Here is a 230,686-nt window from a genome sequence, read left to right on the forward strand (position 1 = left end):
TGGTATGAACTTCAAGGTAATGCCTGAACTCAGTAGCAGTTGGGGATACCCTTTGGCCCTGATTCTGATGTTAGCAAGCGCTCTTGGCACTTATTTTTTCTTTAAACGAAAAGGCTGGCTATAAGTGATCGAGCAGAGTAAAGCCTGCCCATATATCAGGCTTTACTCTCATCTCTGAAACGTCAATTTAACAGCAAAAGATTGCTCTCGTCGCTCAAAACTGATCCTGGCATTGTGCAGCTCGGCGACCACCTTAACCAGCGACAAACCTAACCCGTGACCAGGTGTTGTTCGACTCTGATCAAGCCGGTACAGTCTCTGGAATACCTTATCCTGTTCTGATTCCGGAATACCTGCCCCCTGATCAATCACTGATACTGAATCCTGATCAATACGAATTTTGACCTCACCTTTTCCAGGGGAGTACTTAATTGCATTCTCCACCAGGTTAAACAGGATTCTAAACAGCAACTGTTGATTTCCCTGAACAACCAGAGGTTGCTGCACCTCAAGTATCAGAGACTGCTCACATGCTTCTGCCAAAGGTTCTGCCAGTTCAACCACCTCGAAGCCTATTTCTTTCAGGTCACAGCGGACAAACTCAAGATTCCCCTGCCCATATTCCAGTTTCGTGAGTTCCAGCATGGCATTGAAGGTATGCAGGATCGTATCAAGCTCAGTCTGGGCCTCAAGAATATCCTCAACACCCGCACCGCCATTTCGCAGGTATCCATCCAGCTTAATCCTCAGTCGGGATAAAGGTGTTCTGAGATCATGAGCAATACTGCTGGTTACCGATGCAATGGCTTCTACTGAGTCTTCAATCTGCGCAAGCATTTGATTGATATGGCCTGCCAACTCATCAAATTCATCGCCCTTTTCAGTGACTTTAACTCTGGCTGCTAACTGACCTTCACCGACTTTTGCAGTCACATTATTGATACCGCGTAGACGGGCCAATATTTTTTTTGAAAATAAAAACCCGGTCACCAGTCCCACCAGCAAAACCAATACCATAGCGGTATAAAGTGCCAGAGTGAAACGAGAAGCAAACAGGTTAAAGTCTGAGGAGTTGTAGGCCAGTAACAGGGGACCCCAGCGACTGTTAATACGACTCCCCCTCACTCTCTGGAAGCGACCGTCTCCGAGAACCGAATCGCCCAGTATCCAGAAACTGCCCATCGCTGGAAACAGGGGAACGGTTTCAGGCAGATAATTCAAATTACCCAGATAGCCTTCGGCGCTTTTAAAAACCACCAGCACTTGCCGGTTATTTTCAGCCATCTGACTTACAGCCGCACTTAACTCACTTTCTGAATGGCTTCTGGCCAGGGATGCCAAGGAGTTGAGCTGTTCCAGAACAAACTGATCCTGTCGTTTCTGATAGAAACCCAGGCTGTAGTCTTTCACTAACCAGAGGGCTGACCCACAAAGTACCAGGACAATAGCTGTATGCAGCAGGGTATAGCGCAGCAGTGAGGATGCCCGTAACCGACCCAGAGGGTCAAGCCGGCTCACGGAGAACATAACCTGCCCCTCTCACAGTGTGAATCAGGGATGCCCCTCCGACAGAATCCAGCTTTTTCCTCAATTTAGCAACATGCACATCAATAATGTTGCTGCCCGGATCAAAGTGATAATCCCACACGGACTCAAACAGCATGGTTCTGGAAATCACCTGATCCTGATGCTCCAGGAGAAAGCGCAGAAGCTGGAACTCTCTCGGCTGGAGGTTCACCTCAACCTTGTTTTTGACTACACGCCTGGACAATAGATCCACTTTGAGATCAGAGATAACAAGAGTATTTTTAGCTTCTTTACTGTGCCCTCTGCGAGTCAGAATTTCTGCCCGAACCAGAAGTTCACCAAAAGAGAAAGGCTTGCAAAGGTAATCATCCCCTCCCTGCTTCAAGCCTTTAATGCGTTCATCAACGCCATCGAGGGCACTGAGAATGATTACCGGTGTCTGGTTTTCAGAAGCTCTCAGTGCCGCCAGCACCTTGAGCCCTTCCATCTGAGGCAGCATACGATCCAGAACAATGATGTCATAGCTCTCACCCGATGCCAGAAACAGACCATCCCGACCATTATCAGCCACATCCACGGTCCAGCCATGCTCCATGAATCCCTTGGCAATGTATTCACGGGTTGTCCGGTCGTCCTCAACCACTAGCAACTTCATAATATTCTGTTCCGCCCATAGAAGGTAATCAAAAGCCTGATCATTTTTGGGTCACCGGAATCGGCCTGCCAGACTGAAGATCAACAATCACCTTGCGCACGCCCTTATCCGTCAACAATTCAATTTCAAAAAATACAATACCCTTCTCCTGTTCAAGCTCTGCTTCCATCAGCTGCCCAGGAACAATCTTTTTCGCTTCATCAATGGCTTTCTTCAAAGTCATGCCACTGTTCATTAATAGTTGGTACTTTTTACGTTTCAGCGTTTTGCTGGAAAGTCTGTCTTTTTCGTCCAGCCAGACCTTTCCCGAGTCAGCATCCATAATTACTTCCAACTCAACGCTGTCTTCAGGGTCAACAATGGCAAACTCATAAACCATTCTACCGTCTTCATCATCAATGCCGAATTCGCTGAGATGCCCGGAATAGCGATCAGTAATTTTCGCAATAGCCTGTTCCGGTTTGATTTTGGCATTTTCGATGGCCAGCTGGAGCAGGACATCATCCTGGCTCGCCAGAGCGGCGGTTGATACCAGAAAAAGGCCCAGAACGACCTCTTTTAAAAGCCTCATGACACTTACCTGTATGAAATCAGTGAATAATCGCAAAGGATAGTGACTCTACAATGAAGACCCAATGAGCATAAGATTAACAAAAGTTAATCTTATGCTCATCTCGAATAATGACCGGGCAAAACGCAGACCGGACTACCACTTTCCGAAATTGAGTCCATACTTCCTATTTATTACAAAAAATCGTTCATCTCACAGGATTGAGCATGGACATCCGTCTCTGACCAGATAACATTCAATCAAGGCAGAACCTTACGCATGAAGCAACGATTAAGCCTTCAGAACATTGTTGGAATGGGTTTCATGACCTTCGCCATGTTTCTTGGCGCGGGCAATCTCATATTTCCTCCGTTGGCGGGTCAGCTGGCTGGCACCCACGTCTGGCTCGCTGCGGCCGGGTTTCTGGTCACCGGAGTGCTTCTCCCTTTGTTGGCTGTGGTCATGATTTCCCGAGTTGGCGGCGGCTTTAACGAGATCACCGGTGAACTGCCACGCAGCATGATTGCATTGATGGGTTGCTGCATTTACATCATTGTTGTCCCGATATACGGTGTACCCAGAACCGGCCTTGTTGCTTATGAAGTCGGAATAATCCCGTTTCTGAAAGAGCCCGACAGCACTTCCAGATTGACATACAGCGTCATTTTCTTTGGCACTGCCTGGTATCTCAGCCTGTATCCGGGAAAATTACTTGAATCCGTGGGCAAGATTATCACACCAGCCCTTATCCTCTTGCTGATGATTCTTGGTATTTCTCCCCTCATCTCTCCTCTGGGAGAAGCCGGTGAACCTATGAACGGATATGCAGAAAATCCTTTCTTTAGTGGATTCCTTGAAGGCTATATGACGATGGATGCTCTGGCTGCACTGCTGTTCGGTATTGTCATCATCACCAACCTTAAATCTCATGGCATTACTTCACCCGACGCCCTGGTCAGATACTCTGTCATAACGGCTTTTATAGCGGCTTTCGGACTGGCTCTGGTTTACCTGTCCCTCTTCAATCTGGGTTCTCAAAGTCACGGAATCATTGCACAGCCTGAAAACGGCGGCCAGATTCTTTCCGTTTATGTCAACAAACTGTTTGGTATCTATGGCAATGTTCTGCTTGCAACAGTTGTGACACTGGCGTGCCTGACTACCGCAATTGGTTTGATTACTGCTGCTTCAGAGTATTTCTGTGATCTCTCCGGGAAACTCAATTACAAGGTACTTGTGGCGGCCATCAGTCTCTCCTGCATGATGTTCGCCAACTTTAATCTCAACCAGATGATCGAACTGTTTATTCCTGTTTTACTGGTTCTCTACCCGGTCTCTATTGCCCTGATTCTGCTGGGACTGATCAAAAGCCTGCTACCCAATCCTCAGCTGGTCTACAGAGCCACGCTTCTGGTCACCTTTATACTCAGTCTGGTCGATGCCAGTAAGGGTTTGAACCATCCGATTACACAAAAGCTTCTGGTACCTCTTGAGTCACTGCCAGGGTACGACTTTAATTTAAGCTGGGTTGCACCCTCTGTGGTGACCATTGTTCTGACCTGCCTGATCGGTAAACGCATTACCCCTTCCTAGGAGCCTGACCGAGAATAGACTGCCCTACGCGGCAACTGCTCCTGCGTTGCTCTAGCTCCTGCATCCATGCAGTCGTGCGGCGGCAGCAAATTGGTCTGAAAATCCGCTTTTGTTCGTCAAATAGCTCGCTATTCTCCTCACAAAACCGAATTTTCATCCTCAATTTTCTGCCGTCCTCGCTACGGGCGCTATTCTCGGTCAGGCTCCTAGCCTGCTCACAAGACCAGACTTCTTGGCAAGTCACCAAACATCAAGTAAGCTGCTCGATTTGCGATAGACTATCGCGGCTACCATTCACTCATTTTATGTAAAAACAAGTAGCTTACCCATGACCCGTTTTCCGGTATTACCCGCGGTTATCTTGGCGATATCCGCTTTGACTGGCTGCCAGGTGCTACAAAAACCTGCTCAAACTACGGACAGTCAAAAGACCTCCAGGACAGAAACCGAGGCGCCCGACTCAAAACAGAAGACAGAAGAATTACAAACTTTTAAACCTTCCAAGCCTCTTCTCCCGGATACCATTTCGGTTAAACAGCAACTGGTTCAGACTCCCGCCCGTGTTGGCGGAAAACTGGTGCTGGGCTTTGCAGAGATAGGCACTCTCACAGAATACGGTCTGAAAATGGATGCCAAGATCGATACCGGTGCGGGACGCTCCTCTATTGATGCCAGAAACATTAAGAACTTTGAACGAGATGGCAAAAAGTGGGTTCGCTTTGATCTCCCCAGAACCAGCAAGGCCAATGTCACTCTGGAGCTGCCAGTCAAAGACACCGTCTTGATCAAGGTTCCGGGCGATGAAGATTCCCAGACTCGTTATGTCGTCAACATAAACGTCAAGGTCGGCGATATTACCCAGAACCTGGATGTATCACTGAACGACAGGGAACGTTTTGAATTCCCACTGCTCATTGGCCGGGATTTTCTCAAGGACATGGCCATAGCCAATGTTGGCAAGAAATACATCGCAACCGAGAAAGTACTGGATACATTTACCGTTAAGGTCCCGACTGGCGGCAACCTGAGTATCAAAGAACAGATCGACAAGCCTGTCGACGTCAGTGGCCTTGCTTTGTTTGGAGAGCTTGAAGAGGTTCGTATCAAAGGATTCAAGAACACATTCAAGGCACGTATTGATACAGGCGCCAAAACGTCTTCCATCGATGCGACAGATATTGAATACTACACCAAAAATGGCGAAGAATGGGTTCGTTTCAAGGTCGTCAATGGTGACAATAGCCAGACCTTTGAGCGCAAAGTCCATCGTGAAGTTTCAATCAAACGTCACGGCGGTCTGGCAAACCAGAGCCGGGTTACTGTCTTTATCCCTATAACTTTGGGAAAGATTTCCAAAAATGTTGAATTTACGCTAACCAATCGCACTGGTTACGAGCATCCGATTCTTATTGGTGAAAGACTCCTGAGCAATACAGCTCTGGTTGATGTTGCCCAGCAAAATATTGCTGAGACAAAGAAGTGAGGTTTTGAATGAAAGGACGTTTTCAACTCAGTCTGGCGGTGGTCATTTTGATCGCTGCAGGTTTGGGCCTGACTTTATACAAACACTTTGCCCTGGGGTTCCCCTTAACCCGGGGAGAAACCACTACCGTCTGGAGTGTTGAGGCTGAAATCCAGTTCAAGGCTGACGGTGGACCCGTCAAGGTATCCCTGACCTTGCCTGACCAACAATCCGGCTTCCGCATTCTGAATGAATCCTTTGCTTCTCCGGGTTATGGCATCAACCAGTATGATGATGATGGACAACGTCGTGCAGAGTGGAGCATTCGCAAGGCCAGTGGCAAACAAAGCCTGTTTTACAAGGTGAGTCTGCATCCGGATCGACAACTGGTGGAACCTCTGGCCCCTCCTGTTGAAGAAAACAACGATACCCTGAAGGCCAAACCGTCCCTGCCGGAACCTTACCAGACTGCAGCAGACTCACTGCTGGAACAGGTAAAAGAACGCTCTGCTGATAGTCGAAGTTTCACAGGCACCCTGATCAAGGAATTTATTGCCCAACAGCCCAGTCAGAATACCAACATGCTGCTTAGCATGGTTGATAGCCGTACCGAGCTCACCAATCTTCTGATTGAGATGCTGTCCATGGCCGACATTCCGGCCCGGGTTGTTCGAGGTCTTTACCTTGAAGACGGCAGACGTCGTCAGCCCATAGTAGAGATGCTGGAAGTCTATACCAATGACGGTTGGGTACTCTTTGATCCTGAAACCGGAGCATCCGGCAACCCGGAAAACTTCTTCCTCTGGCAGCGTGGTGGTAAATCCCTATTGGATGTCATGGGTGGCACAGCGTCCAAAGTCTCTTTTTCGATGATTTCACAGAACGAGCCAACAAGGGATCTGGCCATTGAAACGTCCCGGGCTGACAATGCAGCACTGGTCGATTTCTCTATCTACGCCCTGCCTCTGGAAGTTCAGAATGCCTTCAAGAGCATTCTGCTGATTCCCATTGGTACCCTGGTCGTATTGATCATGCGTATCCTGGTCGGCCTGAGAACATCAGGAACCTTTATGCCGGTCCTGATCTCTGTAGCCTTCCTGGAAACCCAGTTACTGCCTGGTTTGATTATCTTTATCACCATAGTTTCCATTGGCCTCTGGATTCGCTCGATATTGAGTCAGCTCAATATGCTCCTTGTTGCCCGACTGGCGGCGGTGATCATCGTCGTCATAGGCATAATGGGCGTTATGAGCGTACTCAGCTGGAAGATGGGGATTACCCAGGCCCTGACCGTTACCTTCTTCCCGATGATTATTCTGGCATGGACCATTGAGAGAATGTCTATCCTCTGGGAAGAAGAAGGCCCCAAAGACGTACTGATTGAAGGCTCTGGTAGTCTGCTGGTGGCCACTATGAGTTACCTGCTGATGTCCACCCCACTGGTTGAGCACCTGACCTATAACTTCCCGGAGTTGTTATTGACTGTCCTGGGCCTGACCCTGATGCTGGGTCAATACACCGGTTACCGTCTACTGGAGCTTCGTCGCTTCAAACCTCTGGTTGGAGGTTAACCCATGGAGTTCATCAAACGGTTTTTTCGCAGTTTTGCCAGTCCATCCAGCCTCCACGAGGCCGGGATTCTCAGCATGAACATGCGAAACCTCGATTATGTTATTAAATATAATCCCCGCAAACTGCTTCCCCAGGTGGACGATAAGCTCACCACCAAAAGGATGGCAGAAAAAGCCAATGTAGACGTCCCTGAACTGCTGGGAGTTGTCGAATACCAGCACGACATTAAAGATCTGGGCTCCCTGCTCGAAGAACACAACAGTTTCGTGATCAAGCCTGCCCAGGGCAGTGGCGGTAAAGGCATTCTTGTCATCGTGGGTCGCGACGGTCCACGTTATGTAAAAGCCAGTGGCGACACTCTGGAATTTGAAGACATCAACCGACATGTTTCCAACATTCTGGGTGGCCTTTACAGTCTCGGAGGCAAAAGTGATGTAGCCATGATCGAGAGCCTGATCGTGGCAGACCCGGTATTTAATGATTACAGTTTTGAAGGTGTGCCGGACATTCGTATGATTGTTTTCCGGGGCTTTCCGGTGATGGGTATGTTGCGTCTGGCTACCCGGGCTTCTGATGGTAAAGCCAACCTTCACCAGGGAGCCGTTGGAGTGGGTCTGGACATTGCCTCTGGCAAAAGCCTCAGAGCCGTCCAATTTGATCTGCCGATTGACAGGCACCCTGATACGGGTCACAGCTTTGAAAAACTGGAAGTACCTCACTGGGACAAACTGCTCAAGCTGACTTCAGCCTGTTATGACATGACAGGACTGGGCTATCTGGGCGTGGACATTGTTCTGGATGAAAGGGATGGTCCACTGATCCTTGAACTCAATGCCCGACCCGGCCTGGCTATCCAGATCGCCAATGACCGCGGCATCCAACCCCGTCTGGAGCTGATTGAGTCTCTGCCCAACTGGACTATGCCTATTGACGAGAAAGTCGCATTCTCTAAAGAGCACTTTGCAATGTAATATCCACTACATCAGGACGCGACGTCCTGATGTACACTGCTCACACCAGTGACAAGAAACGTCACTGTCGAAGTTAATTTAGTGACGAATCCGCTCTGCCACCTTGGCCTGCATACCTTGTCTGTGTCACAATCATTTACAGGGTAAATAGATTTAATAGACAACCCTTTGAAGGAAGAGTGAAAAGCTGTCAATTCGTCATGGAGGACTGCCTGAATTGCGGGTTCTATTGACCTTCTCAACCTGCTCGCAAAGAGCAGTCATCTACATCAGGGCTTTGGTGCTTCTGCTGGCCTTTTTTGTCAGCCATACTACCCATGGGGCTTCCGTTGCAGAATCTTCACCGTCTGGACCGGTTAAACTGGCCAGCTTCCTGACTTCGGTCCCTGCTCCGAAAGCGATCCTGAGCGGAAAACAGCCCGGCACCAGTGATCGCTGGTACAAGCTCCGCCTGACATTGAATCATTCTCTAAATTCAGACTGGTTGCTGGTATTCAGAAGGACTCCCCATAAGAAACTTGATGTCTTCACACCTTCTGAAAAGGGTTACCGGATCACTTCATTGGGTATCGGCAGTCAAAACCGCAAGTCAGACCCAAGAGTTCTGAAACTCCTGCTGTCTGAGAACAAGACTCACGATATTTATATACGTGTAGACAACTCAGAGCCAAACAGGTTGAACCCTCACCTTTGGCCGCAGTCACTCTATATGCTGGATGAATACAAGAATCAGGCCTTTTCAGCTTCACTGCTGGCACTGCTTCTCCTCTTTCTGGTCGTCACAGCGGCTGTAATGATCTACACCCGGCACCCTTCTTACCTATTGCTTACTGCGCACCTGTTGGCTACCACGACACTGATCGTATTTTACCAGGGCGACATTTTCTGGATGATTAAAGGGTCCTGGGACCCCGAATTCTGGGTGCTGATCATAACGATGATCAGCCTTGTCTCAGCCCTCGGCTGTTACAAGAACCTCGGTTTGCTGGCACTCTATACTCCCAAAACAGACAGGCTTATACTCTGGCTTTGCTGCCTGTCGGTCGGATTTATTCTCAGCTTCTTCGCCACAGAGCAAACCCGGCTTCTCAATGCGGCATTTTTAATGATCGCGCTGTCCGCAGTCCTGCTCATTGCCAGCCTGCTGACCATTTTTTCGCAAGGAGTCAGACCTGCCAAACTGGCGTTACCGGTCATGGCCACACTGTTCTTTGCCCTATTTAGCAGCTGGGTCTCCAAAGAGTGGCCCAGAGTCATTCCCAGTCAGGCCGAACTAGCATTAATTGCTCTCCAATCCATGATGATTAACGGTCTATACTGGGTCAACCGCAAACACAAGAATCGTCAAGCTATCTCTATCAACCTGGTTAACAGCCAGTATGATAAACGACGAGTCTTTGATTCTGCTCTTCGCAAACATCTTCAGGCACCCGGCAATGCACTGATGGATGAAAAGACCATTCGAAAGCGCATTCTGGCAACTCTTGATGCGATAATTCCCGATGCACCCTCTATGATATTGATTAAGAATAAAGACCAGTGGGATGTCAGCAGCCATTACCCTAAAGCTGCCCAGATTCTAAAAAGCAGCATTGACACTATTGAAGATGAGCTGATGGACATCATTACCTCGGAGCAAAAGCACCATATCCGGCTTGAAGATCGAAACGGCGTTAAATATTGGATATTTCTGCTCCACAGTGAAGAAAACCACCATACTTTGCTGGTGGTCTCACCAGGAAGCCAACCCAACAGACCTTTGAAGTGGCAACAGATAACCGACATCAGCAACCATGCCCGAACCCTGTTTCAGGCCAGTCAGCAGACTCGATTCTGGAAACTGCAGGCCAGCCTTGATTCACTGACGGGTCTTCTCAATCGGAGGGCTTTTTTCAATGAGGCTTCAGAACTGCTTCACCGTCCTGACTCCGGAATGCCCCAGTCCTGCCTGATTTTCATAGATATCGATGACTTCAAACAGATCAATGATCGTTTCGGTCACCCGGCGGGTGACAAGGTTCTCTCTGACCTCGCCAGTCAACTAAGGAAAGATCTTCGTCAAGAGGACCTGATTGCCCGCTATGGCGGCGAAGAATTTGTTGTTCTCCTGCCCAATACCGATGCTGTCAGTGGCGTAAAGATCGCTGAGCGACTCAGGAACTCGGCATTACTTTTCAAGGGAGGCCCTGTTCCCCTGAGCCTCAGTCTGGGAATTGCTGCCACGAGCCCGAAGACCGACACTCTCGACAAAATACTCAAAGAGGCAGACGACGCTTTATATCAAGCCAAGCACTCGGGCAAGAACAGAGTCTGTCGGGCGCCTTCCTGTGCAGATATACGACTATCGGTTCGTGAACCAGACAAAGGTCAACAGCCTGCGAGAGAAGAGATTACAAAACGCTTATCTTGAAACGTAAATCTACATATATTTCACCGTCATACTGAGACTTTAGAATATAGTACTCATCTCCCACCGAAAAAAACGTAATATACGACAATGCCCGCTCTGCTCAGTCGCTGGCAACAGCAACGGAATGACAATGACCTGCAGCTTGAAGAACGAGATTTAAGCTGGCTGGAGAAAGTGGCACGTGCTCCTCATCAGGAGCCCTGGAGTGTCACCATACTGCAGTACGCCTGGACTGCCGGTCCGGTAACTCTTCTGGCTGCTTTTGCAGGCTACTATATTGGCTACGGCACCACGATGCCGCTAGACAGAACCCTGTATTTCGTCGGCTACTCCATTGTGGCCATTGGCCTGGGCCTGTTCACCAAGCTGATGTACAACGTTACCCACGGACGCCGGGTCAATCAAGACAAAAACAACCTGCTCAGCGTCATCGACCGAATTCCCGAAATCATTTACATGGTGCGTGACCTGGCCCAACGTAATATGACCGAAGATGCACGACGGATCCATTCTGCCGGTATTCTTTTGCGAAAGTTCGATCTTGGCCCGGAATGGATATCAACAGCCATTGAAGATATTACGGGTGATCACAAACTGGCCCGCAAGGCCGAACAGATTGAAATATTCCGCAGGGCTGGCCTTTATCACAGAATGCGCGACATTGTTCACGAAGTCTCTGAAGACACTGAGCGTTATCACAACGAACTCAAAGAACTTCACCCGCGCATAGCCAAAGCACTCAAAAACAGATTAAGCGGTATCGTTGCCAGACCCCATGAAGGGCAACCCAGAGAGCCTCTGTTTATTGAACGGATTCTCACTGCCAGCGAGCGGGACAATGAAGAATTGATGACCCTTCACGATGTCGAGGAAATACTCATATTATGCTTCGAGTTGATTTGCGGGCGCGAAATTTCCTGGCTGAAAATTGAGTATACCGGTCGCTGGGATCTGGCCAAGGCTCTGGACAGGCTCGAGGAAGAACGCAATGATTTCCGGATCAGCAGGGCCAGGGTGTACTCCCGCCTCAAGGCCCTGACAACCTGGCTCCATAATGTTGATGTCCAGAATCGCATTATTACCGATCACGGTCTAAGCCCCCAGAAGTTGCTGACTGCAGCCAGTGAATCGCTCGACAATCTCAGTTTGCAGGTTCGTCAGGCCAGAGACCTGACCCGTAAAACCGGCAAACACGTTATGGCCCTGAACATAAAACGCAAACAGCTCGATAAAGCCATTCAACTCTACAATGAAGCTCACCGCGCCTACCTGAAACAGGGCCGGGACAGTGACAAACTCAAACGCGCCCTGAAGTACTGGCAAAAACTCTCCACGCTCTATCAGCAGAACCCTAAAGAGAACTTAAAACGAAGCCTGACGATTTCGGAGCAGAGTATTGAGCTGGACGATGATACCAGGATGGAAGTTGCCAACCGTCTGGAAGCGTTTCTAAAGGAATCCCGCTTGAGGCGAGAAAGCTATCGAACCCACTCTCCCGTGGCAGCTACTCAGAAAGACCTGACAGAAACACGTGCCAGGGAAGTGGCTATTGAGGTGGCAACTATTCTTGACCCCTATATACATCTTCATGACCCACAAATTCAGAGGGCTATCGAGAGCTCCAACGCTTCCAGCCTGGCTTTTCTTGAACCAGGCATGAGCGCCAAGACCAAGGCAACACTGGGGGAAGCTCTGGCTGCAGATGTTGACAAAAACCTCTCGGCCAGTGCCGAGAAGCTGGCCCAGAACCTGATCCGTTACTATCGCGTTCCCCTGAGCGAGAGGACCATTAACTTCCTGGTACAAACCTATCAGGCTGATTTGAAAAGATTACAGTTCATTGCCCAGTTCGAGAGCCCTATGAGCGCTCGCTATTCACTGGATAATATTTCGCCCATAGAAGTCCCCCCTGCCAAGAACAAATGGCAAATTGACTTATATAACGCCAATAAAATCATCAGCAAATACAGCTCTGTCAGTACTCATCGCTGAGACACCTCTCGCCCGACCTGACAACGATCAAGCGGGCGAATATTTTCTATATACTGATCAGAAATACTGATAGACAGTTATTACCTATATCAGTATTCCTTATGGCCAAAAACCCACTTTACAACCGAAATGTTTCGTATTTACACAGTTATTTATCCTTTATTTTCACGCATCAAGCACTTATATCCCTAAAAAACATCTGAAGAACGAGGTATTTAAAACATTTTTGATGAAGATCAAACTTTGCATCTTACTGTAGTTCATATATGTAACAAATCCGAGTAACATGTCCACAAATCTGATTAACCAGCCATAGATTGATCCAGACCCATCTAAGACTCGTATATACTGGCGCACCGGCTATAAACATGCATTTAGCATGTATCTATTGTACGAAATGCGCGGTAACTGCAGCATGAAGGACCTCTGTGGCAGCACGCATTTTCTGATTTCCAGTACGGATTTGATTTAACACTGTCATTAACGAGGAGCACCATGATTACAGAAGAAATCATCGACCTATCGCGATTCCAGTTCGCGATGACAGCACTCTATCACTTCCTCTTTGTTCCGCTGACCCTGGGCATGACCTTTATTCTGGCGATCATGGAGTCGGTTTATGTTATGACCGGCAAACAGGTCTATCGGGATATGACCAAATTCTGGGGAAAATTGTTCGGTATTAACTTTGCACTCGGTGTTGCTACCGGTCTGACCATGGAATTTCAGTTCGGAACCAACTGGTCATACTACTCCCATTATGTCGGTGACATTTTTGGTGCTCCACTGGCCATTGAAGCCTTGATGGCCTTCTTCCTCGAGTCAACGTTTGTCGGCATGTTCTTCTTCGGCTGGGACCGACTCAGTAAGGTTCAGCATCTGGCTTGTACCTGGCTCATGGCTATAGGTACCAACCTTTCGGCCATGTGGATACTGATTGCCAACGCCTGGATGCAGAACCCGGTAGGTGCAGAGTTCAATTATGAAACCATGCGCATGGAAATGACCAATTTTGCTGACCTGATTCTGAACCCTGTAGCCCAGGTGAAATTTATTCATACGGTATCTGCCGGTTATACAACAGGTGCCATCTTTGTACTGTCTATCAGCGCGTGGTACATGCTTAAAGGCCGTGATATAGGTTTCGCTCGTCGTTCATTTGCGGTAGCCGCAGGCTTTGGTCTGGCATCCATCCTCTCTACGCTTCTGCTTGGCGATGAATCCGGTTATGAACTGGGTGACGTACAGCAAGTCAAGCTGGCAGCGATCGAGGCCGAGTGGGACACTGAACCTGCACCGGCCGCTTTTACTGTTTTTGGACTTCCCAACCAGGAAGAACAGAGAACAGATTATGCGATCAAAATCCCCTACGTCATGGGCATTATCGCGACCCGCTCAACAGACACAGAAGTGCTGGGTATCAAAGATCTGGTCGACGACAAGATTCAGAGAATCAACAATGGTATCAAAGCTTACGAATTGCTTGAAAAGCTGAAAAATGGTGAAGATACACCTGACAACCGTCGCGAGTTTGATAAAGTCGTGGATGACCTGGGCTATGGCTTGCTGCTCAGCCGCTATACCGACGACATTCCAAGCGCGACACCCCAAATGGTTCGGCAGGCTGCAGAAGAGGCTATTCCGACCGTGTGGCCACTGTTCTTCTCTTTCAGAATCATGGTGGGTCTCGGTGTTGTAATGCTTCTGCTGCTTGTGACCGCCTTCTATAAAACAGCCCGCAGAACTGAATACAATAGTCCAAAATTCCTCAAACTCTGTTTCTACGCGTTGCCACTGCCATTCATTGCCAGTGAAATGGGGTGGTTCGTTGCTGAGTTTGGTCGTCAGCCCTGGTCGATCTCAGGCATACTGCCCACTTACCTGTCTGCTTCTACCCGGACAGAAGCAGACCTCTGGCTCAGCATCATTGGTTTTACTGCGCTCTACAGTATCTGCATCATTATCGAAATTTACCTGATCGTTAAATATGCCCGCAAAGGTCCTAGCAGCCTGCACACTGGCCGCTACCACTTTGAACGCAATCATACCGACGATATGGCTCAGGCATAAAAGGAGGCCCTTATGGACTACGAAGTTCTCAAATTCATCTGGTGGGTTCTGATCGGTGTTCTGTTCATTGGCTTTGCCATAATGGACGGGTACGATCTGGGGACAGCCAACCTGCTGCCTTTCATGAGCAAAACTGACGAAGAGCGTCGTATCATGATCAATGCCGTCGCCCCTCACTGGGACGGCAACCAGGTTTGGCTGATCACTTCAGGTGGCGCACTGTTTGCGGCTTGGCCTATCGTTTATGCCACAGCCTTCTCTGGTTTTTACTGGGCCATGTTGCTGGTTCTGTTCGCACTGATTGTCCGTCCGCTGGCCTTTGACTATCGCTCCAAGGTTAAACCCGAGCAGACGAAGTACTGTGACTGGGGTCTCTTTATCAGCGGCATAGTACCTTCTCTGGTATTCGGCGTAGCCTTTGGTAACCTTTTCCAGGGCTTTGGTTTTAATCTGGATGACACAATGCGTTCCAGTTTTACTCAGGGCTTCTTCTCATTGTTGAACCCCTTTGCCCTTCTTTGTGGAGTTGTCAGCGTCTCCATGCTGACCATGCAGGGATCTGTGTGGCAAAGCATGCGCTCTGGTAGCCCGATCAAAGAACGTGCGACCATTGTCGCACGCATGTCTGCCCTTGCGACCATCGTCACCTTTGCACTTGCGGGTGTCTGGGTAGCCAACCTGCCCGGCTTTGAAGTCGTTAGCGGTCTGGTTATGAATGGCGAAGCCAATCCTCTTACCAAAACAGTTCACATTGCAGACGCGGGCATCTGGCTGGCTAATTACACCAAGTACCCGGTTATGCTGATTGCACCGGTCATGGGTTTTGCAGGCGCCATTGGTGTCTTCCTGCTGGCCAACAGCCGTCTGCACGGCCTGACCTTTACCTGCAGTTCAATCACCCAGGCAGGCATTATTATGACAGCCGGGTTCTCACTGTTTCCATTCATCCTGCCGTCCAGCACCCACCCTAACGTCAGCCTGACACTGTGGGATGCAACATCCAGTTACCTGACGCTGGGAATTATGACAGTGGTTGCCATGATATTTGTTCCCATCATTCTGGGTTACACCACCTGGTGTTTCTACAAATTGTGGGGCCGTATGACAGCAGAACACCTTAACGAAAACACCCACTCACTTTACTAAGGAGGGCAGACTATGTGGTATTTTGCCTGGATTCTGGGCGTACTCCTTGCGTGTGCCTTTGGTATCATCAATGTCATGTGGTATGAATTTCATGATATGGGTTTTGATAATGATATCGATGATTTAGAAGAATAATCTGATTTTTTGGGGACCAATTTCTCTGGTCCCCAAGCTTAAAAAATCGGGTTTTATTGTGCCTGATGGTGAGCAAAAGGTTGCTTTCTGGAGGGTATCCCCTGCCCGGTTTTGTTAACCTCTATAAGCCTGCCGCGCAACCTGTCGAATGAGCCTGCCTTTGACCAAAGCGAAGAGAGAAGATTTTAGCCGTTATAAACCTTTTAAACATCGGGCTCTTCAGGAACAGCTACCACTATGATCGTTTCCAATGTTTGAGGACATGGAAAGGTTGTGTGACTGTGTCGGTGTTATTCCTGCAAGTTTGCGACTGACAATAAGAAATACACCATTGACAGCAATAAAGTACAGACACTCCTGTAACCAGGCCAATCTGCTGATGATCAACTGACTTCGCTGTTGAGGATTAGAACAAGACGGTTATTTGCCGACGCAGTTGAAGCCGAGTGTGCCGGTAATAAATCCCAAGTTGCGGGATCGCTTAGGCAATAGGAATAGATTCAATTCAATGGCGGCCCTTCCCTACTTGTAACGAACCGGCAGTCTCACAAACATCAGAGCCAACTAAACTCGAAAAATAAGCATTGCGTGTACACCAGGACTGACGGGGTACACTTCAACATACAAGACGATGATAGTCGTCAATGCATGCTTGTACTTAATAGAGGTCACCGATCATAGCAAGAGAGAGTTGATTGCTATCAAAGTCGGCTTCCAGAAATCCACACAAAGTCAGGAAGAACTTCTTGTCAGTATTCAGAAGCAAGAGTTGGTTAAAGCTCCATTCTTGGCAGAAGGAGACATAGCGTTTGAGTTGCCCAAGCACTAAGCGCCTGAGAACGGCCAAGACTATTAGCTGCATGGGCCTGAACAGTAATTGTCTATGGTCTTTAAGCTGAGCCAGAGCGCTCAGAAAAAGTGGCACAGGCTGAGAGGATTCAAGCTGTTAACTGATGTCGCATAATGTACCAAATATCTTAGACCGTCTACAGCTAGAAGATGAAGCTGACCAAGAGGCCGACTGATCATGACTTCAAACAACGTATATGACAATAACCAGACTGTCAGGAAGGTTAAAATCAACCAGTGCATCATTTACTCCTGAAGACTCTTGATATATCGGATTCTTTCAGACCTGTGTACGGGACAATGTTTCGTCTGCCTCATTATTGCAATTAAAATTCAGAAGCCAGTATTTTACACCCCTATCATGAGCTGCCGTTTATAAGAGGGGTTGTTATTTTGATGTTATTGGGAGGTGATGGGGTCGTACTCAGGTTGGGCAGATCGCCGCCTGCATCGGCTTTAAACACGGCCATTTCTTGTACCAGCCGGTTGAGGCTGGAAATAATACCCGTTTCAGAATCCGTTATCTTTTCTTTGATATCTGAGTAGTAAGCCATTGCACTTTTCAGTGTTTCTTGCACCTCTGTCAGATCATCCATGTTCTGGTCAGGTGGTAAGGCAGTTCCTTTCAATACTAACGTAGTAAGCGGTTTGGTCTGTGTTTGCTTGCAGGGTTTGGAAACGGGTTCTCCACTTAACCAACGTCCAAAATTCTTAATACAGGCTCCATCCGCAAAGTAGATCGTTCCTTTTCCTTCCTTGTTCGCTGCCATTCTGGCGAAGAAGTGTGTACCGTCAGGTTTTTTCAGGTACGCGTCTGTTGCTTCCGTAACATTGGTCACTTCACGCAAGCCATCTTTGTTGCTGTTTACCAGAATATACTCAAGCTCGTGTGAGGCCAGCCCTAAGGCGAAAAGGTTCCATTGGGTGAGCGGTTTCAAGTTAGCCTGTGAGTCTGGTGAAATAAAGATAGTTTTCTTATCAGGCGAAGCCTTCAGCTCAATTCCAGCAGAAACCGCTGACAGATCCACAACATCGTGACCCGCTCCTGCATCAATGGTGATGGCCGGATTCGAGAATGACTGGATTTTCTGTTCAAGCGTCAGCTGGCTTTTTGATCCTGATTCACTGTTTTTAACACCAAGCAGCTGGATGAAGTCATCGCCTTTACCACTGTCAATAGCGACCGGGCCTGATGTATTGGACGTGTTGGCAATAATAATGTTATTCAGGACGTTACCCGAAAAGAAAGTCCCTCCACCTTTCTCTTGCCCTGTTATTTTGGTCAGGGGTAACTGTTCCACGAGCTTTAGTCCATCATTAAAATAAATGCCGTCGTATGCACTCAGACTCCCGTTGGTGAGTTTATGCTCAGGGATAAAACCCTTTGTCGCAGGAGACAAGGTCACCCGGATACCGCTAAATGGTCCTATAGAAAAAGGTACCCCGGAGCTGGAATTTTTAGAATTCACTGTCATCCATTCACTAAAATCGTAAGGCAGGGCAAGAAAACGTTTAGTTTCTCCAAAAGTTCTCAGGGTTAAAGTCAGATAATCAGGCTCCTGAGTACCTTCTACTTTACGAATTAAATGCCCTTTGTAATGTATATCCCAGTGGTTATGATTGGCATTTTTCGTCACATTCAGGAGGGGGCTATCCAGATTATGAAGCACTGGGTGACCTGATGACGCCGCTGCGGAATGTTCCTGCCCGTTGGAAAATAACCGGATAGCACTATTTGCAGGCGTAAACAGCCAGTCGTGCTGGTCAAGCACCCGACGACACCAGATCATTCGATCCATAAGCCGCATTGGGTAACCCTGCAGGGTGACGTCCCAGCCATACATTAATATCGTTGGCCAAATACTATCAGCATTGTAACGCCGGGTTAAAAACTCTATTGAGAGTTCAAAATATTTATTTTCATTAAAATCAGTAGAGGTAGGGGGGGAAATAGATACCCTTACTTTCTCATAAGGGAGTGAAATTGTCAGCAAGTTACCAATCCCCTCGAACACTCTGGGATTTTTTATAGCGGCCAGTACGGGCTCCATGTTAACACCGTGATCCGGAGCACGATAATCAAATAAGTTAAGGCGAGTGTCGCCACTGCTATCTCTTAACCTGAACCGGCATGCCATGGCAGTATGAAAAAACGGGTCAATGATTTTGGTAGTTATTGTTGAATCCTGATTATCAAACTTCAGTAGCCAGCCGTCGAGAGTTCCGTCTGGTTGTGAGGCCCGATCAAACCCTGTTAGATGATAGCCTTCAACAGAAAGAACAAGTAGCTTATTCGGATCGGCAGTTAGCTTGAAAGGTTCATGGTTTGAATGAAATTTGCCTCTGGACGTAGCTACTTCCTGCACCATCTGATCGAGTCTATTAATAACATCCGCACGGTCAGTCGTATCTCCGGCTTCTGAGTAGTAGGCTTTTGCACTGTTAAGTGTTTCTTGCATTCCGGTTAAGTGGTAGCTCTGACCCATCACCAAGTCTATTCTATCCTCTGCGACCTGTACCCCATAGGGTTTGGAAACGGGCTGACCATTAAACCAGTCCCAGACATTGGGTATAGAGGCTCCGTCCGCAAAATAGATGCTCCCTTTTTTGTCTTTATTCACATTCGTGGCGCTCAACCTGGCGAAAAGGTTTTTACCATTGACGGTTGTCAGGAACACATCGGTTGCTTCTTTTAAGTCAGTGACCTTGCGAAGTTTTCTACCTTTGGCACTAACCAGGATATACTCAAGCCCTTCCGGAGCCAGCCCCCTTGGGAACAGGTTCCACTGTCCGAGTTCCTTTAAATCAACGTATGAGTCTTCAGGTGAAACAAAGATCGTTTTCTCACCGGGAGAAGTCGTTACTTTAATCACATCATAAGTAGCTGAAAGATCCAGAACATCTTGCCCCTCTCCTGCGTCAATACTGATTGTTTGATTCGATAATGACTGAATTTTCTGTTCAAGCGTCAGCTGGCCTTTTGATCCTGATTCACTGTTTTTAACGCCAAGCAGCTGGATGAAGTCATCGCCTTTACCACTGTCAATAGCGACCGGGCCTGATGTATTGGACGTGTTGGCAATAATAATGTTATTTAAGGAGTTACCCGAAAAAAAAGTCCCTTCATCCTTCTCTTGCCCTGATATTTTCGTCAGGGGTAACTCTTCCATGAGCTTTAGTCCATCATTAAAATAAATGCCGTCGTATGCACTCAGACTCCCGTTGGTGAGTTTGTGCTCAGGAATAAAACCCTTTGTCGCAGGAGACAAGGTCACCCGGATACCGCTAAATGGCCCTATAGAAAAAGGTACCCCGGAGCTGGAATTTTTAGAATGCACTGTCATCCATTTACTAAAGTCGTAGGGCACACCAAGGAAACGTGATGCACTGTAAACCGTTTTATCGTCTATGCCAGCTTCAGCCACCGTCAGTGTTAGGTAGTCAGGCTTGCTAGAACTGTCTGTTCTTACCTGACGTATTAAATGCCCTTTGTAGTATATGTCCCAGCGGTCATGGCTGGCACTTTTCGTTACATTCAGTCGGTTGCTATCCAGGTTGTAAAGCACCGGGTGACCCGATGACATCGCTGCAGAATATTCCCTCCCGTTGGAGAATAAACGAATAAAACGATTTACAGGGGCAAGCAGCCACTCAGGCATAGCGGGATTCCAGATCATTTGATCCAAAAACCGCATCGGATAACCCTCCAGAAGGTCGTCCCAGCCAAACACTAATGACATTGTTGTTCTGTAATTGAATCTATGGCTGGAGTTTGTCTTGTCTGAAGTGAACCTCCCCAACTCGGGCCTGAACTTGACTTCCCGGTAAGGGGTGGGTGAAAACAGTTTGAATCGACCAACATTCGGCTTAGTAAACTGATCCTCTCCTGAATTCAGGGCAGACCATACAGGCCCCGTATCATCAAAATAATCCGGGGCGTAACGACCAACAAGATTGAGACCAACATCGCCGGTACTTCCTCTGAGCACAACCTGGGCGTCCGATATAAGGTTGATCGTTTTGGTTGTATTTTGATCCACAAAATTTAACTGCAAACCACTGTAGGTCTCGTTTAGCAATACGACATCAGAAAACCCTGTTAGTCGATAGTCATCGACAGACAAGACCAGTTTCTGGTTTCTACTGACAATTAACGTGTCAGATTCAGGGTGGTCGGCTATTGAAACAGTCACTTTGTCTTTGAACGGTGCTATTTCCTGCAACAGCCGGTCGAGGCTGTAGATAATATCTGCTTCATGGTCAGTCAACTTTCCTCTGGCCCTCAAGGAGTAGGCTATTGCACTGTTCAGTGTTGCTTGTGCCTGTGCCAAATTATATTTCTGGCCGGGTGCCGCCAGGGCTTGCCATAAGTGTTTGTAAACAGGCTCACCATTTAACCAGTCCCAAACATTTGGTATTAAGGCTCCATCCGCAAAATAGATGGTTCCTTTTCCTTCGTTATTTGTTGCCATTCTGGCGAAGAAGTATGTACAGTTCGTTTTTTTCAGGTACGCGTCTGTTGCTTCTGTAACGCTGGCCACTGTACGGAACTTGTTTTCACTGCTTTTTACCAGAACATACTCAAGATCGTTTGAAGCCAGCCCCCTTGGGAACAGGTTCCACTGCCGGAGTTGTTTTAAGTCAACGTATGAGCTTTCTGGAGAAACAAAGATGGTTTTCTCACCGGGTGAACCGACCACCTTAATGCCATCATAGGCCGCTGACAGGTCCAGAACATCCTGTCCCTCTCCGGCGTCGATGGTGATGGTCTGGTTAGAGAATGACTGGATTTTCTCTTCAAGCGTCAGCTGGCTTTTTGACCCCGACATACTGTCTTGAATGCCAAGCACCTGGATAAAGTCATCTCCTTTTAAACTGTTAATAGTGATAGGTTGAGTTATATTAACGCTGTCGACAATAATAATATTACTCAGGGCATTCCCTGAAAATAAAAGCGCATTGTCTTGTTTTTCCCCTGTTATTTTTGTCAGGGGCTCTTTTGCCAACTGTTTCTCCAGTTCAGAGCGTCGCTTTAACCCATCATTAAAAAAAATGCCGTCGAACTTATTCAGGCTCTTTGCCATCAGTAGCCCTGTAAGCTCATGCTCTGGAACAAAACCCCGGGTCGTGAATGGCATTGGCGACAGCGTCACCCGGATGCCACTTTGAGTGCCTATGCTAAAAGGCTGGGAACTGGAATCATGAGAGCGCACTACCCATTCACTAAAATCGTAAGGCAAGGCAAGGAAATGCCTTGTCCTTGAAATATTACTCCCGATTTGATCAACCAGAGTCACTGTCAGGAAATCAGGCTCCAGGGCACTATCTGTACCTTTTACCCTGCGAATTAAATGCCCATCGTAATACACATACCAGTTGCGATGATCCCCGTATTTCATCACCTTCAGAAGGTTGCTATCCAGGTTATAAAGTACCGGATGGCCTGATGACGTTGCTGTGGAATCTCCCTGCGTAGAAAATAACCGGATAAAACGATTTTCAGAAGTCAGCAGCCACTCGGGGGCGCCGCCCGGATCCCACTCAAAGCGATCCATCAGCCTCATTGGATAGCCTTGCAGGAAGCCGTCCCAGCCGAACACTAATGACGTTGGCCAGGGTTGGACGGGGTCGAGTCTATAGCTTGAGTTGCCCTTGTCTGAAGTAAATGCACCAGACATGTACCTGACTTCCCCATAAGAGGTGGGTGAAAATAGCTTGAAGTTACCAATATTCGGCTTAGTGAATTGATCCTCTCCGGAATTCAATGCGGTCCATACAGGTTCCATGTCAACACCACGGTTCGGAGCACGATGATCAAATACGTTGAAGAAAATCCTGTTGCCTTTTTCATCACTGAGCCTGAACTTTCCAGCCTTGGCGGCACGAAGGGAGGGGTCACTGATTTTGATATTTCTTGTTTTATTTTGACTCTCAAACTTCAGGTGGCACCAAGGGTTTTCCGGTTGTACGTGTTTTCTAAACCCGGTCAGATGATAATCACCGACATTCAGGATCAGCAGCTGATCAGGGCTGGCAGTGACCATCTGACGACGATTATAAAATTGTTCAATATTGATTGGCAGTGGTGAGAGGCTGCCACCCTGGCTTATCATTTGACGAATCAAATCAGACAGCCACCCTCTCCATCCATAAAAACTTAAAGAAGTCTTGCTCTCGGTTGAAAATGTCTGGTTTTGATTCAGCGTTTTTTTCAGTATCTCGCTTTCGTAATTTTCAGGAAAAAATACGCTGTGTCTGGACGGGTAATGGAATAAATATACCGACTGATTCCCAAAAGAAGCAATGAATTCATTGACTGGTATCTTGAAATCTAAAGAAGTCTGGTAATACTTTTGGCTCGAAAGCGTTGATGCTACTCGCGTTTCGACAATAATGCCCTGATAATGCTCTATCATTTTTCGTGAAATATCAAAACGGTCTGATTTTCCGCTTATGATGTGTAACACTGTGTCGCTTCGACTCTCACCCAGCATGATAGGTGGAACAACATTGGCCTCAGAAGATTGGTCGACTTTCAGGAACAGGGCGTTACTGCCTGGCTTTGTGAAAGCATACTCAAATGAAAAATTGCTTTTTATCACATTGGACTCCTGTTTATACAGGAGCCCATCGGAAGAAAAAAACCACTCTGTGGTTAGGTTATTTTGCCTTTTGGCCCCCAGAAATTTGATGTCATCATTGCCATCAAAAATATAAGTACCCTCCGGGGCGACAGTGGACTCTGCCGTATGATAACAAATCTGCTGGTAAGTCAGACCTTTTCCATCACTCAGCTTTAACACTTCCGGTAAAAGAATATTACCATTTGCAGTAATGTTCTGAAGCCTTGATCCTAAAATTCGATTATAGCTTTCTTTTAAATATTCAGTTGTAGCATTCTTTAGATTGTACGACTTCAATTCTTCCCTGATGTCTACTTCCGTTAAGCTTGTCTGGTTTTTTTCTATACGAAAAATATCACCATTACTGTCCTGCCCATATAGAACGCCCTTATTTGAAAAATAATTTTCATAGCTTATCTGGTCTGAGTTAAACACCTGAAATGATAGCCATGGACTCATTCTGGGTTTAGTTGCTTTCGTGAATACTATGTCTTTTGTTTCACTATTCAAAGCGAAAAGTTCTTTTGAATCAGGATTAAAATCGATAAGATGGAAGGAACCAGCAGTAAAGTAGAGACGTTTCGGCTTCAGCAAAAACCAGATGAATGCTTCTTTCAAATTGATACCCTCAGCACCCGTTCCATACTTTGGTGTAAGGTTATGAACAGGTATAAAAGGGGGCACTGGTACACCGTTATCTTTTGCAATACGGACATAAGGAGCCAGTTTCGATTTAAGCCCAGCAACGTAAGGCTCATTGAAAACTGGTTTTTTTCCTTTATATCGAATCGCCCTGATTCGTAGATCACTTTTATTCAAAGATATAAGACCTCCCCTTGACTGGGGTTCTTTATCTAATAATGGCGTGCCGACAATAACACCACTATTAAAAATAAAATTCAGCTCATTATTTGCATCATCAACATAGGCGGTGTTAATATTTTCATTATGATCGTTTAGAAAATCCAGAGAGTATTTATCCGGAATTAATGTGTGGACTCCTGCCTTGTCAAAGATGGATTCAGTGTCAATTACAAACAGTGAAGTTTGATTACCCTTCGGCTGAGTGAACAGATATCGGCTAGATTGGGAGGTTCCTCTCCGTTGTATATTAATCAAGTTCGGAAAATCGTTTTTTTGAGTATCGTAAAGGTTGTTTCTACTCAGGGCTGCTTTAATTCTTTGACGCCACGCGTCACTGGCGAGCACAGCACCTACCAGGAAAGTTTGAGTACGGGGCAACCAGACCATTAACATACTGTTTGAATCGTCACTTGAAGGTTTATCCAAGATGCCTCGTGCTATGGGAGTGGAATCATCCCTTTTTTGCATAATCAAAGCAGTCACTGTATTACCTGCCCCCAGTAGCCGCATTTTACGTTGAAGATTAACGGCATCCATAACCAAGGTGACCTGTAAAGGCCTGATAATCGGTTTCATCCGTCCAACATAATGGGGAGATGGAACAGCTTCAAGCTTGTAATAAACACCATGAATGGTAAAGGCCTCTGGTTCTATGGCAGGAGAAATAGTTCCATCATAACCATCAATTCTCAGGTTAGTGAGTTGTCGGTAATGGTTGCCGTCAGGCTGATGATAAGACAAATAATAATGGCCATAAGATGCAAACAGATAACCAAGACTGGGGGTACCTGCCACAGGATAGAAGCTAAGACGTCCAGATCTTCTCCTACGAGAACTATCCGCAGGAATATCAGTGGGTTTAGTGTTCAAATCCAACCAGTAACTCTCTGAAACCTTGAGGAACCGGGACGGTCTATTAATTGCCCGACCTGACTGATAGAGATTTTTGGATTGGTGATATTCACTCGATAGTTTAGTGAGGTAGTATTCTGTTAATGATGGGTTTTTAACTTCTGGATAAAAGATTTTAAAGTGCCCGGCCTGAGCATCCAGAACATAATAAGGGTATTGATTACTACCAATAAAGATGATTGGGTAGCGGTTGGCACCACTAGCGTTAAAATTATGAAATTTCAACACGCGGATACCGGGTTCAAAAGGGAATGGTGCTATGTACGGGGTAATAAGGTCTTCATCCAGGTGTTGGTGGGTGTAGTTGATATCAAGCTCGATCTGGCTTTTTGAATCGGCGTTGATCTTGCGGTTCAGAAGCGTCAGGCCAGCCAGAGGATTTCTGAAGAAAAACCGGTGTCTATCAATAATGACCCACTGTTCATCACCGGTTTGGTAAAAGTCAGCTTTGGCAAAGCTTTTCAAGTTAACGAAAAATTTATGTCCGGATCTGCCATAAAATGACCAGGACATTTTGTTATCTTCGGGAACAATGAATGTCTGTCCATCAACTTCGCCGGCCCTGACAGTGACATGACCAGTGTCTTCAGTGTCAATAATGTTACTATTAGTCAAATCCTTCAGCATGAAGGCAAATGCATCACCTGTTGTAGGCAGCCCCCTATCCCAGCAAGTAGTATGCGTACTTTTCGACTTGCCTTTACTGCTCCTGTAAAATACAAAAGCAAAGTCTTTGTTGGGCTTATTGGTTGTAGCTTCCCTGGAGGCTTCCCATAGCATTTCAAAGCCCTCGTGCCCCTTCCAACTCTTCCAACTGTCAGTCTTTCCAATGTTTTGGTAATCATTATCCCACTGCTGCAGTGCTAAGTTTTTCATTGCGGGAAGAAGAATGACTTTCGCGTCTTCATGCCAGTCGATGTGTCTGTCAAGAAATGCCTTTACCGCCGGATGTGCCAGAAAATTAAAGGTACTTCCGGACGGTGTTGTATTGTACCCACAGTTATACCAATGAAGCCTGCGTTTATAGTCAGGAACTGATAAATCAGTGTATGTAAGCAATGGACTATTGGTGGTAGTCTTATGAACCTGGAACGCTCCATAAGTTATTTGTTTTCTGTAGAGATCGATCTCGCGGATGGGAGCCAGAATCCCCCGATGTCTAACTGGCCTTTTACTATTCGGATCTATTATACCGTCATGTATCTTTTCAAGCTCGGCCAGAGTTTTGTCACTATCATCTATCTGCCTTGAAAGCAGATTCCATGTTTTTGTCTTGCTATCCCAGCCTCCCTTCAAGGTGAAATCATCGAATAGCTGCTGCCAAAAGGCCATGTTGTTTGCGAAACGCTGTCTATTGTAATTTCTGTTGCCCGTCAGAAACATTATGACGGTTACCACAATAGCGAGAGGCAAGCCGATTACAGAAGCAGCAGCAGCAACTGCAGATGCTCCTGCGGCGGCAGCGATTGCTTGCACCACGACAGGCGCAAGCATAGCTGCACTCAGGCTAATCTGAGTGCCGTGATACTCACGGCAAGCTTTGTCCTTACATTTTCCGAGGGCAATGCTGGATAGTACGATGTCAGCCGTGCCCGTGGCTACGGCCAATCCGGGACCGGATAACCGCAAAAACTGACCACCATGTTTTGCAATTTTTGAACCAGCTCCTTTTGTCTTTACGAGATAATTGGCCAGTCGATCACCCAGGCTAGCCGGTACTTTCCCTTGCTTAGTGAAACCGTATTTGCCTATTATCAGGGCTGAATCAGTAGTATCGATAATTGCATTGACTAATCCAAATTCGACCTGCATTTTAATAATTCGTTTATAGTTTTTGGTACCCGGTAACGCTGCTGGATCATCGGTATCTGTACTCAACTGCATGAGTGATACCCAGTTCATAAAAACGCTGAAGGCATCTCCTCTGCCCTCTAGCGAGTCAAATGTTAACCTTGACTGACCGCTTTTTGTTGATGGTTTTATTCTTTGTTGGATCTCATTCTTAAAGTACTGGAAAGACTTACGTGCTTTTGCATCATCCACTTTTAAGCTGATTGTTGTTACTGTTTTACCTGCAGAATCCACCAGTTTTACTGAAATCGTACTAACACCCAGTTTATCTTTACTGAGGCTAGACAGCTCGGGAACTGGGGTAACCTTATTCTTGTTCATATATTTCGTGTTCGCCAGAGCTTCAGTCAACCACTGGGTAACAATATTGAAAAAATGTCTGGAGACAACATAGATTTCACCCGAGCGAACCAGAGGATGGGCAAAAACCTTTTGCTCAATGCCTATTAGTGCAGGTTTCAGGGTATTCCGGTCTGAATCCGGTAAACCGGACAAGCGTCTGATACTCCCGAAAAATGGTAGGAGCCGACTCCCGCGCGTGTTGAAAGCCGTCACTCTGTCATTAAGCCTGAAAATCTGCAGAGAGCGGCCAGCGATTGCCGATTTATCCGGATCAATCACCTGTATTTGAATAGTGTCCTCTGTCAGTGATCTTAATACTTGCGCACCCCAATTATTGTTACTGAGACCCCATGCCCTGAGCTGTCTGCCAACATTTTCAATGGTTAACCCCTTTTCTACAGCAACCATTGATAGGCTCTTGATCTGCTTCCCTAAAATACTGGTCTCTTTTAAAAAGAAAAAATGACTACCAAGTAACGAATGGATTCGGCACAAAATCGTCAGGGCATTGCCTGCCCCTCCCTCGATCATACGAAAAGAAAGTCCTGTTGCATCATCTTTAAGAAAGGTTCCATCAAAGAAATAGGTTGCCCCCGGTTTGCCGGACTTTTGAACGAAGTCTCTCGCCATTGGCAGAAGCTCCCTTTCAAAAGCCACTACATTATGGTATCCGTGATGGCTTGAAAGTGCGTAGGCTCGTTTTTTTAGTCTGAGTGTCAGGACACGACTTCGGAACGCTTTAAATTCATTGCTCCCAAGCTGTCCAATTGATGATACATCGAGTGAGCTCAGTTCAGGGATTATAATCCGGGTCTTGTCATTCGTTAACAGATCCAGGGACAACATGGTCTTATCAAGATTCGTTCTGCAGTTGCCCCCCAGACTACGTCTTGACCGGCCACCCGGCCGACACAATGTGTGTGCAGGTACTGATTTGAGATAAACTTTGGCAAATTCACCATATTTTTGCTTTAAAATAGTGGCATCATTATGATCAGTGGGATCGAGTGGCTCAAACTTGATATTACGGTTTATCCAACCCGCCAAGCGTCTGTAAGCAACCTGAACCTCCTCAGAATGAGCAAAGCTCGCCGTGGTTTTATCAATTTCCGACAGTGAATCAGAAGACAACTTGCCGTTAAGCCAGAGTCTCCATCTACTGTATTCGTCAAAGAAAGTGGTGGATTTTATCACATGCTCGAATTCGCTAAGTTTTGTTCCATCCGGCTCCGCAACGATAATAAGAGGTTGTTGCTCAAAAGTGGACTCTCCAAGCCGTAGAATACTGTTATAATCTGCGCCTATAAGAAATTTATTGCTGACCCTTATTTCTTTTGACACTTGATGGTCAATAATGCTCGGGTCTTTATAAATCATGTCACTGTCCATTATGCCCATTGCGTCCTGATCAAAAAGATCAGGCCTTTGCTGGATATCCGGTGACAGTGCATCCAGGCCTTCTTTAAGCATGTATTTAACAACATTACTGTCAGGTGCCAGCTGGTAAATGTAGCGAGTAAGTTCCCGTTTTCTTTGCTCAACGAATGCCCCATCCGACTCTGTTTTATAAATCTTGTTTCCGAGATAATTGATATTAATATCTGTTTTTGATGCCGTTAAATCACCAGTGATGATTCCAGCTTGTCGCAATGCCCTCAGAACATTTGCTGGATAAACATCATGGGCGCTCTCGTGAATAATCCCAGAATACATGTGATCTTGGTGTGCCAGCTTGCATCCTCTAAGCGATATTCTTTTTATTTTGCCGCCACCTGGCATAAGTTTTGTTAGCGCCGCGGCCACCTTTGCTCCTGACATATCAGTCAGGTAATCACGTCCATGACCGATGAATATTACTCTTGTATTTTCATCAGGTATAAATTTTGTTCCCGTAATAGGATATAAGCGTGAGCCATTAACATCATAAGCATATAGAGTCTTTAAATGTGTCTGAGTGTTCTCATATATAGAAAATGCATTTGGGTAAAGATTAAGGTCAACGTTAAACATTATAACAATTTGTTTGTCATAATTTAGCCCTCTTACGTATTTAACAGGAGGCTTCAAGGTGGCAACATAGGGATGCTGGCTCTGGGGAAGGTATACATGATCTGGCATGAACAATGTTTGGGGCTCTCCATATGCGTTAAGACTATAGCCCCTGAAGCAATCCCTTATGGCGGCGTCACCAAAAACATCTCCTCTAAAATCTCTGGGTGATAGACCCAATGAACGCCATTTAGCGTAAGCAATACTAGCCCAAAAGCTTTTAACAGGATCTGGTTGTAATGGTGGCCGTGCACCTGCGCCGGAGATATCAGCTGCGCCATTAAAAAGTATATTTCGTCGAATTTTATTTATCTCTTCTATAAATTGCTTCTCCAGTCTGCTGGTATCCTGATTATTCTGACTAGATAGATTGAACTTACTGGATAGCTCCAAGGCTGCCAAGTGATAGTTGACTATTCTTGGTTTCAAAGGATTGCTCACATTCATTCCCAATACAGCCACTTTCTTTATTGGTATTGACTGGCTGTCCATAGTTTCCAAAATAATATGCCTTTCTGATGCTAAAGACTTAGTGCCAAGTTTTATGAAAAGATCTTTAAAATCAGGAATTGAGTTTACTTTTTCTTCCAGTCCAGGCAGAAGGTTGATACCCCATCCAGTTTTTCTCAGCTCTCTTATAGCGGTTTGCTTTGGAGGAACTGATGTAAAACCTGTGCGACTGACTGCTAATTCTAATATGGATCGTCGAATTACCTTTAACTGGTAAGGGGTAAGGCTTACTACATCAAGAGTATCGAACAGCTGACTTTTTAAGTCAGGTAAGGCACCTGAATCCACATATAGTCCACCATACCTGTATACCACCTGTGACCCTACCATCAGGTTCGCTATATGATATGAGTTTCCTATTCGAAACGCCTCATATGACCCAATTTCTCTGAAATCTGTGGTTCGGTCATAAACGCTACTGGAATACTGTCTAAAAGATTCTGAAATATTGTTTATTGTAATTGTGCTTATGGTTTGTAAGTCCCTTATTATCTCGGTTTGTTGTGTGACAATTCGACCAAATTCCTCATCAGAATTTAATCCATTTTTTCTTAGCAGCTCATTGATAGAATTGATATAGTGACCAATGTTTTCCGGCTCTCTTTTCGTGCTTCTTAACTCGTCATTGAGTATACGAAGATAATACTCATCAATAATTTTCTCGAATGTATGAGTGTCAAAACCAGTTAATTCTAATTTGCGGTCCCCAAAGTATTCTTTTATTTTATCGGCGTACAAACATTTGTAAATAAACTGGTCAGTGACTCCTTCCCAGTCATACCAGACATTGACCTGATAATCACTATTTAACAAAGCCCAAATTTTGATATTACTCACCTGCTGAAGAGTGAGCGGACCGCTGCTTACAAAATGGATTTTTTTGGGAAGATTGATTGCTGGCATTTTGAACACCTCTTTAATACGGATTCAATTTGAAGATCGTGTTTGTGTCGTATCTGGAACGAGGTAGTAATAATTGCCATTGGACTGAAGGGTGCCGTATTTTTCTGTTGAGTTTTCAAGGCATAGATTCATCATGCGTCTGGAGCCAACCCAAAGGAGTTTTCTCATAAAAAAATCCTTTGGATTATTGGGGTCTATTGCACTAACCGAACCTAACCTTAAGACTTTCTTTTCTTCACATTTTTTTAAATAAAGCTCCTTCAGCTCATCTAAATCAATTTCAAAGTAGCTACTCATCTTAACCCACTCAGTGGGTAATACTAATTCCTCAGGTTGATCAGACCACCCCGGGAACCAGAAACCCAAGTCCTTCGCCTTTGTCTTCGTTATCCCATAGAATATAATGGGGTCTGGCTTTAATTTTGTCTTTTTAGCTGATAAAAAATCATCAGGTTCTTTTTTTTTGTCAGTTGACTTCCCAGGGTCTTCTCCATCGCCACCGGCTCCTGCTCCCGAAATAAAGGAAGTACCCCGATTTCCTGTCCGATCACAAGCAAATTGATACACGCCGCTACCCACGCCTGAGGCACCCGGGTCGCCTGACTGTCGTGGCTGCCCCTGACCACTGGACGTCCCACCCGGGCATAATACAACCAGTTCTTTTTTCCCCATGTTCATAAAAGCCAGAGTGGTTCCAAACGTTGTTGTCCTGAAGTTTATTTCTGCGACAGAATAATCCTCTTCATCCCGAAGCTCATCGCTGATATCACTTGTGAAAACAAACGCTTGCTGCCAGTTATTAATTGCAGGAAGAAGAAAAGGGACTGAACCCTGGTTATAAACCAGTGATCTAAAAAAACTTTTTAAATATTGATCTGTCTTACTATAGAGCGCCTGAACATCATCAATGAACTGACCTGAAATTCGGTGAGCGGGAATAAGCTCCCAAGCTCCGGCAGAGTAAGGGAGAAGTAAGAAAGCGACCATAAACAAAACTTTGAATAGCGGGTTGATGGTTTTCATAGCGCAGATGCCATCGTACGAATCAGTGAGCAAGACCCAAAGGCAGGGCAAACGCATGAACATTTCTTGAACAATTTCTTGTGAAAATACCCTTGCCAAGACTTGTTTGATTCTGGCACATTCTGCCTTTTTATGATGTTTCATTCTCTTCTTGAGTGAACCAGCCAGTTGCCAGACCCCAGACAAGCCGCCAAATGCACCCATATCCTTGGGGAAGTCGTTTTCATGACCATTCTTGGACTCCTTTGCGGAGCTGACAACTGGGACAGTATTGCCCAGTGTGCCGAATGCAAAGAAGATTGGCTCAGCAAGTATCTCGAATTACCCGGAGGCATTCCATCGCACGACACATTTAACAGGATTTACGCACTTCTTGATCCGGAAGAATTTCGTGACCTCTTTACCGGCTGGGTCAAAGATAGGTTGATTGATACGCCACTATCGGGTGTTGTTGCTATTGATGGCAAGACAGTTCGTAGCTCTCGGGATAAATCATCCAGTGCTATTCACATGGTTAATGCCTGGTCTACAGAAGCGGGTATCAGCCTCGGCCAGCATAAAGTCGAGAGTAAGCCTAATGAGATTACTGCGGTACCCGAGCTGTTAGACAGACTGGCTATTGAAAGTTGCACTGTGACTGCTGACGCCATGAGCTGTCAAAAGAGTATTGCCAGTAAAATCCTTAAAGCCAGGGCGGACTCCCTGTTGGCTGTGAAAAATAACCAGCGCAAGCTCTATGGTGAACTGGATCGCCATTTTGTCAGCTACTGGGAGAATAATCCAACTGACAGCCCGGAGTCGCCCCGTTATAGTGAGCAGCTCGACGCTTGCTGCTGCGTTCTGATAACAACGTGCTTTTTCATCACCAGATGGCTGTGAAAATCACGAACATTATCACTCGTTAATAAATCTCGACGACTTATTTTCTGAAATCTTACAAAGCACTTAATCCAGCCCCAGTAAGCGCGCTCAATAGACAGGGAGAAACCAGTAAACCGAATAGCAATTTGAAACCTTTCTTGTAATCTCATATAACCTCCGCATAACACTGTTTTTTTCAGGAAAATATGGCAATCTGCAACCATACAGATGGCTTAACCGAACAATATACAAATCACAAAATACGAATCAGAAGATACAAGCCCTCAAAAGAAAAAATAAAGTAAGAATAACGCCGTAAAGGAATATCCAATGGTACCTATGTCGAGTCTTTATTATGATGTGCGAAACTGATTCGTATAAACGACTATTATGCAGCCAGAGAAACCACCTCATTCAAATCGAAGAAGAATAATGATTTCATGTCATATTAAATATGTTATTGATCCGAAGAAAGTCAAAGAGTTTGAAACCTATGCAAGATTATGGATTCCTTTGGTAAAGAAATTTGGTGGTATACATCATGGTTATTTTCTACCAAGTGAAGGTGCAAATAATATTGCGTACGCAGTGTTTTCTTTTTCCAGTTTGGCTGAGTACGAGCAGTACAGAATAAAGTCGTTTCAAGACAATGAGTGTATATCAGCCTTCAAATACGCTGAGGAAACCGACTGTGTCATCCGTGTTGAAAGAAGTTTTTTAAAGCCAGTCCTAAATCAATCCGGCTCATAACAAGTGCGTCGCGTCGTTAGCAAGCTGTCTGGGACACTCGGCGCCTCACATGCAGGCATTAGGTGGCATACCAGTAGCTGGCTATCTTAGAAGAATGATCTATAAAGAAGGTGTTTATAGGTAGTTTTTCATTTTAGGAAGGCATTTTGATGCATACGTTTAAAGCTACTGGAGTACTGCTACTAATTTTAGTTATATCTGTTAAAGCCAAATCTGACCCTCTGGATATATACTCACACTATGGCTATGAAATAAATCCAACTCTTGTGTATTTGGTTATAAGCTATCCTTTCATTCACGGTCTGCTTGAGCATCTGCACGCGCTGTCAGATAACTTTATCTTTGCACTAATGCGGCTGGTTTACAGAAGCCAATCAGATGTTGTTGATCAAAGAAATGTGATCAATATGGAAAGAAGGCTAGCCACTACATTAGATCGTGATAGAACTGTCAATTACTACAAAGACCGCTTATACAAAAATAAGTGGTGGGCTAAAAAAAAGCTATAGCCACCTAAATCGGGTAGCCGGAAATCTCTACCCTCCAGCCCCCAGACCACACCGGCATGCGGGTCATCAAGGATAGTTAAACCTGATCCGTAAGTCTATCAGAGAAACAAGCCCAAGGTTTTCAAGAAAAGTGTCGTTCAATGCCTGCTGTACTGCAAAAGTTCTGCTCAACCGGTAATACCCTTTGCTACTGGCTGCGATCGAAGCGGCTTTTATATGATCAACGCCTGACTTGATCAGGTTTCTATAACGGGTTTTTGGTTTAGGCCTCTGTTTCATAAAACAGCAACGGATGGCCGACGTATCCATTGATCCAGTTGCGGTATGGGGTGGTAATATTCGGTTATTCTGAAATAATCCATCCAGCCACGGATATATCCGGCAAGCTTTAACTCCCAACTCATAGCGGCAACCAAGCCAAATTGCTTGAAGTTCTTAGACTGTTATTGAGCTGGAGACATGTTTGTTTACCTGAATATCTGTTCATTTCTGACAACAGACTTTAGGTGAATATCAATCGGGGTTGTGAAAGTCAGATGGAGAGCCGAAGTCGAATAATTGCCGAGCTATCAAAGCTTCCTTGCTGTGCCCCACGGTATGAAATACAAGATCATCAGAGATACAGGCAACAACTGACTGCTCCAAGAACATCACCCGCATCTCCAATCCCTCAATGGAGTCAGTCTGGCCAGAGAGGATAAGGTCAATCAGTTTTCAGTATTTGCTGCCTTCGTATCCTTATTAAGCTGACTCGTTGATGACGAAACTTTGCTTTTCCGGCTCTCTTCCAGAACCCAGCTTCTGAACATTTCTGCCTTGGGATGCATGTACTGGCGAGAAGGAGAAGTGAGATAGAATCCCTCAGAAGCCGTGATTTTTTGTGGCAATGGTGCCACCAGCTCACCACTGGCCAACATTCCCGCGACGAGTGACGTCCGGCCGAGTGCAAAACCCTGACCATATTTCGCCATTTCCAGTGCTGTAATCAGGGTATCAAACTGCATGCCTGAAGAGTTTTCACTGAATTCATAATCCAACTGCTTGAACCAGTACCCCCAGCCTTCTTCGTAGCCAATAACATGCAACAAGGTATGATCTGTTAGCTGTTCCGGACACTCAGGCAGTGGCAGCCCCTTGGCCAACTCCGGACTGCAAACAGGGAAGAGCTCGTCCTCAGTTAAACAATCAGCCTTCAGCCCCGGCCAGTCGCCCCGGCCATAACGTATTTCAAGGTCCGCCTCTCTGTCCTTGTCCTCTGCCCAGATATTACTGGTAAAACGTATTCCGATCTCAGGAAACTCTTCCTTGAAACGGCCCATTCTGGGAGCCAGCCAGGTCGTAAAGAACACCAGGTTGACCCTGACAGTCAACAATCTGTCCCTGCCCTGGCCAAACAGCTCTTCCGTAGCCACGGCCAGCGAGCTGACTGCTTCATGAACAGCAGGAAGATAAGCCATACCGGCTTCCGTCATTTCCAGCCCACGGGGAAGCCTTTTGAACAGGGCTACTCCAAGCTGATACTCAAGACCTTTAACCTGTTGGCTGACCGCAGCCTGGGTAAGATTCAATTCATTGGCTGCATGAGTAAAGCTGAGCAGGCGAGCAGACGCCTCAAAGGAGCGCAACCAGTTCAAAGGGGGTAGTCGCTTTTTCATTGCAATAATCACAGCAGGGCGAAGCCCTGCAGTATCATCCCCAGACAAATTGAAGACAGTTAATTTTTTGTAACAAAACTGCAATCAAATTAATTGCGGGGCTTATTACCTGGGCTCCGCCTACTTCATAGTAGGCATGGAAAACTGGACATTTTCCCGAACACCCGCCGAAGGCCAGCGCTGGGTAATGGTCTTGCGACGTGTATAAAAACGCAACGCATCCGGACCATATGCATGGAGATCACCAAAGAGTGAGCGCTTCCAGCCACCAAAGCTATGATAGGCCACTGGCACTGGTAAAGGCACATTGATACCAACCATTCCCACCCTGATGTGATCGGAGAAATAACGAGCGGCTTCCCCATCCCGGGTAAAGATGCAAGTACCATTACCGTATTCATGACAATCAATCAGATCCATGGCTTCCTGCATACTGTTGACTCGAACAACCTGCAGAACAGGGCCAAAGATCTCATTCTGATAGCTGGTCATTTCTGGCGTTACCTTGTCAATAAGAGTGCCACCGACAAAGTAACCTTCCTGATAATCAGAAACATCTGGCTGGCGTCCATCAACTACAATCTCGGCTCCCTGTTCTTCGGCACTGTCAATGAAACCGACTACTTTTTCCTGATGCTGTCGGGTAATAACCGGTCCAAAATCATTGGAACTATCACTGTAAGCACCGACTTTCAGGGACTGCATGGCTTCAGCCAGCTTGCCTACCAAATGGTTGGCCGCATCATCACCCACGGCAACGGCTACAGACAATGCCATGCAGCGCTCGCCGGAGGAACCAAAAGCTGCACCAAGCAGCTGATTAACAGCATTATCCATATCAGCATCAGGCATTACGATCGCATGGTTCTTGGCACCACCCAATGCCTGGCATCTTTTGCCTTTAGCTGTCGCTGTCGTGTAGATATACTCAGCGATAGGAGTCGATCCAACAAAGCTGATAGCCTCGACCCTTTCATCATGGAGTAGAGTATCCACAGCTTCCTTATCACCATTGACAACATTCATGACACCTGCAGGCAGACCAGCTTCGTGCAGCAGTTGAGCCACGAAAAGGGTTGAACTTGGCACCCGCTCGGAAGGCTTCAAAACAAAGGTATTGCCGCAGACAATGGCCATCGGGTACATCCAGAGAGGCACCATGACCGGGAAATTGAAGGGAGTGATCCCGGCGACAACCCCCAGAGGCTGGAACTCACTCCAGGAATCAATGCCTGGTCCGGCATTCCGACTGTGCTCTCCCTTTAGCAGCTCTGGCGCACCGCAGGCATACTCAACGTTTTCAATACCACGCTGCAGCTCCCCCATGGCATCATGAGAAATCTTGCCGTGCTCCTGGCCAATCAATTCACAGATACGTTCGGCATTTTGTTCGAGCAGTTCCTTGAACCGGAACATGATGCGGGAACGCTTGATGGGAGGTGTGTTCCTCCAGGCAGGGAAAGCTGCTTCTGCGGCGGCAACAGCTTCTTCTACCGTAGCTTTTGAAGCCAGAGCAACCTGCTTTTCAGCCTGACCCGTTGCCGGGTTATAAACCGGCTGATGACGAACATCATCATTGACTTCGTTACCATTGATAAGGTGAGCAACTGTGTTCATGATTCATTCTCTTGTTATTGTCAGAAAGGGTTTTCTTTGCTTGTGACTGTCTTGTTTTGTTTCAGTCCCAGAGCCGCTGGTAAATAGCTTTAATCTCTTCTGCGTCAGGCACCCTGGGATTATTAGCAGGTGATCCGGATGCCAGTGCTTGCACTGCCATGGTGTCCAGCACTTCAAAAAATGCATCTTTATCAATGCCAAATTCCTGCGGCCCGGGAACTGAAAGCTCATCATTCAGAGCTTTCAGTTCGATCAACAGCTTTTGGTTTGCCGTTTCATCACTGTCTACCTGTTCGGCAACGCCCATTGCCCGCGCACAGTCAGCATAACGATCGGGCGCAGCAGGAATAGAATACTCAGTGACAGCCGGTAATAGCATGGCATTGGACAAGCCGTGGGGAACATGAAAAAAAGCTCCAATAGGTCTGCTCATTCCATGGACCAGAGCTACCGATGCATTAGAAAAGGCGACACCCGCCAAGGTTGAGCCCAGCATCATGGCTTCGCGGGCTTTTTCATCACTGCCATTGTGGTAGGCAGTACGCAAATTCGGTGCAATCAGGCGCATGGCTTCCAGAGCCTGGCTATCACTGTACAAGCTGGCTTTTTTACTGACATAGGCCTCCATGGCATGGGTCAGTGCATCAATACCTGTATCTGCTGTCGTTCGGGCAGGTACACTCAATGTAAGGTTGTAGTCCACCAGTGCTGCTGTGGGCATATAAGCGGCTCCGACACAGAGCATTTTTTCATCACAGGTCTCATCTGTGATAATGGTTACTCGCGTGGCCTCAGAACCCGTGCCGGCTGTAGTAGGTATGGCAATCACAGGCATTCCGGGCTGATCCATGATCCTCGGGAACTTATAATCCCGCATTTCACCGCCATGGCATGAGAGAACAGCTATTGCCTTGGCGCTGTCGATAGGACTACCTCCACCCAGAGCAACAATACAGTCGTAGTTTCCTTGCCTGGCCATTTCAACACCCGTCTGAATCGAGCCGACGGTGGGCTCCGGTACAGTATCTGCAAAAACACTGGACTCAATGTCGTTTTCTGTTAGACAGTCTTGCAATGCCCGGACATAACCTAGCTGAACCATCATGGCATCAGAAATAATGAGAGGCTTTGCACAACTCAAACTAGCCAAAACATCAGGAAGAGCCAGGCTAGCCCCTGACCCCAACTGCATGATGCGGGGCAAAATCACTCGTGTAGACATAACAAACCTCTTGTAATCTACTAAAATGACCGTACGAATCCAGCGCACAGCCAATATCTATCAGGAACGCCCGTCTCTTGCCATGGACACCCTGTAACCCTCTTCAGCTGGTAAAGCCTCCTCGCGCAGGGACTTGATAAGTCCATAAGTGGCAAGAAGCAGAATGATCGAGAATGGCAGGGCCGCGACGATAGAAGCTGTTTGAAGAGCCTTAAGACCACCGGAGTACAGCAGAACGGCTGCCGAGGCACCAATCACCAGTCCCCAGAACACTCTGAATCGGGCAGGTGGATTGTCATTCCCCATGGAAACCAGGGTACAGATCACAAGCGTCGCCGAGTCCCCGGAGGTAACAAAATAAGTCACCAACATATAGGTGCAGATGCATGCCATCAATAAAGACATCAACTCACTTTCAATGAGCAGTTTCAGGGTGGTAAATAACGCAGTAGTGATATCTTTGTTCACAGCCTCCGTGACACCGCCATCGCCATAAAGCTCGAGATAGAAGGCACTGTTACCAAATATAGTGATCCAGAAGGCTGCCAGTGTCGTAGGTGCCACGAGAACACCAAGAATAAATTCACGAATGGTCCGGCCCTTGGAGATACGAGCAATAAACATGCTGACAAAAGGACCCCAGGCAATCCACCAGCCCCAATAAAAGATGGTCCACCATCCCTGCCATTGAGCCTCTGGCTCTGGATCAACCCACAACCCCAGGGAAACAGCATTCAACAGATAGTCACCGGTATTGGTAAAGAATGCACCCAGCAGATAGGCAGTTGGGCCAAAGATGACGAACAGGCCCAAAATGACTATGGTCAGATGCATATTGAAAACACTCAGGATACGAATGCCTTTGTTCAACCCGGTCAGTACTGAAAGAGTTGCCACTACCGAAATAACTGCGATCAGGATCACCTGATTGGTGGTCGACACTTCTATACCCAGAAGATAGCCCAACCCGGCATTCATTTGTTGTGCGCCCAGTCCCAGCGAAGTAGCTATACCGAAAACTGTTCCAAATACTGCCAGTAAGTCAGCTGCATGACCGATAGGACCATAAATCCTGTCACCGAAGATAGGGTAAAGACTCGAGCGAATAGTAATGGGAAGCCCTTTACGATAGGCAAAATAGGCCAGAATCAGTCCAGTCACAGAAAACAGCCCCCAACCATGCAAACCCCAGTGAAAAATCGAGATTCTCATGGCAATCTGAGCCGCTTCGACCGTCATGGCCTCGTCTTCGCTGATGAAGGGATTGCTTTGAAAGTGGTAAATCGGTTCGGCAATGCTCCAGAACAGGATACCAATACCAATGCCAGCACCAAATAACATGGAAAACCAGGCGAAATGACTGAACTCCGGTCTATCATCATCACTGCCCAGGCGAATATCGCCGAAGCGGCTGAACACCAGCCAGACGGAAAAAAACAGGAAAAACGACATTATCCCTATGTAATACCAACCCAGATCCGAAGCAATAAAGTTTTTCGCCGCCGTATAAATGCCATCGGCATATTCAGGATCGGCAACGGTAAAAACAATAAATGCAAGAACCAGTAAAGCGGAACCAACGGCCATCACTGGATTGGCTCCCGCAAGCCAACCAGCATACGACATGGTATTATTATTCATTATATTTTGCTCTTTTCGGATTCACGAACAACCATGACGGAACACTTGGCATGGTGACTTATGGCCAGATCCATGGCAGTGGGGAGCGAGCGCCCCCAGAAACTTTCACAGCATTGATCTATGGGAATTGATACTTTTTTATTTTTATTATTCATTCTTAACCCTTCTTTTTGGGGTATTGATCCTCAGGGGCATCATTAAATGCAACTTGCATATCAGAGCGCGCAATTATTATCAGTGGCTGAAAAAAAAATGAGAAACAATAAAATAGACACCTGAGACCATATTATTTTTATAGCTAAACAAAGAAGGGGTTCACCTTTCAATTCGGAAACGCCCATTAAACTTCGACATCAGCCAGTTTATTTTGAAAACACTCTCATTTAAGTCACGGCAAGAATGGCAAGCCCTTTTTCTGCAATAAAAAAAATCAGGTCTAAGGGATGTTTTTTTTTGCTGGTCGATCGTGCCATCCATTCATACCATTCCATGCATAAACGCGTGCAATGAACGCACCGTATTTTAACGAAGCGCCGCTTCTTTTTAGCAGGATTATCAGATGCACTATAAAAATAAATTACCATTAAATGGTGTCAGGGTTATTGATTTTGGTCAGCAGATTGCTGGGCCGGCTGTTGCCATGGCACTGGCCGATCTGGGTGCAACCGTTGTCCATATCGATCCACCGGAAGGTCCTCAATGGGACCATCCCGCCAATGCCGTTCTAAATAGAAACAAACTCTGCCTGAAGCTTGACCTTAAAACTGAGTCCGGCTTGCTCCGGGCACTGTCATTGATTGAAAAAGCCGATATCCTCATTGAGAGTTTCAGACCCGACGTTATGAAACGTCTGGGCATTGATTTTCAGCAATTGAGAGAATCGCGCCCGGATCTGATCACACTGTCAATTCCCGGCTTTGCCAGTAATGATCAGTTGAGAAGGGAATGGAAAGCCACTGAAGCAGTTGTTGCAGCAACTGCTGGAGCTTTCACGGACATGGGATTCAACCGCATTCTGATGGGTTTGAACCCAAGCTTTTCTCCTCTGCCGCTGGCGTCTTCCTACGCCACATCTCTGGCAGCCAGTTCAGTGGTTCTGGCGCTCACCGCACGTGAGAAAACCGGTAGAGGTGATCACATTGAAGTTCCTATAATTGCTGCCATGATGGAAGGCCTCTCCTATAACTCTTACGTTGTCGAAGGATTACCAGAGCGTTACAAAACCATGCGCGAGCATGAAATTGGGCATCGCAAGAGCAACAACATTCCCATGGATCTCAGTTACAAAGAGCTTCAGGAGTACCTGGACCCCTTCTACCGGACCTATGAATGCGCCGATGGCCGAATGTTCTACTGTGTATGCCCATCCCACCGTAATCATGCCCGCCGGTGCCTGGAGGCTCTGGGTATTTATGAAGAACTGCTGGCTGAGGGACTACCAAATGTTGAAGACCTGCACCTGCCAGTCAGAGAGTGGGATGGTGAAACGTCCATAGGCGTCTATCCATTACCGAAGAAATGGGCTGACATCATTTCAGCCAAAATGAAACAAGTATTCCTGACCAAAACCTCGCAAGAGTGGGGGGAGATTTTCGGTGAAGGACAGATTCCAGGTGCTCCTCACAGAACAACCGGGGAATGGGTGAATGATGAGCACACCAACCAGTCTGGCCTGATCGTTGAGGTTAATGATCCCGTCTATGGTCTGATGAAACAACCTGGCCCCATTGCCTGGCTCGAAGAGTTTGCCGAGCAGATGGTTACACCCACTCCGCGCAAGAATGTCTGCTATGAAGACGCTCTCTTTGAACTGAATACAGTCACAGATGAAAATGACCAGAACCGGTTTGCCGTTCGCAGACAGCAGAAAGCTCCCGTTCACTGGTTGGACGGACTGCGCATTCTTGATCTGACCAATGTTATTGCCGGACCACACTCTACAGCCTTTATGGCTCGCTTTGGTGCTGAAGTTATTAAGCTGGACCCGGTCAACCCGCTTTATGATCCTCTGATTGGTACTCTTTTTACTTTTCAGACAGGCGTTGGTAAACGCAGTGCTCTAGTCAACATCCTGTCTGAGGAAGGGCGTCAGGTATTCAACAAACTGGTCAAGTCAGTGGATATAGTTGTTATCAATGCTCCTGAACGCCAAATGAAGCCTCTGGGTCTGGACCACAAATCATTACAAGCCATTAACCCGGGCGTTCTCTTCTGTCGTCTGGATTGTTTAGGCGGTCCATTGCCCGGACCAAAAACCAATTACATTGGTTATGACGACATCATTCAGGCCAACAGTGGCATCATGAGTCGCTTCGGTGGCCGTGAGACTCCGGAAGAACACGCCCACCTCGGCACTCTGGACGTAAACTGCGGTTTCACCGGCGGACTGGCCATGGCGGTCGCTCTCTTCCACCGCCAGAAAACAGGTCAGCCTACCCGGGCAAGAACATCATTGTCTGCGGTAACCAACCTGGCACAGATTCCCTTTGCCTTTGACTACCGGGGAAGAGCTGCGTTTAATGAGCCTTCAGGTCGACAGGCCCTGGGCTATAACGCCCTGTCTCACTTCTATGAAACACAGGAAGGGTGGATTTATCTGGACAGCAATGATACCGAACTCGGCAAACTGGATCAGGTAGAAGGTCTCAAAGGTATATTAACTGCTGACAATCTCTCAGATTATCTGACAGAAGCCTTTAAAACAGCTCCAGCCCTTTACTGGAAGTCCTCACTGGACAAGGTAGATGTAGCTTCGGCCATTCCACAGGCTATTGAACATCTCAGAGAGCAATACAGCCGTGTTGCTGATGGTAAAGCAGGTACCGACCTGGGCAGCTTTGCCTTCTCGATCTATCCTGATCATCCCAGCGGCCACAAGATCACACAGATCGACCATTATTCCATTAGACCCACTGAGTCAGTTATCGCAGCCGCCACGCCTACTGAAAGGTTTGGTCATTCAACAAGAGAATTGTTAGCTGAAATGGGCTACGACAGTGAATCTGTTGAGTCAATGATTGAGCGTGGAATTGTCGGTACTGGCTGGGGCAAGGAGTTCCTTCCGAGCTGATAATCCATCGGCAGGCATAGCCTGCCACCCTCTTCCATAAGCCTATCAAATTAAGCTTTTGAGACTCCTTCCAATCAGGCCGCAGCAAAAAAGTCATCATTGAAGACTTTTGGCTGCGGCCATTTTTTTGAACCACCAGGTGGGGTTCTTATCTAACATGATTTCGACACTCAGAAAACCATCGTTAGACCTTCTAATGCTCTAAGCTCGTTTGTGCAGTTGGATTTAGCTCAGTAGAACTCTTAATATGAGCTAATATATCGTATGTCCCATATATGCGGTCGGCAACTGCCAAGTTCGGGGTTTCGCTTAATGCCCCATTTCATTCAAGACATCGTATAACGGCTATGGTTGAAGACACCTACGATGAGCTCTCAGGGGTACTGGAGGAGGATGAAACTTTTTTTAGCGAGTCACATAAGGGAGAGAGACGTCTTGATGTTCTGGCCCGTAAGCAGAGAGCTCGGACTTCGGGAAAAAAGCCTTCCGAAACGAAAAATGATTCTATGCGTTGGGTAAAGCGACATTTGAAATAAACAGAGCCATATCGCCATATGGCAGTGTGACAAGAATCGATTCTTGCATAATGTTCAATGTGATAAGTAATAGCGAGGGTGAAATCATGAAATTAACCATCTCCTTTTTATCTTCTCTGCTTCTATTTTTTTCGTTTTCTTTGTTTGCTGATTCTTTTGTATTCGACAATCCGGATGAATACACTATAGAAGTATTCGATGGAGCTTCACTCATATACGACAAGCATGATAGAAGCATTTATCTTGATCGAAATCCTAAAACCAATTACTTCGTAGTAAGAGTAGACAGGTTCCCAACTCCTATAAATCTAGTATTAAACACTTCTTTAAATGAACAGTTCCATAAAGGAGGTTGTAATTATAGCTTTACACTAAGTAAAGAAAATGGATGGGCTTTTGAGGGCAGTGATTTTCCTTGCACAAAAGGCCAGGATCATTTAAAAGGCGATGCTCCTGTATTTACCATCCGAAACGACTCGAATGAGCCAAGTGATCCAACTAAAAAAGGAATCAATGTCTACCCAGCAATTGCTGCAACTAAAAACGGTTTTGCCGCTGATAACCAACGGGGGTTTCTCCATCCAGGAGACTCCAGACCGATTACTGAAGGCAATATTATATTGATAAACTTAGGTATAAAACGTGGTTCAAATATACAATTAGGATTTTTTGATCCTGACATTCCCGGCTATATAGCTTGTGGGGATGATGTAATGCCTTATACCGGTCGATATACATTCACACTGACAAAAGATAAAAAGTGTGTTATTGCAAAGAATCTTAACCAGGTAAAAGCTGACTGATCATTGGTATGCGTTCAAAATGGGAGTCTCGGCGATTTAGCTGTCTTTCGGTTACACACCGTATACAACTAAGCAGAGGCTCCCATGTTTATGATCTGTGTATTCTGTATGCCACTAGTTCCCAGGTCTGGTCTCTTACAATCGTTTTACGGAACTCATGAAACAGACATTGACATCAATTGTCGCTTTTGATGGCCACCGGATCAGGTCAGGCAAAAGCCCGACCTGAATCAACGGACTTACTTTTTCATCCAGGCCTCGGACCAGTGCAAACCGGTTCCCGGAGCGTAATACAAAGTAGACTGATTACACCAACCAGAGTATGGGAAAGGCTTACACTGATAGACCTCGCCATCTGTGCCAAGGACAACTGAACCAGGCTGATAGCTACCTTTACCTTCCGGATACTTATATTCGTAATCCGGAGTCGGAGAGGGTGTGGGGACGTTATCCGCTTTTATGACGGAAGTGGATGCGGAGTGTTTAGCGTCAGAAGCCCAGATACGATTGCTGAACAGGTTGTCTTCATCATACATCAAATGATTCATCTCCTGATGCCAGATACCAATGAAGGCTTTACCCTGATTGCGATCATTCACCTTCAGTGCCAACTCTGTGGTCCAAAGGTTAAAGTCGGCATTGCTGCTGGTAATGGCAATCTGCTCATCCACCACTTCTTTACCTGTGCCGTCAAAGAGTCGAAAGCGGACCTTATCACCGGCTTCAGCAATATTGTGCCCGGTGCTCACATAGGTTCCAACATTCACCAGCCCGGGTAAAGGATCCGGATCTGGCGAAGGCGTTGGAGGGGGTGTCACTCCATCACTGCTGAAAGCAATGTCAGAACAGTTATAGAAACCTTCACCCGCAGGATCAGATCGCTGCCACCGCACATAAAGAATACCGGTACCGCTTCGTCCTTCGGGAATATTGATATCCATCTCGAAATACCCGTTCACTACGGGCAGGTCATCATGGCTGTTGATCAATTCGAGATCGGACCAGTGCAACCTTTGTAAGGAAGAATCAAATCCGGGCCTGGTCAGATAAATCCGCCAATAGCTGGGATTGTGAGGTGCAGTTGCCCTGAATCTCAGTGTGTGTGTACCGGCAGACAATTCAGTCTTCTGCCATTGCGAGGAAGGAATATCCATGCCCGCTTTGGCGGCAGAGCCAGCACTGCAAAGATTACCATCTGTCACAACCGACCTGACAGCTGCGTTGTTATTATAATCAATGACATTGGCAGCAAACTCATTCTTCTGAACAAAAGGGTATGTCCCAGACTCCAGAAACGCAGCACGACAAGCTGTATTGGGAATCGTGGAGCCATCCTGATTACCCCAGTAACCGCCATCATCAGCACAGATAGTCTGTCTTGCTTTGGGAAATTCTGTCCAGCCATGACCGATAGCCATACTGGAAAACACGGCAGTGGCCAACGACGCCACCCCGACAAAAGAAGTTTTTATCATTTTTATTCTCATCTTCATTATCAACCCAGACAAAAGTCATGGGATATCAATACGACTTTCAAATACTAATATCAAGACGATGACAATAAAACCTGCGGATAATACCTACCAAAAATGATTATCAATACAGAATCCGCAACCATCAAACTAGAGGTTTCCCCTGTTACCAGAGGAACACTAAAAGCTGTAAAACTGCTGCCCGTGGTCGAATCCGTAGAAGATAAATTTGGTTACGCTGATCATATTTTTGTCACATCATTCCACCTCTCACTCTGAACCTCTCTCTTCAAAACAGACAGTTCACAGGTATCAGAATTATAGAGAAAAACATCCAGTTCAAGTCCTAACTTTTTTTTCACTAAGTTCCGGAACAACTTACAGTCTTCTGAAATATAATTAACAATGAGACTTGATAAACCTGTCTCAGTATTATTTCCATATTTTTTTTCATAGGATGATAAATTAACGACCATTCCAACAATGGATTTTTTCGCGTATGAAATAACAAGTTCATTTTCTAAAGGGCATTTTTCCGAGTCATACTTTATATCCAATGAATCTTGTAGTGCAGAAATGGACTCTTCTTTAAATTCGTGACTCCCTGTTTCCGTTCGGTAGCCCCCTTTAAAACTGGTTTCCAGCTCAAAGTATTTTGCTTTTTTGACTTGTTCATTTTTTAAAAAAAAGTTTAAATCCAAGGCTTTCTCGGGTATTGAAACCCGAAGATCCTGACCTGTAAGCCTCGAGTAAATATTCTGTAGCGCAAAGTTAAAATATGTGTTCAACATTAAAGAAACAGCTTCTGATCCGGCATACTCTTGATCTATTATCTTTAAGAGCTCATCTTTTACAAATTCATGCTTGTTTATACTCCACTTACAAACTTCGCCTTGATTATCCAGTAGTTGTGTATACACATCTTTCGAATATATAGCCTTTACTTCGCACTTATCACGCTCAAGAAGAAAACCAATATCTCTGAATAACTCAATTGGAACATTGGGAGAGATATAGCTGACTGATGACACTTGAATGCATTTCCTATGTTTTAGCTCATCCACCTCTATACGAACTCTGTCATAGCCTGAACGCAGACCCGTTTTTTTAATGACGAATCGATTGGGATTTTCAAGCATTTTGGCAATAAGTTTTCCTTCCTTGAAGGCTTTTATAACTTTAATCTGTTTGTAAGCATTACTGTTACCAGGCAGCTTATCAGGCTTACCCACGGACATTGCAGGCTGCCGTAATAAGGCAGCTTCATCTAGAAACCATTCTGCATCAGGCTGTGTGGGTAAAAGTTGAGCATCTCTATTTTTATGCGAAGGAGAACTATGCTGCCTTGCAAAAGAATATTCTTCTAATTTTTTCCTTGTCCTCATAATTTCTGGTTTGAATTCATCATCATCTTTAAGGACAAGGTTTTTAGGTGAAGGATCTACTGTCACAGGAGAATATGCACTTCCATCTCTCGTTTGAGGCGGTACCATAGTTGATGCATTTGATAATGGTTTGATAGATGAATCCATGATTAAGCCCTTTCTTGATAAATTTAAATGGATGTTTAGAGCCCTCTTCTTCAAAAAAAGTTCATAACAGCACCGACAGCACCTCTAACAAAATCCCTTGGATGCTGCCCGATCACCTCGCTGGGTCATCAGAATCGAGCGTTTTTTGGCGCCTGACCAGACATCCAGCAATTCTTTTACCAGGCCCCTTAACTGAAGCTGTGAGATAAACTCCGAGTGGTAACGCCAGTCTCTATAAACAGGAGCTTCTGGAGCTGAGATATGCTTTACCAGACAGCAGAGATTAGAAATACTTACCAATGACGCCTATTGTTCAAATTTATACTTAAGTAGTACTTCAGCAGGTTATTTTTATCATGACCCCAATTTTTCATTTACCTCAATTCCGGAGAATAAAAAACAGAAAAATACTTCTCTGTGTCCTGCTGTCTTTTTTTTTGTGCCAGCCGCTTTTTCTGCCTGGGAGTTTAAATATTCCCGTAGCCTGACGGAATACTGCGATGAAGCAGGCACCAAACTGAAGGAGGACAGTCCATATCAGTATTTCCTGTGCATCTCAAAAAAAAAGAACAAAGCATCTACGGTTTCAAAAGCTGTGAGTCAGGTCATGCCCGTTCCAATGGTGGCTGTTCCAATCAGCCCACCGAGCGAACGGCCAGACTCTGATAACCCTGAAATTTATTCGGGCTATACCGAAATTGTTATAACCAATACACTTGCCGCAACATCAGCTTCTACGTCTTTAACTGTTTTAGGCGCCATTAGTCTCAATAAAAGTCATGTAGTCGTTAGTGAAAGCGAGCTACCCACACAGGCTCCCCCTATAGCAATAAAAAATGCCTTAGAAACTTTCAGGCAATCCGCTGTCTTTAGCGCAAATCCTGATGGAACTCCAATCTACTTTACAACTTCGGCCGTTCAGATGAACTCGGAAAGAGCCAGAGCTATTCATGAAGAGATAGGAAAAATAGTAAAACACCTGGATGATCTTGATGAACTCAACGAAGAAATTCCACATTGGATCAGAAGAGCCTGGTTAATGATCCGAAGTTACTATCCAACTTTCACTCGATTCAGCCCTGTAGGGGCATTATTTGTTTCAGTATTTTCACCGCTCTACACAAAGCCACTGGAAAACACTTTTACTGACTATATAGAACAACCTTCTTATAACTTCACAGGCTGCCGTGTTTTTGTCATTATCAACACTGAAAGGTTAATAAGGGATATGTACCAACAGGGCGTATTAATTTTTGATCCTAAAAATGGTTTCCCGCTATTGACCAGTGCCAATACGGTAAGAGAGTTTGCTTTATCAGCCAACAAGTCGGTGCACTCATTTAAGACTAAAGGGGAGTTCATTAGCTTTTCAGACAACTCACTCCAGTGTCAGTGCCCCATTTGCACCAAAACAGGAAGGCATGCGGCCAGTGCATTTGGAGGCTGTCTGGTTGATGGAATAGTATTACCCAATGTCCTTTTCGTTAATGTCATAGATGAAGTGCGTAATCGACTTGACGCGCCTATCGGCAATATATCAGAAATTGAAATGTATGTTCATAACATCTCTGATCCTCGCTTATTAGACCGACCTCTAAAAACCAGACTCTATAATTTTGTAAACTTCAGTTCTTTTGATGACACGAATGAAAAATTCTTTGGGCGGCACTCTCCGTGCCAATGTGAAAGCTGCCCGAATGTACCTACTAAAGAGTCGGAAGCATCTGCAGTGTTAGTGACCTTTATTGTGAATGGATTAGTGTTTGTTGCTGCAACAGCAATTGCGATAGCCTGCAACAATGGCCTGAGACGTGTAATCATACATGCCAGAGAACGGTAATCTCTAGCAGCCGCTACTAAAAATCTAACATAATCTGTAATTATGTAGACTTATCTACGCCATCGGCATGGATGCACGACGAATCGTGTCTAACTCCACTCTTGCGTAGGGTTTAGGGTCTGGGCGACCCCGTCGAGCTGTAACCTGTCTCGACCATAGTTATCAAGGTTCAAACTTGCACTGTAATCCCTATCATGCAGAGTTTTACATTTTGGACACCGCCACTCACGATCAGACAGAGTGAGATTGTCATTTACGTAGTCGCAAGTATGAACCGCACACTTCTTCGAGCTGGGAAAGAACCGATCTGCAATCACAACCTGGCATCCTCTCAGCTCTGCCTTGTATTCAACAAGTTCTCTCAGCTTACCGAAACCTGCATCACTGATTGCTCTTGCCAGTTTGCGGTTTTTTACCATGCCTTTGACATTCAGATTTTCGAGGGTGATTATTTTGAATCTTGACGTCAGATAATCACTTACCTCATGTAGTACGGCTGTTCGCTGGTTACTTATCCGGTAATGCAGTTTGGCAACCGCTCGCTTGGCTTTCACATAGCGGTTGCTTCCCTTTGTTTTGCGGCTTAACGCCCTCTGTTTCCTGTTAAGGCGTTTCAGAGAGCCTTTCAGTTTCTGATTAGCAGCAAAGGTTTTGCCATTCGAACAAATAGCTAAATCCTTGATGCCAAAATCAACGCCTACAGACTCATGGCTTTGTGCTTTTGGGTCGTAATCCTGAGTGTCTACCAAAATAGAAGCGAAATACTTTCCGGCTCGCTTACTGATCGTCACCTGACAGGGTGTTCCTGTAAATCTCAGCTCCTGGCGCATCTTGATGCGGGTTTTCAGTTTCTCAATGCGAAGTGTTCTGCCATCAACATCAAACTTGGGTTTTTCTCTGAGAGAAAAACTGTCGTGTAGTCCTCGCTTCTTGAATCTTGGATAACCTGCTTTTTCTCCTTTCTTCACCCGACGAAAGAAGTGAGTAAAGGCGTCATGAAGATCGTCGATTGTGTTCCTGGTGACACGTTGGCTGACTTCGGCATACCAGGGAAACTCAAGCCTGAGTTCCTGGTATTTTTCATTCGCAGCCTTCTTTGACCATTTAACGCCTTCTTGATTGAAATGGGCTAACAGTTGATTGAACGCATGACGACGAGAACCACAAGCCCTATCAAGATAATCGGCTTGTTGTTTTGTCGGTCTGAGTTCAATCTTGTGAGCTAACAACATCTCGCAAAGTCTCAAGCATTTTTTTGTATAACCTGAGTTCGCCAACCTTTTGCAGAACAGCAGGCTTCCAGTAACTCTTGCTGCCCGTCTAAGTCTGGCTTTTGGTCGTGACCGGATACTCTGCAATAGCAAAGCGTAGTCGCAGCTTCGTTACTGTAGCCTATGAATTCAGACACGTCGTAGTAACGAGTTCCACCTTTGGTCTTTCTGGCAGGAAGCAGCTCACCTGTACTTTCCCATTTTCGAAGTGTTACTGGGTCTGTACCAAGTAGACGAGCTGCCTCACCTATCTTCACTAATCTCTTATTTATGCTTGAGATTTTATAAGATAGTTTTAGATTATAATAGATTGTTGCGAACTGTTTTTAACCTGTCGGACTTAAGCGCCCGTAGCGAGGATTGCAAGAAATTGAGGATAAAAATCTCTGTTTCTGAGGAGAATAGCGAGCTATTTGACGAAGAAACAGGGATTTTTAGACCAATTTATTGCAACCGCACGACTGCATGGATGCAGGAGCTAGAGCAACGCAGGAGCAGTTGCCGTGTAGGACAGTCTTAAGTCCGACAGGCTGCTAGATCACTTTTAAGTGTCTTTTCAGTCGGACTGCTGATGCTCTGCAAGGCTGATTAGACAAGAACGCCCTCGGGGTCACGATCCGGGCGCTTATTTAAATTATTCAGGAGAATCAATCCCAAAATGACCATGAGGGAGAGGCAATTGAAACTGCTCATCCGATACGGGTGGTCCAGAGTTTAAATTGTCTCTATGACTCAAAGTGCTTTGCACCTCTTCCAACAGCGATCCGAGGTCACTCTCATTGACTATTATCATGCCCATTCCATAATTAGTGAACAAAGCGACCGTTTGATCGTCATTTAAAGCAAGTAAAATCCAGATGTCAGAGTGAGGTTCTGGCAATTGATAGGACGAGGTTCCATCCGATATATAAAAACGACCGAAAAAGCTCCATCGCCCCACTTGAAGGAATCTTAAAATCCAATCCTTCGGTTGCAGATACATCATAGCCCAACCCTGCGGATTGAGATATTGAGTAAGCCACTTCCATTTCCATGAACTTGTCATGTCAAGCACCGATGATGGCACAACACAGGACTCAATATAAGTGTCAAATTTTATGTGTTCAGGAGCAAAAAGAGAGTTAATAAGTCTCTCATCGCCCTCCCCATAATCCAGTAAGTAGGCATTCAACCGTTTGGCAAGACTATCATCCGCTTCCTGATGAGCCTGCTTATGCCGCAGCAGCATATAATAGAGATAAGCGAAAAAACGTTTTTCATTCCCCAATTGCTTCCAGTCATAGCGGGTTAGTTCTGCTTTTATTGTGATGGACAGCCAGCCAATTCTTATAAAGAAGGTTTTCTGAAGCCGGTCTAAACCAATATCAGTGATCCCGCCTGCCTCCATAAGGGCGAAAAAAGTTGTCAGATCTTCCGGACTAAACAAGCTGGCAAAGCCTTCACTGCCTCCCCCGGGAAGATTTCTATCAATATGGCGCTGCATGAATTCAAATCTTTCTCTGAATATTTGTATTTCATTGCTCAACCTGTCATTCAGCATGATCGGCTGACCTGTTAAACAATTATTCGCAACGTTCAGTATATTTGCGTTCGTCGTGCTATGGTCGTCTGTTTTATCATTCAATAGCTCTACCAGCAATTCGCAGAACCCATGCAAACCCTGACTTGACCTGTCAGAACTTGTTTCTTCACATCTAGCGCAAACGCCACCCACTGCTCCGAGGTTTGACAAATGTTGGCAGTCAGGACAACTGGCGTTAACCTTTGGCACAGACAGCGATAAAGTCACTAATATTAATACAGTGAAAAGTCGCAGGATACAGAGACCCTTGAATAGTCCTGCAGTTCCTCTCCAGGGTTGATTGTTAACGTTCGATTCAGATTGCACTTTATTGTCTCTATTGACCGGTTAAATAAACGGAAGAGGTGTAAGATCCCTGCCCCGCTGGTTTATAGTAAGTACCAGGCAAAACAGACATGATAGATCATAACAACGATTTCCAATGGTCGCTCAAAGTTATCAGAGCATTATAGAGCTCAGATATGTTTCACGAGACGACAGTATAGTGAATCAGAGCTTATGCGCCGTTTTCTAAATGAATTTACGAACTTTACGGTTTCTGTCAATTGCTGAACTGACAAAGTCTGTATCATTTTTAAGCTCATCATCCGCATAAATGAAAGCACGAGGATGCTTTTTAATTAATTTCAGCAAATACTTGCGATCACTCAATATTCCTTTACTGGCAAATGATAAGAGACTAATGTCGTCGGCAATTAGCCTCTGAATAAGGTGCTTATCGCTTCGGATTCTTTCACTTGCATCATTCAGAACCATTGGGGACTTTGCGATAGCGGTCATTACAACCTCATCATTGTCCCGAAGTTCCAGGCTGGCATATTCCAGGTCGCCCGGATGTTCTTTAATGGTGAGTAATACAAGATCTTTATCACTTCGAACCCGTTGGCTGGCATAGGTCAGCCCATGTTCCAGCAGGATGTTCCTGACCTTTTCTTTGTGATCCTGAAGCGATTGACCCGGTGAAACAATAAACTCCAGGTTGTAAGTATGAGGTGGCTTGATAACAAAGTATTGGTTTCTTAGATGGCTATTAAAATGCTCAAACAATGGAGTGGCTTTTCGGGAACCAACGAGTAGAAGGTGATATAAAAATTTCTTGCAGTTGTCCTCACCGATGCCTTCATTCATTAACACTTCCTGAAGATTGTTCTTCGATTCTGCCAACCGTAGACTGTCATCCATAAACTGTTTGTGGTGGCTGTTTAATAACTGACACCAATCGGGAGCGCTATGGAAAAATCTGAAATAGAACATTGAAAAAAGGCAATGCTGGAAGGCAAATCTATCAGCTTCTGCACAAGAATCGTTATTAAGGCGTTGTGCAAGAAAGTTAAAGTTCCACTGATCTCTCTTAAAAATGGTCGTATTGTGCCTCAAGTGAACCTCCACCTCATCAAGAGCATCTAATACTGCGATCAGTTTCTCAAAGGCATCCTGCATAGTTTGAGTGGTTGTCATTCGGGGGCATTCGACGATAATTTCTCCCGCTACGGCGTTGCTACTTAGCTTCATGCCATCAGCATTTTTATCCAGCTCGATCGCTTTTAATAACTGCACCAGAAACCACATACGCTTCAACCTGAAGGGTTGATCACTGCCATCAGGACTATAAAACTGGTCAGAGAATGTCAGCCGCAAGGTTCGTTTTTTTCCGCCCTCTGCCTGTTCAAGTAGCTCGATGATGCCCACATGATTGCCAAAAGTCAGGTTAACAATCACAGCATCAACCGTATTGACGACAGTTGCTTTAATCCGTAATTTTTCGATGGCTGCTTTGCAGGTCTGATTCAATAATGTCGCCTTTTCGCCCGGGGGGGTGCATTCAACATAGGTGACTTCCTGTTCAGTAGAGACTTTGCCCTGACCAGAAGCCAAAGTGACCATTGCCAGTGCTTTTACGAAGCGCTGATGCAGGGCAAAAATCAGGTCATGAACACTCTGAACCTGCTGAGCCTCCATAGGATGGAGTGCCTGGAGAGAGGATTGCAGATGATGGCAGGTGGCCATCCACTGACTAAACATGTCCGGGCATAGTTTCAGTGCTTCACCAGCCTGCAGGGGAAGGATGATATGCTTTAACACTGATCCGATGGTCTGTTTCAGCGTCCCGAAACGGTTAATCAGTTGTGGTATTTCATCGCGCAATGACTCGAGCTGGGGTGAAAGGTGCTTACCCGCCAGTAACAGAAATGCCCGGTACCCCCCCAACATTGCTTCAGCGCCCTGAACCAGCTGGGTTACCGCATCCCCTGTCTCTGTCATTATCTTTAAGCGTTCCGGAGACATGCTTAGTTTTATCGGGTCTGCGAGACAATCCAGTCCGCCGCCGGGGGCGAAGAATGCCAACAGGCGGGCATTTTGATCCACAAGCCATTGAAACCCGCTGGCAACTTTACGGAATGTACCGTCAGGGGGAAATAAATCATCCGGTGACTTGACGGTTCTTACTAACGGTAAATCAGAGAATCCAGCGGATTGGGTTCTGTGACTGGCCAGTTTTCCGGTAAGGTCACCGTTAACAATAAATGCACAGGACTTGCCGTCAAAGCGGGCGCAGACCAGCGTGGCTTGTTGGCTATCCTGGCCAGTCAATGTCAGGCACTGGTCAGCGGCCAGCATTAAAGGTATTTTTTTCTGTCTCAGGAGGATCGCCACATGATCATTGAATCCTCCATTAACAAAGACAAAACCTGCAATCCGCTTCAGGCAGTCAGGCTCAAGCATCCAGTCTTCAGCGTGTCGTGCCACGACAATGGCGCCTTCTGGCATAGAGTCTGCCTTTTGTTTTTTGGCCAACCAGAGTGGTCCGGTGCAATAACCTTCGCTGATACCCTCACCACTGGCAAGGGTTTCCTCGGGTTCGGCCATGGCAAAATCCATCCCTCCGGAAAGTCGGGTAATTGGGCGCACCTGCAACAGGAACAGACGCCCCTGTTGATCGATGGCAAACTCCACATCCACGGGACAGAGCAACAGGTCTTCAAGTGTTACCACTGCCTGCCTGAGTTCTGCAACCAGGTCATCACTGAGTCGTTGCCCAACACTGTCTGGTTTGCCAACGATATTATGAATCTCTGTTTCCGAATAGCCGTCGTTATCGCTATTCCTTTGCAAGATGAAGTGACTTGAGACCGTCCCGGGAAAGTAAGTCACCTGGTCAGCCCCTTCCCTTCGTTCAATATTGATGCGGTGGGGCGTATTAACGGACTTGCCAGCCACTGCGCCTCTGGGCTGACCGGATGAGTACTCAACCCTGATGGTATCATCCTGGAATGATTGAAAGCTCATGGCTACCCCACCATATTGGCAGTCAATACACTGTTGGATGATCAGTGCCATAGGTTCTGGTATACCCCCATGACAGACTTCAGGCATGAAACCTGAAGCCATAACCTTAAGGCAGGTATGCAATACATCATCTTCTCCCTGAACTTCAGAGAGGTATTTGCCCGCCTGGGCATCGCCGTAGTTGTCTTCATTGATACCAGAGCTGCGGACAATAACAGGCTGTGACAGGGACAGTCCGACCAGTTCAGAGCGCAGATCCCTGATTTGGTGAGCCGCTTCAGAATCTTTTACCTGCTCGTAAAAGTCATGACTGGCAACAAATTTTGCCAGCCCTGTCAGCCAGTCAACCCATCGGGTATGTTCTGAATGTAGCAAGCCATTGAGGTGCTCCCTGATATCCACCAGGCGGGTTTCTGCCCCCAATTCATCGACTATTTCAGGAAGGTACGGGGCTAAACGACGGTTATCCAGTGGCTGTTTTTCAAGCGCATTCGTTATATCGGCTGCAACACATCTGAAGGGTGGAACAGTCAGCCCTGCTTCCTGCATACGCTGTAAAAACATACCCTTGCCCCCGAGCTGTTGCCGGTCGGGGAGAGAATGGTCAGAAGAAACCGGAAAAGGCTTACGACAGATGCGCTTGGCTAATGGTGTTGCATCGGTCAGAGCGTCACGGGAATCAGTATCCTTTAAATATCTCTTGGATGGGCTTTTGGCCCCGGTACTCTGAGAGGGTTGAGTGATCGGGCTTTGATAATCAGGACTGCCAAATTGAGGATTTAGCATCAAGATCTCCAATATAACGTCTAATGTTTATCCATGACTTAATGGCTAATAGCTGTGGTCGTCCGTGATCATGGTGCCAAAAAGTTGGAAAAGAAATCATTCATCCCGCTTGGACAGTCATATTTGTATAAAGTTCACCCGTTACAATGAAGTAGGCAATTTGGTCATTATCATAGCGCCATAACCATCACCGGAGCCAACGCATAAACAACAAAAAGATTTGCTTGAAGAGCATGAATACGGGTTAACGATTCATGTTGACGAATAAGAGGGGGCTCACTAACGGCAGACCATCCATGGTCTGAGTCACTCGCAGATAGCACCGGCCTGTTACAGTTTTTACGGGGTGTAATCAGGACCCGGTAGTGAAGACTTTTATACTAAACGGATTAGCTAACTGTTGATTACTGGTTTCGAGCACTCTTCTTAGCTGATCGGCATCCACGCAATCCGATACCTGGACATTAAAGGTCAGTGTCTGGCTTTCGAACTGTCGTTCAAAGGCTCTTAGATTATAGCCACCCGAGCACTTCAGTAACTGCGCTATATGCTGCAAAGCGTCGATTTCCTGAGTGATGGTCAAGCCGTTCCTACTGAATGTGAAGCTCACCTGAAACTGATTTGGAAACTGGCCATGGCTAAAAAGAGAGATAGAGCCAAAAGTAGATATACTGTCTAATAATAACCATCCGAACTCCAGGCCAGGTATCCCTGAACCAAAGTTGCCAGCTGTGCCTGCCGCTGTTGTGACAGACCTCAAAAAAATTGCAAACTTTCGACGCCACCCGTGCAGGTTTGTGAGCGAATCAGATGTATAGCTGCCAGAGCTCACGGAAGGCTGGTTGGCATAGATCAGGATCGGCTCCTCCATCAGATTGATAAGCGTCATAACATAATTACGCAGCTCGCTTTCAGGTATTTCATGAGCCGGTAAATTTTCTATTTCTGTTGCTGTTTCTATGTCTGTTACTGTATTAAAACTTGTCAACCGAGCCAAAACAGTAGTACTACCGGTTGTCAGGGAACGAGTTCAGTCTTTAATACGATCAATTAATGTCGCTATAACTGGCAAAACAGCTGTTCCACATGTCGGGGAAGTCGGTAAGCCACCAACGGCACAAAACTCTTCCTGAGGGGCCGATGCGCTGTCAGTACTTCCAGACTCCCGGGGAGGCAAGTCATCAATTTCAGGTTCCCGATTTTCGCTGGATAACAACCCGGAAGGTGGCTCTTGTGCCCCCTGCGCTTGTGATGATCCATCAGTTCCTGTATCAGGCTCGACTGATAGCAATAGTCTGACGTATGACTTAGTGCCTTTAAGGTCAAGCACGTAAGAACCTGCTAATGAAGTCGTGGGCATCATTATGATTGCCACCACAGTGATAAAACTCCACAAGACTTTGAGGTTGCAAGATTTTTTTATAACCTGCTTTTTCATAACCAGACCTGCTCATAACAAACCACTAAAAGTAGTTGAGCCAATGGAAAACAGGTGGTTTTTTACTTAGAGTATTTTCGACTTGGAGAGGGTGCAACAGGAAATGAGTTAGCTTAATCAACACGACAACCCGCCCAACCCATAATGGTTTCGGGATTTTTCCGAACAGCATTGGTCATATAGTGCTAAAAATATGACGAGCCTTACCAGGTCGCTGTTCCTCAATCTTTTCAGAATTGCCTATCACCGGAAAGTTAGAAACTGCTGAAAGCTGCCCATACTTTGAAAGTAAGTATTCATAAATACCAGAACTCACAGAAAAGGGATCTGGAATTGGTCGTTTTATCCTGAACCCATGTGCCATACAACCACAGCCTCCCGCTGTCGTACAGAATGCTGATCCACGACAGGGGAACACTTTACACATACGCTTAGTCCGGACGCTTCGGCAATAGAAGCCAGAAAACGGTTTGTTTTCCTGATTTTTTTCTCGTAGTCAGTCCGGCAACGTTAAAAAGACAAAAAAACACTCATTCATCCTTTACCCGCTGGCTGATGGAACTCAATTACATTGCTATCGGGATCACGGATAAACAGCAGTATTGAGCCATTGTTTGTGGTAACAGGACCTTCTGTGATAGTGACTCCAAACTCCTGCAGCTGCTTCTGAACCTCATGGATATCATCCACTTCAAGAGCCATATGGGTATAGCCCGGGTGCTTCTGGTCAATATCCATCAGGATATTCTCTTCCGGCTGAACCGTTGCGTTCAGGATGAAGTTCAAATTGACGCCACAGGGGTGCTCCATAATGGCAACCGGCTCTGGTCCCACAGGCCCTGCCAGAAACTGAAAACCAAGCTGCTCATAAAAATCCCTGGTCGTCTGCAAATGGCTTACCCGAATGCCCACATGGTTAATTCTTCTGACTCTTATCATTACTAACCTCCGTCAGCCCGATAACCGAGCCTGACTGTTGTTTATCAGCTGAATACCTGTTACTGCAATTTATCAATACCACCCAGACATGTACAAACCAAATGCTAAAAAAATAGTCGGTGACAAATTCTGTCACTCAATCGCTCTTCTCAATACCGATACATAAGGTGATTAGTTGAGGCAGTGACCGTCCTCTTTCTGTTTATAAGGCAATTGATCAGATGCTAATCGTTCACCTCATTGACCAAATGGTTTTCAATTCAGATTTATACCAAAAAAGTATCGCCTGCCTGTTCTGATAACTGATCAGTTCTTCTACAGCAAATTGTCGTTCATTTCCATATGATGCGTAAGGTAGATTTCCAAAATGATGTGACCGGCTCTCGATTGAGCAGACTCATACGTCAATAATTCTTGTTCTGCCTGCTTGAGCATTTCTTGTTCAACCGGCGTTACCTGAACGCACCTCGATAGTTTGTCCGGAAAACTCATGCCATATCAGGCTGGTGCTCGAGTAATCTCTGTAACTATTTCCTGGTTTCCGTCTCTGGCAAATGAATGTAAAAAATAGCTTAATAATCAGGAATTATTTGGAGAAGGTGATGGTATTCATTGACCAGATCTTGATGATAATTTGAATGCTAAAGGTCCCCTGCCCAGTGTCCATTAAAGCCAGCCAAGTACAAATTGCTCGCAAAGGATGCTTCCTGCCCGAACCGGGTCAAAGCCCAAACCGACTCTAAACCAGACGTCATATACTCTCAATAATCAATACAACCTGTTTTCTATACAATAATCATTATGTATACTTCAACTGCAAAACAGGAGTCGTATTAATGCCACTTATAGTTGAAGAGAGTGTGCCAAATGCCGAAGAGTACTGTGGTATGCGTGTGAAAGCAGGCTTATCGCCAAAATCTCTTGAAGCTGCCAATATTGGCCTACCAAACACTTTATATGGAATATCAATCCGAGACTGTGAAACGTTGGTTGCCATGGGGCGTGTTATTGGCGATGGTGCATGTAATTTCGAAATCGTAGATATTGCGGTAGATCCGAATTACCAGGGTCAGGGACTGGGACGGAAAATCATCGAATATATAGATAGTTATCTGTCTTCTGTCGCACTTGAAGGTACTTATGTTTCGATGATTGCCGATGAGCCAGAATTCTATCAAAAACTGGGCTACAAACCCGTTTCTCCTGCAAGTCAGGGGATGACCAAAAAGTTCAAACCCCGAATATAACAAATGCTCCAGACACCTCATGCGCGGCTGATGCAGACATAAGCAGCCTCACAACCAGCTTACACAAAAATGAACGACCAGATCAGCAAGGCTAGCACTTAATTCGTTACTGCATAAAGTCACCTTGACCTGTCTACTGGTATCACCTTTATGATGTTCCATTCAATGGAACTTCAGACAGGATTATGACAGTTAAGACCTATTTTCTACCGTTATTAAAAAGCTGGGAACGGCTGACCCAATTTCAACAAGGGGTCATTATGGCACTGACTTCTAATGCTCTGTTTGTGTTTGTGGGCACACTTGTTCGTCAGATCAGTGATCATATAAGCTTATTTCAAGTACTTTTAGTGAGACAATTGGTCTTTTTATTGCTTCTGGTACCATCTCTTAAAATCGCTGGCAGCAGTATTTTTAAACCTGAAGCTTTACCATTACATGGATTAAGAATTCTGGGAGCCTTTCTCTATTTATATTTTGGTTTTGTCTCAGTTAGCAACTTGCCATTGGCAGATGCCACTGCACTCAGTTTTACCTCTGTTTTGTTTGTAGCTTTAATTGCAAAGCTATGGCTTGGGGAAAATGTAGGCTGGAAAAGAGCACTAACAATTTTCGTTGGTTTTTCGGGTATCCTGTTAATTACTCAGCCAGGTTTTGATAATCCAAAGTATATTTATATTATTAGCGGTCTTATTGCTGCTTTGGGTGGGGCTATTGCTGCAACTTGCGTTCGCAAGCTAAGTCAGTCTCAACCAAGAGCAATATTACTTAGCTATCAGGCTTTTTCAGTAGGCTTAATCACATTGGTGCCTGCAATAGCAAATTGGAAATGGCCTGACTGGTGGCAGACTGGTTTGTTATTACTAATTGGTACTCTCTCTTCTTTAGCAACGAGTGCTGGTGTCATTTCCTACCAAAAAGCACCTGCAAATGTAGCCAGTAACCTTGGCTATGGCCAGATAGTGTTTGCACTGATATTAGGGTATTGGCTTTTTGATGAAACTCCAAATGTACTGGCACTAACAGGAGTTGGGCTACTTTTTGGCTCAGCTTTAGTGCCCTTTTTTCGGCAAAGTTATTTGAATAAATAGAAGGTACTTAGTCATTGACCCCACGGCAACTTACAAATGGCTTCAATTCGTTCAAGGTTTCGCCCCTCACCCAACCTCCTCCGTCGCTGGCTGACCCCAGCGTTAGCATACCCAAATACAATGTCGTCAAATTCTGACCACTGGTTCATAACAAAAAATTTTAAACAGGTATTAATAATAATTTTAGGGCATATGCCTTCACAATGAACTCAGATTATCTGAAAAACTGAATAGAGCGTTTTATACGTACAAAGACGCTTACGTATCGTTAAAACTCTCAAAAAAAATCCATATGAAATACTTGAGCTATTCTTAGCTACCGACCTCTGAAAGTTAATATTATTGAAAAAAGGTAGTTCACTATGAAAATAGATTTCAGGCTCATTCTTTTATTTCTTTTCTTCTCACTATCATCTTATTCATACTAAAAATATTTAACTTTAAATGAAAACTGGAAAAACATGGTCAATTACTCGTAAATGGTACAACTTCAACATACAATCAGGTCAGTCATAGCGATACTTTAACAGGATGCAACGATCGCTCATCAGGATTATCTCTTCACAATCGAATGTGTCTTGCCATTGATTGCTCAGCAAATAATTTTTTCATTTATGAGACAGCCTCTTCCACTAATATAGTTTTTGATCAGAACAACCTTGACTTTAATGTTCCAGAACCTTTTAATTCCTTATTAGGTAATGGCAGCAATAGTCTTCAACATAACATCCAGACTCAATACATACTACAAAGCCAAACGACAGCGTGTCATATTTCTGAACTATTGGCTTGTATTTTTTGTTGTCCTTTTTTTATAGCGATTGACCTATTCACAGGAAGAAGTTCTTCCGAAGCTGAAGCAAGACTGAAAGCACTGGAAGCAGCACAACCAAACAATTTACACATGTAACTATCGATAAACGCTCTTTGCCTCACAGAGCTGTCAACAGTGATAATCAGGAATTTTTATCATCAAGTACAGAAGTTATACACGATAATACTCGTATATTCGACCTCTTTACTTAATGCGCCTGAAACACAGAAGTGGATAATAGAGAATCTAAACCAAACTAATGCTCTGAATGTTGATGGTTATGATGTTACCGCCAATCAACCTAGCCCATATAATACGGAAGTAACAAAAGCATGTGATTGTAATGGAGCATGTAATTGTGCGGACTCAAGAAAAAACAATACCGATGACTCAGATGATCAGAGTAATGCTATAAGTACTCGTTCGATTTTATCGCATTCGTACTCTGAATAGGAAAATTAAAAAAGTGTCTCTGCCAGATAACGGGCAATCATTGAAAGCTTTTAAAATATTTCAAACAATCTGTACCAATTTAACTCCAACCAGTCAAAGTACTGAATAAATTATGGTAATTTTTTTTAAACTGCACCCTATTTATAAACACTCCCTCTGATTTATATCAGACTAATAGCAAAGCCGACAAACCAGTTTCCGACTACCCCTGTTACAGAATAGAGCTCACTTTATCAAAATAATCCCGCACAAAAATTTTCAAACATACCTGTACGTTTATCCATTATCAAAATTCTCAAAAAAATATCAAAATAATAACTTGAGCTATTCTTAACCACCTACATCGATAAGTTGAGTTTAATGAAAAACAGGTGATTAACAATGAAAATGAACGTCAGATCAATTATTTTTTATCTGCTATTATTGCTATCATCTTATTCGTATTCAAAAGATTTACACCTAAATTGGAAGCTGGAACATCAGAATAATTTGCTACTAAGTGGTAAAGCAGAAACAACCAACCAAGTAAGTCATAGCAATTCTTTAACAGGATGGAATGATCACCCATCAGAGCTAGATATTTCCACTCTACCTTCTGCCTCTTGTTCAGGGAATGATTTTGCCATTTATTATGACGTAGTCTCTTTTACTACTGTAAATTTTGATCAAAATAACCCAGATTATACTGTGCCAAAGCTTTTTCGTACTTTATTAGGCAATGGCAATGATCATCTTAACCATAGTTTCAATACTCAATACACACTAAGAGGTCACACAACAAAAGCAAGTAACATTGCTGAACTCTTCTGTTGTGTGCTCTGTCATCCTTTTCATCTGGCATTCAAGAAATGCTCAACCAAAGTCTCACATGGATCTGACAATGAGCTGGCCAGAATCAGAGCACTGGAAGCAGCGATAGCAGGCGATTTTCCAGAGCATGTCACTATTCATAAATGCGCTTTATATCATGGGGCTGTGGACAGTCATCATAAGATGCTTTCATCATCAAGCACAGAAGCTAAAGACGCTGAGACTCATATATTTGACCTTTTCCTGAATACTCCGGAAACACAGCATTGGCTAATAGAGAATCTAAACACAACGACCAACCAGAGTTTAGAACTGATAATACCTGAGTTATGCTATACAGCAGTACCTGCTGTAATTTTTGTGCAAGAGAATAACGGAGAAAGTCATGATGAAATTCTGCAACCATCACATTTTTTATCATTAGATTTTACCAATGGAGTTAAAGTGCAATATCACCTTAATCGAGTCTCCGACATAAATATTGAAATATTAGCAATTGTGGTAAGTGTTGAGGGTTATACCTTGACGCTGGTAGTTGACAATTATGATGTTTCAGCTAACCAACCTCCCCCACATTATGCGGCGTTACCAAAAACCTGTCACTGTAACGGCGCATGTAATTGTGACCATTCAAGGGAAAATGATACCGATAACTCAGATGTTCGGATTCATAGAATTAACATTATGAATCATCGTATATTTTTTCCTCATACCCATTAGAGAGCCTTCAAATAATTGTCTCTAATGGGTAGTGGGCTTTTATTGGGAATAATCCGCTGACGCGGCCCCTACGAGTCATTTAGCTTGAAAAATAATTATTCTGACATGTCTGTACACAGACAATTCTAACCGAGTCACAGCCGTGGCTCTGTTATGGTGCTTTGTGAAATCATGCCAGCTTTGTGTCAATTGGCTGCAAAACTGTGCCACATCAGTCAATACTCGCCGGTATTTATACCAAGCTGTCACTCAAGACAATAAGTCAGTTTCTACCTCATCGCCACCTGCAGCTCAGCGAAGCTTTACATTTATACAAAGACGTCTATTAGTCGTTAGAAGAACTCATAAAAAAGTTATATCAAATGTTTGAGCTATTCTAAGCTTCAAATGTCTAGAAATTGATATTAGTGGAAAATAGGTAGTTGATAATGAATATAGACGTCAGATTAATTATTGTATTCTTACTCTACTCGCTATCATTTCATTCCAACTCAAAAGACTTACACTTTAACTGGAATCTGGAGCTGAACGACAGGTTGCTGTTAAGTGGTACAGCCTCATCATCCCATCATTCTGGTCATAGAGATGATTTAACAGAATGTAATTATGATGATCTCACTCAATCGAATACTGATTACTCCGGGTATAATTTTTGCGTTTATGAAGTAGCTACTGTTACCTCTATAGAATTCAATCAGACTAAATCTTGTAATTTTGTGCCAAGTTTCTTTTCCAGTTTGTTAGGAGATGGCTTAAATAGCCTGAAACATACCGCCCTTACTTGTTATAGACTAAGAAGTCAACCGCCAAATACGGAATGTTCAATTGCAGAGCTGTTATATTCGACTTTCTGTACTCCCTGTTTTATGCCTGCTGAGTTGGTTTCTCAAGATTCGCAAATTCAGCAAGCAAGAGTCGAGGAGTTGAAAGCAGCAACACCAAACCATTTGCCAGATCATGTAACTATCCATAGCCGCTCAATATTATCTGAAACAGCTGTGTCAAATGATCGTCATACGGTTTTATTGTCAAATACAGAAGCTATAGACGATGATACCCATATATTTGATCTCTTCCTGAATAATCCAGAAACACAAAAATGGATAATAGAGCATCTAAATCTTACAAGCGAGATGATGTCACAACTGATAATACCCGGACTATTCAATACGGCTTTACCCGCCACGATTTTTGTGCAGCATCAAAGTAGTGAAGAAAACAATATAAGCCTGCAACCTTCACATTTTGTATCAATACATTTTACTAACGAAACCAATGTGCAATACCACATTAAGAAATTATCGAATAATGATATTCAGGTATTAGCAATTGTAGTTAGCTCTCATTTTTACACATTGACATTCGCTATTGATAACTACGACACTTCAGCCAACCAGCCTCCCCCGTATTGTAACTATGCAGAATTAGCACCACCAAACACCTGTAATTGCGCAGGAGCATGTAGTTGTGCCAACCAAAGAATAAATGATACAGATGAATCACAGGGTACAGATGACTCAGATTATCAGAGTGACACCACTAGTGCTCATCTAATTCCAGGTCTGGAGCAGTTAAAGTGAACATCAGATTAAACTACTTATTCTGATGTATCTTTCTCAGGCTTTATCATCTTGAAGCCGTCGAGAACAGGATTACCCGAAGCGGAGTACATTCATGAAGACGGGTAAAAACACCCACATATCACGTTGTCAAAAAACTCTATACGTTTTTTTAGAGTTGTACAAGGACGTCTAATAGTTATTATAAGCTTCAAGAAATTGTTATATGAAAGTTTTGAGCTACTCTTCACCTCTGATTTCTAAAAATCGATATTAGTAAAAAACAGGAATTTAACAGTGAAAGAAAACGTCAAATTAATGATTTTATTCTGTCTTACCTTGCTATCATCTTATTCAAACTCAGATGAATTGCACTTTAAATGGAAGTTGGAGCATTTGGGTCGATTAGTACTCAATGGTACAGTCACATCATCCACTCATTCTAGTCATAGCGGGCCTACAAGAGAATGTTATTGGGATGATCCCACTAAATGTTTTAGTGATCTGTCCGAGGATTATATTCTCATTTATGATCTGCTCTCTTCGATTAATATAGAGTTTAATCAGCATAACTCGACCAATAATGTGCCAGCTTTTTTTTATGGTTTATTAGGAAATAGCCTTCATAGCCTTCAACATAGTTTCCACACTCGTTACACACTAAGAGGTCAAACGGAAACCAGGGCATCCGTTATTACTAAATTTTTATACTGTATATTCTGCCCTCTTTGTTTTATGGTTAACGAGATGGTTTATCAAGACTTGTTAGACCAGGAAGAAAAAGTAAGAACGCTGGAAGCAGCCACACCAGAGCATTTGCCAGAGCATGTAACTATTGATAGCCGCTCTATATCTCATACAGCTGTGACCAATAATTATCAAACGTTTTTATCGTCAACCACAGAAACCATAGATGATAACACCCGTATATTTGACCTTTTCCTGAATACTCCAGAAACTCAACAATGGATAATAGAGCATTTGGGTTCAGCGACCAACCATGTATTGGAATTGATAATACCTGGATTAATCCGAACAGCTATACCAGCTACAGTTCTCGTGCAAGAGCAAGACAGTGAAAACTTGCAGGCGTCACATTTTTTATCATTAAATTTTCTGACCGGTACTAGAGTGCAATACCACCTTAAGAAGTTATCCACCCATCAAATTCAGGTACTGGCCATTATTGTTAACGCTACTGGTCACACCCTGACACTCGTTATCGATAATTATGATGTTATAGCCAACCAGCCTCCGCCACATTACAGCGAGCTACCATTACAGTTACCATTACAACAAGCCTGTCATTGTCATGGGGCATGTAATTGTCCAACTTCAAGAAATAATGATACCCATAATTCAGATTATCAGCGTGAAACCATAGGTGATAATGGCCAGGACATGCTCAATCATGCAGAAGTGGTAGTGCCACTGGGCACCCAGGAATCGCAAGACATGGATGGTGAACTCAATACGAAGTTGTAAGTACTCAACCATACGAAATCATATTTTCTGACTCATTGTTCAGGCACTCGCGGCAACTGCTCCTGCGTTGCTCTAGCTCCTGCATCCATGCAGTCGTGCTGCGTTGCAACACTGGTCACATAGCTTGATATGTTCCCGTCGTTGCACCTTGCAGAGCACCTGCCCAATAAGCCAGAAATATTCGATTCCGTATGGCTGAGTACTTAATGAACATCAAGTTAAGCTACTACCAACCGTTCAACTTTCTCAAGCATAATCGTTTTACCGCTGAGCAACAGGGCAGTCAACAATGAAAACATACGTCAGATTAATAATTTTATTCTTTCTTTACTTGCTATCATCTTATGCAAACGCAGAAGATTTGCACTTTAGATGGAAGTTGGAGCATTTGGGTCAACTTGTACTCAATGGTAAAGTCACATCATTCACTCACTCCGGTCATAGCGAACCCATAAGAGAGGGCTATTGGGATGTCCTCACTAAATATTTGAGTGGCATTTCTGGGGATCATTTTGTTATTTACGATCTGCTCTCTGACACCAATATAGAATTTTACCCCCATGATCCGGCCATTAATGTGCCAGATTTTTTTCATGGCTTATTAGGAAATGGCAGCCATAACCTTCAACATAGATTTCATACTCGTTACACACTAAGAGGTCAAACAACAACCAAAACAGGATCTATTGCTCAATTATTATGTTGCATTTTCTGTCTTCCCTGTTTTTTGAGTAGCGAGATAATTAATCAAGACATTCTGGAGCAGGAAGCAAAACTGAGAGAGCTGGAAACAGCAACACCAGACCATTTGCCGGAACATGTCGCTATCGATAGTCGCTCTATGGCTCATACAACTATGACCAATCATTATGAAACGCTTTCGTCATCAAACACAGAAGTTATAGACGATGATATCCATATATTTGACCTTTTCCTGCGCAATCCAGAAACACAAAAATGGATAATAGGATATCTAGACTCGGAGACCTACCTGACGCATGAGTTTATAATACCCGGGTTATTCAATACCGCCAGACCTGCTGAGGTTCTTGTGCAAGCGCGAGACAGTGAAAACGATAGTGAAGATGATGACACCCTGAAACCAACGGATTTTGTATCATTATACTTTGACGACGGAACCGTCGTACGATACCACCTCAAGAAATCACTCACCAATGACCTTCAGGTATTAGCGATTTCGGTGAGCTCTAATTATTATACCCTGTCGTTTGTTATTAATAATTATGATGCTTTAGCCAACCAACCTCCACTCATTCTCTCTTGGGCAGAACTTAGATTCTTTGATTCCTGTGATTGTAGAGGAGCATGTAATTGTGCCACCCCAAGATATAATGATAGAGATGGCTCAGATTATGAGAGTGACAGCATGAGTGACATGCATTAGTGTTTATGTATTTTTTAGTACGAAGCAGTCAAAATGACATCCGTTTGAGCTGCTTCCATCCGTTTACACTCCCACAAGGGCAGTTAAAAACACCTATACATTATGCTTACAAAAAAAACTCATACGTTTTTCTTTTTTTAAACTAGTTTGAATACTTCACAACTAATCATAAAACTGTACTATAAACTGTGAGGTTTTCGTTGAATAAAACATTTCCTTCCTTCTCAAAAAATTTAACTCCGTCTTTTCTTCTGGCTGCTTCGATATCTATGTCGACGAGCACCTATGGATTACCAAAGGACACATTGTGTGAAGAGTATGGAGAGCGTTTCAATCAGGCTAACTCACCCTCCAGTCGCGGAGGAGCCTATGGCGAGTGGATTGATAATAAATGCAACATCACTGTTCTTCCATTAAGCGAACTCAACAAGAAGGTTTCTCTTGTAGATGCCAGGCTCCCTATTGTTTTGAAACCTTCTCCGGCTTCTGATTCGGGAGCCCCGGTAACCCGAGACCATCAAAATCACAATGAAGTAGATGTTTCATTTATTTCATCCGGAAACATAGAACCTACCTCTCATACAGTCAAATATTATCCAATGTATTCTCCCAGTGCTGGCAATGATGGTTATTCTGATGGCTTAACACCGAAAGAACCTACCTTAATGGCAGCTCCGGGCTATGAAGAGGAAGTTCTTTTGGAACTGCCGGGCAATGTGGTTATTGAAAATGGTTTCACTATCGATCGCTCTCAACTCAAACCTACCATCAGTGGCTGTTTCCATTCAGGTCTTGCCCTTTTTGGCGCATTACTTACTGGCGACGTTTCAGGTGTTGGCTTTTCAGATATGGGTCTTCCCGCATGTACTGGCTTCTATATGGGAGGACCTGACTTCACAGCCCCTGCCAGCAAAATCCGACAGGCAACTAAAAAAGGTAACTCAGGAGGCAGTAACGGAAAAGCTGGAGCCAAAAGCAAGAGCAATGGAAGTGGTCAGAAAAGTGGTAGCCATGGACGCAATGGAAAAAGTAGCAAAAATGGTAAAAACTCGCGTGCCAGTGGTGGGGCCGGTGGCGGCGAAGACCCCTTTCAAAGTGCTAAAGGCCTTCAGTATATGACGGAGCCACTTTATAAGACTGTTATAGATGCTATAAAAAATCTGGCCACTAAGAGATTGGAGAAGGGCTTTGATCGAACTTCAGCCTCGTCCAGATCACTGATAGGACAAATTAAAAAAGGAATAAGGTCCTTGTCAGATGATCAGAGAGCATTCATTCACAGTACTGAGCCCTATAAATCAATCAGTCATTTGTTATAAATTCGTTGTTATCCTAAAGCACTTTTCAATCGACGATATTGTTGAGTGCTTTTGATGAAAAGTGTCCAAGGCTCAGCCATGTCAGTGACTTTAACATTATCTCAATAAGCCCCAAAACAAGGATTTTTGTTTAAATCCATGGCAGGATATCAAACAGGAAGAAGCAACAAGAGTCTGACATTATGGAAAAAACAATTACCACAGACCGATTAATCCTCAGAGCCTTAACTCAGCAGGATGCTGACCAGGTACAAACACTGGCAGGAGAGGAGCAGGTAGCCAGACTGACCGAAAATATTCCCCACCCCTACCCGGACAGCCTGGCAGAAAAATGGATTAAAGATCAAGAAAGCCTTAGAGAAACAAACAGCGCTTTTGTCTATGCCATCAAACTGAAATCATCAGACACACTGATCGGTACCATTGGATTGAATAACGCAACTCATGACGGGGCCGAATTGGGTTACTGGCTGGGTCTGCCCTTCTGGGGGCAAGGGTATTGCTCAGAAGCCGGGCAAGCACTAATAAGCCATGCCTTTGAACAGCTACCATTCAACCAGATCCGGGCCAGAGCACTGACCAAGAACATAAAGTCCGAACAGGTTCTTTTGCGACTCGGTTTTCGGTCCACTTCGGAAATTCTTGAAAAAGTAAAAGAGGACATGGATATTGTAAGGTATTATGTGCTGACTCGGAGTCATTCATGATGAGTCACAGAAAGTGTTCAAGATCGTGACTGTCACCCGGCAACCAGCGGATCAGAGCATCAGCTTTCCAGATTAAATAACCATTCAGCAGTACAAGAATAATTTATGGAAATAAAACTAGACGACCTGCAGGGTCAGGAAATTGCCCGTCTGCTTCAGGACCACCTGGATGATATGTATACACACTCGCCGGCAGTAAGCGTTCATGCCCTGGATATTGAGGAGTTACGCTCGCAAGACATAACCTTCTGGTCCGCCTGGATAAACCGTAACCTGGCAGGGTGTGGTGCATTAAAAGCCCTCTCGCCCTCTGAAGGCGAAATCAAATCCATGAAAACCTCATCAGGCTTTCTCAGAAGAGGTGTAGCTTCCGCCCTCTTAAAAAATATTCTCAGTGAAGCAGAACGAAGGCAATATAAAACCGTGTATCTGGAAACAGGCTCCATGGATCACTTCAAACCGGCTTGTGAGCTATATGAACGCTTTGGTTTCGAGCCCTGTGCACCTTTTGGAGATTATCACGAAGACCCCAACAGTCTTTTCTTTTCAAAAAAACTGTGAACCCATATCGCCCGGAATTGTGAGTGAATACCGGGTGGCTGGTTGCCGGAATTCTTATCATATCCATGGAACAACAAATCTCTTTTACAAGCAGCGAGTACACACAAAAATAATGCAAGACCCGTCGAGAGCTTTTTCTGGCACCTGTGAAACGATATGATTTTCCCTGAAAATCATCCGGATAATCATTATGAGATTGACTGAACAGGAACAACAGATCATCAAACAGGTCATTCAAGGTTACGATGCAAAGGCAGTGATTCTAGCAGCCTGTCGGACTTAAGCGTCCGTAGCGAGGATTGCAAGAAATTGAGGACAAAAATCTCTGTTTCTGAGGAGAATAGCGAGCTATTTGACGAAGAAACAGGGATTTTTAGACCAATTTATTGCAACCGCAGTAGGACAGTCTTAAGTCCGACAGGCTGCTAGTGTTTGGTTCGCGTACCGACAACGGTAAGAAAGGCGGCGATATTGATCTGCTGGTAATTTCACAAACACTGGGCTTTGCAGATAAACTCAATATTCTCGCTGATCTGCACGGTGAACTGGGTGAACAGAAAATCGATATTGCGTTAGACAACGATGGTTCCGGTGATTTTGCCAGATCAGTTCTCCCCACTGCCATTAAACTTTAAAAAAATTAATCCGTGACAGAGTACCCCATGACAGAAGAAAAGCTCAGGTTATTCGAAAAGCAGCTGCTGGTCTGGAATGGTCACTGAAACGTTCTCAGCCTCTGGATAGCAAACAACTCAGCCCAGAAGATGAAGAAAAATTTGAGACGCTAACAGCTCGCTTTGCCCGCATGAGCGACATTCTGATCCAGAAAATTTTCCGACTGGTGGATGAGCTGGATCTGGAATCTCCCGGCACGGTTCGTGACCGTATTAACCGGGCAGAAAAAAAGGCGCTGATTGATTCAGCCAGGGAGTTTGTGATGATTCGTGAACTTCGTAACGCTATAGCCCATGAGTACGAAGATGAAGCTCTGTCCAAAATCCACCAAGAAGTACTTCGACTCACTCCTGTTTTGTTGGCAGTGCCTGATAAAATTGAACACTACCTGCATGACAAGCTGTCATAAACAGTCATGAGTAGCCTTCTATAATGAGAGTGTCTCTTTTCAAAACACAATAAGGACAGCTCTACAGGGACTTAATCATGGCCACCAGCGTTGAAAACTGCCTCAATATACTTCGCCAGGACCTTCTTCAGGACATTCCCACAAGCCAGCAGACATCTGAGAATAAGCCTCTCTGGCTCGGAAGGCGTGTGGTCAGAAAAGTGAAGGGTTTCGGTCTTAAGCTGGCCGATATACTCAGGGGCCGGGGCTGGCTCAGTAATAAAAAGATCAATGAACGAGAAATTCGCGAATGCCGGTGGGCTCGAAGCGTTGCCGGGGCAGGACTGGTTGACCGGAATTTTTTTCCTGCCAACATTCCTGAACAGGAGCTTGTTGAACGCACCCGCCTCGCCCGGGAACTCTGGCAGAAAGACCCCTATAGTTTTGCTCTCTGGTGTATTGAACACGATCAACCCTTCCCCGAACACTTTCTGGAGGCAGAACTCATCCCCTGGCAGATGGAACAATTTGCCAGCCTGGGTCTTAATCGCAATCATGCGGCTCGCATGTCCCTGCGTCTGAGTATTGCAGTGAAGCTGCTGCATCCGTCTGAAGCCGGTGGTCAAAGGGAAAGCCTGTTAACCCTATTGCCGACAGATACCCCGGATGAGATTGAAAGAAAGGAGAGCTATAACGAAACCCTTCTCAATCTCGATCATGATCAGGAATCAGCCGATATGTATCTGGACAGTTTTATTGGCAACTATACCCCCAGTGAACAGATCGAACTTCTGAAAGCCTGCCGGGATGAATTGGCGACCCACCCGGAAAGTCATCAGCTATCCGAGCATAACCTGCTGAGAAAAGTGATCAATGACCGTCAAAAGCAGGAGACCGCTCAATTTCTGAGCGAACGACAAGGCAGTGATGACAACCTTGTCGACTTTGATACTGAACTGGACGAGAAAGGTCGTCCGAAAAAACCGTCATAACAATAACATTTGCGGACTAAATAACGCGTCCGCCATCCATTCGGATCACTCTGTCCATGCGCTCCAGCATGGCCTTCTTATGAGTAATCATAATGACGGTTTTATCCCGGTATGCGTCCAGAATCTGGTTCATCAAATGATCCTCACTGACCGGGTCCAGACCTTCACTGGCTTCATCCATAATCAACACTTCACCCTTTTTTAAAAGTGCCCGGGCTATTGCGAGCCTGCGCTGCTCACCACCGGAGAGAGCGATCCCACCCTGCCCCAACCATAGATCCAGCACGCTCTGTTCAGCCTCAGCCGCCGCAAGACGATCCAGACCTACCTCTTTGACAGTTTCCAGTAGCTCACTGTCTTGCGCTTCGGGTCGGGCCATTTTCAGGTTTTGCCTGAGTGTCGTACTGAACACATGGGTTTGCTGGGGAATCACCGTTAATAATTGATAAAGCGAAGCCTCAGAATATTCATTAATAGCAATGCCGCCCAGCTCGATACTGCCCTCAAAACCCGGTAGCTGCCGGGTCAGGGTACGGATCAGTGTCGATTTGCCACAGCCCGTTTTACCCAGTAACGCCAAGTGCTGACCTGCCGGAGCCTCAAGACTGATGCCATCCAGAATCATCGGCCCCGCTGTCGTACTTCCCGCAGCTGCGGGGTATTGGAAACACACATCCCGAAAAATGATATGACCCTTGAAGGCATCCGGAATGCTTTGATCACCAAATTCAATAGCTTCTTCTTCAAGGATCTCTGTCAACCTCGAAGCGGCCAGTTGCGTGTTGCCGAGAAACTGGAAAGCACCCGGCAGAGGCATTAACGCCTCAAAGCCTGCCAGTACTGCAAAGACGGACATAACCATCACGGGTCCGGAAATAACACCTTGCTGGTATTCTCCTGCCGCAAGATAGAGCATTATGACCGCTGAAATGCCAGCCCCGGCCACCATCAACGCACCACCCAGCCCTTCCAATCTCGACATTTTTCTCTGGATATGGTGCAGATGTTGCCCGGTAGCATCGATACGCTCCCTCATCCGGGCTTCTGATCCATAAATTCTGGATTCGGCCATGCCCTGGAGATAATCCAGGGCTTTCTGTCTCAGCTCCCCCAGAAGTTTGCCCTGTGTCCGGCCACTCTTGAAACCCAGACGGTAGAACATCACGGGCAGAACGATCAACCAGACTCCCATCAGCAGCAAAACACCCCAGCCCAAAACAGGACTAAAAAAGCTCAGCCCAAGAGAAAGCAGAATCACAACCAGCACCGCAGCAATAACCGGACTGAACAGTCTCAGATAAAGCTGATCCAGGGCATCAACATCCGCCACAAGGCGGTTCAGCAACTCAGCCTTGCGATAACGTTTCAACTGAGTCAGAGAAAGTGGGAGCAGTTTCTCGAAAAACCAGCTTCTCAACCAGGCCAATAGTTTGAAGGTCGCATCGTGACTCACCAAACGCTCAAAGTAACGGGCAGCGGTACGACCGATTGAAAAACCTCTGACCCCGGCACCGGGAGAGAAGAAATCAAATCTCTGAGCGGTCACAGCCGTCAGACCAGCCAAAGCTGTTGCCGTGATAAACCAGCCAGACAGTGCCAGCAAGCCAAGACTGAACAACAAGGTTGCCAGGGCCAAAAACATACCCACAGACAGGGCGCCCCAGTGCCTGCGATAAAGCTTTAAATAAGGCAACAACTCACTCATCATCCAGACTCCCAGCTAAACCGGCCACAAAGGCTTGCACCACCGCAGACTCCTGCTTGAGGACACCGGGTTCACCATCAGCGACCAACTCCCCGTTGTCAAACATGAGCACTCTGTCCATCGAATCTATCTGCTTGAGTCGGTGGGTGACAGTAATGACTGTGCATTGCGGATCGATAGCTTCCAGAGCATCCAGGACAAGACGCTCATTGTAGGCATCCAGACTGGCCGTTGGCTCATCCAGAATCAACAGCTTTACCGGCTCGGCTATGGCTCTTGCCAAAGCTATCCGCTGTGCCTGCCCTACGGAAAGATTGCCTCCCTGTTCTTGCAGCAAACTGTCCAGCCCCTCCGGTAACTGTTCAACAATCTCCATAGCCTGAGCCTTTGCCAGAGCCCGATTGACCTGAGATTCATCCAGATCCCGACCAAATGAAACATTTTCATAGACCGTGCCATGAATAACCAGGGGCTGCTGGCCCAGCCAGGCAATTCTTTTGCGCCAGTCATCCATTGAAAGGCTAGAGAGGTCTTCTCCTGCGGCACTGATTTCGCCCTGGTAGTTCCAGAACCCCATGAGGGTATTTACCAGGGTCGACTTACCTGCTCCGCTGGGACCAATGATGGCCACCCGCTCGCCAGCTGTAATATCAAAAGTAACTTCCTTGAGTAAAGCTCTACCACCGGCGCTGCCCTGAACAGTCAGACAATCCGCACTGAGTGAGACCGGCGCATCCAAAGCCAGTGAATTGCTGCCCTGATGCATCCCGGACTCTTTGCGTTCAAGCAGCTCAAGGATCAATTCTGCTGCACCCACCGCTTTTGATTTGGCGTGATAGTGTGTTCCCAGGTCACGCAAAGGCTGATAGAACTCGGGCGCCAGCAGCAGCAGAAATAAGCCGGTATAGAGAGTGACCCCGGCACCATAACTGCCAAAATTCAGATAGCCCAGAAAGCTCATTCCCAAATAGACGGCGAGAATGGCAATGGAAACAGAAGCAAAAAACTCCAGCACCGTAGAAGACAGAAAGGCCAGTCGAAGCACCTGCATGGTTTTGTGTCGGAAGTCTTCACTGGCCGATTTCAGCGACTGGTGCTCATAACGAGTCCGCTGAAATAACCTCAGTGTTTCCATGCCCTGCAAACGATCCAGGAAAAAACCACCCAGCCGTTCCAGGGACCGAAAATTCCGTCGATTCGCTTCGGCAGCCTTCATCCCGACCAAGGCCATAAACACAGGAATCAAAGGGGCTGTTCCAAGGAAAATCAGACCGGCAGTCCAGTTCACGGGAAAGGCCACGATAAGTATGACCAGCGGAATCAATACCGCCAGAGCCATTTGCGGAATGTAACGGGCAACAAAGTCCTGTAGCTCTTCCACCTGCTCCACCACCATGGTCGACCAGCTGCCTGCTGGCTGCTCTGCAATCGTCAGGGGGCCAAGGACTTTTAGCTTATTGAGAATGGCTCCACGAATGGTCTCCTTGACGATCAACCCAGCTTTGAAACCGGTGATCTCCCTGCCCCAATGGCAGAGAGCACGAAGCAGGATAATCATAGCCGTCAGAATCAGGTCATGGATCAAAGACTCCCTGACTGCGCCTTCCATCACGATCTGATGAATAATTTTCGCCAGCAACCCAGCCTGAGCCAGAAACAATAGACCATTGATCAAGCCCAGTATGATGGCTACCAGCAACCAGTTCTGGGTAGGACTGAGTTGGCCGATCAACCATTTATAAGCCTGCTTCTCCGTGATATGACTCATAGCAGAGGACACAACCTGAGGGGAAAAAGAAAGCTATTCTATCTGAACTGAGGTGGTTATACAGTCAGGCATCAGTAAATTACCGTCACCCTTCAGATGGAATGGCGATAATTCAATCCGGTTTCATCCAATAGGTCGTAAGTTAAAACGACTCAACGTATAATGACCGGTTTTTAACCCCCCCTTCTCTGTGCTAATTCGGGTTACGATGCTGTCTAACATTCGCATTATTCTGATCAATACCTTTCATCCCGGAAACATTGGCTCCGCTGCCCGAGCCATGAAAACCATGGGACTCTCAAACCTTTGCCTGGTCACCCCCCAACGATTCCCTGATCCGGATGCCGAATCTATGGCTGCAGGAGCCCAGGACGTTCTGGCGGCTGCCAGAGTATTTCAGACCCTGGATGAAGCAATTGCTGACTGCTCAATGGTAATAGGAACCAGTGCCCGCACCCGCAACCATACCTTTAACCGCCCCATGCTGACGGCTGAAATTTGTGCCGACAAACTGGTTGCTGAAGCGGCCCGAAATCCAGTAGCACTGGTTTTTGGTCAGGAGACTATGGGGCTCACCAATCAGGAGCTGGAGAAATGTCATTATCATGTCTCCATTGATGCTAACCCTGAATACCCCGTGCTCAACGTGGCTTCTGCCATTCAGATTCTCTGCTACGACATTCGCAAGGCAGAACTGCGCAAGAGCGAGCCGGATTTCTCCGGCAACGAAGCAGAAGAATATCCTCTGGCTCGTGAGCTTGAATATTTCTATGAGCACCTGGAAGAGACGCTCAACAACATCAACTTCATTATCAAACAGCACCCTGGCCTGGTAATGACCCGCCTTCGTCGTCTGTTCAATCGGGCCAGACCTGAAGCCAAAGAGCTGAATATGCTCAGAGGCATTCTTGCAGCTGTCCAAAAGTCAGTCAGCAGCCAAAATAGCCCCATCACAAAAGACAACGAATGACGTTGTGCAGATTAGTGACAGGTTCTTAGCGGCAGGTTGGCAAACAATGCCGCCTTGAGAGCAGCAGGAGCGGCAAATGAAGAGCCTGTCAGTAATCGCCAGAATTTTTTAGGGTACTCCGTAATTTTTCGTGAATAGCCAGTCAGGCGATTCAGAGGAATATCTACACACTGGTCGCCATTCAAGTCATAACCGACTGGCTCACCTTCAGAATCATCAACCCGGATGACTTCGTAGGCAGCCCGGGCGTAAGTATCAACAAAGGGATTATTAGCAACAAAGTGTTTCAATTCTGGTTCCACAGAGCCGACCGTGACTACATCATCCGCCAGAGAAAAAGTATTGATCATTCCTCTCCCGCCATTGCCAGCTATGGTATAGACCTGTATACCCTGAGCGGTAAGAGCCTCCAGCGCTATTATAATCTGGTAAGTGGTTTTCCAGACTTCATCCGCCTGCCCCATTTCCCTGACTTTGTCCTTGTACTCTGCTGCCCGCTCCAACTGAAGTGGTGCTTTGAATGTGCTGATCAACGTGGAAGACTCCCAGGAAAGCAGAACAGCATCAACAGGCTGTTTTTCGTAGCGTGCCAGAAGATTTTGAAGGTTAACCAGGATTTCTGACATGGGCTTTTTCCCATCCAGAATCGGGTATTGGATAAACGTGATCTGCGGATGAGACGCTATCATTCGAACCACATCACCATGATAAAAAGGCTCCCGACGTTCATCGTCGTCTAAGTCCATCATGCCATACAGCCAGCCATGCAGAACCCGCTCTTCATCATTTTCAAAACCTTCGGCCGGAGGGAAAAAGCGATCAATAATCGCTACTCGATAAACAGGTAATCGCAGTTCGGCCTGAGTGAACAGACTCAAAATAACCATCATAAAACCGGCAATCCATCGCATCGCAGCCTTTGCATCCTTTACTCATCCATGAGTAAAGTGATCGGCTTAAGGGCTTTTTTCTCAATGCGTGCATCTCTAAAGAGAAGTGGGTTAACTAGAAACGAATGTTCAGGCACAATGTCCCTTTGTTAAAAACAAAACACCATGCTCCACACCATAACTGCGTAATAAGAAGTAACCAATTAGGGAAAAAGAGTGTCCGAACAACGAGATTTCTCTGGCTTTGCATTGGGTGTAATGGCCTTTACCATCTGGGGGCTGGTACCCATCTATTTCAAAGCTCTGGAACACGTGCCCCCACTGGAAGTGTTGGGACACCGCGTATTCTGGTCAGCTTTATTGTTGCTGCCTCTGCTGAAAATAACAGGCAAGATTTCAGAGCTAAAGCAGATTTTCTCCAGTATCAAACTGTCGGTAACATTGACGCTATCCGCTATTCTGGTCGGTGCAAACTGGTTGATCTTTATCTGGGGTGTGACCAATGACAGGATTCTTGAAACCAGTCTCGGTTATTACATCAATCCACTGTTTAATGTTCTTCTGGGCTATCTGTTTCTGAATGAAAAACTGTCACCGCTCAAACAGATTGCCATCCTGCTGGCTACTGTCGCTGTCATCTATCAGATACTGATGTTAGGTATTGTGCCCTGGGTTGCTTTTGCTCTGGCCACGTGCTTTGGCTTGTATGGACTGGTCAGGAAAAAAACTCAGGTAGAGGCTGTACCCGGTCTGGCTTTCGAAACTCTGATTCTGCTGCCAGTGACCCTGGGATACTTTTTCTGGCTCTACAAAAGTGGCTACCAAAGCTTCCGATTCTCGGACCCTCATACCAGTCTGCTGCTGTCTCTGGCCGGATTGGTGACTACCGTGCCTCTGGTTTTGTTTATCACGGCGGCCAAAAAGCTGACACTAACCACAATCGGTATCCTGCAGTATCTTGGTCCATCCATTTCTTTTTTGGTTGGACTGTTTGTTTATAAAGAAGAGGTGACTCAGGCTCAGTTAATTACCTTTGGCCTGATCTGGCTGGCCCTGATTATTTTCACCTTTGATGGCTTGCGTAAAAAGTCATCGCCAATGAACCAGACACCGAACTCAGCTAAAACTCAGCGCTGAATAAATAATCCCCATTGCAATCGCGAGCCTGACTGAGCAGGCTCGCTTGCAATAGTATCAGGAGATTTACATTAGTCCTGCTTTTCCCATGACTGACTACGAACGACCGCTTTCTTCCAACCGTCGTACAGTTTCACACGATTTTCATCGGTCATCGCCGGAGTATATACTCGATCTACGGAAACCTTATCCTTTAGCTCATCAGTGCTCTTCCAGAAACCAACGGCCAGCCCTGCAAGATAGGCCGAACCTGCAGCAGTAGATTCTACAACTGTCGGGCGAACCACTTCAGTATCGAGAATGTCAGACTGGAACTGCATCAAAAAGTTATTGGCTACCGCACCACCGTCGACGCGCAGCTGTTTCATTTCTATACCGGAATCCTGTTCCATTGCGTCGATCAGATCGCGGGACTGATAAGCAACGGCCTCCAGTGTTGCACGAACAATGTGGTTACGGTTAGCTCCCCGGGTCAAGCCAAAGATCGCACCACGCGCATAGGGATCCCAGTAAGGAGCACCCAGACCTACAAAAGCAGGTACTACATAAACACCGTTAGTATCTTCAACTTTACTGGCGAAATATTCTGTGTCGGCTGCATCACGGATCAGTCCCAGTTCATCACGAAGCCACTGAACTGAAGCACCACCCATAAATACGGACCCTTCCAGAGCGTATTGCACTTTGCCATCAATACCGAAAGCAATGGTGGTCAGCAAACCGTTTTCTGATTTGACCGGCTCAGTGCCCGTATTCATCAGCAGGAAGCACCCTGTGCCATAGGTATTCTTGGCCATACCTTTTTCATGACACATCTGACCGAACAGAGCCGCCTGCTGATCCCCTGCAATACCGGCTACAGGAATGCGGGTACCGCCTTTTCCGCCAATGTTAGTCTGGCCATAAATTTCAGAGCTGGATTTCACTTCCGGCAACATGGAGGAAGGAATTCCCATAGCCTTCAGCAGGTTTTCGTCCCAGTCCAGTCTATTGATATCGTACAGCATGGTGCGAGAAGCGTTAGAATAATCAGTGACATGGGCGCGGCCTTCGGTCAGCTTCCAGGTCAGCCAGGTATCAATAGTACCGAACAGCAGATCGCCGTTTTCAGCTTTTTCACGAGCACCTTCTACATTGTCCAGAATCCACTTGATTTTCGTTGCCGAAAAATAAGCATCCAGAACCAGACCGGTGGTTTCGCGGATATAGTTTTCCAGACCTTCTTTCTTCAGCTGCTCGCAGATTTCGGTTGTACGACGACACTGCCATACGATGGCGTTATATACAGGGCGGCCAGTGTTCTTATCCCAGACAACAGTGGTTTCACGCTGATTGGTGATACCCAGAGCGGCGATTTCGTCAGAACGGATACCTGTTTTAGCCAAAACTTCCGTCAGCACAGAGCTTTGAGTCGCCCAGATTTCCATTGGATCGTGTTCAACCCAACCCGCCTGTGGGTAGTATTGGGTGAATTCACGTTGTGAAGTACCCACGATGTCACCATCGTGATTAAAGATAATGGCTCGGGAGCTTGTAGTACCCTGGTCTAATGAAACAACGTATTTCTTCTCAGTCGTCATAATCAATCTTCTTTATCATTCAGCCCTGGGCTGATATCAACAGTGCACCCTGCTAATCCTGTTATACAAAGCAGTGAAAAAGACCGCGCTTTCTATTTAACAGGGTGCCGTGTAAGTGAACAGAATTTACTGTGTTATGTGGTTTTTATCTCTATCTGGCTCGATGCTGTCTCGGGCTCTAATTGCTTACCTAACAGGTTAATGTAAATCCATGCACCAGCCATTGCGCCGCCGATCGGAGCCACTATTGGCACCCAAAAATAAGGATTGGCTCGGGCACCGGTCAGAGCCACTTCACCCCAACCTGCCATATAGGTGAACAGCTTGGGGCCAAAATCCCTGGCAGGGTTCATGGCAAAACCAGTCAGTGGGCCAAAAGCAGAACCAATGGTTGCGATCAGCAAACCGATCAAGAGGGCAGACAGCGCACCATTGGAGTCACCGTTATTGTTATCACCAATAGCCAGAATAACCCCCATCAGCACTGCAGTAATCACAAACTCCACAGCAAATGCCTGCATATTGCTCAGGGCACTGTGCGCATAGGTGGAAAAGATACCCGCTGTGGCCAGGCTCTCTTCGGAACCACGAACAATACCTTGAGACAGTTCAAAATCGGCAAACAGATTGCTGTAAAGAAAATAAACCAATGCGGCGGAACAGAAAGCACCCAAAACCTGGGCAACGATGTAAGGCAAAACCTTGTGCTTTTCGAAACCTTTAAACACAGTCAATGCCAGAGTCACTGCCGGGTTCAGATGAGCACCGGAAACACCACCGGTTACATATATTGCCATAGAGACGCCCAGACCCCAGACAATAGAAATTTCCAGTTGACCAAAATCAGCGCCTGCCAGAACCAATGCGGCAACACAGCCAACACCGAAGAAAATCAGAAGGCCAACGCCAATAAACTCAGCCAGACATTCACCGAAGAGAGATTTTCGCATAAAAATGAGCTCCGCCCACGTAGGTATACATCCAAGAAAAAAGAGCGAGGCCCAATAAAAACTTATTTATTTTTAGCAGCCTCGACAGCGGGCAGATTATTTCAAACAACAACAAAACTCATCAACGCAAAACCATTGATTTAAATCAACCTATGTTCAAATATGTTCGTTTTTTTTCTAATCAGCTCTATCACTCCGCGTATTATGTAAAGAGTCAAGCTTCTTGCTCTGCTATTTTTTCAATTTCGTGCTTTTCATGGGGCTAAGTACTCAACCATACGAAATCATATTTTCTGACTCATTGTTCAGGCACTCGCGGCAACTGCTCCTGCGTTGCTCTAGCTCCTGCATCCATGCAGTCGCGCTGCGTTGCAACTCTGGTCACATAGCTTGCTATGTTCCCGTCGTTGCGCCTTGCAGAGCACCTGCCCAATAAGCCAGAAATATTCGATTCCGTATGGCTGAGTACTTATGGCGGAAAAATGTCGATGTTATTTCTGCAAATGGTCGAGAAAGCCCACTAACGAACTTTTCCCAGCTGCCAGTAAGCTTCCATTTCTTCCAGTGTTAACTGTTGAAACTCATGACCTTCTTCAGCAGCCCTGAATTCCATGGTTCGAAAACGCTTCTCAAACTTGTCACTGGCTTTGCGCAATGACATATCCGCATCCACTGACAGATGACGCGCAAGATTGACACAGGCAAACATCAGATCACCTATTTCTTCGGCAATCCGATCACTGCCCTGCTCTTCTCGCACAGCTTCACGTATTTCTTCAATTTCTTCCTGAATCTTGTCAAACACGGGTTCGACTTCTGGCCAGTCAAAACCGACCTTTGCAGCCGCTTTTTGCAGCTTGGACGCTCTTGTTAACGAGGGTAGAGCAGCCGGTAATTTTGACGGCATGGCAGACTCTGAACTCTTCTCACCCTTCGCCAGTTTTTCTTTCTGCTTGATCGCCTGCCAACTTTCAACGACTTGATCCGAAGTGGTGTCATCATTCGGCGACATTCTGGACTCCAGGGTTCCGTCAGGAAAAACATGGGGATGACGACGCACCATTTTCTCCACCAGACCAGCAACAACCTGACGAAAATCAAAGAGCCCGGCCTCTTCTGCCATTCTTGAATGAAACACTACCTGAAACAGCAAATCACCGAGTTCTTCACGAAGGTTTTCAAAATCTTCGCTGGCAATAGCCTCCAGAACTTCACAGGTCTCTTCCAGTGTATAGGGGGCTATAGTCGTAAAGTCCTGCTCAAGATCCCAGGGGCAACCAGCTTCGGGATCCCGAAGCCTGCTCATGAGATACAGCAAATCCTCCAGGCTACTCTGACTCATCTGCCTTCCTTGCGATAACGCGCAACTTCGACCACGTTGGGCAGCTGATTGACTTTGGCCAGGACTTTACTCAGTTGCTGCAGACTCTGAACTTCAACCGTCAACAACATATTGGCAATGTTGTCTTCCTTGCTGGTTCGTGTCTGTACAGAAAGAACATTGACGCGCTCATTAGCCAGAACAATGGTAATATCGCGCAGCAGCCCTGAGCGGTCATAGGCGGTGATGATAATTTCCACCGGGTACATGTATTCCGGAGAATAGCCCCAGTTCACCTCTATCAGCCTTTCCGGTTCCAGCTCCTGTAGATTCAGGGCGTTATTGCAGTCCTGACGGTGAATGGTGACACCACGGCCGATCGTGATATAGCCTATGATGGGATCACCGGGCACCGGTTGACAACAGCCAGCCATCTGGGTCATCAGATTACCCACTCCGTCAATGGTGATAGTACTGTCTGACACTTTTTCCTGAGGTGCCCGGGTACGTATCTCAAACTCTTTTTCTTCATCCGGCTCCAGCTCCCTTTGAGCAAGGGCTACGGCCTGGGTGACACGATAATCGCCAGCCCCGATGGCTGCATACATATCATCCATTTCCTTAAAGGGCGTATGCGGCAGGAGATCGTTGAAATCAACCCCCGTCAGAGCAAGACGCTTGAGTTCTGCATTGAGCTGACTGCTGCCATCAACGATATTGGAGTCGCGATCCTGCTTTTTCAACCAGTTGGTAATTTTTGCCCTTGCCCTGTTGGTATTGACATAACCGAGATCCGGGTTGAGCCAGTCACGACTGGGTTGAACATTGGTTCCGGTCAGAATTTCTACCTGATCACCGGTTTTAAGATTGTGATTCAGGGGCACAATGCGGCCTCCCACCTTAGCGCCGCGGCATTTCAAACCCACTTCCGAATGAATTCTGAAAGCAAAATCAATAGGCGTAGCTCCCAGAGACAGATCCACTACATGGCCTGCTTTTGTGAACACATAAATACGATCCGGCTCGACATCAGAACGCCACTCTTCAGCGATGCCACCCAGATCACCCAGTTCTTCATGCCACTCCATGACGTTACGCAGCCAGTTGAGTTTTTCTTCGTAACTGTCACTTTTGGTATTAACGTCGGTGCCCTTGTATTTCCAGTGGGCACAAACACCCAGCTCAGCTTCTTCATGCATCGCTTCGGTTCGAATCTGCACCTCAAGCGTTTTGCCTTCCGGTCCAAACACCGCTGTGTGCAGCGAGCGATAACCATTCTCCTTGGGCGTTGCGATGTAATCATCGAATTCCTGAGGGATGTGATTAAAGAGAGAGTGCACAACACCCAGAGCCGCATAACAATCCCTGACCTCTTTGGTAATCACCCGAAAAGCACGGATGTCATAAAGATCCCGAAAGTCCAGCCCCTTGCGTTTCATTTTTCGCCAGATACTGTAGATGTGTTTGGCACGACCATAGACATTGGCTTCTATCTGAGCTTCACCCAGCGCTTGCCTGAGTTGATTGACAACATGGTCAATATATTGCTGGCGATCGGTTCTTTTCTCATCCAGCAGGCGGGCAATACGTTTATAATCCTGAGGATTCAGATAGCGGAAGGAAAGGTCTTCAAGCTCCCACTTTATATAACCAATACCCAAGCGGTGAGCCAGGGGAGCATAGATTTCAAAAACCTCACGGGCCACCCGGCGGCGTTTGTCTTTATCAGCATCTCTCAACGCTCTGATGGCACAGGTACGCTCTGCCAGCTTGAGCAGTGCTACCCGAACATCGTCAATAATAGAAACCAGCATCTTGCGGACTTTTTCCAGCTGGTCCTGACTCTGATCCAGCACCTGGGTTCTGGCCGGGTTAAGGAGTTCACTGATGGCAGCCATACCCTGAACATCTTTAATCAGACGAACGACGGTCTTGCCGAAGTCTTCTTCCACCTGTTTCATGGACAGTCTGTGTTCACGGACCGCCCGATAGAGAGCAGCAGCTACCAGCGTTTCAGTATCCAGCCTCAGCTCTGCAAGGATTTCAACCATCTCAAGGCCGGTACGAAAACAGCCAAGACCTGTAGGCCAGACTGTATCTGCCTGCTGACGAGCCTCAAGTTCGGCCCAACGACTGAGTTCACAGGCAGCCCTGAGGCGATCCGTTCCGGTCACACCAAAGCTTTCCTGCATACGCACCAGCCAGGCATCCAAATCGACGGAGCCATCAAAGCGAACGGGATGATCTTCTCTAACCTTTACCATGCAAGTTTTCCACTTATTTCTTTGGAGGCACTGCCTGAATGAAGGGATCTCCTGAATCAGGACTGTTTAAAAAGTGCCATGGATTCGACATGCCCGGTTTGCGGGAACATGTCCATGACGCCTAACCTGACCAGTTTGAACCCCTGTTGGGCGAGGGCTCCGGCATCTCTGGCCAGGGTTGCAGGGTTACACGAGATATAAAGCAACCGATCGGGTATATGACCTTTCATCTGTTCAATAATTTCAATAGCACCGGTTCTGGGAGGGTCCAGCAACATGGCGTCGTAATGTTGATACAACCAGCCCTCCCCTGACTTGTCGCCCTCGACCAGCGCAGCTAAGTTGGCCTGATAAAAGTGACTGTTTTTCAGACCATTCAGATCGGCATTGAATGCAGCTCTCTCGACAGCCCCGGCACTGCCCTCGACACCAATGACAGAAGTCGTCTTTCTGGCCATTGCCAGAGAAAAATTGCCAAGACCACAAAAAAGATCCAGCACCCGGTCTTCCGGTGTCAATTCCAACCAATCCAGAGCCTGTGCCACCATTTGACAATTAACAGGCCAGTTGACCTGGGTAAAGTCTGTTGGCCTGAACTGAAACTTAAGGTCCATCTCCGGTATCTGGTAGTACAGCCAGGGGTCACCCACCGGAGAGTAGAGGCAACGGGTATGCTTCTCATCCCCCATCAGGTACAGGTGCAATCGCTGCTCACGGGCCATTGCTTCCAGCCTGCTCAAATCCGCAGGCGGCAAACCCCTGGTGTGTCTGAGCAGAATGGCGCGGCCGGAATCAGCCAGAAACAGTTCAGCATGACTGATCGCTTCACGCTGATTCAGCTCTGGTAAACATTCTCGCAGCAACTCTGGTAGTGACTGCAATGGTTCAGCCAGGACCGGACACTCCCGAATATTGACAATCTGTTTACTCTGTTTCTCCCTGAAGCCAAGTGATAAGCGGCCTTTCTTCCACAGGATCGACAAACGGGCACGATAACGATAACCATAGGGTTGAGAAGCCAGAGGTTCAGCTATTTCCGTGGGAATCAGCGACGAAAACCGTTGCAATTGATCCAGCACAATACTTTGTTTGCCCTGAAGCTGGCCCTCATGGGACCAGTATTGCAGGCTACAGCCACCACAGACTTTAAAATGTCGGCAGGGAGGAGAGACGCGCTCGTCTGAAGCAGACTCTATATCAGTGACCCGACCACTGCTGAAACGACGTCTGTCTTCTGTCAGCAGGACCGAAACCTGCTCCCCGGGAAGCCCCCCTTCGACAAAGAGGGTTTTGCCTTTTAAGCGGGCAAGACCCCGACCATCATGGGAAAGACCGTGAACAAGAACTTCTCCAACGACTCGACGTCTGGCGCCCGGAGAAGCCTTTTGAGATCGCATGAAACTGTATCCTTCAGATTCAGAAATACGCACGCAGCCTGTCACCGAAACAACATAACCCCTCACAACAAGAAACAGTGCCGTAATGAATAACGCTGTATTTTCTCGGGATAGCTGCGTAAAAATTAATACCGCTGGGAATTGTACCTATAGCTGTATAAAATTTCAGTACTGGAGAGCAATGACTGTGTAAATGTTTTTTGAACTGGATTTTAGACGACACAGTCAATGCACTCATTCCCCTATGGGTTAAAGACATTGGTAGAAAGATAACGATCACCCCGGTCACAGATAATGCAGACGATGGTGGCATTTTCCACCTCTTCAGCCAGTCTTAATGCTCCCGCAACAGAGCCACCGGAAGATACACCGCAAAATATACCTTCTTTTTTGGCCAGAGCTTTCATGGTTTCTTCGGCTTCCGACTGATGGATATCCATCACTCGGTCTACACGACTGCCATCGAATATTTCCGGCAGGTATTCCGGCCGCCAGCGTCGAATACCGGGAATGCTGGCTCCATCAGCGGGTTGCAGACCCACAATCTGGATATCCGGGTTCTGCTCTTTCAGGAACCGTGAGGTACCCATGATGGTGCCGGTAGTACCCATGGAGCTGACAAAGTGGGTGATCTCACCACCCGTCTGCTGCCAGATTTCAGGGCCTGTGCCTTTGTAATGCGCCAGAGGATTATCCTGGTTAGCGAACTGGTTGAGCACTTTGCCCAGACCTTCCTTTTCCATTTCCAGCGCCAGATCCCGGGCCCCTTCCATACCCTCTTCCTTGCTCACCATTCTAAGCTCTGCACCATAAGCAGCCATGGCACCCTTGCGTTCTTCGCTCATGTTATCGGGCATGATCAGAATCATTCGATAACCCTTGATAGCAGCCGCCATGGCCAGTGCTATACCGGTGTTACCACTGGTCGCTTCGATCAGATTGTCACCGGGCTTGATGACGCCCCTGGCTTGCGCCTCAGATATCATGGAGAGCGCAGGACGATCCTTGACCGATCCGGCAGGGTTATTCCCTTCCATCTTCAACAGAATAATGTTCCCTCGCCCGGCAGAAAGTCTCTGCAGCCGAATAAGGGGAGTGTTGCCTACCAGCGACTCGATTGTGGGGTAATCCATACTCTCTAAACCAAAACTTCCTGAACCAAAACTTCCAAAAATGACACATAACTCTTATGATGCCCCCAGCATAAATGATAATAATCCAGTCTGTACAATTATTACTTATGAAAACATCTTTCCAGACTGTTCAGCGCAGGATTCTTGTTTTGGCACTGCTACCGGGCACTCTCATCTCTGCCCTTATGTGCAGCCTCTACCTTTGGGCACATTTATCCGGACTTGACCAGCAGCTGACCACGAAAGCCAGAGATATGACTCGCAAGCTGGCGACGCTTGTAGTTTATTCAATAGAAAGCGGTGAGATGCAGAACACCCGTGATCTGGCTGTCCAGATTCTGGGTGATAATGATATCAGGGCAGTCAGTCTGCTCGATCGAAATGGCAGGGAATTACTCCATACCGGCCCCAACCTGCTCCCTATAGGCATGGATCAACCACTTCCCGACACTCTGACTCTTTTCACCACCCGGGATACTTTAAGAGCGATTACCCCCGTGGTTCGACTTCGTGGTGATTCTACTGAAACCCATGGCTGGCTGCAGATCGAATACGCTTATTCGGAAATACGTATACAGAAACACAGAGCCACTCTTGTGGCCGTTATTCTGCTGGCTCTGGCTATTGGCATTGTTCTGTCACTCTACATGAAGCTGTCCCGCTCCCTGATCAACCCCATGCGATCCATCGCCGATGCTATGGATAAAATCAATGCAGATGATCAGGATAGTCGACTGGAAGCCTCTCCCGGGAGTCTCTATTTTACACTGGAGCTGGCAATCAACAGACTGCTGGAGCGCCTCACTCACTCCCGGGAGGTGTTGCAAAGAAGCGCTGACTTATCCACCAATGAATTACACGAAACGCTGGAAACCATAGAAATCCAGAATGTTGAGTTGGACCTGGCCCGAAAAGAAGCACTTGAAGCTTATAAAAGTAAAAGTGAATTTCTGGCCAATATGAGCCATGAAATTCGGACACCTCTAAACGGTATTTCCGGCTACACTGCGCTGTTGCTTGAAACGGAACTTAAATCACAGCAAAGGGAATATCTGTGCACTATTGAGAAATCTGCCCAGGGTCTGATGACCATGCTGAATGACATTCTCGACCTCTCCAGAATCGAGGCAGGCAAGCTCGAACTGGACAACCAGCAACTCAGTATCCGGGAAGTGATCGACGATGTCCTGGCTATTATGGCCCCTGCGGCACACCATAAATCGCTGGAACTGGTCAGCTTCATTTATGAAGATACTCCTGAAGATATCATTGGCGACAAGCTGCGGCTCTCCCAGATTCTCACCAACCTGGTAAGCAACGCCATCAAGTTCACCAATTACGGCAGTGTCGCCGTTCGGGTCATGCTGGAGCAAGTGGATGACGCTGACATGCATACTCTTAAGTTTACCGTCACAGATACTGGCTCAGGGCTGACGTCTGAACAGCACTCCCGTATTTTCAAATCTTTCTCTCAGGCTGACTCCAGCAGAACACGACAGGCCGGTGGTACTGGTTTGGGACTCGCCATCAGCAAAAGTCTTGTCGAACAGATGCAGGGGGAAATCGGACTCGATTCTGATCTGGGCAGAGGCTCTACTTTCTGGTTTACCATTCGAGTCCGCTCGATAAAAGATGAGAGCGTTCTGTTTAAGCCGGAGCCCTTACCCGGCTGCCGTCATGTATTACTTTACGAGCCTCAGGAACTCTCCAGGCTTTCCATTGGGCATCAGGCTCAGAGTCTGGGATTAAAAGTCACTTCTTTTCAGTCTTTGTCCGAACTGCAGACTTACGTTGAAACCCATAACAACCATGACCTGCTCCTGCTGAGCCAAGGTGATGATCATCTGCAGCGCACCATAAAAATCGCCGAAAACTATCTCCAACAAAGCCCGGTTCTGATTCTTGCCGTGGCCGGTAGCAGCAACCTGCTGGATACTCTGCCCCCAGGGATTCACTGCCTCCTTAAACCCGTAGCCAGAAACAAGCTCTTGCGGGCGATTAAAGGGATGACTTCGAACCCTGCCCCCGGAGTCGATGTCATGCAGCCTGCCAAAGCAGTGTTTGAAAAAAAACTCGATATCCTGATCGTGGATGATAATGAGGTAAACCTTAAGTTACTGGAAACCATCCTGTTAAAAATGGATCAGTCTGTAATCACTGCTAAAAATGGTTTTGAAGCCATTGAATGTTGCCATCAGAAAATCTTCGATCTGATACTGATGGATGTTCAGATGCCTGAGATTGATGGCTTGGAAACGACTCGTCGAATCAGAAATATCAACACTATTTACAACCGTATTCCTATTATTGCAGTGACTGCCCATGCACTGCCTGAAGAACGCAAGCAGATCCTGCAAAGCGGGATGGACGATTATATGACCAAGCCCGTCAATACCCGTCAACTGGTCTCTACCATCAGTCACTGGACAGGCAATTCAGTGCAGGCACCGGATGAACCGACTGAAGAGAATCTATCCGTCCAGCTAGAGCCTGATTCCTCACCAATAGACGTGGAGAAGAGCATTCAGCTGGCAGCCGGCAACCAGGCACTGGCCAGAGAAATGCTGGACATGCTGCTTGCTGGTTTGCCAGAGGATTTGCAGACCATCGAAGAGAGCTTCCGAAACCGTCTCCATGAGCCGTTACTGGATCGGGTTCACAGACTTCACGGAGCTTGCCGATATTGCGCGGCACCAAAACTTCTGAAAGCCTGTCTGGAGCTTGAAACCCGCCTCAAACAAAGTAGCCACCTCAATTCAAGCCAAATGATTCATGGTGTTGAAGAAGTGATTAAAGCCATTAAAGAGCTTCTGGAATGGCAGCGGTCAAAGGAGGCAGTCGCTATTGCCTGAGCAAAGTCCGGGAAACGTCGCACCGTTAATATTAATGTCCAGGCCAAGGTTCAATGCTAATCAGGATTAGCTCTTTTAAAGCCTGAGAATCCCCGTTATCGCCCGATTTGTTGCAACTTTTTTCAAAAGCACCGGTCAAATATTGAAAGAATTATGGAGATCACGGTCATGGAAAAGACTCAACCGACAATATCGGGCTTAGCTATACCCACATCTACCCATAAGCCAAACTGCAAAAAAGCAACCGCATTCACTCGTTCTGTTATTTCTGCCAATCAAGACTTCCCCTCTTGTAAGAAGGATCGTTCAGACAAAACTGTCCCCTCTTGTCCTCAACTACCTGCTCGTGATATCAAACTTCCGACTACGGGTAACCGCAGGCCTGCCAGCCATGACCTGCCCAGCTTGCACGCCAACAATGACCGGGCCTTTATGGGCGGCAAGGGACTGTTTCTGCACCATATGCAGCAGGCCGGTATCCCGGTTCCACCCTTCACCGTGGTTGACACTGCTCTGGTCGCCAGACTGGAGCAACAGCCTTTTCCCGCAAAATGCCTGTTGCCTTTTTTGCCACCCATAAACACGCGGAGCCAAAAATCATTCAGTCTGAAACAACTGCGCGCAATCATTACCGAACTCCCTCATCAGCAACAATCAGAATGGCTCAAGGGGTTATCCGAATTTATTGCCAGTGAGGATTTCTATCAACAGGTCAAAAATATCAGTGCTGCCGGGGATATTCGTCATTGCTACTTCAGGCTCCGGCAACAAGCTAATGAAGCCTGCATCGTCCGCAGTTCCGGCGTCGATGAAGACCGCTTCGGCGATGCCCAGGCCGGTCGCTATGATTCCCGGGTTCATGGTGGTGACGATATCCTGAAAACCTGCCTGCAAGTCCTGTCATCTGCCTACCGGCCTGAAGTCTGCCCAAACGGACAGGTAAAACCCATGGCACTGGTCCTGCAGCAGTGCATCCATTGTCGGCTGGGGGGTGTAGTGATCAGCCACTCAACCTTACAGGACGATACCATTCAGGTGGAATTTGCTCCGGGTCAACCCCGGGGCGCGGTCTCCGGAAATACGGGCATCAGCCCTCATCGCTATAGGATCAGGCGCAGTGATGACGAAAACAGTCAACCGGACCGGCAATTTACCGCTGGAGACGTTACCACACAGTTTGTTCTGGAAAAAATCACCGGTGAAGAGACCGGTGAAGCGGGTTATATCGAACAGAGCACCTCGGCAACCACAGATGCAAAAGACATCATGCTTTCTGACGAAATATTGCAAAAACTGCAGCAATACATAGAAAAGCTTGAAGATATGTTCTGTTGCCCGGTCGATGTTGAGTTCGGCGTGGATGGCGATCAGCAACTGCATGTGTTCCAGTGCCGACCAGTGACCCAGTTGCCGGGCAGTACCCGTTTCTCTGCACCAGCACCAGCCGTGTCAATAGCTGAAGGAATCATGGTCAGTGAAGGTTGCTGCAGTGGTGTGGCCCTGGCGGTCACCGAACCGGTCAACGCGGAACAGATTCCACCCGGTGCCATTCTGTTTGCCAATCACGCCAGTGACTGGATGCTGGCACCCGATATTTTAAAACGTCTGGGTGGCTGCGTGTTCAAACAGGGAGGAACTAACGATCATGTTGCCATCACCCTGCGTCAGGCGGGTATACCCTGTCTGTTGGCTGGTTGTCAGTATTCCGAGGCATTAAGAAAGAGCAGCGGACAACAGGTAACACTGGTGGCAGGCAGTTTTGCCGGCAGCCCCGGAGCCTGTTTGCTGACCGGCGACCAGTCTGCCTTCTGGCAGGCCAACAGCAGCTCTTCCGGCCAGGATATCGTCAGCTTACCCGCAAGCAGTCCTGAAGAACCACCCGACTTCACCAGAGTCGACGAAGGTTTTGCCTGGCTGAATCGCCAGAATAACCGGTTACTGGACTACTTCCGCGCTGACCGGTTACTAAGCCATTGCCTTGGACCAGGGCGAAGCAAGGCGATCAGTATGTCAGCAAACCGATCGGATCTGTTACCACAACTTGGCATGGAGATTCATGTTCTGCAGGACGATTTGCAACGATTTATAACCGGTTATAAGAGTTTTTTAGATCTGGCCGTTGGGCCTAAACCAGGCTCGGTAGTCGAGCACTTTATCGATGAACTCCCGTTCCTTAAAAAACAATGGCGCTACCTGAAGGATGCTATTGATGACCTGTACACAGAAGTGGTCACGCCGCTGGCCAGCAAAGAAGAATCGCCCACCCGACGGACGAATTTCAGACAATGGCTGAGAGATTGCCAGACCTTGCTGGATAAATTGCAAAAACTGAACCAGCCCGGAAAAGTGTGCGATATCCATTCTGCCCACGATCTGATCTACTGGCTTCATCAGCGATTTGTCACTGCTCTTGCCCCGGTGGCTAAAGCATCCGGTCAGGGACAAATTACCGATATTACAGTAGAAAGAACGCTGATTGATGTACTCGCCCAGGGAGTTCCCGGACTATTAAACGACAATTGCATCTCGGTACTGAGCAAACTTTTTGTAGTAGAGCTAGACATTCTGAATATGGTGGATGCCGCTTTTGTTAATGCAACCCTCGGAGTGCACGTCTGCACCATAACCATGCTGGAAGAGGCTGAGGGAGGCAAGGGCCGAACACTCCGCCTTGACATCTCGGACGATTTTTCCCAATACGAGAAAAACAAGCACTTACAAGGTAAATTGAAGCGTTTCTGGTTTTTGGTCCAGACACTCCGTTGCGCATCGATTGATAGCAGTTCACGGCCAATGGCGATCAGTTTCAATCAAAGCGCGGGGAAAATGATCATAGAGTATACCCAGATTAATTCCACACCAGCATTACAGAAAGCCTTTGTGGAGTTGGTGAACATTCTGTCCGGGCTCACCTCCATGGATATATCAATCAACCAACCTGATTTCAGTAAAAATACTGACAAATGGTGTTTTGAAACGCTGATTAAAAGGTGTCAAAACGGGCTGGACGAACCAGTAAATAACCAGACGTTCAAACATTGCCTGATATTGGATGCAATCAATGACAGAAATGCTGCTTATTGGCATCATGAATATACTTTCCTCGATTATCTGGATAGCGAATACAAGCTGTTTTTTGATATGGCCAATAAAGCTTGTCATTGTATTGAGGCAACTGAAGATCCGAACACAAATTCAGAACTTCGCCAAATATTTAATGCTGCTACCAAACACCTTGAGCCGAATGATGCCACAAGAATAATAAAAGAACTGTTACTTTCCATGGCCATTGCAAGCGACTCACCATTGCGAGACGCTTGCGTTGAACTTCTGCGTGAGGACTTTGATTTAGATCATGACAGGGATCTGGTGCTTTTGCTGGTTCGGCAAAACCCGAGGATATTTAAAGATATCGCCGACATATTCAAGGATGATATTGACATAGCTAAAACGGCCATAGAACAGGAAGGTGATTTATTAGCCTTTGCCAGCGAACGTCTCAGAAACAATACATCGCTGGTATTGCTTGCCGTCAATAATCATTGATCGTGCACTCCACTCTGCCAGTAAAGATCTCAAAAATGACACTGATGTGATTCTGTCAGCTACCAGAAGAAATATTTATTCCTTTGACTATGCTGGGTCGTTAGCAAAAAACATTGAAACCCTGTTGAGGATAAGACTGACGGTTAGTTGAAACTTTTTTCAAAAGCACCGGTCAAATATAGAAAGGATTATGGAGATCACGGTCATGGAAAAGACTCAACCAACAACATCGGGCTTAGCTTTACCCACATCTGCCCATAAGCCAAACTGCAAAAAAGCATCTGCTTTCGCTCGTTCTGTTATTTCTGCCAATCAAGACTCCCCCTCTTGTAAGAAGGATCATTCAGACAAAACGGTCCCCTCTTGTCCTCAACTACCTGCTCGTGATATCAAACTTTCGAATACGGATAACCGCAGGCCTGCCAGCCATGACCTGCGCAGCTTGCACGCCAACAATGACCGGGCCTTTATGGGCGGCAAGGGACTGTTTCTGCACCATATGCAGCAGGCCGGTATCCCGGTTCCACCCTTCACCGTGGTTGACACTGCTCTGGTCGCCAGACTGGAGCAACAGCCTTTTCCCGCAAAATGCCTGTTGCCTTTTTTGCCACCCATAAACACGCGGAGCCAAAAATCATTCAGTCTGAAACAACTGCGCGCAATCATTACCGAACTCCCTCATCAGCAACAATCAGAATGGCTCAAGGGGTTATCCGAATTTATTGCCAGTGAGGATTTCTATCAACAGGTCAAAAATATCAGTGCTGCCGGGGATATTCGTCATTGCTACTTCAGGCTCCGGCAACAAGCTAATGAAGCCTGCATCGTCCGCAGTTCCGGCGTCGATGAAGACCGCTTCGGCGATGCCCAGGCCGGTCGCTATGATTCCCGGGTTCATGGTGGTGGCGATATCCTGAAAACCTGCCTGCAAGTCCTGTCATCTGCCTACCGGCCTGAAGTCTGCCCGAACGGACAGGTAAAACCCATGGCACTGGTCCTGCAGCAGTGCATCCATTGTCGGCTGGGGGGTGTAGTGATCAGCCACTCAACGCTGGAGGACGATGCCATGCAGCTGGAATATGCACAGGGGCAACCACGGGGGGCCGTCTCCGGAAATGCAGGCATCCGCCCTCATCGCTATACGATCAGGCGTGGTGATGACGAAAACAGTCAACCGGATCGGCAATTTACCCCGGGAGACGTTAGCAGCCAGTTTGTCCTGAAAAAAATCACCGGTGGAGAGGGTTATGTTGAAGAGTGCATTACGACAACCAGCAATGCAAAAGACATCAGGCTTACTGACAAGATATTGCAACAAGTCCAGAAATATATAGAACAGCTGGAAAATATGTTCTATTGCCCGGTGGATGTGGAGTTCGGTGTCGATAACCGGGGGAATGTCTTCGTCTTCCAATGCCGACCAGTGACCCAGCTGCCGGGTAGTACCCGTTTCTGTGCAGCCGCTCCCTCCCTGCCTCTGGCTGAAGGAACCCTGGTCAGTGAAGGTTACTGCAGTGGCCTGGCCCTGGTGGTCAACGAGCCCGTCAGCGCGGAACAGATTCCGCCCGGTACCATTCTGCTTGCCAATCACGGCAGTGACTGGATGCTGGCACCGGATATTTTAAAACGTCTGGGCGGCTGCGTGTTCAAACAGGGAGGAACCAACGATCATATTGCCATCACCCTGCGTCAGGCGGGTATACCCTGTCTGGTGGCTGGTTCTCACTATTCTGAGGCAGCCAGCGGGCAACAGGTCACACTGGTGGCAGGCAGTTTTTCCGGCAGCCCCGGAGCCTATTTGCTGACAGGCGACCAGTCTGCTTTCTGGGAGGCCAGCAGCACCAACTCCGGACAGGATATCGTCAGCTCACCCGCAACAGCTGCTGCCCCCCCCCCGGATTTCACCCGGGTCGACGAAGGTTTTGGCTGGCTGAATCGCCAAAATAACCGCTTGCTGGATTATTTTCTCCCTGACCGAATACTAAGTCACTGCCTTGGCCCGAGGCGGAGCAAGGCCGTCAGCATGTCAGCAAACCGATCAGATCTGCTTCAACAGCTTGGCACGGAGATTCAGTTGCTGCAGGATGATTTGCAACTGTTTGTATCCGGTTATACGCACTTTTTAGATCTGGCCAAAGCGTCTCGATTGGGTAAAGCACTCTCTGAAGTCCAATCCTTTAGCAATGAAATCCAGCTCCTTAAAAAACAATGCAAGAGCCTGAAAGATGCCATTGATAACCTGTGTTCAAAAGTGGTCATACCGCTGACCACTGGCCTGAAAGTATCCAGCCAGCCTGCGAATTTCAGACAATGGCTGAAGGATTGCCAGACCTTGCGGGATAAATTGCAAACACTGACCCAGCCCAATGGAGTGAAAGCAATCCATTCTGCTCATGACCTGATTTACTGGCTTCATAAGCGATTTGTTAAAGCTCTTGCCCCAGTGGCTAAAGCATCAGGGCAGGGAGAAATTATCAAATTTGGTAAAAAGAGATCGCTGATTGACATGCGCCCCCAAGGCGCTTACGGACTACTAAACCACGATTGTATCTCGTTACTGAGGGAAATTCCCGGATTGAAGCTGGGTGTGCTTAACATGGCGGATGCTGCTTTTGCTACCATATCCCTCGGAGATCACGTCTGCACCATAAGCATGCTGGAACAGGCTGAGGGAGGCAAGGGCCGTACACTCCGCCTCGACATCTCGGACGATTTTTCCCAAGACCAGAAAAACATACACCTACAGGGTAAATTGAAGCGTTTCTGGTTTTTGGTCCAGACACTCCGTTGTGCATCGATTGATGAAAGTTCACGGCCAATGGCGATTAGCTTCAATCAAAGCCCGGGTAAATTGACCATAGAGTGCACACAGGTTGATTCCACATCAGCATTACAGGAGGCCTCTGTGAAATTGTTGGTTATTCTGTCAGCACTGCGCGACATGGATATGTCAATCGGCAATTCTTATCAGGGTGCTACTGATCAGTGGGATTTTGAAACACTGGTTAAAAGGTGCCAAAACGGACTGGACGACCCCTCAAATAAGTCGACATACAAACAATGCCTGGTATTGGATGCAATTATAAGAAATGAGACAAGCTTCAAAAAATACGTGCTATTGGATTCATTCTCAGGGGGCGAGGATGTCGCGAGACATTACAAAGATCGTGATGACTTCGACGATCGTCCAGGCCACTTCAGACCTGATGTTTCGCTCCTTGATTATCTGGAAAGTGAATACAGACTCTTTTATAAAATAGCCAAAGAAATCAGTGCCTGGTTTCAGACAACTGAGGACCGGAATAACCTTTCGGAACTTCGCCAAATCGTGACCACTTCTACCAGCCACCTTGAGCCGGACGCTGCAAAAGGAATAATAAAAGAACTGTTATTTCGTATGGCTAGTGCAAGAAAGTGGAAACGGCAGCACACAGATGTTGTTATTAAACTCTTGCGTGAGGACTTTGATTTGGATAAGGATAGTGATCTGGTACATCTTCTGGTTAAGCAAAACCCGAAGGTATTTGAATTTATCGATGACAGATTGAAGGATGATGTTGACATAGCAAAATCTGCAATAGAACAAAATGCAGGTTTATTAGAATTTGCCAGCGACCGTCTCAGAAATGATAGAACGTTGGTAAAGATTGCCATCAATAATGATTATGAAGCAATCAGGTATGCCAGCAGCGAGCTCAAGAATGACCACCAGATGGTTCTGTTGGCGGTGAAAAAGAATCTGTTTGCCTTTGATCATGTCGGCAAGAAAGCAAGAAACGATGAAGCCTTGTTGAGGATTATCATTAAGGAAAATCCCAAAGCCATCAAGTTCTTTCCTGCCAAGTCCCTTAAAGATGACAAGGAGTTTATACTTCCACTGCTCTCACGAGAGCCTGGCATCTGTGGATATCTCAGCGACAGACTGAGATCTGATCCGGATATTCTGGCCGCAGCCGGGTATCGGAGTAGAGTTGAACCTGAAACCGCGAGTTCAGATCAGCCTGAAAAGCCGACAGATCAAGGCTGTTCCTGTGTAACCCTCTGACTCTGATTTTCACCTTCTGAGTGCGCTTTTGTGAACTGATGGGGTGCAGAAAAAGACGCCCGGTACCGGAATGTCGCCCCGAAGGTTGCCCGGAAATTTCGCTACAACCCTCAAGAAACACCTCTTATTCTGGTCTCTCTGTGCAAGAGGAGGCCTGATGTTCATTTATTGAAACTTTTTTCAAAAGTACGGGTCTTATTTAAAGTTAATCAACGAAATCAAGGAAATTAAGGCTATGGAGAGCATTCAACCAACAAGATCAGGCCCGACTGAGGACACTGAGGACAAATCTGCCCGGTTGTCGGGTGGTCACGCAGCGTACGCACTCACCCGTACTGTCACTCCTTACAATCTTAAGAGCCCTTCTCGCAGGCAGCTGCGGTTAATGGAGGTTGATCCAGGTGAAGCTTTCCCGTCTTTTACTCCGCTATCCGCTCGTGGTATCGAACGCCCGGATACGAAAAATAGCAAGCCTGCCAGCCATGACTTGCCACCTGACTTTACAACGCTCATCAAAGACGAGCAAATCCGATCCTCTATAGGCGGCAAGGGATTGTTTCTACACCGTATGCAGCAGGCCAGGATCCCGGTTCCACCCTTCACTGTGGTTGACACAACCCTGATCGCCAGGCTGGAGCAACAGACTTTCCCCGCAAAATGCCTGTCGCCCTTTTTGCCAGATATTGACATGGGGGGCCAGGAATCATTCAGCCTGGAACAATTGCGCACGATCGTTACCGAACTACCTCATCCGCAACAATCAAAATGGCTCAAGGGGTTATCCGAATTTATTGCCAGTGAGGATTTCTATCAACAGGTAGAAAATATCCGTGCTGCCGAAGATATTCGTCATCGCTACTTCAGGCTTCGGCAACAAGCAAGGGAAGCCTGTATCGTCCGCAGTTCCGGCGTCGATGAAGACCGCTTCGGCAACGCTCAGGCCGGTCGCTATGATTCCCGGGTTCATGGTGGCGGCGATATCCTGAAAACCTGCCTGCAAGTCCTGTCATCCGCCTACCGGCCTGAAGTCTGTCCAAACGGACAGGTAAAGCCCATGGCGCTGGTCCTGCAGCAGTGCATTCATTGCCTGCTGGGGGGCGCAGTGATCAGCCACTCAACACTACAGGACAATACCATTCAGGTGGAATTTGCACTGGGTCAACCCCGGGGGGCGGTCTCCGGAACCACAGGTATCCGCCCCCATCGCTATTCGATCAGGCGCAGTGATGACGAAAACAGTCAACCAGATCGGCAATTTACCCCAGGTGATATTACGACACAGTTTGTCCTGGAAAAAATCACCGATGAAGAGACCGGTGAAGCGGGTTATATCGAACGGAGCAACACGGCAACCACCGATGCAAAAGACATCATGCTCTCTGACGAAATATTGCGAGAACTGCAGAAAAACATAGAAAAGCTGGAAGATATGTTCTGTTGCCCGGTCGATGTTGAGTTCGGCGTGGATGGCGATCAGCAACTGCACGTGTTCCAGTGCCGACCAGTGACCCAGTTGCCGGGCAGTACCCGTTTCTCTGCACCAGCACCAGTCGTGTCAATGGCTGAAGGAATCATGGTCAGTGAAGGTTGCTGCAGTGGTGTGGCCCTGGCGGTCAACGAACCGGTCAACGCAGAACAGATTCCGCCCGGAACCCTTCTGTTTGCCAACCACGCCAGTGACTGGATGCTGGCACCCGATATTTTAAAACGTCTGGGCGGCTGCGTGTTCAAACAGGGGGGAACCAACGACCATGTTGCCATCACCCTGCGTCAGGCGGGTATACCCTGTCTGTTGGCTGGTTCTCAGTATTCTGAGGCATTAAGACAGAGCAGCGGACAACAGGTAACACTGGTGGCAGGCAGTTTTGCCGGCAGCCCCGGAGCCTGTTTGCTGACCGGCGACCAGTCTGCCTTCTGGCAGGCCAATAGCACCAGTTCCGGTCAGGATATCATAAGCCTACCCTCAGGCAGTCTTACAGAACCGCCCGACTTCACCAGAGTCGACACAGGTTTTGACTGGCTGAACCGCCAGAATAATCGCTTGCTGGACTACTTTCATGCCGACAGACTACTAAACCACTGCCTTGCTCCGGGTCGAAGCAAGGCAATGAGTATGTCAGCAAACCGAACGAATCTATTACTGGAACTCGGTATGGAGACTCTTCTTCTGCAGAACGATTTGCAACAATTTCTAACCGGTTATGAGCACTTTTTATATCTGGCCTCAGGCTCTGAATCGGGCGCCCTATCTTCCGGAGTCCAGCCCTTTGTCAATGAACTCACGGCACTCAAAAAACAATGTAAATACCTGGAGGATGCCATTAATGATCTCTGCTCAAAAGTGCTCTTGCCGCTGGCTACGGAAGGAGAATTGCCCGACCGGCGGACGAATTTAGGACAATGGCTGAAAGATTGCCAGTCCTTGCTGGATAAACTGCAAAAACTGACCCAGCCCAGAGAAGTGTGCGATATCCATTCTGCTCATGACCTGATTTACTGGCTTCATCAGCGATTTGTCAGCGCTCTCGCTCCGGTGGCCGAAGCATCCGGCCAGGGAAAAATTACCGAAGTTACAAAAAAGAGAATCCTGATTGATGTACTCCCCCGAGGCGTTTCCGGACTATTAAACGACAATTGCATCTCTGTACTGAGCAAACTTAACGTAGCCAGTCTTCGCATGCTTAATATGGTGGATGCCGCTTTGATTAGTGCAACACTCGGAATGCATGTCTGCACCATAACCATGCTGGAACAGGCCGAGGGTGGCAAGGGCCGAACACTCCGCCTCGACATCTCAGATAAGTTTTCCCAAAATCTGTATTTACAGGGCAAACTGAAGCGTTTCTGGTTTATGGTCCAGACACTGCGCTGCACATCAATTGATAGCAATTCACGGCCAATGGCAATCAGTTTCAATCAAAGTGCGGGAAAAATGACCATAGAATACACTCAGGTTGATACAAAACCAGCATTGCAAGATGGCTTTGTGAAATTGGTGACCATTCTGTCAGGACTCACCTGCATGGATATATCAATCAACAAATTTAATCCCGGTGACACTTCTGAAAAGTGGTATTTTGAAACACTGGCTAAAAAGTGCCAAAACGGGCTGGACGAACCTGAAAATAACTGGATATACAAACATTGTCTGGTACTGGATGCAATCAATAACCGTGATATGCCGGATTCTTGGAATTATGATTATACGTTCTTCGATTATCTGGAAAGCGAACACAGGCTCTTCTTTAAAATGGCCAAAAAAGCTCGCCAGCAGCGTATGAGAACTAATGCTGTGAATCGAAATACAGAACTTCGCGAGATCTTGACCGCAGAGACCAGGCACCTTAAGCCGGATGATGCCGCAAGAATAATAAAAGAACTGTTAGCTCACATGGCCATTGGCAGCATATCGACAGCCACTTTTATTGAACTCTTGCGTGAGGACTTTAATTTAGATGACGACAGGGCTCAGGTTAGATTCCTGGTTCGCCATAACCCAAGGGTATTTAAATATATTGCCGACCGATTTAAGAATGATATTGAAATAGCTGAATCTGCAATAGAACAGCAAGGAGATTTATTAGAGTATGCCAGCAATCACCTCAAAAACAATAAATCGCTAGTGACGATTGCCGTCAATAATTGTGGTAGAGCCATCGAATATGCCAGTACAGATCTCAAAGATGACCCCGCTGTGGTTTTGTCAGCTACCAGAAACTATGTTTTTGCCTTTTACCATGCCGGACAGACAGTAAAAAGCAATGAAGCCCTGTTGAGGAAAATCATTGAGGAACAACCGGAAGCCATGTTCTTTGCTACTGAATCTCTTAAAAATGACAAGGACTTTGTCCTGCCTCTGCTCTCACGATATCCCCGCATTTACGAAGGCCTTGGCGACAAACTGAAATCTGATTCGGACATCCAGGCTGCAGCGCAAAGAATGGAAGTTTCATATTGATCAACGCCAAATCTCTGCATCCCCTGCACTATAAAGGCTGCCTGTTTCTATTCCAGCCAGCCTTGTTGCGTCTTCGCTTCATTACGATCAGGCAGAAGCTTCACGGGCACCAGCATTTCCTGCAGGTTTACCTTACCCTGGTCGTCATATCCCCTGAAGCGCTTCTCCTTAACCACCGCAAATCCTCTTTGCTCAAGCACTCTTTTTGCCTTACGTGATTTCAGGGTTTTCTGGGTTAATGTGCCGAGGCTCATGAGTATCCCTTCGGATTGCAGTCGATGCACCTCTTGAATGACGGCCAATTGTGTTTCAATGCTCAGTAATCTGAAGCCGTGGCGACACTGCATCTTTTCCAGGCGGGTCATTCTTTCAGGCACTTTGACTTGTCTGAGATCATGAAAACTGTTGTGGATGCCACGGGTAATCCCCTCTTTCTGGTCAGTCTTGCACTCTGTATGGTCAGGGCTGGAACAGGTGTTAATGCCTGCACGGCTGGCAATATAGCGCCGGACGTTATCATCCAGGTATTTTTCCATGTTCTGCAGAGGCAGGGGCGTCTGTTCAAATTTATCGGTGATAGCCGTCCTGTCAGGCTGGAGCTGGAAAGTTTGAACATAAGAAACCGTCCGGAGGTCTTCATGATCACCGCCAGTGACTTGTAGCAGATCAGCAGCACCGTGCATGGCGGCTTCCAATTGCTGTTGCAAGTCCGGTTTCAGGGCAGGATCACGGGTGAAATTCCGGGTCAGTTGCGACGGCAGATCCAGACGCGATGGGTCAAACTGCCCGGACTTCTGTCGGTCTGTCAAGAACCCCGGAAACGAGGCATCAAACCCGGTGAACCGGATAAAATCCATGCGGTCAGCAAAGCGCAGTACATGCAGATAACCACGAACCAATGGAGAAAGATTCTGGTCGCTCTTACCCTGTACGTCGTCTTCCTTGCGGGCCAGTGCTTCGGCAATATCATTCAGCTGATGTTGAGGGTACTGCCCCCTCAGATCCCGCTTGAAATAGAGAGCCGCCTTGTCTTCTTCATCTTTTTTGGGGACATCTTCTGCAGCGGCATCATGATAGATGATCGCCAACGACAACAGGTTCTTTTCAGATTCAGAGAAATGCATCAGATCAGATTTCTCCAGCAACTCGACATACCACAACAGATTGTTCCGGGCCCGCAATACATGACTGCAGTTGTGATCAGGCTTCCATACTCCGGGCAATGTCTCACTGCCGAGGTATCGGATGACTCGCTCTGGCCCGGGGCGACGGTAATAATGCTGCAGTATTTTCAGAATAGTCTCTTCGTTATCCCTGGCATTGGGCAAAACCGGTGGTACGCTGAAGGCGTTGACGAGAAATTGCAACGCCTCTGGTTGCGTCAGGGAGTCAGGTTGGACAGATCGACATTGGGTGAGGCCAAGGGACTTTTGCAGTTCGATTATTTGTTGTTCCCCTGCTTTGACTTTTTCTGGCCATTGCTGATAAAAGGACTCTTGATCTCGCCGTTCCCAGAGTGCTTTAACCCAGTAGATATAATCATCTGTGCTTAGCGTTCCCAGGGATTTTTTAATGCCGTTAGCGCTGGTGTCTGCTATTTTTTTTCTGACGGCGCTTAATGTTTGCTCATTGGGCTTGCCAAAATGAAACAACGCTAATAAATAATTCTTAAGTTGTTTATAGGGATGATATCCCTCAAAAGGTCGTCGAAGGACAAGGTGAAACGCTTCCTGCAGTTGTGCTGAACTGAGTCTCTGGCAACGTTGATGAAACTCCAGCATCACAGCCGGATCATTGCAAGATGGGTGGTCACAAATCAAAGGCCATATATCAGTACCCTCGTAAGATAATCCCAATGCCTTCAGATGGCAGCAAAGTCTTGGTGAATAAAAGTCCTCTAAAACGTCCATGGCGGTTTTCTCATCAACAAACACTCCGCATCTGGCCAGAGCTGTAGATAGCTGGATAACGATACTTTCCTTGTAAGCTGTCCATCTCCTATAAGGGTTTTTGTCGCCATACTTGAATCTGTCACGCCGATCTTGAGGCCATAAGTTACTTGCTGATTCGATCAACAAATAAGGTATTGTCTGGTATTTTCCCTGGTAAAGTACCTTTCTTGCAACAGGAAAACCCTGGTTTATTAATTCCCGTAAGCGTTGGGGACTTGAGCCGTCCGGATCCGTTACCAGTTTTATAATCTCCTGAACTCGAAACTGCAGCATTGGCAGAAGCTGTTGATTCAGGATTTCTACTTTTAACGGCATTGGCAGAAGATTCAACAGCCACTTGAAGCTATCTTCAGAAATGTTATGGGATAACGCAAAATCTCCGAGTCTGGCTTCATTAAGCGCTAAGAGATTGCCACTGCTGAGTTCATCCTCAAAATAAACCTCTGCAGAACCGCTTTGCTCGGAATAAACCAGCCAGGGCAACGACCCAATGCCAAAAGCCTTTTCTAACTGGTGTTTCTCATGCAGATGGTCAGTAATACTTTTGCCGGTGTCCTTTGCAGTAAAAAAACACTTGATTTGTGATTTTGTATACCCGGTGGTGAGCCATTCTGAATGCTCTATTGACCGCTGACAACCCTTTTCCCTGACTTTGGGCGGTTTGAATGTGCCATTGGGGAGCAGGTGTCCAGATGTAGTAAATGCTGGATATACCTGATGAATCCTCTCAGCCTGTGCCCGCATTTTCTCCTGCAGTGAATGACTGTCAGGCAGGCATTTGACATCAAGTTCATCCGGTTTTATGGTTTTGTCCCGTAAGCTGTCTGTGAAGGTATGGCCTTTATACGCAGCAAGTGTATCGGGTTCCAGAATGCCAACTGCGAAAGTGTCCGATCTTACTCTTGAGGGCACATCTTCGATAATCATGATGGCTGGTCTTGGCCCTTTTGGTAACTCATCGTTATGATCGAGATAAACCGACTCCCTTATGAGCCTTGTATAAAGTGTCTCCGTACCTCGCAACTCAATATGTCGAGCAGCCAATGTGCCTGCCTTCAAAGCTGCCCGCAATTCCTGTCTTAGCTGCTCTCTGCTACCCGGGGACAGGCAATGTGCACTGTTTGAATTTTTGCCAGATTTCGCCGAGCAACTCTCAGGGTTCGTAAACGATACTGTCGAGAGTGAATTTCCTGTTTTTGGTAATGAATCCATATCAATAATCCTTAGAGATAAACCCGGCGTCATTCCTGAGCCGCTGGTAAGCCGGATGATAAATACCTGCCTTCATCGGGATGGTGGTGTTGGTATTAAGATTCTTTTAAAAACGGCACTGTAGTTTCTGACTTTTTTACATCAAAAAAGTTCCTGCAGCCTGGCAGCCTGGATCCGGACTGACGGTTAGTTGAAACTTTTTTCAAAAGCACTGGTCAAATATAGAAAGGATTATGGAGATCACGGTCATGGAAAAGACTCAACCAACAACATCGGGCATAGCTTTACCCACATCTGCCCATAAGCCAAAAAAATGCAAAAAAGCATCTGCTTTCGCTCGTTCTGTTATTTCTGCCAATCAAGACTCCCCCTCTTGTAAGAAGGATCATTCAGACAAAACGGTCCCCTCTTGTCCTCAACTACCTGCTCGTGATATCAAACTTTCGAATACGGATAACCGCAGGCCTGCCAGCCATGACCTGCCCAGCTTGCAAGCCAACAATGACCGGGCCTTTATGGGCGGCAAGGGACTTTTTCTGCACCATATGCAGCAGGCCGGTATCCCGGTTCCACCCTTCACAGTGGTTGACACTGCTCTGGTCGCCAGGCTGGAGCAACAGCCTTTCCCCACAAAATACCTGTTGCCCTTTTTGCCACACATAAACGTGCGGAGCCAGAAATCATTCAGCCTGGAACAATTGCGCTCGATCATTAGCGAACTCCCTCATCAGCAACAATCAGAATGGCTCAAGGGTTTATCCGGATTTATTGCCAGCAAGGATTTCTATCAACAGGTCAAAAAAACCAATGCTGCCCGGGATATTCACCATCGCTACCTCGCGCTCCGGCGACAAGCCGGGGGAGCCTGCATCGTCCGAAGTTCCGGCGTCGATGAAGACCGCTTCGGCGATGCCCAGGCCGGTCGCTATGATTCCCGGGTTCATGGTGGTGGCGATATCCTGAAAACCTGCCTGCAAGTCCTGTCCTCAGCTTACCGGCCTGAAGTCTGCCCAAACGGGCAGGTAAAACCCATGGCGCTGGTCCTGCAGCAGTGCATCCATTGTCGGCTGGGGGGTGTAGTGATCAGCCACTCAACGCTGGAGGACGATGCCATGCAGCTGGAATATGCACAGGGGCAACCACGGGGGGCCGTCTCCGGAAATGCAGGCATCCGCCCTCATCGCTATACGATCAGGCGTGGTGATGACGAAAACAGTCGACCGGATCGGCAATTTACCCCGGGAGACGTTAGCAGCCAGTTTGTCCTGAAAAAAATCACCGGTGGAGAGGGTTATGTTGAAGAGTGCATTACGACAACCAGCGATGCAAAAGACATCAGGCTTACTGACAAGATATTGCAACAAGTCCAGAAATATATAGAACAGCTGGAAAATATGTTCTATTGCCCGGTGGATGTGGAGTTCGGTGTCGATAACCGGGGGAATGTCTTCGTCTTCCAATGCCGACCAGTGACCCAGCTGCCGGGCAGTACCCGTTTCTGTGCAGCCGCTCCCTCCCTGCCTCTGGCTGAAGGAACCCTGGTCAGTGAAGGTTACTGCAGTGGCCTGGCCCTGGTGGTCAACGAGCCCGTCAGCGCGGAACAGATTCCGCCCGGTACCATTCTGCTTGCCGATCACGGCAGTGACTGGATGCTGGCACCGGATATTTTAAAACGTCTGGGCGGCTGCGTGTTCAAACAGGGAGGAACCAACGATCATATTGCCATCACCCTGCGTCAGGCGGGTATACCCTGTCTGGTGGCTGGTTCTCACTATTCTGAGGCAGCCAGCGGGCAACAGGTCACACTGGTGGCAGGCAGTTTTTCCGGCAACCCCGGAGCCTATTTGCTGACAGGCGACCAGTCTGCTTTCTGGGAGGCCAACAGCACCAACTCCGGACAGGATATCGTCAGCTCACCCGCAACAGCTGCTGCATCCCCCCCGGATTTCACCCGGGTCGACGAAGGTTTTGGCTGGCTGAATCGCCAAAACAACCGCTTGCTGGATTATTTTCTCCCTGACCGAATACTAAGTCACTGCCTTGGCCCGAGGCGGAGCAAGGCCGTCAGCATGTCAGCAAACCGATCAGATCTGCTTCAACAGCTTGGCACGGAGATTCAGCTGTTGCAGGATGATTTGCAACTGTTTGTATCCGGTTATACGCACTTTTTAGATCTGGCCAAATTGTCTCAATCCGATAAAGCACACATTGAATTGCGAACCTTTAGCAATGAAATCCAGCTCCTTGAAAAACAATGCAAGAGTCTGAAAGATGCCCTTGATAACCTGTGTTCAAAAGTGGTCATACCGCTGACCACTGGCCTGAAAGCATCCAGCCAGCCTGCGAATTTCAGACAATGGCTGCAGGATTGCGAGACCTTGCGGGATAAATTGCAAACACTGACCCAGCCCAATGGAGTGAAAGCTATCCATTCTGCTCATGACCTGATTTACTGGCTTCATAAGCGATTTGTTAGCGCTCTTGCCCCAGTGGCTAAAGCATCAGGGCAGGGAGAAATTATCAAATTTGGTAAAAAGAGATCGCTGATTGATATGCGCCCCCAAGGCGCTTACGGACTACTAAACCACGATTGTATTTCGTTACTGAGGGAAATTCCCGGATTGAAGCTGGGTGTGCTTAACATGGCGGATGCTGCTTTTGCCACCATATCCCTCGGAGATCACGTCTGCACCATAAGCATGCTGGAACAGGCTGAGGGAGGCAAGGGCCGAACACTCCGCCTCGACATCTCGGACGATTTTTCCCAAGACCAGAAAAACATACACCTACAGGGTAAATTGAAGCGTTTCTGGTTTTTGGTCCAGACACTCCGTTGTGCATCGATTGATGAAAGTTCACGGCCAATGGCGATCAGCTTCAATCAAAGCATAAGTAAAATGACCATAGAGTGCACGCAGGTTGATTCCACATCAGCATTACAGGAGGCCTCTGTGAAATTGTTGGTTATTCTGTCAGCACTGCGTGACATGGATATGTCAATCAGCAGTTCTTATCGGGGTGCTACTGATCAGTGGGATTTTGACACACTGGTTAAAAGGTGCCAAAACGGACTGGACGACCCCTCAAATAAGTCGACATACAAACAATGCCTGGTATTGGATGCAATTATAAGAAATGAGACAAGCTTCAAAAAATACGTGCTATTGGATTCATTCTCAGGGGGCGAGGATGTCGCGACACATTACAAAGATCGTGATGACTTCGACGATCGTCCAGGCCACTTCAGACCTCATGTTTCGCTCCTTGATTATCTGGAAAGTGAATACAGACTCTTTTATAAAATAGCCAAAGAAATCAGTGCCTGGTTTCAGACAACTGAGGACCGGAATAACCTTTCGGAACTTCGCCAAATCATTACCACTGCTGCCAACCACCTTGAGCCGGACGCTGCAGCAGGAATAATAAAAGAACTGTTATTTCATATGGCTAGTTTAAGTGATTGGCGGAACTTAGATGATGTTGCTATTAAACTCTTGCGTGAGCACTTTGATTTGGATAAGGATAAAGGTCTGGTGCTTCTGCTGGTTAAGCAAAACCCAAGGATATTTACATCTATCGATGACAAATTGAAGGATGATGTTGACATCGCTAAAGCTGCGATAGAACAAAATGCATATTTTTTAAAATATGCCAGCGACCGTCTCAGAAATAATAAAACGCTGGTAAAGATTGCCGTCAATAATGATGGTGATGCAATCAGGTATGCCAGTAACGATCTCAAGAATGACCACGAGGTGGTTGTGTTGGCGGTGAAAAACGGTGTCTCAGCCCTTCTTCATGCCGGGAAGACAGCAAGAAACGATGAAGCCCTCTTGAGAATTATCATTAAGGAACAACCCATGGCCATCGCTTGCTTTGGTAATAAGTCCCTTAGAAATGACAAGGAGCTTATTCTTCCACTGCTCCCACGAGAGCCTGACATCTATAAGTATCTCAGCGACAAACTGAAATCTGATCCGGATATTCTGGCCGCAGCCGGGCGTCGGAGCATAGTTGAACCTGAAACCGCGAGTTCACAAGATGGAGATCAGCCTAAAAAGCCGACAGATCAAAGCGGTTTGTGTGTAATCCTCTGACTCTGATTTTCACCTACTTCAAGGGAATCAAGGCTATGGAGAGCATTCAACCAACAAGATCAGGCCCGACTGAAGACAAAGCGACAAACTGAAATCTGATCCGGATATATCCGGGCTGCAGCTCAAAGGAAGGATGTTTCATAATGAATCAACGCAAATCTACTTTGCTCAAGCGATCTTTTCGCCCTAGCAGCCTGTCGGACTTAAGACTGTCCTACTGCGGTTGCGATAAATTGGTCTAAAAATTCCTGCTCCCTCGTCAAATAGCTCGCTATTCTCCTCGGAATCAGAAATTTTTATCCTCAATTTCTCGCAATCCTCGCTACGGACGCTCAAGTCCGACAGGCTCCTAGATTCTCCCTGTCTGACCTGTTTGTTGATCTCAGTAAAAATACTGACAAATAGTATTTTGAACGCTGATTAAACCGATGAAATGACTTCACTTTGGCGAAGGCGCTCGTAATGCTGAGATTCATCATATGAGGGTGGAGCATTCGTTCTGTCTTGATCCCGGGGGATGCCTGAACGCTGGTTTGCGTCTCGCTCTGTCCGAATTCTAACGGCTCTTTCAAGATCTCCTAATCGCTGACATTCTCTAATAAAGGCTGCCTCGGCCAGAAAACCTGCTTGACCGCCAAGAATGAACCCAGTTGCCACAGCACCCACAACCCCCAGAGGGCCGAGAGACAATAGGTGCCCGGCAGCCAAACCGCAAGCGATACCGGTAGAAACACCGACTTTCCTCATTTGTAAGCCCGGACCATACTGAATGATGATAGGACGTTCATGTGTCCAATCACGGGCATCCCAGAGGAAGTTTTCGTAGAGTGATTTTTTTACGGTCAGCCGCAGAAACTTACCAACATTTGAATCCATGCTTGAATCTGTTTGTGTACCTCGGTCAATGGTTTGATGACTGGGTGTTTGAGTGTTTACATTCATAGTAAGGTACCTCCTGTTTCTAAATTATGAATCGTTCAATTTACTTCACCCTCACAGAGAATAAGTTTTACCGACATTTGTGATCATATATTCCACAAAATATTCAGCGAATATTTGTAGTATCAAGTAATCTGACAACGGAATTAAGCTGATTTCTTTAATCCCTGCGGCTTTAGACAGTGCCACTACAAAATAATTCCATTTATCATTTCTAAACAGTCCGCATTCAAACCTGCCTGCAAGGTGTCAGTTTGTTGCGATTTTGCCTCGTCTCTGTATGAGGGCTGGCTTGTATCTATTCCAGCCAGCCTTGTTGCGTCTTCGTTTCATTACGATCAGGCGGAACCTTCACGGGCACGAGCATTTCTTGCCGATTTACCTTACCTTTGTCGTCATATCCCCTGAAGCGTTTCTGACTAACCACCACAAATCCTCTTTGCTCAAGGGATCTTTCCGCCGGGGGTGATTTCAGGGTTTTCTGGGTTAATGTGCCGAGGCTCATGAGTATCCCTTCGGATTGCAATCGTTGCACCTCTTGAACGATGGCCTCTTGTGTTTCAGTGCTCAGTAATCTGAAGCCCTGGCGACACTGCATCTTTTCCAGGCGGGTCATTCTTACAGGCACTCTGACTTGTCTGAGATCATGGAAACTGTTGTGAATGCCACGGGTAATACCCTTTTGCTGGTCCGTTTTGCACTCTGTATGGTCTGGGCTGGAACAGGTGTTAATACCTGCTCGACTGGCAATATAGCGCCGGACGTTATCATCCAGGTATTTTTCCATGTTCTGCAGAGGCAGGGGCGTTTGTTCAAATTTATCGGTGATAGCGGTCCTGTCAGGCTGGAGCTGGAAAGTTTGAACATAAGAAACCGTCCGGAGGTCTTCATGATCACTGCCAGTGACTGGTAGCAGATCAGCAGCACCGTGCATGGCGGCTTCCAGTTGCTGTTGCAAGTCCGGTTTCAGGGCAGGATCACGGGTGAAATTCCGGGTCAGTTGCGACGGCAGATCCAGACGCGAGGGGTCAAAATGCCCGAACTTCTGTCGGCCTGTCAAGAACCCCGGGAACGAGGCATCAACCCCGCTGAATCGGATAAAGTCCATGCGGTCAGCAAAGCGCAGTATATGCAGATAATCACGAACCCTTGTGGAAAGATTCTGGTCGCTCTTACCCTGTACGTCGTCTTCCTTGCGGGCCAGTGCTTCGGCAATATCATTCAGCTGATGTTGTGGGTACTGCCCCTTCAGATCCCGTTTGAAATAGAAAGCCGCCTTGTCTTCTTCATCCTTTTTGGGGACATCTTCTGCAGCGGCATCATGATAGATGATCGCCAACGACAACAGGTTCTTTTCAGATTCAGAGAAATGCATCAGATCAAAATTCTCCAGCAACTCGCTGTACCACAACAGATTGTTCCGGGCCCGCAATACATGACTGCAGTTGTGATCAGGCTTCCATACCCCGGGCAATGTGTCACTGCCAAGGCATTGGATGACTCGCTCTGGTCCGGGGCGTCGGTAATAATGCTGCAGTATTTTCAGAATGGTCTCTTCGTTATCCCTGGCATTGGGCAAAACCGGTGGTACGCTGAAGGCGTCGACAAGAAATTGCAACTCCTTCGGTTGTGTCAGGGAGGCAGGTTGAACAGATGGACTGTGAGTGAGGCCGAGAGACTTTTGCAGTTCGACTATTTGTTGTTGCCCTGCTTTGACTTTTTCTGGCCATTGCTGATAAAAGGGCTCTTGATCTCGCCGCTCCCAGAGTGCTTTAACCCAGTGGATATAATCATCTGTGCTTAGCGTTCCCAGGGATTTTTTAATGCCGTTAGCGCTGGTGTCTGCTATTTTTTTTCTCACAGCACTTAGTGTTTGCTCATTGGGCTTGCCAAAATGATACAACGCTAATAGATAATTCTTAAGTTGTTTACAGGGATGATGTCCCTCGAAAGGTCGTCGAAGGACAAGGTGAAACGCTTCCTGCAGTTGTGCTGAACTGAGTCTCTGGCAACGTTGATGAAACTCCAGCACCACAGCCGGATCGGTGATAGAATCGTGATCAATCATTAAATACCATAAATTTGTACCCTGGTAAGATACTCCCAATGCCTTCAAATGGCAGAAAAGTCTTTTTGAATAAAATTCCTCTAAAAGTCTAATGGTGGTTTTCTCAGTAACAGGCACTCCGCATCTGGCCATATCAGTGGATAATTGGATAAGGATATCTTCCTGATAATCTGCCCAGCTCATACACTGGAATTTGTCATTACCCGTCGTTCTGTATAGCTTATCGTTCCGCCAGGATACGGTTGCTGACTTGATCAATAAATCAAATATTGTTTGGTATTCTCCCCGGTAAAGTACTTTTTTTTGAACAGGGAAACCCTGGTCTATTAACTCCTGTAAGCGTTCACGAGTGAAGCAATCCGGATTCGTTACCAGTTCTATAATATCCTGAGCTCGAAACTGCACCGTTGGCAGATGCTGTTGATTCAGGATTTCTGCTTTTAACGACATTGGCAGAAGATTCAATAACCTCTTCAAGATCTCTTCAGAAATGTTATGGGATATCGCAAAATTACCAAGCTTGGATTCATTAAGCGCTAACAGATGATCACGGCGGAGTTCATCCTCAAAATAAACTTCTGCAGAACCGCCTTGCTGGGAATAAACCAGCCAGGGCAATGGGTCAATGCCAAAAGTCTCTTCTAATTGCTGTTTATCCTGCAAATGATCGGTAATACTTTTGGCAATGTTCTCTTTTACAGTGAAAAAACACTTGATTTGTGATTTTGTATACCCGGTGGTTAGCCATTCTGCAGGGCGTCTTAGCTTTTCATTATCTTTTTCCCTGAATTCGGGCGGTTTGAATGTGCCGTTCGGACGCAGTTCACCTGACGTAGACTCCCTATAGACACTACAGAGCCGGTCAGCTTGCTCGAGCTTTTTCAATCGCAGTGAACTATGGTCAGGTAGGCATTTAATAGACAGTTGATCCGGTTTTAATGCATTGTCCTCTAAAGAAAATGTGCCAGCATGATCTTTATAAGCAGCGAGCGTATCGGGTTTTAGAATGCCAACGGTGACATCGTTCGGTCTTACTAATATCGAGGGCACGTCTTCGATAATCAGGTTGACAGGTCTTGGTGCTTTTGGAAGCTCGTCGTTATGGTCAAGATAAACCGACTCTCTTTCGAATCTTGTATAAGATGATTCCGAGTCGTACACCTCAATATGTCGAGCACCGAAAGTGCCGACCTTCAGAGCTGCCTGCAATTCCTGTCTTAGCTGCGCCCTGCTACCCTGGGACAGACAATGTGAAGTGTTTGAGTTTTCGCCAGATTGCGCAGAACAACTCTCAGTGTTCATAAACGATACTGTCGAGGGTGAATTCCCTGTTTTTATTAATGAATCCAAATCTATACTCCCTGGAGTAGTTGCAAAGTTATTGTCATGTCCGGATTAGAGTATTGCCGCCCCAATGTTGCTGAAGCAACCAGATTAACTGATGCAAAGAAGCGTTAAATACCATAGAGATAAACCCGACGTCATTCCTGAGCCGATAGCAAGCCATTGCTGACGCTGAATACCTGCCTTACCGGGATGGGGGTGCTGGTGCGGGTATCGGTATTAAGGTTCATTCAAGACCGGCCTTCTGAGGTTCTGACTTTTTGATATCAAAAAAGTTCCCGCAGCTTAAGAGGCTGTCGCAAAACTCTTCATTCTCGTCATTCCCGACTTCATTCTCGTCATTCCCGCGAAGGCGGGAATCCACACTGACTCACCACCAGAACCATACTGCCCGGTGCCCCCCTGGCCTTGTCATCCCCGAGAAGGCAGAGATCCACCGTTGGCGCTGGATTCCCGCCTTCGCGGGAATGACGACCTCAGAGCATGGGATCGAGTTGTTGGGCTTTTGCGACAGCCTCCTTCGCGGGAATGACGACCACAGAGCAGGGGAACGAGCTGTAGGAGTTTTGCGACAGCCTCTTAAAACCGGAGTTAGGGTTAGTTGAAACTTTTTTCAAAAGCACAGGTCAGACATAAGAATGATTTTGGAGATCACAGTCATGGAAAAGCCTCAACTAACAACATCGGGCCTTGCCTTACCCTCATCAGCCCGGAGGCAACACTGCGACAAAGCATCTGCATTCGCTCGTTCTGTTATTTCTGCCAGGCAAGACTCCCCTCCTCGCATGGGGCATATGACGGATGATTCAGACAAAACCGTTCTCTCTTGCCCTCAACTGCCTGCTCGTGATATCAAACTTCCGAATACAGATAACCGCTGGCCTGCCAGCCATGACTTGCAGCCAGTCGGCAATGACGACAGACAAACCCGGGCCTTTGTGGGCGGCAAGGGGCTGTTTCTGCACCGTATGCAGCAGGCCAGAATCCCGGTTCCACCCTTCACTGTGGTTGACACAACCCTGATCGCCAGGCTGGAGCAACAACCTTTCCCCGCAAAATGCCTGTTGCCCTTTTTGCCAGATATAAACACGCGGAGCCAGGAATCATTCAGCCTGGAACAATTGCATACGATGGTTACCGAACTCACCCATCAGCAACAATCAGAATGGCTCAAGGGGTTATCCGGATTTATTGCCAGTGAGGATTTCTATCAACAGGTCAAAAATATCAGTGCTGCCGAGGATATTCGTCATCGCTACCTCAGGCTTCGACAACAAGCCAGCGAAGCCTGCATCGTCCGCAGTTCCGGCGTCGATGAAGACCGCTTCGGCAATGCCCAGGCCGGTCGCTATGATTCCCGGGTTCATGGTGGCGGCGATATCCTGAAAACCTGTCTGCAAGTCCTGTCATCCGCTTACCGGCCTGAAGTCTGCCCGAACGGACAGGTAAAACCCATGGCGCTGGTCCTGCAGCAGTGCATCCATTGCCAGCTGGGGGGCGTAGTGATCAGCCACTCAACCTTGCAGGACGATACCATTCAGGTGGAATTTGCTCCGGGTCAACCCCGGGGGGCGGTCTCCGGAAATACAGGCATCCGACCTCATCGCTATACGATCAGGCGCAGTGATGACGAAAACAGTCAACCGGATCGGCAATTTACCGCTGGAGACGTTACCACACGGTTTGTTCTGGAAAAAATTACCGCTGAAGAGACCGGTGAAGCGGGCTATATCGAACAGAGCACCACGGCAACCACCGATACAAAAGACATCATGCTTTCTGACAAGATTTTGCAGAAACTGCAGAAATATACAGAACGGCTGGAAGATATGTTCTGTTGCCCGGTGGATATTGAGTTCGGCGTATCTATGTTGGGGCAATTGTACCTGTTCCAGTGCCGGCCGGTGACCCAGCTGCCGGGCAGTACCCGTTTCTCTGCACCAGCACCAGCCGTGTCAATGGCTGAAGGCATCATGGTCAGTGAAGGTTGCTGCAGTGGTGTGGCCCTGGTGGTCACCGAACCGGTCAACGCAGAACAGATTCCGTCTGGAACCCTTCTGTTTGCCAATCACGCCAGTGACTGGATGCTGGCACCCGATATTTTAAAACGTCTGGGCGGCTGCGTGTTCAAACAGGGGGGAACTAACGATCATGTTGCCATCACCTTGCGTCAGGCGGGTATACCCTGTCTGTTGGCTGGTTCTCAGTATTCTGAGGCATTAAGACAGAGCAGCGGACAACAGGTAACACTGGTGGCAGGCAGTTTTGCCGGCAAGTCCGGAGCCTGTTTGTTGACCGGCGACCAGTCTGCATTCTGGCAGGCCAACAGCACCAGTTCCGGTCAGGATATCATCGGCTTACTCGCAAGCAGTCCTGTAGAACAGCCCGACTTCACCAGAGTCGACGAAGGTTTTGGCTGGCTGAATCGCCAGAATGACCGGTTGCTGGACTATTTTCACGCTGACCGTTTACTAAGCCACTGCCTCGCTCCGGGACGAAGCAAGGCAATCAGCATGTCAGCAAACCGATCGGATCTGTTATCACAACTTGGCAGGGAGATTCATCTTCTGCAGGGCGATCTGCAACGATTTTTATCCGGTTATCGGCGTTTTTTAGATCTGGCCGTCGGGTCTGAAGCGACCGCCATACCCTCCGAAATTGTGCCCTTTACCGATGAACTCCCGTTCCTTGAAACACAATTGATAGACCTGGAGGATGCCATTGATGACCTGTACAAAGAAGTGGTCACGCCGCTGGCTGGCAAAGAAGAATTGCCCGCCCGGCGGACGGATTTCGGACAATGGCTGAGAGATTGCCAGACCTTGCTGGATAAATTGCAAAAACTGAACCAGCCCGGTTATGCATGCGAAATCTGTTCTGTCCACGACCTGATCTACTGGCTTCATCAGCAATTTGTCAGCGCTCTCGCGCCGGTGGCTGGAGCATCCGGCCAGGGAAAAATCACCGAAGTTGGAGAAGATAAAACGTTGGTTGAGATACTCCCCCGGGGAGTTTCCGGACTATTAGACGTCAGTTGCATCTCGGTACTGGGCAAGCTTAGTTTATTAGAGCTAAGCATGCTGAATATGGTGGATGCCGCCTTTGTTAATGCAACCCTCGGAGTGCACATCTGTACCATAACCCTGCTGGAACAGGCCGAGGGAGGCAAGGGCCGAACACTCCGCCTCAACATCTCAGATGATTTTTCCCAAGACAAGAAAAACGAGCACTTACAGGGTAAATTGAAGCGTTTCTGGTTTTTGGTCCAGACACTCCGTTGCGCATCATTAGATAAAAGTTCACGGCCAATGGCGATCAGCTTCAATCAAAGCGCGGGAAAAATGACCATAGAGTATACCCGGTTTGATTCCACACCAGCATTAAAGAAGGCCTTTGTGGAATTGGTGAACATTCTGTCCGGGCTCACCTCCATGGATATATCAATCAACCAATTTAATTTCAGTAAAAATAACGACAAATGGTATTTTGAAACACTGGTTAAAAGGTGTCAAAACGGGCTGGACGAACCGGTAAATAACTGGACGTTCAAACATTGCCTGGTATTGGATGCAATCAATGACAGGGAGGCAGATTATTGGAATCATGAATATACTTTCCTCGATTATCTGGATAGCGAATACAAGCTGTTTTTTGATATGGCCAATAAAGCTTGTCATTTTATTGAGGCCACTGAAGATCCGAATAGAAATTCAGAACTTCGCGAAATATTTAATGCTGATACCAAACACCTTGAGCCGAATGATGCTGCAAGAATAATAAAAGAACTGCTATGTAGCATGGCCATTGCAAGCGAGTGGCAGGGGCGAGAGGCTTGCATTGAACTGCTGCGAAAGGACTTTGATTTAGATCATGACAGGGATCTGGTGCTTTCGCTGGTTCAGCAAAGCCCGGAAATATTTGGTTTGATCGCCGACCTGTTTAAAGATGATACTGACATAGCGAAATCTGCTATAGAACAGCGAGGAGATTTGTTGGTTCATGCCAGCAGAGGTCTCAGAAATAATAAGTCGCTGGTCATGCTTGCCGTCAATAATTATGCTGATGCACTCGAATATGCCAGCACAGATCTCAAAAATGACCCCCAAGTGGTTTTGTTGGCTACCAGAAGACATTTTCCTGCCTTTTACTATGCCGGAGAGACAGCAAAAAACAATAAAGCCCTGTTGAGGACAATCATTGAGGAGAATCCTTTAACCATGTTCTATGTCGCTGAGTCCGTTAAAAATGACAAGGATTTTGTCCTGCCTCTGCTCTCACGAGTTCCCTACATCTACGAATACCTTAGCGACAAACTGAAATCTGATCCGGACATCCAGGCTGCAGCTCAAAAGCTGGATGTCTCATAGTGACACTCCCCGCCTTGTCAGGCGAGGTTTCTGACTTCACGGGCTACAGCCAGCCTATAGCGACTGGACTTACACAGAAGCCTCCATCAGCAGTAACCGGGTGCCCCTCGGTTATTTGTTGGTCTTCTGTTTGATTTGTTGGGTATCTATACGGTTCCAGTCGATGCGTTGCAATAACGACTTTCGAAAGTCTTCTAGCCCAACAAGCAGTTAGCTCTGCTATGGATTTTTTTTAACAGTGCTTGGTTTTCGTCACTGTGAGTCCCTGCATAGGGACAGACCGATAGAGAATATAACCAGCTACGTACAAACACGCAAGCGGAACGCTCTGCGTTCCCGTCTTATATCCCCGCCCGATTGAGGGTGTCGCAAAACTCCAACAACTCGTTCCCATGCTCTGAGGTCGTCATTCCCGCGAAGGCGGGAATCCAGCGCCAACGGTGGATCTCTGCCTTCTCGGGGATGACAAGGCCAGGGGGGGGCACTGGGTAGTATGGTTCTGGTGGTGAGTCAGTGTGGATTCCCGCCTTCGCGGGAATGACGAGAATGAAGAGAGAGTTTTGCGACACCTTCGCTCTGCGTGGGAATGCATACCTCCCCTGCAAAGCGTACTCTGCAGCGCGAGATGGGTCTGGGTACCTGCTCTGGGTCCCAATGGGCCTGAAAGCGTGGGAACCAGAGTTTTGCGACAGCCTCGATTGGGCGAGGGTTTACGACGATTTTGCTAATCATCTCATACTAATCAACGCCAAGTCTCTGCATCCCCTGCACTATATAGGCTGCCTGCTTCTATTTCAGCCAGCCTTGTTACTTCTTCGCTTCATTACCATCAGGCAGAAGCTTCACGGGCACCAGCATTTCCTGCAGTTTTACCTTACCTTTGTCGTCATATCCCCTCAGGCGTTTCTGACTAACCACCGCAAATCCTCTTTGCTCAAGGGATTTTTTCGCCAGAGGTGATTTCAGGGTTTTCTGGGTTAATGTGCCGAGGCTCATAAGTATCCCTTCGGATTGCAGTCGTTGCGCCTCTTGAACGATGGCCTCTTGTGTTTCAATGCTCAGTAATCTGAAGCCGTGGCGACACTGCATCTTTTCCAGGCGGGTCATTCTTTCAGGCACTCTGACTTGTCTGAGATCATGGAAACTGTTGTGAATGCCACGGGTAGTCCCCTTTTGCTGGTCCGTTTTACACTCTGTATGGTCAGGGCTGGAACAGGTGTTAATGCCTGCGCGACTGGCAATATAGCGCCGGACGTTATCATCCAGGTATTTTTCCATGTTCTGCAGAGGCAGGGGCGTTTGTTCAAGTTTATCGGTAATGGCCGTCCTGTCAGGCTTGAGCTGGAATGTTTGCACATAGGGAACCGTCCGGAGGTCTTTGCTATCACTGCCAGTGACTTGCAGCAGATCAGCAGCACCGTGCATGGCGGCTTCCAGTTGCTGTTGCAAGTCCGGTTTCAGGGCAGGATCAAGGGTGAAATCCCGGGTCAGTTGCGTCGGCAGATCCAGACGCGATGGGTCAAACTGCCTGAACTTCTGTCGGCCTGTCAAGAATCCCGGGAACGAGGCATCAACGCCGCTGAATCGGATAAAGTCCATGCGGTCAGCAAAGCGCAGTGCATGCAGATAACCGCGAACCCGTGTGGAAAGATTCTGGTCGCTCTTACCCTGTACGTCGTCTTCCTTGCGGGCCAGTGCTTCGGCAATATCATTCAGCTGATGTTGTGGGTACTGCCCCTTCAGATCCCGCTTGAAATAGAAAGCCGCCTTGTCTTCTTCATTCTTTTTGGGAACATCTTCTGCAGCGGCATCATGATAGATGGTTGCCAACGACAACAGGTTCTTTTCAGATTCAGAGAAATGCATCAGATCAAAATTCTCCAGCAACTCGATGTACCACAACAAATTGTTCCGGGCCCGCAATACATGACTGCAGTTGTGATCAGGCTTCCATACCCCGGGCAATGTGTCACTGCCAAGACATTGGATGACTCGCTCTGGTCCGGGACGTCGGTAATAATGCTGCAGTATTTTCAGAATGGTCTCTTCATTATCCCTGGCATTGGGCAAAACCGGTGGTACGCTGAAGGCGTCGACGAGAAATTGCAACTCCTCTGTTTGCGTCAGGGAGGCAGGTTGGGCAGATCGACAGCCGCTGAGGCCGAGGGACTTTTGCAGTTTGACTATTTGTTGTTGCCCCGCTTTGACTTTTCCTGGCCATTGCCGGTAAAAGGGTTCTTGATCTCGCCGTTTCCAGAGTGTTTTAATCCAGTGGATATAATCACCTGCACTCAGCGTTCCCAGGGATTTCCCAATGTCTTTAGGGCGGATGTCTGCTATTTTTTTTCTCACGGCGCTTAATGTTTGCTCATTGGGCGCACCAAAATGAAACAGTGCTAATAAATAATTCTTAAGTTGTTTACAGGGATGCTGTCCTTCAAAAGGTCGTCGAAGGACAAGGTGAAACGCATCCTGCAGTTGTGTTGAACTGAGTCTCAGGCAACGCTGATGAAACTCCAGCATCACAGCCGGATCAGTGCAAGATGGGTGGCAAAGTATCAAAGACCGTAAAGCAATACCCTTGTAGGATAATCCCAATGCCTTCAGATGGCGGCAAAGTCTTATTGAATAAAAATCCTCTAAAATGCTGTTGACGGTTTCATTGTTAACAGACACTCCGCATCTGACCAGATCAGTAGCTAATTGGATAAAAATATTTTCCTGTTTAGCTGTCCAGCTCATACACTGGTCTTGGTCGCCTGCTGATCTGATCAATACATCAAATATTGTCTGGTATTCTCCTTCGTAAAATACTTTCTTTTGTACAGGGAAACCCTGATCTATTAATTTCCATAAACGTTGACGAGTGAAGCAATCCGGGTTCGTTACCAGTTTCATAATGTCCTCAGCCTGAACCGGATGCCGCTGTGCAGGCAGATACTGTTGATTCAGGATGTCTGCTTTTAACGGCAATGGCAGAAGATTCAATAACTTCATCAAGATCTCTTCAGAAATGTTATGGGATATCGCAAAATTTCTGAGCCCGGCTTCATTAAGCGTTAACAGATGATCACTGGGGAGTTCATCCTCAAAATAAACCTCCGCAGAACCGCTTTGCCTGGAAAAAACCAGCCAGGGCAATGGGTCTATGCCTAAAGCCTCCTCCAATTGCTGTTTATCCTGCAAATGATCGCTAATACTTTTGGCAATGTTCTCTTTTACAGTGAAAAAACACTTGATGTGTGATTTTGTATACCCGGTGGTTAGCCATTCTGCAGGGTGTCTTAACTTTTCATTATCTTTTTCCCTGAATTCGGGCGCTTTGAATGTGCCGTTCGGTCGCAGTCCACCTGATGTAGACTCCCGATATACACTACAGAGCCGGTCAGCTTGCTCGAGCTTTTTCAATCGCAGTGAACGGTGGTCAGGGAGGCATTTAGTAGAAAGTTCATCCGGCTCTAAACCCCTGTACTGTAAGTGAGCTGTACAAGCATGACGTTTATAAGCAGCGAGCGTATCGGGTTTTAGAATGCCAATTGTGACATCTTTCGCCAGGGGTAATAAAGAAGGCACATCTTCGATAATCAGGTTAACAGGTCTTGGTGCTTTTGGAAGCTCGTCGTTATGGTCATGATAAACCGACTCTTTTTCGAATCTTGTATAACATGATTGCGAGTCGCACGCCCCAATCTGTCGAGCACCCAAAGTGCCGGCCTTCAGAGCTGCGTGCAATTCCTGTCTTAGCTGCTCTCTGCTACCCGGGGACAGGCAGTGTGCAGTGTTTGAATTTTTGCCAGATTGCGCCGAACAACTCTCAGGGTTTGTAAACGATATTGTTGAGAGTGAATTTCCTGTTTTTGGTAATGAATCCATATCAATAATCCTTAGAGTCATTGGAAAGTCATTGTGATGTCCGGATTAGAATTACCTCACTCGTATTGCCGCCCTGATGTTGCTGAAGCAAGGAAGCGTTAAACACCAAAGAGATAAACCCGACGTTATTCCTGAGCCGCTATGACGATGAATACCTGCCTTCATCGGGATGATGGTGTTGGTATTAAGGTTCTTTTAAAAACGGCACTATAGTTTCTGACTTTTTTATATCAAAAAAGTTCCTGCAACTTAGATCCGGACTGACGGGTAGTTGAAACTTTTTTCGAAAGCACCGGTCAAAGATAAGAAGGATTATGGAGATCACAGTCATGGAAAAGACTCAACCAACAACACCGGGCTTTACTTTGCCCGAATCTGCCAGTGCAGGAGACGGCTGCATCGGACGGGCATTTGCTCATTCTGTTATTTCTGCCAGGCAAGACTCCCCTCCTTGCGTGGGGCACATGACGGATGATTCAGATAAAACCGTTCTCTCTTGTCCTCAACTACCTGATCGTGATATCAAACTTCCGGATACGGATAACCGCGGGCCTGCCAGCATTGACAGGCAATCCCGGGCCTACGTGGGCGGAAAGGGGCTGTTTCTGCAGCGTATGCAGCAGGCCGGTATCCCGGTTCCACCCTTCACTGTGGTTGACACAACCCTGATCGCCAGGCTGGAGCAACAGCCTTTCCCCGCAAAATGCCTGTTGTCCTTTATGCCAGATATTGACACGCGAAGCCAGAAATCATTCAGCCTGGCACAATTGCGCACGATCGTTACCGAACTCCCCCATCAGCAACAAGCAGAATGGCTCAAGGGGTTATCCGGATTTATTGCCAGCGAGGATTTCTATCAACAGGTCGAAAATATCAGTGCTGCCCGGGATATTCGCCACTGCTACTTCATGCTCCGGCAACAAGCCAGCGACGCCTGCATCGTCCGCAGTTCCGGCGTCGATGAAGACTGCTTCGGCAATGCCCAGGCCGGTCGCTATGATTCCCGGGTTCATGGCGGCGGCGATATCCTGAAAACCTGCCTGCAAGTCCTGTCATCCGCCTACCGGCCTGAAGTCTGTCCAAACGGACAGGTAAAGCCCATGGCGCTGGTCCTGCAGCAGTGCATCCATTGCCAGCTGGGGGGCGCAGTGATCAGCCACTCAACACTACAGGACAATACCATTCAGGTGGAATTTGCACTGGGTCAAGCGCGGGGGGCGGTCTCCGGAACCACAGGTATCCGCCCCCATCGCTATTCGATCAAGCGCAGTGATGACGAAAACAGTCAGCCAGACCGGCAATTTACCCCGGGTGATATTACGACACAGTTTGTCCTGGAAAAAATCACCGATGAAGAGACCGGTGAAGCGGGTTATATCGAACGGAGCAACACGGCAACCACCGATGCAAAAGACATCATGCTCTCTGACGAGATATTGCAAAAACTGCAGAAATGCATAGAACAGCTGGAAGATATGTTCTGTTGCCCGGTCGATGTTGAGTTCGGCGTGGATGGCGATCAGCAACTGCATGTGTTCCAGTGTCGACCAGTGACCCAGCTGCCGGGCAGTACCCGTTTCTCTGCACCAGCACCAGCCGTGTCAATAGCTGAAGGAATCATGGTCAGTGAAGGTTGCTGCAGTGGTGTGGCCCTGGCGGTCACCGAACCGGTCGATGCGGAACAGATTCCACCCGGTGCCATTCTGTTTGCCAATCACGCCAGTGACTGGATGCTGGCACCCGATATTTTAAAACGTCTGGGTGGCTGCGTGTTCAAACAGGGAGGAACTAACGATCATGTTGCCATCACTCTGCGTCAGGCGGGTATACCCTGTCTGTTGGCTGGTTCTCAGTATTCTGAAGCATTAAGACAGAGCAGCGGACAACAGCTAACACTGGTGGCAGGCAGTTTTGCCGGCAGCCCCGGAGCCTGTTTGCTGTCAGGCGACCAGTCTGCCTGTTGGCGGGCCAAGAGCACCACTTCCGGTCAGGATATCATCAGCTCAGCCGCAACCAGTCCTGCGGAACCACCCGACTTCACCCGTGTCGACGACGGTTTTGCCTGGCTGAATCGCCAGAATCACCGGTTGCTTGACTATTTTCACCCTGACCGTATAACAAGTCGGTGCCTTGGCCCGGGCCGAAGTAAGGCAGTCAGCATGTCAGCAAACCGATCGAAACTATTACAACAACTTGACCTTGAGATTCAGCAACTACAGAAGGATTTAGACCTGTTTGTCTCTGGTTATCAGCACTTTTTAGGTCTGGCCACAGCATCTGAATCGAATACTGCACCATCCAAAGTCAAACCCTTTACCGTGGAAATCCATCTCCTTGAAAAACACTGCAAAAACCTGAAAGATGCCATTGATAAGCTGCGCTTAAAGGTGGTCTTGCCGCTGACCACCGAGCTGGAATTACCCGACCAACCCGCGAATTTCAGACAGTGGCTAAGCGATTGCCAGACCTTGCAGGATACATTGCAAAAACTGACCCGGCCCAGATTTATACTCAATATTAGTTCTGCCCACGACCTGGTTTACTGGCTTCATCAGCAATTCGTTCTTGCACTCGACTCGGTGGCAGAAGCATCAGGGCAGGGACAAATCACCAAAATTACAAACGCCAGAGTGCTGATTAATATACTCCCTCAGGGCGCTTTGGGACTATTAAACGACAAGTGCATGTCGGTAGCGAGCAAACTTCCCATAACAAGTCTACGCATGCTTAATATGGTGGATGCCGCTTTTGTTAGTGCATCACTCGGAGTACACGTCTGCACCATATCTATGCTGGAAGAGGCCGAGGGAGGCAGGGGCCGTACACTCCGCCTCGACATCTCTGATAATTTTTCTGAAAACGAGTTCAACACACACTTACAGGGTAAATTGAAGCGTTTCTGGTTTTTGGTCCAGACACTGCGCTGCGCATCGATTGATAATCATTCACTGCCAATGGCGATCAGTTTCAATAAAAATGCATGGAAAATGACCATTGAATACACTCAGGTTGATTCAAAAAAAGCATTACAAAAGGGCTTTGTGAAATTAGTGACTGTTCTGAGAGGACTGACCGACCTGGATATGTCAATCAACAAATTTAATCGTAGTGAAAATCTTGACAAATGGGATTTTGAAACGCTGGTTAAAAAGTCTCAAATCGGGCTGAGCGACTCTGTAAATAACTGGATATTCAAACATTGCCTGATAGTGGATGTATTCGAAAGCCGTGACGTGCGTCGATGTTACAAAAACTATGCGTTCGTTGATTATCTGGACGACGAATGCAAGTTGTTACATGAAATGGCCAAAAATACTCATGAAACTCTTGAGGCATTTCGACCCTCGTACAGAAGTTCAAAACTTCGCAAAATGTTAGCCGACGCCAGCAAACGGCTCAAACCCGATGATGCGGCAAGAATAACAAAGGAACTGCTGACCCACATGGTCATTGAAGACTTCCACCCGGAGCTTACTTTTACACTCTTGCGTGAGGACTTTAATTTAGATCACGATAAGGATCTGGTGCTTTTCCTGATAGAACAAAACCCGATGTTATTCCGTTTTGTCTCCGACGCATTCAGGGATGATTTCGATATAGCCAATTCTGCAATAAGATCGCGAGGGCGGTTATTAAAATATGCCAGCGATCGTTTCAAAAAGGATAAATCTCTGGTAATGCATGCCATTAGTGATCCTGGCGGTATTTCGCTTGAGTATGCCAGTACCGATCTCAAGAATGACCCTGAAGTGGTTATGGCAGCTACCCGATATAATTATCATTCCTTTCAATATGCCGGGCAGACAGTAAAAAACAACGAATCCCTCTTGAGAGTCCTCATTGCAGAAAACCCTTTGGTCTTGATCTATGCAACTGAGTCCCTTAAAAATGACAAGGACTTTGTCCTGCCAGTGCTCTCAGGAAATACCCACATTTACGAAAATGTCCACATTTACAAATGTCTCAGTGACAGACTGAAATCGGATCCGGATATTATGGCTGCAGCGGGTCACCAGATTAAAGTTGAACCTGAAACCGCGAGTTCAGATCAGCCTGAAAAGCCGAAAGATAAAAAGCGTTCGTGTGTCATCCTGTGACTTTGATTTTCAACTTCTGAGTGCGCTTTTGTGAACTGATGTGGTGCAAACAAAGAGGCCCGGTACCGGAATAAAGTTAGGGTCTCATTTCAAGGAAAGAAATCAAGGAGATTAAAGCTATGGAAAGCATTCAACCAACAAGATCAGGCCCGACTGAGAACAAATCTGCCCGGTTATCGGCTGGTCAGGCAGCGTACGCACTCACCCGTTCTATCACTCCTTACGATCATGAGGGCCCTTCTCGCAAGCAGCCGCGGTTAATGAAGGTTGATCCAGGTGAAGCTTTCCCGTCTTTTACTCCGCTATCCACTCGTGGTGTCGAACGTCCGAATACGAAAAATAGCAAGCCTGCCAGCCATGACTTGCCACCTGAGATTTCAACGCTCATCACAGACGAGCAAATCCGATCCTCTTTTGGCGGCAAAGGATTGTTTCTGCACCGTATGCAGCAGGCCGGGATCCCGGTTCCACCCTTTACTGTGGTTGACACAACCCTGATCGCCAGGCTCGAGCAACAGCCTTTCCCCGCAAAATGCCTGTTGCCCTTTTTGCCAGATATAGACACCCGGAGTCAGGAATCATTCAGCCTGGAACAATTGCGCACGATCGTTACCGAACTACCGCATCCGCAACAATCAAAATGGCTCAAGGGGTTATCCGAATTTATTGCCAGTGAGGATTTCTATCAACAGGTAGAAAATATCAGTGCTGCCGAAGATATTCGTCATCGCTACTTCATGCTTCGGCAACAAGCCAGGGAAGCCTGCATCGTTCGCAGTTCCGGCGTCGATGAAGACTGCTTCGGCAACGCCCAGGCCGGTCGCTATGATTCCCGGGTTCATGGTGGCGGCGATATCCTGAAAACCTGCCTGCAAGTCCTGTCCTCCGCCTACCGGCCTGAAGTCTGTCCAAACGGACAGGTAAAGCCCATGGCGCTGGTGCTGCAGCAGTGCATTCATTGCCTGCTGGGGGGCGCAGTGATCAGCCACTCAACACTACAGGACAATACCATTCAGGTGGAATATGCCCTGGGTCAACCCCGGGGGGCGGTCTCCGGAACCACAGGTATCCGCCCCCATCGCTATTCGATCAAGCGCAGTGATGACGAAAACAGTCAACCAGATCGGCAATTTACCCCGGGTGATATTACGACACAGTTTGTCCTGGAAAAAATCACCGATGAAGAGACCGGTGAAGCGGGTTATATCGAACGCAGCAACCAGGCAACCACCGATGCAAAAGACATCATGCTCTCTGACGAGATATTGCAAGAACTGCAGAAAAACATAGAAAAGCTGGAAGATATGTTTTGTTGCCCGATCGATGCTGAGTTCGGTGTGGATGGCAATTTGGAACTCCACATGTTCCAGTGCCGACCAGTGACTCAGCTGCCGGGCAGTACCCATTTCTCTGCACCCGCGCCAGCCCTGCCACTGGTTGAAGGAATCATGATCAGTGAAGGTTGCTGCAGTGGTGTGGCCCTGGCGGTCACCGAACCGGTCAATGCGGAACAGATTCCACCCGGTGCCATTCTGTTTGCCAATCACGCCAGTGACTGGATGCTGGCACCCGATATTTTAAAACGTCTGGGTGGCTGCGTGTTCAAACAGGGAGGAACTAACGATCATGTTGCCATCACCCTGCGTCAGGCGGGTATACCCTGTCTGTTGGCTGGTTCTCAGTATTCTGAGGCATTAAGACAGAGCAGCGGACAACAGCTAACACTGGTGGCAGGCAGTTTTGCCGGCAGCCCCAGCGCCTGTTTGCTGTCCGGCGACCAGTCTGCCTGTTGGCAGGCCAGGAGCACCACTTCCGGTCAGGATATCATCAGCTCAGCCGCAACCAGTCCTGCGGAACCACCCGACTTCACCCGTGTCGACGACGGTTTTGCCTGGTTGAATCGCCAGAATAACCGATTGCTTGACTATTTTCACCCTGACCGTATAACAAGTCGCTGCCTTGGCCCGGGCCGAAGTAAGGCAGTCAGCATGTCAGCAAACCGATCGAAACTATTACAACAACTTGACCTTGAGATTCAGCAACTACAGAAGGATTTAGACCTGTTTGTCTCTGGTTATCAGCACTTTTTAGGTCTGGCCACAGCATCTGAATCGAATATTGCAGCATCTAAAGTCAAAAACTTTGCCAAGGAAATCCGACTCATCAAAGAACAATGCAAAAGCCTGAAAGATGCCATTGATAAACTGCGCTTAAAGGTGGTCTTGCCGCTGACCACCGAGCTGGAATTACCCGACCAGCCCGCGAATTTCAGACAGTGGCTAAGCGATTGCCAGACCTTGCAGGATACATTGCAAAAACTGACCCGGCCTACATGTGTGCTCCATATTAGTTCTGCCCACGACCTGATTTACTGGCTTCATCAAAAATTCGTTCTTGCACTCGCCTGGGTGGCAGAAGCATCAGGGCAGGGACAAATCACCAACATTTCATACACCGAATTGCTGATTAATATACTCCCCCAGGGCGCCTGGGGACTATTAAACGACAATTGCATGTCGGTACTGAGCAAACTTGCCACATTAAGGCTACGGATACTTAATATGGTGGACGCCGCTTTTGTCAGTGCAACACTCGGAGTACACGTCTGCACCATATCCATGCTGGAACAGGCCGAGGGAGGCAAGGGCCGTACACTCCGCCTCGACATCTCTGATAAATTTGCTGAAGACCAGAAAAACACACACTTACAGGGTAAATTGAAGCGTTTCTGGTTTTTGATCCAGACACTGCGCTGCGCATCGATTGATAGTCATTCACTGCCAATGGCAATCAGTTTCAATAAAAATGCATGGAAAATGACCATAGAATACACTCAGGTTGATTCAAAAAAAGCATTACAAGAGGGCTTTGTGAATTTAGTGACTGTCCTGAGCGGACTGACCGACCTGGATATGTCAATCAAAAAATTTAATCGTGGTGAAAATCTTGACGAATGGAATTTTGAAACGCTGGTTAAAAAGTCTCAAATCGGGCTGAGCGACTCTGTAAATAACTGGATATTCAAACATTGCCTGGTAGTGGATGTATTCGAAAGCCGCAACAGCTATCGATGTCACAAAAACTATGCGTTCGTTGATTATCTGGACGACGAATACAAGTTGTTACATGCAATAGCCAAAAATACTCATGAAACTCTTGAGGCATTTCAGGGCTCGTGCAGAAGTTCAGAGCTTCGCCAAATGTTAGCCGACGCCAGCAAAGGCCTCAAACCCGATAATGCGGCAAGAATAACAAAGGAACTGCTGACCCACATGGTCATTGAAGACTTCCACCCGGAGCTTACTTTTACACTCTTGCGTGAGGACTTTGCTTTAGATCACGATGAGGATCTGGTGCTTTTCCTGATAGAACAAAACCCGATGTTATTCCGTTATGTCTCCGACGCATTCAGGGATGATTTCGAAATAGCCAAGTCTGCAATAGGATCGCGAGGGCGGTTATTAGAATATGCCAGCGATCGTCTCAAAAAGCATAAACCTCTGGTAATGCTTGCCATTAGTGATCCTGACTGTGTTGCGCTTGAGTATGCCAGTACCGATCTCAAAAATACCCCTGATGTGGTTATGGCAGCTACCCGATATAATTTTCATTCCATAAAATATGCCGGGCAGACAGTAAAAAACAACGAATCCCTCTTGAGAGTCCTCATTGCAGAAAACCCTATGGTCTTGATCTATGCAACTGAGTCCCTTAAAAATGACAAGGACTTTGTCCTGCCACTGCTCTCACGAGAAGCCACAATTTACAAATACCTTAGTGACAGACTGAAATCTGATCCGGATATTCAAGCTGTAATCAAGAACAAAGACATTGGATTCGAGTAATGAGCCAATATCATTCAGGCTGCTCTGCCTGATCATAGCAGACGTTGTTGCCAGTATTGCTGAAGAGCACATCTGCAATCACGTTGTAAAGACCTGGAAGCGTCAGTTATGCTGTCATTGAGAGCGTTGGTGTGCTCGACCGGTCATTGGGAATTTTTCTGGTCAAGGATGAACCTTTACGGTTTTTCAGTGGTTCACAACCTGTCTGCCTTACATTAATCAGGTAGAAGGCCCTATTGTTCAACCCGGAATTAAGGATTTAATACCCATGGATGGCTCTAAAAAAGCGTTTTTCAAATTGACTGTCATAGCAGCGCTTTCAGTAACTCTGGCTTCCCAAGCGACGGCTGAAGAGGTCATGGTCAAAGGCAATAGATTTTCTGCGGCCGGAAATTATGATTCTACCGGTATCGATAACTCAGGCTATCTCAACATAGACGGTAATATGAATATTACTGGCCCTTTTAGCAACAGGGTGGGTGGCAATATTAACGTCTCTATGGGGCTGAACATTTCCGGAAGCACATTGACGGCCAGCAATTCGGGAGCATTGACTGCCGCAAGTTACTGGAGTAACGGACACTTCAATAATAATGCGGGAGCGGTCGCATCCCTCGGAGTTATGAAAAGCAGTGGTAATATGAGGAATGCGGGTACCTTGTCAATGTTGCAGGAATCGGTTGTTGCTGACTTTAATGGCTCCGGGGGTACCACCAATATCACAGTTACAAAGATTGATTATTTTAATAATATGAACCCCCTGCTTTCCGCCACCGGAAAAATCAGACTTGATTCTGACTCAAAGATCGTAATCAACGTTTCCGAGGGTGTACTGACCAGCACCATGCGTGATGTTGTTATTGCCGTGAGCGGTGATGATCTGGAGTTTAATAACAGTTCGGAAAACAGGGTTTTTGATCGTAGTCACCATTTTATTACTTCTGGCAGTGACTTTATGAAGGTCACCAATATCGAAATGTCGGTCTATGGCATCATGGCCGACTTTGAACTGAAAAGAAAAAAGTAAGTGATAAGTGCGCCATTGACACCCAGACCACAGGTTTTAAGGGGTTGCCAGACCTGACAATGCTGAGATTAGTACTGGGTGGCAGCGACGGCGCTTTTTCATTCCTGGTCTCATTGGCTCTTGCCCGACTGCGAGGCACACGCCGACCTCAGAAACATCGTGATCGTAATCAACTCCGCTCTATTACAACTTTGTACCAGTGTTCAGGAACTTTTTTTATTTTGCTGCGTCTCAATTAGTACAAAACGCAGCTGTTCATTTTGAGCTTAAGCTCGCGGATTTACCGGGCTGCAACTCATCGAGTTCAAAAGGCGCCTGCAAATTATGAGCAGTTACCAGGGAATAATCCAATAACCAAGTAAAGGAGAATCTTATGAATAATCTTAACTCTAATAGAACTAATGAACCTGCTGCGGGTTCCTACCAGCAGCTAATGGAGTCAGATAGGCAGAGAGCCATCACGGAAAATTTTGATAACAATAAAGTCCTTCGCTTTATAGACACTTCTGATTATAGATATCGCTATGAGACTAGAGGATTGTCTTCATATTCTATTAAAGCTTCTGATGATAATTCTGAAAACAATGATAATAAAATCTTACAATTGCATGTGGATGAACGTGAATGGATTGGGATCAATGAGAATGTTCAAGCTATAGAGCTTAGCGGTTGCTTATTCGCCATTCATGTTCCTGATAATGCTGAATTCTATAATGCATGGCATTTTAACTCGATAAACAGGGCAATTTTAGCAGACGATTTAATAGAAGCCATGTTCATGATGGAGAATCCTCTTGAAGTTAAATCAGCTTACCGCGAAGCTAAGTCCTGGCTAGAAATGCTGAGTCAGTATCCCGGGACGAGCTATTTATGTGCCAATGACGACGTTACAGATAAGCTCAGGAGTGTTTTTCGTGTTAGTCCGGATAAAATCACCAAAACTGGAGAATCAGTAGCTGTTGACGTCACATTTAATATTGCTACCCGAACCTTTGAGGTGAGACATTCTCTTGAAGTTGACGCCGCTGACAGTGAGCTTGAATCCCTGGAAGAAATGCTGCAAGGACATCCCGGGACCAGCTATTTACATGGCCCTGACGACGCTGGAGATCTGGAAGGGAATCCTTCTGATATTGATGCGGCTAGACCAAAACCGGAGGACAGAGCTGACTCAGCCACGGAATAGATGGCATTGTTTGGGTCGCTCTTATTGACATCCTCCACCCAACCAGAGGCTGTCGCAAAACTCTCTCCAGCGTGGGAACGAGTTGACTCCCGTCATTCCCGGCTTCATTCTCGTCATTCCCGGCTTCATTCTCGTCATTCCCGGCTTCATTCTCGTCATTCCCGCGAAGGCGGGAATCCACAATGACTCTCAACCAGAACCCCACTGCCCGGTGCCCCCCTGGCCTTGTCATCCCCGAGAAGACAGAGATCCACCGTTGGCGCTGGATTCCCGCCTTCGCGGGAATGACGACCTCAGAGCATGGGAACGAGTTGTTGGAGTTTTGCGACACCCTCGAAGGCGGGAATCCACACTGACTCTCCACCAGAACCCCACTGCCCGGTGCCCCCCTGGCCTTGTCATCCCCGAGAAGACAGAGATCCATCGTTGGCGCTGGATTCCCGCCTTCGCGGGAATGACGACCTCAGAGCATGGGAAAGAGTTGTTGGAGTTTTGCGACACCCTCGAAGGCGGGAATCCACACTGACTCTCCACCAGAACCCCACTGCCCGGTGCCCCTCTGGCCTTGTCATCCCCGAGAAGACAGAGATCCACCGTTGGCGCTGGATTCCCGCCTTCGCGGGAATGACGACCTCAGAGCATGGGAACGAGCTGTCGGAGTTTTGCGACACCCTCAGAGCGTGGGAACGAGTTGTTAACCTCAGGGTCCCAGTTTGAGAAATGCAAAAACACACGTGAAATTAAAGAGAGCCTGTATCTTGAGAAATAGCCAGCGACAAGGTCTAACCACAAGAATGATAACAATCAGGGTTAGCACTCAAGGATAACAAAAGCGAGAGCATGCTCTGCTTCATCAGAGAGGCTCAGATGGATCGCTTTTATCCCCCTCTCTTTTTGAAGTTCCCGGGCGTAGTCCAAAAAACGCATACGAGGTGCGCCCCTCTCATCACTGAATGTCTCAAGATGCTGAAACGAAACCTTGCCTATGCCGGTTCCCAGAGCCTTGGAAGCGGCTTCCTTGGCCGCAAAGCGTTTGGCCAGCCAGGCTGCCTGCTGGGGGTGAGACGCAAAGATTTCCAGCTCGGAATCCGTAAGAATTCGGCGGGCAAAGGCCTCTGCCCGCCGCTCCAGGATTTTCTTGAATCGCTCAATACTGGCGATATCCGTACCGATGCCTGCAATCATTTATGGAGAGAAGCTCTCAGCATTAAGGTCTTCATCTCTTTTACGGCGGTTTTCAAACCGGTAAACAACGCACGGCCAATAATAGAATGACCAATGTTCAATTCATTGATGCCATTGATTGCAGCAACAGGCTCTACATTCTGATAGTTCAATCCATGCCCGGCATTCACTATTAAACCTTTAGACAGGGCAAAATCAGTGGCTTTTTTCAGTCTGTCCAGCTCTGCCTGCATGGCTTCAGGTGTTTCTGCATCAGCGTATGCACCGGTATGCAATTCAATAACAGGAGCTCCCGCTTCTACAGAAGCTTCTATCTGATCCAGATCCGGATCAATGAAGAGAGAGACTTCAATACCAGCCTCTGCCATTAGCGAGCAGGCAGAGGAGATGGAAGACATCTGTCCAACAATATCCAGCCCCCCTTCTGTGGTCAGCTCTTCGCGTTTTTCGGGTACCAGGCAAACCGCATGAGGGCGAATCTCTTCAGCAATGGCTAACATTTCTTCCGTAGCAGCCATCTCCAGGTTCATACGGGTCTGAAGCACATGGCGAATCAGCCTGACATCCCGATCCTGAATATGACGGCGATCCTCACGCAAATGCAGAGTGATGCCGTCAGCTCCCGCCTGCTCAGCCTCTATGGCGGCCTGAACCGGATCAGGATAAGTACCTCCCCGGGCCTGACGGATGGTTGCAATATGATCAATGTTCACACCCAGCAGGATGCGGTTGTGAGGAATCATGAGACAAACTTCTCCCTGGTACGGAAAAATTCCCGACTTTTCAGCGGCTTCTCTCCCACCAGAGGAGCCAGTGCCAGACGGGTTAATCGTTTATAGCCCGGATAATGCCGAACGTTGTCAAAACGTCTCCCTGCCAGAGACAGCAGCAGTTCTCCGGAAAAATAGTGGGGCCGGTCTTTTTCCCTGAGTTCAAGAACAGGTATAAAACCCACCCCGGCTTTGAATTCGTAGAGCAGATCGGGTTTTATTTCTGCCCCTGATGCAGCGTCAGAAGTCAATGACGGGGCGTAGCCCGTCATTTCCAGCAATTCAATTTCAAACACTCTCAACAAAGGTTGCAGAGGCGCCCCCGAAGTCAGTTGCTCCAGCACAACAGTGTACAGGTCGAACAGCCCCTCAACATGCTGTCCTGGCAGCACTGAACGCATCAAGAGTTCATTCAGATAAAAACCACAGTAGAGTGATTGTCCCTTCAGGCTAATGGCGGCAGCGGTTTCAAAGCTGTTGAGAGTTTTCAGTTCTGACCGCCCCCTCCAACTGACGAAGAGCCGGGTAAAGGGCTGAACAGCCCAAGAGCGGGATTTTGCCTGACGAACCCCTCTGATAACCATGGCGATACGGCCATGGTCTTTCACCAGGAATTCAGCAATAACAGAGCGCTCCTTGTAAGGCCTGCTGTGCAGCATCCAGGCTGCGCTCAGTTCATTCATCAGTCGAAGTCGTAGCCAAGGCTTTTCAGAGCCCTGTCATCGTCAGACCAGCCTCCCCTGACCTTAACCCAGAGATTCAACATGACCTTGCTGTCGAACATTTTTTCCATATCAATCCGGGCTTCCTGACCAATCTGTCGCAGTCTGGCACCCTTATCACCAATGACAATCGCCTTTTGACTGGAGCGCTCGACCAGAATCAGCCCGCTGATGACCAGTAATGGGCCTTTTGGACGCATCTCCTGTTTGAACTCTTCGATCTCAACCGTCATTTCGTAAGGAAGTTCGTCACCCAGCTGACGCATGATCTTTTCACGAATCAGCTCAGCGGCCATAAAGCGGGAACTGCGATCAGTGATCTGGTCTTCCGGGAAGAAGTGAATACTCTCAGGCATCAGATCAGCAATCAATTTTTCCAGTTCTTTCAGATTATGACCGTGCAGAGCCGACACCGGGATAATAGCTTTAAAGTCCGCCTTATCAGAAACTTCCTGCATAAACTGCATCAGCTCTTCTTTGCGCTCCTTGAGACGATCAACCTTGTTCAGTACCAGAATAATCGGACACTTGGCATGACTGAGCTTAGTGAGCACGAGCTGGTCTTCTTCGGTCCAGGTCAAACGGTCCACAACAAACACGACGGCATCAACACCGGTCAGAGCACTGCTGGCAGCACGGTTCATATAACGGTTGATGGCCTTCTTTTCCACTTTGTGCATACCGGGCGTATCCACGAATATGGTTTGTACATTATCTTCCGTCTTGATACCAAGAACCTGGTGTCGTGTGGTCTGGGGACGACGGGAGGTAATGGACAGCTTCTGCCCCAGAATATGGTTGAGCAGCGTTGATTTACCTACATTGGGGCGCCCGACAATGGCCACGTAGCCACATCGTTGACCTTCAGTCACTGCTTCAGATCCGGTCACGGCTGAATTCATTGATTATCTACTCGCAGTTTTTCCAATGCAAAACGAGCAGCCTGCTGCTCTGCCCCTCGACGACTGGGCCCCTGACCTTCACTGGTTATGTCCAGACTTTCCAGCTCACAAACCACAGTGAACACCTGATCATGAGCATCACCTTCAATATTCAACACCCGGTATTTTGGCAGTGGATTCTGACGAGCCTGAAGGAACTCTTGCAGACGGGTTTTAGGGTCCTTGTTCTGCTGATCGGAGACAGAGAGCCCAGCCAGACGATCAGTAAACCAGCTGCGAATACGCTCACGACAAGTTTCCATGCCAGCATCCAGATAGATGGCACCAATAATTGCCTCTACCGCATCCGCCAGAATGGATTCGCGACGGTAACCGCCACTCTTCAACTCACCCGAACCCAGTCGCAGAGAGTCTCCCAACTGGAATTCACGGCCAATTTCAGCCAATGTCGCCCCTCGTACCATACGGGCACGCAGTCGGCTGAGCTGGCCTTCCCGAGCATCAGGAAAGCGCTCAAACAGAGCTTCTGCGATGACAAAGTTAACGATGGAATCCCCAAGGAATTCCAGTCGTTCATTATTACGACTGCCACAGCTTCTGTGGGTCAGAGCCAACTCCAGCCGGTTACGATCAGAAAATGTATAGCCCAGCCGACTTTCCAGCCGGGCAAGTTCATCAGTCTTCACTGAGTTTTAGCGTTCCAGTTATGTTCAAAAGTTAATACAAGATCAGCGTTATGTATCAGATGTACACGACGCTCATAATTGATTTCAACCGCCACCGACTGGCCTTTATCCCGAAGAACACTGGATTCCTCCCTGGCCAGTTGCACCCGGTTAGTCAACAGCCCCTTGTTGAGCCATTCTCTTACCTGATCTACATCCGCTTCCTCAATACCTGGTCTGGCATCAAGGGACGTCAGCACTTTCTTGATGGCGTAATCATCCAGATAGATGGGTGCCACCCTGAGAGCCAACATGATCATAAAACCACCGACCATTATAGCTACCAGCCAGCCCAAAGTACTCAATCCTTTTTGTCTGTTTTTTGCAACGGTCATGATCCCTCCCGTCGGGCTATTATTGTCCGCTTTTTAAACCCCGGGACTACTCTGTCTCTGACCACCATATCGGGCAGAGCGAAACCGAGAGAATAATTAATTTATTGTTCCATTATTCTTGAAACCGGGCAGCTGAGTCCAGCTTGGCCAGTGCATCCAGATATAAACGGCCTTACCAACAATATTTTTCTCAGGCACGGTTCCCCAGTATCGACTGTCGTTACTGCGATCCCGATTATCCCCCATCATGAAATACTGCCCCTGGGGAATGATCCAGACACCTTCAGCTCGCAGACTTCTCACGCCCAAATCCTTGCGAATCTCGAAGCTTTTGCTACCAATGGTCTCTTCAAACAACTGATAAGCACGACTTTCATCTCTCAGTTGTGCGATGTATTTCTCGGGAACTGGCTTGCCATTGATGGTGAGCTTCTTGTTCAAATAGCGAATTTCATCTCCCGGTATACCAATCACCCGTTTGATGAAATTGATATTCGGATTCTGTGGCTCCTTGAAGACCATAACATCGCCACGCTGAGGCTCATTGATGGAAACAATTTTGGTACCAATGACCGGTAGACGAAGTCCGTATTCAAACTTGTTTACCAAAATAAAGTCTCCCACCTGAAGGGTAGGTATCATGGAACCGGAAGGAATCTGAAAGGGCTCAAAGAGAAAAGACCGCACCACCAACACCAGAGCCAGAACCGGAAATATCGACTTTGAGGTCTCAACAATACTGGGCTCTTTCTCCAGACTGGCCAGGGTCTCCCCGTCCGGCTCAGAACCCGAACTGGATTTGAAGTTTTCTATGGCCAGCTTTCTTTTGGGCAATAGAACCAGCCTGTCAAACAGCGCAACCAGACCCGTAATAAAAACCGCCAGAACCAACAGCAGTGGAAAATTAATATCCATGGTTATTTGTTCTCAGATACCCAATCTTTTTTCTACCAAAATTGCTGTCAAGGCAGAAGCTAAACTGCCTCAACGGGATGTTTTTTCATATTTATGGGAAGCCTGCTGGTTATGACAGGCCCTCCATTAGGCAATCCTGACGCTTTTAATCAAAGGTCAGTTTATTTATCAACCTTAAGTACAGCAAGAAAAGCTTCCTGAGGGATTTCAACCCGCCCCACCTGCTTCATCCGTTTCTTACCTGCTTTCTGCTTCTCAAGCAGCTTACGCTTACGAGAAGCATCACCACCGTAACATTTCGCAGTGACATTCTTGCGCAGCGCCTTAACAGTGGTCCGTGCACAGATCTGACCACCTACTGCAGCCTGAATGGCCACATCAAACATCTGACGCGGAATGATCTCTTTCATCTTTTCAGCCAGTGAACGACCTCTGGAGACAGCATGATCTCTATGAGCAATCAGAGCCAGCGCATCAACTTTCTCACCATTGATCAGAATATCCAGCTTCACCATGTTGGCCATTTCAAAACGATCAAAACTGTAATCCAAAGACGCAAAACCGCGACTAACAGACTTCAGACGATCAAAGAAGTCGAGAACCACCTCGTTCATAGGCATATCATAGGTTATTGCTACCTGGCTGCCAGTGAACTGCATGTCTTTCTGAACTCCCCGACGCTCAACACACAGGGAGATCACGTTACCCAGATAATCCTGGGGAACCAGAATATTTGCCTGAACGATGGGCTCCCTGATTTCCTGGATACCAGCTGGATCTGGTAGTTTGGAAGGGTTATCAACCTCCACCAGATCACCATTTTTCAGCTCTACTTCGTAGATAACAGTTGGTGCAGTAGTAATCAGATCCAGGTTATATTCACGTTCAAGACGTTCCTGAATGATCTCCATATGCAGCATACCGAGGAAGCCACAGCGGAAACCAAAGCCAAGGGCATCACTGCTTTCAGGCTCGTAGAAAAGAGAAGCGTCATTAAGACTCAGTTTTTCCAGAGCTTCACGGAAAGACTCAAAGTCGTCAGAGCTGACCGGGAAAAGACCTGCATAAACTTGAGGTTTGACCTTCTGAAAACCTGGTAGTTCCTCAACACCAGGTGTTTTTGCCAGCGTCAGGGTATCGCCTACAGGTGCTCCATGAATATCCTTGATGCCGGCAATAACATAGCCAACTTCACCCGCTTTCAGTTCACCAGTAGCGTCCATCTTTGGAGAGAAGATACCCACATTATCCACGCCGTGAGTCTGGCCAGTCGATTTGACAAGCACCTTGTCACCTTTCTTCAAGGTACCATTCTTGACACGGACCAGAGATACAATACCGAGATAATTATCAAACCATGAATCAATAATCAGGGCCTGCAACTCACCGTCGACATCACCTTCTGGAGCAGGAATAGTCTGAACCAGACGTTCAAGCACATCGTCAATACCCAGACCACTCTTGGCAGAGCAGCGTACTGCATCCAGGGCATCAATACCGATAATTTCTTCGATTTCCTGCGCTACTCGCTCAGGTTCTGCCTGAGGCAGATCCATTTTATTTAGCACGGGCATTACTTCCAGACCTTGCTCGATTGCGGTGTAGCAGTTTGCCACAGACTGAGCTTCAACGCCCTGAGCAGCATCCACTACCAGTAGAGCACCTTCACAGGCAGAAAGAGAACGTGAAACTTCATAGGAAAAGTCTACATGCCCGGGTGTATCAATAAAATTCAACTGGTAGGTGATACCGTCTTTGGCGGTATAGTCCAGAGTGACACTCTGAGCCTTGATGGTAATACCACGCTCACGCTCAAGCTCCATGGAGTCGAGAACCTGGGCTTGCATTTCACGATCACTTAACCCTCCGCAGGTCTGGATAAAGCGATCTGCCAGCGTCGACTTACCGTGGTCGATATGGGCAATAATAGAGAAATTCCTGATATGACTTAAGTCGCTCACGATTGCATCACTACAAAAAATTTGTCCCCGCTCAGAGCTCAATCTCTTTCACGAGGACAGTTGTTCAGCTTGCAGGGTCTTCGCGAGCCTGAAACAAAGGCGCGAAGCTGCTGTAAATTCAGACGAAGTCTACAGCATCTGAGGATACAGATCACCCCTGAAGACTTGAAACCCCAATCAGAACCGAATTATTCGGTCAGCCGGAATGTGATGTAGCCCGACTGCCCACCACGAATTACCCTCATGGAAACCGGGCGATCTACAGGAAGATCAGCCACCACCTTGTTAAGGTCCTTAACTGATTGAATACGGTCATTATTCAGATCTGTGATCACATCCCCTTTACGAAGACCAATGGATCGACCCACACCTGAAATCTCACCCGTTACCACCACTCCTTTAACACCCTTGTCAAGGTTCAACTTGTTGCGATAGTCATCATTCAGGGCTTCGACCTGGATGCCCAGGCGGTTCTTTTTAATGTCTGAGCTTTGAGGACGTTCTGAGCCCTGACTCTGCTCGTCAGGCAACTCACCGACTTCCACCTTGACGATTTTTTTCTTGCCTTCACGAATCAACTCAAGTGATGCCTTGTCTCCCGGCCTGATAACACCAATTGCCATGGGAAGAGCACCAGATCTCATGATCTCACGACCATTGACCCGGGTAATGATATCGCCTGGTTGCAACTTGGCTTTGTCCGCTGGTCCACTGGGCACAATCTGACTGATTAGAGCCCCCATTGGCTTTTCAAGACCAAAGGACTCCGCCAGATCGCGATCCACTTCCTGAATAGCTACTCCCAGCCAGCCACGGGAGACGTAGCCTTTATCCTTAAGCTGATCAACAGCCCATTCAACATGGTCCGAAGGAATAGCGAAAGACAAACCCATGAAACCACCGGAGCGGGTAAAAATCTGGGAATTGATACCAATCACTTCACCCTTCATGTTAAACAGCGGACCACCGGAATTACCCGGGTTAATCGGCACATCTGTCTGAATGAATGGAACATAGGCGTCGCTGGGCAGACTTCTGTCGAGAGCACTGACAATGCCTTTGGTGATGGAGTACTCAAAGTTAAAGGGTGATCCAATAGCTGCTACCCATTGTCCCGGTTTAATATCTTCCGAGTTACCCATCTTCACTGCGGGTAAATTGACATTACTGTCAATTTTAAGTAACGCAAGATCAGAGCGTTTGTCGGCACCAATCAGCCTGGCTTCCTTCTCACTGCGATCATGCAGTCTGACGATGATTTTGTCTGCACCCTGAACCACATGATTGTTAGTAAGGATATAGCCATCGTTAGAGATGATAAACCCGGAACCCAGGGACATTGGCTGAGGCTTACCAGAAGGCGCCTCAGGCATGGGCAAACCAAAATAGCGACGAAATATCTCGGGCAACTCTTCGCCGCCCGGACCATAAATCTGTCCACGCCCCTGTTTTGGTGTCGCAAGTGTGCTGATATTAACGACTGCGGGCGAGGCCTCTTCAAACAATCGGTTAAAGTCCGGTAACTCTGTGGCCTTAACCATTTGTACCGAAAGCAGCGAGAGACTCAGAAAATAAATAAAGTTCCTGAAGAGAAGGTTGACCCTGTTCATGAACCTGACTTCTCCTTACACCTTGTGATTAGAGACCCGAAATGGGTTTTGTGAATGAATGGTTATAACGTTTATTATGAAAAATATTCTGATGGGTAACTTTCCATATTTATTTTTCATGTTAAGAAACATTTTTTCTTTGTTTTAAGTTACCTAAGTACCTAACCAGTTGGTTTCGCATATTCTGGACGGCGGCTTTTTCCATCCTTCTGCGTTCCAACTCTGGTTGCGTAGCTATTGCTACGCGTCCGTCGTTGCGCCTTGAAGGATGAAAAAATCCTCTCGCCAGAATATGCGAAACCAACTGGCCAGATACTTATGCAGACCAGGACTGATCGATTGTGATGAGTTCAGATCCGACTACCTTGCGGGGCAGTACCTTTATCACCCTGACGCGACACAGGTCACTGGTTGATTGACCCAGCATACGCACAGGAACAAACCCCGCAGCGAGGCCTGTCATAGCAGACAAGGCGGTAAAAAAATCATTCCAGCCAACAGCCGTGGCCAGCCAGAGTGCCCCCATCATACCTGCCAGCGGCATCAGATATACCAGAAACGAAGCTCTCATCAGCGCACTTTCAGGTATACCTATAATGACCTGATCATTCTCTTCAATGGAGAAGTCATTGATCGCCTGGATATACGACTGATGTTTATTGGAGCGGTACTTTTCAAGCAGATTCTGACCACAGCCATTACGAACACTACAACTCGAACAGGTGCTTTTGCGAATGGTTTCTACCCAGACAGTTCCCTGCTCAACAGCCACAACCCTGCCTTCTTCCTCAATCATTTATCTGCCTTCCGACTCTGCTCCCTGGGGCGAACTGAAACCGCTATCCTCTCGGCCGTACCCAGTGGAATCTCACCCAGGACAGTGACATGAAAATACTTTTCACCGTTACGAAAGACTTTGGATACTGCCGCCATAGAACCGATCTGCTCAGTAGCTTGACTCAATACCCGGGTTTCGTCCGGCTCAACAAATACTGAAAAACTGGCCAATCCATCAGAAAAGTTCACAGTATCCACCTTTTGATTACTGACAGCTGAGTTTCTACTGCTGTGACCACGAGGTGAAAAGCCTTCAGGTATCCAGCCAGCTTCCCACTTCCATTCAGCCTTTTCAGGGACTGATTTACTACTCAGTTTCACTACTTTCTTACCCGCTGATTCAGGCAGCTTTCGTTTTAAGCGCTCCAACTCTTGCGAAGTCAACTCTTTCGGAAATTCAAGGCTGGTAAACTGCATTCTCTCGATGATCCTGCCTTCTCTGTCAACCATAACGGACTTGAGCAGCAGACCGGTTCGACGATCCAGCCATAATTGATAACCGTAACGAAACCGGTCCGTTGGCACCACCAGCAGCTGAACGGCCTCCCGGCCCGCCACTCTGTCCAGAGCGGCTGGCTTCAGTTTGTAATGTTTGTCAAAATGACCGGAAGTAAAACGCCCCACCATAGAAACCAGAGACTCGTGCTCAAACCTTGCAGGCTCTCTTCCAGCGCTGGCAAAAGTAATATTGTTTCCCTGACGAACCATCTTTCTGGGTGATCCATCAAGGTAAGCAATACTCTCCAGCTCTTCTGACTTACCATTCACTTTCTGAAGCGTGTGCGTAACTGCCAGGGTTTCCAGATTAGCACCCTGTTGGTAAACAAAGTGTCCACGATAGGTAAGATTTTGAGTGGCCTGAATCATGGTTTCCAACCACTTTTCGGGCGTATCGGCAGGCTTAGATGACTGGCCGACAGGTTTTGATGACGGATTGCCCGATTTTGACGACTCCCCGTCAGCAAAAGACTGACCCATTGTTACTGCCAGCAAAACCAGCAGTAATGGCAGTAAACGCACCCTGTTCAATCGAATTCCTTTCATAAACTCATTGTGACTCAAAAGTCGTCAAGCGTGCAAAAGGGAGGATTCCCTGTCCTGAATTCATGGCACTCATTTCAGCATGCTGAAGTGCATAAGCCCTGAAACGTTCCTTGATAGCCCTGTCTGCAACTCTCTGGGCCTGTGCAAGTTGTTCCGGGGTAATGCTGTCATGTTGACGAGAGTTGTATCCCGCCTGGATCCCGGCAGCACCATAGCCATTATGCATGATCTGCACTGGCTGCAACAGTGTCGTTTGATCAGTTACCGATGTCACCAGAGGTAAAGTCTCCGGAGAGGTGTTGTAATTTTTTACACCCAGCAACACAGCCAATGCAACAGAAGCAGCCACCGCTACCCGACCCGCTTTAGACCACCAATGCCCAACACCCTTCAAGACGCCGTGACCGGTTACCGATCTTTCTTTAGCCACAGAATGAGACGGCTCAGCCTCTAATCGGTCACGAATACCGGCTGACAGATCGATATCCATAAATTCGTTGCTTTCTCGCCGCAGCACGTCACCTGCTATCTGATATCTGCGAGCTTTGCCCCGCAGATGTTCATCACTGCCGATATTATCAAGCACCCGACGCAGTTCAAACTCTCCAGCTTCACCATCCATCGCTGCGGACAGTGACTCATTCAACCTTTCCCGGGCATGATTGTGAGGTGTCTTCTCACTCATAGGCATACCTCCGGCCATTCGGCCTGTCTGATACTCGATGCATCAAGTATCAGCAATTTCAATCAACATAACACGAAAATGATCACCATAAGGAAATCATTTTCTTCACTCATGGCCTTAACGGCCAGCTCTATCGACCGCGACGCAAAAGTGGCTCGACTTCCTTATCGATCGCCTCTCTGGCACGGAAGATTCTAGATCTTACAGTACCGACGGGACAATCCATGACATTAGCAATTTCGTCATAGCTGAGACCATCAAACTCTCTCAGCACGACAGCCGTTCGCAACTCATCCGGCAGACGACGGATCACATCATGGATAACCCGTTCAATTTCATCCCGGTAAAGATTTCTCTCGGGGGTATCAACCATTCGAATAGACGTTGCAGTGTCCAGAAAATCCGCGTCATGAACATCAATCTCAGACTCCGGAATCTTGCGCCCCCTGGCAACCAGATGATTCTTGGCCGTGTTCACAGCAATCCGATACAGCCAGGTATAAAAAGAACTGTCGCCGCGAAACTTGTCTATTGCCCGGTAGGCCTTAATAAAAGTTTCCTGAGCTACATCCTGCACTTCCTGATAGTCAGTAACGTAACTACCCACCAGACCCAGTACACGATGCTGATACTTGAGCACCAGCATATCGAAAGCCGCTTTATCGCCTTTCTGAACGCGCTCTACGAGCTGCTTGTCCGCCTGTGGTTGTTCTACCATAGAGGGGGTCTCCCACTATTGCAGAAAACACATGGGCAAAAGGGAAAGGAATGAACACACGAGACAGTCAGCTGATCGAACACAAATCGATATCCCGGCTGACCGTACCCCCCCCTTCTCCACAAACACATGCTTGTGCTGCGAACTCTATTTTCTTCTATATAGACCATGTTTTGGCCAGAAAGTTCCCGAACTCATTCAAAAAAATTCACAGTATCGGCTGAAAACTGATTCGGATTATCACAGCGTACTATAGTGCTCACCATAATTTCTATATACTAGATACCGATTTTTCAGTGTTTTATAACGCCGTACGTTGTGTCTGCTTTATATACAGCTAAAAGCGAATACAGCATTACGAACCTCAGGGAGCGTAATGGTTTTCACTGCAAAGGTGAGTGATATTCTCCGTACAGACCATCGGCAACCTGTGACACAGCTTTAGATGGAAGTGAGTTTAACCGCCATGGTTCTGAGTTCCAGTTTGACCTGTAAAACGACCATATTCACTTTATGTGCGGCTTTAGACACAGGAAACTCCACTGTCCAGGAACCTGTCGGACTTAAGACTGTCCTACGCGACAACTGCTCCTGCGTTGCTCTAGCTCCTGCATCCATGCAGTCGTGCGGTTACGATAAATTGGTCTAAAAATTCCTGCTTCTTCGTCAAATAGCCCCGCTATTCTCCTCAGAAGCAGAAATTTTTATCCTCAATTTCGCGCAATCCTCGCTACGGACGCTTAAGTCCGACAGGCTCCTGGTCTGAACACTTGATGCCCAGTGGATAATATCCCTGCCAGTGTTCATAATATTTTTCAGACCTGAGTCTGTCAGTGGCAGACTCCCGGTAAAGACCCCGCAGTCTGTTATAGAAGGATCAGAGAATATACATGCATCCAATACTTGACTATGACGTAGTAATCATTGGCAGTGGCGCAGCGGGACTGACACTGGCACTGCACCTGGACAGCCAACTGCAAGTCGCCATTCTCAGTAAGGGCGAGTTAATGGCCGGCTCTTCAGCCGGAGCCCAGGGTGGTGTCGCTGCTGTTCTGGACACACAACAAGACAGTCTGGACAAACACATAGAAGATACACTCGTTGCAGGTGCCGGACTCTGCAGGGAGTCCACTGTCAGGCACGTTGTAGAACAGGGTAATGCCAGCATCCAGTGGTTGATTAACCAGGGTGTCCCCTTTACCCGTGAAGAAGAAGATGAAAAAAACTTTAACTTTCACCTGACCCGTGAAGGCGGTCACAGCACCAGAAGAATTATTCATGCCGCCGATGCGACCGGCAGAGCCATTTCAGAAACCCTGATCGACAAAGCCAGAAAACAACCCAACATTCATCTCTATGAACACCACCTGGCCATTGATGTCGTTTCTACCAACAAACTGGGCCTGGATGAGCAAAGGTGCGTCGGGGTCTATGTGCTGGATATTCATTCAGACCAGGTAAAACTGTTCCGTGGACGTGCACAGGCTATTGCCAGTGGCGGAGCCAGCAAAGCCTATCTTTTTACCACTAATAGCGATGGTGCCAGCGGAGATGGTATTGCCATGGCTTGGCGTGCGGGCTGCCGGGTTGCCAATCTGGAGTTCAACCAGTTTCATCCCACCTGTCTGTTCCATCCCAAGGCCAAGTCCTTCCTGATATCAGAAGCGGTCCGTGGAGAAGGTGGTTTGCTGGTTCGTCCTGATGGAACCCGCTTTATGGATGACTACGACCACCGTGGCGAGCTGGCCCCCCGGGATATTGTTGCCAGAGCCATTGATCATGAAATGAAAAAGCTGGGTGCAGACTGTCTGTTTCTGGATATCAGTCACAGGCCACGGGATTTTATCACTTCCCACTTTCCGAATATTTATGAGCGGTGTCTGGAATACGGGATTGATATGACCCGTGAACCTCTCCCCATCGTTCCGGCGGCCCACTACACCTGCGGTGGCATTCTTGTAGACCTTAACGGTCAAACGGACCTTCCGGGACTTTACGCCATCGGCGAATGTTCATTTACCGGCCTGCATGGTGCTAATCGTCTGGCCAGCAACTCACTGCTGGAATGTTTCGTCAGCGCCAGAAGTTGTGCCGAAAACATCAACCACACCATCGCTGATCAACCGCCCTGCCCTGAAATTCCGGTGTGGGACGACAGCCTGGTGAGCGACTCTGATGAAAATGTTGTCATCTCACACAACTGGGACGAACTCAGACGCTTCATGTGGGACTACGTTGGCATTGTCAGAACGACCAAACGCCTGCTTAGAGCCAGAAACCGCTCCAGATTGTTACAGCATGAGATTCATGATTTTTACAGCAACTTCAAGATTAGCAATGACTTGATTGAATTGAGAAATCTATCTCAGGTTGCGGAATTGATTATTGAATGCGCTCTTTCCCGGCAAGAGTCACGGGGATTGCATTTCAATCTGGACTTCCCCTTCACACAGGATCACAGCAAGGAAACTACCCTGATACCGGAAAATTTTGTACCGGAAAACGCCATTAAGTTTTAATACCTCCAAAGGGCTGAAATCCACAGGCTTATTGACGAGAAATTTTTCTAAGCCTTGGGTTCCAGCTCTTCAGAAAGAGACGCATGGTTCCTTCTCTGTTCCGGCGATATCAACATCGCCCCAAGACAACCGGCAACCCCAGCGACCATCAGATAAAATGCTGGTGCTGCCTGCAACTGTGTCACTCGAATCAACCCCATTGAGATAACCGGGCCAAATCCGGCAAAAATCATGGCAGCTATATTGTAAACGAGAGCCACTCCGGTAAAACGGATGCTTACTGGAAAGGCCGATACCAGTAACAAAAAGGAAATAGCATCAATACTTCCCCATAAGATGGCTCCAATGAGAGCAGTCACCGCCAGATTCGCATCGCCAGAAGCATACCAATGAAAAAGTGGCCAGGCCGTCACAACGATCAGAAAAGAAGACCCCAGCATCAGATAGCGCCTGTCTAACCGATCAGCCAGCCAGCCCGTCAGCAGGCATACAGACACTCCGACAAACATACTGATCCCATTGGCCACCGCCACTTCTCTGGCCGAATAATCAAGCAGCCCTGTCAGATAGCCAGGCATAAACAGGACCAGGATTGTCACAGAAACCAGCACCGGCATAACCAGCAGAAATCCGGTAAAAATTTTTGACTTGTATTGCTTCAAAAGGGTGCGCACTGGCACTCTCTCTGCTGCACCCCGAGCCAACAGCAGCCTGAAAGCTTCCGGCTCCACAAAATGTCTTCTGACGACATAACTGACAGCCCCGAGAGATCCACCCAGTATGAAGGGCACTCGCCAGCCCCAATCAATCATTTGCTCCACCGTCAACAGATAAACAAGAACCCCTTGCAGGCCAATACCCAGAAGAGTTCCAGTCATAGTGGTTGCACTCAGGATACTGACAGCAAAACCCTTTGATTGCGCAGGAACGGTTTCATAGAGATAAATGAAGGCACCACAAAGCTCACCTGCAAAAGAAAACCCTTGCAAAAAACGTAAAACAGCAAGGAGTAGAGGTGCCAGCAGCCCCCACTGGGCGTAACCGGGTAGCAGGCCAATCAATAATGTTGAGATAGCCATTAAGAGAATGGTGACCGTAAAACTGGATTTACGGCTATGGCGATCTCCCCAGTGACTGAAGGCGATAGCCCCAATTGGCCTGGAAATGTACCCAAAGGCAAAAGTAATAAAGGTATTAATGAGTGAACTGGTAGTACCAGAAGCTGGAAAAAAAACCTGAGAGATATAGACCACCATGTACGCATACACAGTAAAGTCGAAGGCTTCAAGGAGTCCGCCCATTGATGTAATCGCTACTACCTTTTTCTGGGACAAAGCCATAGCTAACTCTCTGAAAAATTCATCAGTAATATTGCAAAAAAATGACTTAACTTAATCTCAATAGGTCTGCAAAAAAGCATCAGATATCATCTCTCCGCTTCTGGGAGCCTGTTTCAGAATAGCACCCATCAAGAAGCCTCTCGGACTCATGACTGTCCTACGCGGCAACGCAGGAGCAGTTGCCGCCCAGGGCAGTTTATTCTCAGTCAGGCTCCAGGTGCATCACCGATCATTAGCCATAATCATAGACAGCTCTTTGAGACGTAAAGTAGGAGGCAGGAAGTCATGAAAGCCCACAGAAATTGCTGCCTCTATCAACTGGGCGATGGAATGCACATCAAACTTTTTCTTCAGATGCTCAATGTGGGACCGGATAGTATTTTCAGACAGTGACAGAATGCCGGCAATTTGCTTGATCTGCTGGTTACAAATCAGGAAGAACAGCACCTCGGACTCTCTGGGACTCAGGTTGGGCATGACACCCACACGAAATGTTGACTGACCTCTGGCTCGACCGTCCAGCTTCATCAGACAACGGATATTCATGGCTGCTTTCATCCATGAGTGGGTCACCGAATAACCATGGCTGAGCACACCGTCTACCTGGTGCAGATGGTTGTAGTGAGGTTTTTTCCTGGAAATGTAGGCAAACCAGCCATTTCCTCCCGGATGCACATTAAGGACAGTAATCTCTTTTTTTTCCCTGATACAAATGTTGTTCTGCTCCACAATCTGGTCAGCACAGCGAGAGAATATGGGTGCTGGAATCTCTGAAAACCGTTTTCCACAGAGTTTGTAGCGGCGTGGAATACCGTACAACCGAAGAGAGTGCTCATTCATATAGAACGCTCTGGCATGGCAATCATGTACACCCCAGGCCTGCATGCGGTCGTGCTCCATAAAATGCATAAAGTCACTGGAGAGCTCCGGAGCAGAAGGTAAGTTATCGATAGAGGTCATTTTGTTATCACAATCAGTATGACTCAATACACCAGGTTTGCTCCTGCCCACCGTGGCCAGGCATAAAAAATTACAATCTGGACAACACTCTGAAATACTCACCGAAAGCCAGCTCAAAGCGACATGAGTCACAATCCATTCAGTTGCAATTCAAGGCAAACCCAACCTGCGAATGAACAAGGATAGACCAATATTGACCATCCCTGTGCGATCGATCATATTTTTAAAAAATAAACATGAGCATCATTAATTTAATCATTAAGAGAATAACGATTAAAGAACATACAGACTCCATTGCCCTCAGCTCTCAGCTATTTACCTGCTGTGGCACAATAAACTTTAATCACCCCGTTTCGCAAGCAGGCCCGATAAATCATTTTATTTAAATAGAAATCAATTGATTTACCTTGAAAGCAAGAACTTAAAAACTTCTGACAATGATTGAGACCATAAAAATCACGCAAAACACGCAAAACACTTAATGAAAAAGAGGATAATTAAAACAGGCCCTGAAACCGTCTGCTATTTCAGAACCTTTCATGCCTGCCGTCCTGATCCTCTTAATACGGCTCTGTAACTTTCCTCTATAAACTCTATGGTAATCTTTCACGAGGGTTTTGATTGGACAGGCAAAAATATGCTGTCTAAGCTTCCTGCTGCTCTTGGCATTCAAGCAAGCTATTGTGTCCAGAGAATAACCTTTGTTTTTGGCTTTTATCCTTTAAGATGGTTTGCATGATTCATGAAGATACTTTCAAGTCTATTTCTAGCCTTGGTGCTACCTTTTTGCGGTTCTCTCTGGGCTGCGAATAATGAAATCTCAGACGACGGCCTGCCGCCATACAATCTTCGTGACTCTAGCGTTCATGAAAAAGTCAGTGCTGTTTCTGAAAGGGATAGAAGGGAGGCACTAACTGGCGGAGCTTCCTCTGGAGGCAGTTCAAAAGAGGGCGAATACAAGGAAGGTAGTTACAAAAAAAGCGGTCACAATCTGACAAGATACTTAAAGTCATTAGTAACAAAAGCCAGAATTAAACTCACAAAATTCATGAACGGCTACTTGATGACCACCCCTAAAAAAATATCTGTCTCCATAAACCCGATAGGTAAGACCATGCGAGGGAGTCAACCAATAAACAAAATTGAGTCCAAAGTCCGCTTTCAGAATAAAGAGTCTAATTTTATTTACTACACTCTCCGTGGGCATGCATTGCGGGAGCATTTGTTCCATCTGGTTTTAATTGAAGAACCGGAAGACTCTTCAAAATTGTATCTTGGATACTATGAAGAGGATGAAGACAGTGTTATTAATACCACTGCTTTAAGTTCAACTCCAGCGTCCATCTTTCTAAAGAATGTTTTAGAAAAATCTGACACATCGGCTTCTGCAATCAATGGAGCCAGCACCAATATCACTGTCTTACCGCCTCTTTCAGGGCAATCTGCAAACGACACCTTGATAAAGACTAATCTTACTTCCCGCAATACAATCGGGTTACAGGGTTTGATGCCAAAAGAGCCTGAGCTTAAGCCCTTCAGACCCATACTAAATTTGGAAAAAGGGCAGGATTATTCAATCGAAGTAGTCTGGAAATCAAAGGATGCAATAACATCAGTTACAATGTCTGACACCAGTAGTATGACGTATACAACAACCAGTACTTCACCAACAGCGTCTTCATCGATACAGCCTTCACCAGTAGAGTCTTCATCAATATTGCCTTCGACAAAACAAATACAGCCAGTCCCATTGGCGGCAATTCCCGAAAATGTCGGCACAGAGATTATTATCAAAGATAAAGAAGGGATGACTCTGGCAACAGTAAATCTTGATCTGGAGCCGGGTTATTTTTCGCTCAGTGATGAAAACGGATATTTGCTAGAGTACGGGATTGATGGGTTCGGGATTCATCAGCTCACTAAAATTCAAACTCATATTCAATATGTGAAAAAAAACCGATCTACTCCTGATCCGGCAAAACCTGAGCCTGAATTCATGTATAATTTTATCGCGGGACTTGTAGGATTTGCAGTAGGCTGTATTGGTTTGGTAGCACTGATAAACCATTGTAATAATCGTTCCCCCACGAGACTTCATGAAGCGCCTTTATAAAAAGAATCCGGGTTTGTTTATACGCTCTCTTTTCCTAGGGTTGCAGGATTAATGGCAGTTACAGCTTTTCCTTTATAACGAAATTTTACTGATAGTTTAGAGCAGGGAAGCCCCATTATTCGTTATGACAGCAATGCAAGCAAATATTCGTGGCTGCTTTCATAAGTACTCAACCATTCATGTAATCCACGAGTCCTTTTATTGGACAAGTAAAAATACGCTGTCTAGGCTTCCCGCTAGTCTGAACATCCGGGTAAGCTGATGTTTCCAGCGAACAACCTTTTTTTGGTTTTTAACCTCTTCAGGTGGTTACCATAATTTATGAAGATACTTTCAAGCCTGCTTTTGGCTCTGCTGCTCCCTTTTTGTTCTTCTCTTTGGGCTGAGAATGATAAGATCAGAGCAAATAGTTTGTTGCCATACGACTCTCATGAGTACGACGTTTCTGAACAAGGTGACGTTGTTTCTGAAAGGGATAGAAGGGAGGCGCGAAGAGATGGCGGCTCTTCAGGAGGCACTCACAAGCTAACAAACTACATAAATTCATTAGCATCAGGAGCCAGAGTTAAACTCACAAAATTCTTGAAAGGTTACTCCCTGACTACCTCTAAACAAATATCTGTCTCCGTAAACCCGCTGGGTCAGTCCCTGCGTGGGAGTCAGTCAATAAACAAAATTGAGTCAAAAGTCCGCTTTCAAAGTAAAGAGTCTGATTTTCTTTACTACACACTCAGGGGGTATTCATTACAGGAGGCTTTGTTCCATCTTGTTTTAATTGAAAACCCGGTCGATTCCTCAAAATTGTATCTTGGTTACTATGAAGAGGATGAAGACAGCGTTATTGATACAGCTGTTTCCAGTTCGACGGCTGCGCCCATTTATTTGCAGGATGTTTTAAATAAGTCTGACACGCCAGTTTCCAATGGTTCTGCCACCAATAGCACGGTTCTACCACCTCACTCAGGTCTGTCTTCAAACGACACTGTTATAAATGCTAATTCGACTTCCCATAATACCACCGGATTACAGGGTTTGATGCCAAAAAGGCGTGAGCTTAAGCCCTTCAAACCCATTCTAAGTTTGGAAAAAGGCCTGGATTATTCGATCGAAGTCGTCTGGAAATCAAGGGCTGAAAGAACGTCGGTTACCCTGTCTGACACTGGTACAATGACGTATACAACAATCAATCCTTCTCCAACCCGGTCTTCATCAATATCCTCTTCGATGAGAGAATTACTGCCAGACGCCTTAGCGGCCATTCCCGAAAATGTCGGCACACAGATTATTATCAAAGATCAAGAGGGGATGACTCTGGCAACATTAAATCTTGATCTGGAGCCTGGTTATTTTTCGTTCAGCGATGAGAAAGGAGATTTGCTGGAGTACAGGATTGATAGGTTCGGGATTCATCAGCTAACTAAAATTCACACCGAAACTGAATATATGAACAAACACGATGAACACTATGATGAGCACTATGCTTATTTAGTCTTTGATAAAGAACATATCAGTTCAGCGGAGATCCCGGCTGCCGGGTCATTTGCCGGGTTTGTAGTAATCGCCGGTGCTTTGATATTATATTATAAATACAGGGCTCCGAGACTTTATCAAAGAACTTTCCAAAGCCCCTGAGTTTCTTTCTTTGCTTCCCTTTTTCTCCAGTTGCAGCATAAGTACGCAACAGCTTATGCTGCCCGGGCAACCTGATATTTTTTTAACAACAGCTACGGAAGAGATCTTATTGTTAATCAGTGTAAGTTGCATAGATTGCACTTTTTCTGGTGCGACATCCTTTTTCAACGATATTTTACAGATAGTTTGGTGCAGGGAGCACCCCTATTCATCAACACCAAGCGCAACGAAATAAACACGAGTACCATTCATGCAGTCAACGAATACTTTGCTTGGAAAGCTAAGAATATGCTGTCTAAGATTCCCGCTAGTGCAGCCAGGTGTTGATATCCATATAACCCACTCGTTCCCATGCTCTGAGGTCGTCATTCCCGCGAAGGCGGGAATCCAGCGCCAACGGTGGGTCTCTGCCTTCCCGGGGATGGCAAGGCCAGGGGGGCACCGGGCAGTAGGGTTCTGGTGGTGAGTCAGTGTGGATTCCCGCCTTCGCGGGAATGACGAGAATGAAGCCGCGAATGACGAGAATGAAGCCGCGAATGACGAGAATGAAGCCGGGAATGACGGGGGTCAACTCGTTCCCACGCTGGAGAGAGTTTTGCGACAGCCTCTGGAGCATGGGAACGAGGGGAATCCACGAGTCCTTTTACTGGACAAGTAAAAATACACTGTCTAGGCTTTCCGCTAGTCTGAGCGTACCGGTAGGCTGTTGCTTCCAGCGAACGACCTTTTCTTTTGGTTTTTAACCTCTTCAGGTGGTTTGCATAATTTATGAAAAAACTTTCGAGTCTGCTTTTGAGCTTGGTGATCCCTTTTTGTTCTTCTCTTTGGGCTGAAAATGATAAGATCAGAGCAGATAGTCTGTCGCCATACGACCCTCAGGAGTACGACGCTTTTAAAGAAGATGATGTTGTTTCTGAAAGGGATAGAAGGGAGGCGCAAACGCAAAGAAGAGGTGGTAGCTCTTCAGGAGGCGCATACAAGCTAACAAACTACATAAAGTCATTAGCATCAGGAGCCAGAATTAAACTCACAAAATTCTTGAAAGGTTACTCCCTGACTACCTCTAAACAAATATCTGTCTCCGTAAACCCACTGGGTCAGTCCCTGCGTGGGAGTCAGTCAATAGACAAAATTGAGTCAAAAGTCCGCTTTCAAAGTAAAGAGTCTGATTTTCTTTACTACACACTCAGGGGGTACTCATTACAGGAGGTTTTGTTCCATCTGGTTTTAATTGAAAACCCGGAAGATTCCTCAAAATTGTATCTTGGTTACTATGAAGAGGATGAAGACAGTGTTATAGATACAGCTGTTTCCAGTTCAACGGCTGTGTCCATCTATTTGCAGGACGTTTTAAAGAAGTCTGACATGCCGGTTTCAGTCAACAATGGTACTAACACTAACAGCACGGTTCTAACACCTCATTCAGGTCAGTCTTCAAACGATACTTTTATAAATGCCAACTTGACTTCCCATAATACCACCGGGTCACAGGATCTGATGCCAAAAAGGCGTGTGTTTAAGCCCTTCAAACCCATTCTAAGTTTGGAAAAAAAGCTGGATTATTCGATCGCAGTCGTTTGGAAAGCAAGGGCTGAAAGAACGTCGGTTACCCTGTCTGACACTGGTACAATGACGCATACAACAATCAACCCTTCATCAACCCGGTCTTCATCAATATCCTCTTCGACGAGAGAATTACTGCCAGAAGCCTCAGCGGCCATTCCTGAAAATGTTGGCACACAGATTATTATCAAAGATCAAGAGGGGATGGCTCTGGCAACATTAAATCTTGACCTGGAGCCGAATTACTTTTCGTTCAGCGATGAAAACGGATATTTACTGGAATACAGGATTGATGGCGATGGGATTCATCAGCTCACCGAAGTTCAGACCGATACTGAATATGTGAATGGTAACGGAAACAGAAATAGAAACGGAAATCTGGCAAAACCCGAACCTGCCTGCTCAATCCATTGTGCTTTGGCGTTAGTCGTCGCGATTGGTCTAGGTTGCATGGGTTTTGCAATAATAATAGTCAAGTATCAGGATCGTCGACTCGAGAGACAACATTATAGATTCCAGTGAAACCTGTTGAGTGAATAATCCCCTTCGATTCAGAGGCTGTCAATTTCTTCCTTTAGTCATCAACAGCAAGCGCAACCTCAAAGCATGCAGCGATTCAGGATGATCAGAGTCTCTAAAAAAATTCACCGAATAATTTCGCTCATCCTCCCCACGAAATCTCAGGCACATCAGCCAGGGTAATACCAGCCATTCCCCTCTTGGCCGACAGGACTGCCAACCTTTATGAGTCTCGATAAACCATCGATCTCCATGCCAGCGAATAGCCAGCACACTGGTGCCAATGCTCTTTTTTAGCCGCAACAGATAATAATGAATGGCGAAGGCATTCAGGCCTGCAAAAAACAATAGGGAGTAAGAAAAATCAAGTGAGGTGAAAAACAGTGCCAGACTGGATAACAGATAACAAAAAACAGCTAGTATGAAGTGACGAACAGAAAGGCCTGCCCGCACTTCAATCAGAGTATCATTGGATGCTAACCGCATCCTTCAAACCACTCGCTAAACCACTACGGGCATATTGCAGAACTTTATCCACCATACTCGCCAGCCCCGGGTCCTGAGGACGACCATCTCCCATAAACCAGGCAAACAGATCCGGATCTTCACAATCAATTAATTTCAAGTAGACAGACTGATCTTCTACAGACAGTTTTTTAAAAACCTGATTGGTGAAGGGCTCGAGCAAGACATCCAGCTCCAGCATACCGCGTCGACTGTGCCATTGCAGGCGTCTGAAATCATCAGCGCTCAACATTATCGCAATACTCCCTTGATTGAGTTCGATAAACAGGTACAGAAAGTCTTGTCACAGGACCAGAAGCCTGTCTAAGAGTAGACAAGACAAGCATCTTGTTTCCAGCAACGAGTATTATACGGTTTAGTTAGAGTCCTGAATACTCTATATTATGACGACTAGCATTCACCCGCCCTTATCTGTATCCATTGCCACCCAGCGGGGATACTGAAATCAGCATACTGTCTATAACGAAACATTGTAGAGAATGGATCATGACTAACGATCGAGAAGAAAGATTCCAACAGTTTTTTACTGAACGGGGCGCTCGTTATGAAAACGGCAAACTGCTTGACTTTGGTGAGGCCTCTTCAACAGCCGAACCGGAAAGCCCGATATTATCTGTTCTGGATCAAAAAGCACTTTTGCAGGTTTCTGGCCCGGATAGTCTGAAATTTCTCCAGGGACAACTCACCTGCAATCTTGATACGCTTGTGACTGACCAGTTTTGCGGGGGAGCGGCCTGCACCCCCAAAGGCAGAATGTTCACCAGCTTCAGACTGCTCATGGCCGGTGAAGACCAATTTATGATGGCTATGCATCAGGGACTGGTTGAGAGCACCCGCACTGGCCTGGGAAAATACGCTGTTTTTTATAAAACCGAACTGACCCCTGACCAGAAGTATGTTTGTCTGGGACTTTCCGGGAATGCTGTTGAAGAGAAAATTGCCGGTCTCTTTAATGACGTTCCCGATGGCAACAGCACTCTCAATATTGATCAGCAAGGTTGGCTTCTGAATGTTTCCGGGAGCCTGAATCGTTTTGAACTCTGGATTACCTTCGAGCATCTGGCAACACTCTGGGACAAACTCACTGAGCAGTTCTCACCCGCAGGGCATCAGCACTGGCAGCTGCTGAACTGCCTGGCAGTTGAACCCTGCCTGTCACCGGAAACCGCAAATAATTACATTCCGCAGCATCTGAACCTGCCCTCACTGAAAAGTGTCAGCTTCAGAAAAGGCTGCTACACCGGCCAGGAAATAGTTGCCCGCATGCAAAATCTGGGGCAACTGAAGAGTCGTTGCCATCGCCTCAGCTCAGACCAACAGCTGACGCTGGAACCTGATACGCGCCTGTTCAATAGCGCAGGCAAAGCTATAGGTGAAGTGATTGAGAGCGTTCAAACCGGACAGGGAACCGAACTGCTGGCAGTGATTCGAGTTGAATCCGCCCAGGAAAATGATATTCGACTGAACGGTGGTGAAGGACAAAAACTCAATTGTCAGCCACTGCCTTACGAAGTGAATCCCAAACAGGAACTGCAATTTTAAAAAGTGTTTAAGTACTCAGCCATACGGAATCGAATATTTCTGGCTTATTGGGCAGGTGCTCTGCAAGGCGCAACGACGGGAACATAGCAAGCTATGTGACCAGAGTTGCAACGCAGCACGACTGCATGGATGCAGGAGCTAGAGCAACGCAGGAGCAGTTGCCGCGAGTGCCTGAACAATGAGTCAGAAAATATGATTTCGTATGGTTGAGTACTTAACTGCCAGTGAGCTCTAAACCAGGGTACCTGCACATTAACAGGAGGTACCTCTGGCTTCAGATACTCTGAATGCCACCAGCTGAATACTGAGCATTCATTTTCTTCAGCTATTCCCTACGAATAATCAAAAACCATTGTCGTTTTTCCTGAAACCTCCACAAGCCGGTAATCTGTGTTTCCAAGTAGCGCTACCGGCTTGAATGAACAAACAATCCAAAGATGTAAATTTCATGTCGTTTTGGAGAACGTTTTAGCTTTATTTATGAAATATCCGGTCTAGGATGAGTAGCGCCCTTAAAATGAATGGTTACGGCACGGATGCTTTTGTTTTAACTTTTAAAAATCAGGCAGAGTGCAGTTATGAACATTTCCAGATCCGGGTCAGGGGTCGCGATATTGTCAGCAATCTATGCCCTCTCTTGTCATGCTTTCTCCACAGGTGGTTCAACGGACAGTTCCATCGTTACAGAGGTTTCAAGTTGTTCTGAATTAACCCGTAGTGTCGACAGGGATGTGTGCAGCCGCCATTTACCTGCTTTTGAGGCGCTTATCAGGGAAAAGAGCAATCAGGTATCTCCGTCAACAGCTTTGCCAGGGACTTCTTCAGACTCTTCTTCAGGTATTCCCCCAACTTCTACTCCAATGTCTGAGCCAATGCCTGAAACAATCAAGATAATAAAAATATCTGCGTCAACACAAAAACCGGGTCATGAGTTTTTTAAAACTTCGCATCCAACATTGTTTATCTTTGATGCAGAGCAGTCGCCCGGTAAGGGAAAACCCGCCGTCTATGAATTACCACTGTCAGAGTCCATAACTGGCGATCACATGAGAATCAACAGTTTTCATCTGCCAGATAACTCAGCTTTTGTGGGGAACGGAGCAGATATTCTGCCAGAATTTGTGATTGAGGGAGGTCTGCAGAATCATTTTGTGATGTCGGTACCTCATCATGATTCTGTCTATTATCTGGCGAATATCGAAATTAATTCCAGAAAGCCTCTGGATAAAAGCGTTTCAACAACAGCTGCCACGGGACAGTCCGATACAACCCCGACCACACAGTATTATACACCGACAGGTATTATGGATCTGAGGGGCGCGGGTATTTTTGTTGCAGACAACATCAGGGTGGTAGTGGATCCGGCAGATAACGAGATGGGGATTAAACCGATATATCTCGGTTGTGCCCGTTATGATGACAGGGGAACAGAGGCAAATTTCATCTATCGATTTATGCACTCTGAATTTGATCTTCTGCAAGACGTACAGAGTTTAACCGGCATTCAGAACGCTGCATTGAATGTTGAATGTTTTGAGCAAACAGGGCAAGTACACTTGACCCTGAAAAACACTAAAACCGTCATAGCTGTACCCATTGGAACTGACACTCCCACACCCGGATCGCGACCAAGCAGTAGTGTGTTGTTCTCCATGAACTTATGGCCCAGAGAAAATGTTCTGAGCTTTGTCGATGCTACCTGTAACAGTGTCGTTGATCAGCATGGTAATGATCTATCCATTGACTCAGCTAATCCAGCAGATCCTTATCACTATATGGGTGGCGTTTTTGGCAGTAATAACTGTTCCAATAGCAAAATGGTTAAGGGACCCTTTGGATTAAAAAACAGAGAGCAGGCATGGGGTTGGATATCGGTTGCCGACACCGATCAACACAGTTGTACGACTCTGTTTGAGAAGGTTTATCAATCAGGATTTGCTTCAGTGAGCACATGGGCCCGGGCGGGTTTTGATGTTAAGTGTGATTCTTCCGTGCTAACACCCGGCTCATCACCCGCATTCATTCCTGATGCAGGTGATACGGGCGCTATGTTTATTAATAATATTGAAACAGCAAGATTACAAAGATTAGAAAGCTTAGCCACATGGGAAAAAGTCGGCTTAGGTGCTGGACTCTCTATTTTGAATCAGGCTATTACTCAAACCTGGTTCCATCTTTCAAAACTTATCAAGCAGGCCTGGATAAGACGTACCAGTCAGGTATTAGCGGCTACATTGGGTTTGGGTCTTCCGGCTCTCCCGTTGTTACCGGAATGTATTATTGGATTGAGAAGAAGGTCAGGACATAACCCACCAGGAGATCCTGGTCTATTGGGACGTCCAGATCTATATCAACCAGGTAATTTGTTAGCGATATCTTCCGTTACTCAAGGATCTGTTGCTGAATTAGCTGTTTCCATAGCGCATGATGAGCGTTGGCCCACCCACGACAAAACTTCCATCACTGGTGAAGAACAGCTTGATCACTTTATTACCCGCAACGGGATGACCTTTGCGGGCACACATTTGATCCTCGATTTTTGGGGAGCTGAAAAGCTGGATCACCCAGCTCTGATGGAACAAGCGCTGCGTGATGCAGTTGCAAAGGCAGGTGCTACCTTGTTGCATATCCATCTTCATCGCTTCGAGCCTAATGGAGGCATTTCTGGCGTTGCCATACTGGCTGAGTCGCATATCAGTGTGCACACTTGGCCAGAGAGGGATTTCGCGGCGTTCGATATCTTTGTGTGTGGTGATGCTAAGCCAGGATTAGCGATTCCGGTATTAAAGGCCGCCTTTAATCCTGACTCGGTTAATATGGTTGAGCACTTGCGCGGTCAGGTGCTCAGCGAAAGTGAGTAAAGCTTTTATCATTAAGCGGATATACCCATGGGCAAGTTTTTCAAAGAACCTTTTTACGATGCGCTGTGCCGAGAGTATAGCGTCGACAAAATGTACTTTAAAAGTGATGAACCGGCCGTAGTTCAATGGACACACAAAAATATTAGATACCATTAAGGTGTGTCCAAATGTCTGGAAAGAATTAAATTGTCGGGAATTGCTGCATTTTCTTAATGCTCGATTTCTGACTGAAAATCCTCAAGAATCTGCTCAGCTACTTCAAAATCATAGACTCTGATGCTTTTCTGCAGTCTGTCCAGTTTCTGTCTGTCAACCTTACCGTTCAGTCCGCCAACCAGTTCAGACAGAGACTCTGATGCAGAAACATCGCCTTCCTGTAGTTGAGTGATCATGGAACTCATCAGAAAGGACAAGCGTTCAACCTCGACCATACCTTCGCCTATAACTTCCTCTTCCGGGCCGTTCTCGACCAGCTGCTTAAGACTCTCCATCACTTCGTTAAAGGCATGCTCAAAACTTTCAACCAACACTTTTGAAGGCAATTCATCCCCGTTTCTCAAGGCCGCCTCCAAACGAGCCGCGGTAATATGCAACTGTTCTGCCCCAAGGCTGCCTCCAGCCCCCTTGATTCCATGTACAATAAAACAGGCACCCTGCCAATCCCGTCTATCCAGACAATTCAAGAGCTTCTGCAAGTCTTCTCTCTGATCCAGATAAAAGTTCACCAGCAACTGCCGGTATAAATCGACGTTCCCTCTAACCCGGTTCAGACCATTGTGGAGATGAATACCTTCCAGTTTCTCAAGATCTTCTGCAAACGCTTTCTGCTCTGATGCATTTGTTACAGCGAGGCTTGATGACTTTCCTTGTTCAGGCACCTGAAGCCAGCGATCTACCATTTCCTGCAACTCAGCAGGATTCAAAGGTTTGGAAATGTGATCATTCATCCCCACTTGCAGGCAACGCTCACGATCACCGGTCATGGCATGGGCCGTCATGGCAACAATCGGCAGATCTTTATCACCTGAATTTCGACGTATGACTCTGGTGGCTTGATAACCATCCATCAGGGGCATCTGAATATCCATGAAGACCAGATTAAAAGTTTTGGATTCAAGAATATCTACAGCCTCCTGACCATTATCTGCCAGGGTCACTTTCAGCCCCATACCTTCGAGCAGCTCACGGGCTACCTGCTGGTTAATCTCATTATCTTCCACCAGCAGAATATCACCATTGAACGTCTGCTTGCCGGCATTAGTGTCAATACCTTTGCGGCCGCCACCCGAGCTTTTATAATCAAGGGTGCGGAGGATGGTTTCTATCAACACAGAGCTGCTGGCAGGCTTGATCAGGAAAGCGTCCACCCTGCCAGAAGCTCTGACCATCACCTCTTCACGACCGTAGGCTGAAACCATGATCAATACAGGTGTAGAGTCAAGATCCATCGCTCTGATCTGTTCTGCCAGCTCAATGCCATCGGTACCAGGCATTCGCCAGTCCAACAGAGTCACGGTAACCGGATTATTCGAGTCAACATTGTGCTCTCTCAGGATATTAAGAGCCATTGAACTGTCACTGGCTTCCAGGGTTTCACAGCCAAAACTGTTGAGCTGGCTAACCAGTATCTTCCGGGCCTCATCCGTGTCATCGACGACCAGCACTCGCGTGCCGACCAGTGCCTGATCGTTAAGCCCAATCGGTACACCCAGACCCAGCTCAACATCAAATCTGAAGGTACTGCCCTGATCAATTTCGGACTCCACCTCAATATCACCATTCATCATATTGACCAGACTTCGACAGATGGCCAGACCAAGACCCGTACCCCCAAACTTACGGGTAGTGGAGCCGTCAACCTGAGAGAAAGACTCAAACAGTCGGGCCTGATGCTCATGACTGATACCGATACCGGTATCCTGTACTTCAAAACAGATTCTGGCGGTTTTTGAATTAAGCGACAGTAGTCTTACTAAAATCCTGACAGCCCCGACGTGGGTGAATTTCACAGCATTGTGAATCAGGTTAATCAATACCTGTCCAAGACGCAGAGGATCACCCCGGAGGTGGTCCGGAACATCCGGTGCAATGTCGTAGCTGAGTTCAATACCCTTCTCCTCTGCCCTGACGTTGGTGATGTCATAAACATTGTCAAAAACATCCTCAAGATTAAAATCAATGGTCTCCATATTGAGCTTTCCGGCTTCAATTCTGGAAAAATCAAGGATGTCATTAATAATGCCCAACAGGGCATGGGCAGAGGACTGGATTTTGGTGACATAATCCTGCTGCTTGTCAGACATATCTGTTTGCAACACCAGGTGGCTCAGGCCAATAATGGCATTCATTGGTGTTCGGATTTCATGGCTCATATTGGCCAGGAAGTTACTTTTCGCCTGGTTAGCCTGGTCTGCAGCTTCTTTGGCTTTATGAAGCGTTTCTTCAGCATGCTTGCGGTCAGTGATGTCACGCCCGGTAGCAGAGAGATAACCTTCACCTTCATACTCCATATAGTTCGCCGTCACTTCAACCGGGAAAACCTTGCCATCATGGGTTTTGCGCAGGGTCTCATAAGTCATCGCCTTGCGCATGGTCAGCTGATCCCAGAGCCGCTCCCAGGAGGTTTCCGTCACCGCAGGATTGATATCCATGATGCTGAGTTCCATCACCTGTGAGGTGGTATAGCCCAAGGCGCGGCAAGAAGACTCATTCACGTATTTATGGCTGCCATCATGCCGGAACCAGTGAATGAAGTCAGCAGCCCGATCCAGCGTGAAACGGGCCATCGACAGTTCACGCTCACGTTCCTTCTGCTCGGTAATATCCACCATGGTGCCCACTGCCCGCAGTGGATGACCCCTGCTATCGCGGAAAACGACCTTACCTTTGTTCCTGACCGTAGCGTAACTGCCATCCTTGCGTCTGATCCGGTATTCATAGACGAAGGCTTTATCCGAGTGAGCAAACTGGTCGTTAAAGAAGTCAACGGTCGCAATCTTGTCATCTGAGTGGATCAGCCGACGCCAGCCCCCTGGTGTATTTATCAGCTCTCCTGCCTCATAGCCAAGCATACTTTGATATCGGGGACTGAAATAGATACGTTCATTAGCGACATCCCAGTCCCAGAGACCATCCGAAGCAGCATCCATCGCCAGCTGATAGCGCTCTTCACTGGACCTCAGGGCATCTTCGGAGAGTTGTCTTGAACGCGCAACAGCCACCAGTTCACTGGCCCTGCGCAGGAGATCCACTTCATCGCTCAATAATTCGTCTTGGGTCTGGCGATTGAGGAAAATGACCCCACCTATCTCTTCAGCGAATAACGTCATGGCCACATGAATCCCTGCTACCACCCCGTCCTTACTAATACTTCTCAAAGATTCGCTTTTGGCTAACTGTTCACTATCAACACTCAATTTCAGTGCTGCTATACCATCTTCAGATGGCTGACTTGCCTGACTGAGTGCATCACGGAGCAACTCATTCAGGTCAGACATTTTAAGAGTTTTCCTGTCGGACCAGAAATGTTCAATGGCTGCATGTCCATCCGTTCTCGAATAAACCAGAGCTATGTCGTAACTCATAAAGACAGCCAATTTTCGAAGGAAATACTGAACAGCCTCTTCAAGCGGTTTGTTAATGAACTTTCTGGAAATATCACTGAGCAGGCGGTCCAGATCTGAACGGGCTTTCAACTCTTCTTCGGCACGTTCCCTTTCACCGATTTCCAGAGTCAGCCTCCGGTTCCAGTAAATAATGAGAATCAGCGTCACAAAAATCAGTAACAACCCGATAAACAGCTCCTTATTAGGCTGCCATCTCAGTTCCGTAATAGAGACCCAGCGACTGTTAATCTGCGACTTCTCTGCCTCAGTCAAACTGTCGACCGTTTTCTGTAGAATGGAACCCAGCATGGGCCAGTCATTGCGACTGCCAAGAGCATATTCATATTCAAAACCTGCCTCACCCACCACGCGAAGATTGGTGACTTTGAGTCGATCAAGCTCAAAACTGGAAGCTGCAATGTCGGCAATCACCGCATCCAGGGCACCGCTGGAAACCCGGTTAATACCACCACTGAGACTGGCCACCGGCTTGAAATTAATACCGGGATTTTTCGCTCTAAAATAATCAAGAGAAGCACTGCCGGGCACATAACCCACATCGCGTCCTCTCAGATCCCGAATATTTTCAATGGTTTTATCCGAGGTTCTGGCCAGAATCACGGAAGGCACCCTGAACAACGGGCTGGTGAAGTCAAGATAGCGACTACGCTCGTCTGTCTTCTGTGCCATACCCAGCACATCGGTTTCGTGACGATAGGCACGACCCAGAGATTCGGTCCAGACCTTGGAGGGGTTGAGACGAAATGTTAAACCCAAACGATCTTCAAGAAGATGAATATAATCAACCGCTATGCCCTGATAATTCCCTTCTTCGTCCTGAAAAAGGAACGGAGGGTGATCCGCCTGCACATCAATCTGGATAATACGATTCCTGTCCAACCAGCGACGCTCCGCTTCGGTCAGGTTGACATTGGTAACGCCCTTGCCAAAATACCGGTTATCACTGTTAACAATCCAGCGTTCTTCAATCTTACGGTATTCTTCTGGCGAGATATCTCCCAGCCCAGTATTTACCAGAGTAATCAGATCATCTGTTCTATCGGCAGCTACTCCAGCACCAATCGCCTCATTCATATTGAAGTATTTGCCACTTTTGAGCTCACCGATCAGCCCCAGAGCGCCCAGGGCAGACTCAACCACCACAGGCTCAGCCAGGAGCGCATCAATATCACCCTTAAACAGACTCTGGATCAGCTCAATGACATTATCACGGGTTACCAGTTTGACCCCCGGAAGCCATTTTTCGACAAATTCTTCATGGCTGGAGTCTGTAACAACGCCCAGCCTTTTGCCTTCCAGATCAGGCCCCAGATCATTGAGAGTCTGGTTACTGCGATAGTAAATTCGTGAATTGATGCCATAGAATGGATTGGACATACGCATCCACTCACTGCGAGCCCGGGAGGGCGAAATACTCCCGAGAACATCTACCTTGCCACGCTTCAGTGCCTGAATGATCTCGGTTTGTTCTCCCATTCTAAAGCGAACAGGCGTAGAAGTTTTTTCTGACCACTTTCGCCAGATGTCTACGTACATGCCTGCCGGTTTACCCAGCGCATTCACAAAAGACAGCGGGGATGAGGCTGTTTCCAGAGCAATAGCCAGTTTGCCAGAAGTTTGGCCATCATCCCCAAGCCAGTTCTCGAATACCAGACTCTTGCGGTCTTGCGGTATCATTTCCATACCACTTTCAATGATAGAACCCAGGGCAGAACGTTCTTTATTAATCCCGGCCAGAAGTGAAACAGGGGTATTCAGAGGCGATTCATAAGGCGAGTATTCAGAGCTGACCCCCCGGCTTTCCAGATAATACCCCAATAAATCTGCATTACCGGCAAACAGCGTCACCTTCCGGGCAGCAATGTCGTCAATCATTAAATGTTGATTGTCATACTCTTTCAGACGGACATCAGGAAACCGCTTAATGATCCTGTCTTTCAAGTAGTCATTGTCCAGAATAGCCACCTGATGCTCTGACAACAGCTCCTCAATGGGTTTGGGGGTAATGTCGTTGCGGATAAACAAAGCCCTGCGACTCTGGAAAATCTCGCGGGTCATCACACCTATTTCGGTGACTTCATCTGCCGGCCCAAGCAGAGCAATGACATCAATTTCATTATTTTTAAGTAGATCGATCGCCTGTTGTCGAGCCATGGGATAGAACTTGACGGGCACGCCCACCTGTTCAGACCACTCCCGCCAGAGGTCGAGTATCAGACCGTCCGGTTCACCGGCATCATTGGTGAAAGCCCAGGGCAGAGAGTCTTGCGTATAAGCAATTTTCAGAGGTTTGAAATAACTGGAGTCCGACTTGAGCCTGCCGTCATCAGCCCGGGCTGAAAATGACAAAGTACAGAAAAAAATCAGGCTAACGAAGTAAAAAATCAGGCCACGTTTTCTTTTTATAGTGAAAACAGGCTCTTCACCGAAGGCTTCCAGACTGACCACCGGTTCAGGACTGTTTTCACGCTCAAGGCTTTTTAGAGCGTATGACATAAGAGCTCGTTCTGGGTCTATAGGACTTGGCACGAACATTTTACCTGGAATCAACGGCTATGCCACCGAGGGAAGTACGCAATTTTACAGACAAGAACCTAGAATGAATAAAGGAATACCTATTCTGGATGAATCATGGATATTGAAAAACGATCCCAACAAAGCCTTGATGAGAGTAAAAACTGCATTCTTGAGGCCCAAAACCTGATGGACAAAATGGCCGCCCTGCGAGGAAAGCTAAACATCCAGGAGGGCGCAGGCAGGCGCTACCTGCAAAGAATCAAGCCTGATGAAGCCAGCCTGAAAACCGCTGAAAAGGAAATTGCCAGCCAATACACAGGGAAAAGCAGCAACCCGGAAAGGAAGAAAAAGAAGCACAAGAACCTTATGAATGCCCTGCACAGACATGGCAGGGCCTGATCAGGAAGGCAGGCAGGCAGATTGTGTTTACTGACTGAAAGCATTGTTTTTTTCACCTTAAAGCCTTCGTACTCATCCATTTGTGTTGACATAACCCACCAGAACATGAAGAGTTAGAACCTTCATAGATACAGGCTGATTGTCCTTTCGTGTTCACTATTTATCACTCTAACCAGCTTGACCTGCTTAAAGACCTGCTGATTGACCTGATACAGCGGGACCCTCTTCCCAACCCACTGGAAGATGAACAGATTCTTGTTCAGAGTCCCGGCATGGCCCAGTGGCTTCGGCAGGAACTGGCTCAATCCATGGGCATTGCAGCATCTCTCAATTTTCCGTTGCCCGCCAGTTTTCTCTGGGACATGTTCGTCAAGGTGTTACCGGATGTCCCGAGACGCTCAGCCTTTAACAAGGAAGCCATGACCTGGAAGCTGATGTCATTGCTGCCCGACATGCTGGAGGAAGAGGCCTTCAAGCCTCTCAGGCACTATCTGGCCGATGATAGCGACACCGTGCGCTGTTACCAGCTGGCAGGCAAGGTAGCGGATATTTTTGACCAATATCTGGTCTATCGTCCGGAATGGATTGCTGACTGGGAACAGGGAAAGGATAAGACAGCAAGAGATCAGCTCTGGCAACCTTTACTCTGGCGAGCACTGGTCTCAAGAACGGCCGAAGCGGGCCAGTCACACTGGCACCGGGCCAATATGCATCACAGTTTTTTGAGCGCGCTGGAGAATGACTCTCATAAACACTCTCTTCACAAACAAGACCTGCCCCGCAGGCTATTTGTTTTCGGGATTTCTGCACTCCCCCCGCATTTTGTAGAAACCCTGAAAGCACTGGGTCAGCAAACCGATGTCCATCTCATGGTCTGCAACCCCTGCCAATACTATTGGGGTGACGAAAAAGACCCTAAATATCTTGCCAGACTCGCGACCCGGCTCTTTAGTAAAAAAGTCAGCCAATCGATGGCTCATAAAGCTGAAGGCGCTTCACAACAGACTGACCTGTTCGACTCCCTGGTTGATGAGCAAAGCAACCCTCTGTTAGCCTCCATGGGCAAGCTGGGCAGAGATTACATACATCAGCTGCATGACCTGGACGCAACCGAGATCATGGCCTTTGTTGATGGTCAGGAAGATTCACTGCTGCACCAGATTCAGAAAGATATCCTCGACCTGACCGACAGAACTCTTGAAGGTCCCGTCACTATTGCCCCTGATGATCAGTCTCTGGTTCTCCATAACTGCCACAGTGCGCTCAGGGAAGTGGAAGTTCTTCATGACCAGTTGTTAAGACTGTTTGAACGGAATCCTGATCTCACACCCAGAGATGTTGTTGTCATGCTGCCTGATGTGGATCAATACAGCCCCTGGATTCAGGCTGTTTTTGGTGGACTGCCGGATCATCACAATAATCCACGCTATATCCCCTTTGCTATTTCAGATCGAAGCGCCCGCCAGGAATTTCCTCTGCTGAAAGGCTTACTGGAACTGCTTGACCTGGACAATCAGCGCTGTGGTGCCCAGGAAATGCTGGAACTTCTCGAAATTCCAGCCATTCAAAGACGCTTCCAGATTGATGAAAAGGGCTTTGAACTCTTGCGCCGATGGATCGATGAATCAGGCATTCGCTGGGGATTAAGCCCTGAACACCAGAGTGGCTTTGGCGTCCCACCAAGAGAAAGTAACTCCTGGCTCTTTGGCCTTAAGCGGATGCTGCTGGGTTATGCGCTGCCGGAAGAGGCCGGACTTTTTTCGGGTATACTGCCACTGGATTCTTCACAGGGAATGAATGCGGTTCTGAGCGGACAGCTGGCGGCTTTTGTTGAAGAAGCCTCTGAACTGATTCTGCAACTCAACGAATCTCGCTCCATTGAAAGCTGGACACTCTTTATCAATCAAATACTGGAAAACTTCTTTGAACCCAATGAAGAAGACGAATACGCACTGAAACTGGTCCGAAGCTCACTGGAACATCTGACAGAGCAAGTTCGGGATGCAGGTTATACCGACAGGTTATCCCGGCCCGTCTTACTGGATTACCTGACAGAACGACTGACCAGCGAACGAAGCAGCCAGAAATTTCTTTCAGGCCGTGTCAATTTCTGCACCCTGATGCCCATGCGATCCATTCCTTTCAAAGTGGTGTGTCTGCTGGGTATGAATGACGGTGCCTATCCAAGAAGCATTCCTCCGGCCGGTTTTGACCTGATGACAGAAAGCCCCCGACGGGGTGATCGCTCTCGCCGTGAAGACGACCGATACCTGTTTCTGGAAGCCTTGCTATCGGCCCGCCAGACGTTCTACATCAGTTACACGGGTCGAAGCATTAAAGACAACAGTGAACGCATACCCTCAGTACTGGTAACGGAACTGCAGGAATATTGCAGCCAGTTTTTCCCCGATGAAGGGGCTTTGCATCATCTGATCACAGAACACCGGCTGCAACCCTTCAGTCAGGAGAACTTCACCCCGGACAGCGGCCTGTTCAGTTACGCCAAAGAGTGGCTACCGAATGCCAGCAACCCCACTGAATCATCCGCTCCTTTTCTGGCTTCACCACTGAGCACTCGAGAAATGCCGGAAGCACTTGAAGTCCCGGAATTATTGAGATTCTTTCGTAATCCCAGCCAATATTTCTGCAACCGAAGATTAAAAGTCTTCTTCGAGCAGGGAGACACCCTGCTGGTCGAAACTGAACCTTTTGCCCTGGATGCACTGGATACCTATTGGCTCAAAACTTCCATGCTGGACACTCTATTGGCAGAGGGGAGTCTGGACAGCCTCCGGGAAAAATTAAACGCCACTGGCACACTCCCCCATGGAGCCTTTGGTGAGCTGCTTCTGGAAGACCAGCAGAATGCCATCTCTCCGCTCGTGGAAAAGCTGAGGGATGCCGCCCTTGCCCCCCTGGATGATATTGAGGTCAATCTGTCACTAGCCGGTATCAAGGTCACTGGCTGGCTAAAACAGCATTACTCATTTGCAGGTCACAATTCCGGGCTGCTGCGCTACCGGGCTGCGGGGCTTAAGGCAAAAGACAAACTCTTCGCCTGGATTGAACATCTCTTGTATTGTGCTTCTCTGGAAAGTGAATCACACAGCGGTGGCCATACCCGTTTGATGGGACTGGATGATGAGATCCTGTTTACCCCCGTTGCCCGACAACAGGCCAGAGCCTACCTTAGCGATCTCGTGTCTCTCTATCTGCAGGGGCAAACCCGGCCTGTTCCTTTCTTCCCAACGACCTCACAGGCGTGGCTGGAAAAAGAAGACGACGAAGAAAAAGCACACAAAGCGGCTGAAAACGCCTTTTATGGGGGTTTTAAGGTTCACGGCGAAGTTGAGAATGCTTACATCCACAGGACGTTTCCTGAACTGGAACCTATCTTTGACGAATTTACTAACCTGAGTCGTCTTATTCTCGAGCCCATGACCCGGACGATGGAAGTGGTTTCAGAGGGAAGCCGTAAATGACTACTGATACCACTCAACAGCCTGCAGCGGAAAACCACTCCATGGCGGAAGTAGCCAATCAACCACTACAGCTGGATGCCCGAACCTTCCCCCTGCATGGAAACCGCTTGATCGAAGCCAGTGCAGGAACAGGCAAAACCTACACAATTGCCAATCTTTTTCTCAGGCTGGTCCTTGGGCACGGACCTGAGCATAACCATAAAATATCAGCCCACTGCCAGCCTTTGACAGTGGACCAGATTCTGGTAGTCACCTTCACCGAGGCAGCCACTGAAGAGCTGAGAGATCGAATTCGTGCCCGACTTCATCAAGCCAGAGAAGCGTTTGAAAAAGGTCTGAAGGATGATGACTTCATAGCAACATTGATGGACGACCTTGATCGTCACTCAGAAAGAGCACGACTATTGCTGGCCGCAGAGCGTCAGATGGATGAGGCAGCGGTATTCACCATACACGGCTTCTGTCAGAGAATGCTGAAACAACATGCCTTTGAAAGTGGCACGCTGTTTACCAATGAGTTGATTACCGACGAATCCCACCTGCTGGAGCAGTCAGCCGCTGACTTCTGGCGCACCGAACTTTACCCACTGGACAAGCCTCTGGCACGACTGGCGCGATCTGTCTGGAAAACCCCTGGCGATCTGCTTAACGATCTCCGAGGGCTATTGGGTAAACCGGGGCTGCAAGTCAAAACCGGTGCAATGCCTGATACCCTTGAAGGTTTCAACCAAAAGTTTGTTGAACCCGCTGTGGCCATCAGAAATTTATGGCGTGACGATCGCAATACCATAGAAGATCAGCTGCTGTCTTGTGGTCTCAGTAAAAGAAGCAAACCTTTCACGCGAATAGCCAAAATGGCAGCTTTTGCCGATAGCGATGCCCTCTTCCCGGTTCTTGGCAAAAACGAGAGCTGGGAAATCTATGGCAGGGAGATTCTGGAAAAGGCCCTGTCCAAAAAAGGCCAACTGCCCGGGCACAGGGTTTTTGGTCTCATCGAAAATCTGCTGGATCAGCCCTTCAGCATACAGGATGCCTTCAAAAGCATGATGCTCGCCAGAGCCCTGTCCAGCATTCAGCAGAGAAGCCTGTCGATCAAAAACCAGAAGCATCAGATGTCTTTTAACGACCTTCTGACCCGTCTCCATCAGGCACTGCATCAAGGTTACGGCGAACAGTTGGCAAACAGGCTGCGAATCCAGTTTCCGGTGGCCATGATCGATGAGTTTCAGGATACCGACCCACTGCAGTATGCTATCTTCAGCCGAATCTATCCCGCTCACTCAAGCCCGGACCGTGATGCCGGACTGTTTATGATAGGCGACCCCAAACAGGCCATCTATGCTTTCAGGGGCGCCGATATTTTCACTTATATGCAGGCCAGAAAGCAGGTTTCAGCACACTACTCACTGGATACCAACTGGCGCTCCAGCAGCAGCATGGTGCACAGTGTAAACCGGATTTTTGAGCAGTGTCTGCAAACATCCGCTGATACAAGTCGTCCTCCTTTTATCTACAAAGACATTCCCTTTTTATCCGTCAAACCTTCACCGAAAGCTGACCGTCAACGGCTGTTGGAAGCAAACGCTGAGGTTCCGGCGCTGACAATCTGGTGGCAGGATAACGACGGCACTGCGGTGGGCAAAACAGATTATGAGCAGACAATGACTCTGGCGACAGCCGATGAAGTCAACCGATTGCTGAGCCTGGCTCAGGCTACCATTCATTCAGACCAACGGCAAAAGTCTTTAAAAGCCGGAGATATTGCCATTCTGGTAAGAACCGGCCGACAAGGCCTGATGATCAGGGAAGCCTTGGCAAAACAGGGGATTCCCAGTGTTTATCTGAGCAGCAGTGACTCGGTGTTTGCCTCAAATGAAGCGGTTGATGTGCTAAGAATTCTCACTGCCTGCCTCAATCCGGGCCACGATAGAATCTTAAGATCCGCCCTAGCAACGCCATTGTTGGATCTGACGGCTGAGGCCCTGGATGCACTGAATGAAAATGAGCTTGCCTGGGAAGAGGCCGTCGAAGAGTTTTCCAACTACCACCAGATCTGGATGAAGCAGGGTGTTCTGCCCATGCTCAGAGTCATGGTGCAAAAACGCAAACTGGCAGAAAAGCTGTTAGCAAAAGGCCATGGCGAGCGACGTCTGACAGACCTGCTGCATGTGGGTGAGCTGCTGGCAGCAGCCAGCCTCGAGCTGGAGAGCCCCCACGCTCTGCAGAGATGGCTGTCTGAACACCTGAGCAAGCCGGACACCAATGCCGATGAGCAGCAGCTGCATCTTGAAAGCGAACGCAACCGGGTCCAGATTGTCACCATCCATAAATCCAAGGGGCTGGAATACCCTGTCGTGTTTTTGCCCTATATCTGTAGTTTCAGGGAAGCGGAAGAGCCGGTTTATCATGACAGCCAGCACACCACCTTAGACCTATCCGGTGATGATCAGGCCCTGATTAAAGCCGATGAAGAAAGACTGGCTGAAGACATTCGACTGTTGTATGTAGCACTCACTCGTTCAGTTCATCGTTGCTACATGGGCATGGCTCCCGTCAAAAGTGGTTCGGGACGGAAAGGTGACCTGACCGATCTGCACAGAACGGCCATTGGCTGGTTGTTGAACGGCCCTGAAGTGCTTGATTATGCAACACTGGAGCAGAAACTGAACCATTTGGCCGAAAGCCACCCTGCCATTGATTTCCAACCCGTTGAAGACCTTCAACTGCCTCTTTACCAGAGCGAATCTGAAGAGGCTCCTCATCTTGTCGCAGCAGAGTTCCGGGGTTGCATCCAGAAGGACTGGTGGGTCACCAGCTATTCCGCATTGTCCAGAACCTCCCACTCTCATAAAAAAGAGCAAAGTCACCACAAAGTTCAGGAGCCTGATGCCTCTCTGGAAACAGCCGGTCTGGATATCGAAGTAATCAATGAGGCAGAAGCAGCTTTTACCGATGAGCAAAAGGCCGAAACGGAAACATTGGATATTTTCACTTTTCCAAAAGGCGCTCGACCCGGTACCTTTCTGCACGCTCTGTTCGAAAATCTCGAAGATCTGACAGCAGATACATTGAATGACCTGCCCCGGGATTTATCCAGCTATGTTCTTGAACAATTGCAAATGGAAGGCTTTGATGAGAAGTGGTGTTCTACCCTCGACAATATGCTCGATCATTGCCTGAGAGCGCCATTGAACGACAGCGGACTCACTCTGGGTGATCTGCCCAAGCGTTCCAAAAAAGTTGAGATGGAGTTTTATCTGCCAGTGAGCAGACTCAGAGCCAGAGAACTAAACGCTATCCTGCATTCGGAGGACAGACTGTCAGCCGAGGCAGGGTTACTGGACTTTGTAACCGTGAAAGGCATGTTAAAAGGCTTTATCGATCTGACCTTTGAACATGATGGCCGCTGGTATGTTCTCGATTACAAGTCAAACTGGCTCGGAGACCAGCTCGCCGATTACACTCGGGAAAACATGCAGAAGGTCATGATTGAGCACCGTTACGATCTTCAATACCAGCTCTATTCACTGGCACTGCACAGGCAGCTGAGTAGCAGACTGCCAGATTATGACTTTGAGCAACATTTCGGAGGGGTTTATTACCTGTTTCTCAGAGGTATCCGAAAAGATGAGCCAGGCCAGCCGGGCATTTTCCACTGTCGCCCCAGTAAAACCCTGATTGAAAAACTGGATCGTCTTTTTTATGGAGACTCTGCCCTGAGTGAAGAAGGCGCCACCAAAACCGGAGTCTCTTCATGATCAATGCCATTAAGCATCTTTACCAGCAAGGCAAGATTCGCCCCCTGGATTACCAGTTTGCCCGTTTTATTCATGAACTGGACGACACACCCTGTGTGGTAATGGTGGCAGCCCTCATCAGTCATGAGCTGGGTCGAGGCAACCTCTGTCTGGAGTTCAGTCATTTATTTCACAAGCCACTGTTCGAATTGAGTCTGGCAAACAGCAACGCACTCAGGGCTTTAGCAGACATTGACAGTCAATCCGAAGACAAACTGATCAGTCTTCTGCTCTCAAGCTCTGTTATCAGCAAAGGTGAAACCAATACGCCTCTGATTCTCGACGCTAAGCGACTCTACCTCTATCGATACTGGCAACATGAGTGCCTGGTTGCCCGACACCTGCTCAAAGAGGTAAAACAGTCAGAAGACTTTCAGGAAACCCGAACCATTCTGGATCGACTGTTTCAGCGAAACTATTCCACTCTTCTTGAGAATCGTCCCGATACCAGCGATTCGAAAGCCCTCCGGGAATACCTCATAAAATGGCTCGATGTAGAATTTCCTGAGGCCATTGACTGGCAAGAATGTATCCAGACGCTGCTGTCTGCCAGAGAGACTGCAGACCTTAAGGTTTTCGATCAAACAATCCCGCAACACTATTGCCTGAACTGGCAGAAAGTAGTAGCGGCCATGGCAGCGACTCAACCTCTGGTCATCATCAGTGGTGGACCAGGAACAGGTAAAACAACAACGGTCACAAGACTGCTGGCCATGCTGGTTGAGAAAGGACTGAAGAGTGACAAAATACCGGACATCCGACTGGTGGCACCCACTGGTAAAGCCTCTGCCCGGCTCACTGAATCAATGGGGGGCGCCCTGCCCGCTCTTCATTGCAGTGAAGAGGTCCGTAAGCTGATTCCAAGTCAGGCTGGCACGATTCATAGGCTATTGGGTGTTATCCCTAACCGACCAGAATTTCGCCACAACGCCAGCAACCCTCTGCATCTGGATGTTCTGGTAGTGGATGAAGCCTCTATGGTTGATCTGACACTGATGCGTCAACTGCTGGATGCACTGCCTGATCATGCCAGGATCATATTGCTGGGTGACAGGGATCAGCTGGCTTCTGTTGATGCTGGCAGTGTACTGGGTGATATTTGTTCTGCGGCTGAGGGTGGTTATTCACAAGCTCAGGCTGACACACTGGAACGATTAACCGGCTTTGATCTAAAGTCATGGACAACACGACAAATGTCCACAGTAAAAGAGAACGATGTAACAGCGTTTTTTTCAGAAAGAAATCGGGCCATCAATGACCGCTTCTGCCAGCTTCAGAAAAGTTACCGATTTGATGACCGATCGGGCATCGGCTCGCTGGCCAAGGCTGTCAACCAAGGCGACACCAGACTGACAAAGAAGGTATTTCAGCAAACATTTGATGATATTGCCCTGCACCCGGTGGACGATAGCAGCTACCAGCAACTGATGTCACTCTGTGCACAGGGCTATACCCCCTATCTTCAGGCCATTAATGATCAGCAAGATGAAAAAACGGTTCTGGATGCCTTTAACCGTTTTCGCTTGCTCTGTGCACTAAGGGAGGGTCGCTGGGGTGTTGAAGGACTCAATGATGGCATTCGCTCAGCTCTGGCAAGGTGCAACCTGATTCCATCAGAAGGCTTATGGTATGTCGGCCGCCCGGTACTGATTACCCGAAATGCCCATGACCTCGGCCTGTACAACGGTGATATTGGCATTGCTCTTCCTGATCACAATGGCCGCCTGAAAGTGGTCTTTGAATTACCCGACGGTAGCCTCAAGCATCTACTGCCCAGTCGGTTGCCAGAGCATCAGACGGTCTTTGCCATGACAATACACAAGAGCCAGGGGTCAGAATTCCCTCACACCGTCATGGCACTTCCAGAACAGATGACACCGATTCTTACCCGGGAACTGGTTTATACCGGCATCACCCGGGCCAAGGCCAGACTGGATCTGTTTGCACTGCCGCAGATTCTGTTCAAAGCCATTCAACATAAGACCCTGCGTTCATCAGGATTGAAAGACAGGCTCATTAACCACTAAAGCTCCTGAAATTGCTGTTATGACCAAGAAAATCTACATTATTTACACCGGCGGCACCATCGGCATGAAACCCACTGATTCGGGTTATGCTCCCTCTGGTAATATGCAGGCGCTTCTGGATGAAAAACTGCCTCCCCACGTCCGTCAGGGTCTGCCCGACTTTGACCTGGTGGAGTATGAGGAATTGATCGACTCCAGTAATATCCGCCCACAAAACTGGAAGCAGATAGCAACGGACATTGCTGATCACTATGAAGACTACGATGGTTTTGTGGTTTTGCACGGTACCGACACCATGGCATTTTCCAGCTCCATGATGTCTTTTATGCTTCGCAATCTCGATAAACCGGTTATCTTCACCGGCTCCCAGATCCCTCTGTGTGAACCTCGTAGTGACGGACTGGAAAATTTTGTCGGGGCCCTGATTATCGCCACTGATAAGCGCATCAATGAAGTGTGCTTGTACTTTAACGGTCGTTTAATGCGCGGCAACCGGGCTCGCAAGCAAAATGCCTATCTTTTTGATGCCTTTGACTCTCCCAACTTCCCTTGGTTGGGACGTGCTGATATCAATATCGAGCTCAATGATCTACTGTTGTTGAAGCCTGAAAACAAACCAGAATTTCATCTTGAATGCTCTGAAGATACCCAGGTCGGCATTGTGCAACTTTTCCCCGGTATCACAGCCCAGTGGCTGGAAGCGGCCCTTAACCAGCCTCAAAAAGCCTTTATCATAAGGACTTATGGCACAGGGAATGGCCCTGATGACGACCCGGCCCTGCTGGACGCACTGAAAAAGGCGACAGATGCCGGAAAAATCATTGTCAATCTGACCCAATGCCACAGGGGCGCTGTTCATCAAGGCAGTTATGCCGCAGGCTCTGCACTGGCCAAAGCGGGGGTAACCGGTGGTCTGGATACCACGACTGAAGCCATGTTCTGTAAGCTTCATCATTTACTGTCAAAAGGCCACTCAACACAGGAGATCAGAGAGCTGGTCGGAAAGAGTATTGCTGGTGAGATGACGATCTGAGAAAAGATGAGGACTTTCGAGTCCTCATTCAGTCGGCATCATGGCAGCTGCCAGTCGATGGGCTGAACGCCTCTGGAAGTCAGATAATCGTTGGCCTGGGAGAAAGGTCGGCTGCCAAAGAAGCCCCGATGTGCTGACAGAGGCGAAGGGTGCACAGTCTGCAATACCCGATGTTTGCTGCGGTCAATGAATTGCCCTTTACGTTGGGCATAACCACCCCAGAGGATAAACACCAGCCCTTCTCTCTTATTGTTCAGTTCAGCAATCACTCTGTCGGTAAACTGCTCCCAGCCTCGCTTCTGATGGGAAGCGGCCTGTTTGTGCTCAACGGTCAAGACGCTGTTGAGCAGCAAAACCCCCTGCTCAGCCCAGTGTTCCAGACAACCATGACTGGCAGGAGGAATCCCGAGATCATTTTGCAGCTCTTTATACATATTGATCAGTGAGGGAGGAATACGAACATCCGGACGCACCGAGAAACTGAGTCCATGAGCCTGACCCGGGCCGTGATAGGGATCCTGCCCGAGAATCACCACCTTGACCTTTTCAAAAGGTGTCAGCTCCATAGCCCGAAAATATTCACTGCCTTTTGGGTAAATCGTTTTACCAGCGGCTTTTTCATTCAACAGAAAGCTACGCAGAACCTGCATATACTCCTTGTTGAACTCACTCTGCAAATGAGACTTCCAAGAGGGCTCCAGTCTGATTTCCTGCATAGGATTTCCCCGGTTCTGCAAATACTAACAACAAGAATCGAATGATAATCGAGTCACCAAGTACCTGACCAGCTGGTTTTGCGTATACTGGCAAGAGTTTTTTCACCGCTACTAAAAATCTAACATAATCTGTAATTATGTAGACTTATCTACGCCGTCGACATGGATGCACGACGAATCGTGTCTGACTCCACTCTTGCGTAGGGTTTAGGGTCGAGCTGTAACGTGTCTCGACCATAATTATCAAGGTTAAAACTCGCACTGTAATCCCTATCATGCAGAGTTTTACATTTTGGACACCGCCACTCACGATCAGACAGAGTAAGATTGTCATTTACGTAGTCGCAAGTATGAACCGCACACTTCTTCGAGCTGGGAAAGAACCGATCTGCAATCACAACCTGGCATCCTCTCAGCTCTGCCTTGTATTCAACAAGTTCTCTCAGCTTACCGAAACCTGCGTCACTGATTGCTCTTGCCAGTTTGCGGTTTTTTACCATGCCTTTGACATTCAGATTTTCGAGGGTGATTATTTTGAATCTTGACGTCAGATAATCACTTACCTCATGTAGTACGGCTGATCGCTGGTTACTTATCCGGTAATGCAGTTTGGCAACCGCTCGCTTGGCTTTCGCGTAGCGGTTGCTTCCCTTTGTTTTGCGGCTTAACGCTCTCTGTTTACTGTTAAGGCGTTTCAGAGAGCCCTTCAGTTTCTGATTAGCAGCAAAGGTTTTGCCATTCGAACAAATCGCTAAATCTTTGACGCCAAAATCAACGCCTACAGACTCACTGCTTTGTGCTTTTGGTTCGTAATCCTCAGTGTCTACCAAAATAGAAGCGAAATACTTTCCGGCTCGCTTACTGATCGTCACCTGACAGGGTGTTCCTGTAAATCTCAGCTCCTGGCGCATCTTGATGCGGGTTTTCAGTTTCTCAATGCGAAGTGTTCTGCCATCAACATCGAACTTGGGTTTTTCTCTGAGAGAAAAACTGTCGTGTAGTCCTCGCTTCTTGAATCTTGGATAACCTGCTTTTTCTCCTTTCTTCACCCGACGAAAGAAGTGAGTAAAGGCGTCATGAAGATCGTCGATTGTGTTCCTGGTGACACGTTGGCTGACTTCGGCATACCAGGGAAACTCAAGCCTGAGTTCTTGGTATTTTTCATTCGCAGCCTTCTTTGACCATTTAACGCCTTCTTGATTGAAATGGGCTAACAGTTGATTGAACGCATGACGACGGGAACCACAAGCCCTATCAAGATAATCGGCTTGTTGTTTTGTCGGTCTGAGTTCAATCTTGTGAGCTAACAACATCTCGCAAAGTCTCAAGCATTTTTTCGTATAACCTGAGTTCGCCAACCTTCTATAGAACAGTAGGCTTCCAGTAACTCTTGCTGCCTGTCTAAGTCTGGCTTTTGGTCGTGACTGGATACTCTGCAATAGCAAAGCGTAGGCGCAGCTTCGTTACTGTAGCCCATCAATTCAGACACGTCGGAGTAACAAGTTCCAACTTTGGTCTTTCTGGCAGGAAGCAGCTCACCTGTACTTTCCGATTTTCGTAGTGTTACTGGGTCTGTACCATGCAAACGAGCTGCCTCACCTATCTTCAGTAATCACTTATCCATGCTTGAGATTTTATAAGATAGTTTTAGATTATAATAGATTTCTGCGAACTGTTTTTAACCCTTCAAGCACAGCGAGGGCCTCATAGCCACGGATACATTACCAGGATTGAAACGCAGAAGGATGGATTAAGACACCGTCCAGACAGACAAAATTAACCATCCAGGCACTTATACACACGGTTGCTGGTGAACTGGCTTGATAAAATGGTTTCGTACACCCGACAGTAGAGAGGTGTACGGTATTTTTAATTTTACAGAATGCCTGTTGACAGACCGTGATTGATATCAATGTTTAAACATCAACATTATCTGGCGACGCAGTCTTTGTTTGATCGGAGCCATATCCAGTCCACCTTTCTGCAACAGCCCCTCATACTCAACCTGGGCAATGAATGAGGCAAACAGCTGAGCATCGGTTTCTGGCTGTGATGAGCCTGTGCGCTTAAACAGTGAAACCAGACTGTTGAGAAGGTAAGTCTGATGTTTAAAAGCGATAGGACGCAGATTTTCATTTCTCAGGCACTCCAGCTGGAAAGCCCGCTCTGCGATCAGGTAATCACGATGTTCCGTCAGCTGATTACCAACGTAATCAACCGCCAGAACCAGCATCTGATCAACAAACTGACCTCTGGAATCATTGGAGTCATCCAGCAGGGCAAGCGCCTTTTGCAGCTGATCGTCTGACTCTTCCCAGAATGCCTTGAAGGTTTCAGCCCCCATTTCCACAAACAGGGTAAAGGTGTCTGTAATAAGGTCAGAAATATCTTTGAAGTAATAGGTGGTTGCAGAGAGAGGTACCTGAGCTTCCTTGGCTACAGCGCGGTGTCTGACACCACGAACGCCATCTCTTACTACGATCCTCAATGCTGCCTCCAATATGGTTCGACGGCGTTGTTCACTATTGGCCCGACTGGTTTTACGCCCCTGGTATTTCAGAGTTCCATTTCCGAGAGCTGCTCCTTCATTCTGGGCCACCTGCGTTAGGACGCAGTTTCTTTCGTCACTGTACGTTGCTTCCATGAGATAATGCCTTGCAGTTGCCTGTTAGTCTTATGACGTTTGAAAACATCTCTTGAAAAAGAGAGACTTCAGCTACGCCAGTCTTCTTGTACTTCAGCCTGAAAATGACGGTTAATGAGTCACTGTCCAGGCTTGGTCAATGGCCGCTGAAGACCGGGCTGCAGGCTAGGAGGCTGACCGAGAATAGTCTGCCCTAGTGCGGCGGCAGCAAATTGGTCTGAAAATCCGCTTTTGTTCGTCAAATAGCTCGCTATTCTCCTCACAAAACCGAATTTTCATCCTCAATTTTCTGCCGTCCTCGCAACGGGCGCTATTCTCGGTCAGCCTCCTAGGCAGACAGAAAAACTGTCTGCCATGAATCCAGCCGGGATTACTGCTGGGGTCGCATGTGCGGAAACAACAGTACATCACGGATAGAAGGTGCATCAGTAAACAGCATGACCAGACGGTCGATACCGATACCTTCGCCCGCCGTTGGCGGCAAACCATACTCCAGAGCGTTGATGTAGTCTGCATCGAAGTGCATGGCTTCATCATCACCAGCGTCTTTTTCTGCGACTTGCTGACGAAAACGCTCAGCCTGATCTTCAGAGTCGTTCAACTCGGAGAAACCATTGGCCACCTCACGACCGCCCACGAAAAATTCAAAGCGGTCAGAAATGAATGGATTGTCATCATTACGACGAGCCAGAGGCGAAACCTCTGTTGGGTATTCGGTAATGAATGTCGGATCCATCAGCCGGTGTTCAACCGTTTCCTCAAATATCTCGATCTGAACCTTGCCCAGGCCCCAGGTACCCTTGACCTCGATACCCAGCTTTTCCGCAACCCGGGTTGCTGAATCAATCGTATTGATATCAGCAGCCTCAAGATCCGGATTGAAGTGCAGTATAGAATCGAAAACGGACATACGCACAAATGGCTTGCCGAAATCGATCTCGTTACCCTGATAAGTCACAGACGTTCCACCGATCACGTCTTTGGCCAGACGCTTAAAGAGGGCTTCCGTGTGATCCATCATATCAATGTAGTCTGCGTAAGCCTGGTAGAACTCAATCATCGTAAATTCAGGGTTATGACGTGTAGACAATCCTTCGTTACGAAAGTTCCGATTAATTTCAAACACCCGTTCGAATCCGCCCACGACCAGACGCTTCAGATAGAGCTCTGGAGCAATGCGCAGGTACATATCAATATCCAGCGCATTATGGTGAGTCACGAAAGGACGTGCACTTGCACCACCCGGAATCACCTGTAGCATCGGGGTTTCCACTTCCATGTAATCCTGCTCATGGAAATAGTCACGAATCACCTGAACAATACGGGAACGGACACGGAATGCTTCCCGGGACTCTTCACGGGTAATCAGGTCCACATAACGCTGACGATAACGCATTTCGGTATCGGTCAGCCCCTTGTGCTTCTCGGGCAATGGGCGCAAGGATTTGGTCAGCAGCTCAACCTGCTCCATGTCTACGTAAAGATCTCCCTTGCCGGAACGCTGCAGAGTGCCTTCAGCACCGATGATGTCTCCCAGGTCCCAGGTCTTGGCTTCTTTCAGTACTTCTTTAGCCAGTACCTTGCGGTTCACGTACACCTGGATACGACCGGACATATCCTGAATTTCCATAAATGCGCCACGGTTCAGCATAATACGGCCGGCTACCTTGACCTTCTTTCCGGCTTCCAGCAGAGCTTCCTTGCTGGCATTGACAAATTCTTTCTGAAGATCAGCAGCCAGTGCATCACGACGGAATTTGTTTGGAAAAGCGACCCGTTCAGAACGAATGGCAGTGAGTTTTTCTCGACGAAGAGCCACCAGCTGGTTCTCTTCCTGGGCATCCAAGATCTGTTCTTCAGACATATTTTCTCCGGTTCAACCCCCGGGGGGGCTGGGAGCTAACAGTTTCCTGCAACTCCTTTATGTAAACTGTTCTCTGCTAACGGCTGACTTTAAAGGCCTTTCTTGAGACTTGCCTCGATAAACTTATCAAGATCTCCATCAAGAACGGCCTGAGTATTACGGGTTTCCACGCTGGTTCTCAAATCCTTGATTCGGGAATCATCCAGAACGTAGGAACGAATCTGACTACCCCAACCAATATCAGACTTGGAATCTTCCAAAGCCTGAGCGTCAGCACTGCGCTTCTGCATCTCCAGCTCATACAGCTTGGCTTTCAACTGCTGCATAGCCTTGTCCTTGTTCTGGTGCTGGGAACGCTGGTTCTGACACTGCACCACAATACCGGAAGGCTCGTGAGTAATACGCACCGCAGAGTCAGTGGTGTTTACGTGCTGACCACCGGCACCACTGGAGCGGTAGGTATCAATTCGAAGGTCGGCCGGATTAATCTCAATCTCGACGTTATCGTCTATCTCCGGAGAGACAAAAACCGATGAGAAGGAGGTATGACGACGGTTACCAGAATCAAATGGAGACTTTCGTACCAGACGATGCACACCGGTTTCTGTTCTCAACCAGCCAAAAGCATATTCGCCGGTAAACTGAACCGTGGCCGACTTGATACCAGCCACTTCGCCCGCAGACACTTCAATGATTTCTGTTTTGAAGCCTTTCTGCTCACCCCATCGCAGGTACATCCGCAACAGCATATTGGCCCAGTCCTGAGCCTCGGTACCACCGGAACCTGACTGAATGTCCAGATAGGCATTATTGGGGTCCATTTCTCCGGAAAACATACGCCGGAATTCCAACTCTTCCAGCTTTTCGCCCAGCTGGTCCAGCTCTTCCACAACGCCTTCAACGCCGTCTTCGTCCTGCTCTTCCACCGACATTTCCAGCAGTTCAATGGAATCTTCCAGGCCTGATGTCAGCTGATCAATGGTAGCAACGATGCCTTCCAGCGTGGAACGCTCTTTGCCCAGGGCCTGGGCACGCTCTGGCTCATTCCAGACATCCGGATCTTCAAGCTCCCGCTCTACTTCCTGCAGACGCTCACTCTTGTGTGCGTAGTCAAAGATACCCCCTAAGCACGTCAGTACGCGCTGTCAGATCCTTAATACGCTCCTTGATAGGGTTTACTTCAAGCATGGCTTATCGCTCAGTATCGTTCAGTGTTCGATGAAAAATCGGGAAATATCACTTCAGCTGCCGGTATTGACCACGAGTAAGGCAAATGCTCCTGAACAGGAACAGAACCGGATGGCTTGCTTCAAGCGGTGACAGGAAGAAATGATTTCCACAATAAAAAACAGCCAAACATTCTACCTGATCAGCCCAAGCGTTGGAATGAGAGAAAAATAAAAGCCAACCTCCGAAAGTCTGGTCTGGGAAGTATTCAGGGAACATTTTCAGCTTTTGGCAGTCCAATGTAATGAGAGGAGAAAAAAAGCAACCAACAAGAGGTATACATCATGATCAAACAGAAACTGACGGCCCTGGCCCTGATACTGCCCCTGACCGCTGTAGCCCTGTCCGGCTTTGCTGATGAAGAGGAGCCAAAGCAGGATGAGAGCAACAAGAGCGAAAGGGTTCTAAACCTTCAAAGCCTGTTGGCTAAAAATGAAGATTCAAACACCGCAGAAGAATCTTCAGAGGATGAAAAACCATCGACAGAACAAAACAGATGTTTTGAACGAGTGTAAAAAAGTGGCGAAGCCGGAACAAAGTCAGAAACCGGCGTTCGTTAGACGCTTCTGCCGTCGTTGACCCACATCGACAGCAGAAGCAACGCTCTCTGAAAGATTCAGAAAGCTGTATGCTCTATGGCTCTTCTGAAAGGCGGCAGAGAATCCAGAATCATACGACCATACCTGGCTGTGACCACTCTTCGGTCCAGCAAGGTGATCTGGCCGGTATCCTGCTCTGTTCTTAACAAACGACCGCAGGCCTGCACCAGCTTGATGGCTGCATCAGGAACCGTTATTTCCATAAATGGATTCCGACCCTGAGCCTCAAGCCATTCTGACAGTGCCGATTCCACAGGATCATCGGGAACCGCAAAAGGAATTTTGGCGATAATGACATGCTCACAATATTCACCGGGCAGGTCGATACCTTCCGCCAGACTGGCCAGACCGAAGAGAATACTGTCTTTGCCTTCATCAATATGCTTGCGATGCAGCTTCAGAAGTTCCGACCGGGAATAATCATCCTGCAATAGGATCTTCTTGCGCCAGACATCATCCAGACCAAAGTGCACATCTTTCATCTGCTTGCGTGATGAAAAAAGTACCAATGTACCTTTTTGACCGGACATCAGATCGGGCAGCTTCTCAACGATTTCTTCCGTGTGCTCTTCATTTTGACGAGGATCAGACAACATATCCGGTACCACCAGATGAGCAGCGAGACTGTGCTGAAAAGGACTGGGAACCACAACACAACGAGATTCGGACGGAACCCCTGAGCGCATACGGAAACGATTGAAGTTACCCAATGCAGTGAGTGTGGCCGACGTGACAATCGATGCATAACCCGGATTCCAGAGCGTCTGCCAGAGTGTTGCCGAAGACAGTATCGGGCTGCTGAAAACCTCCAGTTCCTCACCAAAGGGCCCTTCACTCCACTTCAGCCAGCGGGCACTGGGGGGCTCACCCTCAGGGTCTTTCATGGTGTAGGTCAACCAGAGCTGAAACTGGTTTTCCAGGCGCAGTTGCATTGCACCCATTTCCGGATACAGTTGCTCGGCCTGCCAACGGTCAATACCCGGGACATCTCCGTCCATGGCATCGTTCAGTTCCCTGGTAACTTTTTCTACCATACCACTGCATCGACTGAAGCCGACTTTAAGTACTTCAGCCTGCTGACGGAGCGCTTCAGGTATTTTTCCTTGCGGAAAGCGATAGACTGCAACCGTCGTATCACCCTGAATTCGAGGTTCAAAGGTTGCGACACCCTGTAACAGAGTATGGGTGTGACCCAGGGCATTCACCAGTTCATCAAACTCAGGCATGAGTTTTTCGAGTCTTTCACCCAATTCTCCGGGCAAGGCGTTTTGCGACAGGGTTTTCTGTAGATGCTTGCTGGCTTTCTCCAGCCAGCTGGCCGTTCCTTTTATTCTCGAATGACAGGCGAAATGATCAATTGCCTTGTCAGGCAGATGATGGCCCTCATCGAAGACGTAAACGGTATCTTTCGGATCAGGCAGAATAGCGCCACCGCCCAGGGCCAGATCAGCCAGCACCAGATCATGATTGGTCACCACCACGTCGGCCTGTTCAAGATCTGCACGAGCTTTATAGAAGGGACACTGATTAAAATAGCCACAGCGGCGACCACTGCACTGGGAATGATCGGTGGTAATCATTCGCCACTGTTGATCTTCCAATGCATCGGGCCAGCTGTCACGATCACCCTCCCACTTGGAAGCGGCAAAGTCTTCCAGCATACTTTGGTAGAGCTTCAGGGAACTCTCGTCCTGCGCCAGAGTGAAACCTTCCCCGGCAAACATATCCATCAATGAGGCCGTTGACTGCTCTTCCTGTAACAACCGATCAAGCTTGCTCAGACAAGCATAACGTCCACGCCCCTTGGCCAGGGTAAAAGAGAACTTAAGTCCGGTTTTCAGGATAATATCGGGCAGGTCCTTGCCTATAATCTGCTCCTGCAGCGTCACAGTGGCTGTTGAGATTACCAGTCTTTTATCAGCAGCCTGCGCCATCACCACAGCAGGCAGAACGTAACCCACCGTTTTACCGGTACCGGTACCAGCCTCGACGACAATCACGGAAGGATCAGACGTTCTTCGCCCTTCACTGTCGGTCTTGACCTCACCCAGGGAACGGGCGACTTCTGCAATCATCTGTTTCTGACCGGGCCGGGCCTTCAGCTTTTTGCTGGCCAGAAACGTGCTGTAAGCCTTCTGGATCTTTTTTTTCTGTGAATCTTCAAGCACTGTGCTGATCACCCACTGGCTGGGTCGGAATTTTTTTCATCAGACTCATCAGGTGAAAGCCGCCAAAGATCAGAATCATGTAGCGATCTTTCATGGACAGCGGCGCGCCCATAGCTGCAAAACGGCGACTGAAGAAGAAATGCTCTGCCGTGTGCAACAGCAGCAACAGGGGCGCGGCCCAATTCAGTACGGACCCCATGGGTTCTGCCACGGGCATAAAGAGATTCCACAGTGCTGAAAGCCAGAATAAAACCACCACCGCTTTGCCAAAGCCCATGTATCTGATCCTGTAATTTAAGTAAAATAACATTCTATCGAAAACTCATCACTCCTGCTCGAAGAATTCTATGACTGAAAACAGCCCTGAGCTTGAAAACAGCCCTGAGCAAAAACATCCTTATTCAGACGCCTCTATCAACCATTGCCCCTGTGGCTCAGGCCAAACCTACAGAGCATGCTGTGGCCCCTACCATTCAGGGCAAGCAGCGCCAACCGCGGAAGCCCTGATGCGTTCCCGCTTTTCAGCCTATTATCTTAAAAACACGGATTATCTGCTGGCCAGCACCTGGCAGCGCCAGATCAATGGCTTGGATAAAGCCGGCATTCACAGAGAGACAGACGCTACCCGGTGGACCCGACTGGACGTGGTCAGCACTGAAGCTGGCGGCAGTTCTGACACCCGTGGAAAAGTGGAATTCAAAGCCTGGTTTCTGAACCCCGTCACCGGCAGGGAAGAAGCGCACCATGAACGCTCAGACTTCATCAGGGAACAGGATCGCTGGTATTTTATCTATCCGGATATTCCCGCCAAACTGCCCGGAAGAAACGACCCTTGTCTCTGCGGTAGTGGCAAAAAATACAAAAAGTGCTGCGGCTGATTCTCTGTCCGCTTTATCAAAAGACAGTTTAGCGACCATCAAATTTGACACTCCCCACCTTGTCGAGGCTGTCGCAAAACTCTGGTTCCCATGCCCTGTGGGTGTCGCAAAACTCCAACAGCTCGTCCCCATCATCTGACGTCGTCATTCCCGCGAAGGCGGGAATCCACACTGACTCACCACCAGAACCGCACTGCCCGGTGCCCCCTGGCCTTGTCATCCCCGAGAAGGCAGAGATCCTCCGTTGGCGCTGGATTCCCGCCTTCGCGGGAATGACGACGTCAGATGATGGGAACGAGTTGTTGGGCTTTTGCGACACCCTCGCCCAGCGTGGGACCGAGTTGCCGGGCTTTTGCGACAGCCTCGATTGGGCGAGGGTTTACGACGATTTTGCTAAGAAACTATTCTATATTGAGTTCTGGATTTCATATTCCGTTGACTGTCCCAAAAGGATAACTGTTCAGTCAACAAGCCGGTTTTTTCGAGACAAAGTTTAATTAAGAGAGCTGAGGTGAAAACTTGTTTTTACTTGGTGAACCTTCCGGTTCAATCTGCCAGTACACGTTCGTTCTTGTGTTGCTCTGCTTATTCAGTTTACTGTTGCTACCCTCACAACCTCTGGCCATTACCTGTGACAGTTGCGGCCGGGATTACGATGAAGAAACCTTTTCATCCTGCCCGACACCGTCTTGTAATAAAGAAAATGAAGGTGAGTTCCCTCAACATGGCACCGCACCTCCTCAAGGGGCAACACCAGTAAACCTTGATTTAAATCCTGGTGCACAAGTGGATAAATCGGAGACAAATTTTGATTTTGCCATGCACGTATTTTACAAAGCATCTGCCAATATCCCAGGAAATTTTGTCATATCCCCTGATAGCCTTTTTCAGACAGTGGCACTGTTACTGTTAAATGCGAGAGATAAGGGTACGGACGAACAATTCCGTCAAATTTATATGGGAGGCAAGGATTCTGAACCATCCGGTGCAGCAGCATCAGGCGCAACGGACGGTGGACAGGACAAAAACCCTTTTGCAATTATCATGCTCGCAGCCAATCAATCTGAGGCTTTGGCAACTTATAGAGAGAGGCTCAAACAAGTTGACCATTCTCCTGGTAACGCCGACTGCAGCCATCGCGCGGATACGCAAAGCCTGGACCAACTGCTCAACAGACTATTTTGTCAATTAACCCATGGTATTATTCAAGATTATTGCACCCGCGATGCTTACCCCTTTAAATTATCTTTAACCATAGAACTTGCAAGTTCTTTCTACTTCGTAGGGATGTGGAGAGAGTCTTCTGAGACCGATAATGCCTATTTATTTACCTTGCCCAATGATCAGGCAGTCGCTTTAGAAAGAATTATCAAAGGAAAAACTAATCCTTCCCAATACGCTCGTCACAATAATTGGAACGCATTTACCTTTCCCTACCGGGAAGACCATGAAATGATTTTGATTTTACCCCCGCCAGGTGGATTTCCTTATGTGCAGAAGTCAGAAATAATATCGGCGTTGATATCATCATTCGACTCCGAAGAACCTTTTTCATCCAGTTCAACGACAACTCCCGAAGTTCTGCTCTCTAACGTTGATACAAACACTGACTTGAGCGAAGCTATACATCCATCAGGTTCAGGTTTACTTTCTGTTGTTACCAGCGATCTGAGTTCAGGCGCTATGCCAACTCTGTCGTTTGGCATGAATGCCTTCAGTAAACAAGAAGCCCCGGACGCAGCTCTAAGCAATACTGGTTCTCACAGAACACATGAAGGAGATGCAGTACAATCAATCCGATTTGATCGACCCTTTCTTTATATATTGCGTAATAAAATAACAAAAAGAATCAACCTCATTGGCAGATACTTCTTTCCACCGGATTCAGGGACAAGCTCTTCAGGATCGAGCAACGACAAATCGGGACAAGGAAAAACCTCGTGAATCCACTTCAAAATCAGGTTACTGAACCTCGCCAACGGCAGAGAAGAAGCGCACCATGAGCGCTCAGACTTCATCAGGGAACAGGGTCGCTGGTATTTTATCTATCCGGATATTCCCACCAGTCTTCCCGGAAGAAACGAAGCTTGTCTCTGCGGTAGTGGCAAAAAATACAAAAAGTGCTGCGATTGATTCTCTGTCCGCTTTATCAAAAGACAGCAAAGTTTAATTAAGATAGGTGAGGTGAAAACTTGTTTTTAATTGCTAAACCTTCCGGTTCAACCTGCCAGTACACTGTCGTTCTTGTGTTGCTCAGTTTACTGTTGCTACCCTCACAACTTCTGGCTTTGACTTGTCAAAAATGCGGCTTCAATTACAATCGAAAAGACTTCTCGTTCTGCCCAATGTGTGGGGAAGAAGCTGAAAATAAAGATCTTCCGCATTGCACAATGCCTTCCCAACCAGCAGCAGTAAGACCTGGTACACAGGTGGATGAATCCCTGAGAAACCTAGAGTTTGCCGTAAATGTATTTAGCCATGCAGCCCCCAATATCCCTGAAAATTTTGTAATATCCCCTGATAGTCTTTTTCAGACACTGGCATTGTTAGTATTAAATGCGGGTGCTGACGGTGCGATCGAGCAATGGCGTCAAAATTATCTGAGCGAAGATCATTCTCAGCCATCCGATGCAGCAACATCAGGCGCAACAGCACGTGGACAGAACACACACTGTTTTGCGAATAACTTGCTCGCAACCAGTCAACTTGATCATTTGGCAATTTACAAAGAGAGACTTAAACAAATACACGACGATTTTCGTGGTAAAATGAACTTGATGAGCCTCACCCCTATGCATAGCCTGGCCAAAGAGCTCAACGGACTATTTTGCCAATTAACCCATGATATGGTGCAACGTTTATGCAGCCCCATCGGTTGGCCCTTATCAACATACATGGAACTCATGACTTCGATTTACTTCACAGGGCTGTTGGAAAAGTCTCGCGGGACCGAAAGTGCAGCTTTATTTACCTTACCCGATGGTCAGGCAGCCGTTGTAGACAGAATTATGAATGGAGAAATCAATCCTTCCTGGTACGCACATCACAATGATTGGCAAGCAGTTACCTTTCCCTATCGGAGAGATGATAAAATAATTTTGGTTTTACCCCCGCCAGAGACAATGCTAAATGCAGTCACATCAGAAATAATAACGGCATTATTTTCATCATTAGACTCCGAAGAATCTTTTTCATCCAGCTTAGCGAGAACTCCCGGACTTCCACCCTCTAATATTGATACAAACACTGACTTGAGCGAAGCTTTACGTCCATCAGGTTCAGATTTAATGTCTCTTGTTAGCACCGATCTGAGTTCAGGAGCTATGCTGGCTCAGCCTGCTCTTGTGAATGTGTTTAGTAAACAAGGGGCCCGGGACCCAGCTTTAACGCACGCTGGTTCTGATAGGACACATAAGAGAGATACAATACGACCAATCCGATTTACTCGACCTTTTATTTATATCTTGCGTAATAGGATAACAAAAAGAATCATCTACATTGGTCGGTTATTTTATCCCAGAGGCGCCTCGTGATTGTGAACCCTTTGATCGGGATCAGGAGAGCCTCATGACTCCCTCACTGATTTCCTCGCAAGCGAAGGTAAATGGGACGTCCAAAGATTTAATGATGGATATAAGCGCGATCAAAAGACAATGGACATTCATTTATACAGCGCCAGCGCCCTCTGAGTTTCAAACTGATTCAGTTTTTATCTGGACGCTGATCAGAAAACCACCCTATATTGGACTATTGATTTCACTCTCAATTGAGTGTTCAGCAAAATAACGTTCCATAAAAAAACAGGAAGGTTATTCCAGCTCCCCTTAAAGCTTCAGGCAGCGTGGTACCAGCGTGGTTTTACTGAGCAAATTTTCCGATCCAGACTGCCAGTTCAGAATCGTTCTGATGTTGACCTGCTTACTCTATTTATTGTTGCCAGCCCCACAGCCTCTGGCTAAGACTTGTGGCAGTTGCGGCCTGGATTACGATGATGAAACCTTTTCATCCTGCCCGACATCGTCCTGTAATAAAGAAGCTAAATATGACTTCCCTCAACATGAAACAGCAACTCCCCAAGGTTCAACACCAGTAAACCCTGATTCAAATCCTTGTGCACAAGTAGATAAATCGGAGAGAAATTTTGATTTTGCCATGAAGGTATTTTACCAAACATCAGGAAATATCCTTGAAAATTTTGTCATGTCCCCTGATAGCCTTTTGCAGACAGTGGCGCTGTTACTGTTACATGCGGGTACTAACAGTACAGATGTGCAATTGCGTCGAATTTATCGGCCTGGCTATGATTACCAGCCATCCGATACAGCAGCATCAGGCGCAACAGCCGGTGGACAGAACCAAAGCCCTTCTTCGATTATCTTGCTCGCAGCCAGTCAACCTGAAGCTTTGGAAGTGTATAGAGAGAGACTTAAACAAGTCAACAATACTCCTGGTAACGTCGACTGCACCATTCGCGGACAAACCCAAAGCCTTGGCCAACTGCTTAACAAACTATTTTGCCAATTAACCCATGGTATTATTCAAGATTTTTGCACCCCCGATGCTTACCCCTTTCACTTATCTTTATCCATAGAAGTCGCATGCTACTTATACTTCCTGGGGATGTGGAGAATGTCTTCTGGGACCGATAGTGCTTATTTATTTAACTTACCCGATGATCAAGCAGACGCTTTAAAAAGAATTATGGAAGGAAAAACTAATCCTTCTCGATACGCTCGTTACAATAATTGGAAAGCATTTAACTTTCCCTTCCGGGGAGACAATGAAATAATTTTGATTTTACCCCCGGCAGGGGTGCTTCTGTATGGGCTAAGAGGTAATATAATATCGGCATTGATATCCTCATTCGACTCCAAAGAATCCTTTTCATCCAGTTCAACGACAACTCCCGAATTTCCACCCTCTAAAGCTGATAAAAACACTGACTTGAGTGAAGCTCTCAGTCGATCGGGTTCAGGTTTACTTTCTGCTGCTGCCAGTGATCTGAGCTCAGGAGCTATGCCCGGTCTGCCAGTTCGTTCAAATATGTTTAGTGAACAAGGAACCCGGGACGCAGCCTTAACGCACGCTGGTTCTGACAGAACCCATGAGAGAGATACAATACGACCAATCCGGTTCGATCTACCCTTTATTTATATCTTGCGCAATAGAATAACAAAAAGAATCATCTACATTGGTCGGTTATTTTATCCCAGAGGCGCCTCGTGATTGTGAACTCGTTGATCGGGACCAGGAGAGCCTCACGACTCCCTCACTGATTTCCTCGTAAGCGAAGGTAAATGGGACGTCCAAAGATTTAATGATGGATATAAGCGATCAAAAGACAATGGACATTCATTTATACGGCGCCGGCACTCTATGACTTTCAAACTGATTTAGTTTTTATCTGGACGCTGATCAGAAAACCACCCTATATTGGACTATGGATTTCACTCTCAATTGAGTGTTCGGCAAAATAACGTTCCATAAAAAACAGGAAGGTTATTCCAGCCCCCCCTAAAGCTTCAGGCAGCATGGTACAAGCGTGGTTTTACTCAGCAAATCTTCCGATCCAGACTGCCATTACAGGGTCGATCTGGTATTGGTCTGTTTACTCCACATATTCTTATTACCTTCGCAACTTCTGGCTGTGACTTGTGAGAAATGCGGCTTCAATTACGATCAGGAAGACTTTAAATTTTGCCCGACGCTGTCATGTAATAGAGAAGCAGAGAGTCAGCCCCCTCAACATGACACAGCACCTCCCCAAGGGGCGGCAAGAGGAAACCCTGACTCAGATCCTGGTGCGCAAGTGGATGGATCCCAGAGAAATCTTGATTATGCCATCAATGTACTTGGCCATGTAGCCGCAAATATTCATGGAGATTTTGTCATTTCCCCCGATGGCCTTTTTCAGACAGTGGCAATGTTGCTGCTACATGCGGGTCCTGACGGTGCAGCCGAGCAATTGCGTCAAATTTATCTGGGAGAGTATTCTTCTGAGCCAACCGCTGCAGCATCATCACGCGCTACAGAATCTGGACAGGAGAAAAGCCGGAATATGACTGGCTTGCTCGCAGCCAGTCAGCCTGATCCTCTGGCAATTTACAGAGAGAGACTTGAAGAAGCAAACCGCCATACTCGTAGTAACGTCAACTTCACCAACCGTGGGCCTATAAAAAACTTAGCCCTGTTGCTCAACAGTCTGTTTTGTCAGTTAACCAATGGTATAATTCGACGTTTCTGCTACTCCAACGTCTGGCCCTCATCCTGGTCCATAGAACTAATAAGTGCTTATTACTTCATAGGGCTGCGGGAAAGATCTTTTGGGACCCAAAATGCAACAGGTTTATTTACCTCATTACCTAACGATCAGGCCGCCACTTTGCGCAGAATTATGGATAAAGAAATCAGACCTTCGCAATACGCCCATCACAATGATTGGGAAGCATTTTCCTTTCCCTACCCCAACTGGGGAAATGAAGAAATGGTATTGATTATACCACCGGCAGGGATAGTGCTTTATGGACTAAGTTCAGAAATAATAAAGGCATTATTGTCGTCATTAGACTCCGAAGAATCCATTTCAACGACAACTCACGGAGTTTCACCCTCTAACCTTGATACAAACACTGACTTGAGTAAAGCCTTAAATCCATCAGGTTCAGGTTTACTTCGTGTTGTTACCAGTGATCTGAGTTCAGGAGCTCTGCCAGTCCGTATGAATGTGTTTAGTGAACAAGGAGCTAAGGACGCAACTTTGAGACACGCTGGCTCTGATAGAACACATGAGGGAGAGATAGTACGGCCAATCCAATTTGATCGACCCTTTATTTATATCTTACGTAATAGAATAACAAAAAGAATCATCTACATTGGGCGGATATTTTACCCCAGGGACAGTACATGATCCTGAACCCGTTAATCGGGATTAGGAGAGCCTCTTGACTCCCTCGCTGATTTCCTCGCAAGCCAAAGTGAATAGGACGCTCAAAGACTTAATGATGGATATAAGCGATCAAAAGACAATGGATCTTCAATTCTACAAGGCCAACACCCTCTGAGTTTCAAGCTGATTTGGTTTATGTTTGAGCACTAACCAGAGAACTATCCTATATTGAATTCCGGACTTCATAATCGGTTGAACGCTCCGCAGAGTGCTGATCTTTCAAATTGGAAAGATATTCCGAGACCAACCCTAAAAACAAGTCAACAAGGTGCAAACGTGGTTTTACTATGCAAATATTCCGATAGGGTCTGGTTGTACAGGTTCATTCTGGTGTTAGTCTGTTTGCTAAGTTTTCTATTGCTACCTTCACAGCTTCTGGCAGTGAACTGTATAAAATGCGGGCGCGAGTACAGCGATGGTTTTTTTAAAGAATCTGAACCCTGTTACTTATGTCGAAGAAAAGGCTATTCTGATTCTACTGATGAGAGTCTTCATTATCAAAAAAAGACACGCCCACAACCTGAGACTGTGAATTGTGAAAAATGTGGCTTCGCTTACAACATCGAACATTTTTCATCCTGCCCGAAACCCTTGTGTGATCCACTATTTTTACCCCGGGCGACACCATCGTTTGATCAACGTTATAGAAATGAGAATGATACATCTAATGAAAGTGATACATCGTCGCTTGATGAAGATGAGCCACTACTTCTCACAGCGCCTTTCCGGGCTTTCGCAGGAATAAACCCTGATTCAAATCCCGGCGCACAGGCAGATGAATCACAGGGAACTCTGGGTCTTGCCATAGATGTATTCAAGCGAGCAGCACAGGCAACTCCTGAAAATTTTGTCTTGTCCCCTGATGGCCTTTTTCAGACATTGTCACTGTTAATGATGGGGGCGACTGATGAAACCCGGCAATTGCTTCAAAACTGTCTGGGAGAGGAATGTTCTGAACCCTCCGGTGCTACAGCATCATCCGCGACAGCCTGTGGACAGGACCAATACTGTATTACAAACTGCCTGCTTGTCTCCGATATGCATACTCTTCAAGAAACATATAAACAGAGGCTCAAACAAATAAACGCCGATATTCGTGATAACGTCAACTTCTCCGACCGTGCATCTTTACAAAGCCTTGCTCAAGAACTCAACCATCTATTTTGCCAATTAACCCATGGATTAGTTCGAAAATTTTGCCAGGGCAGGGATTGGCAGTCAGATACATCCATAGCACTCATAAATTCTGTTTATTTCAAAGGCCTCTGGGAAAGGGCTTTCAAGACTCGAAGTGGAGGAGCAATATTTACTTTACCCGATAATCAAAGAGTCCTTTTAGACAGCTTTATGGATGGAAAAATTAATGCTTCCCAACAGGCTAAATACAAAAAATGGAGGGCAGTGAGCATCCCCTACCAGGGAGATCATGAAATGATTTTGGTCTTACCCCCGCAAGGGATAATGCCCCATGAGGTATCACCAGAGATAATAATGGCATTATTTTCATCATTAGACTCCGAAGAACTGTGTTTATCAAGTTCAACAGTGTCTCTTGGACTTCCACCTTTTAGTGTTGATTCGGACACTGACTTGATAAAGGCATTGGCTCAAACAACTTTACATTCTCTTTTTACAAATACACTCAGCTTAGGAACTATGCTATTGGAGCCTGTACCTGTTTTTATAAATGTGTTTAATCAACACAGCGCCATAGAAGTTAACGAACAGGGAACCGAAGCCGCGGCAGTAACACACATGGGTTGTATGAGAGGGTTTAGTATGAATAGCCCGAAACCCATTGAATTTACACGACCATTTATTTATATATTGCGTAATAGAATAACAAAAAAAATCATCTTCATTGGGCAGATACTTGATCCCCGGAAATCAGGAGCAGGTACTTCAGGATCGGGTACCCAGTAATCGGGACAGGGGGAGCCTCACGACTCCCTTTTTACATCGCCCCCTGTGACTTTTGAACTGGTTTAGTTTTTTTAGGCACTGACCGGGAAACTATCCTATATTGGGTTCCTGATCTCACATTCGGTTGACCATTATGCAGGGTAGCGGTTTATAACGTAGGAAGGATATTCCGAGACAAACTCTAAAATTAAATCAACAAGGTAAAAACGTGGTTTTACTAAGCAAACCTTCCGGTATAACCTGGAAGTCCAGGTACGCTCTGGTGTTGGTCTTTTTGCTCAGTTTTTTATTGCTACCCTCAGAACTTCTGGCTGTAAACTGTAAAAAATGCGGTCGTCAGTTCAATGATAATTTTCTTAAAAAATCCGATCACTGCCTTCCATGTCGAGTAAAAGATTTATCTGATTCCTCTGATTCTTCACCTGCACCCTTCAAGCCAGCTCGAAGAAAAGACTCTTCTGATACATCCGATTCTTCTTCAGATTCTTCTGATGAGGGTTTTCATCAGCGAAAAAAGAGACGCGTAAAGCCTCAGACTGTAAATTGTGAAAAATGCGACTTCAATTACGATGTCGACCTTTCAGACTGCCCGATTTGTTATTTACCATCATCATTCAAAGCGAAATCGTCGCGTGTTCGACTATGTAGCAATGCAAGTGATACATCGAATGCAAGTGATACATCGAATGAAAGTGATACATCGAATGCAAGTGATACATCGAATGCAAGTGATACATCGAATGCAAGTGATACATCGAATGAAAGTGATATATCGTCGCTTGATGAAGATAAGCCTCAACTTGTCACAGCACCCTCCCAGGCTTTAGCAGGAATAAACCCTGATTCAAATTCTGGTGCACAGGTGGATGGATCGCCTGGCACTCTCGGTCTTACCATAAATGTATTCAGGCAGGCAGCACAGGCAACTTCAGAAAACCTTGTTTTGTCCCCTGATGGCCTTTTTCAGACACTGTCACTGTTACTGATGGGGGCGACAGATGAAACCCGGCAATTGCTTCAAAACTGTCTGGGAGAGGAGTATTCTGAGCCATCCGGTGCCACAGCCTCGGGCGCGACTGCCTGTGGACAGGACCAATATTGTATTGCCAATTGTCTGCTTGTCTCCAATAGGCATACTCTTCAGGAAACTTATAAACAGAGGCTCAAACAAATAAACGCCGATATTCGTGATAATGTCAACTTCTCCGACCGTGCATCTATACAAAGCCTCGCCCAGGAACTTAACGACCTATTTTGCCACTTAACCCATGGATTGGTTCCAAAATTTTGCCAGGACGGAGATTGGCAGTCAGATACATCCATAGCACTCATAAATTCTGTTTACTTCAAAGGTCTCTGGGAAAGGGCTTTCAGTACTCGAAGTGGAGGAGAAATATTTACTTTACCCAATAATCAAAGAGTCGTTTTAGAGAGCTTTATGGATGGAACAATTAATGCTTCCCAACAGGCTAAATACAAAAAGTGGAGGGCAGTGAGCATTCCCTACCGGGGAGATCATGAAATGATTCTGGTTTTACCTCCACGAGGAATAATGCCCCACGAGGTATCACCAAAAATAATAATGGCATTATTTTCATCCTTAGACTCCGAAGAACTATGTTTATCAGACTCAACATTTTCTCTTGGACTTCCGCCCTTCAGGGTCGATTCGAACGTTGACTTGATAAAAGCATTAGCTCAAACAACTTTACATTCTCTTTTTACAAACACACTCAGCTTAGGATCTATGCTGTCCAATCCAGCACCTGTTTTTATTAACGTGTTCAATCAACACAGTGCCATAGAAGTTAATGAACAAGGAACCGAAGCCGCTGCTGTAACACACATCGGTTGTTCGAGAGGATTTAGTATGAATAGCCCGAAACCCATTGAATTTACACGACCATTTATTTATATATTGCGTAATAGAATAACAAAAAAAATCATCTTCATTGGGCAGATACTTGATCCCCGGAAATCAGGAGCAGGTACTTCAGGATCGGGTGCCCGGTAATCTGGACAGGGGGAGCCTCACGACTCCCTCACCCTTTGTTGCAAACGAAGAAGCATGTGGCTTTGAACGATCTAAAAATGCAAATATAGCCAATGAAAAACAATGGATTTTCATTTTTTACATCACCAGCACTCTTTAATCTTCAAACTGATTTATTTTTTTGGCACTGACCAGGAAACCATCCTATATTGAGTGCCTGATTTAACATTCGGTTGACCATTCTGCAGGGTAGCGGCTCATAAGATAGGGAGGATATTCCTGAACATAGCCGAAGATTAAGACAACAAGGTATATACATGGCTTCACCAGGTAAGGCTTCCGATATAGCCAGGCAGTACAGGTCCGTTCCAGTGTTATCCTGTTTGCTCTGTTTCCTGTTCATACCCTCACAACTTCTGGCAGTGAACTGCATAAAATGTGGCCGTGAATACAGTGATGACTTATTTAAAGAATCTGAACCCTGCCACTTATGTCGAACAAAAGACGGTTCTGATTCTGCTGATGAGGGTCATGATTTAAATCCCGGTGCCCAGGCAGATGAATCACAGGGGACTCTGGGTCTTGCCATAGATGTATTCAGGCGTGCAGCACAGGCAACTCCTGAAAATTTGGTCCTGTCCCCTGACGGCCTTTTTCAGACACTGTCACTGATACTGATGGGGGCTACCGATGAAACCCAGCAATTGCTTCAAAAGTGTCTGGGAGAGGATTATTCTGAGCCAACCGGTGCTACAGCATCAGGTGCTACAGCATCTGGCGCCACAGCCTGTGGACAGGACCAATACTGTATTGCGAATTGCCTGCTTGTCTCCAATAGGCATACTCTTCAGGAAACTTATAAAAAGAAGCTTGAACAAATAAACGCCGATATTCGAGATAACGTCAACTTCTCCGACCGTGCATCATTACAAAGCCTTGCTCAAGAACTCAACGACCTGTTTTGCCAATTAACCCATGGATTGGTTCGAGAATTTTGCCAGGACAGGGACTGGCATTCCAGTACTTCTATAGCACTCATAAATTCTGTTTACTTCAAAGGCTTCTGGGAAACGGCTTTCAGGAAACGAATTGGAGGATCAGTATTTACTTTACCCGATAATCAAAAAGTTGTTTTAGACGGGTTTATGGATGGAGAAATCAATGCTGCCCAAGAGGCTGAATACAATGATTGGAGGGCAGCTACCGTCCCCTACCAGGGAGATCATGAAATGATTTTGATTTTACCCCCGGAAGGGATAATGCCCCACGAGGTATCGCCAGAAATAATAATGGCACTATTCTCATCGTTAGACTCTAAAGAGCTATCTTTTTCAAGCTCAACTGTTCCTCTTGGACTCCCGACCTTTAGTGTTGACTCGGACACTAACTTGATCAATGCATTAGCTCAAACAACTTTACATTCTCTTTTTACAGGCGCACTCAGCTTAGGATCGATGCTATCCAATCCAGTGCCTGTTTTTATTAATGTGTTTAATCAACACAGCGTCATAGAAGTTAATGAACAAGGAACTGAAGCCGCAGCTGTAACACACGTCGGTTTTTTTACATCAACGGGCATGAGTAGTCCGAAGCCTATTAATTTTACACGACCATTTATTTATATATTGCGTAATAAAATAACAAAAAAAATCATCTTCATTGGACAGATACTAGATCCCCGGAACTTGAAAGAAGACTCTTCAGGTTCGGCTTCCAATAATTGACATGGAGAGCCTCAGGACTCACCCTCTCCCTTTCTTTGCAAGCCAGATGGAATAGGGTTCTCAGAGATTTTTGGGTAAATAGCCATCGATAAACACTGAATCTTTAATTTTTACAGCGTCAACTCCCTCTGACCCTTGAGCAGGTTTAGTTTTTTTAGGCACTCACCAAAAAACTATCCTATATTGTGTTACGTACTCCATTCGCCGCTCCGCAGGGCAACTGTTCAGTGAATAGCAAGGTCATCTTGAGACAATCGCTGAAATCAAGAAGTTATGAGGTGCCAACATGGCTCAAGTCATTAAATTTCCCGATATAGCCTTGCAACACAGGCGCATTTTGCTCTTGGTCAGTTTGCTTTATTTCCTGTTGCTACCCACACAACTCAGGGCTGTGACCTATGTCGACTTCATCGGTGACGACCCTGAAAAATTACCACCCTACCCGGCGCTTCATGAAGAAAGTTCTGACGACGAGCATCAAGTTGACACAATGCAATACCAATCGGTAACACCAGAAAACCCTGATCCTGATTCACCAGCGGCTGAGTCCAGTCGGGATCTGGAGCTTGCCATAAGTCTATTTACCCAGGCAGCAAAGGAAACTCCTGAAAATTTTCTTATCTCCCCTGATGGCCTCTTTCGATCGCTGGCACCAGTACTCATGGGGGCTACTGGAGAAACCAGGCGATTGCTTCAAAGCTATCTGGGAGACAGATATTCTGAGCCACCCCCTGCAGCAGCAACCGCAACATCTTCTGCTTTTGCACAGGACGACTACTTCGTCTCAAACACTCTGCTCTTGTCCGATGATCTTGTAATTAAGGAAACTTATCTTGAGGAAGCTAAACAAGTAAACGTCGATGTTCGTGAAAATATCAGGTTCCGCGACCCTGCATCTTTAGAAATCCTTGCTGATAAACTCAACGAACTATTTAGCGAATTAACCCGTGGCATGGTTCCAAAATTTTGCCACGCCAGCGAATGGTCGACAGATACCACCTTGGGACTCATAAGTTCTGTTTACTTCAAAGGGCTTTGGAGAGACTCTTTTAGTATCCGAGAAGCAGGTTCATTTACTTTACCCGACGACGACAAGGACGACGACAAGAGAGTCTTGTTGGACAAATGGATGCTGGGTGAAATCAGTTCCTCCCAATACGCAGAGCACAATTATTGGCAAGCAGTCACCGTTCCTTACCGGGGAGCCCATCAAATGATTTTAGTTTTACCTCCCGAAGGGATTATGCCCCATGAGATATCAGCAGGAACGGTAATGGCATTATTTTCATCATTAGACTCCCAAGGATTATATCCATATCAATCATCTTCAAAAATCACTATTGGACTTCCACCCTTTAAAGTTGATTCGGACATTGAGTTGAGCCGTTTTTTAAGAAAAACACCTCTAGGTGCTGTTTTTACAGGCGCCGTCCTTAGAAGCAGCCTCGAATTAGGAGCTATGCTATCTGATCCTCGAGGTGCTTCTATTAATTTGGTTCGTCAACATTGCGCAATTGAGGTTAATAAAGATGGGACCCGAGCCGCAGCTGTCACACGCATCTCTACAACGAGAGGAGGGGGAGGGGGCAGTCATAGAAAATCCATCCAATTTAATCGACCATTTGCTTATTTTGTGCGTGATGAAAAAACAGGAGAAATCCTCTTTGTTGGGCAGGTAGTTGATCCTCGAAGCACTTCAAAATCGGGTACCGGTAGCCATTAATCAGGTGAGCTGTTCAGTGAACAGGAAGGTCATCTTGAGACAACCCCTGAAATCAGGAAGTTATAAGGTGCCAACATGGCTCAATTAATTAAATCTCCCGATATGGCCTTACAGCACAGGCACATTTTGCTCTCAGTCAGTTTGCTTTATTTCCTGTTGCTACCCTCACAACTCAGGGCTGTGACCTATGTCGACTGCATCAATGACGATCCTGAAAAATTTCCACCCTGCCCGGCGCTTCATGAAGAAGGTTCTGACAGCGAGCCTCAAGGTGAAACAAGGCCTTTCCAATCGGCAACACCAGAAAACCCTGATTCAGATCCTCGTCCACAAGCGGCTGAGTCCAGGGGGAATCTGGAGCTTGCCATAAGTGTATTTAGTCAGGCAGCAAAAGTAACGCCTGAAAATTTTCTTATCTCCCCTGATGGCCTTTATCGAGCGCTGGGACTAATACTCATGGGGGCTACTGGAGAAACCAGGCGATTGCTTCAAAGCTACCTGGGAGATAATTATTCTGAGCCATCCCTTGCAGCAGCACCAATCGCAACATCTTCTGCACAGGACGAATACTCCATCTCAAACACTATGCTCTTGTCCAGTGAACTTGAAGTTAAGGAAACTTATCGTGAGAGACTAAAACAAGTAAACATCGATTTTCGTGATAACATCAACTTCTTCGACCGTGTATCTCTAGAAAGCCTTGCCGATGAGCTCAACAGACTATTTAGCCAGTTAACCCATGGCATGATTCCACAATTTTGCTACGCCGACCAATGGTCGCCAGCTACCACCATGGCTCTCATAAATTCTATTTACTTCAAAGGGCTTTGGGAAAGGTCTTTTAATGTCCGAAAAGCAGGTAAATTTACTTTACGCGACGGTCAGAGAGTCAATTTGAATGAATTTATGGTGGGTGAAATCAGTTTCTCCCAATACACAAATCACAATGATTGGCAAGCAGTCACCGTTCCTTACCGGGGAGCCCATGAAATGATTTTAGTTTTACCTCCCAAAGGGATCATGCCCCATGAGATATCAGCAGAAATAATAATGGCATTATTTTCATCATTAAACTCCGGGGAATCATGTCCATCATGTTTAAAAATCGCTATTGGACTTCCACCCTTTAAAGTTGATTCGGACATTGAGTTGAGCCATTTTTTAAGAAAAACAGCTCTACATCCTCTTTTTACAAGCCCCCTCGAATTAGGAGCTATGCTATCTGATCCTCTAGCTGTTTCTATTAATATGGTTCATCAACATTGCGCAATTGAGGTTAATGAAAATGGGACCCGGGCCGCAGCTGTCACACACATCGCTTTATCGCGATCGGCTGACGGGAGCAAATCCATCCAGTTCAATCGACCATTTATTTATGTATTGCATAATAAAATAACAAAAAGAATCCTCTTTATTGGGCAGACACTTGACCCTCGAAGCACTTCAGAATCGGGTACCGGTAGCCATTAATCAGGTATGGGGAGCCTGAAGATTCCCCTCATCTTTTGTCGTGGGCAACGGAGGAGTCGTTTAATTGCGAGCAACCAGTTTCTTCACGCACTCTGGCCCCTTGTTCGAGACATGATTCACCGTTCTGCCCACTTTATAAAAAGACAGTTTACTGATCGTTTCAGTCGGTTTGCCCAGACTCGCAAGGACCGTCTTATAGCACTCACCCAGCCACTCCTTAGCCTGTTTTTGTTGCAGCAGAACCGGCATTCTCTCGGTCAGCGGTGTAATATCACTGATAGCAGGACGAGTAAGAATCGCACAGGACTCGAAACTCAACTGGTCGTCCACAGCATAGCTCTCCCAGAGACCGGCAAACAAACACAAACCACCCGACTTTGGACGTATATACCATGGCTGACTGTGATCCCCTACCCTCTGCCAGTCGAACCAGCCATCGGCCAGAATCAGACATCGCTGCTTTCTGAGGGCACTGCGAAACATTGGTTTATCGGCAGCGGTTTCGATTCTGGCATTGATCTGGGCTCTGGAAAAATCCTGCAGCCAGTGAGGAACCAGACCCCACTTAACCCGAGCGGTTTCAAAACAGCCCTGCTCATTATTTTTGACAATAAGTACCTGTTCACCAGGCGCAACATTATAGGAGGGAATATTGACTTCCGGCTGCTGGATACCCAGACACCCCAGGTTGATCTGATCAGCCATCAGCGTGTAACGACCACACATAATCACTCTTCCTGAATGTGATCAGATTCTTCCAGAACGGGGGACGCCTTGAGGTAATCCTCGATCATCTCTTTGGCCAGGCCTGCATCGTAATCGTCTACGTAGAGAGCCAGCAGACCGGTAGCGGGTAGTTCACCCACGGCACCTGCCAGATAGCTACCTCCCAGATGGCAGGCAATGCCATGGCTCTCCAGAACATCCTTGAGGCATTGAGCCTCAAGGAGATTGTCAGGGCTGAATATCTTGATCATACTTTTAATAAAACACGTCTATCGTCGTAAAGCAAGCTTACTTCAGGTAGACCGTCTTGATCTGGCTGACCAGCTCGTTCGCCTTAGCTCTCTGGGCAGGGTTGAGCAGTTCAGACAGCTCCTGCTTCTGTTTACGGGCCGCTGTCAGGAAGTCCCCCTCGGAACCTTCCAGACTCAGGGCAGTCCACATATAAGCAGCAATCAGGTTAGGGTCTGTGCCTGCCCCTTTATAATACGATTTCCCCAGTTCGTACTGAGCCTCTGCACTCTTGCCCTTTCGACCCGCGGCCCGTTCGATCAGTTCAAAACCTTTTTTAGGATCTTTAGCTACGCCCCCCAGACCCTCTCGATAGACCTTGCCCAACAAAAGTTCTGCCTGAACATTACCTCTGTTCGCCAGAGGTTCCAGCAGAGAAAGGGTTTGACTGGCATTTTCCGGCCTGACTTTACCAGCAACCAACAGGCTACCCACTTCAAGCACGGCCTGTTCGTCACCTGAGCTGGCCCGCTTCAACAGACTGGAATAGTCAGCAGCCCAGCCACTCAGGGAAAACAGTAATGTAATGGCCAGCAGCCTACCCTGGCACCTTTTACTCAATAACATCTATTACCTCTAGCCATTTTGAGCAGTCGACTGCTCAATGATTTCATTTTTGAAACACTGATTTTTTCGATTGTGCAGAGTATACACACTCAAGACAGGGAATTCTGCAAGCTTTCAATTATCAACAACTCAATAGTCAGTTAAACCCACATCAACAAACATTCATACGTCCAGCTACTCTCAAACCGTTACAAAGTGCCACAACCCGGCTACAGACCCTTTGTTTTAATAACTATATACTCATGGTTTCACTCACCGCTGTTATAAAAGGCAACCACCCGGAACAGATGGAACGTTTTGAAGAAATCCGCCCCTATCACGATCAGGAAGTAAGGCCCGTCCTGGACCGCCTGTTGCAAGACCGTGAACTTATTCAGGCACTGGTGCGTCATCAATACCCTGATATGCCAGTTTTCCTTAATGGTATTGCAGGCTGGCTGACAGCCCTGGGATTACGCTACAAACTGAAGAACATACATGACGTTGATGGACTGCAACACGTCATTGAACCTTACCTGACCCGCGTCATTGAAGGCAGTACTTCCGGCATCAGTTTTTCCGGACTGGATCAGCTCAACAAAGAGCAGGCTTATCTGTTCCTGTCCAATCACCGGGACATTGTCATGGACCCGGCTTTTGTCAATCTGGCTGTTTATAAACAGGGCATGCAAACCGTTCGAATAGCTATTGGTGACAACCTGCTGCAAAGACCTTTTGTCAGCGACCTAATGCGTCTTAACAAAAGCTTTATCGTCAAACGCTCTGTGGATGGCCGCCGGGAAAAACTCAAGTCTTATCAGACACTGTCAGCCTATATTCATGACTCCATTGATACCGGACATCCCGTCTGGATCGCCCAAAGCGAAGGCCGGGCAAAAGACGGTGACGACAAAACCGACTCTGCTATCATCAAGATGCTTCACATGAGCCGAAAAGCTGCAGAAACCTCTTTTGCCGACAGCATTCGCTCCATGAACCTGGTACCGGTTTCGATTGCTTACGAATACGACCCCTGTGATATGGCCAAAGCCAGAGAGCTCCATGCCACTGAAACCAGGGGTAATTACGAAAAATTTAAAGGAGAAGACCTGCAAAGCATAGTGACCGGCATCGAAGGCTTCAAAGGCAAGGTTCATGTAGCTTTTGGTACTCCGCTGATCGACGAGTATGAAAATGCCAATCAGGTTGTTGAAGAGGTGGATCGTCAAGTTCATCAAAACTATCATCTGTTCGCTTCCAACCTGATTGCCTTTGATCGGCTCCGCAGTGCACACCCTGATGTGACAGAGTGCTCATTAGAGACCCTGTTTGAAAGATTTTGCCCGGAAGAGTCGCTCGACAGTAAAGTCGCAGAGTTCAATGATCGCATGGCCCAGTGTTCGCAAGCTCATCAACCCTGGCTCCTGAAGATGTATGCTAATCCTGTTATCAATCATTTTGCTGGAAAACGACATGTCTTTGCATAAGCTCTGTTTTTTTGTCCCTGAACGTCATCTTGAATCAGTGAAGACTGCCGTCTTTGCTGCGGGTGCCGGTCGTTACGAAAAGTACGACAACTGTTGCTGGCAAACGTCCGGACAGGGACAGTTCAGAGCGTTGGATGGCAGCGATCCTTTTATCGGTAGCCAGGGTAAGCTGGAAACCGTTCAGGAATTCAAGGTTGAAATGATCTGCGAGGACCAGTATCTCAAAGCCGCCATTGCAGCGTTGAGATCGGCACACCCTTATGAAGAGCCAGCCTTTGAAAGCTGGCCGCTAAACGCTTCCTGAGTGTGACACTCCCCGCCCTGTCGAGGCTGTCGCAAAACTCTCTCCAACCTGGGAACGAGTTGACTCCCGTCATTCCCGGCTTCATTCTCGTCATTCCCGCGAAGGCGGGAATCCACACTGACTCACCACCAGAACCATACTGCCCGGTGTCCCCCTGGCCTTGTCATCCCCGAGAAGGCAGAGATCCACCGTTGGCGCTGGATTCCCGCCTTCGCGGGAATGACGACCTCAGAGCATGGGAACGAGTTGTTGGAGTTTTGCGACAGCCTCGAAGGCGGGAATCCACACTGACTCACCACCAGAACCATACTGCCCGGTGTCCCCCTGGCCTTGTCATCCCCGAGAAGGCAGAGATCCACCGTTGGCGCTGGATTCCCGCCTTCGCGGGAATGACGACCTCAGAGCATGGGAACGAGTTGTTGGAGTTTTGCGACAGCCTCGAAGGCGGGAATCCACACTGACTCTCCGCCAAAACCATACTGCCCGGTGCCCCCCTGGCCTTGTCATCCCCGAGAAGGCAGAGACCCACTGTTGGCCCTGGATTCCCGCCTTCGCGGGAATGACGACCTCAGAGCATGGGAACGAGCTGTTGGAGTTTTGCGACAGCCTCAGAGCATGGGAACGAGCTGTTGGAGTCTTGCGACACCCTCTGTCAGGCGAGGGTTTACGACGATTTTGCTAAAACCCGGGAAACGCCTCACTCAGAAAGCGAATAAAGTTTCTTTTAGCCTTGTGCTTTTGGCGGAGCTTATCGAACCAGTGACTGAATGCCTGCTGTTGATTCAGTCCGGCCATTATCTGCTGACACTCAACCATTAGCTCGACCGCTTCTTTGTAACTATTGTTCGTTTTTTTCTGTAGACAAGCCTCAACCAGCTTCTCATAGAGAGCAAAAGAGCGTTCTCCATCCTGCCGAAAATGTTTCCTCAGCTCATAAAGCAATGCCACATCCGGTTCTGCATCTGTAACCAGTTGCCAGGCCGAATCCAGATCGGACTCGGCAAGAAAAGTCATCATCAGTGTGTTTAACACACGGTGATGGAGATACCCCTGAGTACTGACGACACGCTCTTTCATCCAGTCTATGGCTTTTTGCCGCCAGTCTTGCTGACTGTTCAGGTCTTGTGAAAGCTCTTGCAAATACTCAAAAGTGGACAGTGTTGGTGACTCTTTAAATTGCTCCCAAACATCCTGTAAAGCTTCAGAGCTTCGCCCCGTTTTCAATAGCAGCAACTGTTGTAGTTCATGAATCTCAGCTGATTCACCGAAACGACTGTTCTGCCGGGCTCTATCAAGATAATTCTGGGCATCGTCATACTCATCCAACTCCAGATAACAGCGAGCAATAACCAGATACTCTGTCTCAGTCCTGGCAATCTTTTTATAGAGCTGAATCAATGTCTTGTAGTCATTCTGCAGTTCAGGTTCGACTTGCAGAACTCTGAGCAACCGGTCATAAATGAGTCGGTCCCGCCAGTTATCACTTTTCAGTCTGGGTAACTCATCCCAACGAGCCCGGGCGATCTCCAGGAAAGTCTTGTGACACTCTGGCGTCATAACTTCACTGAAATCATCCGGAATTCGACCATGCCATTCATCTTCATCCTTGAGCAGCAACTCCATCAGATGCTGAGCCTTGGACGCTTCAGACCAGTTCAGTGAAGCAAACGCCTCAATGTACATCCTCTGTATCTGAGCGACAGCCTCAAACCTGAAACCTCCGGAATCATCGACTGTCTCCAGCGCATGGACGATTCGTGACATAGCGTAGTCCAGCAACGCCAACTGATCAGAAGCTGCCAGCTTTTTTAAAGGTGATTCAAGGTTAAACAGAAGCTGTTCGACATTGGCAAAATATTGCCTGACCTGAGCGTATCTAAAGTAATGTCGATTGTAGGGGATCGCGGCGGTTATTCGTTTACGGATGGTTTTTCGGTCCATAATGCCCAGTGCTGTTTCAGCCTTGAGCAACCAGTGCTCTCGCACTGAACGACTGGCGTCTATCATTTCAACAAAGTGCCCCACCAGTTCTTCTTTGGGCATCTGCGATAAATAAGCGGCCAATACGTCTGTGGCCTCTGCGCCTTTTTTCACCCGGGGAACAGAGACTTTATCTCGCAACACCATAGCCACAGCAACACAGTGTTTGCAAAAGTCGATGCCATCAGAAGCCGGACAGTTACAACTGCCGTCCAGGGCACTCTGGGTATATACCAGATTGACCCGATAAACCTCGTTGCCCGTAACACTGGCTGAAATCCTCTGGCCCCGGATCGTCAGGTCTGTGACCCGTCCTTCCTGGTAGCAACCCTTGCCCCGGGAAAAAGCTTTCTCGCCTGCCAGTTTCACTAACTGCTGATCGGTAATTTCCGGCTTGTCATTCACGCTGCTTCAACCTGATAAGATAACCCTGAAATTCAGGAAACCACTTTACGGCCCGGCAGGGCTATATCTTCCATCCGCTGAGGGAAATCACCTGTCTGACGATCACTGAAGTAATGGCGAAGGGTGCGACTGATGGTATTGAAAGCCAGCTGACCCCAGGGAATCTCTTCTTCACTGAAAAGAGCCACTGCTTCACTTTCTTCACCGGCGCTGAACTCGGGTTTATCAAGATGAGCCAGAAAAAATACCGAGAGTTGGCTCACATGAACGATATTAAACAGAGTATACAGTGATTGCAGAGTAACCTCGGCTCCGGCCTCTTCCATGGTTTCCCGAAGGGCAGCCTGCTCAAGGGTTTCCCCCAGCTCCATGAAACCGCCGGGTAATGTCCAGTAACCCCTGCGTGGTTCGATAGAGCGTTTGCAAAGGAGTACTTTACCTTCATAGACTGGCAGACAACCGGCAACGATTAACGGATTTTGATAGTGAATTTTGCCACAGTTGTCACAAACATCACGTAACCGGTTATCGCCACAAGGGACTTTCTTACTGACCTTAGCGCCACACTCACTGCAGAAATTCACTGTTTTTCCTTCTAACTATGAAAATCTTTCTTCACCATAACCCGATTCATACCTGAAGTCACTTGAATCAGAGTTGGTGTAGAAAATGCTTATCATTTCTTTACCAGATGGATCATGCCGTAAAAAATATCTGTGTTATGATCTTTTCAAAGCCCGAAAAATTAGTGTTACACCCACGGAAGCGTAGCTCTGCCTGGTGTTACTGGCAGTCTGGTACCCAAGGTCGATAACAATAATGTTCCAACGGCGCCTTTTTTCAATGTCACTATGTTTTCTGAGCATCTGAATATCGCCGAGAAAGCCAGAGATTCACTTGTTATATGTTGATTACAGATATAGAACGAAGACTCCACAAACATCAGCCAAGAAGTATAGACACTCCTCTGCCGGAAGCCGCAGTCTTGATACCTCTGGTGACTAATGACCAGGGACAGGCCACCGAAATAATCCTTACCCGAAGGGCTTCACACATGAACAAGCACAGTGGTGAAGTGGCGTTTCCCGGTGGCAAACGGGAAGATGACGATCATAATCTGATTCAGACTGCCCTGAGAGAATCCCAGGAAGAGATTGACCTGAACCCTGCTTCCGTCCAGATATTGGGCACCATGGGTCCAGTTATTTCCCGCTTCGGCATCAAGGTGATTCCTGTCGTCGGTTCTGTACCGGAAAACTTGTCACTCAACGCTAACATTGAAGAGCTGGACCGCATTTTTCACGTTCCTCTGGAGTTTTTCACCAATCTGGACAACCTGCAGTTTCACCACTGGAGCATGAATGATAAAACCTACTCCATGCCCTCTTATCAATACGGTGAATATCTGATCTGGGGATTGACGGCCATTATGCTGGTAGAATTTCTGAATGTGGGATTAAACACCACTATCCCACTGGATGCACCTCAGTTTCATGCCAGCCACAGTTTTACGCAAAACCGCTAACTGTCGGATAGCCAGAGTTCAAAGTCCATTCTACGGAATATGTGACTCAAGTTAAGCAGTGAAAATTTTCACTGCTTTTACTCTATTGTCCTTGACCTGCATGATCTCAAACCGGTATTCGCCTACTTTGAGACAGACACTGGACTCCGGAATAAACTGCATCATCTCGGTGATCAAACCGTTAATTGTCCTGGCATCCTCGGTGGGTAATTTCCAACCCAGAGAACGGTTAATATCTCTTATGGACGCAGAACCATCAATGATGTAAGTACCGTCTTCCTGAGGGGTGATATCCTGACTGGAATCGGAAACATCGGTAGTAAAGTCCCCAACAATTTCTTCCAGAATATCTTCCAGCGTCACCAGACCCAGAATATCGCCATATTCGTCGACTACCAGTGCAACACGCTCTTTAGACTTCTGGAAATTGAACAGCTGGGTATGCAGTGGCGTGCTTTCAGGGACATAATAAGGCTCTGTGGTTTCCTGCAGGAGAAGCGCTTTATTGACTTCTTCCTGACTCAGTAGTCGCGCCACCTTTCTCATATGCAACATACCCACAAGATTATTTACATCGCCACGATAGACTGGCAAGCGAGTGTGCTGACAGGCTCTTAACTGTTCCAGGATATCCTTGATGTCGTCGTCAATATCAATTCCGAAAATTTCATTTCGGGGTACCATGATATCGTCTACCCGGACCTTCTCCAGATCCAGAATACCCAGCAACATTCCCCGCCTTTTCTGCGGCAATAACATGCCGGGGTCGGTCACAATGGTGCGCAGCTCTTCAGCGTTCAACTGATCTTCAGCAGCCTGACCGGGTTTGATACCAAAAGGTCTCAGCAGGAAACCACAGACCCAGTTTAAAACGACCACCATGGGATAGAAGAGTTTCAGCAACGGTGTCAGAATGAAAGAGGCAGGAAAGGCAATTTTTTCAGGATAGAGCGCAGCAACTGTCTTGGGCGTTACTTCACCGAAAATCAGTACCGCAACCGTCAGTCCCAGAGTAGCAATGGCAATACCGCTATCACCCCAGAGTCTCACTGCCACCAGAGTGGCCAGGGCAGAAGCCAGGATATTGACAAAGTTGTTGCCAATCAGAATCACACCAATCAGTCTATCAGGGCGTTCAAGCAGTTTATGAGTCCGCATGGCCGCTTTGTGATTCTTGCGAACCAGGTGGCGAAGGCGATAGCGGTTGATCGCCATCATGCCGGTTTCCGAACTGGAAAAAAAAGCCGACAGCAACATTAAAAGGGCCAAGATGGACAAAAGAAGACTGGTAGATGCTTCGCTCAAGACTGAAATCGCTCGTTCAGATTCTGTTCATGAAAGCGGTGATTCTAACGTTTCATACTCTAAACCCCAAACACTTTTATCGCTCTTGCTGACTCAAATAGAGCAAGGTCAAAAAGAACAGTGCAGCCACCCTGAAGCCTGGCTGAATACCACTCCAGCTGCGGGACTGCCAGGCCAGAAACCATTCACCCGAAATTCCCATAAAGGCCAGAAACCAGAGCATAATTCCCAGAGTTAAACCAAGCAGAGCCAGGCACTTGCTTTCATGGAAATTTTCACTGCGCAGATTGAGAATCATAAAGGCGGCACCGATCCAACATAAAAAAGCTATGATTGCTTCAACAGCGATAATCAGATTGTAAGCAATTTTCCAGACCGTGGGATCATGAACTGCCCGCCACTCTGCCTGAGCAAGGTTTCCGGTCGTATCCATACTCATCACATGCTGAACGTAAGGGTTAAAAACAGTTCGCAGAAATCTATTATAATCTAAAACTATCTTATAAAATCTCAAGCATGGATAAGTGATTAGTGAAGATAGGTGAGGCAGCTCGTTTACTTGGTACAGACCCAATAACACTACGAAAATCGGAAAATACAGGTGAGCTGCTTCCTGCCAGAAAGACCAAAGGCGGAGCTCGTTACTACGACGTGTCTGAATTGATGGGCTACAGTAACGAAGCTGCGCCTACGCTTTGCTATTGCAGAGTATCCGGTCACGACCAAAAGCCAGACTTAGACAGGCAGCAAGAGTTACTGGAAGCCTGCTGTTCTGCAAAAGGTTGGCGAACTCAGGTTATACGAAAAAATGCTTGAGACTTTGCGAGATGTTGTTAGCTCACAAGATTGAACTCAGACCGACAAAACAACAAGCCGATTATCTTGATAGGGCTTGTGGTTCTCGTCGTCATGCGTTCAATCAACTGTTAGCCCATTTCAATCAAGAAGGCGTTAAATGGTCAAAGAAGGCTGCGAATGAAAAATACCAAGAACTCAGGCTTGAGTTTCCCTGGTATGCCGAAGTCAGCCAACGTGTCACCAGGAACACAATCGACGATCTTCATGACGCCTTTACTCACTTCTTTCGTCGGGTGAAGAAAGGAGAAAAAGCAGGTTATCCAAGATCCAAGATTCAAGAAGCGAGGACTACACGACAGTTTTTCTCTCAGAGAAAAACCCAAGTTCGATGTTGATGGCAGAACACTTCGCATTGAGAAACTGAAAACCCGCATCAAGATGCGCCAAGAGCTGAGGTTCACAGGAACACCCTGTCAGGTGACGATCAGTAAGCGAGCCGGAAAGTATTTCGCTTCTATTTTGGTAGACACTCAGGATTTCGACCCAAAAGCACAAAGCCGTGAGTCTGTAGGCGTTGATTTTGGCATCAAAGGTTTAGCTATTTGTTCGAATGGTAAAACCTTTGCTGCTAATCAGAAACTGAAAGGCTCTCTGAAACGCCTTAACAGGAAACAGAGGGCGTTAAGCCGCAAAACAAAGGGAAGCAACCGCTATGCGAAAGCCAAGCGAGCGGTTGCCAAACTGCATTACCGGATAAGTAACCAGCGATCAGCCGTACTACATGAGGTAAGTGATTATCTGACGTCAAGATTCAAAATAATCACCCTCGAAAATCTGAATGTCAAAGGCATGGTAAAAAACCGCAAACTGGCAAGAGCAATCAGTGACGCAGGTTTCGGTAAGCTGAGAGAACTGGTTGAATACAAGGCAGAGCTGCGAGGATGTCAGGTTGTGATTGCAGATCGGTTCTTTCCCAGCTCGAAGAAATGTGCAGTTCATACTTGCGACTACATAAATGACAATCTCACCCTGTCTGATCGTGAGTGGCGGTGTCCAAAATGTAAAACTCTGCATGATAGGGATTACAGTGCGAGTTTGAACCTTGATAATTACGGTCGAGACAGGTTACAGCTCGACGGGGTCGCCCAGACCCTAAACCCTACGCAAGAGTGTAGTTAGACACGATTCGTCGTGCATCCATGTCGACGGCGTAGATAAGTCTACATAATTACAGATTATGTTAGATTTTTAGTAGCGGTAATTACTCTGATAGTCCATCAGATTATTAAACAAAACCAACGTGCTAAAAAGAGCAACAGCCGCGACCAACAAAACTTTACTGAGCTTTATGGCTATTATCATTTTCATAGCCATAAACAATAGACCGACTTACAGACTTCTCAAGCTGCCGGAAAAAAGAAGTGCAAAGAGAGATTAAAAGGAGCAGTAAACAAAGTCTGCTCCGAAAAGGCTCATCTGACCAGAATAAAGTCGACAACCGTTCGCCAACCGAAGTAAGCCACCAGCAACAGGATAAAACCGGCAACCGTCCAACGCATGGCCTTTTGTCCTCTCCAGCCATTGACCCAGCGCCCAATCAGCAGTGTCGTAAACAACACCCAGGCCACCAGAGAAAGTACTGTTTTATGGAACATATCACTGGCAAACATATTATCGATATACAAGAAGCCTGAAATCAGCGACAGGGTCAGCAGAATGACTCCTACAGAAAGAAATTCGAACAGCAATTTTTCCATAGTCTGCAGGGGCGGCAGGGCTTTGAGCAGACGCTTTTGATTGTGACTTCTAAGCTGCTTTTCCTGATAGGCCAGAAGCAGTGACTGACACACGGCCACCATCAGCAAACCATAGGCCAATACTGACAGCAGAACATGCACCACCATCAGAGTGGGTGAATGAAAAATGTGTTCCACAGGAGCCAGCCAGTCCGCCAGAACCGAGATGATAGTAAAAGGCAGAATCGTGACCAGAAGACTTTCAGAAGGCTTTCGCAAACTGCTGAGCAATACTACCAGTGTCACTATCAGTGTCGTCAAAGAACCGATCGTGAGAATACCAAGGTTGGTCCCCTTATCGGTGTGAATAGAAAAATAGAGCGAAAAAATATGTAAAGCAGCTCCGACTGTGATTGCCAGCAACACTAAATTTCGAGCGCCACCGCGACCAGTAATTCTTCCCCATTGGCAGACCATTCCCACTGCATAAAAAATGATGGCACCGATGCTGACGAGCATGAAATTCATTGATTCTTTTATAACCTCCATCTGAAATTTTCCTGATGGCGAAACCGTCGCAAAGCCACTTAGGAAGATGCAAACCTGAGCTTGCCATGTCCAAATCTACACAAGAACTACTTTGTTTTCATCCATCAAGTGGAAATACTGTCTCTGCCAGGACCTGATGCTGCCCCTTTTGCGCGGGATTGGATATAATGAATGCCAACTACACACTTGCACCTTACTTCCAAGGTATTTCCAAGGTAACTGGATGTTCGAGAATTTAACCGAACGCCTGTCGCAGACGCTTCGTAACGTCACCGGCAAGGCGAAACTGTCTGAAGACAATATTAAAGATACCCTGCGCGAGGTTCGCAAGGCCCTGCTGGAGGCTGACGTTGCCCTGCCGGTGGTCAAGGAGTTCATCAACCGGATCAGAGAACGGGCGATTGGCCAGGAGGTACAGTCCAGCCTGAGCCCCGGCCAAGCCTTCGTCAAGATTGTTCAGGCAGAACTGGTTTCGGTCATGGGCGAAGCCAATGACCAGCTGAACCTGTCGACCCAGCCACCCGCTGTTCTGCTGATGGCCGGTCTGCAGGGTGCCGGTAAAACCACCTCTGTGGCGAAACTGGGCAAGTTCCTCAAGGAACGCCACAAAAAATCTGTTATGGTCGTCAGTGCTGATGTTTACCGTCCGGCAGCGATCAAGCAGCTGGAAACGCTGGCGGGTGAAGTCGGCGTCGATTTCTTCCCATCCAACAGCGAACAAAAACCTGTTGATATTGCCACAGCAGCCATTCAGGAAGCTCGCCTGAAGCATATTGATGTAGTCATTGTCGATACCGCCGGTCGTCTGCACATCGACAGCGATATGATGGATGAAATTCAGCAGCTGCACAGTGCCATTAATCCTGTCGAAACCCTGTTTGTGGTTGACGCCATGACCGGTCAGGATGCCGCCAATACCGCCAAAGCCTTTGGTGATGCCCTGCCCCTGACCGGTGTCATTCTGACCAAGGCAGATGGCGACGCACGCGGAGGTGCCGCCCTGTCGGTTCGCCATATTACCGGCAAGCCGATCAAGTTCATGGGTGTCGGTGAAAAGACAGACGCTCTGGACCCATTCCACCCGGACCGTATCGCTTCCCGAATACTCGGCATGGGTGACGTTCTCTCCCTGATTGAAGAAGCTGAACAGAAGCTCGACAAAAAGAAAGCCGACAAACTGGCCAGCAAACTAAAAAAGGGCAAGGGCTTTGACCTGGAAGACTTCCGTGACCAACTTCAGCAGATGAAGAAAATGGGCGGCCTTGCAGGCGTTATGGACAAACTTCCCGGCATGCCGGGTATGCCAGCCAACATGCCCGGCCAGATGGACAACAAGATTTTTGTCCAGATGGAAGCGATCATCAACTCCATGACACCGGCTGAACGTGCAAATCCGGATATTATGAACGGCTCTCGCAAAAAGCGTATTGCCTCAGGTTCCGGCACCCAGATCCAGGACATCAACCGTCTTATCAAGCAGCACAAGCAGATGAGCAAGATGATGAAGAAAGTCACCAAGAAAGGCGGCATGAGCAAGCTGATGCGCGGCCTGGGTGGTATGAAAGGTCAGATGCCCGGCGGCATGGGCGGTATGATGCCTCCAGGCGGCGGTAAGAAGTTCCCATTCTAGCCATTCCTGACAATTTTATGGCCAGCCAAGCTGGCCATAATCTGTAAAAAAGGTCACTCTCCGCATCATTTTCATGAAATGCGAAATAGGCCCTGCTTCACCACTTCAGGCCTTTGTAGTCCATAGATAGCGTGACTGAGCACCTTATCACCCACTTTTTCGCGATGACTTATCACGCCTTCCAGAGTCATTCCCAATCGTTCACAAACTGCACGACTGGAAAGGTTTTCTTCAGCTGCCGAAATTTGCACCTTCTCCATACCCAGATTATTAAAGGCATGATGACAGAGATACCGGCAAGCCCGGGTAATAATGCCACTCCCCTGATAAGGTTCCCCCAGCCAGTAACCCACCTCGACCATTTTGAGATCGTGACGAATGGTATTCAAACTGATATTACCCACCACATTTTCCTGAAACTCAATGGCACAGGTCAGACTTTTACCGTCGGCATAGTCATGCAGCGATTTTTTGGCAAAAGCCCTGAAACCCTCTTCGGTATTACAGAACTCAGTCCAGGGCAGCCAGCGAGAGAGGTATTCCCGGCTCTCTTCCAACAGCTCAAGGTATCTTGGTGCCAACGTCTCACTGACCAGCTGTAGTCGTATTTCTTCATCGACCGTAATAAAAAACATGACTTTTCCTTTCTTATTCATGGATCAGGGTACAGTCGATTTTATATACGACAAACATCACTTATATCAAGTATTCACTCTTTTCAGTCAAGCTGAACAGTTTTCATTACATCAAGAATGGACAACCTGAAGAGGCTTTTTTAGAACTTTCGTGCAATATAAAGATCATAATAAGCCCCTCCGTGCAACCCACAGAACCTGCCCTCCCCTCATTCCATGAGACTTTCCGCAGCAAGATAAGTGTCAAGCATATTGTCAGCAGGACGGTTATTCCTTAGAATATGCGCCCTTCATGGCCCACTGTCAGTGTTCCATGAGTCTGAAGGCTCCCGGAGCCATCAGAGACAAGCGTTGCCGGACATCACGATTACAGGAAATTATTCCATGGTAACAATTCGTTTAGCTCGCGGCGGTTCCAAAAAGCGTCCGTTCTACCACCTGACTGTTGCTGACAGCCGTAAGGCTCAAGGTGGCCGCTTCATCGAGCGTGTAGGTTTCTTCAACCCTACTGCCCGTGGTCAGGAAGAGCGTCTGCGTGTGGATCAGGAGCGTGTTGAGTTCTGGCTGAGCCAGGGCGCTACCGTATCCGACCGCGTTAGCAAGCTGCTGAAAGACGCCAAAGCAGCCTGAGGTCAGGTTGAACAGCCATGAGCCGTTTAGAACAGCCCTGAGCCGTTTAAACAACCACCTCAAAAAGGAACAGAACCAGTGAAAAAAGCATCAGCAACCGCTCAACCCAAACAGGTTGTCCTCGGAAGTATTACTGGTGTGTACGGAGTAAAAGGCTGGGTTAAAGTGTATTCACATACCCATCCCATGACCAATATTCTGAACTATAAACACTGGATTTTGCGCCAGGATGGTCGCCAGCAGACCATTGAAGTCGATCAGGGCCGCCGTCAGGGCAAGGGTCTGGTCGCACACATCGCCGGATGCGATGACCGGGATATCGCCCGCCAGTTCACTGGTGCAGAAATCCTGATCGCTGAGAGCGAACTGCCCCCTCTGGCTGATGACGAGATATACTGGCATCAGCTTGAAGGTCTGGAAGTGAAAACCGCTGACGAAGCGGGCAAGGAGCTTCTGCTGGGCAAAGCCAGCCACCTGATGGAGACAGGAGCCAACGACGTATTGGTCATCAAAGCCTGCAAGGGCAGCATCGACCGACGCGAACGACTGGTCCCATGGTTACTGGATCAGGTGATCCTGGAAGTGAATCCGGAAGCAGGATTCATTCGGATTGACTGGGATCCGGAATTTTAACCGTTATGAGTGAAACTGACATGGACAGCCCTGAGCTGATTAAAAGCCCAGAGCCTGAGGACAGCCTTGAGCCGTTAAACAGCCCTGAGCCGTTAAACAGCCCTGAGCCGCAGAATAGCCATGAACAATCACCCATAACAGCAGATATGTGGTTCGGTGTAGTCACCCTCTTCCCGGAAATGTTTCGGGCCATTACCGATCACGGCATATCCGGCCGTGCTGTAAAGGAGGGAATTGTCTCGGTGCAAACCTGGAATCCCAGGAACTTCACCCATGACAGACACCGGACTGTGGATGACCGACCTTACGGCGGTGGTCCCGGCATGTTGATGAAAATTCAACCTCTGCGTGACGCCATCCATGCAGCCAAGAAAGCTGCTGGAGCCGATGCCACGGTGGTATACCTGTCTCCCCAGGGACGCCTGCTTGATCAGGCCGGGGTTCAGGAGCTGGCCGCCAGAAAGCGGCTTATTCTGGTATCGGGGCGGTATGAAGGTATTGATGAGCGTGTAATCAACGAAGAAATCGACGAGGAATGGTCGATCGGTGATTACGTGTTAAGTGGTGGCGAACTCGCCTCCATGACTCTGATTGATGCAGTTTCACGCTTTGTACCGGGCACCCTGGGTCACAAGGATTCCGCATTAGAGGATTCCTTTGCTGATGGCCTGCTGGATTGTCCGCACTACACCCGCCCTGAGATTTTCAAGGGGCAGAAAGTGCCGGAAGTTCTGCTGTCTGGGGATCATGCAAAAATTCGTGCATGGCGCCTCAAACAGGCATTGGGCAGAACCTGGTTGAGAAGACCGGACCTGTTGCAAGACAGGAAACTGACCCGCGAAGAGGAAAAACTGTTGTCTGAATTTATTCAGGAACATCTTTCTTCGGATAGCCACAGCAAGGCAGACTCGACGAGCGGAAGACTTGACTAACGGGAGCAAAATTTAAAATGAGCAAGAACAGAATCATTGAAGCGCTCGAACAAGAGCAGATGACCAAGGAAATCCCGAGCTTCGGCCCTGGTGACACTCTGGTCGTACAAGTTAAGGTTAAAGAAGGCAACCGTGAGCGTCTGCAGGCGTTCGAAGGTGTCTGCATTGCCAAGCGTAATCGTGGCCTGAACTCCGCTTTCACCGTCCGCAAGATTTCCAGCGGTGTTGGCGTTGAGCGTGTTTTCCAGACATACAGCCCTCTGGTCGCTTCTATCAATGTGAAGCGTCGCGGTGACGTACGTCAAGCCAAGCTGTACTACCTGCGTGCTCTGAGCGGTAAAGCAGCTCGTATCAAGGAAAAGCTCAACTAAGGGACGCTTTTCGCCTCGCGCGGAAAACTCTCCAGGGGTCTCCAAAACCCTGAGCATGACGCCCAGGGTCATAAAAGTTCTGACAATCCGGCAACCTTGTCAGTCCATAAAAAAAGCGACTAAAGTCGCTTTTTTTATGCCTTCAAAACAGAAAACAGCTTTTCATTTTCAGGCTTGTACTGTTTTCTTTACGATCCTTCCATATGCCGCAATAATAGGAGCCTCAACCTGATACACAGATGATAATGGCCAATACCTCCATCGAACTGTTTCTCAACCACCTATGGCTTGAGAAAGGCCTTAGCGAAAACACCCGCACGGCCTATAAAACCGATATAGAACAATTCGCTTCCTGGCTTTCTCAGAACAGGCTCACACCCGAGAGATCATCCACTTCTGACCTAAGAAATTATCTGGCCTGGCGACACCAGCAGGCGTTTCGACCCAGCTCAACAGCCAGAGCACTATCCAGCCTGCGCGGTTATTACCGTTACCTCTTAAGAGAAAAGGTGATCAGTCAGGACATTACTCAAAATATTGAGATGCCCAAACTGGGACGACCTCTGCCCAAATACCTGACAGAGACTGACGTTGAAAACCTGCTTGCAGCCCCTGACCTTGATACCGATTTAGGGCTTAGAGACCGATGTATGCTGGAGCTACTTTACGCCTGCGGACTCAGAGTATCGGAACTGGTCAATCTCAACCTGAATCAAATCAACCAGAGACAGGGCATCGTCCGCATTCAGGGCAAGGGTAATAAAGAGAGGCTGGTGCCTATGGGTGAAGAAGCCCTGAACTGGCTTCACCTTTATCTGAAAGACAGCAGACCCTTTCTGATCAGTGACCCGGAGAATCGGGTACTGTTTCCAGGCCGAAATGGCAACCCGATGACACGTCAGACCTTTTGGCACCGGATCAAACAACATGCCATAACAGCCAACATTCAAAGCGCGGTTTCACCCCACGTTCTTCGCCACGCCTTTGCTACCCATCTTTTGAACCATGGAGCCGACCTTCGGGTGGTCCAACTGCTGCTGGGGCACAGCGACCTTTCAACTACCCAGATATATACCCATATTGCCCGGCAGCGGTTGAGTGAACTGCACGAATCTCACCATCCCAGAGGCTGAATGCAGTTTCAGCCTTTTTAAACAGTAGAATACAAGGCTAAGCTTCATTTGACTGACACCCATCGAACATCCGAATCCGGCTTCATCAGATCCAAAAAAAACAGATATTCATTATTTAAAAGCATCACTATTTAGCAATCATAAGACCTAAGCCTTTTAATTTAGCCATTCGGGTTAATATCAGAAAACATTGTATAGGCTTGCGCTTTGAACTTACCGGATACCATCAGGCTCTACCTGAGACCCGCAGCAGTTACAGCACTGCTGCTTTTGCCTTCTGCCATCCTGTCAACAGCCCAGGCAACTGACAAATATGAAAAGTTAGCTAACATGTGTCGTGCCTGTCATGGTCAGGATGGCAGTAATGAGTTCAATACCATCCCGAATCTCAAGTGGCAGAATCGCCGGTACCTTTTCGCTCAATTACAGGCTTTCAAAAGCGGGAAACGACAGGACATCACCATGACTAAAGTCGCTCAACTGTTAAGTGAAGAAGATATGCTGCGTCTGGCTGACTTTTTCTACGAAGGCAAAAAGCCTTGAGCATACCCAAAGCCTTTGCAATCTGAACAAACCAGATGCCAAAAGGTTAACCGGATACCCGATAATGAACAGAAGAAAGTTTCTACAGCAGGCACTGACCGCATCCGCTGCTTCCATTCTGTCTGTGAGGTGGGTTTTTGCTCAAAACCGTCCCCCAGGTCTGGAGCCTGTTGACATCTCCACAATGAAATGGGTCAGGGCGGAAGATCTGCCAGATTATTACACGGTATTGAATACCAACCCGTTAAATGCCCATCCTGCTGAACACATGCTGGACCCGGCAGTAACACCGGCAAACATAGCCTTTACGCGCTGGAATGGTCTGATGCCGGATTTCGACAAGATAGACCCGAAGACCTGGACATTTACTGTCGACGGTGAATCAGTCGTCAAATCCAGGACTTATACCATCGATGAACTCAAGAGCAGGTTCAAACACCACAAACTGAACCTGGTTCTGGAATGCGGCGGCAATAGCCGTAAAAATTTTTTCCCCAACACCAAAGGCAACCAATGGAATAACGCTGCCGTTTTTTGCTCACAATGGACCGGCGTCCTGCTCAGCGATGTACTGAAAGACTGTGGCGTGAAAGACGACGCAGTTTACACCGGTAACCACGGGATTGATAAACAACTCAGCGGCACAGGGCCTGCGATTTCCCGGGGTGTGCCTATTGCCGCAGCCATGAATGATAACGCCCTGATTGCTTGGGCTATGAATGGTGAAGATATTCCATTTCGCCACGGTTTCCCTCTGCGCATTGTCTTTGCTGGCCGCCCGGCTTCTGTTTCCCAGAAGGCAGCCACAGGTATCAGTGTTCGTAACAAGGTACATGATGGCGCCAAGATGGCAGCACCTGCCTATCAGGTTCCCAGATACCCTATAGCCCCCGGGGAGAAAGTGCCCAATGAAGATTTTGAAATTATCGAAGTGATGATCGTCAAGTCTCTGATCACTTTCCCGCAGAGCGGGATTGAACTGTCACTGGGTAAAACCCAGGAAGTCAGGGGTCATGCCTGGGCCGGTTTGCGGGAAGTCGTCAAGGTTGAAGTCAGTTATGACTATGGTACTCGTTGGCATCAGGCCGAGTTGAGCCAACCGGTCAACAAGGGTGCCTGGCAACAGTGGCGCATTAATCTGAAGCTGCCAGAGCAGGGTTACTACGAAATCTGGGCCAAAGCCACGGACAGTGAAGGAGATTCCCAGCCCGTGGTCCAACCCCAGTGGAACCCGAAAGGCTACCTCTTCAATGGCTGTCACCGAATTGCTGTGAGGGTAGCCTGATGGCGGGCTTAAAACAGCTCAAAATATTGGTAGTCTCGGCGTTACTTTGCGGAGCGAGCCTGGCCGCACCCGATGAAGTGCCGAGAAAAGAGTACCCGGTTGATCCCAAGTCCGGACTGATAATGGCTCCGGGCTGGGAGATGGTTAACGCTCAGTGTAACGTCTGCCACAGCAGTTTTATTGTCAGCCAGAACAGTGGCGACAAAAAAGCCTGGCGTGAGACCCTGCAGTGGATGATAGATACCCAGGGACTTTGGGATCTTTCTGAAACCTGGGAACCGATCCTGGACTATCTCAGCACCTACTATGGTGTTGCAGATATTGACAGGGAGACTTTTCGAAGGCTCCCCCTGGATCCGGCATTAATGCCTCCACCCAGAAAGTAAAGACCCAACGCCGAACGGGACATGGTTTATGTCGCCGTCTATTACAGCAATCACAACTCACTCCCAGGCTCTGAGAGTGTCGCAAAACACTGGTTCCCACGCCTTCAGGCCCTGTGGGTCCCAGCATGGGAACGAGTTGTCTTCACTCCCGTCATTCCCGGTTTCACTCCCGTCATTCCCGGTTTCACTCCCGTCATTCCCGCGAAGGCGGGAATCTACACTGACTCCCCACCAGAACCATACTGCCCGGTGCCCCTCTGGCCTTGTCATCCCCGAGAAGGCAGAGACCAACTGTTGGCCCTGGATTCCCGCCTTCGCGGGAATGACGACCTCAGAGCATGGGAACGAGCTGTTGGAGTTTTACGACAGCCTCAGAGCGAGGGAACGAGTTGTTAGCGTTTTGCGACAGCCTCCTTCGCGGGAATGAAGACCTAACTCTGGTCCCCAGGCTCCAGCATGGGAACCGGAGATTTTGTGACACCCTCATTTCGGCGGGAGGCTCAATTCAAAAAACCACTCTTCTCTTGCTATTAGTCTAATCTGCACACTCAGAAGCAAAAAATATAGGGACTTGATAATGAAAAAAACACTTCCTGCAGTGCTTCTTTTATTGCTGCCGTCATTATCTGTCATTTGTCAGGCCGAACAGTTGACAAGACATTTTATTGTCGAGCTTGCACAGCATCAGGATACAGCCGGGTTAGCAACCACCCTTACAACGCAAGAGGATCATCCCTTTGCGATCAACATTATGGGGCTTCCCGGACAGGCTGAAGGAAAAAATGACCCGGCAAACCAGCCATCCGCATCATCCGGTCTGCAGGCCTCAGCAACCGCCACCCAACTGAAAGCTTCTTTCAACAGCTCTCTGAATTCCGGCTCCGGCGAAGGTAACCAGGATCCTGAACAACAACAGCATACTTACGGTTTAAATTGTTACGTCGATTTCTGTAATGGCTTTTGTCAATTGCGACCACCCTCCGCTAGCGGAGGGCTGACTGAAGCAGATGAGGAGTGCCCTGTGTGCCTTGACGAGTTGACCGATGAGGTTACTGCCCCCTGTTGTTCGAAAAAAGTTGACAGGCACTGTTTACAAAGGGTGATTCTCACCACTTCACTATGGTCCTGCCCACATTGCAGAGGAGACCTTTCGCCACTGGCAAGATTACCGGAATTTGTTGCAGGCATAGAAGCACAGAGGGACTTATCAGGTCCTTATAACGGTCCCCGTTTCAGTGTCTCACAAACGGGCTCTCTCGTTGTCGGGCTGGTCTGTAACACGTTCATAATCGAGGATGGCCAAATATGGCGATGCGGGGAGATCTTCCCGAACGCCAGTAGTTTGTCGGCTCACGAAAGCGCAGAACACAGCGGGGGAAGAATGTGTGACATAACCGTAGCAGATACGGATGGCCGACAGAGGCTATGTTGGACGCTCTGCAGAAGTTCAAGAGACCTGACGGAACACAAAAGAAGATACCATAACCAGTAATGAATTTTCTGATTCATGACGGTTAAAACTGACAATTCCAATAAAGTGTCTAAACTTCTGACCCAGAACCTGCGATCTTATTGGCAGTAGCTACCTGACTTGCTACACACTGTCGGTCGAGAAAAAAACAATACCCAGGAGGATGACTCATGCGCCTAAGCACCCTGATCTTGTCTGCCACTTTGGCGACGACCCCCTTTTTGCGGGCTGCGCCATTAGCAGACCAGACCACTGAAGAAGTACAAGATGCCATTACCAGTGAACTGAAAGGTCTGGACCCCAACATTCCCATTAAAAGCATTGAAAAGAGTGGCTGGGGAGGCGTATTCAGGGTAACTCTGGAAGGCGGCAGCGTGATCTATTCCAATGAAACCGGCAAACTCCTGCTGCGTGGTGACATGCTGGAAATTAACAATGGCCAGATCGTTAACCTGACAGAAGAGCTTCGTAATAAAGCCGTGGCAGACCAACTGAAGTCTCTGAAAAAAGAAGATCAAATTGTCTTTTCACCCAAGGAAGAGGTTAAAGGCGTTGTTTATGCCTTTACGGATGCCGACTGTGGTTACTGCCGAAAGCTCCACCAGGAAGTGCCTGGACTCAATAACATGGGGATAGAAGTACGTTATCTGGCTTTCCCCAGGGGCGGAAAACAATCCCCAGCCTACGCCAAAATGGTTGACGCCTGGTGTTCACCCGAGAGAATGCAAGCCCTTTCAGAGCTCAAAAACGGCAAAGAGATTACTCATAAAGCTTCCAAAGAAGACAAAGAACAAACCCGATGCGAAGTTCTCGTTGAAGAACAATTCGAGCAGGGCCTGAAGCTGGGTGTGAGCGGAACCCCTGCTCTGTTTCTTGAGAGCGGCAAAGCCATACCCGGTTACCGCCCAGCTGCGGAGCTTGCCAGAATTATGGGCATTACACCGCCTCCTGCCCCTGAAACCGCTCCTGACACTAAAGCTGACTCTGCACCAAAGTCATAGTACTTCAGGGTGCGCATCCACCCCGCACCCGATTCCACCGAGCATAAGGTCCCAGGGAGCATAAATATGTTGTATCCGGTAGCGATTGAAGTGGGCAATGATGACTATGCGTTTGGTGCGGTGGTTCCTGATCTAAAAGGTTGTTTCTCGGCGGGTGACAGTTATGAAGAAGCCTTGTCCAATGTGGTAGAAGCCATCGGAGGGCATCTTGAGCTAATGGCCGAAGAAGGTCAATTACCGCCTCAGCCCAGTGCCATAGCGGACCTTATAGCTACCTCAGAATTTTCCGGCTGGATCTGGGCCCTGGTGGACGTAGATAACTCAAAAAGCTTCAGTGGGGTGTTGATCTGAGTTCAGAACAGCATCTTCATGACTGAACATTATCAGGCAGTGATACACTGTTTTTGATCATGGACAGGAATCATGAAAAGCCAGGGCAAACTATCGCCCTTAAGGCCGGTTTATGGCTATAATCCCCCATCCATTGATAATAAATCAGGACGCTTTCTGTTTCTGAAAGCCGTCGACACAGACAGTGAGTTGAGATCAGCTCACGGGGGATAACAGTTTGAAACCGGTCAAAGTAGGAATATGTGGCCTGGGTACCGTAGGCAGCGGTACGTTTAATGTACTGACACGCAATGCCAGTAGCATTGCTGCGCGAACTGGCAGACCCATTATTGTAGAGCAGATTGGTGCCCGTCGGGACAACCCTGCTGCTGATACCTCGACCACTCAAGTCACCCGTGACATCTTTGATGTCGCCCGTAATCCCGAAGTGGATATTATTGTTGAAACCATTGGCGGATACGATGTTGCCAAGGAATTGATTCTCACAGCTATCCAACACGGTAAACATGTTGTTACGGCCAACAAAGCCCTGATAGCCGAACATGGCAATGAGATCTTTCAGGAAGCCCGTGAAAAGAATGTCGTGGTTGCCTATGAAGCGGCAGTGGCTGGCGGCATCCCTGTCATCAAGTGCCTGAGAGAGGGTCTGGCAGGCAATCAGGTTAACTGGCTGGCTGGCATCATCAATGGAACAGGTAATTTTATTCTGACTGAAATGGGCGACAAAAAACGTTCATTTGAAGAGGTACTCGCCGAGGCCCAGGCACTGGGCTACGCAGAAGCTGACCCCACCTTTGATGTAGAAGGCATTGATGCCTGCCATAAACTGACCATTATGGCTTCGATTTCCTTTGGTATACCCCTGAACTTTGAGCGCGCCTATACAGAAGGTATCAGCCGTATAACCCCGGCCGATATTCAATACGCACAAGAGCTGGGCTATCGCATCAAACATCTGGGCATTGCCCGAAAGACTGATGAAGGCGTTGAACTCAGAGTTCATCCGACCCTTATTCCGGCTTCCCGCCCACTGGCCAATATCAACGGCGTTCTGAACTCTGTTGTAATCAATGCAGATGCCATCGGTGAAACCATGATGGTGGGGCCCGGTGCTGGCGCCGAGCCCACAGCCTCTTCTGTTGTTGCCGATATTATGGACATTGCCAGAGCACTGGCTACGCCAGAAGCAACCCCGAACCCACTGGGCTTCTCAGAAGATGAGTTACAAAGCACTCCGGTTCTGTCCATCGGTGAGACACTGAGCCCCAATTATCTGCGCATCCACGCTGACGATCACCCTGGTGTCATGAATGCCATTACCCAAATTCTCAGTGACCATGGGATTAATATGGATGCCATCACCCAAAAAGCGATCCGTGAAAGCGATGGCTTCGCTGACATTGTTATCCTGACCCAGACCATCAAAGAATCGGAACTGGATAAGGCCATTGATGAAATTGAAAGCCTGATTGATATCCAGGCACCTGTTACACGTATTCGTGTTGAGACCATGGCTTGAAAACTGTCGTTTGTCAGACAGCTCTAGAATGAATTCCTGAGTGCATAAGCCCTGAAGCTTATGCAAAAGGAGTGAGATTGAAGTCTCACCCTTCATGGGAACGCAGCCATGAACTCATAAACAATAGATGGAATAGACCGTGAAATACATCAGTACCCGGGGACAGGGTGGAGAAAAGAGTTTTAAGGAAGTCCTTCTGGCCGGTCTGGCCGAAGACGGTGGCTTGTACATCCCTGCTGAACTGCCCCAGTTTGATCAAGATAAAATCCGCTCACTGAGGGGCCTGCCCTACAACGAACTGGCCTTTGAAGTCATTAAGCCTTTTGTGGCGGGTGAAATTCCTGACCCCAAACTGAAGGAAATGATTGATGACAGCTACGCAACCTTTGCCCATGAAGCAGTTGCACCGTTAACTCAACTAAAAAGTCACCAGTGGGTCATGGAGCTGTTCCATGGCCCTACCCTGGCTTTTAAAGATTTTGCCCTGCAACTGCTTGGTCGATTGCTGGATTACACTCTCACCGAAAGAGGTGAACGCGCTGTCGTTCTGGGTGCCACCTCCGGTGACACGGGTTCAGCAGCTATCGAAGGCTGTCGACACAGTAAAGCGCTGGATATTTTTATCCTCCATCCCTACCAGAGAGTCTCTGAAGTCCAGAGACGACAAATGACTACTATTTTGGACAGCAACGTCAACAATATCGCTGTTCAGGGTAACTTTGATGACTGTCAGGCGATGGTCAAACGGTGCTTTGCCGATCAGTCTTTCCTGCCAGACTCTTCAGGAAAAAAGACTCGCCTGGTGGCTGTCAACTCCATTAACTGGGCCCGCATCATGGCTCAGGTGGTATACTACTTCCATGCAGCATTGGAGTTGGGTGGCCCGGACAGAGAGGTTTCATTCTCGGTACCCACAGGCAACTTTGGTGACATCTTCGCAGGTTACATTGCCCGAGGTATGGGACTGCCAGTCAATAAGCTGATTGTTGCTACTAACCGTAACGACATTCTGCACCGCTTTTTCCAAAGCAACGATTACAGCAAACAGGGTCTCGAACACACCCTGTCGCCGAGTATGGATATCATGGTCTCAAGCAACTTTGAACGCCTGCTGTTCGACCTTCAGGATCGTGATGGCCAGGCCCTTGCCGCGCAGATGGCTGCCTTTGAAGAAACCGGCAAGCTGTCGGTTTCAGAGCAGCGCTGGCAGAAAATCCGTGAGTTGTTCGACAGCAGTCGTAGTGCCGATCAGGATACCTGCAACGCCATCAAAGACCTGTTTGATCGCACTGAATACCTGGCCGACCCTCATACTGTTACAGGTATCAGGGCACTGGAAGAAGTTGAAACAGACAGCCGTATTCCCAATGTTGTCCTGGCAACCGCTCACCCTGTGAAGTTTCCCCAAGCCATTGAAAAAGCCGGACTGGACGCTCCGGAGCTGCCTCATCATCTGAAGGATCTCCTGGATCGTGAAGAGCGTTATGAGGTGCTGACTAACGACCTGAACGCTGTGAAAAGTTTTATTCAGAATCATCTGGCACAATAAAGCTTCCCGCAGGCAGCTTATCCTGAGCTGCCTGCTCTCATTTAGCCAATAACACTCCTGTGCTCTGACCTTCTCTGTGATAGAGTAATACCAATCGAACTTTCTAACTCCCTATTGCGCTGAAGATTTGAGCCTTAATCCTGCGTTGGCGATCGTCGCCATAGCTAGGCTATGACTCCTCACGCCGACTTGTCTTAAGGCTCAAACCTCCATGCTCATCACGGGAGTTAGAAAGCACGCTTGGTATAAGCCGATACTTTTTATTGCAGACGATACAGAACTTTCATGCCGCTTCAGATCATTAGACGCACCAGCAACCCTCTCCCCTTAACTGATGGCATACACCCGCTTCTCGCGCGTATATACAGCGCCCGGGGCATCAGCCACCCTTCAGAAATCAATCGTCAGCTAAAGGGTCTTCAGAGCTATAAAAGTCTCAAGGATATTGAAAAAGCGGCCAGTCTTCTGGCTGACGCCGTCTATGGCCAGCAACGTATTTTAATCGTCGGAGACTTTGATTGTGACGGAGCCACCAGCAGTGCGCTGGGTGTTCTGGCCATGAGAGAGATGAGTGCGATAGCGGATTACCTGGTGCCTAACCGGTTTGAATATGGTTATGGCCTGACACCGGAGATTGTTCAGGTAGCCAGACAATATCAGCCAGACGTTCTGGTCACTGTCGACAATGGCATCTCCAGCATAGAAGGCGTAGCGGCCGCAAAATCCCTGGGCTGGAAGGTCATCGTCACGGATCACCACCTGGCCGGTGAACAGATTCCTGAAGCCGACGCCATCGTTAATCCCAATCAGCCTGACTGCCCTTTCATCAGTAAAAATACTGCTGGGGTGGGCATTATTTTTTACGTCATGTGCGCACTGAGAACCGAGTTGCGCAGGCGGGGCTGGTTTGCAGGAAAAACCGAGTTCAATCCTTTTCAATTACTGGATCTCGTTGCCTTGGGTACGATTGCTGACGTTGTCAGTCTGGACGCCAACAACCGCATTCTCGCCTATCAGGGTCTGGCAAGAATTCGGGCCGGACATTGTCGTCCGGGAATTCAGGCACTGATTGAGATCTCAGGCCGACAACAGTCACGCCTGACCTCTTCCGACCTGGGGTTTGCCCTGGGACCTCGCCTCAATGCAGCGGGACGTCTGGATGACATGTCCACTGGTATCGAATTACTGCTGACAGAGCGTATCGAGACAGCACGGGAACTGGCTGCTGAGCTGGACGGTCTCAACCGGGACAGAAAAGAGATTGAAGCAGGAATGCAAGTAGAGGCCATGAGCCACTTGTCCAGCCTGAAACTGGATCAGCATTCCGACTTGCCCTGGGGGGTAAGTCTTTTCCGGGAAGGCTGGCATCAGGGTGTGGTAGGCATTCTGGCATCAAGGGTGAAAGAGAAATTGCACCGCCCGGTGATCGCCTTTGCAGAAGCCGACAATGACGAAATCAAAGGTTCGGCAAGATCCATAAAAGGTTTGCACATGCGCGACGCCCTGGACAGTGTTGCCCGGGAAAACCCCGGCCTCATCATCAAATTCGGCGGCCACGCCATGGCAGCAGGTCTGAGCATTTATAAAAAAGATTTCGAGGCGTTCTCAGCCGCTTTTGACCGGATTGTTAAACAGGCGCTCTCTGCTGAGCAACTTGAA

Annotated in this window: 165 protein-coding genes (2 of these 165 only partly in view); 90 read left to right on the top strand and 75 right to left on the bottom strand. The window is 47.4% G+C overall.

The window, feature by feature from the left end; genetic code table 11:
* Positions 1-124, top strand: the end of a protein-coding gene (corA, locus tag P6910_RS12900) for a magnesium/cobalt transporter CorA (RefSeq protein ID WP_317141697.1). The gene continues 830 nt to the left of window position 1, outside the view; the window shows 124 of its 954 coding nt (coding positions 831-954); the start codon falls outside the window, past its left edge; the stop codon is at positions 122-124.
* Positions 125-168: 44 nt separating this feature from the next.
* Here corA and P6910_RS12905 read toward each other — a convergent pair whose 3' ends face one another.
* The 3 genes from P6910_RS12905 to P6910_RS12915 are packed head-to-tail and all read right to left on the bottom strand — an operon-like array spanning position 169 to position 2,753.
* On the bottom strand, positions 169-1,527 hold the full coding sequence (locus tag P6910_RS12905; RefSeq protein ID WP_317141698.1) for a HAMP domain-containing sensor histidine kinase: 1,359 nt from the start codon (positions 1,525-1,527) through the stop codon (positions 169-171).
* Complete coding sequence (locus P6910_RS12910) at positions 1,505-2,182, bottom strand: response regulator transcription factor (protein WP_317141699.1); 678 nt, start codon at positions 2,180-2,182, stop codon at positions 1,505-1,507. Before P6910_RS12910 ends, P6910_RS12905 begins: the two co-directional genes overlap by 23 nt.
* Before the next feature lie 40 nt (positions 2,183-2,222).
* On the bottom strand, positions 2,223-2,753 hold the full coding sequence (locus P6910_RS12915; protein ID WP_317141700.1) for a PepSY domain-containing protein: 531 nt from the start codon (positions 2,751-2,753) through the stop codon (positions 2,223-2,225).
* Between the two features lie 258 nt (positions 2,754-3,011).
* Between P6910_RS12915 and brnQ the strand changes: the two genes are divergently transcribed.
* From brnQ to cydX, 9 genes are all read left to right on the top strand, one after another.
* Positions 3,012-4,325, top strand: coding sequence for a branched-chain amino acid transport system II carrier protein (gene brnQ, locus P6910_RS12920; protein WP_317141701.1), 1,314 nt, complete (start codon positions 3,012-3,014; stop codon positions 4,323-4,325).
* 328 nt (positions 4,326-4,653) lie between these two features.
* Positions 4,654-5,808: an ATP-dependent zinc protease gene (locus P6910_RS12925; protein ID WP_317141702.1), complete on the top strand. Its 1,155-nt coding sequence runs from the start codon at positions 4,654-4,656 to the stop codon at positions 5,806-5,808.
* Positions 5,809-5,816: 8 nt separating this feature from the next.
* On the top strand, positions 5,817-7,358 hold the full coding sequence (locus P6910_RS12930; RefSeq protein ID WP_317141703.1) for a UUP1 family membrane protein: 1,542 nt from the start codon (positions 5,817-5,819) through the stop codon (positions 7,356-7,358).
* A gap of 3 nt (positions 7,359-7,361) precedes the next feature.
* Positions 7,362-8,330 carry an alpha-L-glutamate ligase-like protein gene (locus P6910_RS12935; RefSeq protein ID WP_317141704.1) on the top strand — a complete coding sequence of 323 codons (969 nt, stop codon included), beginning with the start codon at positions 7,362-7,364 and terminating at the stop codon, positions 8,328-8,330.
* A gap of 217 nt (positions 8,331-8,547) precedes the next feature.
* On the top strand, positions 8,548-10,740 hold the full coding sequence (locus tag P6910_RS12940; protein ID WP_317141705.1) for a diguanylate cyclase: 2,193 nt from the start codon (positions 8,548-8,550) through the stop codon (positions 10,738-10,740).
* Between the two features lie 87 nt (positions 10,741-10,827).
* Positions 10,828-12,732, top strand: coding sequence for a hypothetical protein (locus P6910_RS12945; protein ID WP_317141706.1), 1,905 nt, complete (start codon positions 10,828-10,830; stop codon positions 12,730-12,732).
* 495 nt (positions 12,733-13,227) lie between these two features.
* On the top strand, positions 13,228-14,802 hold the full coding sequence (locus tag P6910_RS12950) for a cytochrome ubiquinol oxidase subunit I (protein ID WP_317141707.1): 1,575 nt from the start codon (positions 13,228-13,230) through the stop codon (positions 14,800-14,802).
* 12 nt (positions 14,803-14,814) lie between these two features.
* The gene (cydB, locus tag P6910_RS12955) at positions 14,815-15,948 is read left to right on the top strand and encodes a cytochrome d ubiquinol oxidase subunit II (protein WP_317141708.1); all 1,134 of its coding nucleotides are present in this window, start codon (positions 14,815-14,817) and stop codon (positions 15,946-15,948) included.
* Positions 15,949-15,960: 12 nt separating this feature from the next.
* Entirely contained in the window at positions 15,961-16,083 is a 123-nt protein-coding gene (gene cydX, locus P6910_RS12960) for a cytochrome bd-I oxidase subunit CydX (RefSeq protein WP_317141709.1), read from the top strand.
* 1,208 nt (positions 16,084-17,291) lie between these two features.
* On the opposite strand, the gene P6910_RS12965 is transcribed toward cydX, so the two are convergent.
* Both P6910_RS12965 and P6910_RS12970 read right to left on the bottom strand, forming a co-directional pair.
* Complete coding sequence (locus tag P6910_RS12965) at positions 17,292-30,986, bottom strand: C80 family cysteine peptidase (RefSeq protein WP_317141710.1); 13,695 nt, start codon at positions 30,984-30,986, stop codon at positions 17,292-17,294.
* Between the two features lie 24 nt (positions 30,987-31,010).
* Entirely contained in the window at positions 31,011-32,195 is a 1,185-nt protein-coding gene (locus tag P6910_RS12970) for a hypothetical protein (protein WP_317146600.1), read from the bottom strand.
* On the opposite strand from P6910_RS12970, the gene P6910_RS12975 reads away from it, so the two are divergent.
* Entirely contained in the window at positions 32,178-32,888 is a 711-nt protein-coding gene (locus tag P6910_RS12975; RefSeq protein ID WP_317141711.1) for an ISAs1 family transposase, read from the top strand. The genes P6910_RS12970 and P6910_RS12975 overlap by 18 nt on opposite strands.
* Here the strand turns inward: P6910_RS12975 and P6910_RS26825 are convergent.
* A complete protein-coding gene (locus tag P6910_RS26825) occupies positions 32,816-33,094 on the bottom strand; it encodes a phage integrase N-terminal SAM-like domain-containing protein (RefSeq protein WP_410493828.1) in 279 nt (92 codons plus the stop codon). The genes P6910_RS12975 and P6910_RS26825 overlap by 73 nt on opposite strands.
* Positions 33,095-33,302: 208 nt before the next feature.
* On the opposite strand from P6910_RS26825, the gene P6910_RS12980 reads away from it, so the two are divergent.
* Together P6910_RS12980 and P6910_RS12985 are read left to right on the top strand one after the other, a co-directional pair.
* Entirely contained in the window at positions 33,303-33,620 is a 318-nt protein-coding gene (locus P6910_RS12980; protein ID WP_317141712.1) for an NIPSNAP family protein, read from the top strand.
* Between the two features lie 149 nt (positions 33,621-33,769).
* Positions 33,770-34,129, top strand: a complete 360-nt coding sequence (locus tag P6910_RS12985; protein WP_317141713.1) for a hypothetical protein — start codon at positions 33,770-33,772, stop codon at positions 34,127-34,129.
* A 66-nt stretch (positions 34,130-34,195) separates the two neighbouring features.
* Here the strand turns inward: P6910_RS12985 and P6910_RS12990 are convergent, their stop codons facing one another.
* From P6910_RS12990 to P6910_RS13020, 7 genes are all read right to left on the bottom strand, one after another.
* Positions 34,196-34,408, bottom strand: a complete 213-nt coding sequence (locus tag P6910_RS12990; protein WP_317141714.1) for a hypothetical protein — start codon at positions 34,406-34,408, stop codon at positions 34,196-34,198.
* Positions 34,405-34,533 carry a group II intron maturase-specific domain-containing protein gene (locus tag P6910_RS12995; RefSeq protein ID WP_317141715.1) on the bottom strand — a complete coding sequence of 43 codons (129 nt, stop codon included), beginning with the start codon at positions 34,531-34,533 and terminating at the stop codon, positions 34,405-34,407. The genes P6910_RS12990 and P6910_RS12995 overlap by 4 nt, the downstream gene beginning before the upstream one ends.
* Positions 34,534-34,836: 303 nt before the next feature.
* Positions 34,837-35,784 (bottom strand): transcriptional regulator GcvA, encoded by a 948-nt coding sequence (gcvA, locus tag P6910_RS13000; protein WP_317141716.1) that lies wholly within the window; start codon positions 35,782-35,784, stop codon positions 34,837-34,839.
* 120 nt (positions 35,785-35,904) lie between these two features.
* Complete coding sequence (locus tag P6910_RS13005; RefSeq protein ID WP_317141717.1) at positions 35,905-37,401, bottom strand: CoA-acylating methylmalonate-semialdehyde dehydrogenase; 1,497 nt, start codon at positions 37,399-37,401, stop codon at positions 35,905-35,907.
* Between the two features lie 61 nt (positions 37,402-37,462).
* The gene (locus tag P6910_RS13010; protein ID WP_317141718.1) at positions 37,463-38,623 is read right to left on the bottom strand and encodes an iron-containing alcohol dehydrogenase; all 1,161 of its coding nucleotides are present in this window, start codon (positions 38,621-38,623) and stop codon (positions 37,463-37,465) included.
* Between the two features lie 60 nt (positions 38,624-38,683).
* The gene (locus P6910_RS13015) at positions 38,684-40,264 is read right to left on the bottom strand and encodes a BCCT family transporter (protein WP_317141719.1); all 1,581 of its coding nucleotides are present in this window, start codon (positions 40,262-40,264) and stop codon (positions 38,684-38,686) included.
* Positions 40,264-40,419 (bottom strand): hypothetical protein, encoded by a 156-nt coding sequence (locus P6910_RS13020; RefSeq protein ID WP_317141720.1) that lies wholly within the window; start codon positions 40,417-40,419, stop codon positions 40,264-40,266. The genes P6910_RS13015 and P6910_RS13020 overlap by 1 nt, the downstream gene beginning before the upstream one ends.
* Positions 40,420-40,823: 404 nt before the next feature.
* Here P6910_RS13020 and P6910_RS13025 point away from each other — a divergent pair, with 404 nt between their 5' ends.
* Together P6910_RS13025 and P6910_RS13030 are read left to right on the top strand one after the other, a co-directional pair.
* Positions 40,824-43,334 (top strand): CoA transferase, encoded by a 2,511-nt coding sequence (locus tag P6910_RS13025; RefSeq protein ID WP_317141721.1) that lies wholly within the window; start codon positions 40,824-40,826, stop codon positions 43,332-43,334.
* A 622-nt stretch (positions 43,335-43,956) separates the two neighbouring features.
* Positions 43,957-44,673: a hypothetical protein gene (locus P6910_RS13030; RefSeq protein ID WP_317141722.1), complete on the top strand. Its 717-nt coding sequence runs from the start codon at positions 43,957-43,959 to the stop codon at positions 44,671-44,673.
* Between the two features lie 239 nt (positions 44,674-44,912).
* Here the strand turns inward: P6910_RS13030 and P6910_RS13035 are convergent, their stop codons facing one another.
* Together P6910_RS13035 and P6910_RS13040 are read right to left on the bottom strand one after the other, a co-directional pair.
* On the bottom strand, positions 44,913-46,148 hold the full coding sequence (locus P6910_RS13035) for a lytic polysaccharide monooxygenase (RefSeq protein ID WP_317141723.1): 1,236 nt from the start codon (positions 46,146-46,148) through the stop codon (positions 44,913-44,915).
* Between the two features lie 239 nt (positions 46,149-46,387).
* Positions 46,388-47,677 (bottom strand): hypothetical protein, encoded by a 1,290-nt coding sequence (locus P6910_RS13040; protein ID WP_317141724.1) that lies wholly within the window; start codon positions 47,675-47,677, stop codon positions 46,388-46,390.
* Positions 47,678-48,116: 439 nt separating this feature from the next.
* On the opposite strand from P6910_RS13040, the gene P6910_RS13045 reads away from it, so the two are divergent.
* Positions 48,117-49,517 carry a hypothetical protein gene (locus tag P6910_RS13045; protein WP_317141725.1) on the top strand — a complete coding sequence of 467 codons (1,401 nt, stop codon included), beginning with the start codon at positions 48,117-48,119 and terminating at the stop codon, positions 49,515-49,517.
* An 89-nt stretch (positions 49,518-49,606) separates the two neighbouring features.
* Here P6910_RS13045 and P6910_RS13050 read toward each other — a convergent pair whose 3' ends face one another.
* The 7 genes from P6910_RS13050 to P6910_RS13080 all read right to left on the bottom strand — a co-directional run bounded on the left by P6910_RS13050 (position 49,607) and on the right by P6910_RS13080 (position 58,821).
* Positions 49,607-50,749: an RNA-guided endonuclease TnpB family protein gene (locus P6910_RS13050; RefSeq protein ID WP_317141726.1), complete on the bottom strand. Its 1,143-nt coding sequence runs from the start codon at positions 50,747-50,749 to the stop codon at positions 49,607-49,609.
* A gap of 11 nt (positions 50,750-50,760) precedes the next feature.
* Entirely contained in the window at positions 50,761-51,045 is a 285-nt protein-coding gene (locus P6910_RS13055; protein WP_317141727.1) for a recombinase family protein, read from the bottom strand.
* 377 nt (positions 51,046-51,422) lie between these two features.
* Positions 51,423-52,412, bottom strand: coding sequence for a hypothetical protein (locus tag P6910_RS13060; RefSeq protein WP_317141728.1), 990 nt, complete (start codon positions 52,410-52,412; stop codon positions 51,423-51,425).
* A 468-nt stretch (positions 52,413-52,880) separates the two neighbouring features.
* On the bottom strand, positions 52,881-56,444 hold the full coding sequence (locus tag P6910_RS13065) for a PEP/pyruvate-binding domain-containing protein (protein WP_317141729.1): 3,564 nt from the start codon (positions 56,442-56,444) through the stop codon (positions 52,881-52,883).
* Between the two features lie 352 nt (positions 56,445-56,796).
* Positions 56,797-57,333: a hypothetical protein gene (locus tag P6910_RS13070; protein ID WP_317141730.1), complete on the bottom strand. Its 537-nt coding sequence runs from the start codon at positions 57,331-57,333 to the stop codon at positions 56,797-56,799.
* Between the two features lie 141 nt (positions 57,334-57,474).
* Positions 57,475-57,882, bottom strand: coding sequence for a hypothetical protein (locus P6910_RS13075; RefSeq protein ID WP_317141731.1), 408 nt, complete (start codon positions 57,880-57,882; stop codon positions 57,475-57,477).
* 534 nt (positions 57,883-58,416) lie between these two features.
* Complete coding sequence (locus P6910_RS13080; protein WP_317141732.1) at positions 58,417-58,821, bottom strand: VOC family protein; 405 nt, start codon at positions 58,819-58,821, stop codon at positions 58,417-58,419.
* A gap of 836 nt (positions 58,822-59,657) precedes the next feature.
* Here P6910_RS13080 and P6910_RS13085 point away from each other — a divergent pair.
* The 12 genes from P6910_RS13085 to P6910_RS13140 all read left to right on the top strand — a co-directional run bounded on the left by P6910_RS13085 (position 59,658) and on the right by P6910_RS13140 (position 73,047).
* Entirely contained in the window at positions 59,658-60,068 is a 411-nt protein-coding gene (locus tag P6910_RS13085) for a GNAT family N-acetyltransferase (protein ID WP_317141733.1), read from the top strand.
* A 185-nt stretch (positions 60,069-60,253) separates the two neighbouring features.
* Positions 60,254-61,159 (top strand): DMT family transporter, encoded by a 906-nt coding sequence (locus P6910_RS13090; protein WP_317141734.1) that lies wholly within the window; start codon positions 60,254-60,256, stop codon positions 61,157-61,159.
* Positions 61,160-62,807: 1,648 nt separating this feature from the next.
* Positions 62,808-63,956 carry a hypothetical protein gene (locus tag P6910_RS13095; RefSeq protein ID WP_317141735.1) on the top strand — a complete coding sequence of 383 codons (1,149 nt, stop codon included), beginning with the start codon at positions 62,808-62,810 and terminating at the stop codon, positions 63,954-63,956.
* A 428-nt stretch (positions 63,957-64,384) separates the two neighbouring features.
* A complete protein-coding gene (locus tag P6910_RS13100; protein ID WP_317141736.1) occupies positions 64,385-65,536 on the top strand; it encodes a hypothetical protein in 1,152 nt (383 codons plus the stop codon).
* A 276-nt stretch (positions 65,537-65,812) separates the two neighbouring features.
* Positions 65,813-67,000, top strand: a complete 1,188-nt coding sequence (locus tag P6910_RS13105; RefSeq protein ID WP_317141737.1) for a hypothetical protein — start codon at positions 65,813-65,815, stop codon at positions 66,998-67,000.
* A 289-nt stretch (positions 67,001-67,289) separates the two neighbouring features.
* Positions 67,290-68,405 (top strand): hypothetical protein, encoded by a 1,116-nt coding sequence (locus P6910_RS13110; protein WP_317141738.1) that lies wholly within the window; start codon positions 67,290-67,292, stop codon positions 68,403-68,405.
* A gap of 200 nt (positions 68,406-68,605) precedes the next feature.
* Positions 68,606-69,724: a hypothetical protein gene (locus P6910_RS13115; protein ID WP_317141739.1), complete on the top strand. Its 1,119-nt coding sequence runs from the start codon at positions 68,606-68,608 to the stop codon at positions 69,722-69,724.
* Positions 69,725-69,906: 182 nt separating this feature from the next.
* Positions 69,907-70,431 carry a GNAT family N-acetyltransferase gene (locus P6910_RS13120; RefSeq protein ID WP_317141740.1) on the top strand — a complete coding sequence of 175 codons (525 nt, stop codon included), beginning with the start codon at positions 69,907-69,909 and terminating at the stop codon, positions 70,429-70,431.
* Between the two features lie 105 nt (positions 70,432-70,536).
* Positions 70,537-70,992 (top strand): GNAT family N-acetyltransferase, encoded by a 456-nt coding sequence (locus P6910_RS13125; RefSeq protein ID WP_317141741.1) that lies wholly within the window; start codon positions 70,537-70,539, stop codon positions 70,990-70,992.
* Positions 70,993-71,420: 428 nt separating this feature from the next.
* Positions 71,421-71,627, top strand: a complete 207-nt coding sequence (locus tag P6910_RS13130; protein ID WP_317141742.1) for a nucleotidyltransferase domain-containing protein — start codon at positions 71,421-71,423, stop codon at positions 71,625-71,627.
* A 170-nt stretch (positions 71,628-71,797) separates the two neighbouring features.
* Positions 71,798-72,076, top strand: coding sequence for a hypothetical protein (locus tag P6910_RS13135; RefSeq protein WP_317141743.1), 279 nt, complete (start codon positions 71,798-71,800; stop codon positions 72,074-72,076).
* A gap of 77 nt (positions 72,077-72,153) precedes the next feature.
* On the top strand, positions 72,154-73,047 hold the full coding sequence (locus tag P6910_RS13140) for a hypothetical protein (RefSeq protein ID WP_317141744.1): 894 nt from the start codon (positions 72,154-72,156) through the stop codon (positions 73,045-73,047).
* A 16-nt stretch (positions 73,048-73,063) separates the two neighbouring features.
* Here the strand turns inward: P6910_RS13140 and cydC are convergent, their stop codons facing one another.
* Positions 73,064-74,755, bottom strand: a complete 1,692-nt coding sequence (gene cydC / locus P6910_RS13145; protein ID WP_317141745.1) for a heme ABC transporter ATP-binding protein/permease CydC — start codon at positions 74,753-74,755, stop codon at positions 73,064-73,066.
* Positions 74,745-76,520 carry a heme ABC transporter permease/ATP-binding protein CydD gene (cydD, locus tag P6910_RS13150; RefSeq protein ID WP_317141746.1) on the bottom strand — a complete coding sequence of 592 codons (1,776 nt, stop codon included), beginning with the start codon at positions 76,518-76,520 and terminating at the stop codon, positions 74,745-74,747. Before cydD ends, cydC begins: the two co-directional genes overlap by 11 nt.
* A gap of 208 nt (positions 76,521-76,728) precedes the next feature.
* On the opposite strand from cydD, the gene trmJ reads away from it, so the two are divergent.
* Positions 76,729-77,490: a tRNA (cytosine(32)/uridine(32)-2'-O)-methyltransferase TrmJ gene (trmJ, locus tag P6910_RS13155; protein WP_317141747.1), complete on the top strand. Its 762-nt coding sequence runs from the start codon at positions 76,729-76,731 to the stop codon at positions 77,488-77,490.
* Positions 77,491-77,501: 11 nt separating this feature from the next.
* On the opposite strand, the gene P6910_RS13160 is transcribed toward trmJ, so the two are convergent.
* The gene (locus P6910_RS13160) at positions 77,502-78,380 is read right to left on the bottom strand and encodes a hypothetical protein (protein ID WP_317141748.1); all 879 of its coding nucleotides are present in this window, start codon (positions 78,378-78,380) and stop codon (positions 77,502-77,504) included.
* Positions 78,381-78,596: 216 nt separating this feature from the next.
* On the opposite strand from P6910_RS13160, the gene rarD reads away from it, so the two are divergent.
* Positions 78,597-79,517 carry an EamA family transporter RarD gene (rarD, locus tag P6910_RS13165; protein ID WP_317141749.1) on the top strand — a complete coding sequence of 307 codons (921 nt, stop codon included), beginning with the start codon at positions 78,597-78,599 and terminating at the stop codon, positions 79,515-79,517.
* Between the two features lie 71 nt (positions 79,518-79,588).
* Here rarD and glpK read toward each other — a convergent pair whose 3' ends face one another.
* The 6 genes from glpK to cysM all read right to left on the bottom strand — a co-directional run bounded on the left by glpK (position 79,589) and on the right by cysM (position 88,162).
* A complete protein-coding gene (gene glpK, locus P6910_RS13170) occupies positions 79,589-81,097 on the bottom strand; it encodes a glycerol kinase GlpK (RefSeq protein ID WP_317141750.1) in 1,509 nt (502 codons plus the stop codon).
* A 134-nt stretch (positions 81,098-81,231) separates the two neighbouring features.
* Positions 81,232-82,047, bottom strand: a complete 816-nt coding sequence (locus P6910_RS13175) for an MIP/aquaporin family protein (protein ID WP_317141751.1) — start codon at positions 82,045-82,047, stop codon at positions 81,232-81,234.
* A gap of 520 nt (positions 82,048-82,567) precedes the next feature.
* Positions 82,568-83,389, bottom strand: a complete 822-nt coding sequence (gene mazG, locus P6910_RS13180) for a nucleoside triphosphate pyrophosphohydrolase (protein ID WP_317141752.1) — start codon at positions 83,387-83,389, stop codon at positions 82,568-82,570.
* Complete coding sequence (gene relA, locus P6910_RS13185) at positions 83,386-85,632, bottom strand: GTP diphosphokinase (protein WP_317141753.1); 2,247 nt, start codon at positions 85,630-85,632, stop codon at positions 83,386-83,388. The genes mazG and relA overlap by 4 nt, the downstream gene beginning before the upstream one ends.
* A 56-nt stretch (positions 85,633-85,688) precedes the next feature.
* Positions 85,689-87,029, bottom strand: a complete 1,341-nt coding sequence (rlmD, locus tag P6910_RS13190; RefSeq protein WP_317141754.1) for a 23S rRNA (uracil(1939)-C(5))-methyltransferase RlmD — start codon at positions 87,027-87,029, stop codon at positions 85,689-85,691.
* Positions 87,030-87,271: 242 nt separating this feature from the next.
* Positions 87,272-88,162: a cysteine synthase CysM gene (gene cysM / locus P6910_RS13195; RefSeq protein WP_317141755.1), complete on the bottom strand. Its 891-nt coding sequence runs from the start codon at positions 88,160-88,162 to the stop codon at positions 87,272-87,274.
* Between the two features lie 107 nt (positions 88,163-88,269).
* Here cysM and P6910_RS13200 point away from each other — a divergent pair, with 107 nt between their 5' ends.
* The 5 genes from P6910_RS13200 (at position 88,270) to P6910_RS13215 (ending at position 102,563) form a co-directional block, all read left to right on the top strand.
* Positions 88,270-91,014: a response regulator gene (locus tag P6910_RS13200; RefSeq protein ID WP_317141756.1), complete on the top strand. Its 2,745-nt coding sequence runs from the start codon at positions 88,270-88,272 to the stop codon at positions 91,012-91,014.
* Between the two features lie 168 nt (positions 91,015-91,182).
* Positions 91,183-94,560 (top strand): PEP/pyruvate-binding domain-containing protein, encoded by a 3,378-nt coding sequence (locus tag P6910_RS13205; protein WP_317141757.1) that lies wholly within the window; start codon positions 91,183-91,185, stop codon positions 94,558-94,560.
* A complete protein-coding gene (locus tag P6910_RS26830; protein WP_410493829.1) occupies positions 94,541-94,711 on the top strand; it encodes a DUF4116 domain-containing protein in 171 nt (56 codons plus the stop codon). Before P6910_RS13205 ends, P6910_RS26830 begins: the two co-directional genes overlap by 20 nt.
* Before the next feature lie 54 nt (positions 94,712-94,765).
* The gene (locus tag P6910_RS13210) at positions 94,766-98,605 is read left to right on the top strand and encodes a DUF4116 domain-containing protein (RefSeq protein ID WP_317141758.1); all 3,840 of its coding nucleotides are present in this window, start codon (positions 94,766-94,768) and stop codon (positions 98,603-98,605) included.
* A gap of 235 nt (positions 98,606-98,840) precedes the next feature.
* Positions 98,841-102,563: a DUF4116 domain-containing protein gene (locus P6910_RS13215; protein WP_317141759.1), complete on the top strand. Its 3,723-nt coding sequence runs from the start codon at positions 98,841-98,843 to the stop codon at positions 102,561-102,563.
* 47 nt (positions 102,564-102,610) lie between these two features.
* On the opposite strand, the gene P6910_RS13220 is transcribed toward P6910_RS13215, so the two are convergent.
* Positions 102,611-105,727, bottom strand: coding sequence for a hypothetical protein (locus P6910_RS13220; RefSeq protein WP_317141760.1), 3,117 nt, complete (start codon positions 105,725-105,727; stop codon positions 102,611-102,613).
* A gap of 248 nt (positions 105,728-105,975) precedes the next feature.
* Between P6910_RS13220 and P6910_RS13225 the strand changes: the two genes are divergently transcribed.
* A complete protein-coding gene (locus tag P6910_RS13225) occupies positions 105,976-109,824 on the top strand; it encodes a DUF4116 domain-containing protein (RefSeq protein WP_317141761.1) in 3,849 nt (1,282 codons plus the stop codon).
* 420 nt (positions 109,825-110,244) lie between these two features.
* Here the strand turns inward: P6910_RS13225 and P6910_RS13230 are convergent, their stop codons facing one another.
* The 3 genes from P6910_RS13230 to P6910_RS13240 all read right to left on the bottom strand — a co-directional run bounded on the left by P6910_RS13230 (position 110,245) and on the right by P6910_RS13240 (position 114,539).
* Entirely contained in the window at positions 110,245-110,766 is a 522-nt protein-coding gene (locus tag P6910_RS13230; RefSeq protein WP_317141762.1) for a hypothetical protein, read from the bottom strand.
* Positions 110,767-111,061: 295 nt separating this feature from the next.
* Positions 111,062-114,181 (bottom strand): hypothetical protein, encoded by a 3,120-nt coding sequence (locus P6910_RS13235; protein ID WP_317141763.1) that lies wholly within the window; start codon positions 114,179-114,181, stop codon positions 111,062-111,064.
* A 220-nt stretch (positions 114,182-114,401) separates the two neighbouring features.
* Entirely contained in the window at positions 114,402-114,539 is a 138-nt protein-coding gene (locus P6910_RS13240) for a hypothetical protein (RefSeq protein WP_317141764.1), read from the bottom strand.
* Between the two features lie 30 nt (positions 114,540-114,569).
* Between P6910_RS13240 and P6910_RS13245 the strand changes: the two genes are divergently transcribed.
* Both P6910_RS13245 and P6910_RS13250 read left to right on the top strand, forming a co-directional pair.
* Positions 114,570-114,707 (top strand): hypothetical protein, encoded by a 138-nt coding sequence (locus tag P6910_RS13245; RefSeq protein WP_317141765.1) that lies wholly within the window; start codon positions 114,570-114,572, stop codon positions 114,705-114,707.
* A 127-nt stretch (positions 114,708-114,834) separates the two neighbouring features.
* Positions 114,835-118,542: a DUF4116 domain-containing protein gene (locus tag P6910_RS13250; RefSeq protein WP_317141766.1), complete on the top strand. Its 3,708-nt coding sequence runs from the start codon at positions 114,835-114,837 to the stop codon at positions 118,540-118,542.
* A gap of 341 nt (positions 118,543-118,883) precedes the next feature.
* On the opposite strand, the gene P6910_RS13255 is transcribed toward P6910_RS13250, so the two are convergent.
* Together P6910_RS13255 and P6910_RS13260 are read right to left on the bottom strand one after the other, a co-directional pair.
* A complete protein-coding gene (locus tag P6910_RS13255; RefSeq protein ID WP_317141767.1) occupies positions 118,884-119,111 on the bottom strand; it encodes a hypothetical protein in 228 nt (75 codons plus the stop codon).
* A gap of 238 nt (positions 119,112-119,349) precedes the next feature.
* A complete protein-coding gene (locus P6910_RS13260) occupies positions 119,350-122,415 on the bottom strand; it encodes a hypothetical protein (protein ID WP_317141768.1) in 3,066 nt (1,021 codons plus the stop codon).
* Between the two features lie 329 nt (positions 122,416-122,744).
* On the opposite strand from P6910_RS13260, the gene P6910_RS13265 reads away from it, so the two are divergent.
* The 6 genes from P6910_RS13265 (at position 122,745) to P6910_RS13290 (ending at position 133,268) form a co-directional block, all read left to right on the top strand.
* Positions 122,745-126,512, top strand: a complete 3,768-nt coding sequence (locus P6910_RS13265; protein ID WP_317141769.1) for a DUF4116 domain-containing protein — start codon at positions 122,745-122,747, stop codon at positions 126,510-126,512.
* A gap of 119 nt (positions 126,513-126,631) precedes the next feature.
* A complete protein-coding gene (locus tag P6910_RS13270; protein ID WP_317141770.1) occupies positions 126,632-130,357 on the top strand; it encodes a DUF4116 domain-containing protein in 3,726 nt (1,241 codons plus the stop codon).
* A gap of 268 nt (positions 130,358-130,625) precedes the next feature.
* Positions 130,626-131,384: a hypothetical protein gene (locus tag P6910_RS13275; RefSeq protein WP_317141771.1), complete on the top strand. Its 759-nt coding sequence runs from the start codon at positions 130,626-130,628 to the stop codon at positions 131,382-131,384.
* Between the two features lie 373 nt (positions 131,385-131,757).
* On the top strand, positions 131,758-132,570 hold the full coding sequence (locus P6910_RS13280) for a hypothetical protein (RefSeq protein ID WP_317141772.1): 813 nt from the start codon (positions 131,758-131,760) through the stop codon (positions 132,568-132,570).
* Positions 132,571-132,652: 82 nt separating this feature from the next.
* Entirely contained in the window at positions 132,653-133,096 is a 444-nt protein-coding gene (locus tag P6910_RS13285) for a hypothetical protein (protein ID WP_317141773.1), read from the top strand.
* Positions 133,041-133,268, top strand: coding sequence for a hypothetical protein (locus P6910_RS13290; RefSeq protein WP_317141774.1), 228 nt, complete (start codon positions 133,041-133,043; stop codon positions 133,266-133,268). The genes P6910_RS13285 and P6910_RS13290 overlap by 56 nt, the downstream gene beginning before the upstream one ends.
* 112 nt (positions 133,269-133,380) lie before the next feature.
* Here P6910_RS13290 and acpS read toward each other — a convergent pair whose 3' ends face one another.
* The 13 genes from acpS to rpoE all read right to left on the bottom strand — a co-directional run bounded on the left by acpS (position 133,381) and on the right by rpoE (position 144,979).
* Positions 133,381-133,755 (bottom strand): holo-ACP synthase, encoded by a 375-nt coding sequence (gene acpS, locus P6910_RS13295; RefSeq protein WP_317141775.1) that lies wholly within the window; start codon positions 133,753-133,755, stop codon positions 133,381-133,383.
* Entirely contained in the window at positions 133,752-134,498 is a 747-nt protein-coding gene (gene pdxJ / locus P6910_RS13300; RefSeq protein ID WP_317141776.1) for a pyridoxine 5'-phosphate synthase, read from the bottom strand. The genes acpS and pdxJ overlap by 4 nt, the downstream gene beginning before the upstream one ends.
* The gene (recO, locus tag P6910_RS13305; RefSeq protein ID WP_317141777.1) at positions 134,495-135,208 is read right to left on the bottom strand and encodes a DNA repair protein RecO; all 714 of its coding nucleotides are present in this window, start codon (positions 135,206-135,208) and stop codon (positions 134,495-134,497) included. The genes pdxJ and recO overlap by 4 nt, the downstream gene beginning before the upstream one ends.
* Complete coding sequence (gene era, locus P6910_RS13310) at positions 135,208-136,149, bottom strand: GTPase Era (protein WP_317141778.1); 942 nt, start codon at positions 136,147-136,149, stop codon at positions 135,208-135,210. Before era ends, recO begins: the two co-directional genes overlap by 1 nt.
* Entirely contained in the window at positions 136,146-136,835 is a 690-nt protein-coding gene (gene rnc, locus P6910_RS13315; RefSeq protein ID WP_317141779.1) for a ribonuclease III, read from the bottom strand. Before rnc ends, era begins: the two co-directional genes overlap by 4 nt.
* Complete coding sequence (locus tag P6910_RS13320; RefSeq protein ID WP_317141780.1) at positions 136,832-137,209, bottom strand: DUF4845 domain-containing protein; 378 nt, start codon at positions 137,207-137,209, stop codon at positions 136,832-136,834. The genes rnc and P6910_RS13320 overlap by 4 nt, the downstream gene beginning before the upstream one ends.
* 96 nt (positions 137,210-137,305) lie before the next feature.
* Entirely contained in the window at positions 137,306-138,124 is an 819-nt protein-coding gene (lepB, locus tag P6910_RS13325) for a signal peptidase I (protein ID WP_317141781.1), read from the bottom strand.
* A 161-nt stretch (positions 138,125-138,285) separates the two neighbouring features.
* Positions 138,286-140,085, bottom strand: coding sequence for a translation elongation factor 4 (lepA, locus tag P6910_RS13330; protein WP_317141782.1), 1,800 nt, complete (start codon positions 140,083-140,085; stop codon positions 138,286-138,288).
* A 188-nt stretch (positions 140,086-140,273) separates the two neighbouring features.
* Positions 140,274-141,695 (bottom strand): DegQ family serine endoprotease, encoded by a 1,422-nt coding sequence (locus P6910_RS13335; protein WP_317141783.1) that lies wholly within the window; start codon positions 141,693-141,695, stop codon positions 140,274-140,276.
* Positions 141,696-142,011: 316 nt separating this feature from the next.
* Positions 142,012-142,491 carry a SoxR reducing system RseC family protein gene (locus P6910_RS13340; protein WP_317141784.1) on the bottom strand — a complete coding sequence of 160 codons (480 nt, stop codon included), beginning with the start codon at positions 142,489-142,491 and terminating at the stop codon, positions 142,012-142,014.
* A complete protein-coding gene (locus P6910_RS13345) occupies positions 142,488-143,576 on the bottom strand; it encodes a MucB/RseB C-terminal domain-containing protein (RefSeq protein WP_317141785.1) in 1,089 nt (362 codons plus the stop codon). The genes P6910_RS13340 and P6910_RS13345 overlap by 4 nt, the downstream gene beginning before the upstream one ends.
* Positions 143,577-143,580: 4 nt before the next feature.
* Positions 143,581-144,261 carry a sigma-E factor negative regulatory protein gene (locus tag P6910_RS13350; RefSeq protein ID WP_317141786.1) on the bottom strand — a complete coding sequence of 227 codons (681 nt, stop codon included), beginning with the start codon at positions 144,259-144,261 and terminating at the stop codon, positions 143,581-143,583.
* Between the two features lie 130 nt (positions 144,262-144,391).
* The gene (gene rpoE / locus P6910_RS13355) at positions 144,392-144,979 is read right to left on the bottom strand and encodes an RNA polymerase sigma factor RpoE (RefSeq protein ID WP_317141787.1); all 588 of its coding nucleotides are present in this window, start codon (positions 144,977-144,979) and stop codon (positions 144,392-144,394) included.
* A gap of 890 nt (positions 144,980-145,869) precedes the next feature.
* Here rpoE and nadB point away from each other — a divergent pair.
* On the top strand, positions 145,870-147,498 hold the full coding sequence (nadB, locus tag P6910_RS13360) for an L-aspartate oxidase (RefSeq protein ID WP_317141788.1): 1,629 nt from the start codon (positions 145,870-145,872) through the stop codon (positions 147,496-147,498).
* Between the two features lie 47 nt (positions 147,499-147,545).
* On the opposite strand, the gene P6910_RS13365 is transcribed toward nadB, so the two are convergent.
* Positions 147,546-148,838 (bottom strand): MFS transporter, encoded by a 1,293-nt coding sequence (locus P6910_RS13365; RefSeq protein WP_317141789.1) that lies wholly within the window; start codon positions 148,836-148,838, stop codon positions 147,546-147,548.
* Between the two features lie 222 nt (positions 148,839-149,060).
* Positions 149,061-149,798: a LuxR C-terminal-related transcriptional regulator gene (locus P6910_RS13370; protein WP_317141790.1), complete on the bottom strand. Its 738-nt coding sequence runs from the start codon at positions 149,796-149,798 to the stop codon at positions 149,061-149,063.
* Between the two features lie 742 nt (positions 149,799-150,540).
* Here P6910_RS13370 and P6910_RS13375 point away from each other — a divergent pair.
* Positions 150,541-151,911, top strand: coding sequence for a hypothetical protein (locus tag P6910_RS13375; protein ID WP_317141791.1), 1,371 nt, complete (start codon positions 150,541-150,543; stop codon positions 151,909-151,911).
* A gap of 414 nt (positions 151,912-152,325) precedes the next feature.
* Positions 152,326-153,543, top strand: a complete 1,218-nt coding sequence (locus P6910_RS13380) for a hypothetical protein (protein ID WP_317141792.1) — start codon at positions 152,326-152,328, stop codon at positions 153,541-153,543.
* Positions 153,544-153,850: 307 nt separating this feature from the next.
* Here P6910_RS13380 and P6910_RS13385 read toward each other — a convergent pair whose 3' ends face one another.
* Positions 153,851-154,159 (bottom strand): hypothetical protein, encoded by a 309-nt coding sequence (locus P6910_RS13385; RefSeq protein WP_317141793.1) that lies wholly within the window; start codon positions 154,157-154,159, stop codon positions 153,851-153,853.
* Positions 154,160-154,335: 176 nt separating this feature from the next.
* On the opposite strand from P6910_RS13385, the gene P6910_RS13390 reads away from it, so the two are divergent.
* Positions 154,336-155,628 carry a hypothetical protein gene (locus tag P6910_RS13390; protein WP_317141794.1) on the top strand — a complete coding sequence of 431 codons (1,293 nt, stop codon included), beginning with the start codon at positions 154,336-154,338 and terminating at the stop codon, positions 155,626-155,628.
* A 39-nt stretch (positions 155,629-155,667) separates the two neighbouring features.
* On the opposite strand, the gene P6910_RS13395 is transcribed toward P6910_RS13390, so the two are convergent.
* Together P6910_RS13395 and P6910_RS13400 are read right to left on the bottom strand one after the other, a co-directional pair.
* Complete coding sequence (locus P6910_RS13395) at positions 155,668-156,111, bottom strand: hypothetical protein (RefSeq protein WP_317141795.1); 444 nt, start codon at positions 156,109-156,111, stop codon at positions 155,668-155,670.
* Positions 156,092-156,382 (bottom strand): succinate dehydrogenase assembly factor 2, encoded by a 291-nt coding sequence (locus tag P6910_RS13400; RefSeq protein WP_317141796.1) that lies wholly within the window; start codon positions 156,380-156,382, stop codon positions 156,092-156,094. Before P6910_RS13400 ends, P6910_RS13395 begins: the two co-directional genes overlap by 20 nt.
* Positions 156,383-156,636: 254 nt before the next feature.
* On the opposite strand from P6910_RS13400, the gene P6910_RS13405 reads away from it, so the two are divergent.
* Both P6910_RS13405 and speD read left to right on the top strand, forming a co-directional pair.
* Entirely contained in the window at positions 156,637-157,692 is a 1,056-nt protein-coding gene (locus tag P6910_RS13405) for a hypothetical protein (protein ID WP_317141797.1), read from the top strand.
* A 578-nt stretch (positions 157,693-158,270) separates the two neighbouring features.
* The gene (gene speD, locus P6910_RS13410; protein WP_317141798.1) at positions 158,271-160,553 is read left to right on the top strand and encodes an adenosylmethionine decarboxylase; all 2,283 of its coding nucleotides are present in this window, start codon (positions 158,271-158,273) and stop codon (positions 160,551-160,553) included.
* 209 nt (positions 160,554-160,762) lie between these two features.
* Here speD and P6910_RS13415 read toward each other — a convergent pair whose 3' ends face one another.
* A complete protein-coding gene (locus P6910_RS13415) occupies positions 160,763-166,675 on the bottom strand; it encodes a response regulator (protein WP_317141799.1) in 5,913 nt (1,970 codons plus the stop codon).
* 135 nt (positions 166,676-166,810) lie between these two features.
* On the opposite strand from P6910_RS13415, the gene P6910_RS13420 reads away from it, so the two are divergent.
* The 5 genes from P6910_RS13420 (at position 166,811) to ansA (ending at position 177,434) form a co-directional block, all read left to right on the top strand.
* Positions 166,811-167,095: a hypothetical protein gene (locus P6910_RS13420; RefSeq protein WP_317141800.1), complete on the top strand. Its 285-nt coding sequence runs from the start codon at positions 166,811-166,813 to the stop codon at positions 167,093-167,095.
* Between the two features lie 149 nt (positions 167,096-167,244).
* Positions 167,245-170,577 carry an exodeoxyribonuclease V subunit gamma gene (recC, locus tag P6910_RS13425; protein WP_317141801.1) on the top strand — a complete coding sequence of 1,111 codons (3,333 nt, stop codon included), beginning with the start codon at positions 167,245-167,247 and terminating at the stop codon, positions 170,575-170,577.
* Positions 170,574-174,335: an exodeoxyribonuclease V subunit beta gene (gene recB, locus P6910_RS13430; protein ID WP_317141802.1), complete on the top strand. Its 3,762-nt coding sequence runs from the start codon at positions 170,574-170,576 to the stop codon at positions 174,333-174,335. Before recC ends, recB begins: the two co-directional genes overlap by 4 nt.
* On the top strand, positions 174,332-176,401 hold the full coding sequence (gene recD / locus P6910_RS13435; protein WP_317141803.1) for an exodeoxyribonuclease V subunit alpha: 2,070 nt from the start codon (positions 174,332-174,334) through the stop codon (positions 176,399-176,401). Before recB ends, recD begins: the two co-directional genes overlap by 4 nt.
* A 19-nt stretch (positions 176,402-176,420) precedes the next feature.
* Positions 176,421-177,434 (top strand): asparaginase, encoded by a 1,014-nt coding sequence (gene ansA / locus P6910_RS13440; protein WP_317141804.1) that lies wholly within the window; start codon positions 176,421-176,423, stop codon positions 177,432-177,434.
* 38 nt (positions 177,435-177,472) lie between these two features.
* On the opposite strand, the gene ung is transcribed toward ansA, so the two are convergent.
* The 6 genes from ung to prfB form a co-directional block, all read right to left on the bottom strand.
* Positions 177,473-178,150, bottom strand: coding sequence for a uracil-DNA glycosylase (ung, locus tag P6910_RS13445; RefSeq protein WP_317141805.1), 678 nt, complete (start codon positions 178,148-178,150; stop codon positions 177,473-177,475).
* Positions 178,151-178,299: 149 nt separating this feature from the next.
* Positions 178,300-179,463 (bottom strand): RNA-guided endonuclease TnpB family protein, encoded by a 1,164-nt coding sequence (locus tag P6910_RS13450; RefSeq protein ID WP_317141806.1) that lies wholly within the window; start codon positions 179,461-179,463, stop codon positions 178,300-178,302.
* Between the two features lie 11 nt (positions 179,464-179,474).
* On the bottom strand, positions 179,475-179,735 hold the full coding sequence (locus tag P6910_RS13455; RefSeq protein WP_317141807.1) for a recombinase family protein: 261 nt from the start codon (positions 179,733-179,735) through the stop codon (positions 179,475-179,477).
* Between the two features lie 324 nt (positions 179,736-180,059).
* The gene (locus P6910_RS13460) at positions 180,060-180,794 is read right to left on the bottom strand and encodes a TetR family transcriptional regulator (protein WP_317141808.1); all 735 of its coding nucleotides are present in this window, start codon (positions 180,792-180,794) and stop codon (positions 180,060-180,062) included.
* Between the two features lie 370 nt (positions 180,795-181,164).
* A complete protein-coding gene (lysS, locus tag P6910_RS13465; RefSeq protein ID WP_317141809.1) occupies positions 181,165-182,658 on the bottom strand; it encodes a lysine--tRNA ligase in 1,494 nt (497 codons plus the stop codon).
* An 89-nt stretch (positions 182,659-182,747) separates the two neighbouring features.
* A protein-coding gene (gene prfB / locus P6910_RS13470; RefSeq protein WP_317141810.1) for a peptide chain release factor 2 occupies positions 182,748-183,846 on the bottom strand; the annotation gives its coding sequence in 2 pieces (ribosomal slippage) (positions 182,748-183,770 and positions 183,772-183,846; 1,098 coding nt in all).
* 323 nt (positions 183,847-184,169) lie between these two features.
* Here prfB and P6910_RS13475 point away from each other — a divergent pair.
* Entirely contained in the window at positions 184,170-184,400 is a 231-nt protein-coding gene (locus tag P6910_RS13475) for a hypothetical protein (protein WP_317141811.1), read from the top strand.
* A 101-nt stretch (positions 184,401-184,501) separates the two neighbouring features.
* On the opposite strand, the gene dinG is transcribed toward P6910_RS13475, so the two are convergent.
* Both dinG and P6910_RS13485 read right to left on the bottom strand, forming a co-directional pair.
* The gene (gene dinG / locus P6910_RS13480; protein WP_317141812.1) at positions 184,502-186,652 is read right to left on the bottom strand and encodes an ATP-dependent DNA helicase DinG; all 2,151 of its coding nucleotides are present in this window, start codon (positions 186,650-186,652) and stop codon (positions 184,502-184,504) included.
* Positions 186,645-186,929, bottom strand: coding sequence for a DUF1145 domain-containing protein (locus P6910_RS13485; RefSeq protein WP_317141813.1), 285 nt, complete (start codon positions 186,927-186,929; stop codon positions 186,645-186,647). Before P6910_RS13485 ends, dinG begins: the two co-directional genes overlap by 8 nt.
* A gap of 70 nt (positions 186,930-186,999) precedes the next feature.
* Between P6910_RS13485 and P6910_RS13490 the strand changes: the two genes are divergently transcribed.
* On the top strand, positions 187,000-187,530 hold the full coding sequence (locus P6910_RS13490; RefSeq protein ID WP_317141814.1) for a YchJ family protein: 531 nt from the start codon (positions 187,000-187,002) through the stop codon (positions 187,528-187,530).
* Between the two features lie 28 nt (positions 187,531-187,558).
* On the opposite strand, the gene P6910_RS13495 is transcribed toward P6910_RS13490, so the two are convergent.
* Entirely contained in the window at positions 187,559-187,849 is a 291-nt protein-coding gene (locus P6910_RS13495) for a hypothetical protein (protein WP_317141815.1), read from the bottom strand.
* A 200-nt stretch (positions 187,850-188,049) separates the two neighbouring features.
* Between P6910_RS13495 and P6910_RS13500 the strand changes: the two genes are divergently transcribed.
* The 10 genes from P6910_RS13500 to P6910_RS13545 all read left to right on the top strand — a co-directional run bounded on the left by P6910_RS13500 (position 188,050) and on the right by P6910_RS13545 (position 203,309).
* Positions 188,050-189,474 (top strand): serpin family protein, encoded by a 1,425-nt coding sequence (locus P6910_RS13500; RefSeq protein WP_317141816.1) that lies wholly within the window; start codon positions 188,050-188,052, stop codon positions 189,472-189,474.
* 12 nt (positions 189,475-189,486) lie between these two features.
* The gene (locus P6910_RS13505) at positions 189,487-189,663 is read left to right on the top strand and encodes a YchJ family metal-binding protein (RefSeq protein ID WP_317146548.1); all 177 of its coding nucleotides are present in this window, start codon (positions 189,487-189,489) and stop codon (positions 189,661-189,663) included.
* Between the two features lie 59 nt (positions 189,664-189,722).
* Entirely contained in the window at positions 189,723-191,063 is a 1,341-nt protein-coding gene (locus P6910_RS13510; protein WP_317141817.1) for a serpin family protein, read from the top strand.
* A gap of 319 nt (positions 191,064-191,382) precedes the next feature.
* A complete protein-coding gene (locus P6910_RS13515) occupies positions 191,383-192,756 on the top strand; it encodes a serpin family protein (protein WP_317141818.1) in 1,374 nt (457 codons plus the stop codon).
* 583 nt (positions 192,757-193,339) lie between these two features.
* Positions 193,340-194,437, top strand: a complete 1,098-nt coding sequence (locus P6910_RS13520) for a serpin family protein (RefSeq protein WP_317141819.1) — start codon at positions 193,340-193,342, stop codon at positions 194,435-194,437.
* Positions 194,438-194,833: 396 nt separating this feature from the next.
* Positions 194,834-196,399: a serpin family protein gene (locus tag P6910_RS13525; RefSeq protein WP_317141820.1), complete on the top strand. Its 1,566-nt coding sequence runs from the start codon at positions 194,834-194,836 to the stop codon at positions 196,397-196,399.
* 262 nt (positions 196,400-196,661) lie between these two features.
* Positions 196,662-198,413: a serpin family protein gene (locus tag P6910_RS13530; RefSeq protein ID WP_317141821.1), complete on the top strand. Its 1,752-nt coding sequence runs from the start codon at positions 196,662-196,664 to the stop codon at positions 198,411-198,413.
* Positions 198,414-198,814: 401 nt separating this feature from the next.
* Complete coding sequence (locus tag P6910_RS13535) at positions 198,815-200,116, top strand: serpin family protein (protein WP_317141822.1); 1,302 nt, start codon at positions 198,815-198,817, stop codon at positions 200,114-200,116.
* 286 nt (positions 200,117-200,402) lie between these two features.
* Positions 200,403-201,839 carry a serpin family protein gene (locus P6910_RS13540; RefSeq protein WP_317141823.1) on the top strand — a complete coding sequence of 479 codons (1,437 nt, stop codon included), beginning with the start codon at positions 200,403-200,405 and terminating at the stop codon, positions 201,837-201,839.
* A 75-nt stretch (positions 201,840-201,914) separates the two neighbouring features.
* Positions 201,915-203,309: a serpin family protein gene (locus tag P6910_RS13545; RefSeq protein WP_317141824.1), complete on the top strand. Its 1,395-nt coding sequence runs from the start codon at positions 201,915-201,917 to the stop codon at positions 203,307-203,309.
* Positions 203,310-203,369: 60 nt separating this feature from the next.
* Here P6910_RS13545 and P6910_RS13550 read toward each other — a convergent pair whose 3' ends face one another.
* From P6910_RS13550 to P6910_RS13560, 3 genes are read right to left on the bottom strand one after another with little or no spacing between them, the layout of a single operon-like run.
* Positions 203,370-204,035 carry an SOS response-associated peptidase gene (locus tag P6910_RS13550; RefSeq protein ID WP_317141825.1) on the bottom strand — a complete coding sequence of 222 codons (666 nt, stop codon included), beginning with the start codon at positions 204,033-204,035 and terminating at the stop codon, positions 203,370-203,372.
* 2 nt (positions 204,036-204,037) lie between these two features.
* Positions 204,038-204,286 carry a DUF2007 domain-containing protein gene (locus P6910_RS13555; RefSeq protein ID WP_317141826.1) on the bottom strand — a complete coding sequence of 83 codons (249 nt, stop codon included), beginning with the start codon at positions 204,284-204,286 and terminating at the stop codon, positions 204,038-204,040.
* Positions 204,287-204,323: 37 nt separating this feature from the next.
* Positions 204,324-204,890: a hypothetical protein gene (locus tag P6910_RS13560; protein WP_317141827.1), complete on the bottom strand. Its 567-nt coding sequence runs from the start codon at positions 204,888-204,890 to the stop codon at positions 204,324-204,326.
* A gap of 242 nt (positions 204,891-205,132) precedes the next feature.
* On the opposite strand from P6910_RS13560, the gene P6910_RS13565 reads away from it, so the two are divergent.
* From P6910_RS13565 to P6910_RS13575, 3 genes are read left to right on the top strand one after another with little or no spacing between them, the layout of a single operon-like run.
* Entirely contained in the window at positions 205,133-206,356 is a 1,224-nt protein-coding gene (locus tag P6910_RS13565; RefSeq protein ID WP_317141828.1) for a 1-acyl-sn-glycerol-3-phosphate acyltransferase, read from the top strand.
* Positions 206,343-206,660 carry an NGG1p interacting factor NIF3 gene (locus P6910_RS13570; RefSeq protein ID WP_410493830.1) on the top strand — a complete coding sequence of 106 codons (318 nt, stop codon included), beginning with the start codon at positions 206,343-206,345 and terminating at the stop codon, positions 206,658-206,660. Before P6910_RS13565 ends, P6910_RS13570 begins: the two co-directional genes overlap by 14 nt.
* Before the next feature lie 59 nt (positions 206,661-206,719).
* Positions 206,720-207,121, top strand: coding sequence for a hypothetical protein (locus P6910_RS13575; RefSeq protein ID WP_317141829.1), 402 nt, complete (start codon positions 206,720-206,722; stop codon positions 207,119-207,121).
* Positions 207,122-207,338: 217 nt separating this feature from the next.
* Here the strand turns inward: P6910_RS13575 and P6910_RS13580 are convergent, their stop codons facing one another.
* Positions 207,339-209,045, bottom strand: coding sequence for a hypothetical protein (locus P6910_RS13580; protein WP_317141830.1), 1,707 nt, complete (start codon positions 209,043-209,045; stop codon positions 207,339-207,341).
* A 32-nt stretch (positions 209,046-209,077) separates the two neighbouring features.
* Positions 209,078-209,629 (bottom strand): NUDIX hydrolase, encoded by a 552-nt coding sequence (locus P6910_RS13585; RefSeq protein WP_317141831.1) that lies wholly within the window; start codon positions 209,627-209,629, stop codon positions 209,078-209,080.
* 320 nt (positions 209,630-209,949) lie between these two features.
* Here P6910_RS13585 and P6910_RS13590 point away from each other — a divergent pair, with 320 nt between their 5' ends.
* Positions 209,950-210,570, top strand: coding sequence for a CoA pyrophosphatase (locus tag P6910_RS13590; protein ID WP_317141832.1), 621 nt, complete (start codon positions 209,950-209,952; stop codon positions 210,568-210,570).
* A 51-nt stretch (positions 210,571-210,621) separates the two neighbouring features.
* Here the strand turns inward: P6910_RS13590 and P6910_RS13595 are convergent, their stop codons facing one another.
* Together P6910_RS13595 and P6910_RS13600 are read right to left on the bottom strand one after the other, a co-directional pair.
* Complete coding sequence (locus P6910_RS13595; RefSeq protein ID WP_317141833.1) at positions 210,622-211,875, bottom strand: HlyC/CorC family transporter; 1,254 nt, start codon at positions 211,873-211,875, stop codon at positions 210,622-210,624.
* 76 nt (positions 211,876-211,951) lie between these two features.
* Positions 211,952-212,455, bottom strand: a complete 504-nt coding sequence (locus P6910_RS13600; protein ID WP_317141834.1) for a DUF2165 domain-containing protein — start codon at positions 212,453-212,455, stop codon at positions 211,952-211,954.
* Between P6910_RS13600 and P6910_RS13605 the strand changes: the two genes are divergently transcribed.
* From P6910_RS13605 to P6910_RS13615, 3 genes are read left to right on the top strand one after another with little or no spacing between them, the layout of a single operon-like run.
* Positions 212,407-212,691: a recombinase family protein gene (locus P6910_RS13605; protein WP_317141835.1), complete on the top strand. Its 285-nt coding sequence runs from the start codon at positions 212,407-212,409 to the stop codon at positions 212,689-212,691. The genes P6910_RS13600 and P6910_RS13605 overlap by 49 nt on opposite strands.
* Before the next feature lie 11 nt (positions 212,692-212,702).
* Positions 212,703-213,068 carry a helix-turn-helix domain-containing protein gene (locus P6910_RS13610; protein WP_317141836.1) on the top strand — a complete coding sequence of 122 codons (366 nt, stop codon included), beginning with the start codon at positions 212,703-212,705 and terminating at the stop codon, positions 213,066-213,068.
* A complete protein-coding gene (locus P6910_RS13615) occupies positions 212,992-213,852 on the top strand; it encodes an RNA-guided endonuclease TnpB family protein (RefSeq protein WP_317146550.1) in 861 nt (286 codons plus the stop codon). The genes P6910_RS13610 and P6910_RS13615 overlap by 77 nt, the downstream gene beginning before the upstream one ends.
* A 69-nt stretch (positions 213,853-213,921) precedes the next feature.
* Here P6910_RS13615 and P6910_RS26835 read toward each other — a convergent pair whose 3' ends face one another.
* Both P6910_RS26835 and P6910_RS13620 read right to left on the bottom strand, forming a co-directional pair.
* The gene (locus P6910_RS26835; protein ID WP_410493831.1) at positions 213,922-214,047 is read right to left on the bottom strand and encodes a DUF2165 family protein; all 126 of its coding nucleotides are present in this window, start codon (positions 214,045-214,047) and stop codon (positions 213,922-213,924) included.
* A 98-nt stretch (positions 214,048-214,145) separates the two neighbouring features.
* Positions 214,146-214,958 (bottom strand): inner membrane protein YpjD, encoded by an 813-nt coding sequence (locus tag P6910_RS13620; protein WP_317141837.1) that lies wholly within the window; start codon positions 214,956-214,958, stop codon positions 214,146-214,148.
* A gap of 223 nt (positions 214,959-215,181) precedes the next feature.
* Here P6910_RS13620 and ffh point away from each other — a divergent pair, with 223 nt between their 5' ends.
* Positions 215,182-216,588, top strand: a complete 1,407-nt coding sequence (gene ffh, locus P6910_RS13625; protein ID WP_317141838.1) for a signal recognition particle protein — start codon at positions 215,182-215,184, stop codon at positions 216,586-216,588.
* A gap of 71 nt (positions 216,589-216,659) precedes the next feature.
* On the opposite strand, the gene P6910_RS13630 is transcribed toward ffh, so the two are convergent.
* Positions 216,660-217,223, bottom strand: a complete 564-nt coding sequence (locus P6910_RS13630; protein ID WP_317141839.1) for a GNAT family N-acetyltransferase — start codon at positions 217,221-217,223, stop codon at positions 216,660-216,662.
* 384 nt (positions 217,224-217,607) lie between these two features.
* Here P6910_RS13630 and rpsP point away from each other — a divergent pair, with 384 nt between their 5' ends.
* The 15 genes from rpsP to recJ form a co-directional block, all read left to right on the top strand.
* Positions 217,608-217,853, top strand: coding sequence for a 30S ribosomal protein S16 (gene rpsP, locus P6910_RS13635; protein WP_317141840.1), 246 nt, complete (start codon positions 217,608-217,610; stop codon positions 217,851-217,853).
* Between the two features lie 78 nt (positions 217,854-217,931).
* Complete coding sequence (rimM, locus tag P6910_RS13640) at positions 217,932-218,486, top strand: ribosome maturation factor RimM (RefSeq protein WP_317141841.1); 555 nt, start codon at positions 217,932-217,934, stop codon at positions 218,484-218,486.
* A 146-nt stretch (positions 218,487-218,632) separates the two neighbouring features.
* A complete protein-coding gene (gene trmD, locus P6910_RS13645; RefSeq protein WP_317146551.1) occupies positions 218,633-219,418 on the top strand; it encodes a tRNA (guanosine(37)-N1)-methyltransferase TrmD in 786 nt (261 codons plus the stop codon).
* 17 nt (positions 219,419-219,435) lie between these two features.
* Positions 219,436-219,789 carry a 50S ribosomal protein L19 gene (rplS, locus tag P6910_RS13650; protein ID WP_252180499.1) on the top strand — a complete coding sequence of 118 codons (354 nt, stop codon included), beginning with the start codon at positions 219,436-219,438 and terminating at the stop codon, positions 219,787-219,789.
* Positions 219,790-220,028: 239 nt separating this feature from the next.
* Positions 220,029-220,922 (top strand): site-specific tyrosine recombinase XerD, encoded by an 894-nt coding sequence (xerD, locus tag P6910_RS13655; protein ID WP_410493832.1) that lies wholly within the window; start codon positions 220,029-220,031, stop codon positions 220,920-220,922.
* 207 nt (positions 220,923-221,129) lie between these two features.
* Positions 221,130-221,465: a hypothetical protein gene (locus P6910_RS13660; RefSeq protein ID WP_317141843.1), complete on the top strand. Its 336-nt coding sequence runs from the start codon at positions 221,130-221,132 to the stop codon at positions 221,463-221,465.
* Positions 221,466-221,529: 64 nt separating this feature from the next.
* A complete protein-coding gene (locus tag P6910_RS13665) occupies positions 221,530-222,750 on the top strand; it encodes a sulfite oxidase (protein WP_317141844.1) in 1,221 nt (406 codons plus the stop codon).
* Entirely contained in the window at positions 222,750-223,136 is a 387-nt protein-coding gene (locus tag P6910_RS13670) for a hypothetical protein (RefSeq protein WP_317141845.1), read from the top strand. Before P6910_RS13665 ends, P6910_RS13670 begins: the two co-directional genes overlap by 1 nt.
* A gap of 21 nt (positions 223,137-223,157) precedes the next feature.
* On the top strand, positions 223,158-223,532 hold the full coding sequence (locus P6910_RS13675) for a hypothetical protein (protein WP_317141846.1): 375 nt from the start codon (positions 223,158-223,160) through the stop codon (positions 223,530-223,532).
* A gap of 181 nt (positions 223,533-223,713) precedes the next feature.
* A complete protein-coding gene (locus tag P6910_RS13680; RefSeq protein ID WP_317141847.1) occupies positions 223,714-224,628 on the top strand; it encodes a hypothetical protein in 915 nt (304 codons plus the stop codon).
* 149 nt (positions 224,629-224,777) lie between these two features.
* Positions 224,778-225,608 carry a DsbC family protein gene (locus tag P6910_RS13685; RefSeq protein WP_317141848.1) on the top strand — a complete coding sequence of 277 codons (831 nt, stop codon included), beginning with the start codon at positions 224,778-224,780 and terminating at the stop codon, positions 225,606-225,608.
* A 66-nt stretch (positions 225,609-225,674) separates the two neighbouring features.
* The gene (locus P6910_RS13690; protein ID WP_317141849.1) at positions 225,675-225,959 is read left to right on the top strand and encodes a type II toxin-antitoxin system HicB family antitoxin; all 285 of its coding nucleotides are present in this window, start codon (positions 225,675-225,677) and stop codon (positions 225,957-225,959) included.
* Between the two features lie 217 nt (positions 225,960-226,176).
* Complete coding sequence (locus P6910_RS13695) at positions 226,177-227,478, top strand: homoserine dehydrogenase (protein ID WP_317141850.1); 1,302 nt, start codon at positions 226,177-226,179, stop codon at positions 227,476-227,478.
* Between the two features lie 139 nt (positions 227,479-227,617).
* Positions 227,618-229,027 carry a threonine synthase gene (gene thrC / locus P6910_RS13700; protein WP_317141851.1) on the top strand — a complete coding sequence of 470 codons (1,410 nt, stop codon included), beginning with the start codon at positions 227,618-227,620 and terminating at the stop codon, positions 229,025-229,027.
* 285 nt (positions 229,028-229,312) lie between these two features.
* A protein-coding gene (gene recJ / locus P6910_RS13705; protein WP_317141852.1) for a single-stranded-DNA-specific exonuclease RecJ crosses the window boundary here: on the top strand, positions 229,313-230,686 show its 5' portion. Its footprint extends 345 nt past the window's final position; the window shows 1,374 of its 1,719 coding nt (coding positions 1-1,374); it begins with the start codon at positions 229,313-229,315; the stop codon falls past the right edge of the window.

The organism is Endozoicomonas sp. 8E (assembly GCF_032883915.1).
GTDB lineage: Bacteria > Pseudomonadota > Gammaproteobacteria > Pseudomonadales > Endozoicomonadaceae > Endozoicomonas_A.

Bases quoted from the DNA above. Each gene is read 5' to 3' on its own strand.
- P6910_RS13090 (WP_317141734.1), top strand. From the start codon at position 60,254: ATGACAGTTAAGACCTATTTTCTACCGTTATTAAAAAGCTGGGAACGG.
- P6910_RS13110 (WP_317141738.1), top strand. From the start codon at position 67,290: ATGAAAACATACGTCAGATTAATAATTTTATTCTTTCTTTACTTGCTA.
- P6910_RS13270 (WP_317141770.1), top strand. From the start codon at position 126,632: ATGGAAAGCATTCAACCAACAAGATCAGGCCCGACTGAGAACAAATCT.
- P6910_RS13395 (WP_317141795.1), bottom strand. From the start codon at position 156,111: ATGCGGTTAGCATCCAATGATACTCTGATTGAAGTGCGGGCAGGCCTT.
- P6910_RS13630 (WP_317141839.1), bottom strand. From the start codon at position 217,223: ATGTTTTTTATTACGGTCGATGAAGAAATACGACTACAGCTGGTCAGT.
- P6910_RS13665 (WP_317141844.1), top strand. From the start codon at position 221,530: ATGAACAGAAGAAAGTTTCTACAGCAGGCACTGACCGCATCCGCTGCT.
- P6910_RS13010 (WP_317141718.1), bottom strand. From the start codon at position 38,623: ATGTCTACACGAGTGATTTTGCCCCGCATCATGCAGTTGGGGTCAGGG.
- P6910_RS13025 (WP_317141721.1), top strand. From the start codon at position 40,824: ATGCACTATAAAAATAAATTACCATTAAATGGTGTCAGGGTTATTGAT.
- P6910_RS13230 (WP_317141762.1), bottom strand. From the start codon at position 110,766: ATGAATGTAAACACTCAAACACCCAGTCATCAAACCATTGACCGAGGT.
- P6910_RS13280 (WP_317141772.1), top strand. From the start codon at position 131,758: ATGAATAATCTTAACTCTAATAGAACTAATGAACCTGCTGCGGGTTCC.
- P6910_RS12985 (WP_317141713.1), top strand. From the start codon at position 33,770: ATGCATACGTTTAAAGCTACTGGAGTACTGCTACTAATTTTAGTTATA.
- P6910_RS13375 (WP_317141791.1), top strand. From the start codon at position 150,541: ATGAAGATACTTTCAAGTCTATTTCTAGCCTTGGTGCTACCTTTTTGC.
- P6910_RS13450 (WP_317141806.1), bottom strand. From the start codon at position 179,463: ATGTTGTTAGCTCACAAGATTGAACTCAGACCGACAAAACAACAAGCC.
- P6910_RS13405 (WP_317141797.1), top strand. From the start codon at position 156,637: ATGACTAACGATCGAGAAGAAAGATTCCAACAGTTTTTTACTGAACGG.
- P6910_RS13365 (WP_317141789.1), bottom strand. From the start codon at position 148,838: ATGGCTTTGTCCCAGAAAAAGGTAGTAGCGATTACATCAATGGGCGGA.
- P6910_RS13220 (WP_317141760.1), bottom strand. From the start codon at position 105,727: ATGGATTCATTACCAAAAACAGGAAATTCACTCTCGACAGTATCGTTT.
- P6910_RS12905 (WP_317141698.1), bottom strand. From the start codon at position 1,527: ATGTTCTCCGTGAGCCGGCTTGACCCTCTGGGTCGGTTACGGGCATCC.
- P6910_RS13490 (WP_317141814.1), top strand. From the start codon at position 187,000: ATGACTGAAAACAGCCCTGAGCTTGAAAACAGCCCTGAGCAAAAACAT.
- ffh (WP_317141838.1), top strand. From the start codon at position 215,182: ATGTTCGAGAATTTAACCGAACGCCTGTCGCAGACGCTTCGTAACGTC.
- P6910_RS13265 (WP_317141769.1), top strand. From the start codon at position 122,745: ATGGAAAAGACTCAACCAACAACACCGGGCTTTACTTTGCCCGAATCT.
- lepB (WP_317141781.1), bottom strand. From the start codon at position 138,124: ATGGATATTAATTTTCCACTGCTGTTGGTTCTGGCGGTTTTTATTACG.
- P6910_RS13120 (WP_317141740.1), top strand. From the start codon at position 69,907: ATGGAAAAAACAATTACCACAGACCGATTAATCCTCAGAGCCTTAACT.
- P6910_RS13610 (WP_317141836.1), top strand. From the start codon at position 212,703: ATGTTGTTAGCTCACAAGATTGAACTCAGACCGACAAAACAACAAGCC.
- P6910_RS12930 (WP_317141703.1), top strand. From the start codon at position 5,817: ATGAAAGGACGTTTTCAACTCAGTCTGGCGGTGGTCATTTTGATCGCT.
- P6910_RS12910 (WP_317141699.1), bottom strand. From the start codon at position 2,182: ATGAAGTTGCTAGTGGTTGAGGACGACCGGACAACCCGTGAATACATT.
- P6910_RS13030 (WP_317141722.1), top strand. From the start codon at position 43,957: ATGAAATTAACCATCTCCTTTTTATCTTCTCTGCTTCTATTTTTTTCG.
- P6910_RS13345 (WP_317141785.1), bottom strand. From the start codon at position 143,576: ATGAAAGGAATTCGATTGAACAGGGTGCGTTTACTGCCATTACTGCTG.
- P6910_RS13070 (WP_317141730.1), bottom strand. From the start codon at position 57,333: ATGACGCTTATCAATCTGATGGAGGAGCCGATCCTGATCTATGCCAAC.
- P6910_RS13335 (WP_317141783.1), bottom strand. From the start codon at position 141,695: ATGAACAGGGTCAACCTTCTCTTCAGGAACTTTATTTATTTTCTGAGT.
- P6910_RS13015 (WP_317141719.1), bottom strand. From the start codon at position 40,264: ATGAATAATAATACCATGTCGTATGCTGGTTGGCTTGCGGGAGCCAAT.
- P6910_RS12965 (WP_317141710.1), bottom strand. From the start codon at position 30,986: ATGCCAGCAATCAATCTTCCCAAAAAAATCCATTTTGTAAGCAGCGGT.
- glpK (WP_317141750.1), bottom strand. From the start codon at position 81,097: ATGACGACTGAGAAGAAATACGTTGTTTCATTAGACCAGGGTACTACA.
- lysS (WP_317141809.1), bottom strand. From the start codon at position 182,658: ATGTCTGAAGAACAGATCTTGGATGCCCAGGAAGAGAACCAGCTGGTG.
- P6910_RS13340 (WP_317141784.1), bottom strand. From the start codon at position 142,491: ATGATTGAGGAAGAAGGCAGGGTTGTGGCTGTTGAGCAGGGAACTGTC.
- cysM (WP_317141755.1), bottom strand. From the start codon at position 88,162: ATGGATTACCCCACAATCGAGTCGCTGGTAGGCAACACTCCCCTTATT.
- P6910_RS13095 (WP_317141735.1), top strand. From the start codon at position 62,808: ATGAAAATGAACGTCAGATCAATTATTTTTTATCTGCTATTATTGCTA.
- cydB (WP_317141708.1), top strand. From the start codon at position 14,815: ATGGACTACGAAGTTCTCAAATTCATCTGGTGGGTTCTGATCGGTGTT.
- P6910_RS13085 (WP_317141733.1), top strand. From the start codon at position 59,658: ATGCCACTTATAGTTGAAGAGAGTGTGCCAAATGCCGAAGAGTACTGT.
- P6910_RS13485 (WP_317141813.1), bottom strand. From the start codon at position 186,929: ATGGGCTTTGGCAAAGCGGTGGTGGTTTTATTCTGGCTTTCAGCACTG.
- P6910_RS13215 (WP_317141759.1), top strand. From the start codon at position 98,841: ATGGAGAGCATTCAACCAACAAGATCAGGCCCGACTGAGGACACTGAG.
- P6910_RS13210 (WP_317141758.1), top strand. From the start codon at position 94,766: ATGGAAAAGACTCAACCAACAACATCGGGCTTAGCTTTACCCACATCT.
- ansA (WP_317141804.1), top strand. From the start codon at position 176,421: ATGACCAAGAAAATCTACATTATTTACACCGGCGGCACCATCGGCATG.
- P6910_RS13250 (WP_317141766.1), top strand. From the start codon at position 114,835: ATGGAAAAGCCTCAACTAACAACATCGGGCCTTGCCTTACCCTCATCA.
- P6910_RS13540 (WP_317141823.1), top strand. From the start codon at position 200,403: ATGGCTCAAGTCATTAAATTTCCCGATATAGCCTTGCAACACAGGCGC.
- P6910_RS13175 (WP_317141751.1), bottom strand. From the start codon at position 82,047: ATGCGAAAATCTCTCTTCGGTGAATGTCTGGCTGAGTTTATTGGCGTT.
- P6910_RS13225 (WP_317141761.1), top strand. From the start codon at position 105,976: ATGGAAAAGACTCAACCAACAACATCGGGCATAGCTTTACCCACATCT.
- P6910_RS13385 (WP_317141793.1), bottom strand. From the start codon at position 154,159: ATGCTCCAGAGGCTGTCGCAAAACTCTCTCCAGCGTGGGAACGAGTTG.
- P6910_RS13685 (WP_317141848.1), top strand. From the start codon at position 224,778: ATGCGCCTAAGCACCCTGATCTTGTCTGCCACTTTGGCGACGACCCCC.
- P6910_RS12925 (WP_317141702.1), top strand. From the start codon at position 4,654: ATGACCCGTTTTCCGGTATTACCCGCGGTTATCTTGGCGATATCCGCT.
- P6910_RS13690 (WP_317141849.1), top strand. From the start codon at position 225,675: ATGTTGTATCCGGTAGCGATTGAAGTGGGCAATGATGACTATGCGTTT.
- P6910_RS13200 (WP_317141756.1), top strand. From the start codon at position 88,270: ATGAAAACATCTTTCCAGACTGTTCAGCGCAGGATTCTTGTTTTGGCA.
- P6910_RS13400 (WP_317141796.1), bottom strand. From the start codon at position 156,382: ATGTTGAGCGCTGATGATTTCAGACGCCTGCAATGGCACAGTCGACGC.
- trmD (WP_317146551.1), top strand. From the start codon at position 218,633: ATGTGGTTCGGTGTAGTCACCCTCTTCCCGGAAATGTTTCGGGCCATT.
- P6910_RS12995 (WP_317141715.1), bottom strand. From the start codon at position 34,533: ATGAGTTGGGAGTTAAAGCTTGCCGGATATATCCGTGGCTGGATGGAT.
- P6910_RS13260 (WP_317141768.1), bottom strand. From the start codon at position 122,415: ATGGATTCATTACCAAAAACAGGAAATTCACTCTCAACAATATCGTTT.
- P6910_RS12935 (WP_317141704.1), top strand. From the start codon at position 7,362: ATGGAGTTCATCAAACGGTTTTTTCGCAGTTTTGCCAGTCCATCCAGC.
- trmJ (WP_317141747.1), top strand. From the start codon at position 76,729: ATGCTGTCTAACATTCGCATTATTCTGATCAATACCTTTCATCCCGGA.
- P6910_RS13275 (WP_317141771.1), top strand. From the start codon at position 130,626: ATGGATGGCTCTAAAAAAGCGTTTTTCAAATTGACTGTCATAGCAGCG.
- recD (WP_317141803.1), top strand. From the start codon at position 174,332: ATGATCAATGCCATTAAGCATCTTTACCAGCAAGGCAAGATTCGCCCC.
- P6910_RS13290 (WP_317141774.1), top strand. From the start codon at position 133,041: ATGGGAAAGAGTTGTTGGAGTTTTGCGACACCCTCGAAGGCGGGAATC.
- P6910_RS13205 (WP_317141757.1), top strand. From the start codon at position 91,183: ATGGAAAAGACTCAACCGACAATATCGGGCTTAGCTATACCCACATCT.
- relA (WP_317141753.1), bottom strand. From the start codon at position 85,632: ATGGTAAAGGTTAGAGAAGATCATCCCGTTCGCTTTGATGGCTCCGTC.
- xerD (WP_410493832.1), top strand. From the start codon at position 220,029: ATGATAATGGCCAATACCTCCATCGAACTGTTTCTCAACCACCTATGG.
- P6910_RS12915 (WP_317141700.1), bottom strand. From the start codon at position 2,753: ATGAGGCTTTTAAAAGAGGTCGTTCTGGGCCTTTTTCTGGTATCAACC.
- cydD (WP_317141746.1), bottom strand. From the start codon at position 76,520: ATGAGTCATATCACGGAGAAGCAGGCTTATAAATGGTTGATCGGCCAA.
- P6910_RS13545 (WP_317141824.1), top strand. From the start codon at position 201,915: ATGGCTCAATTAATTAAATCTCCCGATATGGCCTTACAGCACAGGCAC.
- P6910_RS13140 (WP_317141744.1), top strand. From the start codon at position 72,154: ATGGCCACCAGCGTTGAAAACTGCCTCAATATACTTCGCCAGGACCTT.
- P6910_RS13560 (WP_317141827.1), bottom strand. From the start codon at position 204,890: ATGTTATTGAGTAAAAGGTGCCAGGGTAGGCTGCTGGCCATTACATTA.
- P6910_RS12950 (WP_317141707.1), top strand. From the start codon at position 13,228: ATGATTACAGAAGAAATCATCGACCTATCGCGATTCCAGTTCGCGATG.
- era (WP_317141778.1), bottom strand. From the start codon at position 136,149: ATGAATTCAGCCGTGACCGGATCTGAAGCAGTGACTGAAGGTCAACGA.
- P6910_RS13475 (WP_317141811.1), top strand. From the start codon at position 184,170: ATGATCAAACAGAAACTGACGGCCCTGGCCCTGATACTGCCCCTGACC.
- P6910_RS13100 (WP_317141736.1), top strand. From the start codon at position 64,385: ATGAATATAGACGTCAGATTAATTATTGTATTCTTACTCTACTCGCTA.
- recO (WP_317141777.1), bottom strand. From the start codon at position 135,208: ATGAATGAACTGAGCGCAGCCTGGATGCTGCACAGCAGGCCTTACAAG.
- P6910_RS13125 (WP_317141741.1), top strand. From the start codon at position 70,537: ATGGAAATAAAACTAGACGACCTGCAGGGTCAGGAAATTGCCCGTCTG.
- P6910_RS13550 (WP_317141825.1), bottom strand. From the start codon at position 204,035: ATGTGTGGTCGTTACACGCTGATGGCTGATCAGATCAACCTGGGGTGT.
- P6910_RS13035 (WP_317141723.1), bottom strand. From the start codon at position 46,148: ATGATAAAAACTTCTTTTGTCGGGGTGGCGTCGTTGGCCACTGCCGTG.
- P6910_RS13065 (WP_317141729.1), bottom strand. From the start codon at position 56,444: ATGCTAAATCCTCAATTTGGCAGTCCTGATTATCAAAGCCCGATCACT.
- cydC (WP_317141745.1), bottom strand. From the start codon at position 74,755: ATGATGAGTGAGTTGTTGCCTTATTTAAAGCTTTATCGCAGGCACTGG.
- P6910_RS13460 (WP_317141808.1), bottom strand. From the start codon at position 180,794: ATGGAAGCAACGTACAGTGACGAAAGAAACTGCGTCCTAACGCAGGTG.
- P6910_RS13050 (WP_317141726.1), bottom strand. From the start codon at position 50,749: ATGTTGTTAGCTCACAAGATTGAACTCAGACCGACAAAACAACAAGCC.
- P6910_RS13160 (WP_317141748.1), bottom strand. From the start codon at position 78,380: ATGATGGTTATTTTGAGTCTGTTCACTCAGGCCGAACTGCGATTACCT.
- P6910_RS26825 (WP_410493828.1), bottom strand. From the start codon at position 33,094: ATGGTTGCAGATTGCCATATTTTCCTGAAAAAAACAGTGTTATGCGGA.
- P6910_RS13135 (WP_317141743.1), top strand. From the start codon at position 71,798: ATGAGCGACATTCTGATCCAGAAAATTTTCCGACTGGTGGATGAGCTG.
- P6910_RS13320 (WP_317141780.1), bottom strand. From the start codon at position 137,209: ATGACCGTTGCAAAAAACAGACAAAAAGGATTGAGTACTTTGGGCTGG.
- P6910_RS13670 (WP_317141845.1), top strand. From the start codon at position 222,750: ATGGCGGGCTTAAAACAGCTCAAAATATTGGTAGTCTCGGCGTTACTT.
- P6910_RS13565 (WP_317141828.1), top strand. From the start codon at position 205,133: ATGGTTTCACTCACCGCTGTTATAAAAGGCAACCACCCGGAACAGATG.
- P6910_RS26835 (WP_410493831.1), bottom strand. From the start codon at position 214,047: ATGGCTATGAAAATGATAATAGCCATAAAGCTCAGTAAAGTTTTGTTG.
- P6910_RS13020 (WP_317141720.1), bottom strand. From the start codon at position 40,419: ATGAATAATAAAAATAAAAAAGTATCAATTCCCATAGATCAATGCTGT.
- P6910_RS13570 (WP_410493830.1), top strand. From the start codon at position 206,343: ATGTCTTTGCATAAGCTCTGTTTTTTTGTCCCTGAACGTCATCTTGAA.
- P6910_RS13005 (WP_317141717.1), bottom strand. From the start codon at position 37,401: ATGAACACAGTTGCTCACCTTATCAATGGTAACGAAGTCAATGATGAT.
- P6910_RS13420 (WP_317141800.1), top strand. From the start codon at position 166,811: ATGGATATTGAAAAACGATCCCAACAAAGCCTTGATGAGAGTAAAAAC.
- P6910_RS13620 (WP_317141837.1), bottom strand. From the start codon at position 214,958: ATGGAGGTTATAAAAGAATCAATGAATTTCATGCTCGTCAGCATCGGT.
- P6910_RS13075 (WP_317141731.1), bottom strand. From the start codon at position 57,882: ATGAAAAAGCAGGTTATAAAAAAATCTTGCAACCTCAAAGTCTTGTGG.
- P6910_RS13415 (WP_317141799.1), bottom strand. From the start codon at position 166,675: ATGTCATACGCTCTAAAAAGCCTTGAGCGTGAAAACAGTCCTGAACCG.
- ung (WP_317141805.1), bottom strand. From the start codon at position 178,150: ATGCAGGAAATCAGACTGGAGCCCTCTTGGAAGTCTCATTTGCAGAGT.
- P6910_RS13555 (WP_317141826.1), bottom strand. From the start codon at position 204,286: ATGATCAAGATATTCAGCCCTGACAATCTCCTTGAGGCTCAATGCCTC.
- speD (WP_317141798.1), top strand. From the start codon at position 158,271: ATGAACATTTCCAGATCCGGGTCAGGGGTCGCGATATTGTCAGCAATC.
- P6910_RS13350 (WP_317141786.1), bottom strand. From the start codon at position 144,261: ATGAGTGAGAAGACACCTCACAATCATGCCCGGGAAAGGTTGAATGAG.
- pdxJ (WP_317141776.1), bottom strand. From the start codon at position 134,498: ATGATTCCTCACAACCGCATCCTGCTGGGTGTGAACATTGATCATATT.
- rlmD (WP_317141754.1), bottom strand. From the start codon at position 87,029: ATGCGATCTCAAAAGGCTTCTCCGGGCGCCAGACGTCGAGTCGTTGGA.
- nadB (WP_317141788.1), top strand. From the start codon at position 145,870: ATGCATCCAATACTTGACTATGACGTAGTAATCATTGGCAGTGGCGCA.
- P6910_RS13080 (WP_317141732.1), bottom strand. From the start codon at position 58,821: ATGATAAGAGTCAGAAGAATTAACCATGTGGGCATTCGGGTAAGCCAT.
- P6910_RS13590 (WP_317141832.1), top strand. From the start codon at position 209,950: ATGTTGATTACAGATATAGAACGAAGACTCCACAAACATCAGCCAAGA.
- P6910_RS13675 (WP_317141846.1), top strand. From the start codon at position 223,158: ATGGTTTATGTCGCCGTCTATTACAGCAATCACAACTCACTCCCAGGC.
- gcvA (WP_317141716.1), bottom strand. From the start codon at position 35,784: ATGAAAAAGCGACTACCCCCTTTGAACTGGTTGCGCTCCTTTGAGGCG.
- mazG (WP_317141752.1), bottom strand. From the start codon at position 83,389: ATGAGTCAGAGTAGCCTGGAGGATTTGCTGTATCTCATGAGCAGGCTT.
- rpsP (WP_317141840.1), top strand. From the start codon at position 217,608: ATGGTAACAATTCGTTTAGCTCGCGGCGGTTCCAAAAAGCGTCCGTTC.
- P6910_RS12980 (WP_317141712.1), top strand. From the start codon at position 33,303: ATGATTTCATGTCATATTAAATATGTTATTGATCCGAAGAAAGTCAAA.
- brnQ (WP_317141701.1), top strand. From the start codon at position 3,012: ATGAAGCAACGATTAAGCCTTCAGAACATTGTTGGAATGGGTTTCATG.
- P6910_RS13370 (WP_317141790.1), bottom strand. From the start codon at position 149,798: ATGACCTCTATCGATAACTTACCTTCTGCTCCGGAGCTCTCCAGTGAC.
- P6910_RS12945 (WP_317141706.1), top strand. From the start codon at position 10,828: ATGCCCGCTCTGCTCAGTCGCTGGCAACAGCAACGGAATGACAATGAC.
- P6910_RS13680 (WP_317141847.1), top strand. From the start codon at position 223,714: ATGAAAAAAACACTTCCTGCAGTGCTTCTTTTATTGCTGCCGTCATTA.
- P6910_RS13040 (WP_317141724.1), bottom strand. From the start codon at position 47,677: ATGGATTCATCTATCAAACCATTATCAAATGCATCAACTATGGTACCG.
- cydX (WP_317141709.1), top strand. From the start codon at position 15,961: ATGTGGTATTTTGCCTGGATTCTGGGCGTACTCCTTGCGTGTGCCTTT.
- rplS (WP_252180499.1), top strand. From the start codon at position 219,436: ATGAGCAAGAACAGAATCATTGAAGCGCTCGAACAAGAGCAGATGACC.
- acpS (WP_317141775.1), bottom strand. From the start codon at position 133,755: ATGATTGCAGGCATCGGTACGGATATCGCCAGTATTGAGCGATTCAAG.
- rpoE (WP_317141787.1), bottom strand. From the start codon at position 144,979: ATGGTAGAACAACCACAGGCGGACAAGCAGCTCGTAGAGCGCGTTCAG.
- P6910_RS12990 (WP_317141714.1), bottom strand. From the start codon at position 34,408: ATGAAACAGAGGCCTAAACCAAAAACCCGTTATAGAAACCTGATCAAG.
- recB (WP_317141802.1), top strand. From the start codon at position 170,574: ATGACTACTGATACCACTCAACAGCCTGCAGCGGAAAACCACTCCATG.